The 225,935-nt window shown below is 60.2% G+C and carries 215 protein-coding genes, 5 tRNA genes and 2 pseudogenes (2 of these 222 only partly in view); 121 read left to right on the plus strand and 101 right to left on the minus strand.

Annotated features, from left to right (window positions below):
• The 5 genes from Q3Y64_RS02070 to Q3Y64_RS02090 all read left to right on the plus strand — a co-directional run.
• Positions 1-106: the 3' end of a hemerythrin domain-containing protein gene (locus Q3Y64_RS02070; RefSeq protein WP_303559819.1), read on the plus strand. Its footprint begins 446 nt before the window's first position; only the last 106 of its 552 coding nucleotides appear in the window; the start codon falls outside the window, past its left edge; the stop codon is at positions 104-106.
• A gap of 24 nt (positions 107-130) precedes the next feature.
• A complete protein-coding gene (locus tag Q3Y64_RS02075; protein ID WP_303559821.1) occupies positions 131-1,156 on the plus strand; it encodes an amidohydrolase family protein in 1,026 nt (341 codons plus the stop codon).
• A 180-nt stretch (positions 1,157-1,336) separates the two neighbouring features.
• Positions 1,337-2,023 carry a 4-carboxy-4-hydroxy-2-oxoadipate aldolase/oxaloacetate decarboxylase gene (gene ligK / locus Q3Y64_RS02080; RefSeq protein WP_303559823.1) on the plus strand — a complete coding sequence of 229 codons (687 nt, stop codon included), beginning with the start codon at positions 1,337-1,339 and terminating at the stop codon, positions 2,021-2,023.
• Positions 2,016-3,104 carry a 4-oxalomesaconate tautomerase gene (locus tag Q3Y64_RS02085; RefSeq protein ID WP_303559825.1) on the plus strand — a complete coding sequence of 363 codons (1,089 nt, stop codon included), beginning with the start codon at positions 2,016-2,018 and terminating at the stop codon, positions 3,102-3,104. The genes ligK and Q3Y64_RS02085 overlap by 8 nt, the downstream gene beginning before the upstream one ends.
• A gap of 14 nt (positions 3,105-3,118) precedes the next feature.
• Complete coding sequence (locus Q3Y64_RS02090) at positions 3,119-4,384, plus strand: gallate dioxygenase (RefSeq protein ID WP_303559827.1); 1,266 nt, start codon at positions 3,119-3,121, stop codon at positions 4,382-4,384.
• 180 nt (positions 4,385-4,564) lie between these two features.
• On the opposite strand, the gene Q3Y64_RS02095 is transcribed toward Q3Y64_RS02090, so the two are convergent.
• Positions 4,565-6,382: a GspE/PulE family protein gene (locus Q3Y64_RS02095; RefSeq protein WP_101942622.1), complete on the minus strand. Its 1,818-nt coding sequence runs from the start codon at positions 6,380-6,382 to the stop codon at positions 4,565-4,567.
• A gap of 161 nt (positions 6,383-6,543) precedes the next feature.
• Between Q3Y64_RS02095 and Q3Y64_RS02100 the strand changes: the two genes are divergently transcribed.
• Entirely contained in the window at positions 6,544-8,505 is a 1,962-nt protein-coding gene (locus tag Q3Y64_RS02100; protein ID WP_101942795.1) for an ATP-dependent DNA helicase, read from the plus strand.
• A gap of 121 nt (positions 8,506-8,626) precedes the next feature.
• A complete protein-coding gene (locus Q3Y64_RS02105; RefSeq protein ID WP_101942623.1) occupies positions 8,627-9,178 on the plus strand; it encodes a hypothetical protein in 552 nt (183 codons plus the stop codon).
• Position 9,179: 1 nt separating this feature from the next.
• Here the strand turns inward: Q3Y64_RS02105 and Q3Y64_RS02110 are convergent, their stop codons facing one another.
• Both Q3Y64_RS02110 and msrP read right to left on the minus strand, forming a co-directional pair.
• Positions 9,180-9,863, minus strand: coding sequence for a sulfite oxidase heme-binding subunit YedZ (locus Q3Y64_RS02110; protein ID WP_303559830.1), 684 nt, complete (start codon positions 9,861-9,863; stop codon positions 9,180-9,182).
• Positions 9,863-10,807 (minus strand): protein-methionine-sulfoxide reductase catalytic subunit MsrP, encoded by a 945-nt coding sequence (gene msrP / locus Q3Y64_RS02115; RefSeq protein WP_101942625.1) that lies wholly within the window; start codon positions 10,805-10,807, stop codon positions 9,863-9,865. The genes Q3Y64_RS02110 and msrP overlap by 1 nt, the downstream gene beginning before the upstream one ends.
• Before the next feature lie 191 nt (positions 10,808-10,998).
• Between msrP and Q3Y64_RS02120 the strand changes: the two genes are divergently transcribed.
• Positions 10,999-11,089: transfer RNA gene (locus Q3Y64_RS02120), tRNA-Ser, on the plus strand.
• A gap of 361 nt (positions 11,090-11,450) precedes the next feature.
• On the opposite strand, the gene Q3Y64_RS02125 is transcribed toward Q3Y64_RS02120, so the two are convergent.
• The 4 genes from Q3Y64_RS02125 to Q3Y64_RS02140 all read right to left on the minus strand — a co-directional run bounded on the left by Q3Y64_RS02125 (position 11,451) and on the right by Q3Y64_RS02140 (position 15,847).
• Positions 11,451-12,212 carry a TerC family protein gene (locus Q3Y64_RS02125; RefSeq protein WP_303559833.1) on the minus strand — a complete coding sequence of 254 codons (762 nt, stop codon included), beginning with the start codon at positions 12,210-12,212 and terminating at the stop codon, positions 11,451-11,453.
• A gap of 75 nt (positions 12,213-12,287) precedes the next feature.
• The gene (locus Q3Y64_RS02130; RefSeq protein ID WP_101942627.1) at positions 12,288-13,667 is read right to left on the minus strand and encodes a DUF1501 domain-containing protein; all 1,380 of its coding nucleotides are present in this window, start codon (positions 13,665-13,667) and stop codon (positions 12,288-12,290) included.
• 10 nt (positions 13,668-13,677) lie between these two features.
• Positions 13,678-15,405, minus strand: a complete 1,728-nt coding sequence (locus tag Q3Y64_RS02135; protein ID WP_303559836.1) for a DUF1800 family protein — start codon at positions 15,403-15,405, stop codon at positions 13,678-13,680.
• 136 nt (positions 15,406-15,541) lie between these two features.
• Positions 15,542-15,847, minus strand: a complete 306-nt coding sequence (locus Q3Y64_RS02140) for a hypothetical protein (protein ID WP_101942629.1) — start codon at positions 15,845-15,847, stop codon at positions 15,542-15,544.
• Between the two features lie 117 nt (positions 15,848-15,964).
• Between Q3Y64_RS02140 and Q3Y64_RS02145 the strand changes: the two genes are divergently transcribed.
• Positions 15,965-16,129: a DUF5668 domain-containing protein gene (locus Q3Y64_RS02145; RefSeq protein ID WP_303559838.1), complete on the plus strand. Its 165-nt coding sequence runs from the start codon at positions 15,965-15,967 to the stop codon at positions 16,127-16,129.
• Here Q3Y64_RS02145 and Q3Y64_RS02150 read toward each other — a convergent pair whose 3' ends face one another.
• Both Q3Y64_RS02150 and Q3Y64_RS02155 read right to left on the minus strand, forming a co-directional pair.
• A complete protein-coding gene (locus Q3Y64_RS02150; protein ID WP_303559840.1) occupies positions 16,130-17,620 on the minus strand; it encodes an ATP-binding protein in 1,491 nt (496 codons plus the stop codon).
• Positions 17,620-18,636 (minus strand): ABC transporter substrate-binding protein, encoded by a 1,017-nt coding sequence (locus Q3Y64_RS02155; protein WP_303559842.1) that lies wholly within the window; start codon positions 18,634-18,636, stop codon positions 17,620-17,622. The genes Q3Y64_RS02150 and Q3Y64_RS02155 overlap by 1 nt, the downstream gene beginning before the upstream one ends.
• 157 nt (positions 18,637-18,793) lie before the next feature.
• Between Q3Y64_RS02155 and Q3Y64_RS02160 the strand changes: the two genes are divergently transcribed.
• Both Q3Y64_RS02160 and Q3Y64_RS02165 read left to right on the plus strand, forming a co-directional pair.
• Entirely contained in the window at positions 18,794-19,561 is a 768-nt protein-coding gene (locus Q3Y64_RS02160; protein ID WP_158239232.1) for a hypothetical protein, read from the plus strand.
• Between the two features lie 19 nt (positions 19,562-19,580).
• Entirely contained in the window at positions 19,581-20,078 is a 498-nt protein-coding gene (locus Q3Y64_RS02165; RefSeq protein WP_303559844.1) for a hypothetical protein, read from the plus strand.
• A gap of 3 nt (positions 20,079-20,081) precedes the next feature.
• On the opposite strand, the gene Q3Y64_RS02170 is transcribed toward Q3Y64_RS02165, so the two are convergent.
• The 22 genes and pseudogenes from Q3Y64_RS02170 to Q3Y64_RS02275 all read right to left on the minus strand — a co-directional run bounded on the left by Q3Y64_RS02170 (position 20,082) and on the right by Q3Y64_RS02275 (position 38,705).
• Positions 20,082-20,693 (minus strand): HAD family hydrolase, encoded by a 612-nt coding sequence (locus Q3Y64_RS02170; protein WP_101942634.1) that lies wholly within the window; start codon positions 20,691-20,693, stop codon positions 20,082-20,084.
• Positions 20,690-21,121: a DUF1841 family protein gene (locus Q3Y64_RS02175; RefSeq protein WP_101942635.1), complete on the minus strand. Its 432-nt coding sequence runs from the start codon at positions 21,119-21,121 to the stop codon at positions 20,690-20,692. The genes Q3Y64_RS02170 and Q3Y64_RS02175 overlap by 4 nt, the downstream gene beginning before the upstream one ends.
• Positions 21,122-21,126: 5 nt before the next feature.
• Positions 21,127-21,768 (minus strand): endonuclease III, encoded by a 642-nt coding sequence (gene nth / locus Q3Y64_RS02180; protein WP_101942796.1) that lies wholly within the window; start codon positions 21,766-21,768, stop codon positions 21,127-21,129.
• Between the two features lie 20 nt (positions 21,769-21,788).
• Positions 21,789-22,469, minus strand: coding sequence for an electron transport complex subunit RsxE (gene rsxE / locus Q3Y64_RS02185; RefSeq protein ID WP_101942636.1), 681 nt, complete (start codon positions 22,467-22,469; stop codon positions 21,789-21,791).
• Positions 22,466-23,116, minus strand: coding sequence for an RnfABCDGE type electron transport complex subunit G (locus tag Q3Y64_RS02190; protein ID WP_101942637.1), 651 nt, complete (start codon positions 23,114-23,116; stop codon positions 22,466-22,468). Before Q3Y64_RS02190 ends, rsxE begins: the two co-directional genes overlap by 4 nt.
• A 7-nt stretch (positions 23,117-23,123) precedes the next feature.
• Positions 23,124-24,137: an RnfABCDGE type electron transport complex subunit D gene (locus Q3Y64_RS02195; RefSeq protein ID WP_101942638.1), complete on the minus strand. Its 1,014-nt coding sequence runs from the start codon at positions 24,135-24,137 to the stop codon at positions 23,124-23,126.
• A gap of 14 nt (positions 24,138-24,151) precedes the next feature.
• Positions 24,152-25,117: a Gfo/Idh/MocA family protein gene (locus Q3Y64_RS02200; RefSeq protein ID WP_101942639.1), complete on the minus strand. Its 966-nt coding sequence runs from the start codon at positions 25,115-25,117 to the stop codon at positions 24,152-24,154.
• Between the two features lie 416 nt (positions 25,118-25,533).
• Positions 25,534-27,255: pseudogene (gene rsxC / locus Q3Y64_RS02205) on the minus strand (electron transport complex subunit RsxC); the annotation flags it as partial.
• A complete protein-coding gene (gene rsxB, locus Q3Y64_RS02210; RefSeq protein ID WP_303559851.1) occupies positions 27,252-27,815 on the minus strand; it encodes an electron transport complex subunit RsxB in 564 nt (187 codons plus the stop codon). The pseudogene rsxC and the gene rsxB, both read right to left, overlap by 4 nt.
• Positions 27,815-28,396 carry an electron transport complex subunit RsxA gene (rsxA, locus tag Q3Y64_RS02215; protein WP_101942642.1) on the minus strand — a complete coding sequence of 194 codons (582 nt, stop codon included), beginning with the start codon at positions 28,394-28,396 and terminating at the stop codon, positions 27,815-27,817. The genes rsxB and rsxA overlap by 1 nt, the downstream gene beginning before the upstream one ends.
• Before the next feature lie 184 nt (positions 28,397-28,580).
• A complete protein-coding gene (locus Q3Y64_RS02220) occupies positions 28,581-29,615 on the minus strand; it encodes a quinone-dependent dihydroorotate dehydrogenase (protein WP_101942643.1) in 1,035 nt (344 codons plus the stop codon).
• Between the two features lie 4 nt (positions 29,616-29,619).
• Positions 29,620-30,543, minus strand: a complete 924-nt coding sequence (locus tag Q3Y64_RS02225) for a cation diffusion facilitator family transporter (RefSeq protein ID WP_101942644.1) — start codon at positions 30,541-30,543, stop codon at positions 29,620-29,622.
• Positions 30,544-30,554: 11 nt separating this feature from the next.
• Entirely contained in the window at positions 30,555-31,325 is a 771-nt protein-coding gene (locus Q3Y64_RS02230; RefSeq protein ID WP_101942645.1) for a flagellar brake protein, read from the minus strand.
• 30 nt (positions 31,326-31,355) lie between these two features.
• Positions 31,356-31,688 carry an EscU/YscU/HrcU family type III secretion system export apparatus switch protein gene (locus Q3Y64_RS02235; RefSeq protein ID WP_101942646.1) on the minus strand — a complete coding sequence of 111 codons (333 nt, stop codon included), beginning with the start codon at positions 31,686-31,688 and terminating at the stop codon, positions 31,356-31,358.
• Positions 31,675-32,898: a flagellar hook-length control protein FliK gene (locus Q3Y64_RS02240; protein WP_303559858.1), complete on the minus strand. Its 1,224-nt coding sequence runs from the start codon at positions 32,896-32,898 to the stop codon at positions 31,675-31,677. The genes Q3Y64_RS02235 and Q3Y64_RS02240 overlap by 14 nt, the downstream gene beginning before the upstream one ends.
• 37 nt (positions 32,899-32,935) lie before the next feature.
• Complete coding sequence (locus Q3Y64_RS02245) at positions 32,936-33,274, minus strand: flagellar protein FliT (RefSeq protein ID WP_101942648.1); 339 nt, start codon at positions 33,272-33,274, stop codon at positions 32,936-32,938.
• Positions 33,274-33,687: a flagellar export chaperone FliS gene (gene fliS / locus Q3Y64_RS02250; protein ID WP_101942649.1), complete on the minus strand. Its 414-nt coding sequence runs from the start codon at positions 33,685-33,687 to the stop codon at positions 33,274-33,276. Before fliS ends, Q3Y64_RS02245 begins: the two co-directional genes overlap by 1 nt.
• A gap of 21 nt (positions 33,688-33,708) precedes the next feature.
• The gene (fliD, locus tag Q3Y64_RS02255; RefSeq protein ID WP_101942650.1) at positions 33,709-35,085 is read right to left on the minus strand and encodes a flagellar filament capping protein FliD; all 1,377 of its coding nucleotides are present in this window, start codon (positions 35,083-35,085) and stop codon (positions 33,709-33,711) included.
• Between the two features lie 41 nt (positions 35,086-35,126).
• Positions 35,127-35,507 carry a flagellar protein FlaG gene (locus Q3Y64_RS02260; protein ID WP_101942651.1) on the minus strand — a complete coding sequence of 127 codons (381 nt, stop codon included), beginning with the start codon at positions 35,505-35,507 and terminating at the stop codon, positions 35,127-35,129.
• Between the two features lie 368 nt (positions 35,508-35,875).
• Complete coding sequence (locus Q3Y64_RS02265; RefSeq protein ID WP_101942652.1) at positions 35,876-36,715, minus strand: flagellin; 840 nt, start codon at positions 36,713-36,715, stop codon at positions 35,876-35,878.
• Positions 36,716-36,755: 40 nt separating this feature from the next.
• Positions 36,756-37,598, minus strand: coding sequence for a flagellin (locus Q3Y64_RS02270; protein WP_101942653.1), 843 nt, complete (start codon positions 37,596-37,598; stop codon positions 36,756-36,758).
• Positions 37,599-37,865: 267 nt separating this feature from the next.
• A complete protein-coding gene (locus tag Q3Y64_RS02275) occupies positions 37,866-38,705 on the minus strand; it encodes a flagellin (protein ID WP_101942654.1) in 840 nt (279 codons plus the stop codon).
• A gap of 384 nt (positions 38,706-39,089) precedes the next feature.
• On the opposite strand from Q3Y64_RS02275, the gene Q3Y64_RS02280 reads away from it, so the two are divergent.
• Together Q3Y64_RS02280 and pseB are read left to right on the plus strand one after the other, a co-directional pair.
• Positions 39,090-41,201, plus strand: a complete 2,112-nt coding sequence (locus Q3Y64_RS02280; RefSeq protein WP_158239233.1) for a 6-hydroxymethylpterin diphosphokinase MptE-like protein — start codon at positions 39,090-39,092, stop codon at positions 41,199-41,201.
• Complete coding sequence (gene pseB, locus Q3Y64_RS02285) at positions 41,198-42,193, plus strand: UDP-N-acetylglucosamine 4,6-dehydratase (inverting) (protein ID WP_303559865.1); 996 nt, start codon at positions 41,198-41,200, stop codon at positions 42,191-42,193. The genes Q3Y64_RS02280 and pseB overlap by 4 nt, the downstream gene beginning before the upstream one ends.
• Before the next feature lie 249 nt (positions 42,194-42,442).
• Here pseB and pseI read toward each other — a convergent pair whose 3' ends face one another.
• From pseI to pseC, 5 genes are read right to left on the minus strand one after another with little or no spacing between them, the layout of a single operon-like run.
• Positions 42,443-43,504, minus strand: a complete 1,062-nt coding sequence (gene pseI, locus Q3Y64_RS02290; protein WP_303559868.1) for a pseudaminic acid synthase — start codon at positions 43,502-43,504, stop codon at positions 42,443-42,445.
• Positions 43,494-44,024 (minus strand): UDP-4-amino-4,6-dideoxy-N-acetyl-beta-L-altrosamine N-acetyltransferase, encoded by a 531-nt coding sequence (gene pseH, locus Q3Y64_RS02295; protein WP_101942658.1) that lies wholly within the window; start codon positions 44,022-44,024, stop codon positions 43,494-43,496. The genes pseI and pseH overlap by 11 nt, the downstream gene beginning before the upstream one ends.
• Positions 44,021-45,079, minus strand: a complete 1,059-nt coding sequence (gene pseG, locus Q3Y64_RS02300; RefSeq protein WP_303559871.1) for a UDP-2,4-diacetamido-2,4,6-trideoxy-beta-L-altropyranose hydrolase — start codon at positions 45,077-45,079, stop codon at positions 44,021-44,023. Before pseG ends, pseH begins: the two co-directional genes overlap by 4 nt.
• Positions 45,076-45,768 (minus strand): pseudaminic acid cytidylyltransferase, encoded by a 693-nt coding sequence (gene pseF, locus Q3Y64_RS02305; protein WP_303559877.1) that lies wholly within the window; start codon positions 45,766-45,768, stop codon positions 45,076-45,078. The genes pseG and pseF overlap by 4 nt, the downstream gene beginning before the upstream one ends.
• Positions 45,765-46,925, minus strand: a complete 1,161-nt coding sequence (gene pseC / locus Q3Y64_RS02310) for a UDP-4-amino-4,6-dideoxy-N-acetyl-beta-L-altrosamine transaminase (protein ID WP_303559879.1) — start codon at positions 46,923-46,925, stop codon at positions 45,765-45,767. Before pseC ends, pseF begins: the two co-directional genes overlap by 4 nt.
• 162 nt (positions 46,926-47,087) lie before the next feature.
• Between pseC and Q3Y64_RS02315 the strand changes: the two genes are divergently transcribed.
• From Q3Y64_RS02315 to Q3Y64_RS02375, 13 genes are all read left to right on the plus strand, one after another.
• On the plus strand, positions 47,088-47,426 hold the full coding sequence (locus Q3Y64_RS02315; RefSeq protein ID WP_101942798.1) for a P-II family nitrogen regulator: 339 nt from the start codon (positions 47,088-47,090) through the stop codon (positions 47,424-47,426).
• A gap of 67 nt (positions 47,427-47,493) precedes the next feature.
• Entirely contained in the window at positions 47,494-47,925 is a 432-nt protein-coding gene (locus Q3Y64_RS02320; RefSeq protein WP_303559882.1) for a heme-binding protein, read from the plus strand.
• Positions 47,926-47,980: 55 nt separating this feature from the next.
• Positions 47,981-49,114: a chorismate synthase gene (gene aroC, locus Q3Y64_RS02325; RefSeq protein WP_303559884.1), complete on the plus strand. Its 1,134-nt coding sequence runs from the start codon at positions 47,981-47,983 to the stop codon at positions 49,112-49,114.
• Between the two features lie 28 nt (positions 49,115-49,142).
• Positions 49,143-50,297 (plus strand): MFS transporter, encoded by a 1,155-nt coding sequence (locus Q3Y64_RS02330; protein WP_101942800.1) that lies wholly within the window; start codon positions 49,143-49,145, stop codon positions 50,295-50,297.
• Entirely contained in the window at positions 50,290-51,120 is an 831-nt protein-coding gene (locus Q3Y64_RS02335) for a M48 family metallopeptidase (protein WP_101942664.1), read from the plus strand. Before Q3Y64_RS02330 ends, Q3Y64_RS02335 begins: the two co-directional genes overlap by 8 nt.
• A gap of 246 nt (positions 51,121-51,366) precedes the next feature.
• On the plus strand, positions 51,367-52,176 hold the full coding sequence (locus tag Q3Y64_RS02340; protein WP_101942665.1) for a response regulator: 810 nt from the start codon (positions 51,367-51,369) through the stop codon (positions 52,174-52,176).
• 2 nt (positions 52,177-52,178) lie between these two features.
• Positions 52,179-54,014: an ATP-binding protein gene (locus tag Q3Y64_RS02345; RefSeq protein WP_303559886.1), complete on the plus strand. Its 1,836-nt coding sequence runs from the start codon at positions 52,179-52,181 to the stop codon at positions 54,012-54,014.
• A complete protein-coding gene (locus tag Q3Y64_RS02350; protein WP_303559888.1) occupies positions 54,011-54,964 on the plus strand; it encodes a TRAP transporter substrate-binding protein in 954 nt (317 codons plus the stop codon). The genes Q3Y64_RS02345 and Q3Y64_RS02350 overlap by 4 nt, the downstream gene beginning before the upstream one ends.
• Entirely contained in the window at positions 54,961-56,247 is a 1,287-nt protein-coding gene (locus tag Q3Y64_RS02355; RefSeq protein WP_303559890.1) for an ATP-binding protein, read from the plus strand. The genes Q3Y64_RS02350 and Q3Y64_RS02355 overlap by 4 nt, the downstream gene beginning before the upstream one ends.
• Entirely contained in the window at positions 56,244-57,569 is a 1,326-nt protein-coding gene (locus Q3Y64_RS02360; protein ID WP_303559892.1) for an HD domain-containing phosphohydrolase, read from the plus strand. Before Q3Y64_RS02355 ends, Q3Y64_RS02360 begins: the two co-directional genes overlap by 4 nt.
• Positions 57,570-57,577: 8 nt before the next feature.
• On the plus strand, positions 57,578-60,109 hold the full coding sequence (locus Q3Y64_RS02365) for an EAL domain-containing protein (RefSeq protein WP_303559894.1): 2,532 nt from the start codon (positions 57,578-57,580) through the stop codon (positions 60,107-60,109).
• On the plus strand, positions 60,106-64,008 hold the full coding sequence (locus tag Q3Y64_RS02370; RefSeq protein WP_303559897.1) for a PAS domain-containing protein: 3,903 nt from the start codon (positions 60,106-60,108) through the stop codon (positions 64,006-64,008). The genes Q3Y64_RS02365 and Q3Y64_RS02370 overlap by 4 nt, the downstream gene beginning before the upstream one ends.
• Positions 63,986-64,570 (plus strand): response regulator, encoded by a 585-nt coding sequence (locus Q3Y64_RS02375; protein WP_303559899.1) that lies wholly within the window; start codon positions 63,986-63,988, stop codon positions 64,568-64,570. Before Q3Y64_RS02370 ends, Q3Y64_RS02375 begins: the two co-directional genes overlap by 23 nt.
• 107 nt (positions 64,571-64,677) lie before the next feature.
• Here Q3Y64_RS02375 and Q3Y64_RS02380 read toward each other — a convergent pair whose 3' ends face one another.
• The 3 genes from Q3Y64_RS02380 to Q3Y64_RS02390 form a co-directional block, all read right to left on the minus strand.
• A complete protein-coding gene (locus tag Q3Y64_RS02380; protein ID WP_303559901.1) occupies positions 64,678-65,427 on the minus strand; it encodes a sulfite exporter TauE/SafE family protein in 750 nt (249 codons plus the stop codon).
• A gap of 156 nt (positions 65,428-65,583) precedes the next feature.
• Positions 65,584-67,494, minus strand: a complete 1,911-nt coding sequence (locus Q3Y64_RS02385; protein ID WP_303559903.1) for an ATP-dependent endonuclease — start codon at positions 67,492-67,494, stop codon at positions 65,584-65,586.
• Between the two features lie 333 nt (positions 67,495-67,827).
• Positions 67,828-68,616: a helix-turn-helix transcriptional regulator gene (locus Q3Y64_RS02390; RefSeq protein WP_303559904.1), complete on the minus strand. Its 789-nt coding sequence runs from the start codon at positions 68,614-68,616 to the stop codon at positions 67,828-67,830.
• 174 nt (positions 68,617-68,790) lie between these two features.
• Here Q3Y64_RS02390 and leuC point away from each other — a divergent pair, with 174 nt between their 5' ends.
• The 15 genes from leuC (at position 68,791) to purF (ending at position 85,506) form a co-directional block, all read left to right on the plus strand.
• Positions 68,791-70,194 (plus strand): 3-isopropylmalate dehydratase large subunit, encoded by a 1,404-nt coding sequence (gene leuC, locus Q3Y64_RS02395; RefSeq protein ID WP_101942677.1) that lies wholly within the window; start codon positions 68,791-68,793, stop codon positions 70,192-70,194.
• An 11-nt stretch (positions 70,195-70,205) separates the two neighbouring features.
• Positions 70,206-70,844, plus strand: a complete 639-nt coding sequence (gene leuD, locus Q3Y64_RS02400) for a 3-isopropylmalate dehydratase small subunit (RefSeq protein WP_303559908.1) — start codon at positions 70,206-70,208, stop codon at positions 70,842-70,844.
• A 63-nt stretch (positions 70,845-70,907) separates the two neighbouring features.
• Positions 70,908-71,969 carry a 3-isopropylmalate dehydrogenase gene (gene leuB / locus Q3Y64_RS02405; protein WP_303559910.1) on the plus strand — a complete coding sequence of 354 codons (1,062 nt, stop codon included), beginning with the start codon at positions 70,908-70,910 and terminating at the stop codon, positions 71,967-71,969.
• A gap of 212 nt (positions 71,970-72,181) precedes the next feature.
• Entirely contained in the window at positions 72,182-73,306 is a 1,125-nt protein-coding gene (asd, locus tag Q3Y64_RS02410; RefSeq protein ID WP_303559912.1) for an aspartate-semialdehyde dehydrogenase, read from the plus strand.
• An 840-nt stretch (positions 73,307-74,146) separates the two neighbouring features.
• The gene (locus Q3Y64_RS02415; protein WP_303560369.1) at positions 74,147-76,513 is read left to right on the plus strand and encodes a FimV/HubP family polar landmark protein; all 2,367 of its coding nucleotides are present in this window, start codon (positions 74,147-74,149) and stop codon (positions 76,511-76,513) included.
• 27 nt (positions 76,514-76,540) lie between these two features.
• The gene (locus Q3Y64_RS02420; RefSeq protein ID WP_303559914.1) at positions 76,541-77,149 is read left to right on the plus strand and encodes a CbiQ family ECF transporter T component; all 609 of its coding nucleotides are present in this window, start codon (positions 76,541-76,543) and stop codon (positions 77,147-77,149) included.
• A complete protein-coding gene (truA, locus tag Q3Y64_RS02425) occupies positions 77,137-77,937 on the plus strand; it encodes a tRNA pseudouridine(38-40) synthase TruA (protein ID WP_303559916.1) in 801 nt (266 codons plus the stop codon). Before Q3Y64_RS02420 ends, truA begins: the two co-directional genes overlap by 13 nt.
• Complete coding sequence (locus Q3Y64_RS02430) at positions 77,938-78,579, plus strand: phosphoribosylanthranilate isomerase (protein ID WP_101942684.1); 642 nt, start codon at positions 77,938-77,940, stop codon at positions 78,577-78,579. It begins immediately after the preceding gene.
• Entirely contained in the window at positions 78,554-79,768 is a 1,215-nt protein-coding gene (trpB, locus tag Q3Y64_RS02435) for a tryptophan synthase subunit beta (protein WP_101942685.1), read from the plus strand. The genes Q3Y64_RS02430 and trpB overlap by 26 nt, the downstream gene beginning before the upstream one ends.
• 18 nt (positions 79,769-79,786) lie before the next feature.
• On the plus strand, positions 79,787-80,584 hold the full coding sequence (gene trpA, locus Q3Y64_RS02440; protein WP_101942686.1) for a tryptophan synthase subunit alpha: 798 nt from the start codon (positions 79,787-79,789) through the stop codon (positions 80,582-80,584).
• A gap of 23 nt (positions 80,585-80,607) precedes the next feature.
• Complete coding sequence (gene accD, locus Q3Y64_RS02445; protein WP_101942687.1) at positions 80,608-81,477, plus strand: acetyl-CoA carboxylase, carboxyltransferase subunit beta; 870 nt, start codon at positions 80,608-80,610, stop codon at positions 81,475-81,477.
• Between the two features lie 3 nt (positions 81,478-81,480).
• On the plus strand, positions 81,481-82,764 hold the full coding sequence (gene folC, locus Q3Y64_RS02450; protein WP_303559925.1) for a bifunctional tetrahydrofolate synthase/dihydrofolate synthase: 1,284 nt from the start codon (positions 81,481-81,483) through the stop codon (positions 82,762-82,764).
• Positions 82,765-82,770: 6 nt separating this feature from the next.
• Positions 82,771-83,463 carry an SPOR domain-containing protein gene (locus Q3Y64_RS02455; protein ID WP_303559927.1) on the plus strand — a complete coding sequence of 231 codons (693 nt, stop codon included), beginning with the start codon at positions 82,771-82,773 and terminating at the stop codon, positions 83,461-83,463.
• Between the two features lie 10 nt (positions 83,464-83,473).
• A complete protein-coding gene (locus Q3Y64_RS02460; protein ID WP_101942690.1) occupies positions 83,474-83,962 on the plus strand; it encodes a CvpA family protein in 489 nt (162 codons plus the stop codon).
• Between the two features lie 17 nt (positions 83,963-83,979).
• Positions 83,980-85,506 carry an amidophosphoribosyltransferase gene (purF, locus tag Q3Y64_RS02465; protein WP_303559929.1) on the plus strand — a complete coding sequence of 509 codons (1,527 nt, stop codon included), beginning with the start codon at positions 83,980-83,982 and terminating at the stop codon, positions 85,504-85,506.
• A 69-nt stretch (positions 85,507-85,575) separates the two neighbouring features.
• Here the strand turns inward: purF and Q3Y64_RS02470 are convergent, their stop codons facing one another.
• The 5 genes from Q3Y64_RS02470 to Q3Y64_RS02490 form a co-directional block, all read right to left on the minus strand.
• On the minus strand, positions 85,576-86,295 hold the full coding sequence (locus Q3Y64_RS02470; protein ID WP_303559931.1) for a UDP-2,3-diacylglucosamine diphosphatase: 720 nt from the start codon (positions 86,293-86,295) through the stop codon (positions 85,576-85,578).
• Between the two features lie 69 nt (positions 86,296-86,364).
• On the minus strand, positions 86,365-86,856 hold the full coding sequence (locus tag Q3Y64_RS02475) for a peptidylprolyl isomerase (protein ID WP_101942693.1): 492 nt from the start codon (positions 86,854-86,856) through the stop codon (positions 86,365-86,367).
• 49 nt (positions 86,857-86,905) lie between these two features.
• Positions 86,906-87,475 (minus strand): peptidylprolyl isomerase, encoded by a 570-nt coding sequence (locus tag Q3Y64_RS02480; protein ID WP_101942801.1) that lies wholly within the window; start codon positions 87,473-87,475, stop codon positions 86,906-86,908.
• Between the two features lie 26 nt (positions 87,476-87,501).
• The gene (locus tag Q3Y64_RS02485) at positions 87,502-88,722 is read right to left on the minus strand and encodes a murein L,D-transpeptidase family protein (protein WP_303559934.1); all 1,221 of its coding nucleotides are present in this window, start codon (positions 88,720-88,722) and stop codon (positions 87,502-87,504) included.
• A complete protein-coding gene (locus Q3Y64_RS02490) occupies positions 88,719-89,792 on the minus strand; it encodes a tetratricopeptide repeat protein (protein WP_303559936.1) in 1,074 nt (357 codons plus the stop codon). Before Q3Y64_RS02490 ends, Q3Y64_RS02485 begins: the two co-directional genes overlap by 4 nt.
• A gap of 149 nt (positions 89,793-89,941) precedes the next feature.
• On the opposite strand from Q3Y64_RS02490, the gene cysS reads away from it, so the two are divergent.
• Complete coding sequence (cysS, locus tag Q3Y64_RS02495; protein WP_303559938.1) at positions 89,942-91,318, plus strand: cysteine--tRNA ligase; 1,377 nt, start codon at positions 89,942-89,944, stop codon at positions 91,316-91,318.
• A gap of 146 nt (positions 91,319-91,464) precedes the next feature.
• Entirely contained in the window at positions 91,465-92,121 is a 657-nt protein-coding gene (locus tag Q3Y64_RS02500) for a ParA family protein (RefSeq protein WP_303559940.1), read from the plus strand.
• Here Q3Y64_RS02500 and Q3Y64_RS02505 read toward each other — a convergent pair whose 3' ends face one another.
• Together Q3Y64_RS02505 and Q3Y64_RS02510 are read right to left on the minus strand one after the other, a co-directional pair.
• A complete protein-coding gene (locus Q3Y64_RS02505; protein ID WP_303559942.1) occupies positions 92,122-92,607 on the minus strand; it encodes a hypothetical protein in 486 nt (161 codons plus the stop codon). It lies immediately after the preceding gene.
• Positions 92,604-93,050: a hypothetical protein gene (locus Q3Y64_RS02510; protein ID WP_303559944.1), complete on the minus strand. Its 447-nt coding sequence runs from the start codon at positions 93,048-93,050 to the stop codon at positions 92,604-92,606. Before Q3Y64_RS02510 ends, Q3Y64_RS02505 begins: the two co-directional genes overlap by 4 nt.
• 107 nt (positions 93,051-93,157) lie before the next feature.
• On the opposite strand from Q3Y64_RS02510, the gene Q3Y64_RS19465 reads away from it, so the two are divergent.
• From Q3Y64_RS19465 to Q3Y64_RS02520, 3 genes are all read left to right on the plus strand, one after another.
• Positions 93,158-93,451 (plus strand): AIR synthase related protein, encoded by a 294-nt coding sequence (locus Q3Y64_RS19465; protein WP_368506633.1) that lies wholly within the window; start codon positions 93,158-93,160, stop codon positions 93,449-93,451.
• Between the two features lie 34 nt (positions 93,452-93,485).
• The gene (locus Q3Y64_RS19470) at positions 93,486-93,860 is read left to right on the plus strand and encodes an AIR synthase-related protein (protein ID WP_368506634.1); all 375 of its coding nucleotides are present in this window, start codon (positions 93,486-93,488) and stop codon (positions 93,858-93,860) included.
• A gap of 135 nt (positions 93,861-93,995) precedes the next feature.
• Positions 93,996-94,550, plus strand: coding sequence for a DUF4124 domain-containing protein (locus Q3Y64_RS02520; RefSeq protein WP_101942700.1), 555 nt, complete (start codon positions 93,996-93,998; stop codon positions 94,548-94,550).
• Positions 94,551-94,556: 6 nt separating this feature from the next.
• Here Q3Y64_RS02520 and Q3Y64_RS02525 read toward each other — a convergent pair whose 3' ends face one another.
• Positions 94,557-95,162, minus strand: coding sequence for an arylesterase (locus tag Q3Y64_RS02525; RefSeq protein WP_303559947.1), 606 nt, complete (start codon positions 95,160-95,162; stop codon positions 94,557-94,559).
• Between Q3Y64_RS02525 and Q3Y64_RS02530 the strand changes: the two genes are divergently transcribed.
• The 3 genes from Q3Y64_RS02530 to Q3Y64_RS02540 all read left to right on the plus strand — a co-directional run bounded on the left by Q3Y64_RS02530 (position 95,149) and on the right by Q3Y64_RS02540 (position 102,045).
• Positions 95,149-95,865 (plus strand): ABC transporter ATP-binding protein, encoded by a 717-nt coding sequence (locus Q3Y64_RS02530; RefSeq protein WP_101942803.1) that lies wholly within the window; start codon positions 95,149-95,151, stop codon positions 95,863-95,865. The genes Q3Y64_RS02525 and Q3Y64_RS02530 overlap by 14 nt on opposite strands.
• Positions 95,866-95,945: 80 nt before the next feature.
• A complete protein-coding gene (locus Q3Y64_RS02535) occupies positions 95,946-99,632 on the plus strand; it encodes a DUF748 domain-containing protein (RefSeq protein ID WP_303559949.1) in 3,687 nt (1,228 codons plus the stop codon).
• Positions 99,633-99,780: 148 nt separating this feature from the next.
• Positions 99,781-102,045 (plus strand): EAL domain-containing protein, encoded by a 2,265-nt coding sequence (locus Q3Y64_RS02540; protein WP_303559951.1) that lies wholly within the window; start codon positions 99,781-99,783, stop codon positions 102,043-102,045.
• A 38-nt stretch (positions 102,046-102,083) separates the two neighbouring features.
• Here Q3Y64_RS02540 and pabB read toward each other — a convergent pair whose 3' ends face one another.
• From pabB to typA, 3 genes are all read right to left on the minus strand, one after another.
• Positions 102,084-103,874 (minus strand): aminodeoxychorismate synthase component I, encoded by a 1,791-nt coding sequence (gene pabB / locus Q3Y64_RS02545; protein WP_303559954.1) that lies wholly within the window; start codon positions 103,872-103,874, stop codon positions 102,084-102,086.
• A 1-nt stretch (position 103,875) separates the two neighbouring features.
• Complete coding sequence (locus Q3Y64_RS02550; protein ID WP_303559956.1) at positions 103,876-105,210, minus strand: transglycosylase SLT domain-containing protein; 1,335 nt, start codon at positions 105,208-105,210, stop codon at positions 103,876-103,878.
• Positions 105,211-105,343: 133 nt separating this feature from the next.
• Complete coding sequence (typA, locus tag Q3Y64_RS02555; RefSeq protein ID WP_101942706.1) at positions 105,344-107,161, minus strand: translational GTPase TypA; 1,818 nt, start codon at positions 107,159-107,161, stop codon at positions 105,344-105,346.
• Positions 107,162-107,380: 219 nt separating this feature from the next.
• Here typA and Q3Y64_RS02560 point away from each other — a divergent pair, with 219 nt between their 5' ends.
• On the plus strand, positions 107,381-108,121 hold the full coding sequence (locus Q3Y64_RS02560; protein WP_303559961.1) for an S-methyl-5'-thioinosine phosphorylase: 741 nt from the start codon (positions 107,381-107,383) through the stop codon (positions 108,119-108,121).
• Positions 108,122-108,128: 7 nt separating this feature from the next.
• Positions 108,129-108,641: a peptide deformylase gene (def, locus tag Q3Y64_RS02565; RefSeq protein ID WP_303559963.1), complete on the plus strand. Its 513-nt coding sequence runs from the start codon at positions 108,129-108,131 to the stop codon at positions 108,639-108,641.
• Between the two features lie 23 nt (positions 108,642-108,664).
• On the opposite strand, the gene Q3Y64_RS02570 is transcribed toward def, so the two are convergent.
• Complete coding sequence (locus Q3Y64_RS02570; protein ID WP_303559965.1) at positions 108,665-109,459, minus strand: helix-turn-helix domain-containing protein; 795 nt, start codon at positions 109,457-109,459, stop codon at positions 108,665-108,667.
• Between the two features lie 102 nt (positions 109,460-109,561).
• Here Q3Y64_RS02570 and Q3Y64_RS02575 point away from each other — a divergent pair, with 102 nt between their 5' ends.
• From Q3Y64_RS02575 to flhA, 4 genes are all read left to right on the plus strand, one after another.
• On the plus strand, positions 109,562-110,758 hold the full coding sequence (locus Q3Y64_RS02575) for an MFS transporter (RefSeq protein ID WP_303559967.1): 1,197 nt from the start codon (positions 109,562-109,564) through the stop codon (positions 110,756-110,758).
• 62 nt (positions 110,759-110,820) lie between these two features.
• Entirely contained in the window at positions 110,821-111,849 is a 1,029-nt protein-coding gene (locus Q3Y64_RS02580) for a patatin-like phospholipase family protein (protein ID WP_303559969.1), read from the plus strand.
• Positions 111,850-112,006: 157 nt separating this feature from the next.
• Positions 112,007-113,176: a flagellar biosynthesis protein FlhB gene (gene flhB / locus Q3Y64_RS02585; protein WP_101942711.1), complete on the plus strand. Its 1,170-nt coding sequence runs from the start codon at positions 112,007-112,009 to the stop codon at positions 113,174-113,176.
• 14 nt (positions 113,177-113,190) lie between these two features.
• The gene (gene flhA / locus Q3Y64_RS02590) at positions 113,191-115,287 is read left to right on the plus strand and encodes a flagellar biosynthesis protein FlhA (protein ID WP_101942712.1); all 2,097 of its coding nucleotides are present in this window, start codon (positions 113,191-113,193) and stop codon (positions 115,285-115,287) included.
• Positions 115,288-115,323: 36 nt separating this feature from the next.
• On the opposite strand, the gene nifM is transcribed toward flhA, so the two are convergent.
• The 7 genes from nifM to Q3Y64_RS02625 form a co-directional block, all read right to left on the minus strand.
• The gene (gene nifM / locus Q3Y64_RS02595) at positions 115,324-116,226 is read right to left on the minus strand and encodes a nitrogen fixation protein NifM (RefSeq protein ID WP_101942713.1); all 903 of its coding nucleotides are present in this window, start codon (positions 116,224-116,226) and stop codon (positions 115,324-115,326) included.
• Positions 116,219-116,695: a nitrogen fixation protein NifZ gene (locus Q3Y64_RS02600; RefSeq protein ID WP_303559974.1), complete on the minus strand. Its 477-nt coding sequence runs from the start codon at positions 116,693-116,695 to the stop codon at positions 116,219-116,221. The genes nifM and Q3Y64_RS02600 overlap by 8 nt, the downstream gene beginning before the upstream one ends.
• The gene (gene nifW, locus Q3Y64_RS02605; RefSeq protein WP_303559976.1) at positions 116,692-117,009 is read right to left on the minus strand and encodes a nitrogenase-stabilizing/protective protein NifW; all 318 of its coding nucleotides are present in this window, start codon (positions 117,007-117,009) and stop codon (positions 116,692-116,694) included. Before nifW ends, Q3Y64_RS02600 begins: the two co-directional genes overlap by 4 nt.
• A gap of 15 nt (positions 117,010-117,024) precedes the next feature.
• Positions 117,025-118,155: a homocitrate synthase gene (gene nifV, locus Q3Y64_RS02610; RefSeq protein WP_101942716.1), complete on the minus strand. Its 1,131-nt coding sequence runs from the start codon at positions 118,153-118,155 to the stop codon at positions 117,025-117,027.
• A 145-nt stretch (positions 118,156-118,300) separates the two neighbouring features.
• Positions 118,301-118,738, minus strand: a complete 438-nt coding sequence (locus tag Q3Y64_RS02615; RefSeq protein ID WP_303559979.1) for an Rrf2 family transcriptional regulator — start codon at positions 118,736-118,738, stop codon at positions 118,301-118,303.
• 59 nt (positions 118,739-118,797) lie between these two features.
• Positions 118,798-119,181 (minus strand): SirB2 family protein, encoded by a 384-nt coding sequence (locus Q3Y64_RS02620; RefSeq protein ID WP_303559982.1) that lies wholly within the window; start codon positions 119,179-119,181, stop codon positions 118,798-118,800.
• A gap of 55 nt (positions 119,182-119,236) precedes the next feature.
• Complete coding sequence (locus tag Q3Y64_RS02625; protein WP_303559984.1) at positions 119,237-121,510, minus strand: nitric-oxide reductase large subunit; 2,274 nt, start codon at positions 121,508-121,510, stop codon at positions 119,237-119,239.
• 211 nt (positions 121,511-121,721) lie between these two features.
• Between Q3Y64_RS02625 and Q3Y64_RS02630 the strand changes: the two genes are divergently transcribed.
• A complete protein-coding gene (locus Q3Y64_RS02630) occupies positions 121,722-122,489 on the plus strand; it encodes a class II glutamine amidotransferase (protein WP_303559985.1) in 768 nt (255 codons plus the stop codon).
• A 44-nt stretch (positions 122,490-122,533) separates the two neighbouring features.
• On the opposite strand, the gene Q3Y64_RS02635 is transcribed toward Q3Y64_RS02630, so the two are convergent.
• The 4 genes from Q3Y64_RS02635 to Q3Y64_RS02650 form a co-directional block, all read right to left on the minus strand.
• Positions 122,534-123,532 (minus strand): amino acid ABC transporter permease, encoded by a 999-nt coding sequence (locus tag Q3Y64_RS02635; RefSeq protein WP_303559987.1) that lies wholly within the window; start codon positions 123,530-123,532, stop codon positions 122,534-122,536.
• Positions 123,529-124,497 (minus strand): amino acid ABC transporter permease, encoded by a 969-nt coding sequence (locus Q3Y64_RS02640; RefSeq protein WP_303559989.1) that lies wholly within the window; start codon positions 124,495-124,497, stop codon positions 123,529-123,531. The genes Q3Y64_RS02635 and Q3Y64_RS02640 overlap by 4 nt, the downstream gene beginning before the upstream one ends.
• 61 nt (positions 124,498-124,558) lie before the next feature.
• On the minus strand, positions 124,559-125,596 hold the full coding sequence (locus Q3Y64_RS02645; RefSeq protein ID WP_101942722.1) for an amino acid ABC transporter substrate-binding protein: 1,038 nt from the start codon (positions 125,594-125,596) through the stop codon (positions 124,559-124,561).
• 137 nt (positions 125,597-125,733) lie between these two features.
• On the minus strand, positions 125,734-126,180 hold the full coding sequence (locus Q3Y64_RS02650; protein ID WP_101942808.1) for a ProQ/FINO family protein: 447 nt from the start codon (positions 126,178-126,180) through the stop codon (positions 125,734-125,736).
• Between the two features lie 432 nt (positions 126,181-126,612).
• On the opposite strand from Q3Y64_RS02650, the gene fdnG reads away from it, so the two are divergent.
• Genes fdnG through fdhE form a run of 5 tightly spaced genes read left to right on the plus strand, consistent with a single transcriptional unit; the run spans position 126,613 to position 132,981 of the window.
• Positions 126,613-129,669, plus strand: coding sequence for a formate dehydrogenase-N subunit alpha (gene fdnG, locus Q3Y64_RS02655; protein ID WP_303560370.1), 3,057 nt, complete (start codon positions 126,613-126,615; stop codon positions 129,667-129,669).
• Between the two features lie 12 nt (positions 129,670-129,681).
• Positions 129,682-130,596, plus strand: a complete 915-nt coding sequence (fdxH, locus tag Q3Y64_RS02660) for a formate dehydrogenase subunit beta (RefSeq protein ID WP_101942723.1) — start codon at positions 129,682-129,684, stop codon at positions 130,594-130,596.
• Positions 130,593-131,213 (plus strand): formate dehydrogenase subunit gamma, encoded by a 621-nt coding sequence (locus Q3Y64_RS02665; RefSeq protein WP_303559995.1) that lies wholly within the window; start codon positions 130,593-130,595, stop codon positions 131,211-131,213. Before fdxH ends, Q3Y64_RS02665 begins: the two co-directional genes overlap by 4 nt.
• 7 nt (positions 131,214-131,220) lie before the next feature.
• Positions 131,221-132,120, plus strand: coding sequence for a formate dehydrogenase accessory sulfurtransferase FdhD (gene fdhD / locus Q3Y64_RS02670; protein WP_303559997.1), 900 nt, complete (start codon positions 131,221-131,223; stop codon positions 132,118-132,120).
• Between the two features lie 33 nt (positions 132,121-132,153).
• Positions 132,154-132,981: a formate dehydrogenase accessory protein FdhE gene (gene fdhE / locus Q3Y64_RS02675; RefSeq protein ID WP_303559999.1), complete on the plus strand. Its 828-nt coding sequence runs from the start codon at positions 132,154-132,156 to the stop codon at positions 132,979-132,981.
• 104 nt (positions 132,982-133,085) lie between these two features.
• Here the strand turns inward: fdhE and Q3Y64_RS02680 are convergent, their stop codons facing one another.
• From Q3Y64_RS02680 to cysT, 4 genes are read right to left on the minus strand one after another with little or no spacing between them, the layout of a single operon-like run.
• Entirely contained in the window at positions 133,086-134,024 is a 939-nt protein-coding gene (locus Q3Y64_RS02680) for a CysB family HTH-type transcriptional regulator (RefSeq protein WP_101942727.1), read from the minus strand.
• Positions 134,025-134,026: 2 nt separating this feature from the next.
• Complete coding sequence (locus Q3Y64_RS02685) at positions 134,027-135,136, minus strand: sulfate/molybdate ABC transporter ATP-binding protein (RefSeq protein WP_303560002.1); 1,110 nt, start codon at positions 135,134-135,136, stop codon at positions 134,027-134,029.
• Positions 135,133-136,041: a sulfate ABC transporter permease subunit CysW gene (cysW, locus tag Q3Y64_RS02690; protein ID WP_101942729.1), complete on the minus strand. Its 909-nt coding sequence runs from the start codon at positions 136,039-136,041 to the stop codon at positions 135,133-135,135. The genes Q3Y64_RS02685 and cysW overlap by 4 nt, the downstream gene beginning before the upstream one ends.
• A gap of 1 nt (position 136,042) precedes the next feature.
• A complete protein-coding gene (cysT, locus tag Q3Y64_RS02695; RefSeq protein WP_303560006.1) occupies positions 136,043-136,885 on the minus strand; it encodes a sulfate ABC transporter permease subunit CysT in 843 nt (280 codons plus the stop codon).
• A gap of 390 nt (positions 136,886-137,275) precedes the next feature.
• On the opposite strand from cysT, the gene Q3Y64_RS02700 reads away from it, so the two are divergent.
• The 7 genes from Q3Y64_RS02700 to Q3Y64_RS02730 all read left to right on the plus strand — a co-directional run bounded on the left by Q3Y64_RS02700 (position 137,276) and on the right by Q3Y64_RS02730 (position 143,281).
• Positions 137,276-137,803: a rhodanese-like domain-containing protein gene (locus Q3Y64_RS02700; RefSeq protein ID WP_101942731.1), complete on the plus strand. Its 528-nt coding sequence runs from the start codon at positions 137,276-137,278 to the stop codon at positions 137,801-137,803.
• Positions 137,804-137,974: 171 nt separating this feature from the next.
• A complete protein-coding gene (cysK, locus tag Q3Y64_RS02705; protein ID WP_303560010.1) occupies positions 137,975-138,949 on the plus strand; it encodes a cysteine synthase A in 975 nt (324 codons plus the stop codon).
• Between the two features lie 41 nt (positions 138,950-138,990).
• The gene (epsC, locus tag Q3Y64_RS02710) at positions 138,991-139,923 is read left to right on the plus strand and encodes a serine O-acetyltransferase EpsC (RefSeq protein WP_368506643.1); all 933 of its coding nucleotides are present in this window, start codon (positions 138,991-138,993) and stop codon (positions 139,921-139,923) included.
• 3 nt (positions 139,924-139,926) lie between these two features.
• On the plus strand, positions 139,927-140,145 hold the full coding sequence (locus Q3Y64_RS02715) for a helix-turn-helix domain-containing protein (RefSeq protein ID WP_303560014.1): 219 nt from the start codon (positions 139,927-139,929) through the stop codon (positions 140,143-140,145).
• A gap of 79 nt (positions 140,146-140,224) precedes the next feature.
• Positions 140,225-141,154, plus strand: coding sequence for a family 2A encapsulin nanocompartment shell protein (locus tag Q3Y64_RS02720; protein WP_303560015.1), 930 nt, complete (start codon positions 140,225-140,227; stop codon positions 141,152-141,154).
• Positions 141,129-143,036: a family 2A encapsulin nanocompartment cargo protein cysteine desulfurase gene (locus tag Q3Y64_RS02725; RefSeq protein WP_303560017.1), complete on the plus strand. Its 1,908-nt coding sequence runs from the start codon at positions 141,129-141,131 to the stop codon at positions 143,034-143,036. Before Q3Y64_RS02720 ends, Q3Y64_RS02725 begins: the two co-directional genes overlap by 26 nt.
• A 71-nt stretch (positions 143,037-143,107) precedes the next feature.
• On the plus strand, positions 143,108-143,281 hold the full coding sequence (locus Q3Y64_RS02730; protein ID WP_368506635.1) for an OsmC family protein: 174 nt from the start codon (positions 143,108-143,110) through the stop codon (positions 143,279-143,281).
• Between the two features lie 165 nt (positions 143,282-143,446).
• On the opposite strand, the gene Q3Y64_RS02735 is transcribed toward Q3Y64_RS02730, so the two are convergent.
• Positions 143,447-143,522 (minus strand) — tRNA-Val (locus tag Q3Y64_RS02735).
• A 125-nt stretch (positions 143,523-143,647) separates the two neighbouring features.
• On the opposite strand from Q3Y64_RS02735, the gene gltX reads away from it, so the two are divergent.
• Positions 143,648-145,036: a glutamate--tRNA ligase gene (gene gltX, locus Q3Y64_RS02740; protein ID WP_303560019.1), complete on the plus strand. Its 1,389-nt coding sequence runs from the start codon at positions 143,648-143,650 to the stop codon at positions 145,034-145,036.
• A gap of 95 nt (positions 145,037-145,131) precedes the next feature.
• On the opposite strand, the gene smpB is transcribed toward gltX, so the two are convergent.
• Complete coding sequence (gene smpB / locus Q3Y64_RS02745) at positions 145,132-145,581, minus strand: SsrA-binding protein SmpB (RefSeq protein ID WP_170021534.1); 450 nt, start codon at positions 145,579-145,581, stop codon at positions 145,132-145,134.
• An 82-nt stretch (positions 145,582-145,663) separates the two neighbouring features.
• On the opposite strand from smpB, the gene Q3Y64_RS02750 reads away from it, so the two are divergent.
• Together Q3Y64_RS02750 and Q3Y64_RS02755 are read left to right on the plus strand one after the other, a co-directional pair.
• The gene (locus Q3Y64_RS02750; protein ID WP_303560022.1) at positions 145,664-146,119 is read left to right on the plus strand and encodes a type II toxin-antitoxin system RatA family toxin; all 456 of its coding nucleotides are present in this window, start codon (positions 145,664-145,666) and stop codon (positions 146,117-146,119) included.
• Positions 146,116-146,415: an RnfH family protein gene (locus Q3Y64_RS02755; RefSeq protein WP_101942738.1), complete on the plus strand. Its 300-nt coding sequence runs from the start codon at positions 146,116-146,118 to the stop codon at positions 146,413-146,415. Before Q3Y64_RS02750 ends, Q3Y64_RS02755 begins: the two co-directional genes overlap by 4 nt.
• A gap of 77 nt (positions 146,416-146,492) precedes the next feature.
• Here Q3Y64_RS02755 and Q3Y64_RS19475 read toward each other — a convergent pair whose 3' ends face one another.
• Positions 146,493-146,735 carry a transposase domain-containing protein gene (locus Q3Y64_RS19475; protein WP_368506636.1) on the minus strand — a complete coding sequence of 81 codons (243 nt, stop codon included), beginning with the start codon at positions 146,733-146,735 and terminating at the stop codon, positions 146,493-146,495.
• 126 nt (positions 146,736-146,861) lie between these two features.
• The gene (locus tag Q3Y64_RS02760; RefSeq protein WP_101942739.1) at positions 146,862-147,464 is read right to left on the minus strand and encodes a DUF4124 domain-containing protein; all 603 of its coding nucleotides are present in this window, start codon (positions 147,462-147,464) and stop codon (positions 146,862-146,864) included.
• On the opposite strand from Q3Y64_RS02760, the gene guaB reads away from it, so the two are divergent.
• From guaB to Q3Y64_RS02790, 6 genes are read left to right on the plus strand one after another with little or no spacing between them, the layout of a single operon-like run.
• Positions 147,463-148,929 (plus strand): IMP dehydrogenase, encoded by a 1,467-nt coding sequence (gene guaB / locus Q3Y64_RS02765; protein WP_101942740.1) that lies wholly within the window; start codon positions 147,463-147,465, stop codon positions 148,927-148,929. The genes Q3Y64_RS02760 and guaB overlap by 2 nt on opposite strands.
• A gap of 54 nt (positions 148,930-148,983) precedes the next feature.
• Positions 148,984-150,282 (plus strand): MFS transporter, encoded by a 1,299-nt coding sequence (locus Q3Y64_RS02770; protein ID WP_101942741.1) that lies wholly within the window; start codon positions 148,984-148,986, stop codon positions 150,280-150,282.
• 6 nt (positions 150,283-150,288) lie between these two features.
• On the plus strand, positions 150,289-151,842 hold the full coding sequence (gene guaA, locus Q3Y64_RS02775; RefSeq protein ID WP_101942742.1) for a glutamine-hydrolyzing GMP synthase: 1,554 nt from the start codon (positions 150,289-150,291) through the stop codon (positions 151,840-151,842).
• 10 nt (positions 151,843-151,852) lie between these two features.
• On the plus strand, positions 151,853-152,068 hold the full coding sequence (locus tag Q3Y64_RS02780; protein ID WP_216821765.1) for a DUF6116 family protein: 216 nt from the start codon (positions 151,853-151,855) through the stop codon (positions 152,066-152,068).
• Positions 152,065-152,535, plus strand: coding sequence for a tRNA adenosine(34) deaminase TadA (tadA, locus tag Q3Y64_RS02785; RefSeq protein ID WP_101943444.1), 471 nt, complete (start codon positions 152,065-152,067; stop codon positions 152,533-152,535). Before Q3Y64_RS02780 ends, tadA begins: the two co-directional genes overlap by 4 nt.
• 11 nt (positions 152,536-152,546) lie before the next feature.
• Entirely contained in the window at positions 152,547-153,026 is a 480-nt protein-coding gene (locus Q3Y64_RS02790) for a L,D-transpeptidase (RefSeq protein ID WP_101943445.1), read from the plus strand.
• Here Q3Y64_RS02790 and Q3Y64_RS02795 read toward each other — a convergent pair.
• On the minus strand, positions 153,023-154,051 hold the full coding sequence (locus tag Q3Y64_RS02795; protein WP_101943446.1) for a folate-binding protein YgfZ: 1,029 nt from the start codon (positions 154,049-154,051) through the stop codon (positions 153,023-153,025). The genes Q3Y64_RS02790 and Q3Y64_RS02795 overlap by 4 nt on opposite strands.
• 88 nt (positions 154,052-154,139) lie before the next feature.
• Between Q3Y64_RS02795 and mltG the strand changes: the two genes are divergently transcribed.
• From mltG to lexA, 8 genes are all read left to right on the plus strand, one after another.
• The gene (gene mltG, locus Q3Y64_RS02800) at positions 154,140-155,144 is read left to right on the plus strand and encodes an endolytic transglycosylase MltG (protein ID WP_101943694.1); all 1,005 of its coding nucleotides are present in this window, start codon (positions 154,140-154,142) and stop codon (positions 155,142-155,144) included.
• The gene (tmk, locus tag Q3Y64_RS02805; RefSeq protein ID WP_101943447.1) at positions 155,141-155,761 is read left to right on the plus strand and encodes a dTMP kinase; all 621 of its coding nucleotides are present in this window, start codon (positions 155,141-155,143) and stop codon (positions 155,759-155,761) included. Before mltG ends, tmk begins: the two co-directional genes overlap by 4 nt.
• A complete protein-coding gene (holB, locus tag Q3Y64_RS02810) occupies positions 155,758-156,819 on the plus strand; it encodes a DNA polymerase III subunit delta' (protein WP_101943448.1) in 1,062 nt (353 codons plus the stop codon). The genes tmk and holB overlap by 4 nt, the downstream gene beginning before the upstream one ends.
• A gap of 183 nt (positions 156,820-157,002) precedes the next feature.
• Complete coding sequence (locus Q3Y64_RS02815) at positions 157,003-157,275, plus strand: HU family DNA-binding protein (RefSeq protein WP_101943449.1); 273 nt, start codon at positions 157,003-157,005, stop codon at positions 157,273-157,275.
• 34 nt (positions 157,276-157,309) lie between these two features.
• Positions 157,310-157,385, plus strand: a tRNA-Val gene (locus Q3Y64_RS02820).
• A 34-nt stretch (positions 157,386-157,419) separates the two neighbouring features.
• Positions 157,420-157,496: transfer RNA gene (locus Q3Y64_RS02825), tRNA-Asp, on the plus strand.
• Positions 157,497-157,537: 41 nt separating this feature from the next.
• A complete protein-coding gene (locus Q3Y64_RS02830) occupies positions 157,538-159,472 on the plus strand; it encodes a SurA N-terminal domain-containing protein (RefSeq protein WP_303560039.1) in 1,935 nt (644 codons plus the stop codon).
• A gap of 181 nt (positions 159,473-159,653) precedes the next feature.
• Positions 159,654-160,286, plus strand: a complete 633-nt coding sequence (lexA, locus tag Q3Y64_RS02835; RefSeq protein WP_303560041.1) for a transcriptional repressor LexA — start codon at positions 159,654-159,656, stop codon at positions 160,284-160,286.
• Positions 160,287-160,552: 266 nt separating this feature from the next.
• Here lexA and Q3Y64_RS02840 read toward each other — a convergent pair whose 3' ends face one another.
• From Q3Y64_RS02840 to map, 3 genes are all read right to left on the minus strand, one after another.
• The gene (locus Q3Y64_RS02840; RefSeq protein ID WP_303560042.1) at positions 160,553-161,578 is read right to left on the minus strand and encodes an Ldh family oxidoreductase; all 1,026 of its coding nucleotides are present in this window, start codon (positions 161,576-161,578) and stop codon (positions 160,553-160,555) included.
• A gap of 576 nt (positions 161,579-162,154) precedes the next feature.
• On the minus strand, positions 162,155-164,713 hold the full coding sequence (locus tag Q3Y64_RS02845; protein ID WP_303560044.1) for a [protein-PII] uridylyltransferase: 2,559 nt from the start codon (positions 164,711-164,713) through the stop codon (positions 162,155-162,157).
• Positions 164,714-164,722: 9 nt separating this feature from the next.
• Positions 164,723-165,571 carry a type I methionyl aminopeptidase gene (gene map / locus Q3Y64_RS02850; protein WP_303560371.1) on the minus strand — a complete coding sequence of 283 codons (849 nt, stop codon included), beginning with the start codon at positions 165,569-165,571 and terminating at the stop codon, positions 164,723-164,725.
• Positions 165,572-165,861: 290 nt separating this feature from the next.
• Between map and rpsB the strand changes: the two genes are divergently transcribed.
• The 19 genes from rpsB (at position 165,862) to Q3Y64_RS02945 (ending at position 183,081) form a co-directional block, all read left to right on the plus strand.
• Positions 165,862-166,611 carry a 30S ribosomal protein S2 gene (gene rpsB, locus Q3Y64_RS02855; protein WP_101943461.1) on the plus strand — a complete coding sequence of 250 codons (750 nt, stop codon included), beginning with the start codon at positions 165,862-165,864 and terminating at the stop codon, positions 166,609-166,611.
• A gap of 93 nt (positions 166,612-166,704) precedes the next feature.
• Entirely contained in the window at positions 166,705-167,604 is a 900-nt protein-coding gene (gene tsf / locus Q3Y64_RS02860) for a translation elongation factor Ts (RefSeq protein WP_101943463.1), read from the plus strand.
• Between the two features lie 14 nt (positions 167,605-167,618).
• The gene (pyrH, locus tag Q3Y64_RS02865; RefSeq protein WP_101943465.1) at positions 167,619-168,332 is read left to right on the plus strand and encodes a UMP kinase; all 714 of its coding nucleotides are present in this window, start codon (positions 167,619-167,621) and stop codon (positions 168,330-168,332) included.
• Between the two features lie 10 nt (positions 168,333-168,342).
• Complete coding sequence (gene frr, locus Q3Y64_RS02870) at positions 168,343-168,900, plus strand: ribosome recycling factor (protein ID WP_101943696.1); 558 nt, start codon at positions 168,343-168,345, stop codon at positions 168,898-168,900.
• Positions 168,901-168,933: 33 nt separating this feature from the next.
• On the plus strand, positions 168,934-169,704 hold the full coding sequence (gene uppS / locus Q3Y64_RS02875; protein WP_101943466.1) for a polyprenyl diphosphate synthase: 771 nt from the start codon (positions 168,934-168,936) through the stop codon (positions 169,702-169,704).
• A gap of 2 nt (positions 169,705-169,706) precedes the next feature.
• On the plus strand, positions 169,707-170,528 hold the full coding sequence (locus Q3Y64_RS02880; protein ID WP_303560050.1) for a phosphatidate cytidylyltransferase: 822 nt from the start codon (positions 169,707-169,709) through the stop codon (positions 170,526-170,528).
• A gap of 11 nt (positions 170,529-170,539) precedes the next feature.
• Positions 170,540-171,730, plus strand: coding sequence for a 1-deoxy-D-xylulose-5-phosphate reductoisomerase (gene ispC, locus Q3Y64_RS02885; RefSeq protein ID WP_303560051.1), 1,191 nt, complete (start codon positions 170,540-170,542; stop codon positions 171,728-171,730).
• Positions 171,727-173,085: an RIP metalloprotease RseP gene (gene rseP / locus Q3Y64_RS02890; protein WP_303560053.1), complete on the plus strand. Its 1,359-nt coding sequence runs from the start codon at positions 171,727-171,729 to the stop codon at positions 173,083-173,085. The genes ispC and rseP overlap by 4 nt, the downstream gene beginning before the upstream one ends.
• Positions 173,085-175,391: an outer membrane protein assembly factor BamA gene (bamA, locus tag Q3Y64_RS02895; RefSeq protein WP_101943472.1), complete on the plus strand. Its 2,307-nt coding sequence runs from the start codon at positions 173,085-173,087 to the stop codon at positions 175,389-175,391. Before rseP ends, bamA begins: the two co-directional genes overlap by 1 nt.
• Positions 175,392-175,408: 17 nt before the next feature.
• Positions 175,409-175,906, plus strand: coding sequence for an OmpH family outer membrane protein (locus Q3Y64_RS02900; protein WP_101943474.1), 498 nt, complete (start codon positions 175,409-175,411; stop codon positions 175,904-175,906).
• Between the two features lie 5 nt (positions 175,907-175,911).
• On the plus strand, positions 175,912-176,940 hold the full coding sequence (gene lpxD, locus Q3Y64_RS02905; protein WP_303560057.1) for a UDP-3-O-(3-hydroxymyristoyl)glucosamine N-acyltransferase: 1,029 nt from the start codon (positions 175,912-175,914) through the stop codon (positions 176,938-176,940).
• Positions 176,941-176,945: 5 nt separating this feature from the next.
• Positions 176,946-177,383: a 3-hydroxyacyl-ACP dehydratase FabZ gene (gene fabZ, locus Q3Y64_RS02910; protein ID WP_101943476.1), complete on the plus strand. Its 438-nt coding sequence runs from the start codon at positions 176,946-176,948 to the stop codon at positions 177,381-177,383.
• Entirely contained in the window at positions 177,380-178,150 is a 771-nt protein-coding gene (lpxA, locus tag Q3Y64_RS02915; protein WP_101943478.1) for an acyl-ACP--UDP-N-acetylglucosamine O-acyltransferase, read from the plus strand. Before fabZ ends, lpxA begins: the two co-directional genes overlap by 4 nt.
• A 14-nt stretch (positions 178,151-178,164) precedes the next feature.
• Complete coding sequence (gene lpxB / locus Q3Y64_RS02920) at positions 178,165-179,304, plus strand: lipid-A-disaccharide synthase (protein WP_303560058.1); 1,140 nt, start codon at positions 178,165-178,167, stop codon at positions 179,302-179,304.
• Positions 179,301-179,900: a ribonuclease HII gene (gene rnhB, locus Q3Y64_RS02925; protein WP_101943480.1), complete on the plus strand. Its 600-nt coding sequence runs from the start codon at positions 179,301-179,303 to the stop codon at positions 179,898-179,900. Before lpxB ends, rnhB begins: the two co-directional genes overlap by 4 nt.
• Entirely contained in the window at positions 179,897-180,688 is a 792-nt protein-coding gene (locus Q3Y64_RS02930) for an RNA methyltransferase (RefSeq protein WP_101943482.1), read from the plus strand. Before rnhB ends, Q3Y64_RS02930 begins: the two co-directional genes overlap by 4 nt.
• A 111-nt stretch (positions 180,689-180,799) precedes the next feature.
• Complete coding sequence (locus tag Q3Y64_RS02935) at positions 180,800-181,576, plus strand: formate/nitrite transporter family protein (protein WP_170021504.1); 777 nt, start codon at positions 180,800-180,802, stop codon at positions 181,574-181,576.
• Positions 181,577-181,697: 121 nt separating this feature from the next.
• Positions 181,698-182,225, plus strand: coding sequence for an AP2/ERF family transcription factor (locus tag Q3Y64_RS02940; protein ID WP_173894007.1), 528 nt, complete (start codon positions 181,698-181,700; stop codon positions 182,223-182,225).
• 103 nt (positions 182,226-182,328) lie between these two features.
• A complete protein-coding gene (locus Q3Y64_RS02945) occupies positions 182,329-183,081 on the plus strand; it encodes a molybdopterin-synthase adenylyltransferase MoeB (RefSeq protein ID WP_303560372.1) in 753 nt (250 codons plus the stop codon).
• Between the two features lie 9 nt (positions 183,082-183,090).
• On the opposite strand, the gene Q3Y64_RS02950 is transcribed toward Q3Y64_RS02945, so the two are convergent.
• From Q3Y64_RS02950 to Q3Y64_RS02970, 5 genes are all read right to left on the minus strand, one after another.
• Positions 183,091-183,402, minus strand: coding sequence for a hypothetical protein (locus Q3Y64_RS02950; protein ID WP_101943490.1), 312 nt, complete (start codon positions 183,400-183,402; stop codon positions 183,091-183,093).
• A 122-nt stretch (positions 183,403-183,524) separates the two neighbouring features.
• Positions 183,525-184,616, minus strand: coding sequence for a bifunctional diaminohydroxyphosphoribosylaminopyrimidine deaminase/5-amino-6-(5-phosphoribosylamino)uracil reductase RibD (gene ribD / locus Q3Y64_RS02955; protein WP_303560059.1), 1,092 nt, complete (start codon positions 184,614-184,616; stop codon positions 183,525-183,527).
• A gap of 2 nt (positions 184,617-184,618) precedes the next feature.
• A complete protein-coding gene (gene nrdR, locus Q3Y64_RS02960; RefSeq protein ID WP_101943492.1) occupies positions 184,619-185,098 on the minus strand; it encodes a transcriptional regulator NrdR in 480 nt (159 codons plus the stop codon).
• 116 nt (positions 185,099-185,214) lie between these two features.
• The gene (gene glyA, locus Q3Y64_RS02965; RefSeq protein ID WP_101943493.1) at positions 185,215-186,465 is read right to left on the minus strand and encodes a serine hydroxymethyltransferase; all 1,251 of its coding nucleotides are present in this window, start codon (positions 186,463-186,465) and stop codon (positions 185,215-185,217) included.
• Positions 186,466-186,545: 80 nt separating this feature from the next.
• Positions 186,546-187,184, minus strand: coding sequence for a histidine phosphatase family protein (locus tag Q3Y64_RS02970; RefSeq protein WP_303560060.1), 639 nt, complete (start codon positions 187,182-187,184; stop codon positions 186,546-186,548).
• Between the two features lie 216 nt (positions 187,185-187,400).
• Here Q3Y64_RS02970 and Q3Y64_RS02975 point away from each other — a divergent pair, with 216 nt between their 5' ends.
• The 5 genes from Q3Y64_RS02975 to ilvN all read left to right on the plus strand — a co-directional run bounded on the left by Q3Y64_RS02975 (position 187,401) and on the right by ilvN (position 192,308).
• Positions 187,401-187,712, plus strand: coding sequence for a hypothetical protein (locus tag Q3Y64_RS02975; protein WP_143707441.1), 312 nt, complete (start codon positions 187,401-187,403; stop codon positions 187,710-187,712).
• 18 nt (positions 187,713-187,730) lie between these two features.
• Entirely contained in the window at positions 187,731-188,210 is a 480-nt protein-coding gene (locus Q3Y64_RS02980) for a CBS domain-containing protein (protein ID WP_303560061.1), read from the plus strand.
• A gap of 91 nt (positions 188,211-188,301) precedes the next feature.
• The gene (locus Q3Y64_RS02985; protein WP_303560062.1) at positions 188,302-190,002 is read left to right on the plus strand and encodes an AMP-binding protein; all 1,701 of its coding nucleotides are present in this window, start codon (positions 188,302-188,304) and stop codon (positions 190,000-190,002) included.
• Between the two features lie 340 nt (positions 190,003-190,342).
• Complete coding sequence (ilvB, locus tag Q3Y64_RS02990) at positions 190,343-192,007, plus strand: acetolactate synthase large subunit (protein WP_303560373.1); 1,665 nt, start codon at positions 190,343-190,345, stop codon at positions 192,005-192,007.
• 1 nt (position 192,008) lies between these two features.
• The gene (ilvN, locus tag Q3Y64_RS02995) at positions 192,009-192,308 is read left to right on the plus strand and encodes an acetolactate synthase small subunit (protein WP_101943505.1); all 300 of its coding nucleotides are present in this window, start codon (positions 192,009-192,011) and stop codon (positions 192,306-192,308) included.
• A gap of 13 nt (positions 192,309-192,321) precedes the next feature.
• Here the strand turns inward: ilvN and Q3Y64_RS03000 are convergent, their stop codons facing one another.
• The 7 genes from Q3Y64_RS03000 to Q3Y64_RS03030 all read right to left on the minus strand — a co-directional run bounded on the left by Q3Y64_RS03000 (position 192,322) and on the right by Q3Y64_RS03030 (position 200,111).
• A complete protein-coding gene (locus Q3Y64_RS03000) occupies positions 192,322-193,419 on the minus strand; it encodes a carcinine hydrolase/isopenicillin-N N-acyltransferase family protein (protein WP_303560063.1) in 1,098 nt (365 codons plus the stop codon).
• Positions 193,420-193,483: 64 nt separating this feature from the next.
• Positions 193,484-194,227, minus strand: a complete 744-nt coding sequence (locus tag Q3Y64_RS03005) for a rhamnogalacturonan acetylesterase (protein ID WP_101943508.1) — start codon at positions 194,225-194,227, stop codon at positions 193,484-193,486.
• A gap of 89 nt (positions 194,228-194,316) precedes the next feature.
• The gene (gene dinB, locus Q3Y64_RS03010; RefSeq protein WP_303560065.1) at positions 194,317-195,468 is read right to left on the minus strand and encodes a DNA polymerase IV; all 1,152 of its coding nucleotides are present in this window, start codon (positions 195,466-195,468) and stop codon (positions 194,317-194,319) included.
• Positions 195,469-195,485: 17 nt separating this feature from the next.
• Positions 195,486-196,388, minus strand: a complete 903-nt coding sequence (locus Q3Y64_RS03015) for a TIGR01777 family oxidoreductase (protein ID WP_303560066.1) — start codon at positions 196,386-196,388, stop codon at positions 195,486-195,488.
• A gap of 73 nt (positions 196,389-196,461) precedes the next feature.
• Positions 196,462-197,145, minus strand: coding sequence for a methyltransferase (locus tag Q3Y64_RS03020; protein ID WP_254048263.1), 684 nt, complete (start codon positions 197,143-197,145; stop codon positions 196,462-196,464).
• 186 nt (positions 197,146-197,331) lie between these two features.
• Positions 197,332-198,258 (minus strand): DUF808 domain-containing protein, encoded by a 927-nt coding sequence (locus Q3Y64_RS03025; RefSeq protein WP_303560067.1) that lies wholly within the window; start codon positions 198,256-198,258, stop codon positions 197,332-197,334.
• Between the two features lie 59 nt (positions 198,259-198,317).
• Positions 198,318-200,111 (minus strand): glutamine--tRNA ligase/YqeY domain fusion protein, encoded by a 1,794-nt coding sequence (locus Q3Y64_RS03030; protein ID WP_254048264.1) that lies wholly within the window; start codon positions 200,109-200,111, stop codon positions 198,318-198,320.
• A gap of 228 nt (positions 200,112-200,339) precedes the next feature.
• Between Q3Y64_RS03030 and Q3Y64_RS03035 the strand changes: the two genes are divergently transcribed.
• Entirely contained in the window at positions 200,340-200,666 is a 327-nt protein-coding gene (locus tag Q3Y64_RS03035; RefSeq protein WP_158239255.1) for a PilZ domain-containing protein, read from the plus strand.
• 50 nt (positions 200,667-200,716) lie between these two features.
• Here Q3Y64_RS03035 and Q3Y64_RS03040 read toward each other — a convergent pair whose 3' ends face one another.
• From Q3Y64_RS03040 to Q3Y64_RS03050, 3 genes are all read right to left on the minus strand, one after another.
• Positions 200,717-201,043, minus strand: coding sequence for a cupin domain-containing protein (locus Q3Y64_RS03040; protein WP_101943519.1), 327 nt, complete (start codon positions 201,041-201,043; stop codon positions 200,717-200,719).
• A gap of 133 nt (positions 201,044-201,176) precedes the next feature.
• On the minus strand, positions 201,177-203,681 hold the full coding sequence (locus Q3Y64_RS03045) for a sodium-translocating pyrophosphatase (protein WP_254048270.1): 2,505 nt from the start codon (positions 203,679-203,681) through the stop codon (positions 201,177-201,179).
• A 314-nt stretch (positions 203,682-203,995) separates the two neighbouring features.
• Complete coding sequence (locus tag Q3Y64_RS03050; protein WP_303560068.1) at positions 203,996-204,826, minus strand: pyruvate, water dikinase regulatory protein; 831 nt, start codon at positions 204,824-204,826, stop codon at positions 203,996-203,998.
• Positions 204,827-204,971: 145 nt separating this feature from the next.
• On the opposite strand from Q3Y64_RS03050, the gene ppsA reads away from it, so the two are divergent.
• From ppsA to Q3Y64_RS03075, 5 genes are all read left to right on the plus strand, one after another.
• Entirely contained in the window at positions 204,972-207,344 is a 2,373-nt protein-coding gene (gene ppsA, locus Q3Y64_RS03055) for a phosphoenolpyruvate synthase (RefSeq protein ID WP_303560069.1), read from the plus strand.
• Between the two features lie 232 nt (positions 207,345-207,576).
• On the plus strand, positions 207,577-208,536 hold the full coding sequence (locus Q3Y64_RS03060) for a M23 family metallopeptidase (protein ID WP_303560070.1): 960 nt from the start codon (positions 207,577-207,579) through the stop codon (positions 208,534-208,536).
• Between the two features lie 88 nt (positions 208,537-208,624).
• On the plus strand, positions 208,625-208,915 hold the full coding sequence (locus Q3Y64_RS03065) for a hypothetical protein (protein WP_101943527.1): 291 nt from the start codon (positions 208,625-208,627) through the stop codon (positions 208,913-208,915).
• Positions 208,916-208,933: 18 nt separating this feature from the next.
• A complete protein-coding gene (locus Q3Y64_RS03070) occupies positions 208,934-209,359 on the plus strand; it encodes a polymer-forming cytoskeletal protein (RefSeq protein ID WP_101943529.1) in 426 nt (141 codons plus the stop codon).
• Positions 209,360-209,362: 3 nt separating this feature from the next.
• Positions 209,363-209,800 (plus strand): NfeD family protein, encoded by a 438-nt coding sequence (locus Q3Y64_RS03075; RefSeq protein ID WP_303560071.1) that lies wholly within the window; start codon positions 209,363-209,365, stop codon positions 209,798-209,800.
• Positions 209,801-210,140: 340 nt separating this feature from the next.
• Here the strand turns inward: Q3Y64_RS03075 and Q3Y64_RS03080 are convergent.
• Positions 210,141-210,310, minus strand: a pseudogene (locus tag Q3Y64_RS03080) (transposase); the annotation flags it as partial.
• A gap of 151 nt (positions 210,311-210,461) precedes the next feature.
• Positions 210,462-213,044: an ATP-dependent chaperone ClpB gene (clpB, locus tag Q3Y64_RS03085; RefSeq protein WP_303560072.1), complete on the minus strand. Its 2,583-nt coding sequence runs from the start codon at positions 213,042-213,044 to the stop codon at positions 210,462-210,464.
• 165 nt (positions 213,045-213,209) lie between these two features.
• Here clpB and Q3Y64_RS03090 point away from each other — a divergent pair, with 165 nt between their 5' ends.
• Entirely contained in the window at positions 213,210-213,716 is a 507-nt protein-coding gene (locus tag Q3Y64_RS03090; RefSeq protein WP_303560073.1) for a phasin family protein, read from the plus strand.
• A 77-nt stretch (positions 213,717-213,793) separates the two neighbouring features.
• Here Q3Y64_RS03090 and hpnE read toward each other — a convergent pair whose 3' ends face one another.
• From hpnE to hpnC, 3 genes are read right to left on the minus strand one after another with little or no spacing between them, the layout of a single operon-like run.
• Positions 213,794-215,095: a hydroxysqualene dehydroxylase HpnE gene (gene hpnE / locus Q3Y64_RS03095; protein ID WP_303560074.1), complete on the minus strand. Its 1,302-nt coding sequence runs from the start codon at positions 215,093-215,095 to the stop codon at positions 213,794-213,796.
• Between the two features lies 1 nt (position 215,096).
• Positions 215,097-215,930 (minus strand): presqualene diphosphate synthase HpnD, encoded by an 834-nt coding sequence (gene hpnD, locus Q3Y64_RS03100; protein WP_101943538.1) that lies wholly within the window; start codon positions 215,928-215,930, stop codon positions 215,097-215,099.
• Between the two features lies 1 nt (position 215,931).
• Positions 215,932-216,744, minus strand: a complete 813-nt coding sequence (gene hpnC, locus Q3Y64_RS03105; protein ID WP_303560075.1) for a squalene synthase HpnC — start codon at positions 216,742-216,744, stop codon at positions 215,932-215,934.
• A 91-nt stretch (positions 216,745-216,835) separates the two neighbouring features.
• Between hpnC and Q3Y64_RS03110 the strand changes: the two genes are divergently transcribed.
• Both Q3Y64_RS03110 and Q3Y64_RS03115 read left to right on the plus strand, forming a co-directional pair.
• Positions 216,836-216,920: transfer RNA gene (locus Q3Y64_RS03110), tRNA-Leu, on the plus strand.
• 97 nt (positions 216,921-217,017) lie between these two features.
• Positions 217,018-218,436, plus strand: coding sequence for a DUF6538 domain-containing protein (locus Q3Y64_RS03115; RefSeq protein ID WP_303560076.1), 1,419 nt, complete (start codon positions 217,018-217,020; stop codon positions 218,434-218,436).
• A 557-nt stretch (positions 218,437-218,993) separates the two neighbouring features.
• Here the strand turns inward: Q3Y64_RS03115 and Q3Y64_RS03120 are convergent.
• The 5 genes from Q3Y64_RS03120 to Q3Y64_RS03140 form a co-directional block, all read right to left on the minus strand.
• Entirely contained in the window at positions 218,994-219,794 is an 801-nt protein-coding gene (locus Q3Y64_RS03120) for a hypothetical protein (RefSeq protein ID WP_303560077.1), read from the minus strand.
• Positions 219,794-220,321 carry a hypothetical protein gene (locus tag Q3Y64_RS03125; RefSeq protein WP_303560078.1) on the minus strand — a complete coding sequence of 176 codons (528 nt, stop codon included), beginning with the start codon at positions 220,319-220,321 and terminating at the stop codon, positions 219,794-219,796. The genes Q3Y64_RS03120 and Q3Y64_RS03125 overlap by 1 nt, the downstream gene beginning before the upstream one ends.
• A 1-nt stretch (position 220,322) precedes the next feature.
• Positions 220,323-220,568: a hypothetical protein gene (locus Q3Y64_RS03130; RefSeq protein ID WP_303560079.1), complete on the minus strand. Its 246-nt coding sequence runs from the start codon at positions 220,566-220,568 to the stop codon at positions 220,323-220,325.
• 2 nt (positions 220,569-220,570) lie between these two features.
• Complete coding sequence (locus Q3Y64_RS03135; protein ID WP_303560080.1) at positions 220,571-220,804, minus strand: hypothetical protein; 234 nt, start codon at positions 220,802-220,804, stop codon at positions 220,571-220,573.
• A gap of 245 nt (positions 220,805-221,049) precedes the next feature.
• Complete coding sequence (locus Q3Y64_RS03140) at positions 221,050-221,961, minus strand: helix-turn-helix transcriptional regulator (protein WP_303560081.1); 912 nt, start codon at positions 221,959-221,961, stop codon at positions 221,050-221,052.
• 443 nt (positions 221,962-222,404) lie between these two features.
• Between Q3Y64_RS03140 and Q3Y64_RS03145 the strand changes: the two genes are divergently transcribed.
• Positions 222,405-223,490, plus strand: coding sequence for a putative phage abortive infection protein (locus tag Q3Y64_RS03145; RefSeq protein ID WP_303560082.1), 1,086 nt, complete (start codon positions 222,405-222,407; stop codon positions 223,488-223,490).
• Here the strand turns inward: Q3Y64_RS03145 and Q3Y64_RS19480 are convergent.
• Complete coding sequence (locus Q3Y64_RS19480; RefSeq protein WP_368506637.1) at positions 223,374-223,745, minus strand: KilA-N domain-containing protein; 372 nt, start codon at positions 223,743-223,745, stop codon at positions 223,374-223,376. The genes Q3Y64_RS03145 and Q3Y64_RS19480 overlap by 117 nt on opposite strands.
• A gap of 128 nt (positions 223,746-223,873) precedes the next feature.
• On the opposite strand from Q3Y64_RS19480, the gene Q3Y64_RS03150 reads away from it, so the two are divergent.
• Positions 223,874-224,551: a hypothetical protein gene (locus tag Q3Y64_RS03150; RefSeq protein ID WP_303560083.1), complete on the plus strand. Its 678-nt coding sequence runs from the start codon at positions 223,874-223,876 to the stop codon at positions 224,549-224,551.
• Positions 224,552-224,800: 249 nt separating this feature from the next.
• Here Q3Y64_RS03150 and Q3Y64_RS03155 read toward each other — a convergent pair whose 3' ends face one another.
• Positions 224,801-225,409, minus strand: a complete 609-nt coding sequence (locus Q3Y64_RS03155; RefSeq protein WP_303560084.1) for a recombinase family protein — start codon at positions 225,407-225,409, stop codon at positions 224,801-224,803.
• A gap of 425 nt (positions 225,410-225,834) precedes the next feature.
• Between Q3Y64_RS03155 and Q3Y64_RS03160 the strand changes: the two genes are divergently transcribed.
• Positions 225,835-225,935, plus strand: partial view of a DUF2806 domain-containing protein gene (locus Q3Y64_RS03160; RefSeq protein ID WP_303560085.1) — the beginning only. The gene runs 880 nt beyond the window's last position; only the first 101 of its 981 coding nucleotides appear in the window; it begins with the start codon at positions 225,835-225,837; its stop codon lies off the right edge, out of view.

Here is a 225,935-nt window from a genome sequence, read left to right on the forward strand (position 1 = left end):
CCTGCCGCTGTGCCAGCTCATCCTCGGCCGCAACGGCAGCCATATGGCGGCTCTCGGGCTGGCCCTGCACATGCGCCATGCGCCGCAGAAACTGCCCTACATCTGAACCGAAGCAAGGAATCCAAGCATCATGATCATCGACTGCCATGGTCACTACACCACCGCACCGGCGGCCCTCGAAGCCTGGCGCCAGCGCCAGATCGCCGGCATCAAGGATCCCTCGGCGATGCCGAAGGCCAGCGAGCTGCGGATCAGCGACGACGAGCTGCGCGAGAGCATCGAGCTCAATCAGCTCGCCAAGATGAACGAGCGCGGCATCGATCTCACGCTGTTCTCGCCGCGCGCGAGCTTCATGGCCCACCACATCGGCGACTTTCAGATCTCCGCCACCTGGGCCGCGCTGTGCAACGAGCTGTGCCATCGCGTCGCCCAGCTTTTTCCCGAGCGCTTCGTGGGCGCGGCAATGCTGCCGCAATCACCCGGAGTGGATCCGGCGAGCTGCATTGCCGAGCTGGAAAAGTGCGTGAAGGAATACGGCTTCGTCGGCCTCAACCTCAACCCGGATCCCTCCGGTGGGCACTGGACCAGCCCGCCGCTGACCGACCGCCACTGGTATCCGCTCTACGAAAAAATGGTGGAGCTGGACATCCCGGCGATGATCCACGTCAGCACCAGCTGCAATGCCTGCTTCCACACCACCGGCGCGCACTACATCAATGCCGACACCACGGCCGTGATGCAGCTGATCCAGGGCGATCTGTTCCGCGACTTCCCGAGCTTGCGCTTCGTGATCCCGCACGGCGGCGGCGCCGCGCCCTATCACTGGGGGCGTTACCGTGGCCTCGCGCAGGAGCTCAAGAAACCCTTGCTCAGCGAGCACCTGCTGAAAAACATCTTCTTCGACACCTGCGTCTATCACCAGCCGGGCATCGACCTGCTGACGCGCGTGATCCCGGTCGAGAACGTGCTGTTCGCGTCCGAAATGATCGGCGCGGTGCGCGGCATCGACCCGGAGACGGGCCATCACTTCGACGACACCCGGCGTTACATCAACGCCGCCGCCTTGTCCGACGCCGAGCGCGCGCAGATCTTCGAGGGCAATGCTCGCCGCGTCTATCCGCGCCTCGATGCGCAACTGAAAGCCCGCGGGCGATGAGTCACGACCGAGGGGCGTCAAGTCGTAGGGCGGAGTGCCAACTCCGCCATTTTTCCAGACACATGCGTGGCATTTGCCCGCCATCGTATGCGGTGGAGTTTCACTCCACCCTAAGTATCGGACCCGCGTCGGCGATCCAACCGTGCGAGGTGAAGGTCCGTGGATTTTGAGGAGAAAGCAATGAGCATGAACAATCTAGGCGTGGTGCGCACGCAGATCGAGCGCGCCGACCCGGCCGCTGTCGAACATCTCTCGCGCTTCGGCGTGGCGACCATTCACGAGGCCATGGGCCGCGTGGGGCTGCTGAAACCCACGATCCGCCCGATCTACGCCGGTGCGCATCTGTGCGGCACGGCCGTGACCGTGCTGCTGCAGCCCGGCGACAACTGGATGCTGCATGTGGCGGCCGAGCAGATCCGCCCCGGCGACGTGGTCATCGCAGCCTGCACGGCCGACAGCACCGACGGCTTCTTCGGCGACCTGCTGGCCACCTCCTACCGCGCTCGCGGCGCGAAAGGCCTGGTCATCGATGGTGGCGTGCGCGATGTGAAAGACCTCACCGCGATGGGCTTCCCGGTCTTCAGCCGGGCAATTCACGCCAAGGGCTGCACCCGCGCCACGCTCGGCTCGGTGAATATCCCGGTGGTGTGTGCCGGCGCGCTGGTCAATCCGGGCGACGTGGTGGTTGCCGATGACGATGGCGTCGTGATCGTGCCGGCCGCGCTGGCCGCTGAGGTCGCCGCCGCCGCCCAGGCCCGCGAAGACAACGAAGGCGCCAAGCGCGCCCGCTTCGCAGCCGGCGAACTGGGGCTGGACATGTACAACATGCGCGACACCCTCGCGAAAGCCGGCCTGCGCTATGAATAATGCACGCTGCATGTGGATGCGCGGCGGTACGTCGAAAGGCGGCTACTTCCTCGCCGAGGATCTGCCCGCCGACCCGGCCACGCGCGACGCCTTCCTGCTCGCAGTGATGGGCTCGCCCGATGCACGCCAGATTGACGGCATGGGTGGCGCCGATCCCCTCACATCGAAGGTCGCGGTCGTGCGCAAGTCGCAGCGCCCCGGTGTGGATGTCGATTACCTGTTCCTGCAGGTCTTCGTCGATCAGCCGCGGGTGAGCAGCGCACAGAACTGCGGCAATCTGCTCGCCGGCGTCGGCCCCTTCGCCATCGAGCGCGGGCTGGTTGCTCCGCAAGGCCCGGAAACCGTGGTACGCATCTACATGGAGAACACCGGCCAGATCGCCGAGGCCCGGGTGCAGACGCCTGAGGGACGCGTCGAATACGCGGGTGACGCGGCGCTCGATGGGGTGCCTGGCACGGCGGCGCCGATCCCGCTGTTCTTCAGCGACACGGCCGGCTCTTCCTGCGGCGCGCTGCTGCCGACCGGGCGGGCCCGCGACAGGATTCAGGGCATGGACGTCACGTGCATCGACAATGGCATGCCTGTGGTGCTGATTCGCGCCGCCGATCTGGGCTGCCGGGGCGACGAGACGCGTGCCGAACTCGATGCTGATGAGGCGCTCAAGGCGCGGCTCGAAGCGATCCGTCTGGAAGCCGGGCCACTGATGAAGCTGGGCGATGTGCGCGAGCAGTCGGTGCCGAAAATGAGCTTGATCAGCGCGCCGCAAGCCGGCGGGGTGATCAACACCCGCAGTTTCATCCCGCACCGCTGCCATGCCGGCATCGGCGTGTTTGGCGCGCTCAGTGTGGCGACCGCCGCAGCACTGCCCGGCAGCGTGGCCGAAGGCCTGGCGCAAGTGCCGGCCGGGGCCAGCAAGGCCATGCGCATCGAGCATCCCTCGGGCGCTACGCGGGTGCAGGTAGAAACCGATGGCGCGGGCGCATTTCGCTCGGCAGGATTGGTCCTGAGCGCCCGCAAACTTTTCGATGGTGTTGTCTATGCTGCAGCACGCGCCTCCCAGCGCGATGCCGCAGCCGAATGAATAAGGAGACAGGAATGGCAAGAATCATTGGCGGCGTGGCGGTTTCGCATACCCCCACCATCGGCTTCGCCTACGACCACAGCAAGCAGAACGATCCGGCCTGGGCGCCGATCTTCACAGCCTTCGAACCTTTGCGCGCGTGGTTCAGCGAACACAAGCCGGATGTGCTGATCTACGTGTTCAACGATCACGTCACCTCCTTCTTCTTCGACCACTACTCGGCCTTCGCGCTGGGCGTGGGCGAGCAATACGCGGTGGCGGACGAAGGTGGCGGCGCACGCGATCTGCCGCCTGCGGCCGGCCACCCGGCACTGGCCCGGCACATTGCCACCAGCCTGGTGACCGACGAGTTCGACATGTCTTTCTTTCAGGATAAACCGCTTGATCACGGCTTCTTCTCGCCGATGTCGGTGCTGCTCGACCGGCCGGACAATCAGTGGCCCACTACCGTGGTGCCGCTGCAGGTCGGCGTGTTGCAATTCCCGATCCCGAGTGCAGCACGCTGCTACAAGCTGGGCCAGGCCCTGCGCCGCGCCGTGGAAAGCTATCCGGAAGACCTCAAGGTGGCGGTAGTCGCCACCGGCGGCCTCTCGCACCAGGTGCACGGCGAGCGTGCCGGCTTCAACAACACCGAGTGGGATCACCAGTTCCTCGACCTGATCACGCAGGATCCGGCCCAGCTCGCCGGTATGACCCACGCCGAATACGCCGAACTGGGCGGGCTGGAAGGCGCTGAAGTCATCATGTGGCTGATCATGCGCGGCGCGCTCTCGGCGAATGTGAAGCGCCTGCACAGCTCCTACTACCTGCCCTCGATGACTGGCATCGCCACTCTGATCCTCGAAGACGAAGGTCGCCCGGCGACCGGCGCCCAGCAGGCCCGCCACCGCGCCCGCATGGGCGAGCAGCTGGCGGGCGCCGAAAAACTGCAGGGCACCTATGCTTTCGATCTGGAGCGCAGCGTGCGGGCTTACCGCATCAACCGCTACCTGCACGAGATGATCCGCCCCGAGCACCGCGCGGCCTTCCTCGTCGATCCTGAAGCCTCTTTCGAAGCAGCCGGCTTGAGCGAAACCGAGCGCGACCTGATCCGCCGCCGCGACTGGCGCGGCCTGATCCATTACGGCGTGATCTTCTTCATGCTCGAAAAACTCGGCGCCACGCTGGGCGTGCCCAATCTGCATATCTACGCCGCAATGCGCGGCGAGAGCGTCGAGGCCTTCATGAAGACCCGCAACACCCAGGTGAATTACTCGGTGGCGGGTAAGGGCAGGGTCTGAAGCCAGGGAGCGTCCGCCTCAGGCGGCACTACCGCTCAGTCAGGCGATGGGCATGTGCAGCGTGTCGTCTCCGTGAAGGTGGGGATCCAGTGTCTTTCTACGTCTCTGGATTCCCGTCTTCGCGGGAATGACAAGTTTTGGCCTTAGGTGAGTTTTAGGCGGGCGCTTTTGAGCGGTGCATCAGGTGCTGGTAGCGAGGCTCTCATCCTGTGCCGGCGGCGCGCAGCGCACAACTTCTTCGAGGCTGGTCAGGCCTCTGGCGATCTTCAGGGCGCCCGAGATGCGTAGCGGCTTCATGTCTTCCCGCATGGCCTGCTGGCGAACGGCAGCGAGTTCGGTGTTGTGCTGGATCTGGCGGGCGATGCCCGGTGACATCAGGAGGGTTTCGTAAATGCCCATGCGCCCGCTGTAACCGGTATTGCGGCATTCCAGACAGCCGATCGGGCGATGAAAATGGCGTGGTACGGCGGCTTTGAACGGCGCGACGAGCTGCTCCCAGACCAGGGCTTCTTCCGGCGTGGGCGGCGAGGGCTGCTTGCAGTGCGGGCACAGGGTGCGCACCAGGCGCTGGGCCATCACGCCGAGCATGGTGGCATTCAGCAAGTAGGGGGGCACCCCCAGATCCAGCATTCGGGTGATGGCCGAGGGCGCATCGTTGGTGTGCAGGGTGGAAAGCACCAGGTGGCCGGTCAGCGCAGCCTGAATCGCCATTTCGGCGGTTTCCAGATCGCGGATTTCGCCGATCATGATGATGTCCGGGTCCTGCCGCAGCAGTGCCCGCACGCCGTCCGCGAAGCCAAGGTCAATACCTGCCTGGACCTGCATCTGGTTGAAGGCGCCTTCCACCATTTCGATCGGATCTTCGATCGTGCACACATTCACTTCCTGTGTGGCGAGCTGCTTGAGCGTGGAGTAGAGCGTGGTGGTCTTGCCCGAGCCGGTCGGGCCGGTCACCAGGATGATGCCGTTGGGCTGGCGAGTCATGTGGTGCCAGCGCACCAGATCTTCGTCAGTGAAGCCGAGCTCGGCAAAGCTGCGCACCAGCACGTCCGGATCGAAAATCCGCATTACCAGCTTTTCGCCGAAGGCGGTGGGCAGTGTGGATAGACGTAGCTCGACCTCGGTGCCTTGTGGCGTGCGGGTCTTGATACGGCCATCCTGCGGGCGCCGTTTCTCGACGACGTCCATGCGGCCGAGAATCTTGATGCGGCTGGTCATCGCGTTGATGACCGTCATCGGCAGCTGGTAGACCTGATGCAGCACGCCATCGATGCGAAAGCGCACGATGCCCATCTCGCGGCGTGGCTCGACGTGGATGTCCGACGCACGCTGGTCAAAGGCGTATTGCCACAGCCAGTCGACGATGGAGACGATGTGCTGCTCGTTGGCGTCGAACTGGCGATTGGTTTTCGAGAGTTCGACCAGTTGCTCGAAGTTCGAGATCGCGCTGCCCTTCTGTTGCTCGGCCTGGGAGGCCTTCTTGACCGAGCGCGCGAGGTTGTAGAACTCGATCTGGAAGCGCTCGATATCCACTGGATTGGCGAACACGCGGCGAATCGGCTTGCGCAGCACATGCAGGAGTTCCGCCTCCCACTCGCGCACGAAGGGCTCGGCGCTGGCGATCACCACCTCGTTACCACTGACCTGCACAGGCAGCACCTGCAGACGCGAGGCGTAGGCGGCGGTCATCACTTCGGTAACGGTCGAGAAATTGATCTTCAGCGGATCAATGTGGAAGTACTCCAGCCCCAGTTTGCCGGCCAGCCATTCGGTGAGGGCATCGATATGCAGGAGCTTGTGCGGCGGCTGAGCGGATTTCAGCTGGCGTTCGGCAATGACCACCAGCGGATGCGCACCGCCCTTGTGGCTGTAGCGTTCGGCGAAGATCGCCTCGGCATCCTCATGGCTGATCAGGCGATCTTCGCGCATCAGTTTCAGAACCTCCTTGAGCTGGAGGCGGTGTTCACTGGCGGCGTGTTTCGAGCTAGGGCTGTTCATGTCACGGGGAAGGCTGGGCGCGCGAGACTGGAATGTACTCCCGGGGGAGTACGGGCAGGGGCCTGGTTTGGGAGTTTTTCAAGCCCTTTGCAGCTTTTAACGACAGCCGGACCCGCCGCATTGAGCGTGCTAACATCGCGCGGCCTTTGGTCTGCCTGCTCATGATCGACATCACCCCCCACTTTGCTGACGACGGCACGCTTGCCCGCGTGATTCCCGGTTTTCGCCCGCGCCCCCAGCAACTGGAGATGGCGGCGGCGATTGCGCGCGCAATCCATGGCAACCGACTGCTGGTGGCCGAGGCGGGTACCGGTACCGGCAAGACCTTCGCCTATCTCGTGCCGGCGCTCCTTTCGGGCGGCAAGGTGATCGTCTCGACTGGTACCAAGACCCTGCAGGACCAGCTCTTTCACCGCGATCTGCCGGCCGTGCGCAAGGCCTTGAAGGTGCCGGTGGGTGTCGCCTTGCTGAAGGGGCGACAGAACTATGCCTGTCACTACCATATCGGGCGGGCCCAGCTCGAAGGCCGTTTCCTCAATCGTGAGGATGCGGTCCACATCCGCACGATTGCCAAATGGCTGATGCACACCCAGACCGGCGACAAGGCGGAGTGCACCGGTGTGCCCGAGGATTCCACGGTATGGATGGCGGCAACCTCGACGCGCGAGAATTGCCTCGGCCAGGAATGCCCCAATGCCAAGGAATGCTTCGTGATGGCGGCGCGCCGTGCGGCGCAGGAGGCTGACGTGGTGGTGGTGAATCACCATCTTTTTTTCGCCGACGTGATGCTGCGCGACGAAGGCATGGGCGAGCTGTTGCCGGCCTGCAATACGGTGATTTTCGACGAAGCGCATCAGTTGCCGGAAACTGCCTCGATGTTCTTTGGCGACTCGGCTTCCACCGGCCAGATGCTCGATCTGGCGCGCGATACCCGGGTCGAGGCGGTCGCGGGGGCACGCGATTTCCTGCCCTTGCAGGATGCCACCCGGTCGCTGGAGAAAGCCGCTCGCGATCTGCGTCTGGCGATTCCCGGCGAGAACGCCCGGCTTTCCTTCGAGCAGGTCGGCGACAAGGCGGACTTCCTGGCCGCGCTGGACGCGGTCGAGCATGAGCTGGAAGCCTTTGTCGGTTTGGCCGAATCGCAGGCCGAGCGCTCCGAGGGACTAGAGAAATGCTGGCAGCGCGCCACCGATCTGCACGCCCGGCTCACCAACTGGCGCCGCCTGAATCAGCCGGACACGATCCGCTGGGTCGAGGTGTTTAGCCAGTCGGCCTCGCTGAATACCACCCCGCTGCGGGTGGCCGAGATTTTCCGCAAGCAGATCGAGGGCAATGCCAAGAGCTGGATCTTTGCCTCCGCAACGCTCGCTGTCGGGCAGAGCTTCGGCCACTACTGTGGCGAACTGGGCCTCGATGTGCTGGATCCGCCGCCCGATACCGGCATGTGGGGCAGCCCCTTCGAATATCAGGATCAGGCTTTGCTGTACGCACCAGCGAATATGCCCGATCCGAACAGTCCGCTGTATCTGGATGCAGTCATCGAAGCCGCTGTGCCGGTGATCCGCGCAGCCCAGGGACGCACTTTTGTGCTGTGCACGTCGCTGCGGGCCATGAAGCACATCCACGAGGGGCTGGAGTCGCGCTTTCATCGCCAGGCGTTGGATTTCCCCCTGTTGATCCAGGGCCAGGCCTCGCGCAGCGAGTTGCTGGAGCGCTTCCGTCAGCTCGGCAATGCAGTGCTGGTAGCCAGCCAGAGCTTCTGGGAAGGCGTGGATGTGCCGGGCGATGCGCTGTCTGTCGTGATCATCGACAAGCTGCCCTTTGCGCCGCCGGATGACCCGGTGCTGAAAGCCCGCGTCGACTGGATCGAGAAGCAGGGCAAGAACCCGTTCATGGAATACCAGCTGCCGCGCGCGGTGATCAGCATGAAACAGGGGGCAGGGCGGCTGATACGCTCCGAGCGTGATCGTGGTGTGCTGATGGTTTGCGACCCGCGCATGATCAGCAAGCCCTATGGCAAGCGGGTCTGGCAAAGCCTGCCGGCGATGCGCCGCACACGCATCGAGGAGGAAGTGGTGGCTTTCCTCGAAGCCTTGCCGCCGCCTGCCAGCTTGGTAGATTGACAAAAAATTGCAGCTTCGCGTGCTGACAGCTGTCATAGATACAAAGTAATATTTCCCCGCGCGCCTGTAGGAGAAGAACCTACAGCTAATATTCGCCGCTGGAAGCGGTTTCGGGGAACAGATGGACAGGCTGGTTTTTGCCAAGACGAGTGCCGGGCTGGATGAAATCCAGCAGCGCCAGATGCGCCTGCATCCGCGCGTGCGCTCGCTCCTGATTCTTGTGGATGGCAAGCAGCCGGTGTCTGAACTGCGTGGCAAGTTTGCCGTTGATCCCGTGATCCTGCAGGAGCATCTGGAACTGCTGCAGGAAGCCGGCCTGATCCATCCGGTGTTCGAGAGTGTGGAACCCACACCGCATACCGGCCCCGCCTCCAATCTGCCGGAAGTCGTGGAGCTGCCCGCGCAAGGCGAAGCTTCATGGATGTCGGAAATGCAGAGCCCGCTGCCCTCTGACGAGAGTTCCCGCCTGATGGCGCTCTACCGCATCTATACCGAGACCATCAGTGCCAGTTTCGCTGCCAAGTCCGCTCCTTATCTGAAGGAGCTGGACAAGGCTGCGCGCATTGGCGATTACATCGCCCTTGGGAACAAGATCATCACGGCGCTGAACAAGTCCGCGCGTGTCAATCTGGCGGTCGAGTTCAAGCGCAAGGTCAAGCCGCTGCTCAGATAGCTCAGCGCGGAATGATCGGAATGATCTTGCGCGCTTTCACTTTCTGCTGTGGCCGCCCGGCGGCGAGCTGACGCCGGCGCTCTTCCTCACGCATCCAGGCACGGTAGCCTAGCAGTGTCGCCAGAATCAGGGTGTAGATCAGCGGTTCGGTAATATCCCGCTTCACCAGCCACCAGTAGTGCAGCACAGCGAGGATGCCGATGGCGTATACCGAGCGATGCAGTGTCTGCCATCGTCGCCCGCCTAGCAAGCGGATGGCGGTGTTGAAGGAGGTCGCGGCGAGCGGAATCAGCAGTACGAAAGCGGCAAAGCCCACCGTGATGAAGGGGCGCTTCACGATGTCGCGTGCGATGCCTTCCCAGTCAAAAAACTGGTCCAGCCAGATGTAGGTGATGAAGTGTTGCAGGCCATAGAAAAAGGCATACAGCCCCAGCATGCGGCGGGTGCGCAGCAGCCAGTTCATGCCGCTCAGCTTGCGCAGCGGCGTGATGGCAAGTGAAGCCAGCAGGAAACGCAGGGTCCACTCGCCGGTGCCACGTGTAATCGCCTCCACTGGGTTGGCACCCAGCTCATCATTGAAAAAGCCCCAGCTCATGTGTGCCAGAGGCAGCAGGCAGGCAAGGAAGAGTACGCATTTGAAGGCCGCGATCGCGCCGCGCCCAGGGTTCTTGATCCAGTCTCGCATCAGTAGTTCTTCTTCAGGTCCATGCCGGTGTAAAGCTGGCCCACCTCGTCGGCATAGCCGTTGAAAAGCAGGGTCTTGCGCTTGGTGATTTCACCGATGCGGCGCTCGGTATCCTGCTTCCAGCGTGGATGATGCACGGCTGGATTGACGTTCGAATAGAAACCGTATTCATTGGCGGCAGCCTTGTTCCAGGCCGTGCCCGGCATCTTCTCGACCAGCCTGATCTTTACGATGGATTTTGCGCCCTTGAAACCATACTTCCAGGGCACCACCAGGCGGATCGGGGCGCCATTCTGAGGCAGCAACTCCTCGCCGTAGAGGCCGACCGCCATCAGCGTGAGCGGGTGCATGGCCTCATCGAGACGCAGACCTTCGGTATAAGGCCAGTCCAGCACTGGTTGCCAGGTGCCGAGCATGATCCGCTTGTCGTAGTGAGTCACGAACTCCACGAATTTCGCACTGCCCTGCGGTTCGACCAGCTTGAGCAAACTCGCCAGTGGGAAGCCTACCCAGGGAATGACCATTGACCAGCCCTCGACGCAGCGCATGCGATAGATGCGTTCCTCAAGTGGTGCAAGCTTGAGCAGATCTTCGATGGCAAAGCTGCGTGGCTTGTTGCACAGGCCTTCCACTACAACGGTCCACGGCCGTGTCTTCATCACGCCGGCATTTTCCGCAGGTTCATCCTTGTCCAGTCCGAACTCGTAGAAGTTGTTGTAGCTCGTGATGTCCTTCAGGCGCGTCGGTTTGTCATCAATCTTCTGGCGATTGGGCTGCACATTGGCAAGTGCTGCAGCTTCGGCCGCCCCCCAGGGCAACGCCAGCCCTGTCGCAGCGGCCAGAACTGCACGACTGCTGCTGCGCATGAACTCGCGGCGGGCCTGGTAGAGCTCGGCTGGGGTGATTTCGGAGGGGGGGATGTTGTCGGGGCGTCGGATCAGCATGGGGTCCATCCTTTCAGGGCAGTGGGTCTGCCGGGCTCTCTGGTGTCGGGATCTATCCGTAGTAGACCGCCTTGGGCGCAAAAGCTTACGGGAAAAAGCACAAATTCCTTGGCGAGCGCTTGGCGCGTGGAAAGTTTTTACTCTGGCATTGCCCGAAGGTGCCAAGTCTGGCTATAATCTCGCCTCTTCGCGGAGAGGTGGATGAGTGGTTTAAGTCGCACGCCTGGAAAGCGTGTGTAGGGTAATACTCTACCGCGGGTTCGAATCCCGCCCTCTCCGCCACGAAGACCTGTTAAGGCCCTGAAAATTCAGGGCCTTTTGTTTTTCTGGTTTGCTTGTACTGCATGGAATGCATACCTCTCGCTTGAGGCAAGCGTACCTACGGTTCGCGCCAAGCCCCCTTTCTTCGCATGAGCATGCGTTGCTCGGAATGCCTCCCTGATCAACTTCTGGAAGTCGCTGCGTCGCCAGGCCACCGAGCAGGGGCCGCTTAAGGCCTCGGTCAAGCGTTGTTGGGAGCATCTGTGAAATACACCGAACACGAAAAACTGCTCATCCTTTGGGCTGTGCTTTTTTAAGCTTCTGTCCTGTGTTTGATCAATCAGCACTGGCTGATTGATCGGTTCGGGAGTCGCGTCAATCTTCAGGCGTCGATCTGCCCGGGCATTTCCTTGTGCAGCATGAGCTTTTGCTCGCCCCGTTTGCGTAGGCGGATGTTGATCAGCTCTACCACGATAGAGAAGGCCATCGCGAAGTAGATGTAGCCCTTCGGCACATGGGTGTCGAAGCCTTCTGCAATCAGGGTGACACCGACCAGCACCAGGAAGGACAAGGCCAGCATCTTGATGGTGGGGTTGGCATCAACGAATTCGCCGATCGGTTTGGCTGCGAACATCATCACGCCAACCGAGATCAGGATTGCGGCGACCATTACGCCGATCTGGTCGACCAGGCCGACGGCGGTGATCACCGAGTCCAGCGAAAACACGATGTCGATGATCGCAATCTGCACTAGCACGGCACCAAAGGCTGCGCGTGCCGCGCTTTCCGTGTGATGGGCTTCTTGTTCCGCCGTGAGCGAGTTGTGAATCTCATGCACGCTCTTCCACAGCAGGAACAGGCCGCCGCCGATCAGGATGATGTCGCGCCCGGAAATCTCCTGGGCCAGCACGGTGAATAGCGGGGCGGTGAGCTTCATGATCCAGGCCAGCGACAGCAGCAGGGCGATGCGACTCAGCATGGCCAGCGACAGGCCCAACCGGCGCGCCAGGTTGCGCCGCGAAGCTTCGACGCGCGAGACCAGGATGGAGATGAAGATAATGTTGTCGATACCCAGTACGATTTCCAGCGCTGTGAGGGTGGCGAGGGCAATCCAGGCATTCGGGTCGGCAAGCCATTCGAACATGATCGGGATCCGTTATAGAAAAGGTGTGATGAGACCGGCGGAACCGGGGCTGGTTCCTGTGTTGCGTTCATTCGCTCAAGTGTTGCGCATGAAGCCCAGGTTGCTGCTGGCGAAGTTGCCTATGTTGGGCAGGACGACCGGCAAATCCGCTTCTGCCACCCCCATCCAGCGTGCCAGCGTGGCGGCGTACTGGTCTACTGCCGTAGTGGGTAGCAGGCGGCCATTGCCGACGTCCGTTGTCGTGTTCAGGGCGACCTCCGGGAACTGGCCATAGAGCTGCCCGCCCTTTACGGCGCCGCCGACGATGAAGTGGTGGCTGCCCCAGCCATGATCGGAGCCGTCGCCGTTGGAGAGCAATGCGCGGCCGAAGTCCGAGGCCGTGAACAGGGTGACCTTGTCCGCTACGCCGAGTTCTTCCATTGCCTCCTGGAAGTACGCGACCGATTGCGCCACGCTGCGCAGCAACTCGCCTTGCTTGGCGAGCTGGTTGTCGTGGGTATCGAATCCGTTCAGCGAGACGAAGAAAATCTGGCGCCGCTGTCGGATGCTTTCATCATCGCGCACGCCGATCATGCGCGCTACGATGCGCAGCTGCTGGGCGAGCTTGTCCTGCGCGAGCTCAGGCGGCAGATCAATGCGCGGGTCGTTCTCGGGCAGTCTGGCCAGTGCCGCAGAGAGCAGGCCGTGGGCTTCGATCGAGCGATTGACGACAGCTGCGTACTCGCTGCCGAAGAGCTCGTCCTGACTGGCCGCGATCTGGGCACGCAAGGCCTCGGCGATCTGGGGTGGATAGCGGTTGCCACTGGTGACGCGGTTGAAGCCGATCGCACCGCCCGGCGTGATCTGATACTGGATGGTCTTGTCGCTAGCGAGGAAAACAGCGTTGCCCGCTGCCGAGATGGCAGTGAAGAGTTGCTTGCCGTTGTGGCTGGCGAGCAGATCGGCAATTCGCCCGCCCCATCCGATCTTCGCGCCTTCGGGCGAGAAGGCCTGCCAGATGGCTTGTTGGTCGTTATGAGAGAAGAGCTTGGGCGGCCGGGCAATGTTCGTGCCCTTGAAACTGGCGGCATCCCTGATCGGCACGATGAGCGGGCCGACGTTGGCGAGCACCGCAGTCTTGCCGCGTTGATAGAGGCGCTGAAGGGGTTCCAGTTCCGGGTGCAGGCCCAGCGGCTGGCTGGCGGCGAGCGGCAGCAATTGCTCGCGCGGCAGGGCCAACACTGTCCGGGCCGTCGCATAGCGTGCATAGCCGGACTCATCCAGCGGTATGACCGTGTTGTGGCCGTCGTTGGCACCGTACATGAAGAGACACACGATGGCCCGGTAATCATCGGGCCGGTTGGCGGCAGCCGCGGCACCGATGCCGGCCAGTTGCAGGCCCAGCGGCCCGGCCGTGCGCAGCAGCGTGAGGGCGCCGGCGCGGCGCAGGAATTCGCGGCGGGAAGCTTGGCTCATGCTTGCATCCTCATCTCTGCACCAGATATTCGGGCGACACCATCACCAGCAGCACGGCCAGCTTCACGCGGTTGCGCTGCGCGTTTTCGAGCGCAGTGACCGGGCTGGCCGGCAGGGGCAGAGCGGCTACGGCCGCGGTGATGCGCTGGCGGGAGGCTTCGGTGAGGCGCTGGCCGGTGAGCAGCAGATCCAGCTGCTCGACGAGGCGGGCGGGCTGCGAGGCCAGCGCCATCTGCGCGCTGTAGTCTGGCTGGATGTCACGGCGCCCGCCCTCGGCGCGACCGGCGCCTGCGTCGATCGTGGTCTGGATGAAATTGGCATAGCCGGCCACAGCACTTTCGGAGACGATCTGCATCTCCGGCGCTACCATGTTCTTGCGGGCGATTTCGCTGCCCGGCGGCATGAAGCCGGGGCGGTAGAAGTTGAACACACTGGGCGAGCGCAGCGGACTCTGGCCGAGCGAGTTGGCCGGGTTGTCGGTGTTCTGCATGCGGAATTCTCCCGAGGCCGAGGTGGCATGGAAGGCTCGCATCCACTGCGACAGGCGCAGGATCGGCTCGCGCAGCTTGCCGCTGGAGCCTGCTGCGGGGTTGCGGGCCTCTGGATCCAACAGCACGGCGCGGATCACGGCCTGCATGTCACCGCGCACGCCAGCGCCATTGTCATTGAAGGCACGTGCGACGCGTTCGACATAGGCCGGCGAGGGATTGCTGGTCACGAGGCGCTGGATCAGCTGGCGGCCGAAAAAGGGGCCGACGTTGGGGTGATTGAAAAGTCGGTCCAGCGCGATTTTCAGGTCACCCTCCGGGTCGGCGAGCGTCTGCGGCTTGATCGTGACCCCCAGGAAATGCTTTTCACTGGTCGAGTGGAATTTCGGATAGCCCTTCATCGGCAGGATGTCCCAGTGCGGTTCCTTTCCCTGCTGGAAGAAGTGCTGATCCGTCGTGCCGGGGCCGCCGTAGGAGAGGCCGGTGAAAACCCTGGCCAGCCCGGTGATGTCGTCCATGTCATAGGTTTCGATGGGCTGGTTGTTCTCCAGCTTCAAGGAGCCATCCGGGTTCAGCTCCTGCAGGCCGATGGTGAACAGCTGCATGATTTCGCGGGCGAAGTTCTCGTCCGGCACGCGGCCCTTGGCCGGGTCTTCCTTCTGGTTTTTCAGGTGCGAGAGGTAGATGCCCATCATCGGGTGGCGGGCTACTTCTTCGAGCAGGCTGCGAAAGTCGCCGAAGGCATTGCGCCCGAGCATGTCGTAATAGGAGGCGACACCGCGGATCTTCACATCCAGCATGCCTTCAAACGAGATCACGAATATTTCCGAGAGCGCGAAGGCCACGCGCTGGCGCAACTGGTCCGGCGCGGTGGCTGCACGCTTCCAGAAGATCTCGAAAAACAGTTGCTGACGCAGGTTCTGGCCCTTGGCGAGCTGCGCGTGATGAGGCTCCACCTCGGGAAGGAACAGCGTTTGGGGCAGTGCGAACTGCTGCTTGAACCAGTGTGGGTAGTCGCTGCTGCTGAGGGCGTCGATCTCCGCCAGGCTAGGGCCGAAGCTGGCTTGCTGCAGGAAGCGCGAAGCGTCCGCCGAAGAGGGCGCGGGGTAACGGGGGCCGGGCGGTGTGGCGGGGCGCTTGATGGCCGCCGGGCTATCCGGATAGGCCCACGGGTCAGAGCGTGGCGAAGTGCTGCCACAGGCGGCCAGCAGACCCAGGAAAAGAGGCAGGCAAGAACGCAGCAGTTTCATGGTCCTGTTCCGAGAGTGTGCATCTGGCCAGGAGTTTAGGGCGAGCAGGGCCTGAACGGGATCAGGGTAAACAAAAAGGGTTCCCCTTGCGAGGAACCCGAAGTGCTGCGTGAGGAGAGGGTTGCTGGCTGACGCCCTAGGAGCGGGCACCAAACATATAGCGATCGGTTTTACTGCCTTTTTCTGGTGCAGGAGATGATTTGCTTGCGGGTGCTGAAGTGGTGGTGCTTTGCAGACTATCAGCTTGGATCCAGCCCAGACGGTTGCGGATTTCGAGCGAGCCTGTGACAAGGTCAATGTCTTCGCAATCCTCAGCAGCATCCAGTACTTGGCAGGCGTAGGCTTGATCAGTGAAAAAACGCTGGGTGTTCACGGCGACACCCTTTTCCTGGCGCAGACGGATCTTGATGCGGGCGAGGAGCTGAATTACTACGGGATCCATGGCGTGTTCACTCAGGGTAGTTAAACGATACTTAGGTTTAGCAATACGCGTGCCGGACTTGCTGCGAGGTGCTGCTGCTGGCACAGTGCAGCGGAACTATTTCACGGAGTCCCGGATATGTCGCGTTTCGGTTCGATCGCCCTGATCGTGGTGGGCTGTCTCTTTCTGCTGAGCAATCTCGGCTTGTTCCGCTTTAGCCAGGTGGCTCAGGTACTACACACGTGGTGGCCGTTGATTCTGATTGCTGTGGGAGTGCTAGGCCTGCTCGGCAAAAAAGGGTGATCAGGGGGCGGAGGGGGCGTCAGGCGCCGGATGGATGGCTGGCTGCAGACGGGCAGTGAACCAGAAGGTGGCACCGTTTTTGAGCGAGCTATCCACGCCCACTTCGCCGCCCATGGCTTCGGCCAACTGCTTGACGATCGAGAGCCCAAGGCCGGTGCCCGAGCGGCGCTGACCATCGGCGTTGGCGACCTGCACGAAGGGCTCGAAGAGCAGGTGAAGCTTGCTCTTGTCGATGCCGACCCCCGTGTCGGTGACCGAAAAAGAAATCCGGTTGTGGAGCGGGGTGATGTCTAGATGCACGCTGCCCTGATCGGTGTACTTGATTGCGTTGCTGATCAAGTTGGTGAGCATCTGCATCAGGCGCGGCGCATCACCGTTGAGATGCCGGGGCAGCTCCGGCGAGATCGCGAAGCTGAGCTCAAGCTTCTTGCTGCTGGCAAAGTCCTCCTGCAAGGCAATGGTGTCTTCGATCAGTTGCTGCAGATTGAAATCAGCATGCATCAGTTCCAGCTTGCCAGAGTCGATCTTGGCGAAGGCGAGGATGTCATTGATGATGCCCAGCAGCCATTGCCCGGCCTTATGCACATTGAGTGAGTAACGCTGCTGTTTCTCGGTTAGCGTAGTGCTGCGCAGCAACTCGTTCATAGACAAGATGGCGTGCATCGGAGTGCGCAGATCATGGCTCATGGCGGCGAGGAAGTCGGACTTCATGCGATTGGCCTTGTCCGAGTTGTCGCGCGCTTCGATGAGTTCGCGCTCGCGCTCCTCGATATTGTCCAGCAACTGGTTGAAACCATTCACGAGCAGACCGATTTCGTCATCCTGCTGGGGTGGCACGCGTGGCGAATAGTCACCGGGGTTGGCCTGCAGGTGGGCTACGACTTGCATCAGCCGGGAGATCGGGCGGGTGACGAAGTGGCGTAGCATCAGGTAGAGCACCAGCAGTCCGATCACGGCCACACTGCCGCCTGCGCCAAGCCCCAGCAGCAGCATCGAGCGCAGCTTCTGGTCGATATCCGAGAGCGGGAACGCCACGATGACGCTGGCAATCTGTGGGTCATTGCTGCCACGTACAGATTCCAGAACGGCCAGGCTCTGTTCGGCTTCGACCTCGGTGCTGCGGCTGCCTTTCTGTAAGGCTTTGAGCAGCTCCGGTTCGGCCAGCGGCTTGCCGCTCAGTTCCGGGCGGCTGGAAAAAAGCACTGTGCCATCCTGCGCAGCAACCAGCGCGTATGAAACTCCGGGGTAAGCACTGACGGCTTCAGCGCATTGCGCTTCGAATCCGGTGACATCGTGGATGTCCAGACCCAGCGCAGTGACCCGTTCAAGCTGGATAGCCAGGCCGCGCGCCACGGCCTGCGAACGGGACTGCAGCACTTCGGCATGATGATGAAGATAGACTAGGGTGCCGCTCAGCGCGAAGGACGCAGTGACGAAGATGATCACCAGTGCAGCGATGGTGATGATCTTGCTGCGCAGCCCCAGTTTCATTACTTGTCCCAGATGTAGGAAGTCACCACGGTCGATGATAGCAGCTGAGTGGAGGGCGGGATGAGCCCCAGTTGCTTTGCGCGAGCCAGGCTGATAACCGGTACGCCCTTGGTGGTGGGGGCAATCGGCAGACTGGCGGGTTTGCGTTTGTCGACCAGAATGGCACGGGCCAGCTTGCCTGCAGCCATGCCCTGTTCAAAGGCGGATACGGTGACGCCGGCGAGCGTGCCATGAAGCATGCGGTCATCCCAGAAGGATAGATCCGGCAGTTTGCTGTGTTCAGCCAGCCAGCGCTGCAAATGCTGATAGGGTACATCAATGCCTTTGGCATCCTTGAAATTGAAGTTGCCGAGAATCATGTACGCGTCGGCCTTGTTCGGATTTTCCAGCACCAGGCGCTGGAAGTCGGCGTAGGCCACGGGCTGGTCCACGCCGACGAGACTGAACTCCTGGTGTTCGCGGGCGATACTGCGGACACGCCCGATGACTTGTGGCCAATAGGCTGCACTGTCCGAGAGGATCTGGATGCGCCGGATGCCTGGTTTGATGGCCTGAACCAGATGGATGGATTCGAGGATGTGCTCACGTTCGAGCACGCCGGTGATGTTGGTGGCACCTTTGATGCCGTGATCTTCGGCGTTTTTGTTGACGCCACTGAAGACGAAGGGCAGGGACTTGTTCACGTAGTGCGCGGTCACTAGCTGGACGGCGTCGTCATCCGAGGTGTAGACCAGATCAGGTTTCCAGTCGGCAATGATCTTCATCGCGCGCTGGGCGTTGCGCTCCATTTCTTCCTTGCTGCTCTGGCGTTTCGTGTCGAGCTGAAAAACCTGATACTCGGTTTTGACATCGGAACCCAGCCCTGCCTTGAATCCTTCGAGCTGGCCATCGGTCCAGCGATAAGGCGAGTTGAAACTCATGATGTGCAGGATGCGCAGATTGCCGGCCGGGGCAGCCTGGGATACCGGAACCAGGAGTAACAGACTGGCAAGGCTGAGCAACAAGTGTTTGAACACGAAACATCTCCGCAAAGGGCGATTGAAGGTGCGCGGATGATGGGCCGATTCCACGCGGGCGCAAATAGACTCTTCGGGCGGCTCGCCGCCAGGTTTCGCGGGTGGGGATGCTTTGGGGCAAAATGGCGGGCTTTCCCCCAATCCTTCCGGGTGCCTCATGTCCGTTGATTCCAGTTTCGAACTGCCTGCCGATCCTTTTGAAGAACTTGCTGCCCGCGATGTGCAGCTGCAGGCCGCACGCCTTGTCCACGAAGCCTTTGCAGCCGCACTGCGTTTGTCTGCGGGAGGTGGTGAGAGCAAGCAGCTGGAAGAGGCGCTGGCGAAGCTCGCTAGCCATCTGCGCGAGTGGTCACGCATGGCGCCGATGGAAGCTGCACATCTGCGGCTGGCTATGCTGCTGGCGGGGCTCGACCAATGGGGGCTGGCCTACAGCAAGGCGTTTGGCGCCCCTGCGCTGGCGGGTGTGTCGGCTGTGCTGGCCGATCTGCGGGACAGTCTGGCGCCGCAAGAAGAGGCCGCTTGCCAGCGTTTTCTCGATACCCTCTACGAGAAGGAAGAAACCGCGCTGGAGTTCAAGATTGCCTTCCGTCGCGAGTTGCACCTGTCGCTGTGGCATACCTTGATCGCGGCGGAAAACCGCGAGCAAGGCAAGCTTCTGGTGAGCCTGCTGGGGGGCATGCTGCTGGCCTTGACCCGCGCCATGCCGACGCTTGGATGGCGTCTGGTCGCGGATGCTCTGGCTTCGATCCAGATTCGCTGCCTGCAGCACGGCCTCGCGGCCAGCGGCATGGAGCAGGAACTGACCGAGGAACTCTTTGCCGGTTTGCAGGCCGAACTTCCGGAAGGCCCGCGTGAGCTGGTGAATCAGCACTCAGCCGAGGCTGTGCGTGCCTGGCAGGAGGCCCGGCGCGCGACTCAACACTGATCCCTGAGGTGAGCTGACGATGCAGTCTTCAAGAGTCATAACATGCTTACTGCTGCTGACACTGGCGTGCGCTGCGTATCCCGCCTCAGCCGAAGACTATTACGACTGCGCACTGTTCGATGACCGGGTGCTGTGCAAGCTGCTCAACAAGCATCCCGCGGTAAAGGATCTGCCGGTATTCGCGGCGAGCCGGGTGCTGGGCCTCTATCGGGAGCGTGAGGATTACGCCGAGGAAGTGCTGGAAGATAAGGCCGTAGTCTTGAGTGGGGCCGTGACTGCGGTGCAGGTACAGAAGGGGCGCGTAATGGTCGGCATGGGTGAAGCGGGTGAAGAGCAGCTGCAGTTGAAGCTGTTTTCCCACCACCCGCTTGCCAGCGACGGTGGGCGCATCGCCAGCCGCAGTGCCGAGGCGGTCGCAACGCTGCTCAAACCCGGCGTGAACGCGGTGTTCCAGTGTGTGGGTGAGGGGCTTGCTGGGCGCACACCTGTCTTCGTCGATTGCGTCTACTGGGAGTAAGCCTTAAACGGGAAGACTCAGCTCACGCAGATGCTGGCGCAGCAGCCCTGGCTCCGTGAAGTGGATGGCCTGCATGCCGAGCTGGCGGGCGGTGGCAACATTGGCCACGCTGTCGTCGATGAAGACGGCCTGCTCGGGTTTCACGCTATAGCGTTCAAACAGTAGTTTGTATATCGCCGCATCCGGCTTGATCAGGCCTTCATCGCCCGAGACCACGATGCCCTCGAATTCATCGAGGAAATCATAGAGCCGGCGCGCGCGCGGGAAGGTCTCGGCCGAGAAATTGGTCAGGGCCAGCACGCGCAGACCGGCGGTCTTCAGCTCGCGCAAGAGCCGCACCGATTCCTCGAAGGCGGGAGCGACCGACTCTTCCCAGCGGTCGAAATAGGCCTGCAACAGATGGCGATAGTGTGGGAACTGTGCGCCGTGGGATTCGATGCCGACGGCGAAGGGCTGGCCTGCATCGTGAATCGCGTTCCAGCGGTTGAAGTCGACGTCCTGCAGGAAGCGCTCGATCTCGGCCTCATCCTGCAGCAGCTTGCGGAACAGCCAGCGCGGCTCCCAAGGAATCAGCACGTTGCCGAGGTCGAAAACGACGGTGTCGATACGTGTCATTTGCCGGCCCGTCTTTTCACGTTTTCCACATAGGCCATCGCGTCGAGCGGCTTGCCGCTGCGCTGGGCTTCGAACAGGGTCTCGCCGAGCGCTTCGAGCACCTCGTGCAGGGCGGCGTGACGATCGTCAGCGTGGCGGCGCAAGCAGGCGTCATAGGCGCCTCGGATGCCCGGCGGCTGATCGATCGAGAGCTGTTCGTGAATGGCCAGATGCAGCGAGAGGTGCAGGAAGGGATTGACCTGCCCGTCTTCGGGGCTGAAGTCCTTGTCGACCGAGTCCGGGTTTTCGATCAGGGCGTGGTATTCCGGGTGCTGGAAGACGAGCTCGGCGGCGATGTCCTCCATCTGGCTGAGGGTTTCTTTTGCACGGTGCTTGCGCCAGCTTTCGATGAAGAACTGGCGAACCTGGTCGCGGCTGGGATTGAACATGATGTTTAGTCCGGTCGATCTGTCTTGTCGGGGCTCTGGCAGAGGTCGCGCACCGTGCATTGCCCGCATTTCGGGCTGCGCGCGGTGCACACGTAGCGCCCATGCAGGATCAGCCAGTGGTGGGCATCCACCAGATATGGCTTCGGGATGCGCCGCATCAGAGCGTCTTCTACCGCGCGCACATCCTTGCCCGGAGCCAGCCCCATGCGGTTGCAGACCCGGAAAATGTGCGTATCGACCGCCATCACCGGTTCGCGCCACAAGGCGTTGAGCACCACGTTGGCGGTCTTGCGGCCGACGCCGGGCAGGGCTTCGAGGGCTTCGCGCGAGCGCGGTACCTCGCCGGCGTGACGCTCCAGTAACTGGCGGCTGAGTTGGGCGACGTTCTTGGCCTTGTTGCGGTAGAGGCCGATGGTCTTGATGTGCTCGGCAATGCCTGCCTCGCCGAGTGTGGCCATGGCTTCGGGCGTGGGCGCGGCGGGGAACAGGCGGCGGGTGGCGAGATTCACGCCCTTGTCGGTGGCCTGAGCCGAGAGCACCACGGCCACCAGCAGCTGGAAGGGCGTTGCATATTCCAGCTCGGTGACCGGCTGAGGATTGGCGGCTTGCCAGCGGGCAAAGGCCTCGCCAATCTCTGCCTTGTTCATCAGCCGGGGCATGGCAGACCTCAGTGAGCGGCGGGCACGCAGCCTGCACCGGTGCTGGTCTGGGCCGCCTTGTTGCGTGCCTCCAACCAGCTCTTGCCCGCAATCAGGCAGGCCAGGGCGATGAAGGCGCCGGGCGGCAGGATGGCGAACAGGAAGCCAGGATAGTCTGCAGGCAATACCTGAACGGCATGGGCTCCCGGAATGATCATTTCGACGCCGGCGAAGAGCTGCCCGGTGCCGATCAATTCGCGCATGCCGCCGAGCACAGCCAGTACCAGCATCAAACCGACACCCATCGCGGCGCCATCGACAGCCGAAGGCAGGGCCGGGTTCTTGGCAGCATAGGCTTCGACGCGGGCTAGCACGATGCAGTTGGTGGTGATCAGCGGCACAAAGATCCCTAACACCACGTAGAGCTCGTGCAGCCATGCATTCATGGCTAGATCCAGCACGGTGACCAGTGCGGCGATGATCAGGATGAACACCGGGATGCGGATTTCATACGGAATCAGATTACGCAGGGCGGAGACGACGGCGTTGGAGACGGCCATCACGAGAATGGTGGCCAGGGCCAGACTGACGCCATTGACCACGCTGGTCGACACCGCGAGGATCGGGCACAGGCCGAGCAGCTGGGCCAGGCCAGCGTTCTGGCGCCACAGGCCGCTCCAGAAAATGTCACGGTAGTTGTAGCTGTTCATGGCTGGGCTCCTTGCTGGTACAGGTGCGCTTGTTCGCTGCGGGCGAAGGCGGCGACGCGGGCCACTGCGTTGGTGACGGCTCGGGCTGAAATAGTGGCGCCGGTGCGATAGGCGATGTCACCGCCGTCTTTCTTCACTTTCCATGCTTGGCCAGTGAGGGCCTTGAATTGCTCAATCCAGGGAGCCGCCTTGTTTTTGTCCTTCTTCGGGTCGATGTAGTCGCCCAGGCCCGGTGTTTCGTGATGCTCCACCACACGCACGCCGCCGAGGCTGCCATCTTGCATCACGGCCATCACCAGGCGGATCTTGCCCGCGTAACCATCCGGCGCGACGGCTTCCAGTACCAGCGCCACCGGCTGGCCGGCCTTGCGCGCGCGCCACACCGAGGCGCCCTTGGGCAGACCCAACTCGGGTGCGGCAGCGAGCTTCAGTTCATCACGCAGCAGGGCGTTGTCGTAACTCGCGGGTGGCAGCACTTCATTGATCAATTGCAGCTTGGCCTCTTCAGCGCTGGCAGCAATGGTGCTCTGGGTGGCTTCATAGGTGCCGGCCATCAGCGCGGTGAACACGATGGTGAAGGCCAGCATGGTCAGCGCAGTGCGCAGTGACAGCCCGAAAGGCGTAGGTTGGGGAATCACGGGTTCCATCGCAGGCTCAGTTCTTGTGGCCGAAGACCGGTGGCTGGGTCTTCATGTCGATCAGCGGGACGAGGATATTCATCAGTAGGGTGGCGAAGGCCACGCCGTCCGGGTAGGCTCCGAAGACGCGGATCAGATACACCAGCAGTGCGGCCGCAGCCGCGTAGATCAGCTTGCCGCGCGGCGTGGTGCAGGCCGATACCGGGTCGGTGAAGATGAAGAAGGCGCCGAGCATCGAGCCGCCGGCTGCAAGGTGGAACAGCGGCGAGGCGTAGTGTGTGCTGTCTGCCAGCCAGAAAGCACCTGCAATGGCGGACAGCCCGGCAATGAAGGCGACCGGGATATGCCAGGTAATCACGCGCTGCTGAATCAGGAACAGGCCGCCTGCCAGATAGGCCAGGGCGATCCACTCCCAGCCGCGTCCTGCGACCTGGCCGAAGCTGGCCGGATCGGCGCTGACGCTGGCAACACTGGCACCGGCTGCGCGCAGGCCTGTGCGCAAGGCGTCCAGCGGCGTAGCGCTGGTGATCGCGTCCAGCGCCATGGCGGCCCCGTCGGGAAGAACTTGCGCGTGCTCGGCCAGTGCAGCGGCCTGCATGGACAGATCCCCCGGCCATTGGCTCATCAGCGAAGGAAAGGCCACGATCATCACGCAGTAAGCCACCATGGCCGGGTTGAACGTGTTCTGGCCCAGCCCGCCATACAGGTGCTTGGCAACCACGATGGCAAAGGCCGTACCGGTGACGACCAACCACCAGGGGGCGAGCGGCGGGAAGGCCAGCGCGATCAGCCAGGCCGTGACGATGGCCGAAAGATCGGTGAGGTAGAGTGCGAGCGGCTTGCCGCGAAGCTTCAGCATGGCGGCTTCACAGACCAGTGCGGTGGCACTGGCGAGCGCGAGCTGGATCAGGATGGCCGGGCCGAACTGCCACACATAGACGGCTATTGCCGGCACGAGCGCCGCCAGTACCTTGAGCATCACGCGGCTGACGCTGGCGGGCTTGCGGACGTAGGGAGAGTTGTTGAGCATCTGGGGAGGGCGTCCTAGTGGGCCTGCAGGCTGGCGCGGATCAGATCCAGCACTTCCAGGTTGCGGATGGATTCCTTCAGCGGAATCAGCGGCGAGCGCTGCTGCAGAACGGCGGCGGCGAAGTCACGGACTTGTGCGGTGTAACGATCCGTGGCGCTGACCGGGATGCTGCGGCTGCCCTGGGCTGTGACGAGGGTGAGCTCACCAGCCTCGCCAAGGAACGGATCGGGCACCATCAGGCGACCTTTGCTGCCAATGATTTCGGCACCCATCTGGCCAAAGGCATTGAAGCCGCAGTGGAGCGTGGCGAGGAGGCCCGATTCATAGCGCAGCAGCACGGAGGCATTCACGTCCACGCCATTGTCGAACTGAGCTTCAGCGTGCACCCTGACCGGCAGGGCGCCATCGGTAATCAGCCCCAGCAAACTGACCGGATATACGCCGACGTCGTACAGCGCGCCACCGCCCAGTTCGGGCTCCATCTTGATGGTGCCGGGGCGATCGAGCAGGAAGCGGAAGCTCGCATTCACATGGCGGATCTCTCCTAGTACGCCGGAATCGAGCACCGCACGCAACTGGCGCGTGCGATCGGTGTAGCGATACATGATGGCTTCCATCAGCAGGCGTTCATTGCTGACGGCCGCAGCCTGCATTTCACGCGCTTCACGGGCTGAGAGGGCCAGCGGTTTCTCGCACAGTACATGCTTGCCGGCATCCAGTGCGGCAACAACCCATTGGCGGTGCAGGGCGTTGGGGAGCGGAATGTACACCGCATCAACCTGTGGGTCGGCCAGCAATTCGCTGTAGCTCGTGTAGCTGACCAGCTCTGGCACTTGTGCGCATGCTTCTGCCAGCTTGCTTTCATCGCGCGAGGCCAGGGCCTGGATCCGTCCATTGCCGGAGGCGAGGATGGCCGGAATGAGCTGCAGACGGGCAATGCGGGCGTAGCCGAGGATGCCCCAGCGGATCTGGCGATTCATGACTGTTCCTTGTCTGCCGCCTGAGCGGCCTTCTTTGCCTTGGCACGTTCAAGCGCGGCATCGATCAGGGCCTGTTTTTCCTCGGCCGACAATTCCTTCTTCGCCGGCTTGTCGGGCGGAGTCTCGGTGCCCGCTGCCAGCGCCGCTTTCTTTTCCTTCGCACGGGCGATGGCTGCGTCGATCACGGCCTGCGTGTCCGTCGCAGAGGCGGGGTCGGCTACGGCGGCGGCCTCTTTTTTCGCCTTGGCTTTAGCCAGTGCAGCATCAACCAGAGCCTGCTTTTCCTCGGCTGACAATTCCTTCTTGGCAGGCTTGTCGGCAGACATTTCCGTGCCTGCCGTCTGAGCTGCCTTTTTTTCCTTGGCACGGGCAATCGCGGCGTCGATCAGCGCTTGCTTGTCGTCGGCCGCTGCGGGGGGGCTGGTTTCAGCTGCCGCATCCTTCTTTGCCTTGGCGCGGGCCAGGGCTGCGTCGATGAGCGCCTGCTTCTCCTCTGCGGAGAGCTCTTTCTTCGCGGGCTTGTCTGCTGCCGGAGCTGCTTCCCCGTTGGCGGCGGCTTCCTTCTTGGCCTTGGCACGCGCGAGTGCAGCTTCGATCAGGGCTTTCTTCGCGTCGTCCGTTGCCGGGCTGGCAGGAGGAGCTTCATTCGCAGCAGTTGCTGTCTCGGTCGAGACTGTGGCGGCGGCCCGGCTGGCGGCCGTGCGGGCGGCCAGCTTCTCGGCCTTCTCGCGCTTCTCGCGCTCGATGCGTTCATTGCGTGCCTCAAAGCGCACGCGGGCTTCGTCGGCCGCCTCCTTCTTGCGTTCGCGATCCCAGATCTCGGTCTTGGCGAAACGGTAATAGTCGACCAGCGGGATGTGCGAGGGGCAGACGAAGCTACAGCAGCCGCATTCGATGCAGTCGAACAGGTTGTATTCCTGCACCTTGCCGAAATTCTTGGCGCGGGCGTGCCAATACATTTCGAAGGGCTGCAGATCGGTGGGGCAGGCGCGGGCGCATTCGCCACAGCGGATGCAGTTCATCTCGGGCGGCGGCGGCGCGAACAGACGCGGACTGGCCGCGATCACGCAGTTGGTGGCCTTGACGACGGGCACATCGAAGGCAGGCATGCGGAAGCCCATCATCGGGCCGCCCATGATGAAAGCGTCGGTATCCTCTTGCCAGCCGGCCTGGCGCACCAGATGATCCATCGGCGTGCCGAAGAGCACTTCGTAATTGCGCGGCGCGCCGACGTTGCCGGCGACTGTGACGATGCGCGAAATCAGCGGGCGGCCCAGTTCGATGGCTTCGTGAATGGCGTAGGCGGTACCAACGTTGAAACACTGCACGCCGTAATCGGTGGAGCGCTGACCGTGTGGCACTTCAATACCGGTGAGCACGCGAATGAGCTGCTTGGCGCCGCCGGCTGGATAGCGTGTTGGTACGGCGATGGCCTGGATCGAAGCGTCGCCATGCACCTGGCAGGCGGCCTGCATGGCGGCAACGGCTTCGGGTTTGTTGTCCTCGATACCGATCAGCACCTCGGGCGCGCCGAGCAGTTCGCGCATGATCAGGATGCCGGCCAGCACTTTGTCTGCGCGCTCGCGCATCAGGAGATCATCGCAGGTGATGAAGGGCTCGCATTCGGCGCCGTTGATCACCAGGGTCTTCATTGGCGTCTTGCGGCCTGGATTCAATTTCACGTGGCTGGGGAAGACCGCACCACCGAGGCCGACCACCCCTGCATCACGCAGCCAGTCGCGTACTTCATCAGCGCCGAGGCTCTTCCAGCGCAGTGGCTCACACTCCATCCATTCGTCCTTGCCGTCCGGCTCGATGACCACTGACAGCATCGACAGCCCCGAGGTGTGGGCCATCAGGCGAGGTTCAACGGCCACGACGGTGCCGGAGGTGGGGGCATGTACGGCAGCCGAGAAGTTACCGTCGGCCGCGCCGATGCGTTGGCCCTTGAGCACGTGCTCGCCCGCTGCCACCAGCGGCAGCGGTGTGCCGCCGACGCTCTGATGCAGTGGCACCACGAACTGTGCGGGCAGCGGCAACTCGGCCAGCGGCACGATCGGCGCGCGGGTGGATTCGGCCTTGTTTGTAGCGGGCTTTACGCCGCCGTTGAAGCTGAAGAGTTTGCGCAGGGCGGTCATGCGGTACGGCCTTCCTGTTGCTTGAGCGGGAAGACCGGGTAGCGCCACTTCCAGGTGTCTACGGTTTCCTTCACCGGTTCCATCGTGATGCAGTCGACCGGGCAGGGGGCAATGCACAACTCGCAGCCGGTGCACAGCGGCGCGATGATGGTATGCATCTGCTTGGCTGCACCGGAGATCGCGTCCACCGGGCAGGCCTGCAGGCACAAGGTACAGCCGATGCAGGTCTGCTCATCAATGAAGGCAACTGCCTTGGGTTTTTCGGCGCCGTTCTCGGCATTCAGCGGTTTGTATTCGCGTCCCAGAAGGTCGGCGAGCTTGTGGATGCCATCATCGCCGCCTGGAGGGCACTGGTTGATGTCTGCCTCGCCATTGGCGATGGCCGTGGCATAGGGTTTGCAGCCAGGGAAACCGCACTGACCGCATTGGGTCTGCGGCAGGATGGCGTCGATTTTCTCGACCAGCGGGTCGCCTTCGACCTTGAATTTCAGGGCTGCGAAGCCCAGTACGGCGCCGATGAGGATGGCGAGGCCCGCCATCACGAGAAGAGCTGGCAGCATCAGAACTTGTCCAGTCCGGCAAAGCCCATGAAGGCCAGGCTCATCAGCCCGGCGGTGACCAGTGCGATCGGTGTGCCCTTGAAGTGTTGGGGTACATCGGCGCCATCAAGGCGCTCACGCACACCGGCAAACAGGATCAGCGCCAGAGTGAAACCGGCGGCGCTGCCAAAGCCGAAAATCAGGGCTTCCATGAGGTTGTGCTGGTAGTTCACCGACAGTAGCGGGATGCCCAGCACGGCGCAGTTGGTCGTGATCAGCGGCAGGTAGATCCCCAGAACCTGTTGCAGATCAGGGCTGGTCTTCTGGATCACCAACTCGGTGAATTGCACGATGGCGGCAATCATTACGATGAAGGCCAGAGTGCGCAGGTAGCCAACATCGAAGGGCAGCAGCAGGTAATGCTCGATCAGATAGCTGCTGCCGCAGGCCAGCGTGAGTACGAAGGTGGTGGCAGCGCCCATGCCGATCGCGGTTTCCAGCTTCTTGGAAACACCCATGAAGGGGCACAGGCCGAGAATGCGCACGAACACGACGTTGTTGACGAGCACAGCGCCAATGATCAGGAAAAGGTAGTGAGCCATGAATTTTCGCCCGGAGAATGGCCGGGATTATCCGCCTGAGCCAGGTGAATCCAAAGCAGAGGAGTGTTATAGGGGTATGCAGGCGAGGCATATAGGCGTCGCCTGGGATGGCAGGGCTGTGTAACACGGACTGCGTGCTGCCTGCACCGGCCGGGCCGGCGCTGAAGGCAGTCCGCGCTCTTATTTACTCTGTTTCAGCTGCGTCGCGCTGGAACTTGCAGGTGTTTTCCACGCAGTCTGCGATGAGTTTGGGGCCGCCGTAGATGAAGCCGGTATAGACCTGGACCAGGGCCGCGCCAGCCTGCAGTTTTTCGAGGGCATGAGCGCCTTCGGTGATGCCGCCGACACCAATGATCGGTAGTTCGCCAGCCAGTTTGGCCGCCAGTGAGCGGACCACTTCGGTGCTGCGCTCGCGCAGCGGCGCGCCAGACAGCCCACCCGCTTCGTTGCTATGGGCGAGCCCTTGCACGGCCTCACGAGCCAGTGTGGTATTGGTGGCGATTACGCCGTCGATACGGTGACGGCGCAGCGCGTCGGCGATGTTGGTGAGCTGGGCTTCATCTACGTCAGGTGCGATTTTCAGGGCGATCGGCACGTAGCGGCCATGGCTCTGGGCAAGCTCGGTCTGGCGCTGCTTCAATCGAGCAAGCAGGCTGTCGAGCTCGGATTCGCCCTGCAGCTGGCGCAAATTCTGGGTATTGGGCGAGGAGATGTTGGCCGCGATGTAGCTGGCGTGGCCATAGACCTTGTCGAGGCAGGCGAGGTAGTCGTCCGCGGCGTGTTCGATCGGAGTGTCGAAATTCTTGCCGATGGAAATGCCCAGCACTCCCTTGAAACGGGCTGCCTTCACATGGGCGATGAGGTTGTCCACGCCTTCATTGTTGAAGCCCATGCGGTTGATGATGGCGCGCTGCTCGGGAATGCGGAACATGCGTGGCTTGGGGTTGCCGGGTTGGGCGCGCGGGGTGACGGTGCCGATTTCGATATGCCCGAAGCCAAAGGAGGACAGCGCGTCGATGGCATCGCCATTCTTGTCCAGTCCGGCCGCCAGCCCGACTCGGTTCGGGAAACGGATCCCCATCACTTCGATCGACTCGGCTTGGGCCAGGCTGGCGCTGGGCATCCAGCCGCCGAAGTTGCGCATCCCCCACAGCGAGAAATCGTGGGCGCATTCCGGATCGAGCGAGAAGAGAAAGGGGCGGGCAAGGGCGTAGAGCATCGGTTCAATCCTGACGGCGGTCGCCGGTGGCGGCGTGAAGCGCGCAATATACCGGTTCGAGATGGGTGGTGGTTTGGGTGCCGTGAACTTCGCTGGCAATCCTGGCTTCGATTTCATCGAGCAGGGTGTGAGCAGTCTCCACTGACCAGTCGCCCGGCACGAGGATGTCGACATGCGCGAAACGGCGTGTGCCGGCCCGCCGCGTAAGGAGATGGCGGTAGTGCACATTGCGCGCGGTGTAGCAGCGCAGGATCTGGCGGATCTGCTCGATTTCGGCTTCATCCATAGCGTGATCCATCAGACCGCTGACTGAAGCCTGCATCAGGCGGGCGCCCTCGGAGAGGATGTGCAGGGCGACCAGAACGGCGATCACCGCATCGAGCCACAGCCAGCCGGTAAGCATGACTCCGATGAGGCCGGCGACCACGCCGACCGAGGTCCATACGTCGGTCATCAGGTGCGCCGAATCTGCTTCCAGGGCGATCGAGTGGAGGCGTTTACCGGCGCGCTTGAGGGTGTGTGCCGTGAAGAAATTGATGGCGGTGCTGGCGGCGGAGAACCACAGGCCGATGCCCAGCGATTCGAGTGGCTGCGGTGCGAACAGGCGCGGGATGGCCGCCCACAGGATGGCGGCAGCGGCGATGAAGATCAGGCCGCCTTCGAAACCGCTCGAAAAATACTCGGCTTTGCTGTGGCCCCAGGGATGACCGGCGTCTGGCGGTTCGGCAGCCACTTTCAGCATCACCAGCGCGAACACGGCTCCGGCCAGATTCACGAAGGATTCCATCGCATCCGAGAGCAGGCTCACTGAGCCGGATAGCCACCAGGCGAGAAATTTCAGGACGATGGTGGCCAGGGCTGCGGCTACCGACAGGTAGATATAGCGGAAGGCGTCGGGCGCAGGCTTGTCGGCGGCTGGAGCAGACATGGAGGAGGGAGTCAGGCCCGGTAGTGGTTGCGCTCGCGCTCGGTCTTGAGGATGTAGCGCTGGATCAGGTTGGCCTCGGCAGCGCGCAGATGCACGAGCTGGCAGCCCGCTCGCAGCACTTCGCTGCCGCCCCGGGTGCTCATGCGGAATACGTTGCGTACCTGCAGGCTGACGGTGAGAGGTGGGCTGTCCGGCAGTTCGAGGCGGCAGTTTTCGAAGATCGTGCCAACCTGCAGATCCTCTCCGCCGGGGGGGGCGACGATGGCTAGGCCACCGCCTGAAATGTCGAGTATGCGGGCGTGGATCTTGCGGCCATCGCGCAGCGGAATCTGGCAGGCCAGTGAATCGAGCGAGGGGGCGCTGAGGCGGTAGTATTCGCGGCGTTGGAGACGCAGGAGGATGTCTGGCAGTGGTGTGCGCAGGGCTGGGAAGCCTTCGTGGGTGCAGCGCTCCAGACGCTCCAGGGGGAACTGGATCTTGACCTTGTCGAGCTGTGTGGCGCAGAGCAGACGGCCTGCGGCCAGGGCGCCGGCAATCGCAGCTTCGTCACGGCCGAGATCGAGGATCAGATTGCGATTGTCCGTTGCGACATCAATGACGCCGGTAGTCAGAAAATCCCCCGCGTGGCCATACCAGGCGGTAACGATGGCTCGGCGAGCGCCGAGCTGGCGCAGCACATAGGCGATTTCGCGCGCATCGCGCAGGATGTACTGAGCGTGCGCGTCAGGTTGCTGGATTTCGAGGCGGGTGTCTGGCGCGGATGCGGAACCGGGAGTGGGCATGCGGTGGATTCCGGGAATGAAGGGCCGGAATCAGGTCTCGTCCGGCGTGGGGGAGACTATATCATCGGGCAGTGGTGGCGGGGCTTCCGGGGCTTGTCCCTGTTCAAGGCGGTAGAGCCAGGCGAGCAGTTCGGCGACCGCTACATAGAGCTTGGGCGGGATGCGCTCGTCCAGATCTACCTGCATCAGGAGCGCTACGAGCTCGCGCGATTCATGCACATAGACACCGGCTTCGCGGGCGCGATCGATGATCTGCTGGGCGATCAGGCCATTGCCTTTGGCGATTACGCGCGGGGCAGCCTCACCTTCCTGATAGGCGAGGGCGACGGCCGTGGCGCGCGGAGCGATATCAGGCGCTGACATGTTCGCTCACCGTGATGTGGCGCGGATCCAGTCCGGCTGCTTCGAGTGCGGCCTGCAGTGCCGGTTGTGCTGCGCGCATTTTTTCGGCGGTATCGGCGCGATCGGTATCGATCAGCAGGCTCAGGCCTTGTGGGCCTAGCAGCAGGCGTGCCTGAATGCCGCCGAGGGCAGGCAGATCGACGCGCAGATTGCTGCGCCAGACCTGGCCTTGGTCGGCCTCGCCGCGCTGGGGCGATTCGCTTTCCGGATCGACTAGCGACCATTGGAGCTGCATGCCGGGCCAGGCCTGGCCTTGCCAGCTGAGCTGGTTGCTGGCAAGGGCTTCGAGTTGCTGCAGCATCACGGGTGTAAGCGGATCGGCGGTGCGTGCTGGAGCCGTATTGTCTGTCGCACTGGCGGCAGTCGTGCCGGTTGCCACACGCAGAGCCGAGGTTTCACGCTCACGTTCGGTGTCAGGCGTTGTCTGGGAGTTCAGCACCTGGGCGAGACCGGCCGGTGCCTGTGGATTGGTGGAGGTCTGAGCGGGGCTACTTACGCTGCTGGCGGGGGAGGCTGTAGGTGCGGCGGCGGTACTGCTGGCTGTGCGTGGCAACAGACCACGGGTGGTCGTTTCGCTCCCTTCGCTTTCGGGCATGCCTGCGGCCTGGGGCTCGGCGAGCAGGCTGGCGAGCGGTCGCTTGCCTTCCACCCATTGACGCAGATGGGCTTCGTAGAAAACGCCGCTTTGACTCACCGCCTGCTGCAGGACGGGGGCCAGGGTGGCCGCACGGGGCGTCTGGGTGGCCGGTAGCAGGGGCTCGCCCCGGTTGAGGGCTTGCGGGCGGGCTTCGCCATGGCGGCCGGTGATCAGCTGAGAAATGAGCTGGCCGGTTTTGCTTAATGCGGTGCGCGGCAATTCGTCGCCATCGGCGGGCGGCGTTTCGGTCGCCGGTGCCGGACGGGCATGAACCGTGCTGCCACGCTGACCGGTGACGAGCAACTCCAGCGAGTCGCCACTCTTGGCAGACTCGGGCAGCGCAAGGGTGATGGTCTTGCCCGCCACGACGGCGCGGAAGCTGCCATCGGGCAAGGGGCTTTCGAGCAGCGCAGTAATTCGCTGGCCTGGCTGCAGACGCGGCATATCGGGCGCGATTTCATGCGCTACCGAGATGGGTTGGACACTCGCTTCAAGCAGGACGCGCAGTCTGGACGCCAGGTCTCCGGGAATCATGGGCTACTGCGCTCCTGCCGCTGGGATGGCCCTGATTCTAGCCCGACCGCAGACCGTAGGCGTTATTGATCGCCCGTTGCCGGCTGTTGCCAGCCAACAGGGCACGCACATGTTCCAGCCAGGGATCGGTGTGGCTGCGGATCTCGCGATCTTCGGCGAGGATCTGCTGAATGAGGGCCACTTTGCGTGCCCTGCCGCCTTCATCGAGGGAGGCAGGGCTTGCTGCCGGCATCTCGTAGCGGACGAGGCGATCGCGCAGCTCGGCGGCTTCGCGTTCGAGCAGGCAGAACTGGTCCCAGTCATTGGCGCGGGCAGCCACCAGCATTTCGCTGGAGAGATGATGCATGGCTTCGTAGAGGGGGAGGGTCGGATCCATCATGCCTCCTGTGATTCTGCCTGGCTGGCATTAGCAATCTGCGACCAGGCGTCGCGCAGATCGCGCAGCAGGCCAGCTACTTCCACCAGCGGCGCATCCGTGCTGAAGGCGTTGGCGTGCAGGAGACGTGAGCACATGTAGTCGTAGAGAGCGCCGAGCCGTTCGGCTAGTTCGCCGCCACCTTGCGCGTCCAGACTGGCCTTGAGCCCCATGGTGATGATTTCGATGGCCTTGGTGATGTTCTTCACGCGCGCTTCAATATCGCCACGCTCCATGGCGATGGCAGCAGAGTTGATGGCCAGCAGGGCGCCATCGAAGAGCATGAGGATCAGCTGATGCGGGTCCGCGTTGGTGACATGGGATTCCACACCAACTTTGGCGTAGGCAGCGGCAGCCGAGGGACGTGCAAACATTATGGATGGGCTCCTGCTCGGTTAATTGTTGGTGTACTTGGTCAGCAGGCTTGAGAGCTGCGTGGTGAGATAGTTGCCGGTTGAGTTCCAGCTGGCGACAGAGGTATCCAGCGCCGTGAATTGTTTGCGGTAGCGCGCTTCGATCACGGTCATGCGGGCTTCCAGGGTTTCAATCTGCTTGTCGATGCCAAGCTGGGTCTTCTTGATCCCATCGGTACGGCTGGTCAGCAGGCCGTCGGTACCAAGGAACTCCTTGACCCGATCAGCGATCTGGTCGGCAAAGCCACTGACCGTGCCTTCGGCAAACAGGCTGCCAATGTCCTTGGTCGGGTCGGCCAGCACGTTTTTGAATTTGGTGCTGTCGAGCGTGAGGGTGCCGCTGGTCTCGATCTTGATGCCAATGTCGGAGAGACGGGTCAGCGAACCGCTCGACAGGGAGCCGCTGACAATGCTGCGCAGCTGGCTCTGGATACCACGTACTGCGGCATCGCCGTTGAGGGCTGCAGCCGTCTTGGTGTCGTTGTTCCAGGCTGTCTGGGTCTTGATTGTGTTGACGACGTTGTTATAGGCCGTGATGAAGTCCTCGACCTTTTTCTGGATCGCCGTTCCATCCTGCGTGATGTTGAGCGTGGTTGGCGTGCCGATATTCTTTTTGTTCAGGGTCAGCGTCACGCCGTCCAGCGCGTCACTGATCACGTTGCTGGATCGGGTGACCTGCACACCGTCGAGCGTGAATACGGCGTTGGTGGCTGCCTTCGAAGTGCTTTGATCGACCAGGCTATCCGAGCTGGCAATGTCATTCGGATCGAAACCGAGCCCCAGACCACTCACAGTGAAGCCGTTGTCGGTGCCGGACTGCGAGGCGGTGAGGATCAGCCGGGTGCCATTACCGTCACTGAGCAGGCTGGCGCTCACGCCCGCGCCAGATGCATTGATGGCGTCCCTGACTTTGGCGAGGGTGTTGTTGCCTTTGGCTGCGCTGATGTCGATGTTGGTGACCTTGCCAGCTACGTCAAAGCTGAGCGTTCCATCGGCAAAGGTATAGCTGCTGCTTTGTGCCGTCGTGACGACTTTCTGTGATGACGCAAGCGAGCTGACTTCCAGCTGATAGCTGCCGGCCGAGGCGGAAGAGCCGGCGCTGACCGTTCCGATCGTGCTGTCGGCAATACTTGCCTGGTAAGCCGAGAATTTTGCCGCCGAACTGATCGCTTCTGCCGCCGTCTGCAGGCTGGAGAGCGAACTCTTGAGCGTGCCGAAGGCGGAGAGCTTGGTGTCAAAACTCTTGTCCTTGGTCTGCAGCTTGGTGATCGGCTGCTGTTCGATGGACATCAGTTTGGTCACCAGGGATTCGATATCGATCCCAGACCCGAGTCCTGCAGAAGTAATTGTGCCTGCCATGATTGCTTACCCTGTTATTTCAAGCGTTTGCCGCAAGCGGCTCAGACTTTCTGCTTGAGGAGCAGGCCGGATAATTTGTCCAGGGCGTGTGCGATGTTTAGCAACTCTTCGCTGGGCAGCTGGCGGATAACTTCGCTCGTGTCTGCATCCACAACCTTGACGACACTCCGACCGGTTTGCTCGTCAATGGAGAATTGCAGGTTTCGTGCCACGGAGGGCAGGGCGCGCTGCATTTCCTGCATAGCCTCGTTGACCGCCTCTCGGCTCGGGGGCGGCGCACTGGTGCCTTGCTCGGTCTTGTCTTCGCCGACGACGTTAAGGGTTTCATCAAGCGGGACATCCTTGCCTGCTGAGGGACGGATGTCGCGTGCATGTGAAACTGCGTCGGGCGAGGAAACGGGCGTAATGGGTTGCATCGTCATGATTCAGCCTCCTGTGACTACCGGGGGGCGCGACAAGGGGTGAGGGCGTACAGGCAGACCGGCGGCGGGCGGGATTGCCCGGGAATATTGCTGGCTGCATGCGTCATCTGTGACTCCATCCTGTTGTCTGCGTCCCACTCAGGCTGTGGTCGGGCGGGGGCCCCGGCACAGCTTCTGGCGACGTTCGGAGGGCGGTACTGGCATGCCTTCCGGGGCGTCCGTAGGGGGGATAACGACTACTTTTTCACAGTCCACAGGGTTAGCTGGGCTGCAAGGCTGGATGAAGCTGACGGGCGGACTGGGTAGACAAAAAAGAGGAGGCTTCCGCCTCCTCGAAATCACAGCAACTGACCGGTTGTAAGAAGCGCTTAGCCCTGGAGGAGTTGGAGCACTTGTTGTGGGAGTGCGTTGGCCTGCGCCAGCATGGCTGTGCCGGCTTGCTGGAGGATCTGGGTGCGCGAGAGATTGGCGGTTTCCTGCGCAAAGTCCGCATCGACGATCCGGCCGCGGGCGGCAGACTGGTTTTCCACCGCGATCTGCAGTGAGGAAATCACGGCCTGGGCGCGGTTCAGCGCAGCGCCAAAACCCGCGCGGGTGGTGGTGATGGTGTTGATCGCCGAATCCAGGTTGGTGATGGCGGCGAGCGCGTTGGAGCCGGTGCTGCCGGCCACGTTGATCACCGAGGAGTCGATGGCCAGTGCGCTGGCACGCAGATCAGCGGTGGAGACGCTGATCTGGTCATACTGGGTGGTGCCGGCACCGACCTGGAAGGTGAAGGTGGAAACGGCCGAGTTCAGCAGCGGTACGTTGTTGAATTTGGTGGCTTGCGAGAGACGCTGTACCTCGCTGCCCAGGGCGGCGAATTCCACCTGCAGGTTGGCGCGGTCGCCCGAGTTCAGCGTGCCGTTGGCAGCCTGGATGGCCAGCTCGCGCATGCGCTGGATGTTGTCGGCTATCTGCCCGGAGCCGCCGTCGGCGACTTGCATCAGGGAGATCGCATCGTTGGCATTGCGCACCGCCACCGTGAAGCCGCGCACCTGGGCCTGGATTCGCTCGGCGACCGCCAGGCCGGCTGCGTCGTCCTTGGCCGAGTTGATGCGCAGGCCCGAGGAGAGGCGCTGCAGCGAGGTGGACAGGGAGGCCTGTGAGCCGCTGAGATTGCGCTGGGCATTCAGCGAAGGAACGTTGGTGTTGATGGTCATTGCCATGATGGTTCTCCAGTTTGCTGTGAATTACTGAACGTCTGCATCAGCCCTGCAGAAGCTGCAGGACTTGTTGGGGAAGCGCATTGGCCTGCGAAAGCATGGCCGTGCCGGCTTGCTGCAGGATCTGGTTGCGCGAAAGCTGGGCGGTTTCGGCGGCGAAGTCGGCATCGACGATGCGTCCGCGTGCCGCGGCTTGGTTCTCGACCGAGATCTGCAGCGAGGAAATCACGGCAGTAGCGCGGTTGAGTGCTGCACCGAAGCCGGCGCGGGTGGTCGTGATGGTGTTGATCGCCGAGTCCAGATTGGTAATCGCGGCGAGTGCATTGGAAGCCGTGCTGCCATTGATGGAAATCGAAGCGGAATCCACCAGAATGGCGCCCGAGGCACGCAGATCCACGGTGGAGACGCTGATCTGGTCATTGGCTGTGGTGCCTGCGCCGACCTGGAAGGTAAAGGTGGAGGAGGCAGAGTTCAGCAGCGGGATATTGTTGAACTTGGTGGCCTCGGAGAGGCGCGTGATTTCCTTGCCCAGGGCTGAGAATTCGACCTGAAGGTTGTCGCGGTCCCCTGAGTTCAGTGTGCCGTTGGCAGCCTGCACGGCGAGTTCGCGCATGCGCTGAATGTTGTCGGCAATCTGTCCGGCGCCGCCGTCGGCCACCTGCATCAGCGAGATGGCGTCATTGGAGTTGCGGATGGCGACGTTGAACCCGCGCACCTGGGCCTGGATGCGCTCGGCGACTGCCAGGCCGGCTGCGTCATCCTTGGCGCTGTTGATTCGCAGCCCCGAGGACAGACGCTGGAGTGAGGTGGTCAGTGCTGTCTGGTTGCTGGAAAGATTGCGCTGCGCGTTCAGCGAGGCCACGTTGGTGTTGATCGTCATTGCCATGCCCGGACTCCTGGATTTCGTGCCGGACCGATCTGGTTCGGCGGTGGTTCAAACGTCTTGTTCCGTGGAGAGGAACAGGAACACGCTTGCCAACGCCTATGCAAAGCCGATGCCAGTTTTATGAAATCCCCGTGGGGCAATGGTTTTGGGCTGTTTGTCAGTTCTCCTTGAGAGGTGCTTGCGGTAGTTAAAGCGGAATGACGGGCGAAAAAAATGCCGGTGGATTCTCATCCACCGGCATTTTCTGCCGTTACGGCAAGGGTGTTTTTACTGGAGCAGGCTGAGCACTTGCTGCGGCAGCGCATTGGCCTGAGCCAGCATCGCGGTACCGGCCTGTTGCAGAATCTGCGAGCGCGAGAGATTGGCGGTTTCCGAAGCGAAGTCGGCATCAACGATGCGGCCGCGGGCTGCCGACTGGTTCTCGACTGCGATCTGGAGAGAGGAGATCACTGCCGTGGCCCGGTTCAGTGCAGCACCAAAGCCTGCACGAGTGGTCGTGATGGTATTGATGCCGCAGTCGAGGTTAGTAATAGCGGCGAGCGCATTGGAGGCGGTGCTGCCGTCAATCGTGATCGAGCCGGAATCAAGGGCGATCGTAGAGGCCTGCAGATCGACTGTAGAGACGGTGATCTGGTCGTTGCTGGTGGTGCCAGCACCGACCTGGAAGGTGAAGGTCTGAGCGCCAGTCGAGTTGATCAGTTCAATGTTGTTGAACTTGGTGGCGTTCGAGAGACGGGAAATTTCCTTGCCAAGGGCTGAAAACTCCACCTGCAGGTTGGCTCGGTCACCAGAGTTCAGCGTACCGTTGGCGGCTTGCACGGCCAGCTCGCGCATACGCTGAATATTGTTGGAAATCTGCTCGGCACCGCCGTCGGCCACCTGCATCAGGGAGACCGCATCGTTGGCGTTGCGGGTGGCAACGTTGAAGCCGCGCACCTGTGCCTGAATACGCTCAGCGATGGCCATGCCTGCTGCATCGTCCTTGGCGCTGTTGATGCGCAGACCGGAGGACAGGCGTTGCAGCGAGGTAGACAATGAACTCTGCGTGCCTGTGAGGTTACGTTGGGCGTTCAGCGAAGCCACGTTGGTGTTGATCGTCAGTGCCATTTTGCTACTCCTTGTATATGCGTTTCTCACTTCAGTCTGGCGGCTGTATGGCCTGAGGGGCTGAGCCCCGATTCCTGACTGCTGGCTTTGGTCCTGTGTAGTCCCGTGCCATGAGCCAAATAACGACCGGAATACCCTTCTCTTCAGGGTTATGTAGGCCTCCAGGCAGATATATTTTTGTGGTGTGAAAAACCCTGGCCTGAAAACCCTTTACTGGCGCGGGTTTGCGGGGAGGGTGCCGTGTTGGAGAAAGCGCCCTTCGGATTAAAGTTTTCAGGTATGCGGGCCGATAACCCGGATAAGCCCGTGATTCGTCCGGCCTCCGGAGTTCAGCTTTTTTTTGTAAACAGGTGTGTCAGCACCTGTCTCGCTGGAGCAAACGGAATGGACGATAGCAGTCAAGGGGCACTGGATCAGGAGTGGACGCCTTTACAGGAGGCCTACATCCAGAAGCTGATGGCCACCTATCAGGCCAATCTGCTCTTTTTCCATGAGCGCTTTCCGGATGTTTTCGAAAACATCATGGGCGCTGAGCTGCCAGCCCCCTTCGAGGTGGATGCTGACGGTGGGCTGACCATCTATTCAGCCGGCTACAAGGGGGATCCGAAGGATTACGTGGATCTCTCCCGGATCCTGATGGATGTTTTCAACAATCCCAAGATTCGCCCGCGCATCACGGTGAACCACGGTTACATCAATAATCTTCACGATGTAGCGCCGCACCAGGATTACTCCTTCTTCCACTCCTACATTGAGGTTGAGTACCGCACGAAGCTCGTGCAGAAATTTCTCGACCTCACCTCAGAAGAGGGACGGCGGTTGCCGCTGGCTGATTTTGGTGACAAGAAACTGCCAATCGCGATCGTGTTTGGAAGCGGATTCGGCTGGCATCTGGATAGGCTTGTAGATGATTACGATCTGCGCCATCTGCTGATAGTTGATACCGACATCGCGCGTCTGAATCTATCGCTGTATTTCGTCGACTACATCTCACTGGCCCAGCGCTTCTCCCGCAAAGGGTTTTACTTTTCGGTTGCTTATGACGAATCGCCTGAAAAGCTCTCTGACCATCTGCGTGTGCACTTCTACAACCTCTGGCCGCCATACTGCATTCAGGGCGCTGGGATGTTCTTCAATGATTACGACTCGGAGAAAGTTCGCGAACTTTGGGACAAGCTGAAGACCGACCTCTGGACCTTTTATCGTGGTTGGGGTTTTCTGGATGACGAGATCCTGGGTCTTAAGCATGCTCTGGATAATTGCCTCGCACGTTATCCAGCCTATACCCGAGCGCCCGAGCGCCCGATCCCGGAAGACGCGATGGCGTTCATCATCGGCGCCGGGCCCTCGCTCGATCACCTGCTGCCGCTTTTGCGCGAGTATCGTGACCGGGCCGTGGTGTTCAGTTGTGGTACGGCGATCTCAGCATTGGCGCGGGCTGGCATCCGACCGGACTTTCACGTCGAGATCGAGCGCACCGCACTGACTAACCGATTCCTCGCGGCCACGTTGAATGAATCCTGGAAAGGCGAGGTGCCTATTCTGGGTCTTTCCATTTTGCCGCCTGAGGTGTTTGAACTCACCCAGCATCCTTTGATGTTCTTCAAGGAAATGGATGTGGGGGCCATGGTGGGTAATTTCTTTGGTGAAGCTCCGGTTTTCCGCAGCGGCCCTACCTGTACCAATGGTGGGCTGGCACTGGCTTTGCGCCTGGGCTTTCGCAATATCTACCTGATGGGGGTGGATCTGGGTTTTCGCAGCGAAGCGCACCACCACTCCAAGGCTTCGGTGTACTTCGAAGGCCAGAGCACTGTATCGCCTGATCTCAAGAAGATTGTCGACATCACTCACAAGCGCCACCGTGAAGCCAATGCCCGCGAAGTGGAAGGCAACTTTGGCGGCAAGGTGTTTTCGACTGACACCTTTACTCATTCACGCGATTCGATGGTCATATCCTTGCGCGAGAACCCCGGCGCGAAGGTGTACAACCTCAATGACGGAGCCTTGATCCGAGGTGCTGAGCCTTTGCATGCCGAGGATTTTACGAGTGCTGCGACGCCGGCCACCCGCATGGAGGCCATCGAGGCCATGCTCGGGGCTTTTACCACGAGCTATGACCAAGACCCATTGCACAGTTTGGCGATGATGCAAGAGCAACTCGTGGCAGTGCGCGAAGATGTGGCCCGCATCCTCGCGCCTGAGGTGCACGAGAAGATGGACATCGTCGAGCGTATGTTCGATCTGCACCACTACTTCTTTGCAGACAAGCACCGCAGCACTCAGATCTTCCCGCTCATGCGCGGCTCCATGCTGCATATGGGGCGTTTCCTCTACGACTGCATGGCCTTGTGCGCCACCGATGAGCTGGCGGTGGAGTACGCCACCGAAGCCTTCGGGGTGATCCAGAACTTTCTTGCTGCAGCCTCCGACGGGCTACAGGACCTCGCCGACGCCGCGCGGGCCAGACAGGCATCCGACCAGGGAGAACAACAATGATCGACGGCAAGTCCATCCTCATCACCGGCGGTACCGGCTCCTTCGGCCGCCAGTTCGTACGCAACATCCTCGCCCATCACAATCCGCGCCGGGTGGTGGTGTACTCGCGCGACGAACTCAAGCAATACGAGATGCAGCAGGAGTTCCGCGACCCGCGCATGCGCTTCTTCCTGGGCGATGTACGCGATGCTGAGCGCACCCGCCAGGCCTGCCGCGAGATCGACGTGGTGATTCACGCCGCCGCCATCAAGCAGGTGCCGGCCGCCGAATACAACCCGATGGAGTGCATCAAGACCAACATCCATGGCGCTCAGAACGTGATCGACGCCTGCCTCGACAACGAAGTCGAGCGCGTGATCGCCCTCTCCACTGACAAGGCTGCCAGCCCGATCAACCTGTATGGCGCCACCAAGCTCGCGTCCGACAAGCTTTTCGTGTCCGCCAACAACATCGTTGGTCGCCGCCGAACCCGCTTCGCCGTGGTGCGCTATGGCAACGTGGTCGGCTCGCGCGGCTCGGTCGTGCCCTTCTTTCAGAAACTGATCGGCGAAGGCGCGACGGAGATACCGATCACCGACCCCCGCATGACGCGCTTCTGGATCACCCTGGAGCAGGGGGTCGAGTTCGTGATCCGCAGTCTGGCGCGCATGCACGGTGGCGAACTCTTCGTGCCGAAGATCCCGTCCTCGCGCATCACGGATCTGGCCCGCGCCATGGCGCCGGATCTGCCCCAGAAGATCGTCGGCATCCGTCCTGGCGAAAAGCTGCACGAAGTCATGGTGCCGGCCGACAACGCCTTCCAGACCGTTGAATTCTCGCAGCACTACGTGATCCGGCCCTCGATCAGCTTCGTGACCGAGCCTAACTACTTCCTCGATGCAACAGGGGAGAGGGGCCGCCAGGTGGAAGACGGCTTCGAATACAACTCCGGCACCAATGAGCACTTCCTTACGGACGATGAAATCCGCGCCCTGATAGCCGAGAAGAAGTAGCGGGTTGTGGTTCAGGAAAAACAACAAGGCCGGCGAAATGCCGGTCTTGTTGTTTCAGGTATTGGCGGGGGATGCTTTGGGTGAAACGCCTCAGGCTTTGCATGCGACCGGGATGCAGCACAGCGTAATCCGGGGCGGGTCTCCACGAGAACCCTGGCCGACGATCCGGTTGGTGTAGGGCTGACTTCAATCAGCAAACCATGCGTGTCGCGCGACTGAAGTTCCGCCTAGATGGACCTTTACCCGTGCCTACAGCCCCTCAATCACTTCTACTCTTACCGGCGTGCAGGCGGCCACGTCGGCCAGCACACGCTTGCCGATCACCGCATCGAGATGCTTGGGCGGCAGGCCAAAGCCGGGGCGCACGCTGCGCACATCGTCCGGGCCGATCACATCGCCCGCTTTAAGAGCGCGCACGAAGTAGAGCGAGCGGCGGAATTTGACGTTGCCTTGCTCGCTGGATTTGCGGCCGTAATCCACCCGGCCCAGCGCGCGCCAGGCGGTGGCGGAATCGCGGCACAGGGCGACGAGGCCATCGGGCTCCAGCGAGAAGCTGTCGTCCGGGCCGCCGCCGGAGCGATCCAGCGTGAAGTGTTTTTCAAGGATGGCGGCGCCGAGTGCGACGCTGGCTATTGCGGTGGTGTTGTCCAGGGTGTGGTCCGAGAGACCGACCACGCAGCCGAAGCGCGCGCGCATGTCGGCAATCGTGGCGAGGTTGTAGTCCTCGGCCGGGGCCGGGTAGCCGCTCACGCAGTGGAGCAGTGCGAGCTCGCGGCAGCCGCCGCTGCGTGCGGCGTCCACTGCCTCGGCGATTTCTTCGGCATCGGCCATGCCGGTGGAGATGATCATGGGCTTGCCGGTGGCGGCGGCGTAGCGGATCAGGGGCAGGTCGATGGCCTCGAAGGAAGCGATCTTGTAGGCCGGCGCGCCGAGGTCTTCGAGCAGGTCGATTGCGGTGCGGTCGAAGGGCGAGCTGAAAATCGTGACGCAGCGCTTTTTCGCATGGGCGAAGAGCGGGGCGTGCCATTCCCAGGGCATGTGAGCCTGCTGGTAGAGCTGGTAGAGGGTCTGGCCATCCCACAGGCCGCCGTGGATCTGGAAGTCTTCACTGGCGCAGTCGAGCGTGAGGGTGTCCGGCCGGTAGGTCTGCAGCTTGACGGCACTGGCGCCGGCCGCGACGGCTGCGTCGATGATGGCGAAGGCGGTGTCGAGACTGCCGTTGTGGTTGGCAGACATTTCGGCGATCACATAGGGCGGGTCTTCGCGCGAGATGCGCCGGCCGGCGATGTGGATGCTGTGCTCAGTCGTCATTGGCAGCCTCTGGGTTGTAGTGTTGCCACTCGTGGCGCAAGAGGCCGAAGCAGTGCACATCGAAATAGTGTGTCCCGTCGTGATACTGCTCGCGCAAAACGCCTTCGAGCTGGAAGCCGAGCTTGCGGTGAAAGGCAAGCGAGCGGGGGTTGTCGGCGATCACCTGGCCACACAGCTTGTGCAGACTCAGGGTTTCAAAGGCCCAGTCAAGGGCGGCGCGGCCCATGCGCAGGCCGCTGCCATTGGGCGCTTCGGGGGCCCGGTAGAAGCCCCAGTCCGCCATTTTCGGGTTTTGCAGCTGGCTGAAATTGACGTGGCCGAGTGGGTTGCCAGCTTCCTCATAGATCAGCAGAAAGCGTTCGCTCAGGTGCTGTTGGCTAGCGAACCACTTGGCGTGTTCGGCAGGCGTGATCTCGCTGCGGCGGAACATGGCCACGCGCACCGAGGGATGGTTGCGCCAGGCCAGCAGCAAGGGGAGGTCGCGCTCTTCAAGCGGGCGCAGCAGGCCGGTGATTTTCATGACAGCTCCTTCATGGTCCGCACTACGCGTTGCGCACCAAGGCCGTCGCAGATAGCAGCGGCGCTGGCGCTGAGGGTGGAGAGACGGGGCGGGGCGAGTTGTGCGAGGCCCGCAGCCAAGTCTTCCGGCCGCTCGGCGAACAGAGCAGCGCCGGCCTCGAGGAGTGCTTGCGTACCGGCGCGCTGGTTCTCGGCCTGGATCAGCAACACGCTGGGCACGCCCAGGCAGCAGCGCTCCCAGGCGCTGCCGCCGGCCGCGCCGATGACGAGATCGGCGCTGGCGAGGTGGCGGGCCATGTCTGCCACATTGATTTTCACTTCGGTCGCCCAGGGCATTTGCACAGCCAGGCCCCGGGTCTCCTGCTGCCAGGGGTTGGCCGCGCCGAGGATCACCGTGATACGGCAATCGGTGGGTAGCCGGCTGCCTTGCAGGGCTCGCAGTACGGCGCCGCTGAGGTTGTGTGCATCGGCGCCGCCGAAGCTGATCAGGATGTGCCGGAGCGCAGGCACTTGCCGGTGGCGCAGGCTGCGCGTGCGGGCGGTGGCGAATTCGTCGCGCAGCAGGGCGTAGTGCGGGCCGGCCAGCACGCGACAGGTGGCGGGCAGCAAGCTGGCATAGTCGCTGGTCTGGCGGCCGAGATTTTGATCCAGCAGCAGATCGGCCACATGTGCGCGGTCGGCCAGATCGTCGATGACCAGCAGATGCCGGCCGCTTCCGCGCAGCGCGCTTTCCCACTCGGCGGCAAGTGCGTAGTGATCGGCGATGAGCCAGTCTGGCCGCAGTGCGTCCAGCGCGCTGCGGCAGGCGGCGGCGTCCTGTTCCTGACTGAAGGCTTCGCTGGCCGGCAACTCGTGCGCGGTGAAACCGGCGGCGCGGATTTGGTCGAGCAAATGGCCGGGTTCGCCGCGGCACAGGAAATGGCAGTCGCTGCCCTCGGCCTGCAGGGCTTGGGCGAGGGTCAGGCAGCGCATCACGTGGCCGCTGCCGAGGGTGAGGCTGGCGTCGCAGCGAAAGGCGACGCGCCCGATCCGCCGGGGCAGGGCCGTGATACTCATAGGCCGGCCTGCATGGCCTTGAAGAGCCATTCGGCACGCAGCCAGTCTTCGGGCGTGTCGATGTCCTGTACGCGGTGGCGCGGTACCGGCAGGCCCAGCGAGCGCGGCGAGAAGATTGGCGTGCCGGCCAGCCAGGCCTCGCGGCGGCCCCAGTAGAACTGGCCGGCGTCGTGCCAGGCTTCTTCAAGATCCTGCGAGCGGGTGGCGAAATGCTCGGGCTGGAACATGCTCACATGCTGCGCTTCGTCGAGGCGCACCGCGCGCTGGATCGGGAAGGGATAGCGGGTGACCGGGAAGGCATAGTCGGCATCCGAATCCTGCAGGCGTTCGAGCCCAGCGCACAGGTCGTCCGAACTGGCGAAGGGAGCGGTGGCATAGAGACAACAGACGAGCGTGGGCGGCGTGCCGGCGGCGTCGAAATGGCGGATGGCGTGGGCGATCACGGCGGTGGTGCCGGTGTGATCGTCGGAGAGCTCGGGCGGGCGCATGAAGGGCGTGCTGGCGCCGAGGTTGCGGGCGGTGGCTGCGATTTCCTCGTCGTCAGTCGATACGATGATCTGGTCGAAACAGCCGGCGCGGCGCGCGGCCACCACGGACCAGCCGATGATCGGGCGGCCGCAGAAGTCTTTCAGATTCTTGCGCGGGATGCGTTTGCTGCCGCCGCGCGCCGGAATTACGCAGAGTTTCATCGTTGGGCCTCGGTCAGCACTTCGCGCAGGGCGGCGGCTACTTCGTTCTGCTCTTCTTCGCTGAGGCCGGAGTAGAGCGGCAGGCTGATGGCCTCGCGGTAATAGGCTTCGGCTTGCGGGAACTGGCCCGCCGTGAAGCCCATGGCGCGATACCAAGGCTGCAGGTGTACCGGGATGTAATGCAGGTTCACGCCGATGCCGGCGGCGCGCAGCGCTTCAAACACGAAACGATGCTGGGCGGCCTCCTGCAGGCGGATCACATAGAGATGGCGGGCGGATTCGCTCACTGTGGCCTGCACCGGCAGGGTGAGCGGCAGGTTTGCCAGCAACTGGTCGTAGCGCAAGGCGAGCTGTTGCCGGCGCCGTACGAATTCGTCCAGCCGGGAGAGCTGGCTCAGGCCCAACGCCGCCTGCAGCTCGGTCATACGGTAGTTAAAACCGAGCGTGATCTGCTCGTAATACCAAGGTCCGTCCGGGGGCTGACCCATCTCGCCGGCTTCGCGGGTGATGCCATGGCTGCGCAAGAGCTCCATCTGGCGGGCCAGTTGTGTATCGTTGGTGAGTGCCATGCCGCCCTCGCCGGTGGTGATGATCTTTACCGGGTGGAAGCTGAAGACGGTGATGTCGCTGTAGCGGCAGTTGCCGACCGGCTCGTTCTGGTAGCGGGCGCCGATGGCATGCGAGGCATCCTCGATGATGCGGAAGCCGAAGCGCACACTGAGCGCGTGGATGGCGGCCATCTCGCAGGGCTGACCGCACAGATGCACCGGAATCACGATTTTAGGAAGGCGGCCCAGGGCCTCGGCTTCGAGCAGCTTCGCTTCCAACCGCTGGGGGCAGAGGTTGTAACTGACCGGGTCGATGTCGACAAAATCCACGCTGGCGCCGCAGTACAGCGCACAGTTGGCGCTGGCGACGAAGGTCGTCGGGCTGGTCCACAGCGCATCACCCGGGCCGAGGCCCAGCGCCAGGCAGGCGATATGCAGCGCCGAGGTGGCGCTATTGACTGCCACCGCATGGGCAGCACCGCAGTGGTCGGCAATGGCGGCCTCGAAACGGGGGACGACTGGCCCTTGGGTCAGCCAGTCCGACCGCAGCACCTCGCTGACGGCGGCGATATCGGCCTCGGAAATGTCCTGTCTGCCATACGGAATCATGTGCGATGGTCCTCCTCTACCCGCGTCATTGTGCCCCGCGGCCAGTACTCCAGAGTATGCGATATGGCACTGGTTTACCGCCTGTTTTCGGTGCCTTGCATTTCCGGTGCGCCCCTTGTTGGCTATACTCCGGGCCTCAACCTGTTGGACTGGAGACCAGCCGTGAAAAAGATCGAAGCCGTCATCAAGCCCTTCAAACTCGACGAAGTGCGCGAAGCCCTCTCCGAAGTAGGCATCACCGGCCTGACCGTGACTGAGGTCAAGGGCTTTGGTCGCCAGAAGGGTCATACCGAGCTGTATCGCGGCGCCGAGTATGTGGTCGATTTCCTGCCCAAGATCAAGGTCGAGGTGGTGGTGGTCGACGAGATCGTTGATCAGGCCATGGAAGCCATCATCAAGGCCGCTCACACCGGCAAGATCGGCGACGGCAAGATCTTCGTGTCGAGCGTCGAGCAGGTGGTGCGCATCCGCACCGGCGAAACCAACGAGCAGGCAATCTGAAGCTGGCTTGCTCCGTTCGAGGCCCCGCAGTGCGGGGCCTTTGTTTTTTGACTGAAAGGATTTCCACATGAGCACGCCACTTCCCCCGCGCTATGGCGCCCCGATCACGCTCGAAGAGGCGCAGCGCGTGATGGCCGCTGCGGTGGCCGAATGCCAGCGCCAGGGGGACTGGCCGATGGTCATCGCGATTGTCGATAGCGGCTCGCATCTGAAGCTCTTTCAGGCGCTGGATGGTGCCCAGCATGCGAGCCTCGCGGTGGCGCAGGCCAAGGCGGTGACGGCCAACAATTTTCGCCGCCCGACCAAGCTGCTTGAAGAGGTGGTGGCGGGGGGCGGGATCGGCCTGCGCATGCTCTCGATGGACGGCGTGTGCACCGTGGATGGCGGCCTGCCTTTGTTCCGCAAGGGCGAAGTGATCGGTGCTATTGGTGTCTCCGGCATGAATGCGCTGCAGGATGCGGTGATTGCCGCGGCGGCTGTGGCCGCACTGGCCGGGTGATTCGGCAGGGGCGCGTGATAAAATCCGCGCCCTCACAGGATGGATTGGAACGCCCATGTCCGGCAGCACTTTCGGCACGCTCTTCACGGTCACTTCTTTCGGCGAATCGCACGGCGCGGCCATCGGCTGCGTGGTGGACGGCTGCCCGCCGGGACTGGCGCTTACTGAAGCCGACATCCAGCTGGAGCTGGATCGCCGCAAACCGGGCACCTCGCGCCATGTCACCCAGCGCAAGGAACCGGACGCCGTCGAGATCCTCTCCGGCGTGTTCGAGGGCAAGACCACTGGCACCCCGATCGCGCTCTTGATCCGCAATCAGGATCAGAGAAGCGGCGACTACTCCAAGATCATGAACACCTTCCGCCCGGGCCATGCGGACTACGCCTACGAGCACAAGTACGGCGTACGCGACTACCGTGGCGGCGGCCGTTCCTCGGCACGCGAAACCGCCGTGCGCGTGGCAGCTGGGGCGATTGCAAAGAAGTGGCTGCGCGAAAAACACGGCATCGTGATCCGTGGCTTCATGAGCCAACTGGGTGAGATTGAGATTCCTTTCCAGAGCTGGGATGAAGTTGGCAACAACGCCTTCTTCGCGCCGAATGCCGGGATCGTGCCGCAGCTCGAAAGCTATATGGACAAGATCCGCGCCGAGCGCGATTCCATCGGCGCCAAGATTGATGTTGTGGCCACCGGTGTGCCGCCGGGCTGGGGCGAGCCGGTGTTTGATCGCCTGGACGCCGACATCGCCTACGCCATGATGAGCATCAACGCCGTCAAGGGCGTGGAAATCGGCGACGGTTTCGGCGTGGTGGCCCAGCGCGGCACCGAGCATTGCGACGAGCTCACGCCTGAGGGTTTCCTGTCGAACCATGCCGGCGGTGTGCTGGGCGGGATCTCGTCCGGGCAGGATATTCATGTTTCGATCGCCATCAAGCCGACTTCCTCGCTGCCGCAGGAGCGCCGCTCGATCGACCGAGACGGCAATCCGGTGATGATGATGACCACTGGGCGCCACGACCCCTGCGTGGGCATCCGTGCCACGCCGATCGCCGAGGCCATGCTGGCTCTGGTGCTGATCGATCACGCCTTGCGCCAGCGCGCGCAGAACGCCGATATCACGCCGCCGCTGCCGAAGATCGCTGCGCTGGCGCCGGCTGGGCAGCAGGCCATCCCTTCGCCGCGTGACTGAGGCGGGCCTGCAGGGCGGGGCCGGGCGCGTGCCCTTTGCGCGCCTCTCCGCCTACTACTTCTTCTACTACGCTTTCATCGGCGTATTCATGCCTTACTTTGCGCTCTATCTGCAAGGGCGCGGCTTTCCTTCGGCGCAGATCGGTTTCCTGCTCTCGATCATGCAGTGGATGCGCCTGGCTGCCCCCAATTTGTGGGGCTGGCTGGCCGATCGTGCCGGCCGGCGCATGCCGGTGATGCGTATCGCGGCTTTGTGCTCCTTCTGCGGTTTTCTTGGCATCTGGCTCGGTGAAGGCCTGTGGAGCATTGCCCTGGCGCTGGCCGTGATGGGTTTTTTCTGGACCGCCCAGAGCCCGCTCGCCGAGGCCACCACTTTTGCGCATCTGGCGGGCCGCCATGGCTATGGCAGAGTGCGTGCCTGGGGCTCCTTTGGTTTTGTGGTGGCTGTACTGGGCATGGGCTGGTGGCTGGAGCGAGCCAGCATCGATTGGGTGATCCATGCCGGAATCGTGATGCTGGCGGCCATCGTGCTGACCTCGCTGACGGTGCCGGAGGCTCCACCGGCAGACAAGCGCGCGAGTGGTGGCAGCCTTCTGAGCATCTTGCGCCGGCGCGAGGTGCTGGCGCTGCTGGTGTCCTGCATGTTGATGACGGCTGCGCACGGTGCGCTCAACGTGTTTTACTCGATCCATCTGGTCGAGGCGGGTTACGGTAAGAGCGTGGTGGGCCTGCTGTGGACCCTCGGAGTGCTGGCCGAGATTCTGGTCTTCATGTGGGCGCCGCGCCTGATGGGGCGGTTCCGCCTGCGCAGCATGTTGCTTCTGGCGCTGCTGGTGGCGGTGGGGCGCTTTGCGCTGATCGGCTGGGGCGTCGAATGGATCGGTTTGCTGCTGGGTTTGCAGCTTCTGCATGGCATCACCTTCGGCCTCAACCATATCTGCGCGATCTCGGCAGTCAGCAAATGGTTCGCCGGGGCACATCAGGCCCAGGGGCAGGCGCTGTATGGCAGCATTTCCTTTGGCGCCGGCGGCATCATCGGCAGTCTGGTGAGCGGGGCCTTGTGGGATGGTGTGGGCGGTGGCTGGACCTTCACCGCCAGCTCGGTGTTTGCGCTGCTGGGGTTTGTGGTTTTGTGGCTGGGCTGGCCGGCCCGCCTTGGTGAGGGAGAGAAACGGGATGCGTGACAAGATAGCTCCTTGGGCCAGCGCCGCCGTGCTGCTGGCTGCGGTGGTTGGCTGCCAGACGGTGCAGACCACCAATCCCGGCGTGGTGGGCGTGACGCGCGAGCAGCGCGTGTCCTCGCTGATCGATCGGGGCCAGTTCAATCAGCAGTCTGCCTTGCAGTACAAGCAGGTACTGGGTGGCGAGCAGAAGAAGGGCGCGCTCAACAAGGATCCGGAGCAGGTGCAGCGCATCCGTACGATTGCTGACCGGCTGATTCCACAGGCCGAGGTCTTCCGCCCTGAAGCCGCCAAGTGGAAGTGGGAAGTGAATGTGATTACGTCCAAGGAGCTCAATGCCTGGTGCATGCCCGGTGGCAAGATCGCCTTCTATACCGGCCTGATCGAAGGCCTGAAAGCCAGTGACGACGAACTGGCCCAGGTGATGGGCCACGAGATCGCCCATGCCCTGCGCGAGCATGCGCTGGAGCGGGCCTCCTCGGCCGCCACGGCGGGGCTGGGAATGTCCATCATCGGCATTGCGCTGGGCGCTTCCTCTGGGACGATGGACCTGGCCAGTGTGGTCTATAACGTCACCTTCGAGTTGCCGAACTCGCGCGAGCATGAAACCGAGGCGGATCGCGTCGGCATCGAACTGGCTGCGCGCGCGGGCTACGATCCGCGCGCGGCGGTTACGCTGTGGCAGAAAATGGGCAAGGCCAGCGAGGGCGCGCCGCCCAAGTGGTTATCCACGCACCCGGCTTCCGCGGATCGCCAGGCTGATCTCAAGGTGTATGGCGACAAGGTCATGCCGCTGTACGAACAGGCCCGCCGGGGAAACCGATAAATATCGAGGGTGCGCCCAGGCTGTTCGATCAGGTCGGCTAGCCTGTGCGCTTCAGCTCACCGCCACGGCCCCTTGTGCAGGGGCCGTTTTCACGTCTGCCGGCCGGATTTCGTGGTGCTGCCCCTTTAGGCGGCTCACCGGCTTTCAAGGCCGCTCCCAAAGTTGCCGATAAGCCTCCAGGGGGCTGGCGCCTGGACATCCGTCCTGCGCGCAAACCCGCCAACACGAGGGGAGCTTTCCGCAGCCATGGAAACGATCCAGGGGCCGGGCGATGCGCGCATCGAGATCAAGCCGGCTGTGCTGCTGCTGGTCGATGACGAGGAGAACATCCTCTCCGCCTTGCGTCGCCTCTTGCGTCGGGACAACTACGTCATCCTGACGGCCTCGAGCGGGGAGCAGGGGCTCGAGATCCTGGCCCACGAAAAGGTCGACCTGATCGTGTCGGATCAGCGCATGCCGGGCATGCTGGGCACGGTCTTCCTGCATAAGGCTCAGGCCTCCAGTCCCGATAGCGTCCGCATCATTCTCTCCGGTTACACCGATCTCGATAGCGTGACTGCCGCCATCAACGAGGGTGCGGTCTACAAATTCCTGACCAAACCCTGGGACGACGAAATCCTGCGCCTCTCGATCAGGGAGGCCCTGCATCACAAGTGGGTACAGGATGAGAATCGAATGCTCCAGGGCATGCTGGTTACAGTGAATGAGGAGCTTGCAGTGGCCAATCGGAAACTCGCCGAACAGGCTGAATTTGCCGAAGCTTCGCTTGCGGCCACCCAGGAGTTGCTGCATGCCTTGCCGATGCCACTACTTGGCGTGGGGGCGGACGGCCTGCTGATGTTTGCCAATCACGCCGGACTGGTCCTGTTCAGCGAGGCGCTGCAGTTATGTCGCCCGGCGGCGACCCAGTTGCCCGCCGAACTAGCGGTGCTGATCGCCGATCCGGCACAGAAATCTTGCCGGTTCGCACTCGCCGGGCAGGTCTATCAGGCCCAGATCCAGAGCATGCCCCATGCCGAGCGCGGGCTCATCATTGCCATTACCCCGGTGCGTTGAATATGGATACGCTGCAGACAGGGGACTCCCGGCAAAGCTTTCTGCTCCTTGATCTGATCGAGGTCGGAGTGCTGGTCATCGAAGGCGAATCCCTGCTCTTTGCCAACAGTGCTTTCCTGCGTACGGTCGGTCTGGAGCGCAGCGCCCTGCAGGGGCATGGTTTGCGTGAGTTGGCAGGAGAGTCCTGGATCGATTTCACGCTCGGGCAAAGCTGGGCCGATGCCTTGCCCTGGCCGATGGCCGATGGCAGCGATCGCTGGTTCGAGGTGAGTCTGCAGCCGAGCCTGTTTGGTGGGCGCCCGGTACAGATCGCCACCTGTATTGATGTTACGACCCGGATGCGTGCAGAGAGTGCCGAGGCATCAATGCTGCAGATGCTCACCGAGATCATCGAGAGTTATCCGGTGGGGACTTTCGTGCTCGATCGCGAGCATCGCATCAGCCACTGCAACCGTGCCTGCGAGATCATCACCGGGCTCTCGGCCAATGACATCATCGGCCGTGACGATGCCGGTCTGGCCCTTGGCGTTGCGCGTGGCGAATGGCTGGCTGACAAGGTGATGGGGCCGGTTGATGAGGCCTTCCTGCGCCAGCGCTATCAGGGGCGCTTCTGGCCTTCGCCGACGGCCGAGGGGGGCTATGAGGCCGAGATGTTCTTTCCTGCCCACGGCAAGCAGTCCGCCCGCTGGCTGCATGCGGCCGCCGCCCCGCTGCGCGATGCGACCGGACAGATCGTGGGCGCCATCGAAACCCTCATCGACATTACGGCTCGCAAGGCCGTGGAGGCGGAATTGCAGAACGCGCATCAGGCCGCCGAGAGCCTGGTGGCGGAGCGCACGCGCGAGCTGCAAAGTGCCAAGAGCGAGCTGGAGCGAGACATCGCCCGTCGCGAGGAGCTCGAGCTGACTATGCATGAGCATCTGCGCGAGGTTACGCGCCTGAACTCGGAGCTCCATCTGGCCCAGGATCAGCTCATCCAGAGCCAGCAGCAGCTCGTGCAGAACGAGAAGCTGGCTTCCATTGGTCAGCTGGCGGCGGGTGTGGCGCATGAAATCAACAATCCCATCGGCTATGTATTCTCGAATTTCGGCAGCCTGCAGCTCTATCTGGATGATTTGCTCGGCCTGCTCGATGCCTATGTGGCAGCCGAGGGAATGATCGGCGATGAAGCCCTGCGCGCCTCACTGGCGGCACTGCGCGAGAAGATCGATCTGGCTTACCTGAAAGAAGATGTACTCGATCTCATGCGTGAATCGCGTGAAGGGATCGAGCGGGTACGCAAGATCGTGCAGGATCTCAAGGACTTCTCCCACGTTGATGCCAGTGCCGACTGGCAGTGGGTGGATCTGCACCGTGGTCTCGAGTCGACGCTCAACGTGGTCAATAACGAGATCAAGTACAAGGCTGACGTGATCCGCGATTACGGTGTGCTGCCGCAGATCCAGTGCCTGCCCTCGCAGCTCAATCAGGTTTTCATGAATCTGCTGGTCAATGCCGCCCATGCCATGCCGGAGGGGCGGCGCGGCAGCATCACGGTGCGGTCGCGGGCCGAGGACGGGCAGGTTCGGGTAGAGATTGAGGATAATGGCAGCGGCATGGCGCCGGAGGTCATGCAGCGCATCTTCGATCCCTTCTTTACCACCAAGCCGGTTGGCAAGGGTACCGGACTGGGCCTCTCGCTCTCCTTCGGGATCATCCGCAAGCATCACGGCCGCATCGAGGTCAGCTCCACTCCGGGCGTCGGCACCTGTTTCACGCTGCATCTGCCGGTACAGCAAGCCGGGGATGCCGCGGACAGTGACCCCGATATACCAACGGGGGCGGAGGAGCGGCCATGAGCACCGGCTTCAAGACTCTGCTGCTGGCCCACCATACCGGTGACACTTCCGCTGCCGGCCGGGCCATTGCCGATTTTTCCGGTCGCGTGGCCCAGCGCAGCGGCGGTCTGCTGAATATTGCCGACATGCCCGGCAGCACCCTGGGCAATATCCCAGCCTTGCTGCGTCTGGTGATGGACGGGCAGGCTGACATGGCTTTCGCCCCCTTCGATCGCCTGTGCGAGCTGATTCCCAAGTTCGGCTTTGTCGGTATGCCTTTCGTGTTCGACGACCTGGCCCATGCCGATCGTGTGCTCAATGGCCCCTTTGCCGACTGGGCCCTGCCGGATCTTCTGCAACGTGGCCTGCACAGCCTTTCGAGCTGGGAGTGGGGCAGGCGCCAGATCAGCAACCGCGTGCGCCCGCTGCAAAAGCCCGCCGATCTGGCCGGGCTGCGCATCCGCGTGCCACCAATCGCCATCAATCTTGACGCCATCCAGGCCCTGGGGGCGATGCCGGTGGTGGTCGAGTTTGCCCGCCTGATCCCGGCCCTGCGGCAGGGCATGGTGGATGGCCAGGAAAACCCCGTGGCGATCATCCACGGCTATCGTCTCTACGAGCAGCAAGGCTATCTGAGCCTGCTCGATTACAGCTACGGCGCCATGCTCCACATCATCAACCGGCGCAGTTTCGAAGCCCTCAGCGCCGAGCACCAGAAGATCCTCGCTGAGGAGTCCCGGCGGGCCGGGCAGGCGATGCGCCTCGCCCTGCGTACTGAGGAACTCAGCCAGATCGAAGCCTTGCGTACTGCCGGCATGCGTATCGAGCGGCCTGATCCGCAGCCTTTCCGCATCGCCCTGCAGCCTGCGCGCGAACGCCTTATCGAGCGCTTCGGGGCTGCGCGCGGGGGCAGCTTCCTCGCCATGGTCGAGCATCTGCGCGCAGCCCCTGCCACGGAGGATGCTGCATGAGCCAGGCTTGCCCGCTGCCCGCTGCACCGGCTTTTCTCACTTGCCTGCTCGATACCCTGACCGAAGGAGCACTCGGGATCGATGGGCAGCATCTCATTACTTACGCCAACCGTGCCGCCTGCGCCCTGCTCGGCTATTCGGCGCAGGCCTTGTGTGGTGCCAGTCTGCACAGCCTGCTGCAACCCAGGCATGCCGACGGCAGCGCCTATCCGCCGGAGCAGAGCCCTTTTGCGTGGCTTGAGCGTGGTGGTGCCTTCTGCTTCATCGAAGACGTTTTCTGGCAGGCCAATGGCCAGGCACTGGATGTGGAAATCACGGCCAATCCGCTGCGACCTGGCGAGCCCGGCGCCGGTGCAGTGGTGATCTTTCGCGATATTGCCGAGCGCAAGAGCAATCAGGCGGCCTTGCTGAAGGCCTTTCAGGATCTGGACACGCTCAACGAGCGCCTCGAGCAGGCTCATGGCCAGCTCCTGCAGAACGAGAAGCTCGCTTCGGTGGGCCAGCTCGCAGCTGGCATGGCTCACGAGATCAACAATCCGATCGGCTTCGTATCCTCCAACCTCGGCAGCCTCGACAAGCATATCCAGGCCTTGCTGCGCTTGATCGAGCATTACGAAGTACTTGAACGCGATGGAGCGCTGGCCGCTCCGCAGCTGGAAAGCCTGGCCCTGCTCAAGCGTTCCATTGATTACGACTACCTGCGTGAGGATGTGCAGGATCTGCTCCAGGAATCCCGCCAGGGTGTTGAGCGGGTGCGCCGCATCGTCAAGAGCCTGAAGGACTTCTCACGCGAGGGCGTGGAATACCAGTGGGGCGAGATCGATCTTCACCACTGCCTGGAGAGCACGCTTGATGTGCTGGCGCGCGAGTTCGACGGGCGCTGCGAGCTGCATCGGGAATATGGCGACATCCCGCCTGTGTTCTGCCTGGCCTCCGAGATCAACCAGGTGTTCATGAGCGTGCTGCTCAATGCGGCGCAGTCGATTCAGACGCAGGGCCGCATCACGGTGCGCACCACGCTGGAGGGGGAGCGGGTGGTGATCAGCATCGAGGACAGTGGTTGTGGTATTGCGCCCGAGGTGCTGCCGAATATCTTCGACCCCTTCTTTACCACCCGCTCGGTGGGGCAGGGCAGCGGGCTTGGGCTTTCCGTGGCCTACGGCACGGTGCAGCGGCATGGTGGTGATATTGAAGTGCACAGCACGCCCGGTGCCGGTACCCGGGTGCGCATCCTGTTGCCGCTGCGTGGCGGCGCAGCCCATCTTCAGGGAGGCAAGCCATGAGCGAACTGTTGCCTGCCACTGGCTGGCCACCGGGCTTCACGGCCGCGCCAGTACTGCTGCTGGTCGATGACGAGCCTAATGTGCTCTCAGCCCTGCGCCGCCTGCTGCGGCCCAGTGGCTACCAGCTGCATCTGGCGGGCAGTGGCGCGGAGGCCCTCGAGCTGCTTTCCCGCGAGCCGGTGGATCTGATCGTGTCGGACATGCGCATGCCCGGCCTGAGCGGCGCCGAGTTGCTGGCCCAGGCGCGCGCACACTGGCCGGATACCCTGCGCATCCTGCTCACCGGTTATGCCGAGGTCAGCTCGGCGATTGCGGCCATCAACGAGGGCGGCATCTATCGCTACATCGCCAAGCCCTGGAATGACGAAGAGCTTCTCAAGACGCTCCAGCAGGCGCTCGAGTTGCGTGGCCTGCAGGCCGAAAAACAGCGCCTGGAAGCCCTTACCGCGCACCAGAACGCCGCGCTGCGCGAGCTCAATGCGACGCTCGAAGACAAGGTGAGAATCCGCACCGAGGAGCTGCGCATCGCCAATCAGGAAATCTCGCTGGCGATGGAGAAGTTGCGTAAAACCTTCTTCACCTCGGTACAGGTGCTTTCCAATCTGATCGAGATGCGTGCCCCGGCACTGGCCGGGCATAGCCGGCGGGTGGCCGATGTCGCGCGCAAACTGGCCGAGAAAATGGGGCTGGGTGCCGATCTGCAGCACGAAATCCTGCTTGCCGGCCTGCTTCACGATATCGGCAAGATCGGCTACCCGGACGCCCTCTTTGGCACTCCGCTGACACGCATGAACAGTGACGAACTCGGGATTGCGCGCAAGCATCCGATCAATGGGGCGGCGGCCCTGATGTCGATGCCGGATATGCGTGGCGTGGCCGACATCATCCGCAGCCACCACGAGCGCTGGGACGGGCAGGGTTTTCCGGAAGCGCTCGCGGGCGAAAAGATCCCGCTCGGTGCGCGCATCCTGGCGCTGGCCAATGATTACGACGGCGCCCAGCTTGGCACTCTCAGCGCCAAGCGAATGACGCCGGAAGAAGCCAAACAGTGGGTCATCGAAGGGCGCAAGTTCCGCTACGACCCGGATGTGGTCGATGCCTTCGGTCAGCTCATCGGCAAACTGCCACGCCAGACCATCATCGAGCGCCGCCTGAGTGGCGCCGAGCTGGAGGCCGGCATGGTGCTCTCGCGTGATCTGCATAGCCCGGACGGCATGCTGCTGCTCGCAACCGAGTATGTACTCGATGACTTGCTGATCCGCCAGATCCGCGATTTCGAAGAATCCTTCGGCCGCCGTCTGGTGGTGTGTGTGCGGGTATGAAGCCGGCCATGGACGACACGCTGAAGATTCTGCTGGTCGATAGCGAAGCCGGTCTCCATGAGGCCGTCAGTGCTGCCCTGCAGCGCGGCGGCCTGCGTTTTACGCTGCAGCGAGTGGCCACCCCGCAGGCACTGCCTGATCTGCTCCGTGCCGGGCCAGTCGATTGCCTGCTGTGCTGTATGCGCCCGGCCGGTGCATTCCCGGCGGACGCGCTTCCGGCAGGCCTGCGCCTGCTCGAAGAATGGCTGACGCTGCCCGAGTTGCCGGCAGTGATCATGCTTTGTGAGCCTGATGATGAGCAGGAAGGAGCAGGCGGCGGCAAAGGGGCCTATGCGCTGCGCAGCCTGTGGCTGGGAGCGGCGGATTACGTGCTTAGCGACAATCTCGCGTTGCTGCCCCGGCGCGTCCGCTCGGCCGTGCTGCACCAGCGCGCACTGGCCGAGGCGCGGCTGCATGATGCCGAATATGCCCTGGCGCTGCAGATCCTTCGCGGCAGCAGCGATGCGATCTGTGTGACGGATGCCGAGGCGCAGATCGTGCTGGTCAATGATGTGTTCAGCCAACTGACCGGCTATTCCTATGACGCAGTGCGCGGGCGCAATCCGCGCATGTTCCAGTCCGGCGAGCACGATGCAGGCTTCTATGCCGAGATGTGGCGCGCGATCGAGGAGGAGGGCTGCTGGCAGGGCGAAGTCACCAATCGCAAACAGGATGGCGAAACCTATCGCGAGTGGCTGCGGATCTCGTCGGTGCGTAATGATGCTGGGGAGATCACGCATTACGTTGGCCAGTTCGGCTACGTGGCGGCCCAGCGCCAACTGGTGGAGCGCATCCACCATCTGAGCCAGTTTGATCCGCTCACCGGCCTGCCCAGTCGCGGGCTATTCCTCGATCGGCTTGAGCAGGCGCTGGTGACCGCCAAGCGCAGCCAGCGTTGTGTGGCGGTGATGCTGATCAACCTTGACCGCTTCCGCAGCATCAACGACGCACTGGGTCAGGCCCTGGGCGATCAGGTGCTGATTGACATGGCCCAGCGCTTCTCCAGCCAGATTCGCCAGGGCGATACCGTGGCGCGCCTGTCCGGTAACGAGTTCTGTTTCCTGCTTGGAGAACTGGCCGATCCTGAACTGGCCCTGCATCTGGCCAGCCGCCTGCAGAGCCTGATCACCCGGCCGGTGGAATGTGCGGGGCACAGCGTGATCGTGAGCGCCAGCATCGGCATCAGCGTGTCGCCACGCGATGGTCTCAACTCCGATGAGCTCATCAAGGCCGCCGATGTCGCCCTGATGCGCGCCAAGCATGAGGGCGGCAACTGCTTCAGCTTCCACTCGCATGGCATGGATGAGGACGCGCGCCGGCGTCAGCTGATCGAGGCCTGCCTGCGCGAGGCGCTGGGCAAGGGCGAGTTCGAACTGGTGTATCAGCCGCAGAACAGTCTCGACAGCGGCAACATCATCGGTTGTGAGGCCTTGCTGCGCTGGTATAGCCCGCAACTCGGGATGGTCAGCCCGGGTGAGTTCATCCCGGTGGCCGAAGATACCGGCCTGATCATTCCGATCGGCTCCTGGGTGCTGCGCGAAGCTTGCGAGCGCAACAAGGCCTGGCTGGATCTTGGTCTGCAGCCGCAGCGCGTGGCGGTCAATCTCTCGGCGCGCCAGTTTCGGGGAGACAGCCTGGTTGAGGAAGTACGTAACGTGCTGGTGGATACCGGGCTGGCCGCAGAGTTCCTGGAGCTGGAAATCACCGAGTCCGCGTTGATTCACGATCTGGATGCGGCGATTAGTACTTGCCGCAAGCTCAAGGCATTGGGCGTGAAGCTTTCGCTCGATGATTTCGGCACCGGCTATTCCTCGCTGGCCTATATCGCGCGTTTCCCCTTCGACAAGCTCAAGATCGACCAGGGCTTTGTGCGCGACATTACCCATAACCCGGCCAATGCTGCGATCGCCACGGCGGCCATCGCGATCGCTCACGGCCTCAATCTGGCGGTGCTTGCCGAAGGCGTGGAAACCGAGGCGCAGGCCCTGTTCCTGCGCAGCCGGCGCTGTCATGCCATGCAGGGCTATCTGTTTCATCGGCCGTTGGCGGCGGACGACTACGCCCGCCTGCTCGCCAGCCGTGAGCGCCTGCATCTGGGTGAAGTGCAGGCACAGGGCAACCAGTACCTCCTGATCGTGGATGACGAGCCCTCCATCCTCAGTGCGCTTACCCGCCTGTTCCGCCACGAGAGTTTCCGCGTACTCACCGCAGCGAGCTGTAATGAAGCCTTCGAGCAGTTGGCGCGCCATCCGGCACACGTGATCCTTTCGGATCAGCGCATGGCCGGCATGACCGGCACCGAGTTCTTTGCCCGCGTGCGCCAGCTTTATCCGGATACCGTGCGCATCATCCTGTCGGGCTATACCGAACTTGAATCGGTCATGGATGCGATCAACCGTGGTGCGGTGTACAAATTCCTCACCAAACCCTGGGAGGATGACCCGCTGCGTGAGCAGATCCGTGAAGCCTTTCGCATCGCGGCCAGCAAGGAGCCATCGTGAGTGTCCGCCAGGCCCTGGCCCGCATACCCTGGCCGCGTCCGGGTAGCCAGGTCATGATGGCCGGCATGGTGCTGCTGGCATTGCTGACCTTCATGCTGGTGGGCTGGCATTTCACTTACGAAGCGCGCAGCAGTGCAGACAGCAATCTTGCGGCGATCGCCGAACTCAAAGCGCACGAGATCGAGCGTTTGCTGGAGGAGCGCCGCCATGCCGCCATTCTCGCTGCCTCGCGGGACTTGCCCCTGGCCATGAAGGTATGGGCCGGAGAGCGTCAGCAACCCCATGCCGATGAGCTCATGCGCGCCAGCCTGAACAGCAGCCTGCGTCGGCTCAAGGATGCGAGCCGGATTGATCTGTATGACCCGAGTGGCAGATTCCTGATCAGCTCGGCTGAGCGCGCCCCCGATTTTGCGAGCCTGACCGGTGCGGCCACCGGGGAGGCGCCACAGCCGCACTTTGTGGATCTTCACATGAGTGCCGCCTCGGGGGCCCCGCGCCTGGGCTTCGTCGTGGCGCTCGGCCGGGATGATTATCTGCCTGGCTTTGCCTACATCGAATTTGATCCGGAACTCACCCTGTATCCGACCCTGGCCGTCTGGCCCGGCAGTCAGCGCAGTGGTGAGCTGGTCCTGGCGCGGATCGACGGGCGCCAGCTGGATTATCTTGCCCCCCTCGGCGCGGGCCGGATCGCCGCCCTCAGCACGCACGCCGGGCTGGATGAGCTAGGGGTTGAGCTGCCCCGGCCGGGCATGACCTTGCTGTCGCCCGGGCGGGATTACCGCCAGATCGAAGTGCGCCGCGCCTTGCACGATATCGAGGATGGCCGATGGTGGCTGGCGGCCAAGGTCGATGAACAGGAGATCCTCGCACCGGCGCGACTAGCCACCCTCTATGCCGGCCTGTTCATTGCAATTACTACCTTTGCCCTGCTGCTGCTGGCTCATCAGAACAATCGTTTCGCTCTGACCCGTGCCTTGCAGCGCGAGCGGGAGCGCTATGCCGGTCTCCTTCAGGCCTTCATGAATGCGGTGCCGGAAACTCTGCTGATGCTCAAGCCGGAGGGGCGTCTGGAACTGATCAATCAGACGGGAGCCCGGCGCCTGGGCAGTACGCCCGAGCAGATGATCGGGCAGGATATTTTCCGTCAGCTCAGCCCTGAGATCGCGGCCAGCCGCCGCGCCGCGCTGGAGCGGGCACGTGATACGGAGGTGCCGCAGCGGCTGATCGATCATCGCCAGGGGCGTGAGTTTGAAAGCATGATCTATCCCTTGGGCGATGGTGAGCATGTCGTCGTGATCGGCATTGATGTGACCGAGCGCAACGCCGATGCGCGCCGTGCCCAGCGCCTGCAGGCCACCTTGCAGAGTTTCATCGATCACCTGCCGGGCACGGCTTACGTGAAGGACCATGAGTCCCGCGTGCTGATGGCCAACCGGGGGTTTCAGACACTCCTTGGCATTGATCCGGCCGGCATGATCGGCAAGCTCTCGAGCGAGATTTTTCCGGGCGAGTTCGGTGCCAAGATCGTGGCGGATGATCTGCGCGCGCTGGCCAGCGGCGAAACCGAAGTGCTCGAAGAGGAGCTTGCCGGCCGTCATTATGAGTCGATCAAGTTCTGCATTCCGCGCGATGAAGGCCCGCCAGGGCTGGGGGGGGTGACACTCGATGTGACTGCGCGGTTTGAAGCACTCAAGGCCCTGCGTGAGCGGGAGGCACTGTTCCGCACCGTGGGAGACAACCTGCCCGAAAGCTATCTTTATCAGATCCTGACCGGGCCGGGCGAGGCGCGCAGCTTTACCTACATCAGCTCAGGCGTGGAGCGCATTCACGGCATCACGCCCGAGAGCGTGCTGGCCGATGGCCAGCAGCTCTATGCCTGTGTACATCAAGAAGATGTGGCGGTGCTGGCCGACACCGAAATGCGTTGCCAGACCGACTGTAGCGAGTTCTCGATGGAGCTGCGCATGCGTCGCCGCGAAGGGGATTACGGCTGGTTCATCATGCGCTCGCGGCCGCAAGTACTGGACAACGGTCAGCTGCTGTGGAACGGCGTGATTACGGAAATTACCACCCGGCGCCGTACCGAGCTTCTCATCGAACTCCAGGCCCGGCGTGCGAACGCCTTGCTGTCCATGCCTTTGAAAGCCGAAGTGCTCGATGAGGCAGGTTTTCTGTCATTCGCCCAGGATCTTGCCGAAGCGCTCACGGCCAGCCAGATCGCGTTCATCCATTTCATCAGTGAGGATGGCCGCTCCATCGAACTCGTGGCCTGGTCGCGCAACACCCTTGCACACTATTGCCAGGCGGTGTTCGACAAGCATTACCCGCTCGAAAAGGCGGGTATCTGGGCTGATGCTGCGCGGCTGCAACGGCCCGTGATGGTCAATGATTACCCCGACGCGCCGAACAAACGCGGTCTGCCCGAGGGCCATGCCACGCTCCAGCGCCTGATCACCGTGCCGGTGATCGAGGAAGGGCGCGTGCGCATGCTTGCCGGGGTGGGCAACAAGGCAAGTGATTACACCGATACCGATGTCGAGAGTCTGCAACTGATCGCCAACGAGGCCTGGCGTATTTCCCGCAAGCGCCGCATTGAGAGTGCGCTGCGGCAGACCGCGCAGGTGGTTCAGGCCAGCCCTGCGATCTGCTTCCGCTGGCGTCTGGAGGAGGGCTGGCCGGTTGAGTTCGTGTCAGACAACGTTCGCCGCTGGGGCTATGAGCCCGCCGCGCTGGTTGCAGGGGAACCGAGCTTTGCCAGCCTGATCCATGCGGAGGATCTCGCGCGGATTGGTGAGGAAGTCGGCGTACATCTGGCTGCCGGGCATGCCGAGTATGTCCAGGAGTACCGCCTGCGTTGCGCCAGCGGTGAGTACATCTGGGTCTCGGACTACACCACGGTGGCGCGGGATGTTGATGGGCGGGTCTGCTATGTCGACGGGGTGCTGACCGATATCAGCGAGCGCAAGGCACAGGAGGCGTATCTCGCCGAAAACCTGCGCGCCCAGGAAGCCCTCAACCGCCGGCTCGAAGAGGCGCACACGCAGCTTCTGCAGGCCGAGAAACTGGCGGCCATTGGCCAGCTCGCAGCTGGCGTGGCTCATGAGCTGAACAATCCGATTGGTTTCGTACACTCCAACCTGGGCACCCTCAGCGAGTACTGCACTGCACTGATCGCCCTGTGCGACGCTTACACCACACTGATCGACGAGGCTCATCCGGATAACCCGAATCTCGCCGAAATCCGTCGCATCAAGCAGGACCAGGATTACAACTACCTGCGCAGTGACATCTTTCCCTTGCTTGAAGAGTCTCGTGAAGGCCTGCAGCGGGTGCGCAAGATCGTGCTGGACCTGCGCGATTTCTCGCGCACCGGCGAGCAGGACTGGGGCTTTGCCGACCTGCATCGGGGCCTCGACGCCACCCTGAACATCCTTGCCAACGAGCTCAAATACAAGTGCAAGGTGCACAAGGCCTACGGCAGGATTCCGGAAATCGAATGTGTCATCTCGCAGCTCAATCAGGTCTTCATGAACCTGCTTGTGAATGCTGCCCAGGCCATTGAAACCCAGGGCGATATCACCATCACCAGCTGCATGGTGGGCGAGGATCAGGTGTCGATCAGCATCGCCGATACCGGCCAGGGGATTTCGCCCGAACACTTCAAGCACATCTTCGATCCCTTCTTTACCACCAAGCCGATTGGTGTCGGAACCGGTCTTGGCTTGTCTCTGGTGTTCGGCATCGTCAATCGCCACCACGGCCGCATCGAGGTCAGCAGCGAAGTCGGGCAGGGCACTACCTTCCGCATCCTGTTGCCAATACGCCAGCCGGCACCGGCCGAGCCTTCCGAATCCAACCCCAGCCAGGAGGCCCCCTATGAGCCAGATCCTGATTCTTGATGATGAGCCTGCCATTCTGCAGTCCTTGCGCCGCATGCTGCGCGTAGCCCCCTGCGTGTATGGCAGCCAGCACTTCGATCTGCAGATCGAAACCTTCGTTTCCGCGCGCGCTGCGCTGGAACGGGCCCGCCATGAGCCTTTCGACTTGTTCCTGACGGATTACCGGATGCCGGAAATGGACGGCGTCAGTTTCCTCAAGGCCGCCAAGGAAGCTCAGCCGGATGCCTGCCGCCTGATCCTCTCGGGCTACGCGGATTTGAATGCGCTGACGCGGGCGGTGAATGAGGTGGGCATCGATCGCTTTATCGGCAAGCCCTGGAACGATTACGAACTGGTCTCGGCAATCGCCCAGGCGCTGGCGCATCGTGAGCTGCTGCTGGAGAACCGGCGCCTGGCCGATCTGATGCGCGTGGATATCGGCGATCTGAGTCCGGCCGATCTCGAGGCCCGTCGCCTCGAAGCCATCGAACCCGGCATTACCCGGGTCAGCTGGGCGGCGGATGGCTCCGTGATTCTTGAGCCAGATCCCGAGTCTGAAGCGCCCGCCGGACCCGTAATCTGAACAAGCGCCGCCTCTGGGTGATCTTGCTGGTGTTGGGGGCCAAAACTTTATGGGGCTCCTTGGCCATCACCAGCAAGGGGCCTTGGGTCAGCGCGGGCGCTTGAGTCTCACAGCGCACTCCAGATCAGCTTGATACCGGTGAGCAGCAGAAAAATGTAGCTCAGGCGGTAAAACAGCTTTTCGTCGATACGCTTGTGGAGCCAGATGCCCAGATACACGCCTATCGGCGCCAAGGGCGCGAGCACCAGCGCCGTGCCGAGGTTGCGCGCGTCCAGCAGGCCCAGCTCGGCGAAGGGCACCAGCTTCAGGTAATTCACCATCGCGAAGTAGAGCGTGAGATTCGCCACCAGCACCGTCTTGTCCAGCTGCTTGGGCAGCAGGTAAATCATCATCGGCGGCCCGCCCGCATGCGCCAGCGTGCTCGTGAAGCCGGAAAGGCTGGTCCACCAACCGGCGCGCAGCCACTCCGGCAGGCGCGAGGTGTCTTTCAGCTGCACGCCCGCCAGGCGCTGCAGCGCGAAGAGGATCGCGATGCCGCCGATGATCAGGTTCAGCGCCGTGGGCGAGATGTGGCGGAACAGCAGCCAGCCCACGCCAATCCCCAGCACCGCGCCCGGCAGCAGGCGGCGCAGCAGCTTGTAATCCCAGTGCGGGTGGTAGGACCAGCTGCCCACCAGATCCATCAGGCACAGGATCGGCAGCATCACGCTCGCCGCCTGCGGCGCCGGAATCGCCAGCGCCATCAGCGGCACCGCCAGCACGCCCAGCCCGCCGGCGAAACCGCCCTTCGAGATGCCCGCCAGCAGCACCGCCGGCACGGCTGCGAGGTAGAAATACGGGTTGGTGATGAATTCCATGGGGCGGCGGGAGGTGGCGGGCGGGGAGGGGATTATCCCGCGATTCGGAAATCAGCGATGCGGGTGTTCAAGCGTAGGGCGGAGTGCCAATTCCGCCATCGCGGCCTCCTGCGTGCGAGCTTCGTACTACCCTCTAATGGCGCCGAATAAGGTAGGTTATGGAGCGGTTGAAACAGCCTGCTCTATCAGTGATTTTAGTTCAGGCGCCAAGGTGTAATTGGCTGGTATTACGAAGGAATTCAAAAGAGTGTCATCTTTGCCCGCAGCCTTTATGATCGGCTTAAGTGCAGCGTGCAGGCTCTTCCCTTTCACAGTTGTAGGAGAGGCCCCCCCGGCATCCGCCCACATTTTTTCTGCATCGGGTGACCCACCGTTTGGCCAAACAGAACGAACCACATTCTTTCTTTTGTCCAAGAAAGTGTCGCGTGCTTTAGATACTTTGTTTGCGGCGTTGCAACGCCACTCTTCAGCTGTTTCGTGCGATACGCCATACAAGGCGCATAGGTAGTCGTTTTGGCAAAAATAGGCTTCAATGTCTGCCCCGGCTGTAACCCAAGGAAATACACCGGGGGTCTTGAAGCCGCTAGTCCATCGGTTAGCTTCTTCATTGGTCATGAAATCTCCGTCTCGGTGTAATAACGCGCGGTTTTTGAGAGCTCCGTCTACGAGTAACCCCTTCAGAAATTTGTCGCGCGGTAGATTGTCGATTCCAAAGCATCTGCATATAGAAAGCTGTCGTGCAAGATCTGGCCATTGGCGAAGTACCGCACGGAGTGCTTTGTCGTCCTCGTCCTCCACGAAGAAGAGTGCCGCTTTATCAAGGCCACCCCAGCCGAGTAAGCGGCGGATTGCGTCATCGTCTTTGGTTTCAATTATCCCGGCTCGCATCCAGACAAGCTTTGCCTCAGGGCTTGCCGCACGAACGATGTGAGGGCTATGGGTCGTGAGGATAACTTGGGTGTTGTAATCGGGAGCGGCTTGCTCGAGCGCTTCAATGAGCCGTTCCTGTTTGTTGGGGTGAAGGTGAGCGTCAGGTTCGTCTATGAGCATCACTTTGGGTTCAAACAAAATTAGGTACGCGAAAATTTGAATAACTTGAAGAACTCCGGTCGCTGCTGTCTCCAAAGGACGGCTATTGCCCGCCAAGTCATTAGTTCGAATCGAAGCTGAGATGTGATAGTCCTCTCGCTCGTCGAACGTGACGTTGACCTCAACGCCCGGATGTACCTTTTGTACTAATTGATTGAGCTTGGCTAGCCTTTGAGGACCGAGTGTTTCATCTTTGTCCTCCGAGCGACGACTACTCAGGTTGAAAAGAATGTTGCGCAAAACGCCACCTGCATCCCCGCTCGCTGCTTGTCTACGCAGCGTGGGTTGGGCGAGGATTGATTCTTTCTCGGATAAGCCAGCAAGCCCCGGAATGTAAGCGGTAATGAATTGATAGCGTTGTTTGTAAGGAGTAACCGCAGAGCCGCCGTCCATATATGCGGTAATGCCGCCTCTGTTACGTGCTGCACGAATACGTATCGTTGCCTGCGTGGATTCATCACCGGTAGGCCTGTGCAAAAAAACTACTTCTACCGGAGTAGAGACGGCGTCTGATTTAAGCTCGCCGTTGTGAAGAGTTGTTAGCGGTTCACTTGACGGAACATAGTCAAGCCGCTCAAAAGAAATCATTTCTTTTGTATTTTTAGGGAAAACGTAGCTCGCTGCACGTGCGGCCCAGTGAATAGCCTGAAGAACAGAAGATTTACCGCAGCCGTTCGGTCCGACGAGAATGGTTATTCTATCAAGCGGAATGGTTGCTTCCTTAACGGCTTTAAATCCGCGCACGGTTATTGATTCAAGTGTGCTCCAGCGGCGCGCTCGGATTGATCGCGTATCTAAAATTTCAACTTGTGGTGAGGGTAATGATGCAGCAATGGATCCCAGTATCTCGTCCGCGCTGTCAATATGGATAAATTGGGTGGATGCCCCCTTTATGCCCTCAATTTCTGTGGTCCCTGATTGATGAGTAGGGACCACATCGTCTGTGGCTTCTGCTATTTGTTCGTTTTCGATACGCATAGAAGGCAAGGGGCTGGACCCGAAAAATCTATTGATAAAAAGGGAAGACCGTTTTCGCGGCGCAAGAGGATGAAACCCGACAAGGCGTCATGATAAACCCGTCCCGTCCCGTCCCGTCCCGTCCCGTTGCCGTTGTGTCGCCTGCCTCGCGTGGGGAGACCGCGTACGGCGCAATAAAGTAGGGCGCACTGAGCGCAGCGAACTGCGCCGAATGAGTAACGCAAAATCCGGCGCAATTCCGCTTCGCTCCATTGTTCCCTGCGGCGCCCTACGTTTTTATTGGTTCATCGTTGCCGTATTGGATGCCCGAAGAACAGGGCTGGACGCGGCTCTTCAGGCAGGCTGCAGCATCACCAGCTTGATGTGTTCCTGCTCGACGGGGCGCAGGGTGACCTGGCGGTAGTTGAGCGGGCCGCGCTGCGGGTGGAGGAAGCCGCGCTCGCCGCCCTGTCGCTCGAGCACGTCGTGCTGCTTCCAGAAGGCGGCGAAATCGGCGCTGCCGGTTTCGAGTTCGTCGACGAGGCGGAGCAGGGCGGGTTCATCGAGGCGGGTGCGGCAGTCGGCGCGGAATTCGGCGCTGATGCGGCGGGCGCGCACTTCCCAGTCGACCAGAAAATTTTTGGTTTCCGGGCGCAGGAAGACGAAGCGCAGCATGTTGGGCGGCGGGGCGTTGGCGTCTTGCGGCTGATCGAGCCAGCCGGTGAAGAGCTCTGCGGCCGGGGCGTTCCAGCCAAGGATGTCCCAGTAGCGGCCCATCAGGTAGGCGGGCACGCGGATGTCTTCGAGCAGGGTGGAAAAGAGCGGCGCTGCGTCATCGTCTTCAGGCAGGCTGGCCTGCGGGTCGCGCCGGTCGGCCATCTCGAAGAGGTAGGCGCGTTCGCTGCGGGTGAGTTTGAGGCTGCGGGCCATGCGGTCCAGCACCTCGGCGGAGACATTGACCTCGCGCCCTTGCTCGATCCAGGTGTACCAGGTGGGGCTGATGCCGACGAGCTGGGCCATTTCCTCGCGGCGCAGGCCGGCGGTGCGGCGCCGGCTGCCGGCCGCGAAGCCAAAGTCGGCGGGCTGACTGCGGGCGCGCAGCACCTGCATGAATTCACCGAGTTCCTTGCGGCGGGTGTCCATCCGTCTATCCTGAGTGATCAATCCTGTTAGTGTTGATACTAGTATAAGTGCTTGCCTTGTGCGGGTATAGAACCCGGCCTAGTATCCGCGTCACAAACCGGGTCAGGGCCGCAAGCCTTCCCCGGAACCCAGATCCGCGCTCAGTTTGCAGCGCCCAGGCAAGGAGTGATTTGAATGGCCAAGACTCTCTACGACAAGCTGTGGGACTCCCACGTTGTCCGTCAGGAAGAAGACGGTACCTGTCTTCTCTATATCGACCGTCACCTGATGCACGAAGTGACCAGCCCGCAAGCCTTTGAAGGCCTGCGTCTGGCTGGCCGCAAGGCCTGGCGCAACACCTCCATCGTCGCCGTGCCGGATCACAACACGCCGACCAATCACTGGGATCGCGACATTGAAGATCCGATCTCCAAGACTCAGGTCGACACGCTGGACGCGAACATTAAGGAATTCGGTTCGCTGATCTACTTCCCGTTCAAGCACAAGAACCAGGGCATCATCCACGTGATCGCGCCGGAAAACGGCGCGACCCTGCCGGGCATGACGGTGGTGTGCGGCGACAGCCACACCGCGACGCACGGCGCGTTCGGCGCGCTGGCGCACGGCATTGGCACCTCGGAAGTCGAGCATGTGCTGGCCACTCAGACGCTGGTGCAGAAGAAGAGCAAGTCCATGCTGGTCAAGGTGGAAGGCGCGCTCGGAGCTGGCGTGACCGCCAAGGATGTGGCGCTGGCCATCATCGGCAAGATCGGCACCGCCGGCGGTACGGGCTACTGCATCGAGTTCGCCGGTTCGGCGATCCGTGGCCTGTCCATGGAAGGCCGCATGACGGTGTGCAACCTCGCCATTGAAGCCGGTGCGCGCGCCGGCATCATCGGTGTGGATGACACCACCATCAATTACCTCGAAGGCCGCGAGCATGCGCCCAAGGGCGAGCAGTGGACCAAGGCCGTCGAAGTCTGGAAGACCCTACATACCGAAGACGGCGCGAAGTTCGATGCCGTGGTCGAGATGAATGCCGCTGACATCGAGCCGCAAGTGACTTGGGGCACATCGCCCGAGCAGGTGCTGGCGGTGGGCGGCAATGTGCCGAACCCGGCCAACGAAGCCGACCCGGTGAAGCGTGCCGGCATCGAGCGCGCGCTGCAGTACATGGGCCTGCAAGCCGACATGCCGATCACCGACATTCAGATCGACAAGGTGTTCATCGGCTCCTGCACCAACAGCCGCATCGAAGACATGCGCGCTGCGGCAGTTGTGGTGAAGGGCAAGAAGGTGGCTGGCAACGTGAAGCTGGCCTTGGTGGTGCCGGGTTCCGGCATCGTCAAGCGTCAGGCTGAAGAAGAAGGGCTGGACAAGATCTTCACCGAAGCGGGCTTCGAATGGCGCGAGCCGGGTTGCTCGATGTGTCTGGCGATGAACGCTGACCGTTTGAGCCCGGGCGAGCGTTGCGCTTCCACCTCCAACCGCAATTTTGAAGGTCGCCAAGGCCCCGGTGGCCGTACCCACCTGGTGAGCCCGGCCATGGCCGCCGCCGCCGCGATTGCCGGTCACTTCGTCGACATCCGCCAGGCTTGAGGAGATAAACCATGAAAGCATTTACCCGTCTCAATGGCCTCGTGTGCCCGCTCGATCGCGCCAACGTCGATACCGACGCGATCATCCCGAAGCAGTTCCTGAAGTCCATCAAACGCAGCGGCTTCGGCCCCTACCTGTTCGACGAATGGCGCTACACCAACTACGGTGAGCCCGGCATGGATTGCACGAACCGTCCGAAGAATCCGGATTTCGTGCTGAATCAGCCGCGTTATCAGGGCGCGCAAGTGCTGCTGGCCCGCGACAACTTCGGCTGCGGCTCCTCGCGCGAACACGCGCCGTGGGCCATCGAGGATTACGGCTTCCGCGTGATGATTGCGCCGTCCTTCGCCGACATCTTCTTCAGCAACAGCTACAAGAACGCGATCCTGCCGATCGTGGCCTCCGCTGAAATCGTCGACCGCCTGTTCAAGGAATGCGAAGCGACTGAAGGCTACAAGCTCGATGTGAATCTGGAAGCCCAGACCGTGACCACGCCGAGTGGCTTCTCTTTCAGCTTCGACATCACGCCGCACCGCAAGCATTGTTTGCTCAATGGTCTGGACGACATCGGCCTGACGCTGGTGCATGCCGAAGAGATCAAGGCTTTTGAAGAGAAGCACAAAGCCGCGCAACCTTGGCTGTTTGCCTGATCAAACCATACGAAATACAAAGTGCCGGCTGATGCCGGCCTTTGTTCATGCAAAGGAAAAGAAATGAAGATCTGTGTTCTGCCGGGTGACGGCATTGGTGTCGAGATCATTGCCGAAGCGGTGCGCGTGCTGGATGCGCTGAAGACCGACGGCCTCAAGCTGGAAATGGAATACGCCGAGCTGGGCGGCTGTGCCGTGGATTCCACTGGCTCGCCTTACCCGGAAGCCACCCAGAAGCTGGCGCGCGCGGCCGATGCCGTGCTGCTCGGCGCCGTGGGCGGCCCGAAGTGGGACGTGCTGCCGCGTCCGCAGCGCCCCGAGCGTGGCCTGCTGGGCATCCGCAAGGATCTGAACCTGTTCGCCAACCTGCGCCCGGCCGTGCTGTATCCCGAGCTGGCCAATGCTTCTTCGTTGAAGCCGGAAATCGTGTCCGGTCTGGATATCCTGATCGTGCGCGAGCTGACCGGTGACATCTATTTTGGCGAGCCACGTGGTATCGCCGTGGAAGACGGCAAGCGCGTCGGCCGCAACACCATGATCTACAACGAAGACGAAATCCGCCGCATCGGCCATGTGGCGTTCAAGTCCGCCCAGAAGCGCAACAAGAAGCTGTGCTCGGTCGACAAGATGAACGTGCTGGAAACCACCCAGCTGTGGCGCGATGTGATGATCGAGATCTCGTCCGAGTACCCGGATGTGGAACTCTCCCACATGCTGGTCGACAACTGCGCGATGCAGCTGGTGCGTGCACCGAAGCAGTTCGACGTGGTGGTTACCGGCAACATCTTCGGCGATATTCTGTCTGACGAAGCCTCGATGCTGACTGGCTCGATCGGCATGCTGCCGTCCGCTTCGCTGGATCAGAACAACAAGGGTATGTACGAGCCGTGCCATGGTTCTGCACCGGACATCGCCGGCAAGGGCGTGGCCAATCCGCTGGCAACGATCTTGTCCGCCGCCATGATGCTGCGTTACAGTGGCAATAACGAAGCGGCTGCTGTCCGCATCGAAGCCGCCGTGAAGAAGGTGCTGGCTGCTGGCCTGCGCACCGGCGACATCTGGGAAGAAGGCACCAAGCGCGTCGGTACGCGCGAAATGGGCGATGCGGTCATCGCAGCCCTGTAAGAACGGAAACGTGATGCAACGGACACAAAATACATTCGGGCTGGAAGCTTTCTGCGCCGCAGAGGCTTTCACTCGCGTGTCCGTTGCCACGACCGTCACCACCACGACCAAAAAAACCACCACGGTTTAGCCCTGTCACGCCGCTTGATGTCTCCGCGGTGGCGGAGACAGGCTAAAGCGAGCGGAGGCAGTTCAGGCAAAAGGTAATCACGATGAAGAAAGTTGGTATTGTCGGCTGGCGCGGTATGGTCGGCTCGGTGCTCATGCAACGCATGCGCGAGGAAAACGATTTCGCCCTGATCGAGCCGGTGTTCTTCACCACCTCGAACGCGGGCGGCGCTGGCCCGGCCGAGAGCGGCGGCGCGCCTCTGAAGGATGCTAAGTCCATCGCCGATCTGGCGAAGATGGATGTGATCATCACCTGCCAGGGCGGCGACTACACCAACGAAGTCTTCCCGCAACTGCGTGCTGCTGGCTGGAATGGTTACTGGATCGACGCGGCTTCAAGCCTGCGCATGAAGGACGACGCAATCATCATCCTCGATCCGGTCAACAAGAACGTGATTCAGGATGGTCTCTCCAAGGGCGTCAAGAACTACGTCGGCGGCAACTGCACCGTGAGCCTGATGCTGATGGCGCTGGGCGGTTTGTTCCAGAACGACATGGTCGAGTGGGCAACCTCGATGACCTATCAGGCTGCATCCGGCGCCGGTGCGCAGAACATGCGCGAGCTGATCGCGCAGATGGGCAAGATCCACGCCTCGGTGGCCGATCTGCTGGCTGACCCGGCTTCCGCCATTCTTGAGATCGACCGCAAGGTCGCCGAAACCATGCGTTCCGCCGACATGCCGGTGCAGAACTTCCGCGGTGTGCCGCTCGCCGGCAGCCTGATTCCGTGGATCGATGTGCCGTATGAGCACGGCCAGAGCAAGGAAGAGTGGAAGGGCGGCGCCGAATGCAACAAGATTCTCGGCAAGCCGGCTTTCCGCACGCAAGGCTCGGTGCCCATCGATGGTCTGTGTGTACGCATCGGTGCGATGCGTTGCCATAGCCAGGCGCTGACCATCAAGCTGCGTCAGGATGTGCCGCTGGATGAAATCACCGAGATACTGGCCCGTGCCAATGACTGGGTGCGCGTGATCCCGAACGAGCGTGAGCGTAGCGAGCGTGAGCTGGCCCCGAACGCCGTGACCGGCCATCTGCATGTGCCCGTTGGTCGCCTCCACAAGATGGCGATGGGCGGCGAATACCTTGCTGCCTTCACTGTTGGCGACCAGTTGCTGTGGGGCGCGGCCGAGCCGTTGCGCCGCATGTTGCGCATCCTGCTGGAGGCTTGAGCGGGTTTTTACTGTTCTTGTGAAATAAGTCCTTGTAGTCCAGTGTTTTGATCTATAAGGAATTTGGGATGCGGCGGTTGCGCTTCAGAGCGGGCCGCCGTATTTTCATCTGGCTTTCAGATTGATGCCTGTGGCGTATTTTTTGGCCAGGCAGAATTGCCGCAATGCCCCTGAAATACGGTGTTGTATTGCTGATACTCAGGTAATAGGTTAGCTTGCGGCGATAACTCGTTGATGTTATTTTGAAGTTTATCTCTAACCCTCAGAGACGGTGGCTTCCTGAATGCACCGCGCGTACTCGATATGAAAACTCCGATGCTTCGTAACACCCTCGTCGCAGCGATGATGTTGGCCTTTTGCGGAAGTGCCGGCGCTGCCGGGCTTGGCCGTATCAATGTCATGAGTGCGCTAGGGCAGCCTTTGCGCGCTGAAGTCGAGCTCTCGGCCAGCCCCGAAGAGCTCGATGGAATGATTGCGAAGCTGGCATCAGCCGAAGCCTTCAAACGTGCCAACGTTGAATATCTCGCTGAATTCACCAGCGTAAAAATGGCTATTGAACGTCGGGGCAGCAGATCGGTTGTCAAGATCTCTACAGACCGTGCTTTCAATGAGCCCTTTGTAGAACTACTGCTCGACCTGAACTGGGTGGGCGGTCGTCTGCAGCGTAATTACACTTTCTTGCTGGATCCTTCTGATGTCGGGGCCGCTCGGGTTGCTGCACCGGCGGTTGCGCCAGTCGTGTCCGCACCGGTTGCCAAGGGGGTAGCGCCGACTTCCGGCCCCGCTACGCCTCGCGAAACGAAATCTGCAGCGGCCGCGTCTCCAGCACCGGCAGCAGACATGACTTCCGGTGAGTACAACATCAAGCGCGGTGACACGCTCTCCAAGATTGCAGCAGAAACCAAGCCGGCTGAAGTCAGTCAGGAACAGATGCTGGCCGCCCTGTATCGAGCCAATACCGATGCATTTGTGGGGGGAAATATCAACCGTCTGCGTGCTGGGCGCATTCTTAAGGTGCCGGAAGCAGGTAGCGTCGCGGATATTTCCAAGCGTGAGGCCCGTCAGATCGTCCTTAAGGCCTCGAGTTTCGAGCAGTATCGTCAGTCCGTGGCTTCTGCCGCAACAGCCGCTCCTGCCAAGGAGGGCGGTGCAGCTCAGGGTTCCTCGGGCAAGATTGCTCCCAAGGTTGAGGAAAAAGCTGTCGCCGCGCAGCAAGGTAAGGACAAGGTCAAAGTGACTGCTGCCGAAGGCAAAGCCTCCGCAGCGGCAACGGGCGATGCGGCCACCAAGGCACGTATCCAGTCGTTGCAGGATGATGTGGTCGCGCGTGAAAAGGCGCTCAAGGAGGCTAACTCGCGCGTTGCTGACCTTGAGAAGAATGTGCGTGAGTTGCAGAAGCTTGTCGATCTGAAGAACAAGAGCTTGGCGGATGCCCAGGCTGCAGCAAAGGCTGCCGAAAAATCGGACAAGGCCAAAGCTGAGATGAGTAAGGCAGACAAGGCCAAGGCTGAAAAGGCCGAGGCTGCAGCCAAGGCCGAGGAGGCCAAGCGGGCTGACGAGGCCAGGAAGGCTGAGGAGGCGCGCAAGGCAGAAGAGGCTCGTCTGGCTGATGAGGCCAGGAAAACTCAGGAAGCTCTCGCCGCTGAGGAGGCGCGCAAGGCCGCCGAAGCCTCGGCAGTTGCTGCATCGGCGCCTGTTGCAGAAGCGTCTGCACCGGTGCTTGAGTCACCGGCGCCGGTCGCCGAAATATCTGCGCCTGCGGTGGAGCAGTCTGTAGTGGCGGCCCCGAAGCTTGAGCCAGCCCCGTTACCGGTTGAGGAGGAGGGGTTGCTCAGCAATCCCTTGTTGGCATTGCTTGGACTGGCGGGGGTTGCCGGTGCTGTTGGTTATGTGGTTGTTAAACAGCGTCGAAAAATGGCAGCTGCGGGTAGCGGGAATACTCAGCTGACTGAGTCCTCGATTACCAGCCCTAACTCTGTGTTTGGCAGCGCCGGTGGTCAGACGGTGGATACGGGCGGCACTAGTTTGCTGCATACCGACTTCAGCCAGTCTGGCATGTCCGCGATTGATGCTGATGAAGGCGTTGATCCGGTAGCTGAGGCCGATGTATACATGGCTTATGGCCGTGATGCTCAGGCTGAGGAAATTCTTCTCGATGCACTGAAGAATGATCCTTCGCGTACTGCGGTGTATTTGAAGTTGCTCGAAATCTATTCGCAACGCCGCTCCCTGAAGCAGTTTGAGAACATTGCTACTGATCTCTACACTCAGACGGCAGGTGTAGGTGACGATTGGAGCAAAGCTGCGGCGCTGGGTCTGAAGCTCGATCCAGCTAATCCGCTCTACAAGATGGCTGCTGGTGATGCGGCTCCTGCTGTTGTCGCTGCTTCGGCTGCAGTGAATCTGCCGCCTGAAACGCCGGTGGCGGAAGCGCCGGCAGTGAGTTTTGGCACCAACAACATTTCGCAGGTCCGTTCGACGTGGACTGTACCGGGTGAGATTAATCAGTTCACGACGGGAGAGAGTGACATGCCCGTGCTGGCTGAAGCGACTCCCGCAGCGCCGGTTCAGCCGGTCCCTGAGTCCCTTAATCTGGATTTCAATCTGGATCTTGAAACTCCCGCAGGTGTCGATCAGCCGACCGAGATGGAGCCTCGTGAGGACGAGTTCCGGACGATGGATGAAGCGACTTCGACCCAGCCTTCATTGCCGAGTGAAGAAATGCCGCTTGAGTTTGATATCGGGCTGGATGATGAGCCAGTGACGCAGGCTGTTGTGAAGCCTGCTCAGGCTGCGGTAGCGGCGGATGAGGATTTCGATCTCGGTATTGAGACATCTGCTCGCGGGGAGTCGCTTTCTGAGGTGGATCTGGAGAAAACCAACTTTGAAGGCAGTTTGCTTGATTTTGATTTCGAGTTGGGTGAAGAAACCAATACCAAACCGACCATGCTGGATCTGTCTGCTGTGAATCTTCGTGCCGAGAATGCCGCGACTCCTGCTGCCTCGCTGACTGCTTCCGTCGTGCATGAGCCTATTCAGGACAATATCGACGTCAATGAAGAGGTCAGCACCAAGCTCGAGCTTGCTAAGGCTTACGAGGAAATGGGCGACATGGAAGGTGCGCGTGAGCTGCTCGAAGAGGTGATCTCGGATGGTGCCGACTTCCAGAAGGAACAGGCTCGCACGATGCTCGGGCGCCTAGGCTGATTCATGAGGTTTGCCAGCTGAATACAAATGTTTAGATCTATCCATCCGGCCGTCTGCATGACGGCCGGTTTTTTTTTGATTCTCCTGTTGCAATGCCTTAGCGGGCCAGGTTTCTGGTTGCTTGCGCTGCTGGTTGGCGCAATCAGTCTGTTGCTGGCTAAGACGTCTACCTGGCGTACCTGGCGGCGTATGCGCTTCATTCTTCTTGCTCTGTTCATCCTGTTTGCCTGGCAGACGCCTGGAAGTCTCATGTGGCCGCAAGCAGGGGGATTCAGTCCGAGTCGCGAAGGGGTGTTGCTAGCCCTTGAGCAGTCCTTGCGCCTGCTGGCGGCAGCTAGCGTACTGGCTGTTCTGCTTGTGATACTTGATAAGTCCGCCTGGATGAATGGTCTGCATAGTTTGATGAAACCCTTGGTAGTGCTTGGGGTTAGTGTGGATCGCTTCATCCTGCGCCTGCGTCTGGTGCTCGATCATCTTGCTGTGGATTCGGGAAATTGGCGCGAAATCCTCATGGCTGCCCCAAGGGAGCAGGATTTGTCCCCTCTGGGTTGGGAGCTGAAATCCTTGTCCGGGACTGACCTGACGCTGATGATGCTCATGCTGTTGATTGCGGGAGGTTGGCTATGGCTCGCATAGTGCTCGGCCTGGAGTATTGTGGCGCCGCTTTTGAGGGCTGGCAGACTCAGCGTCACGGGCGCACGGTGCAGGATTGCCTGACCCGTGCGGTGAGTGAAATAGCAGGCCAATCTGTACAGCTACAGTGCGCTGGGCGGACAGATACGGGTGTGCACGCTGCCGTGCAGATTGCACATTTCGACACCATGGTTTGCCGCCCTGCAAGTGCGTGGGTGCGTGGCGTGAACGCTCACTTGCCGGAAGGGGTGGCGGTTAATTGGGCGCAGGAGGTTGCGGAGGACTTTCATGCTCGTTTTTCCGCCCTGGGCAGGCGCTATCGATACGTGTTGCTTAATCGACCCGTGCGCAGTGCGCTCCTGCATGGCCGGGTTGGCTGGTTTCATTCACCGCTGGATATTGCTGCAATGCGGGCTGCTGTGCAGTACCTGCACGGGGAGCATGATTTTTCTTCCTTCCGGGCGGCTCAGTGTCAGGCCAACTCGCCAGTGAGGAATTTGCGCGAGGCCTGTGTAATACAGAGCGGGCCGTGGTTTGTATTCGACTTCGAAGCCAATGCCTTCCTTCATCACATGATCCGTAACATGGTGGGGGCGCTGGTGTATGTCGGCAAGGGCGCCTGTTCGCCAGAATGGCTTGGCGAGCTTTTGGCGATGCGCAACCGCCGCCTAGCGCCACCGACTTTTGCACCGGATGGTTTGTATCTTGCCGGGGTGGAATACCCGGATCGCTGGAATCTGCCGGACGGAGGCCGTATCATCGCGCCCCTGTTCCTGTCTACAGGACTCTGAATCATGCGAACCCGCATCAAGATTTGTGGACTGACTCGCATCGAGGACGTGAAGGCGGCTGTTGTTGCCGGAGCGGACGCGATCGGTTTCGTGTTTTATCCGCCCAGTCCGCGCGCCGTAAATATTGAGCAGGCACGCGAGCTTTGCGCGGTTTTGCCCCCGTTCGTGAGCAGCGTGGGCTTGTTCGTTAATGAGGCGCCGGAACGGGTGCGCGAGGTACTGGCGGAAGTGCCGCTATCTTTGCTGCAGTTTCATGGCGAAGAGGATGCTGCCTATTGCGCATCCTTTGGCCGTGCCTGGATGAAAGCGGCTCGGGTGAGGGCGGGCTTCGATCTGTTAAACTACGCGGCTCGTTTTCCGGGGGCGGCTGGCTTGCTGGTTGATGCTTGGGTCGAGGGTTATGGTGGCGGTGGCGAAGTGTTTGACTGGAGCCTTCTTCCTGAGACCTTTCCGGTGCCACTGGTGCTGGCTGGTGGCTTGAGCCCGGGGAATGTAGCGCAAGCTGTCCGCACGGTGCAGCCGTGGGCAGTGGATGTGAGTAGTGGTGTCGAAGCGGCCAAAGGAATCAAGGACCGCGCCCTGATGGAAGCTTTTGTTGCTGGAGTGCGTGAAGCAGATGGCCGAAAACAATTCCTCGTATAACTTCCCCGATCTGTCTGGCCACTTTGGCCAGTTTGGCGGCATTTATGTCGCTGAGACCCTGATTCCAGCGCTGGATGAGCTGCGCGTCGAGTACGAGAAGGCCATCCGGGATCCGGAGTTCATGGCCGAGTTTCATTACGAACTGAAGCATTACGTGGGGCGCCCAAGTCCTCTTTACCACGCCAAGCGTTGGTCTGAATTGCTCGGAGGGGCGCAGATCTATCTCAAACGTGAGGATCTGAATCACACCGGCGCTCACAAGGTGAACAACACCATCGGTCAGGCCTTGTTGGCTCGCCGCATGGGTAAAAAGCGCGTGATTGCTGAAACTGGCGCTGGTCAACATGGTGTGGCTTCGGCGACTGTGGCGGCCCGTTATGGCCTCGAGTGTATCGTCTACATGGGCGCCGAGGACGTGGCCCGCCAGGCGCCGAACGTGTTCCGCATGAAGCTTCTGGGGGCGACCGTGGTGCCGGTGGAAAGCGGCTCCAAGACTCTCAAGGACGCCATGAACGAAGCCATGCGTGACTGGGTCACCAACGTCGATTCCACCTATTACATCATCGGCACCTGTGCCGGCCCGCATCCGTATCCGCAACTGGTGCGTGACTTCCAGTCGGTGATTGGCGAAGAGTGCAAAGTGCAGTGCGCCGAGCAGCTGGGGCGTCAGCCCGATGCTGTGGTGGCCTGTGTGGGGGGCGGGTCCAATGCGATTGGTATTTTCTACCCCTACATCGAAGTGCCGGGGGTGCGCCTGATCGGAGTCGAAGCTGGTGGCCATGGTATCGAAACCGGCAAGCATGCCGCCCCGCTGACGACCAATGCCCGTCCTGGCGTGCTGCATGGCCAGCGCGTCAATCTGATGCAGGACGAGAACGGCCAGATCGTGGATACCCATTCGATCTCGGCAGGTCTGGATTATCCTGGCGTTGGCCCCGAACACTGCCACCTCAAAGACATCAATCGTGCCGAGTATGTGGCCGCGAATGACGATGAGGCGTTGGCAGCCTTCCACGATCTGTGTCGTTTCGAGGGCATCATTCCTGCGCTGGAATCAAGCCACGCACTGGCCCATGCCGCCAAGATGGCCAAGGATATGAGCTCTGATCAGGTGATCGTGGTGAATCTGTCCGGTCGTGGCGACAAGGATATTCCGACCATTGCCCGTCTCGACGGCATCGTCCTGTAACCCGGCTTCAGATACATCATGTCCCGTATTCAGAACACTTTTTCCCGCCTGCAGGCCGAAGGCCGCAAGGCATTGATTCCCTACGTCACTGCAGGCGATCCGAATCCGGCGGCAACGCTGGGGCTGATGCACGCATTGGTTGAGGGGGGCGCCGATATCATCGAGTTGGGCGTACCGTTTTCCGATCCAATGGCGGATGGCCCGGTGATCCAGCGCGCTGCCGAGCGTGCGCTGAAGTTCGGTACCAGCCTGCGTCAGGTCATCGCGATGGTGGCGGAGTTCCGCAAGACCAATACCGATACGCCGGTGGTGCTGATGGGCTATGCCAATCCGCTCGAGGCCATGGGCTATGAGGTTTTCGGTGAGCTGGCATCCGTGGCAGGCGTGGATGGTGTGCTGACCGTTGATCTGCCGCCTGAGGAGGCTGTTGAGCGTGTGGCCGTGCTCAAGCGTTTCGGCGTTGCCCCGATTTTCCTGCTGGCCCCGACCACCCCTGTCAGTCGCATGCAGGCTGTGGCGAAGCTTGCTGAAGGCTATGTTTATTACGTTTCCCTGAAGGGGGTGACGGGCGCAGCAAACCTGGATGTGGCCAATGTGGCAGCCAAGCTAACCGAGTTGCGCGCGCATATCTCCCTACCGATCGGTGTGGGCTTCGGTATCCGTGATGCCGCGTCGGCTCGTGCCGTAGCTGCCGTCGCGGACGCTGTGGTGATCGGCTCGCGCATCGTGCAGGAAGTGGAGCAGGGCGAAGAAGGGCTGAACGCCCGTGTCCAGGCCTTTTTGGCTGGCATCCGTTCTGCCATGCGGCCTGAGTAATTTAAGATTGAAGAGGTATTGATATGAGCTGGCTGACCAAACTCCTGCCCCCGAAGATCAAGCGCGACCAACCGGTGCGCAAGTCGATCCCGGAAGGTCTATGGATCAAGTGTGATAGTTGCGAGGCGGTGCTGTATCGCTCCGATCTCGAAGCCAGCGAACATGTGTGCCCGAAATGTGGCCATCACAAGCGCATCCGTGCGCGCGCGCGCCTGGATCTGTTGCTCGATCCGGAGGGGCGTTTTGAGATTGGCGCGGAAGTCGTGCCGGTCGATCCGCTGAAGTTTCGCGACAGCAAGAAATACGTTGATCGTCTGGTGGCCGCTGCCGAAGATACCGGTGAAGCCGACGCGATGGTGGTCATGCAAGGCGCGATCAAGACCGTACCGGCCGTGGTTGCCGTATTCGAATTCGACTTCCAGGGCGGCTCGATGGGCTCGGTGGTCGGCGAGCGTTTTGTGCGCGGCGTGAACGCTGCCGTTGAGCAGGGACTGCCCTTCATTTGCTTCACCGCCACCGGCGGTGCGCGCATGCAGGAAGGCCTCTTTTCCCTGATGCAGATGGCCAAGACGACGGCTGCTATCACCAAGCTGTCGGCCAAGAAGCTGCCCTTCATTACTGTGCTGACCGACCCGACCATGGGCGGTGTGTCGGCCAGTTTCGCTTTCATGGGTGATGTGGTGATGGCTGAGCCGAATGCGCTGATCGGTTTTGCCGGCCCGCGCGTGATTGAGCAGACCGTGCGTGAGAAGCTTCCTGAAGGTTTCCAGCGTTCCGAATTCCTGCTCGAAAAGGGCGCCATCGACATGGTGGTGGATCGCCGCGAACTGCGCGATCGGTTGTCCCAGGTTATTACCTTGTTGTCCCGCCAGCCGGCGGTTGCCAACGGCTGATTCATGCCTGCAGCATTTGCCACGCTGGAGGCCTGGCTGGCGCACATTGAGGCGCAGCATAGCCGGCCGATCGACTTGGGCTTGGACCGTGTTGCTCAGGTGCGCGATGCGCTTGGCGCTAGCTCGTCGGCTCGAGTCATTACGGTGGGTGGCACCAATGGCAAAGGATCGACCTGCGCCATGCTGGAAGCCATTCTGCATGCGGCAGGCTACCGAGTGGGGCTTTACACATCTCCTCACCTGCTGCGTTATAACGAGCGCGTACGCATTGATCTGCAGGAGGCGAGTGATTCTGATCTGTGCGCAGCTTTCGCTGCGGTAGATGCGGCCCGTTGCGCCAGTGCAGAGCCGGTTCCACTGACCTATTTCGAGTACGGTACGCTGGCGGTCTGGTGGCTGTTCTGCCAGAAAAATCTTGATGTGATCATTCTGGAGGTAGGTCTGGGCGGTCGGTTGGATGCCGTCAACACCCTTGAGCCGGACTGCTGCATCGTGACCGGCGTAGCTATGGATCACATGGATTATCTGGGCGACACGCGTGAAAAGATCGGCTTCGAGAAGGCGGGTATCTTCCGTGCCGGCAAGCCCGCAGTGTGTGGTGATCCGCAGCCGCCGGAGAGTCTGCTTGCGTACGCCCGGACCATCGGAGCCGATCTGCGCCAGCAGGGCAAGGATTATGGCTTCACGGGTGACAAGACGCAGTGGAATTTTCAGGGGCGTGCCCAGCGACGCAACAGCCTTGCCTATCCGGCCCTGCGTGGCGCCAATCAGCTGTTGAATGCATCGACTGTGCTGGCCGCGCTGGAGTGTCTGCAGGAAAACTTGCCGGTCCCCATGCAGGCGGTACGTCAGGGACTCATGACGGTTGAGCTTCCTGCGCGGTTTCAGGTGCTGCCAGGCCGGCCCGCTGTAGTGCTGGACGTGGCGCACAATCCACAGGCTGCTGCCGTGCTGGCCGACAATCTATCCAATATGGGCTTCTTCCCGGATACCTGGGCGGTATGCGGGATGCTGGCTGACAAGGATATTGCGGGGAGCCTGCAGCATATGCTTCCGAGGGTCGATCACTGGTTGCTGTGCGATCTGCCGGGGCCGCGTGCGGCCAGTGCCGCGCAACTGGCTGAGGTTCTGGATGCGTCTGGCTGCAAGGCCAGTCTTGCCTGTTTTGCGAGCCCGGCCGAAGCTTTTGCCGCAGCGCGGAAGCAGGCTGCCGAGGGTGATAGAATCGTGGCCTTTGGTTCCTTCCTGACCGTGGCCGACGTGATGTGTGCGGCTGCTTCCCGGTGAGTTTTCATGGCTGAAAACGACGTCCAGCTCGATCTCAAGAAACGCGCCCGACGCCGTCTGGTAGGGGCCATTGCATTGGCTCTGGTGGCGGCCATCGTGCTGCCGATGGTGATGGACAGCGAGCCCGCCCCCGGTTCTCAGGAGCTGTCGATCCGTATACCCAGCCAGGAGGGAGGTAACTATGCCTCCCGCTTGATCGCCGGAGCGGCTCCGCCACCCGTTTCACCGGTTTTGCCTGCCCAGTCAGTGCCTGCCGCCAAGCCTGCGGAGCTCGCCCCGGCCGTTGCGCAAAGTGCTGTAGTCCCTCCTCCTGTTCCTGAAGCGCCCGCCCAAAGTGCGCCCAAGCCTGCTGTCAAACCTCCCGTGGAGGCGCAGCGTGCGCGTGACATTCTTGAAGGGCGCAGTGATAGCAGTGCTGCTGCCCGGTCTGCCGAGGCCAAGCCAGCTGAGCCTAAACCCGCTGAGCCCAAGCCTGTCGTGACGGGGAAGTTCTTCGTTCAGCTGGGGGTTTATCGCGAGGAAGCCAATGCGCGCGAGGTGGCGACTCGAGCCTCATCCAGCGGAGTGAAGGCGAGTCTGGAGAAGCAGGCGGATCGGACCCGCGTGCGCGCCGGTCCTTATGCTGATCGCGCAAGTGCCGATAAAGTCGTGGAGAAGCTCAAGAAAGCGGGTCTTAACGGAATCGTGACAAGCAAGTGAGCGTCGGAGCGTGACGCTGTTTGATCACATCTTTCTGGTCTTGCTCGCGCTGAGCGCGTTGCTGGGCTTATGGCGTGGGCTGGTTGGCGAAGTATTTGCGCTGCTGGGCTGGATCTTCGCGCTGGCCACCGCCTGGTACTGTGCGCCCCTAGGCGTTCCGATGCTGGCGGGCGCGGTGGAAACGGAGTGGGCTCGCTGGCCGCTGGTCTTTTTGGCGGTGTTCGTTACGGTCTTGTTGCTGCTGGCCTTGCTGAGATTCCTGTTGCGGGAGCTATTGAGTGTGGCAGGCCTCGGTGTGCTGGATCGTATGGCAGGGGCCGGTTTCGGTGTGCTGCGCGCGCTGGTTCTGGCCTTGCTGCTGGTGGCGGCAGCGGGCATGAGCAGCCTGCCGAAAGAACAATGGTGGCGCGGATCAACTTTCGCACCGCCGCTGGAAGTTGCTGTACTGGCTGTCAAACCCTGGCTCCCCCGGGATCTGGCAGATCGAATCAAGTATTGAATACAGGTGAAGAAGGTATGTGCGGAATCATCGGCGTAATGGCCAAAGGCCCGGTCAACCAGTTGCTTTACGATGGCCTGCTGGTCTTGCAGCATCGCGGTCAGGATGCCGCCGGTATCGCCACCACGGAGTCCGGTCGTTTCCACATGCACAAGGGTTCCGGCCTGGTGAGCGAAGTCTTCCGCACTCGCAATATGCGTAATCTGGAAGGTAACTGGGGGATCGGCCACTGTCGCTATCCGACTGCTGGTTCGGCCTTCAATGCGGCAGAAGCCCAGCCTTTCTACGTAAATTCGCCCTTCGGTCTGATGCTGGCACACAACGGCAACCTGACGAACTCGGATGAGCTCAAGCGCGAGATGTATCTGGGCGATCTGCGTCACATGAACACCAACTCTGATTCGGAGGTGCTGCTCAATGTGCTCGCGCATGAGTTGCAGGTGGCCTCGAACGGTGCATTCCGCCTCGACGAAGACACCATCTTTACCGCTGTGGCGGGTACTCACAAGCGTGCTAAGGGTGCTTATGCTGCGGTAGTGATGATTGCAGGTTATGGCCTGCTGGCTTTCCGTGATCCGCACGGGATTCGGCCGCTGATTCTCGGCGCGCATGAAACGCCTGAGGGCACCGAGTACATGGTGGCCTCCGAATCGGTCGCGATGGATGTGCTGGGCTTCAAGACTGTGCGCGATATCGCGCCGGGAGAAGCGGTGCTGATTGATACCCATGGCAAGCTGTCCACACGCCAGTGCGCCGATATGCGCAGTTTCGCACCCTGCATGTTCGAGTATGTGTATCTGGCTCGCCCTGATTCGATCATCGACGGTATTTCGGTCTACGAGAGCCGCGTGAAAATGGGCGTGTATCTGGCGGAGAAGATCAAGCGCGAATACAGCCATCTCAAGATTGACGTGGTGATTCCGATTCCAGACTCCAGTCGTTCGGCGGCGATGGAGTTGGCAAGCCATCTTGGCGTGTCGTATCGCGAAGGCTTTGTGAAGAATCGCTACATCGGCCGAACCTTCATCATGCCGGGCCAGGCAGTGCGTAAGAAGTCGGTGCGCCAGAAGCTCAATGCCATGCATCAGGAGTTTGTCGGCAAGAACGTGCTGTTGGTGGATGACTCCATCGTGCGCGGCACCACCAGCCGCGAGATCATCAACATGGCGCGCGAAGCCGGAGCAACCAAAGTCTTCATGGCCTCCGCTGCACCACCGGTACGCCATGCCAACGTGTACGGGATCGATATGCCCAGCAAGAACGAGCTGATCGCTGCTTTCCGCGATGCCGATCAGGTGGGCAAGGAAATCGGGGCCGATGCGATGATCTATCAGGATCTGGAAGACCTGAAGAAGGCTGTCGGTGATTTGAATCCGGCCATTGAGCAGTTCGAGTGTTCCTGTTTTGATGGTGTGTATGTCACCGGGGATGTGACTTCCGCTTACCTCGATAGCGTTGAGGGTGGGCGTGGTGCGGCCAGCAAGGCGACTGACGATGATGCCGAGCAGCTCGATCTGAATCTGATGGCAGGCGCCAGCAACTGAGTCTGGCCTTGCTGCTGAAACGACAAGCCCCGGTCATCAGCCGGGGCTTGTCGTTTCTGCTGGTCGAATTCAGCCGCCGCGTGCAATGAGTCCCTCTGGTCCGGCTTCCAGCCAGGTGGCCTTGCCGTGCCAGTCAGCGAGCACCCAGCGCTGGCATTCGCGCCCGTCCACTGCCAGCGTGTGGCAGGCCGGCTGGTGTGTATGGCCGTGAATCATGATATCTGCGCTGGTTGTGCGGAAGACCTCGGCGATCGCGTCGGCATTCACGTCGGAGATTTTTCTTTCTCCGTACTTTTGCCGGTTCATGACGCTGCGTTGGCGAATGCGGCGCACGATGGCACGCCTTACAAAGTAGGGCAGATTGCGTTGCAAGGCCTGAATGAAGGGTGAGCGGATGCGGCGGCGATAACGCTGGTAGGCCACATCGTCCGTGCATTGCGCATCGCCGTGCAGCAGCACCAGACGTTTGCCTTCAAATTCGAGTAGCGCGGGTTCAGGCACGATACGGGCGCCGCTGCGCGCTTCGAAAACCTTGCCGAGCATGAAGTCGCGATTGCCTACCACGATGCGGACGGCAACGCCGCTGCGGCAAAGCTCGTTCAGCGCATCGGCGATGCTGGCCGGAAAGGCTTCGCGCAAATCGTCGTCGGCTGTCCACAGTTCAAACAGATCGCCCAGAATCCATAGTTCGCGAGCCTGCCGGGCTGGGCCAGCGAGAAACTCCAGGAAAGCCTGTGCTGTTTCCGGTTCTGCGGCTTGTAGATGCAGGTCGGAGATGAAGAGGATCAAGGTGTGAAGTCCGGTAGATGAAAGAACGCCGGCTCGAAGCCGGCGTTGCTCAAATCGGGTGGTGAGGAATCAGACCACTTCCGCTTTGGTGATGACAACTGCTTCCACCGGCACATCCGAGTGATAGCCGCTGCGACCGGTCTTGACTGCGCGGATCAGGTCGACGACATCCATCCCTTCCACAACCTTGCCGAATACGGTGTAACCCCAGCCCTGCACGGATTCGTTGCGGAAGTTGAGGAAGTCGTTATCGACGGTATTGATGAAGAACTGGGCGGTAGCTGAGTGCGGGTCCGAGGTGCGGGCCATGGCGATCGTGCCGCGCTCGTTCTTGAGGCCGTTGTTGGCTTCGTTCTTGATCGGTGCTTGAGTCGGTTTCTGGCTCATGTCCGGCAGCATGCCGCCACCCTGGATCATGAAGTCCTTGATAACGCGGTGGAAGATGGTGCCGTCATAGTGGCCGGCTTCCACGTAAGCAATGAAATTTTTGGTGGATTCGGGGGCTTTTTCGGCGTCGAGTTCGAGGGCGATGATGCCGTGGCTGGTGTGCAGCTTGATCATGTAGGGCTCCGGGGGAAAAACGGCCCCGGAAGGGGCCGGATGGTGAAAGTTATTTGGCGGCAGGTGCCGGCAGTAGCTTCATGCTCTGGATGGTGACGGGCTTGACCGGGACGTTCTGATGCATGCCGGCATTGGTGGTCGGCACGCTGCGGATCCTGTCGATCACGTCCATCCCTGTCACAACCTTGCCGAATACGGCGTAGCCCCAGCCGTCCTGGCCCGGGTAGTCGAGGAAGTTGTTATCCACTGTATTGATGAAGAACTGGGCGGTGGCGGAATGCGGGTCGCCGGTGCGGGCCATGGCAATGCTGCCGCGTACATTCTTGAGGCCGTTGGCGGCTTCGTTCTGGATCGGGGCCTGTACGGACTTCTGGCTCATGTCGGCGCTAAAGCCCCCCCCCTGGATCATGAAATCCTTGATCACGCGGTGGAAGATGGTGCCGGCGTAATGGCCGCTTTCAACGTACTTCAGGAAATTGGCAACGCTCTTCGGCGCGCGCTCGGCGTTCAACTCGAGGGTGAATTCGCCTGCGCTGGTGACGACCTGAACGCGGGGTGCTGCAGTCTGGGCGGCAACGGGCAGAGCTAGGCAACTCAGCAACAGCATGGTGCAGCGCATCAGTCGGATGATCGTTGTGCTCATGTTCAGGCAACTCCTTCGTAGATGATTTTCCAGCGCCCGTTTTCCTTGCGCCAGTATTGGCGCTTCTTGGCGACATTGTTGAGATTGCTGCTGCGGTACTCCTGCTCGAAACTGACCATGACCATCTCATCCTGGCTGCCCGGGTTGCGTAGCACGCTCAGATTGCGCAGCTCGACTTTGACCCAGGTTTTTCCAGCAGTGACTTCACGTTTCTGACGTGCCCAAGCTTCAAAATCCTGATCATTGGTCTTGAAGCGGGTGGAGTAGTGGGACAGGTAGCGCGAGACGTCGCGGCTCTCCCAGTCGCGCCGCCAGTCGTCGATAGCCTGATTCAGTGCGCTGCGCTCGTTTTGCCAGTCATCCAGCGACAGCCATTCGATGCCGTTGCTGATGATCACTGGAGTGACACCGATCTGCAGGTAGGTGGAGAGAGCGTCCAGGTCTTGGTTGGCCAGTACGACGCAGCCTTCCGAGGCCTTGGGCGGGCGGGCGAAGGTATCGCGTGGTACCCCGTGCAGCCAGATGCCGTGACCGTTGCGCCCCTGCATCTTGTCCCATTCATTGGGATAGTTGAGCGGGAAGGCACGCTTGCCATAGAAGTCGGTGAGTTTTTCTGGTGGCATTACGCTGGTGACCTGGTAGAGGCCGACCGGGGTTTTGTTGTCACCCTCGCGTTGTTTTTCCGCGCCAGCTTTACCCTGACTGATATACCAATCCGCGACGAAGACCGGGCGGCCTTTTTCGTTGCGATAAAGATAGAGGCGGGACTGCTTGGTATCGACCACGACCGCATGGTTCTGATCTTCGCGCATCTGCAGCAGATAGCGGGGCACTTGATTCTGTGCCGGGCGATTGCGATAGCCCTGCAAGCGCGCAATGGCTTCTTCGCGCAGATCACGCAGCTTGTCAGCGGGCGCGCCTGAGGCATTGCCAAAGGTTGCCAGTGGCTGGGTGCGCGCAAGCAGCAGATCGCCACGAATCAGGTGAGCGAGCCGGAAATTCGGATAAAGCCCGAGCAGGTTTTCGGTGCGAGCCAGCGCGACATCGAGCTTGTTCTGCTCAATGTCACGAATGATCAGAGTGATCGTGGCATCCGGACCGGCATCCGATACGCCGGCGTAGAGTCCGGTAGGTGCCCAGGCGGCCGAGGAGACGATGAGCGCCGCACAGGCGGCGATGCGGTGCAGCTTGCTGCTGAACAGGTGCTTGAGTGTGCGGGTCAACGTCCGATCCGTTCCTGTTGAATCTGCCAGCGACCATTGCGCAGGATCATTTCAAGGGTCTTGCCACTGGCAGACTTGAAGCTGGCAGACTGGTAGTTCTGCTTGAAGCGGACGATGGCACGGTCGCCATTGAGCTTGATGTCTAGTTCGCTGAGCGTAACCTTGATGGCACCTGGCTTGCCGACCCGATCGATACGTTCTGCTTCCCAGGCGCTACGGGTCTTGCCATCCGGCACGTCAAAATCCCTGGCGTAGTAGCCCAGATACTCCTTGGTGTTTTTCTTCGACCAGGCCTCCGCCCAGGACAGAACTGTGCTGCGTACGGCACGCTGATCGTTGTCTGCCGTAGCAGGTTTGGCCGGCGCTTCGGCCACGGCGCTGGAACTAGCTGCGGAAGCTGAAGGCTTGCTGCTGGCTGCAACGGCTGCCGTACTGCTCGCGGCCTGCACCGGTTTGACGGCAGGAACTTCAGGTGCGGCGGTGGGGGCTGGCGTGGTGACGGCAACGGTGACGGGCTTGGTCGGTGTGGCAGGGCGGGCGCCGGCTGTGCTGATATCGCGCAGCAGGTTCAGCTTGGCCTGTGCATTGCTGTTGCTTGAATCGATCTGCAGGGCGCGGTCATAGGCCTGACGGGCCATCTTTGCGTAGAGATCGCCCAGATTCTCGTGCGCTACGGCATACGAGGGATGGGTGCGGATAGCCATTTCGAGCGCGGCCTTGGCCTTGTCAAACTGCTTCTGCTGGGCGTAGATGACGGCCAGGTTGTTATAGGGTTCGGGGAGTTCCGGGGCTTCTTCAGTGAGCTTCACGAACACCACGGCAGCGTCATCGAGACGATTCATCTCGGCGAGAATCACGCCTTTCAGGAAGCGCGCCTGACGATCTTTGGGGGTGCTGGCCAGCACACGGTCGATCTTGTCGAGGGCCTGGCTGCGCTGGCCTTGAGCGAGAAGGGCCTGGGCTTCGCTGAGGGTGGCCTGGGCAGCAGCAGGAGCGGAGAGCGCAGCAGTCGAAAGAGCCAGCAGTGCAGTGATGCAGATGCGGGAGCAACGGGAGATCGAGTGGCGCATTATGGTAGAGTCGGTCCGGTTGTGCGTGGGTCGGCAGAGTGCGAGCGCGATTTTACTATGCTCTGTCCCCAATCCCAACGCATTCAAGGAGGATGTCCTTCCGGACGCGCCCGGAGACCCTCATTCCCACAGACTGTCTTCGTCGAATCATGCTCAGGATCCACAATTCGCTCGCCCGCGAGAAGCAGGCCTTTACGCCCATTGAACCCGGCAAGGTGCGCATGTATGTGTGCGGCCTCACGGTTTACGACTATTTTCACATCGGTAACGCTCGCACCCTGACCGTGTTTGACATGGTCTATCGCTGGCTGACGGCCGCCGGCTACGAGGTGAAATATGTGCGCAACATCACCGATGTGGACGACAAGATCATTGATCGCGCGAACAAGAATGGCGAGCCGATCGAGGCCTTGACCTCCCGCATGGTGACGGCCATGCATGAAGACTGCGACCGCCTGTTGATGCTGCGTCCCTCGGCCGAACCGCGTGCCACTCAGCACATTGACAACATGCTGGGGCTGATCGGCGATTTGGTGACCAATGGAAAGGCCTACCCAGCCAGTAATGGCGATGTTTACTACGCCGTGCGCGAGTTCCCGGGGTACGGCAAGCTTTCCGGCAAGTCGATTGACGATTTGCGTGCTGGCGAGCGTGTGGCGGTGGATGGTCACAAGCGCGATCCGCTCGACTTCGTGTTGTGGAAGGCGGCCAAGCCACAGGAGCCGCATTGGTGTTCGCATTACGGCGAAGGCAGGCCGGGCTGGCATATCGAATGCTCGGCGATGAGCCGGGCCGAGCTCGGTGAAACCCTGGATATCCATGGCGGTGGTTGGGACTTGCAGTTCCCGCACCACGAGAACGAGATCGCTCAGAGCGAGGGTGCTTCCGGCAAGCCTTTTGTGAATTACTGGATGCATGCGGCTTTCCTCAACATGGACAACGAGAAGATGTCCAAGTCGCTGGGGAACGTGTTTACGACGCGTGCCGTACTCGACAAGCTCGATCCAGTACAGGGCGGCGAGGCTGTACGGTTTTTCTTGCTGCGCGGCCATTACCGCTCTGAGATCAACTACACCTGGGACATCCTGCAGGATGCGCGTGGGGCACTGGTCTCGTTGTACACCGCCTTGCGCGACGTTCCGCCAGCTGAGTTTGAGCTTGACTGGACTGAGCCCTACGCCAAACGTTTCTTCGACGCGATGTGCGATGACTTCAATACGCCGATGGCTTTTGCGGTGCTCTTCGAGTTGCGCAACGAGATCAACCGCACGCGCGACGCGAAACTCTCCGCGCTGTTGTGCGCGCTGGGCGGCACGCTGGGGTTCTTGCAGGCGGATCCGGCGGCTTTCGTGCAGGGTGAGGCGGCGGGAGACGAGGCCGCCGAGATCGATGCCCTGATTGCGGCGCGCAATGAAGCGAAGAAAGCGAAGAATTTTGCTGAAGCCGATCGCATCCGTGATGAAATCAAGGCACGTGGCATCGTGCTTGAGGACGGTGCCGGCGGTACCACCTGGCGCCGCGCCTGATGTAAATTTGCTGCGCGGGGCAAGCCCGAAACTGTAGTGCTCGGCCTACCCCCGTAGGCTGGCGCTCCTTCTTTCGGCCTTGTCCCCGCGCGTTACGATTTCCATTCAGGCGCGGATCGACTGCGATTGAAATCTGGAGATTAGTCATGCAGGTCTATCTCGTCGCCAATCCCAAGGGTGGAGCCGGTAAAAGCACGCTGGCCACGAATCTGGCTGGCTTGTTGGCCTGGCGTGGTGGTGCGACGGGGCCTGCGACAGTGATGCTGGGGGATGTTGATCGCCAGCAGTCCTCGCGTCTATGGCTCGCACGGCGTCCTGCCGTGTTGCCGGTGATCCAGCCATGGGACTTGAAGCCGGATCGCGCCGCGCGCCCGCCCGCAGGGACGACACATGTGGTGCTCGATACTCCAGCGGCGTTTCATGGCGACAAACTCAAGGAGTGCCTGAAGCTGGCTACGCGCGTGCTGGTGCCGGTGCAGCCTTCGATGTTCGATATTCTCGCTACGCGCTCATTCTTCGATGAGCTCGCCGAGCTCAAGGCCGCACGCGGTGTGCAGGTAGCATTGATTGGCATGCGCGTGAATGAGCGCTCCCGCGCTGCCGCCGAATTCCTGCGTTTCGTGGAAGGCAGTGGCCTGCCATTGGTGGCCTGCCTGCGCGATACGCAGAACTATGTGCAGCTGGCTGCCCACGGCATGAGTTTGTTTGACATCGCGCCCGCGCGGGTCGCGCGCGATCTCGAGCAGTGGCAGGCGATCGCGGCGTGGCTGGGCGTGAACTGCTTGCCGCCAACACTGGATTGATCAGCTAAGCCGCTGCTCGATCGCTTCCCACAGCCCGATCGGGTCATTACTGCCTAGCATGAACTGCTTGCCGTCCTTCAGCGTGATGGTCACTGCATCCCGTCCGGATACGTTGTAGAGCCAGCCACGCTTCGTGTAGTGGATACCGACGCCGTCCCATAACCGGGTACGGACGATTTCCGCACGGGCTACGTCGGCTATGGGAACCGCTTTGCGGATCAGACCGGGGCCAAAGTGCCAGTGCAGCTCATCGTTCGACACACGGATCGTCAACGACGAAAACAGCATGAAGGCGATAAGAAAAATCGAACTGATGATCCATAGGCTGAAACCATATTCCTTGCGGCTGATGGCTGCGAGCAGGCAGATCAGCAATGGGATGCCAACCATTACCGCCAGGGTGCGGGCTGGTTGGCGATTGGAATAAGTCTGCAGATTGTGTTTCGGGCGGTTCTGGCGTTGCGGGCGACGGCTGGGTTTGCTCATGAGTGTTCCGAGTGCTTGAGGATGCTGGCTGCGAGCTGTTCGATGCCGGCCGTGGAAAGATCGTTTGTCTTGCAGCGCTGTGCTTGCGGGAAACGGGTGAAATTACGATTCTGTGAGCGTGTGTAGAGCGGATAGTAGTGTAGGTCGATGAGTTCGGTGTAGAGCACAGACAGTGCTCGTGCCAGTGCCCAGTCTTGCCAGTGGCTGAGTGTTTCCTTGGCTTGCAGACCCTTGAGAAAACCCTGTTTCTGAGCCAGTTCGGCAGACTGCTTGCCGAGCCAGGCATAGTCACGCAGCAGATATTCGACACGCGCCTCGCGGCTAGTTTCGATGCAAAGGGCTGCACGTATCCGCTCGATGAGAGTTGCAGGTACGAACAGGGTGAAGATCTTGCGGCTCTCCGCTTCGACAAAAACTGGGCGGACCAGATCGAAGTGCATCAAGGTCCGCTCAATCAGGTTTTAGAACCATTTCTGAGCGGGTTGGGGCTGGCCTGGCCGGCCACCGAGCACAGAGCCCTTGTGTGCCGCCAGGCCTTCCAGATCAGCACTTGAGCATCTTGAGCGGTACACCGATCATGGCCCTGGCTATTGTCGACATGCCGCCGGATAAGTTGCCGCCCAAAGTGATTGGCAAGGTGCTCGAGGGCGATGCCGGCATCTGCCGCGAAGTGGGCATTCCGATCGCAGGCGGGCGTTCGATTGATGTGCTGGGGCCGTTCTATGGCCTGGTTGCGCTGGGGCGGGTGGAACCCGACAAAGTGCGCTGCAATGCCGACGCTCAAGCGGGGGAGTACTCATCCCGGGCTAACCGCTCGGAGTGGGGGGCTCTCTGCCGCACTTAAGAAGGAGCGGCTGGACGCACCGGGCTATGCCGAGATGGTCCGCCACACAACCCAGCTCAATCGGGTTGGCCCCTTGCTGGTAGCCCTCGATGGCGTACATGCGATTACCAATGTGACCGACTTTGGCCTAGCCGGCCACCTGCTCGAAATCTGTCGCGGTTCGCCGTTGGCTGCAACGATCGAGTTTGCCCGTATCCCACGGATTGCTTCGGCTGAAGTCTTTGCCTGTGAGGGGCTGCGTACCGGAGCCAGTCCGCGCAACTGGAAGGTCTATGGTCAGGATGTGCGCTTGCCGGTAGGCTGTCCGGATTGGCAGCAGATCTTTGCTGACGGATCCGCAGACCCGTGGCGGTTTGTTGGTGAGTTGCGCTCCGTCCGTCGCCGAGGCGGCCTTGCGGGTATTCCATGACAACGGATTTGAAGTGGCGAGCGTTATTGGACACTTGATCAACGGCGCGCCGGAGTTGTTGGTGAGCTGATTGCCTGTTTCGAATTCTTTTAATCGTGAGCGTCCCTAGAAGGCGCCAGGGCCGGGAGTTAATGCATGAAGAAAACGACGATTGTGCTGTGCCTGCTCGGTCTGTTCGCCTTCGGGGCACAGGCCGAGGTTTATAAGTGGTTGGATGCAGACGGCAAAATCCAGTACGGCGATACGCCGCCCAAGGATGTCAAGGCTAGCAAGGTGTCTGGCGGCGTTACGGTGATGCCGGCTTTCACGCCGCCGCCTGCAGCGCCGTCACCGGAAGCTGCCAAGGCCGCGTCGAAAGCGGTGGGGCCGGCGGCGGGGGGGATTACCACCAAGCCAGAGCAGGAGAGCGCCAGTAGCGCCGCACCGGTGTCGGATGTCGAGGCGGCTCGTCTGCGGATGATCGAAGCCTGCAAGCGCAATCGCGGGGTGGATTGTGAAGACAATGTTGATGCCCAGCTCTACGGCCAGGGCGGCAGTTCAACGGTGTATGTACCGGTACCCGGCTGGAGTCAGCCGCCGATTCGTCCGACACCCAAACCTCCGGCACAGTCCAGTTCGTCTTCAAAAACGGCAAAAATGGCTAAGGAGCCCGCAAAAAAATCCAATAGCACCAAGGCTGACGGCTTGTGAGTACGGCTACTTGCGCAGCAGCGGTTTGAGCGCTGACCACACGTTGGCGAGGATCAGAGGCTGGGCCTCTGCGGTGGGGTGAAGGTTGTCGCTCTGGAATAGCTCGCTGCGCTCGGCGAAGCCTTCCATCATGAAGGGCAGAAGGGCCGTCTTGTACTGCTGCGCGAGCTCACTGTAGGTCTGCTGGAACTTTTGGGTGTAGACCGGGCCGAAGTTGGGCGGCATGCGCATGCCGATCAGCATCACCCGGGCGCCGCTGGCCTGGGCGCTGCGGATCATGGCATCAAGGTTCTTGCGCATGGCCGGTACCGGCAGGCCACGCAGGCCATCGTTGGCTCCCAGTTCGATGATGACGATGGACGGCTTGTCGCGGGTCAGGGCTGCAGGCAGGCGGCTCAGTCCGCCAGCACTGGTCTCGCCGCTGATACTGGCGTTGATTACCGTGTGGCGGTAGCCTTCGGCGGCCAGCTTGCGGCTCAGCAGTTGCGGCCAGGCCTGTTCCTGGGCGATGCCGTAGCCGGCTGAGAGGCTGTCGCCCCATACCAGGATGTTTGCCGCCAGGGCATTTTGAATCGAGCAGATTGCAAACAGGATGATGATGAAACGAGACATGCCTAAGGGCTCCGGGCCAGTGCTGGAAGTGAAAGGGCTTGCCAAGACGGTTGCCTTGGCCGATGGCGGCAAGCTGGACATCTTGCAGCAGATCGAATTTTCGGTCGAGGCCGGAGAGACGCTGGCCATCGTTGGCGCTTCGGGTTCGGGGAAATCCACCTTGCTCGGACTGCTGGCCGGCCTCGATGTTCCCAGTTCGGGGGATGTAAAGCTTGGCGGGCAGAGCCTCTATGCCCTCGATGAGGACGGGCGAGCAGCCTTGCGCGGGCGCATGATCGGTTTCGTGTTCCAGTCCTTTCAGCTCTTGCCGGCGCTGACGGCACTGGAGAACGTCATGATGCCGTTGGAGCTGGCTGGGCGCAGCGGTGCGAGGGAGCTTGCGCGGCAATGGCTGGACCGGGTCGGGCTCGCTGCACGGGCCGGGCATTATCCGAAGCATCTTTCCGGTGGTGAGCAACAACGTGTCGCGCTGGCGCGTGCTTTTGCCATGCAGCCGGCCTTACTGCTGGCTGACGAACCGACAGGAAATCTGGACGGCACCACCGGCCGGCACATCATTGATCTGCTTTTCGAGCTCAATAGGGAGTCCGGTACTACGCTCTTGCTGGTGACGCATGATGATGGACTGGCCCATGCCTGTGGCCGCAGCATCCGCCTGCGCAGCGGCTGCATGATCGAGGCGGAGGCCTTGCTGGCGGATTGACCGCTAGGGTGGCTGTCATGCCGCCGTCAGCCGGGCGTGGGAGAATGCGGGCCTGTTTGTGCTTGTGCCTGGTTCGATCCATGATTACCCGCGAAAAACTTCTTGCCTTGCTTCCCCGCCTGCGTCAGCTGGCAGCACGCCGTAGCGTGAAAATTGCTGCCGCCAGCGTGTTGGGCTTGCTGGTGCTGGCTTGGCTGGGTACGCCGCCCTTGCTGCGCTGGGCCGTGGAGACTCAAGGCAGCGCAGCGCTCGGGCGCAAGCTCAGCGTGGAGCGGGTGAGCTTCAATCCGCTGCGTTTGTCGGCGCGCCTGGAAGGGTTGCGAATCGCTGAGGCGGATGGGCAGAGTGATTTTGTGGCCCTCGCTGCCGTCCAGGCGAACGTTTCCACCGCGTCGCTCTGGCATCGTGCCCTGGTGCTTGATGCCTTGCGCGTGGAGCAGCCGCGGCTGAGACTGGTGCGGATCGAGGCGCAACGCTTCAACTTCAGTGACATCCTTGAGCGCTTTGCTAAGCCCTCTGCCGAGCCTGCCCCAGACGCTGCGCGCTTTTCGCTCAACAACATCGAGCTTGAAGGAGGGGAGATCGAGTTCGACGATCGCCCGCTCGGCAAGCAACACCATGTCCGCGCGCTGGCCCTGGGCTTGCCTTTTCTTTCCAACTTGCCGGCCCGCGTCGAAAACTTCGTCAAGCCGAGACTGGCCTTCGACCTCGAAGAAAGCTCCTTTGAGTTGCTTGGTGAGCTCAAGCCTTTTGCCGATCGTCGCGTGGCTACGCTGGATGTGGACATCGAAGATCTGGATCTCACCGCCTACCTCGCTTATGTGCCGGTGAAGCTGCCGGTGCGCATAGAGCAGGCTCATTTCGGCTCCGCCCTGCGGTTGCACTGGGAGGAGGCCTTGGGCGACAAACCTGCTGCGTTGGCGGTGAGCGGTCGTTTCGGTCTCAAGGACTTGAAGATCAAGGAACACTCCGGCGCCGATCTGCTCGCAGTGCAGAGCCTGCAGGTGGAGCTTGAGCGCGTGGAGCCGATTGCCAGCCAGCCTTTGCTGCATGTGCGTGCGTTGAATGTCGAAGCGCCGCAGATCGAATTGTTGCGCGAGAAGGACCGTCGCTTCCGTCTAGAGCGCCTGGCCACGGAATTTGTCGCGCCTGCGCGCAAGGTACAACCAAGCCCCGCCGCGAAAACAGAAGTGAAAGTGGCCGCGCCGCGCGTGCTGATCGACAAATTGAGCGTGAGCCATGGGCGCCTCAATTGGCGCGACGAAGCCGTGCCCGGCGGTTTTGCACTCAAGCTCGATCCTTTTGAGGTGCAACTGAGCCAATTCGATCTTGGCACTAGCAAACCCGCCAGTTTTACCTTGCAGGCGGCCAGCGAAAAGAGCTTGCGCATCGATCTGCAGGCCCAACTGAACGTACTAGCCGAAACCTACAGCGGCCATTTTGCGTTTGCCGGCATGCAGCTTGAACCCTTGCGCCCCTACTATCAGGCCGCCTTGCCGCGCGCCTTATTCAAGGGCGAAACGGCGCTGGCGGGCGAGTTCAGCGTGGCACCCGGCAAGGCTGGTCCTGCAGTCAGGCTCGACAAGATGGCGCTGGATCTGCGGGACTTCAGCCTTGCAGATGCGGCTGCAAAGCCGGACAAGGCCGGTCAGCGCATCATTCTGCTGAAGGTACCGCAGACTCGTGCGGAGGAAATGCGCATGGATCTTGAACTTCGCGAACTCCATATCGGCCGTTTCAGCAATCGTGGCCTGCAAGCCATGCTGCTGCGTGATGCTGACGGCGTGCTGAACCTGGCAGACATGTTCCAGAGCCATTCGAATGCTGATTCAAAGGCCCGCAAGGTGCTCAAGGATCGCCTGGAGCGTGCGGCTGAAGCAGTGCTGGAGGCCGCTCCGGCGGCCGAACCCGAGCTGCCCTGGCAATTCAGTGTGGGTAGGGCCGAGATCAATGAGGGCGGCGTGCGCATCGAAGATCGCAGCAGCAGTGTGCCGGTTGTCGTGGATGTGCGCGAACTGGGGCTGAGTCTGCAGGACTGGAGTTCTCGGCGCAATGCCCAAGCCAAGGCAAGCCTGAGCGCGCGCATCAATCGCAACGGGCGCATGAATGCGGACGCTGCGTTCTCTACCGAGCCGCTGCGCGGGCGCGTAAATCTCGACCTGAGTGCGGTGGAGCTACTGCCTGCCCAGGCTTATCTTGAAGATCAATTCCGCGTGCTGCTCACCCGAGGTACGTTGACTGCGAAAGGAAAACTTGATTTCGATCTCGCCAAAAGCCAGCCGGACATCCGTTTTGCCGGCGCGCTGGCGGTAGATGATTTCAACATGCTGGACCGGGTGAATGAAGAGGACTTTCTGCGCTGGAGGCGCCTCGCGCTGCAGGAGATGAGCGTGCAGACCGAGCCGCTGGGCTTCAGCAGTCGCGAAATTCGTCTGAGTGACTTCTATACCCGCCTGATTCTGGATGCGCAGGGGCGTTTGAACCTGCGCGAGATCACAGCCCACGAAGCTGCTCAGATGGCCGCTGCGCCGCAAGTTGCACAGTCGGCTGCGGCAAGTTCTGTGAAGAAACCACTGCCTAAGGTCAGGGTAGAGCGCATTGTGCTGGAGAAGGGTCAGGTGCGTTTCAGCGATCGTTTCGTGAAGCCCAATTACGATGCCAATCTGCTGGCTCTGAACGGCAGCCTGGGAGGGCTATCCTCGGATGAAAGCTCGGTGGCGCTGCTCGATCTCGGCGCCAGCCTGGATGGCGCGGCGCCAGTGAAGGTGAATGGCAGCCTCAACCCTTTCCGCCAGGATGGCTTCCTCGATATTCAGGCTCAGGTACGCGACGTGGATCTCACCTCTGCGTCGACCTATGCCGGCCGCTACGTGGGCTATGGAATCGATAAGGGCAAGCTGTCGATGGATGTGCAGTATCAGATCCGTGATCGCCGGCTCACTGCGAAAAACAGTGTCAAGCTGGATCAGCTGACCTTTGGCGACAAGGTTGAGAGCCCGGACGCGACGAAGTTGCCTGTGCTGTTTGCGGTCTCCCTGCTGAAGGACCGCAACGGCATGATCGATATCAATTTACCCATCAGTGGCTCGCTTGACGACCCGGAATTTTCGGTCGGAGGCGTGATCATCAGGGTCATTACCAATCTGATCGGGAAGGCAGTGACAGCGCCCTTCGCCTTATTGGGCTCGATCTTCGGCGAAGAAGCGGAGGCTCTGGCATGGGTGGATTTCGAGCCAGGTTCGGCGACGCTAAACAAGGCGGCACTCGACAAGTTGGAGGGGCTGGCCAAGGGCCTGACGAGCCGGCCGGTGCTGAAACTGGAGATCGCCGGTAGTGCCGATCCGGCATCCGACACGACGGGCCTCAAGCGTGCCCGCCTTGAGGCCCGGGTGCGCGCCCTTAAAGCTGAGCAACTGGTTCGGCGCGGCGACAGTGTTGATCAGGTGGATGCCTTGCAGATCGAGGCTGCGGAATATCCGGCACTGCTCAAGCGTGTGTATGAAAGCGAGAAAGTCGATGCTCGGCCGCGTAACGCGCTGGGCATTCTGAAGGATCAGCCGCCTGCCGAGATGGAACGCATCCTGCTGGCCAGCTTCGCGATTACCCAGGCCGACCTGCAGACTTTGGCCAGAACGCGGGCACAGACTGTGCGGGCGTATCTGCTCGAGAAAAATGGCGTGGATCCGGCGCGGGTTTTTCTCGTAGCCAACCGGGAAGCGGAAGAGGGTAAGCCTCTGCAAGCCCGCGTCGAATTCATGTTGCGCTGAAGCAGAAAAAAAGCCGCCTCCAGACCGCAAGTTTTCGCTTTCCCTGCCGATACCTGAAAGAGATGGTTACGGATAGGCAGGAGCGGGGCATGGGGGCAGTGGACAGGGAAGCCACGGTATCAGACGCAGCATTCCGGGAGGACGTACGGTGAGTTCGACCCTCGAGCAGGGGGATGCGATAGCGCAGGCGGGCGACATGCTGGAGTTCGTCGACGAAGCGCTGGCTCATCCGGTGAAAGAGGGGCCTGCGCCCTGGAAAATCCTGATTACTGACGACGATGACGAGGTGCACCGCGCCACCGCTTTCGCACTGCGCGGGTTTCACATTGACGAGCGCCCGCTCGAATTGCTGCATGCTTACAGCGCGCGTGAGGCCGAAGCGATGCTGCGTGAACATCCAGGCGTGGCAGTGGCGATGCTGGATGTGGTGATGGAAACGCCGGATGCTGGTTTGCGCTTGGTCGATACCATCCGCAACGAGCTCGGCATGCATTCTGTGCGCATCGTGCTGCGTACTGGCCAGCCTGGCTATGCACCGGAACTGGAAGTGATACGGCGCTACGACATCAATGACTACCGTACCAAGTCCGAGCTGTCGCAAACCCGACTGATCACGACGCTGACTGCTGCCGTGCGCGCTTACGAGCAGATCGAAACGGTGCGTGCGGCCAATCGCGGCATGGATGCCGTCTCGCGTGCGGCCAATACGGTTTTCCGCCTGCGCAGCTCAGTCGAATTCTCGCGGGTACTGCTTGAGCGCGTCGAAGAGATCCTGGGGGAGGCTGCCGATGCGCTGGTCGCCATGGAGCACAGCTCGGCTACCCCGGGTGAGGCTGGGTTGCACGTGGTGTGTGGCCGTGGGCGCTACGCCAACCTGGCCGGCTGCGCGATCGAGCGCAGCGTGGATGTGGAGATGCAGCGCGGTATCCGGCGTTGCCTGGCAGCGCATACCTGTGTTTTCGAAGCCGGGCGTTTTTTGCTCTGGCTCGGCAATGGCGGGCGTGACGCGGTGGTGGTGGTGGACCATCCACATCCCCTGCGTAGTTTGCAGCAGCGACTGGTGGAAATGTTCGCGGCCAGTCTCGGTGTGGGGTTCGAGAACGTAGATCTGATCGAGCGCCTCGATTTCTTCGCTTTCTATGATCCGCTGACTCATCTTCCCAACCGCACGTGCTTCATCAATGAAGTCGATCAGGATCTGCTGGTGCGTCAGGGTGGTTCGCGTTGCCTGGCTCTGGCGGACGTGGTGCGGTTTTCCGAAATCAATGATGCGTTGGGCTATCGCTGTGGTGACACCTTGCTGGTAGCTGTAGCCAAGCGCCTGCGCAGCGCACTGGGCCCGGGCGTCACGCTGGCGCGGGTGTCCGGTGACACTTTCGGTATTTTCGGTCCGGAAAATGCGCTCGATCCGGCGCTTATCAACAAGGCTTTCGAGCAGGCTTTCTTTGTTCATGGCCACGCGCTCACGGTGCAGTTGCGTATCGGACTAGTGCGCCTTGCGGAGTGCAAGGGCAATGCGGTGGAGCTCATGCGCAACGCCAGTCTGGCGCTGAATCAGGCCCGGCAAGCCGGGGGGAGCGCTTTCAGCGTTTTCTCGGCGATGATGTCGGACGACGTACAGACCCGGGTGGCGATGTTGCACAGTCTGCGCGCCGCCATTGATTTCAAGCGTGGTCTGAGCCTGTGCTGGCAGCCCATTGTGCAGGCTGGCAGCGGCGAGTTGCAGGGGCTTGAGGTGTTGCTGCGCTGGCGCAACGATTTTGGAGAGCTGGTGCCGCCCGCTCGTTTTATCCCGCTCGCTGAGCGTACCGGCATGGTTCATGAGCTGGGCCAGTGGGTGCTGGGTCAGGCGCTGGAGCGTTTCGGTATCTGGCGGCGCCAGGGCTGGCGTGGTCTCGAGCTCACCCTGAATATCTCCTCGGTGCAACTGCGCGACGAGCGCTTCGTGCAGCGCTTGCGGGCCCAGCTTGAATACAGTGATGTGGAAGCAGATCGGCTAGTGCTGGATCTTGATGAAAGCCTCGCTTTCGAGGAGCCTCGGCTGTTGCAGCATCAGTTGCGCGGCTTGCGCGAGCTGGGCGTACGCTTGGCACTCGATAACTTTGGTTGTGGCCGGGCGTCCCTGAGCCAGCTCGGTACTTTTCCGGTCGATCGGATCAAGCTTGATCGGAACTTGTTGGCCAACTTCGACGAAACACCTGAGGCGACAGCGCTCCCTGCTGCAATCGCTGAGCTGGCGTGCAAACGTAAGCTGGTGCTGATGGGGGAAGGGGTGGAGAGCGCAGCCCAGGCCTCCATGCTGGAGACTCTGGGGTGTAGCCTGCTGCAGGGTTTTCATTTCGCTCGGCCGATGGCCGCCGAGCAGATGGATGCCTGGTTGCGCGAGCGACGCAGCAATTTCGACGCGCTCTGAGGCTTCTCCTGCGCCCCAAGCTGCGGCGCAGATGTCACTCAAGTTGCCTGCGTGACCTCGATCAGGCCACGCAAGGCGTTGCCCAGCCAGATACGGTTGGCGCGTGCCAGGTCCTCGCGTTGTAGTACGGCTTCAAGGGCCTTGCCGCTGGCCAGCAGGCTGGTACGCAGTACGCCTGGCAGCAGGCCGCAGTGGCTGGCGGGGGTGAGCATTTTCCCATCAATCTCGAGAAACAGGTTGCTACGCGTGCCTTCGCACAATTCGCCGCGCGTGTTGCAGAACACGAGGTCGAAGAGGCCGCGCTGCAATGCGCTCTGCAAGGCGCTGTCGTAGAACCGGCGTGCGGTGGTCTTGTGCGACAGGCGTGGGTCTTGCGGATCGAGTGCCCAGTCTGCCAGCGCGAAGCGGGCTGTGGCTGGAGTCTCGTCCAGCCCGGCGTTTTGCAGGTTGAACTGTCCGTTGCGTGACAACAGCAGACGCACGCGTTGTGCGCAGCCAGGCAGGATGTCGGCTAGTGCTTGCAGTGCTGCGCGGATCTCTGTCAGGGGGCAACTGAAGGCCAGTGTGCGGGCCGAGGCCTGCAGGCGTTCGAGGTGGCCGTTCAAGAATGGATAGCCCTCTGAGGGCGTCCAGCGCAGGGTTTCAATGAGTTGCAGGGGTGGTTCAAGCTGGGTGAGGAAGCGGCTTTTAGTGAGGCATTCGCGATACTCGGCGGCCGGCTCTGAATCGGCCACGACCCCACTGCCCACATCCAGACGGCAAGCGCCCTCGGAATCCACCAACAGGGTACGGATCGGCACATTTAGGCTGAACTCGCCCTCCGGAGCGAGCCAGCCCAGCGCACCGCAGTAAATGCCGCGCGGTCCGTCTTCAAGCTCGTTGATGATCTGCATGGCACGTATCTTTGGCGCACCGGTGATCGAACCGCAGGGAAACAAGGCGTGGAAGATGGTTTCCAGGGGAGCGCTGACGGGCTCTGCGCTGACCGTGGAGGTGAGCTGATGCACGCTGGGATAGGTTTCCAGCGAGAACATCTGTTCGACGCGCACCCCTCCGGCGGGGGCAAGACGGCCAAGGTCGTTGCGGATCAGATCCACGATCATCAGGTTCTCTGCGCGATCCTTGTCCGAGTGCACGAGGCGGCTGGCGGCTGCGGCATCCGCCAGCGGATCGTCGCTGCGTGTGGCCGTACCCTTCATCGGGCGGCAGGTGAGGGTACTTGCGTGACGCTCGACGAAGAGTTCCGGTGAGCGCGAAATGATCCAGTCTTCGCCGTCGTGGATCAGCACGCCATGAGCTACGGGTTGGGCCTCGCGCAGCCGAGCGGCGAGCGCCAGCGGATGGCCATAAATCTGGCCCCGGAGGGGAAAAGTCAGGTTGACCTGATAGCAATCGCCGGCGTGGATGTAATCAAGGATGCGCTGGCAGGCAGTGGCATGGCGCGCTTCGTCCCAATCGGCTTCAAGGTGCAGCAAGCCGGCCTCACTCGCTTGCGGGCTGAGTGCGGCAGCCTGCATCTGCCACCAGTGGGCGAGCGCATCGCCGCTGAGCTCACTTCGGTGGGCGAACACCCAGGCCTGTAGCAGAGGCTGGGTGCTGTGGCAGTGGAGCAGGTGGGGTTCGAAGGCGCTACCAAGCTCATAGCGGGCCGCGAGGGCAATCCAGCGGCCGCTTGCCTGGGCAGCCTCCAGACGCTCGAAAAATTCCGCCAGTTCGCTGGAGTGGTGGGCAAGCAGGCGCTGTTCAAGTCCTTCAAGCAGACAGGCGCGCGGCGCTTGGGCGAGATTGTCCTCAAACAGCGCGAAGGCGCTGGCCCCCAGCTGTTGCATGTCAGCCGCGCCGGGTCGGTGTTTTCTTGGCCGGTGCGCGTGCCGCAGCCTTGTTCAGGGCTGGCGATGGAGCACGGCTGGAGCTCTTGTTCTGCACGCCAGGCTTGCTGGTTTCTGCCGTTTCGATCGGCGCTGTGATGTCGGTGGCGTGCGGCACGAGCAAGGTATAGCCGGCTGCCAGTTTGGCGCGTGGGGGCAGGCCATTGGCACTGCGCAGAGCGTCCGGGCTCAGCTTGAGGCTTTGGGCGACCTGCTCGACGCGCGCCCCGCGTGGCAGTGAATAGGTCTTCCAGCTCAGCAGCGGGCCACCGTGGGCGGCGAAGTTCTCGCTGAACTTCCGTGCGTTGTCGACTGGCAGGATCAGGTCTGCGTCATGGTTGCCGGGAATGATCGGGCGGTTATACGCAGGGTTCAGGGCCAGAAATTCGTTCAGCGGCATTTCGGCGAATTTCGCCGCGAGCGCCACATCCATGCCTTGATCACGCTCCACCGTCACGAAATAGGGTTCGTCCGGGATGGGGGGGAGGCGCAGGCCATAGCGCTCCGGGTTGGCTACGATCATTTTCACGGCTTGCAGCTTGGGCACGTATTGGGCCGTTTCCTTGGGCATGCGCAGGCTGTTGTAGTCGGTCGGCCGGCCGGCATTGCGGTTGGAATTCACGGCGCGCAGCACCGCGTTTTCACCCCAGTTGTAGGAAGCCAGCGCGAGGTGCCAGTCGCCCTGAAGTTCGTATACAGCCTGCAGGTAGGTCAGTGCGGCGGCGGTGGAGGCCAGCACGTCGCGACGCTCATCCACCCACCAGTTCTGCTGCAGACGGAAGTCACGCCCCGTCGAGGGAATGAACTGCCACAAGCCGGCGGCCTTGGCTGGCGAGAAGGCCATCGGGTTGTAGGCCGACTCCACCAGTGGCAGCAAGGCCAGCTCGGTCGGCATGCCACGCGCTTCGAGTTCGCTGACGATGTGATAGAGATACTTGCTGCCACGCTCCATCAGATTGGTGATGGCTTGCGGGCGGGCCTGGAAAGCGGCGATGTGGCGATCCACATTCGGGTTGTCGACCAGATTTGGAATGCCGAAGCCCTTGCGGATGCGGTCCCAAAGGTCGGAACTGGCTTTGGCATGGGCACCGGTATTGATTGGGGTGCGCTGCGGCAGTTCGGTCGTGACTGGCGTGCTGGCGCCTTCACTGTTTGCAGTTGTGCCCACCGCGGGCGCCGGGGCAGTCAGGGCGTTGGCAAACTGAAGGCTGACCGTTTCAGGCTCGGCGGCGTGCAGGAAGGGGCTGCCGCAAAGGCAGAGCAGGCTGAGGCTGGCAGTCAGCAGGCGCGAAATCAAGGCGGGCGCTCCTTGGGCTAGGGTGGCGGGATTGTAATGGCTGCAGCACGAAAGCGGCTTTGATGTTTTTTATGCGCCGCCGAAACGAAAAAGGCCATCCCGCAGGATGGCCTCTGGTGACGCTGTGCGGTGCTCAGGCTTCGTCGCTGCGGAAGGCACGCTTGCGTTCGTGTTCCTTCAGGTAGCGCTTGCGCAGGCGGATCGACTTTGGGGTGATTTCGACCAACTCGTCATCGGCGATGAACTCGATGGCGGATTCGAGCGTCAGTGCAATCGGTGGTACCAGACGCACGGCTTCATCGGTACCCGAGGCGCGCACGTTGGTGAGTTGCTTGCCCTTGATCGGGTTGACCACGAGGTCGTTATCACGCGAGTGGATGCCGATGATCATGCCTTCGTACACCGGGTCGTTGTGGCTTACGAACATGCGACCGCGATCTTGCAGCTTCCACAGGGAGTAAGCCACAGCAGCGCCGTCGTCCTGCGAGATCAGCACGCCGTTGCGGCGCTCGCTCATGTTGCCAGCCACCGGGGCGTAGTCGTCGAACACATGGCTGGCCAGACCCGTGCCGCGGGTCAGGGTCATGAATTCACCCTGGAAGCCGATCAGGCCACGCGCCGGAATGCGGTATTCGAGGCGCACGCGGCCCTTGCCGTCCGGCGCCATGTCTTGCAGTTCGCCACGGCGGCGGCCGAGCTCTTCCATCACGCCGCCCTGGTTGTCCTCTTCCACATCCACGGTGAGCATTTCGTAGGGCTCGCACTTCACGCCGTCGATTTCCTTGAACACCACGCGCGGGCGGCCCACGGCCAGCTCGAAACCTTCGCGGCGCATGGATTCGAGCAGGATGGTCAGGTGCAGTTCGCCACGACCGGAAACTTCGAACACATCAGCGTCGTCGGTATAGACCACACGCAGGGCAACGTTCTTAAGGAGTTCTTTTTCCAGGCGCTCGCGGATCTGGCGGCTGGTCACGAACTTGCCTTCACGGCCGGCCAGCGGGGAGCTGTTCACGATGAAGTTCATGGTCAGGGTCGGCTCATCCACAGCGATGGGCTTCATGCCGTCGAGTTGGTCCGGGTCACAGATGGTCACGCCGATGCCTACTTGATTGATGCCGGACACCAGCACGATGTCGCCGGCTTCGGCCAGCTCTGAGGATTTGCGCTCAAGGCCTTCAAAGGTCAGGATTTGGCCGATCTTGGCCTTGCCCTTGTTCTCGTCACCGTACATCACGACCACTTCCTGGTTCGGGCGGATGCGACCGCGCTTGATGCGGCCGATGCCGAGCTGACCGATATAGGTGGAGTAGTCGAGCGAGCAGATCTGCAGTTGCAGCGGGCCGTCCGAATCCACTTCCGGCTGCGGCACGTGCTTGAGAATGGCTTCGAACAGCGGCTTCATGTCGGTGCCAGGCTGATCGGCGTCGAGCATGGCAAAGCCATTCAGTGCCGAGGCGTAGACGATCGGGAAATCCAGCTGTTCTTCGGTGGCGCCGAGCTTGTCGAAAAGATCGAAGGTCTGGTCGATGACCCAGTTCGGGCGTGCGCCCGGACGGTCGATCTTGTTGACCACAACAATCGGCTTCAGCCCCATGGCCAGTGCCTTGCGGGTCACGAAACGGGTTTGCGGCATCGGGCCTTCAACGGCATCCACCAGCAGCAGCACGGAATCAACCATCGACAGCACGCGCTCGACTTCGCCGCCGAAGTCAGCGTGCCCCGGGGTGTCGACGATGTTGATATGGGTCTCGCCGTACTTGATTGCGCAGTTCTTGGCCAGAATCGTGATGCCGCGCTCTTTTTCAAGATCGTTGCTGTCCATCACGCGTTCGGTCACGGCCTGGTGGGCGGCAAAGGTGCCGGACTGGCGGAGAAGTTGGTCGACCAAAGTGGTTTTGCCGTGGTCGACGTGGGCAATGATGGCGATGTTGCGGATGGCACGGCTCATGATATTTTCGGTCTGCGGGGGAAGTGGTTAGACGCGTCAACCCTGAGGGCTTGATCGCAAAGCCCTCTATTCTATCATGCTGAAGTGGACAAACCGTGACAGTTTGTCAGCCGTGCCTTCAGTCCCGAGAGCCGCCGCGGCCGCCATGGCCGCTAGCTGCGGCGAGCCTGCAGCCCTGCGTGCTAAGATCCATCGACTATTTTTCAGCCCGGTACGGACATGATCGCAATCATCGGTGGCAGTGGCCTGAGCCAGCTTTCCAATCTCGACATCACGCGCCGTGAAGTGGTGCGTACGCCTTATGGCGAGCCTTCCGGTGCTTTGCTCTTCGGTCATTTGTGTGACCAGCAGACGGTGTTCATTGCCCGGCATGGTTACGGCCACACGATCCCGCCGCATGGCGTGAATTACCGTGCCAACCTCTGGGCCCTCAAGGAAGCGGGTGCCAAGGAGATTATCTCGGTGGCGTCGGTGGGCGGTATTCAGGACCATCTTGGACCGGGCGTGCTGATGGTGCCGGATCAAATCATCGATTACACCTGGGGCCGCAAGGCGACATATTTCGACGGCGTGGATGGCCCGGTCGTGCATGTGGATTTCACCGATCCCTACGATGCCTCCTTGCGCACGCGCATCCTCGCCGCTGCCCGGAATGCAGGTGAGGCGATCGTGGATGGTGGTACCTATGCTGCGACTCAAGGGCCACGTCTTGAAACAGCGGCCGAAGTCACCCGTCTGGAGCGCGATGGTGCACACGTGATCGGCATGACCGGCATGCCCGAAGCGGTGCTGGCGCGAGAGCTGGGCATCCCGTATGCGGCAATTGTGGTCGTGGTGAATCAGGCTGCCGGGCGTGGCAGTAGCGCCCACGGCATCCAGATGGCCGATATCGAGGCCACCGCCAAGACGGCGATGGTGCGCGTGCATAACGTGTTGCAGCATTTCTGCACCAATTGCTGAGGCGCCAATGATTCGCGAGATCCTGCGGATGGGGGATGAACGCCTGTTGCGCCATGCGCAAGAGGTGGAGGCTTTCGACACGCCGGAGCTGCACACGTTGATCGCTGACATGTTCGACACCATGCGCGAAGCGGGTGGTGTGGGCCTCGCCGCACCGCAGATCGGAGTAGATCTGCGGGTGGTGATTTTCGGTTTCGAGGCCAGTGAGCGCTATCCGGAAGCCCCGGCCGTGCCGCTCACGGTGCTCGTCAATCCGGTGCTGGAATTCATCGGCGATGAGCTGGAAGAAGGCTGGGAGGGTTGCCTCTCGGTGCCGGGATTGCGTGGCATGGTGCCGCGCCATGTGCGCTTGCGCTATAGCGGCTTCGATCAGTTCGGCACGCCGATTCTTCGCGAGGTGGAGGGTTTTCATGCCCGCGTGGTGCAGCATGAGTGCGACCATCTGGATGGCACCCTGTATCCGATGCGGGTACAGGACTTCACCCGCTTCGGTTTTACCGAGGTTTTGTTTCCGGCCTGAATTCGGCAGCCGTGCGAGGGGTTTCAAGCCCCTTGTGGCTTGAACATCTCGGTTGGCGTTAGTCCGAAGTTTCGCCGGAAGGCTGCGATGAAGGCCGAAGGTGAGGCGTAGCCGGCATCCAGCGCCACGCGTGTGACGCGTTCGCCGCGCTCCAGTCCGTTCAGTGCTAAGAGCAGACGCAGGCGCTGGCGCCAGTCGCCGAAACTCATGCCGCTCTGATGCACGAAAAGCCGGGCCAGACTGCGCTCGGAGAGGCCGACCCGTTCGCCCCAGGCTGCCATGGTCCGGGTGTCGTCGGGCCGGTTCTGTAGTTCGCTGCAGATCCGGCGCAGGCGCGGATCGGTCGGCATCGGCAGATTGAAGGCCACTTCGGGCAGGTGCTTGAGCTGATCGACGAGGACCTGGATCAGTCGTTCGGCTTCGCCGGACGGCTCGTAATCTTCCGGCAGCGTCGTCACGGCCAGCATCAGCTCCCGCACCAGGGGCGTGATGCGCACTACCCGGCAGTGTGGCCCGGCCCATTCCATCAGGCTGTGATCCACATACAGATTGCGCATTTCGGTGAGCGGAGCGTTGGTGGCTTGATGCTCGATGCCTGGCGGAATCCAGATCATCCGTTCTGGTGGGGCCATGAAACTGCCATCTTGCGTTTCGATGGCCAGTACGCCACTCATGGCCCAGGTCAGCTGCCACCAGCGATGGCTGTGCCACGGGGTCAGCGAGCCGGGAAGGCGATCACCTATGCGGGCAACGACAGGCCGTGGGAGTGTCTGGTAGCTGGGCAGGCGCAAAATGATGTTGTGGCTGTTTTGCGACATATTCTGGCTTTTTGTGGTTAGACGGAATTTTCACCCTCACCTATATTCTTTCGCAAGCCCTGCGTAGAGGCAGGTGGCATCCATTCCACAGGGAGACGTGATTTGAGCGCGCAGTCAGCAGGGCAGACAACCTCGTTCCGTGTGCTGGGCGCGATCAGCGCCTCGCATTTCCTCAATGACATGATGCAGTCGCTGATCCTGGCGCTGTATCCCCTGCTCAAGGGCGGTTTCAATCTGAGTTTCGGGCAGATCGGCCTGATCACCTTCACTTTCCAGGCCACCGCTTCCTTGTTGCAGCCACTGGTCGGGCTGTACACCGATCGCCATCCCAAGCCTTACTCGCTGATGTTCGGCATGTGCAGTACGCTGGTGGGGCTGCTCTTGCTGGCCACGGCCACGACTTATCCGGCCTTGCTGATCGCAGCCGCGATGGTCGGCACCGGTTCCTCGATCTTCCATCCTGAGTCTTCGCGGGTGGCGCGCATGGCCTCGGGCGGCCGTCTGGGGATGGCACAGTCCGTGTTCCAGGTCGGCGGTAATGCCGGCACGGCGCTGGGTCCTTTGCTGGCGGCGCTGATCGTGATTCCGAACGGGCAGGGTAGTGTGGCCTGGTTTGCGCTGGCTGCCTTGCTGGCGATCACGTTGCTGTGGAAGGTGGGGCAGTGGTATGCGCATCAACAGGCGCAAGGGGCGCTGAAAGCCAGGATTCGCCAGGGGGCGGCCGAAACGGGCCTGTCGCGTGGCAGGGTGGTGGGCTCTGTTGCAGTCCTGCTGAGCCTGATCTTTTCAAAGTATTTTTATCTCGCCAGCCTGTCGAGCTACTTCACTTTCTATCTGATGGAGAAGTTCGGGCTCGGCGCGCAATCGGCCCAGTTGCACCTCTTTGTTTTCCTGTTTGCGGTGGCTGCAGGGACCGTGATTGGTGGGCCGCTGGGTGATCGCATCGGTCGCAAGCGGGTGATCTGGTTCTCGATCCTCGGCGTGGCGCCGTTCACCCTGATCCTGCCGCATGTGGGGCTCACTGCGACCACCGTTCTGAGCTTCATCATCGGCTTGATCCTGGCTTCGGCTTTCTCGGCGATCATCGTTTATGCGCAGGAATTGTTGCCGGGCCGGGTGGGGCTGGTGGCGGGCCTGTTCTTTGGCTTTTCCTTTGGCATGGGAGCCATCGGTGCTGCGTTGTTGGGCATGCTGGCGGATCTGCGCGGCATCGAGTTCGTCTATCAGGTCTGCGCCTTCCTGCCCTTGTTGGGACTGCTGACAGTCTTCCTGCCTGACCTGCGGAAAAAAGCGGCCTGAACAGTGTGCATTGCAACATGCCTGCGGCACACTGCAGGCTGTTGCACACCCGGATTGCGCACATGTTTGCCAAGGTCAGCCCGAGCCCGTTCTCCCTCAATCTTGCCTTGCAAGGCGGTGGTGCCCACGGGGCCTTTACCTGGGGTGTGCTGGATGCCTTGCTGGAAGACGGCCGCTTCGGCTTCGAGGGCATCAGCGGCACCAGCGCCGGAGCCATGAATGCGGTGGCTTTGGCGCACGGCTGGCTGCTCGGTGGTGCGGAGGGCGCACGTGAGGCGCTGAGTAATTTCTGGGAGGGAGTGGCATTGAGCGGGCCCCGTGAGGTGGTGCCGCCGATCATCGACCCGACCACCCCTATGCCCGGCATGAACTGGATGCTGCAGCTTACGCGCTGGTTCTCGCCCTACCAGCTCAATCCGCTGGATCTGAATCCCTTGCGGGATCTGGTTGAAGCTCAATTCGATTTCGAGCGTCTGCGCCGCGAGTCGCCCTTCAAGTTGTTCATTGCCGCAACGCATGCCAACAGCGGGCATCTGAAGCTTTTCCGGAATGCCGATCTGAGCGCCGATGCGCTGCTGGCCTCGGCCTGCCTGCCAACCATCCACCATGCCATCATGATTGATGGCGAGCCCTACTGGGATGGTGCCTATGCGGCTAATCCGGCGGTGTTTCCGCTGTTCCGTTTTTGTGATTCGCGCGACATCCTGATCGTGATGCTGGCGCCGCTCCATCACGAGCGCACCCCGCGCGGTGCCGATGAGATCCAGGAGCGCGCTGCGCAACTGGCTTTCACCAATGCCTTCATGCGTGAAATGCGTTTGCTGGCGGCCATGCGCGAGATGGCGAGCGAGAGTGGTTGGCTTTCCGGCTCGTTGGAAGCACGTCTGCGCAGCACACGTTTCCATCTGATCGAAGCCGAAGCGGTGCTCGGCGGGCTCACCGCAGCGAGCAAGAGCGTTGCCAATCAAGCCTTTCTGCACCGCCTGCGTGATGCCGGCCGCAGTCATGCCCGGCGCTGGCTGGCAGAGCACGCCGAGGTCGTGGGGCATCGAGCCAGCCTGGATCTGCAGGCGACTTTTCTTCCAGCGTAAGAGGCTCCGGAAAGCGCATTGAGCCTCCTTGCTGCCCGTGGGTGTGGCGGCGCTTGGGTCAGCAATGCCTGAATAAGCCCGCTTTCTCATCCCTGTTCGGCCCGGCAAGGATTGCCGTTGCGGCAAATAATGCCTCTATTGCGCAGAGGCAGTGGACATGGCTGAAGGCAGCGACCTCGAAAAGACCGAACCAGCGTCAGGCCGGCGCATCGAGCAGGCACGTGCCGATGGGCAGGTGCCGCAGTCGCGTGAGCTAGCCAGTTTCCTGACCATGATTTCGGCTGTGCTGACCTTGCTGGTGGTTTCCCGCTGGATGGTGGCGCATGCCTCGGCATTGATGCGAGGCGGGCTCAGCTTTGGTCGTGAGCAGAGTTTCAATAGCGAGTACATGTATGAGCAGCTCTTGCGCCTGAGCATCGATGCGCTTACGGCACTGCTGCCTTTTTTTGTGGTGATGCTGGTGGCCGCTGTGGCGGCGCCGGTGATGATGGGGGGGCTGATTTTCTCCTTCAAGGCTTTTCAGCTGGATCTGAATCGGCTGGATCCTCTTAACGGCCTCAAGCGCATGGCGTCGATGCATGGCGTGGCCGAGCTGGTGAAAGGGCTGCTCAAGTCCGGTCTGATCGGCAGCATCGGCTGCTGGGTGCTGTGGTCGCAACGGGGCGAGATAGTTGCTTTGATGAGCATGCCGCTGGAGTCTGGCATGAGCATGTTCGGCGACATGCTGCTGATGTCCCTGTTGTGGGTCGTGGCGAGCCTGGCGTTGGTGGCGGCGCTTGATGTGCCCTTCCAGCTCTGGCGTTACTACGAGGGGCTCAAGATGACCAAGGAAGAGCTCAAGCAGGAATACAAGGAAATGGAAGGCGATCCGCAGCTCAAGGCACGGATCCGCGCCCGCCAGCGCGACATGGCGCGTCGCCGCATGATGGCGGCGGTGCCCAAGGCCGATGTGGTGGTGACCAACCCGACCCACTATGCCGTGGCGCTGAAATACGAAGCCGGGGCGATGGGGGCCCCCACCGTGGTGGCCAAGGGGGCGGATCTGGTGGCACAGGCGATCCGCGAACTGGCCCAGGAGCACAAGGTGCCACTGCTCGAAGCTCCGCCTCTTGCGCGTGCCCTGTTTCGCCATTCCGAGGTCGGCGATCAGGTGCCGGCCGCGCTGTACACCGCCGTGGCCGAGGTGATGGCCTATGTGTATCAGCTCAATCATTTTCTCGCTCAGGGCGGCTTGCCACCTGAGCGACCGCACGATCTTGATGTTCCACCAGAGCTGGATCCGGGGGCAGCCACCGCGCCCGAGGCTGCTGGTGCGAATCGATATTGAAGAGGGTTTGAGTCATGGCGAGTAACGCAAACACGGTCAATTTGAAGACGCTCTTTGCGCCGAGCAACATCCGCCAGTTGGCTGCGCCGATCCTGCTGCTGGCGATGCTGGCGATGATGGTGTTGCCGCTGCCGGCGTTTGCGCTGGACGTGTTTTTCACCTTCAACATCGCGATCTCGATGATGGTGCTGCTGGTGGCGATGTACACCAAGAAGCCGCTGGATTTCTCGGTCTTCCCCACCGTGCTGCTGATCACCACCTTGCTGCGCTTGTCGCTGAACGTGGCCTCCACCCGGGTGGTGTTGCTGCACGGCCATACCGGCCCGGACGCGGCAGGCAAGGTGATCGAGGCCTTTGGTCACTTCCTGGTGGGCGGCAACACGGCGGTGGGCGTAGTGGTGTTTGTGATCCTCACCGTGATCAACTTCGTGGTAATCACCAAGGGCGCCGGGCGGATCGCCGAAGTGGGGGCACGCTTCACCTTGGACGCGATGCCCGGCAAGCAGATGGCCATCGATGCCGACCTGAATGCTGGCCTGATTGACGACAAGGAAGCCAAGCGGCGGCGTATCGAGGTGGCCCAGGAAGCGGATTTCTATGGTGCCATGGACGGTGCCTCGAAGTTCGTGCGCGGCGATGCGGTGGCCGGCATCCTGATTCTGTTCATCAACGTGATTGGCGGGCTGATCGTCGGCGTGCTGCAGCACCATATGGAGCTTGATCGCGCGACCAACCAGTATGTGATGTTGGCCATCGGTGACGGCCTGGTGGCCCAGCTACCGTCCCTGATCATCTCGGTGGCCGCTGGCATGGTGGTCTCCCGCGTGGGTGATGAAGGCGATGTGGGCGGGCTGCTCATCAACCAGCTCTTCGGCAATGTAAATGTGAGCATCCTGGCCGCAGCGATCCTCGGCGTGCTGGGCATGATCCCGGGCATGCCGAACTTCATCTTCCTGACCCTGGCGGCGGGCCTCGCGGCGGTGGCCTGGAATACCGGCAAGAAGCAGGCGGCCGAGGCAGAGGCCGAAGCGCAGCCCCTGCCGGCGCAGACACCGGGGCAAGCGCCCGAATCGCTGGATGCGACCTGGAACGATGTGACGCCGGTGGACGTGCTGGGCCTCGAGGTGGGCTATCGCCTGATCCCGATGGTGGACAAGAGTCAGGATGGCGAGCTGCTCAAGCGCATTCGCGGCCTGCGCAAGAAGTTTGCGCAGGACATCGGTTTTCTCTCTTCGCCGGTGCATATCCGCGACAACCTGGAACTCAAGCCGAACGCTTACCGGATCACCCTCAAGGGGGTGGAGATCGGCAAGGGAGAGGCCTATCCCGGGCAGTTTCTCGCCATCAATCCGGGGCGTGTGGGCGGCACCTTGCCCGGCACCGCCACGACCGATCCGGCCTTTGGCCTGCCTGCTGTGTGGGTGGATAACGCCCGCCGCGAGCAGGCGCATGCCCTGGGCTATACCGTGGTGGACGCCAGCACCGTGGTGGCTACCCATCTCAACCACCTGCTCATGAGTCATGCGGCAGACCTGCTTGGGCGCCAGGAAACCCAGGCCTTGCTGGATCACATTCAGCGCGAGTCGCCCAAGCTGGTCGAGGATCTGGTGCCCAAGGTATTGCCGCTGCATGTGCTGCAGCGCGTGCTGCAATACCTGCTGGAAGAAGGCATCAATATCCGCGACATGCGTACCATCGTCGAATCGCTGGCCGAGCATGCTCCGCGCAGTCAGGATCCGGTGGAGCTCGCCTCCCGGGTGCGTACTTCGCTGGGCCGGGCCATCGTGCAGCAGCTTTTCCCGGGCAGCAACGAAGTGTCGGTCATCGCGCTGGAACCGGGGCTGGAACGTCTGCTGCATCAGGCCCTGGCCTCCGGCGGCGAAGGTGGCGCAATCGAACCCGGCCTGGCCGATACCCTCATGCGCGAAACCGCTGCGGCGGCGCAACGTCAGGAAGAAGTCGGCCTGCCGGCGGTGTTGCTGGTGCCCAACAGCCTGCGCTGGCTGCTGGCGCGTTTCCTGCGGCGTGCCGTGCCTTCGCTCAAGGTCATTGCTCACTCCGAGGTGCCCGAGAGCCGCAGCATCCGCGTGGCGAGCATGGTGGGCGGCTAAGCACACCTCCGCCCCGCGCCGGGGCGGCCTGCTTGATCAGGCGCGGGCTTCGTGGCTCATGATCTGGCACACCCAGGCCCGCTGCTTGTTCTGCTTGCGGGTGATCAGCATCTGCTCGCGGATGCGATCGCGTACCTGGGTCAGGGGCACCTTGCCGGCCGGCTGGATGTTTTCGCAGCGCAGCAGGTGAAAGCCCATGGGGGATTCCAGCGCTTCCGACAGGCTGCCGGCACGCATCGTGAAGGCGGCCGCATCCAGCGCTGGGAACAGCTGGCCTCGCGGCACCTGGCCGAGCAGGCCACCCTGCATTGCCGTGGGGCATTCGGAGTGACGCAGGGCCTGTTCACCAAAACGATCCGGATGGCGCAGCAGTAGTTCGCGGATGACTTCGATGCGCTGACGGCTCGTGGCGCGGCCCGCCTCGCTGTCGTCATGGGTCAGCAGGATGTGGCGCAGGGTACGGCGCTCTGGGGTTTCAAAGCGGGCGTGGTGCAGGTGGTAGAAGAGCTCCACTTCCATGTTGCTGACCGGAGCGACTTTTGCCGAGACCATTTCCAGCACGGCTTCGACGCGCAATTCGCGCTCCACTTCGGCGCGCAGCGATTGTTCGCTGAGTCCGAAACGGGCCAGATCGCACACGAATTCGGCCTCATTGCTGAAGCCCGCGGCAATCTCGGCAATGCTGTGGGTGACTGCCTCCGGACTGATCACGACGTGCGTGGCCTGGCGGCTGCCGAGGATGCGCGTTTCGATCGCGCGCTGGCGATTGACGACGGCCTCGAGCTTGCGGCGTTGCTCGGCGTCGAGGCGCTCGGGCGTGGTCTTGAAGAGGGCCTGAGACTGCTTGAGCGCCAGGTAACCCGAGGCGGCAGGGCTGGCGGGCGTGGCGGACGCTGGAGTGGCGGCGACTACGGGGGAGGGGGAGGCGATTTCAGACATTGCAGCAGGCTTCCGGCAACGAGGTTGAAACGGGGGCAAGCGCAGCTTCGCGCACGATCAGCGGGTGGCCCGCCCAGCACTCGAAATGCACGTGGTAAGCCGGGCCTTCCGGCAGATCGCGGAGTACCTTGAGGATTTCGCCGCGCGCACCGGCGGGCACGCGCACTTCACCGCCAATGGCCAGATCGCGTGCGCTGAGCACGCGTTCGCGCGATTCGAAACGGGTGTCGATCCAGGCTTCGTCCAAGCCGAGCAGCTCTTCTTCGCGGCAACCGACTATGCGGTTCTGCTCAAGAAAGTGCAGTGAGTAGATCACCTGATCCATCAGAAAGCTGCCGATGTCGACCACCGTGCCGATGCTGCCGCGGCGCACCAGCAGCTCGCCGCGGGTGGCGCCGGGAAAGGTGCCGTCGTCGCGCACATTGCGCGTCACGCGCAGGCTTTCGCCAAGCTCCCAGCGCGGTCTCATGGCTGCCTCCTGCCAATGGCGGTGATCGCCACGGTCTGGATGCCGCGAGCACGTTTGAAAACGCTGAAGACTCCTTCGGTGAGCGCATCGGAATGAACGAAGTCCTGATAGGCGCGAGCCAGCAGATGTTTCCAGGTTTCGTATTCCGGCGCCTTGCCGGCCCCGTTCAGATAGTTGTGAAAGCGCTGCAGGATGTGCAGGTGATTGATCCTTACAACCTTGGGATCAAATGCAATGCCGAAGTAGGTGAGGAAGTCCTCGGCCGATTCGAGCTCGGCCAGATCGTCTGTAAAGTCAGGGTGCTCGGTGCTCATGATGACCTCTCTCTGTCAGCAGCATTCCTGATGCAGGCCCTTGAAGAGCAGCATCAGTTCGGATTCGTCCGGGGTACGTTTTTCGAGGGCGACGAAACGCCGCACCATCTCCAGCAGCAGGTGTGCCTCCAGATCGCCGAGTTGGCGCCCGAGGGCGGCGAAGACCGACTTCACGGCACGGGTGCCGGAGTGTTTGCCCAGCACCACGCGATGCTCCCGCCCGACGATGGCCGGATCGAAACCTTGGTAGTTGTGCGGGTCCTTGAGCAGGCCATCAACATGGATGCCTGCTTCATGCGTGAACACGTTCGACCCGGTCAGGCTTTTCTGTGCCGGAATCGGTCGCCCCGAAGCCTTGGCTACGCACTGGGCGAGTACCGGAAAATTGCACAGTTCAACGCCGGTTTCGAGCTTGTAACACTGACGCAAACCGAGCACGACTTCTTCCAGCGCCGCATTGCCGGCCCGCTCTCCAAGCCCGCCGACCGTGGTGTTCAGATGGCTGGCACCGGCGCGTGCTGCCGCCAGGGTGTTGGCCGTGGCCATGCCCAGATCGTTATGAGCATGCATCTCGATTTCGAGCCGGGTCGTCTTGCGCAAGGCCTTGATGGCGCGCTCCACGCCGAAGGGCTCCATGATGCCCAGGGTGTCGGCAAAGCGCAGGCGACGCGCGCCCGCCCGGGCCGCTACCTCGGCAATCTGGGCGAGAAAGGCGGGGTCGGCCCGTGAAGCGTCCTCCATGCCGATACTCACTTCCAGGCCAAGGTCGCGGGCGAAATGCACCAGGCGATGGATCTCGGAGAGCAACCAGCTGCGCGGGCGCCCCAGCTTGCTGGCCAGGTGCTGGTCGGAAGAGGGTGCCGAGATGTCGATCAGCTGCGCGCCGAGACCGGCGCAGGCGGAGATGTCACGTTCATTCAGGCGGGCCCACACCATCAGCCGGGCTTGCAGACCCAGCTCGGCGATGGCGCGAATGCAGTCACGCTCGGCTTCGCCCATGGCCGGGATGCCAACCTCCATCTCCGGCACGCCCAGCGCGTCGAGCTGGCGGGCGATATCCAGCTTCTCGGCGGCGCTGAAGGCTACGCCGGCGGTTTGCTCACCGTCGCGCAGTGTGGTGTCGTTGATGATGATCCTGCGGCCCATGCCCAGCCCCTTTGGTTGCCTTGACTGTATTCAGCAAGCACGGTGCCAGAACTTATCCGCATGATTTAAAAGGGATAAATTAAGAGGTGGGAGCGTTTGTGTGGGGGCTTGGTGACAAAACCCTGCAGGATTTGCGACAGCAGCGTCAGCTGCGCACGATCTTCAGGATTTGTACCAGCGCGGCTGGCTGCTGGGTGAGATCGGCCAGGGTGTATTCATCCAGCGTGGTGTAGAGCGCGTCAAACGCGCGGCGCAGGGCACCGGCCAGCTTGCAGTTCGGAGTGATCCGACAAGTGTCGTTGGCGCTGAAGCATTCCACGATCGGGCCGTCGCCCTCGGCTTCGCGTACAACCCGGCCGATGCGGATCTCGCTCGCCGGCAAGGCCAGGCGGATGCCGCCGCCCTTGCCACGCAGGGCTTCGATCACGCCGGTCTTGGCTAGATGCTGCACCACTTTCATCAGGTGGCTTTCCGAGATGCCATAGGCTTCGGCGATGCCCTGAATGGTGGCGAGGCGGTCCTGATTCAGCGCGAGGTACATCAGCACGCGCAGGGTGTAATCGGTGAAGGTGGTGAGTTTCATGGCGGGCGACGATCTTTTCCTGCTGCGAACGATACAGGCTTACGCCCTTGGCGGCTGCATCAAAACAGGCCGAGGCTGGCCGAGTGGGTGATGGCCACGGCCACGATGTAGGCCACGCAGAGCAGCGCGCCGCCGAAAGCCAGCGCTGCGCGCCGGGGCGGCTGGCCGGCCTTGAGGGCCAGGCGGCCGAGCAGGATGTAGGCGATGAGCGCCAGCACCTTGGCGGTGATCCAGCCATGCACGAAGGGAATCTGCTGCAGCAGGGTGGCGAGCCAGATCGCCGCACTCAGCAGCACCGTGTCGACCACATGCGGGGCGATGCGCAGCAGGCGCCAGCGCCGCCAGTCGATGCCCGCCAGCTGCAGGCCGCCGCGCAGGCTGAAGAGGCTGATGCTGAGGCCGGCACACCACATGTGCAGGGCCTTGATCGTGAGGTAGTCCATGCCGGGATTGTGCAAGAAAAAGCCCGCGCTGGAGGGCGCGGGCGGGGGCTGAAGCTTAGCGTTCGGCGGTACGGACCTGCCCAACTGCTTCGGGCTGGCGCCGCTTGCCGAGCAGGCGCAAGGCGAACACGCCGAGGCATAGCACGCCGATGGCAAACACGATGTCGCCCGGCACACGCAGCCACACCAGGGTGTGCATCACGGCGGACTGCACGATCTCAGGCGAGCGGGCATACCACAGGCCTTCGCTGACGCTGGCCCAGGCTTGGTAGATGCCGGCCGGTACCAGCGAGATGAAGACCATCATCGCCAGGCCGATATTGAGCATCCAGAACATGCGCTTGAGCCACACATCCTGCCAGTTCTCGCGCGGCATCAGGCCCCGCAGGCAGAACAGCATCAGGCCGATGCCGAGCATGCCGTACACCCCGAACAGCGCGGCATGGCCGTGTGCCGGTGTCATGTTGAGGCCTTGCATGTAGTACAGCGAGATCGGCGGGTTGATCGAGAAGCCCAGCAGGCCCGCGCCCACCGAGTTCCAGAAGCCGACGGCGACGAAGCACAGGATGATCCAGCGGTAGCTCGCCACCCACGGCGCGGCCTGGCTGCGCTGATAGTTGCGATAGCCTTCGAAGCCGATCAGGGCCAGCGGTACCACTTCCAGTGCCGAGAAGATGGCGCCGATGGCGATCACCGAGGTCGGCGTGCCGGTGAAGTAGAGGTGGTGCAGGGTGCCGAGGATGCCGCCGAACAGGAACACGATGGTTTCCATCACGATCGCGGCGTTGGCCGAGGCCGAGCGGATCAGGCCGAGGCGCGTGAAGATCAGGGCGATCACGGCGGTGGCGAACACCTCGAAGAAGCCTTCCACCCACAGGTGCACCAGCCACCAGCGCCAGTACTCGATCATCGAGTAGTGGCTGTGCTGGCCCCACATCAGCGAGCTGGCGTAGAAGCCGCCGATGCAGGTGGCGGACAGGAACACCATGGCGATCAGGCCACGCGATTCGGAGGGCTTCTTGAGGGCCGGCCACAGGCCGCGCGCCATCAGGCCCAGCCAGATCATCAGGCCGGAGAACAGGCCGTACTGCCAGATGCGGCCCATGCTGGTGTATTCCAGCCCCTGGTTACCGAGCCAGAAGCTGAAGTTGGTGCCCAGGCGTTGCAGGGTGCCGATCCAGCCGCAGGCAATCGAGCCGACCACGATCAGCAACAGGGCGTAGAACAGCACGTTCACCCCGAGCGCCTGGAACTTCGGTTCATGGCCGGAGAGCGCCGGCGAGATGTAAAGACCGGTGGCCAGCCAGGCGGTAGCGATCCACAGCACGCCAAGCTGGGTGTGGATGGTGCGGCTCACCGTGAAGGGCAGCACTTCGGCCAGCGGGATGCCGAAGAAACTCTGGCCTTCCACCGCGTAGTGGGCTGAGACCACGCCCATCACCACCTGCAGCAGGATCAAGCCGATCACCACATAGAAGTATTTGGTGGTGGCGCGCATCGAGGCCGTCGGCTTGAGTTCGAACAGCGGGTCATGGGCCGGCGGGGTCGGGTCGTCTTCTTCTTTGGATGCCGAATGCCAGGCAATCATGAAGGCCACGCCGGCGATCAGCAGCACCACGCTAACGATGGACCAGATGCCGTTGCCGGTAGTTGGCACGTTGTCGATCAGCGGTTCGTGCGGCCAGTTGCTGGTGTAGGAGAGGTCCTTCTCGCCCGGGCGGTCGGTGGCCGAAGACCAGGCCGACCAGAAGAAGAAGGCCGGCAGGGCCTTCAGGTCTGCGGGATCCTTGAGGGTGTCCTTGACCATCGCGTACTGCTCACGCAGCACGTCGAGCGACGTGTCACTGCCGAACAGGCCAGTGTAGTGCTGCACCAGTTCGCGCACCACTTTGGCGCGCTCCACGCTCAGGGTGACTGTGCCGCTGGCGGCATCCCAGGTATTGCTGCGCAGCTCGCTCTTCACGCGGGCGCCGATCAGCGCTTGCTGATCGCTCGCCAGCGTCGCGTAGCTTTGCTGGAAGGCTTTCTGTGCGAGCGCTTCACGCAGGCCAATAGCCTCGCGGTGCAGCCAGTCGGCCGACCAGTCCGGCGCCACATAGCTGCCGTGGCCCCAGACCGAGCCGAGTTGCTGGCCGCCGGCCGACAGCCAGGCCTCCTGGCCGTGCATGACTTGGCCCTCCTCGAAGACCACGCTGCCGTCGCTGGCGACGACGCGGGTCGGAATGGGCGGGGCCGAGAGGTAGATCTCATGGCCGATCCAGCCCAGCACGGCAAACGACAGCAAGAAGATTGCTGCCAGCCATTGCCACAGCTTGCGTGACGATTTCATGTCCGGATTCTCCAGAAGGTGAGGACGGGTGTTTATAAGAGGCACTTTATGTGAATCTTTTAAAAGATGCAATAAAAGTGAATCTTATGTGTCCGGATCGATCGTGCTGCCTGCGCACGGCATTTGCTTATGCGGAAGATGTCTGAGCATGCTCAAAAACTGCATGCAGAATCCGGTCAACGCATCAGGCCTTAGTGCCGTTACTCCTCACATGTGCCAGTTACTCGGTATGAATTCGCTGAAGCCTGCCCGCCTGAGTTTTTCGCTCGAGGGCTTCCTGCGTCGTGGGGGCGAAACGGACGAGCACGCAGATGGCTGGGGCATCGCCCTGTATGAGGATCGCCGCTGCCAGTTGCTGATTGATGAACTGCCGTCTGCCCGCTCACCGCTGGCCGAGTGGATCCAGCTCTATTCCGGCCGCTCGCGTAACGTCATCGCGCATATCCGCAAGGCGACTCAGGGCAGCATCAGTGCCACCAACTGCCACCCCTTCCTGCGCCACTTGTGGGGGCAGGAATGGTCCTTCGCCCACAACGGCAATCTGGATGTCAGCAAGCTGCCGGCGCCGGTCTGCTTCACGCCCTGCGGCCAGACCGACAGCGAACACGCCTTCTGCCTGTTGCTGGATGGCCTGTTCAGCCGTTTCGGCCGCCAGGCGCCGGGGCTGGCGCAACTGAGCCAGACCCTGGCCGAACTGGCGCGCCTGATCGCTGCGGCTGGCAGCTTCAATTTCGTGCTGTCCAACGGCGAATGGCTGTTCACCCACCGCAGTACCGAGTTGCACTATCTGCAGCGGGCCTATCCCTTTGGCCGGGCACATCTGCTCGATTGCCCGCTGGGTATCGATTTTTCCCGCCACAACGAGCAGGACGATCGCATGATCATCGTCGCCACCCGACCGCTCACGGACGAGCTCTGGCAGCCCCTGCCGGTGGGTGAACTGGCCGTATTTGCTGAGGGGCGACGCGTGGCGTGCTGAGCTGCGCTCACGCAATTCTGCCGATTTCCGTCTCCTGACTGCCGCTAGCGGGCAGTTTCCAGCCGTTTGCCGACGCGCGACAGCGCAAAGCAGAAGGCCCAGTAGATGAAGGCGATGAAGAGATAGCCTTCGAGATAGAAACTGCGCCAGTCGGCATCACCGCCGAGTGCCAGCGAGAGCGCGCCGGTGAGTTCGTGCAGGCTCACGATGGAGATCAGCGAGCTGTCCTTGAATATTCCCACGAAGCTGTTGATCAGGGCCGGCAGGGCTTTGCGCAGGGCCTGTGGCAGTACGATCCATAACAGGGCCTGCCAGGTGCGCATGCCCAGTGCGCGGGCGGCCAGTAATTGCCCTGCAGGAATGGCCTGCAGGCCACCGCGGATCACCTCGGCCAGATAGGCTGCTGCGAAGGCCGCGATACTCACGATCACCCGCGGCAGGATGTCCAGCCGCCACGCAGCTGGCAGTAACAGGGGAAACAGGAAGGCGGCCATGAACAGCAGGCTGATCAGCGGTACGCCGCGGATCAGCTCGATATAAGCCACACACAGGCTGCGCAGCAGCGGCAGGGATGAGCGCCGCCCCAATGCGAGTAGCACAGCCAGCGGGAAGGCCAGCAGGGTGCCGCCCAGCGAGACCAGCAGGGTCAGTGGCAAGCCCCCCCACAGCTTGGTCGGCACCGGGCTCAGTCCGCCGATATCGCCCCGCATCAGGGCGACTGCCAAAAGCAGGATCAGGCCTGCCAGCGTGGCGAAGCGCAATTGCCACAGCTGGCGCCAGCAGGCAGCGCCGAGCACTGCGATGATCAGCAGGGTGGCCAGCAAGGGTCGCCATTGTTCTTCGAAGGGGTAGCGGCCAAACAGCAGTAGGCGATGCTTTTCAACAATGACTCCCCAGCAGGCACCGATACCACGCGCCGCGCGGCAGGCTTCCAGGTCGGCACTCCAGATTGCATGCACAAGCCCCCAGCTGAGGAGTGGCCAGAGCAGGGCGGCCCCCAGCAGAATCCAGAGAATCGTCCGTTTGCGTGGCTGGCGGATCATCGCGTTCCTCGCAGGGCAACGCGGGCGTTATACAGATTGACCAGTGCTGCGGTGATAAGCGAGAGCGTCAGATACACCGCCATCACGATCACGATGCACTCGAAGGCGCGGCCAGTCTGGTTCAGTGAAGTGTTGGCGACCGACACCAGTTCCGGATAGCCCACCGCCACCGCTAGCGAAGAGTTCTTGATCAGATTCAGATACTGGTTGCCCATTGGCGGCACGATCGCGCGCAAGGCCAGCGGGAACACCACTTCGCGCAGCACCTGCAGCGGCCGCATGCCCAGCGCGCGTGCTGCATCGATCTGGCCCTGGGCGACGGACTGGATCCCGCCGCGCACGATTTCGGCAATGAACACCGCGCTGTAAAGGCTCAGTGCGATCAAGACGGCGAGGAACTCGGGGCTCAGTGACCAGCCACCGCTGATGCCGAAGCCTTCAGCTAGAGGCACATCCAGTGAGCAGGCTGCGCTGCAATCTAATGCCGGCAGGAACAGGCCGCCCTTGCTGATCAGCACGCCGGGGAAAGGCGCCAAGGCGTTGCTGGCTTCCGGCAGCAAACCGGTCAGGGCGAAGTAGCAGATCAGCAATTGCAGCAGCAGTGGGATATTGCGCAGGGTTTCAACCAGTGCGCCGCACAGCCGACGTGGCAGCGGATGCTCTGCGAGCCGCCCCAGCCCGATCAGGATACCAAGCAAGGTTGCCAGGAGGATTGCGGGCAGGGCTACGCGCAGAGTATTCAGGCTGCCGGTGAGAAAGGCGCGCCACATCGGCTGGCTGGCGTCATACGCCAGTAGCCCTTCGCCGATTTCGAAGCCGGCCGGATCGAGCAGGAAGTCGAAGCCAGCACGGATGCCGCGCTCCCGCATGTGCTCCAGCACGTTGTGCCCCAGCCAGCCCAGCAGCAGGGCAAGCAGACACAGCAGCAGAATCTGGGGCAGCCAGCGCAGAAGGGGGCGAAGCATGATCTCTCTTCAAATGAGACGGGCCGCTGAGCGGCCCGTCGATGTGGCAAATCCGGAAGACTCAGCGAACCGGCGGTGCGTAGAGGATACCGCCCTTGTTCCACAGATTGTTGAGGCCACGTGGCAGCTTCAGCACCGATTCGGGCCCCACGTTGCGGGCGAAGATCTCACCGTAATTGCCGACGGCCTTGATCGAGCGGTAAGCCCAGTCACGATCGAGTCCGAGGAGCTTGCCGGTGTCTTCCGTGGAGCCCAGCAGGCGGCCAATGGCCGGATCCTTGTTCTCGGCACGAATCCGGTCGACGTTGGCGCGGGTGATGCCGTACTCCTCGGCTTCGATCAGAGCGAAGGCCACCCAGCGCACGATGGAAAACCATTCGTCATCCCCGCGGCGCACCGCCGGACCGAGCGGCTCCTTGGAGATCACCTCAGGCAGGATCACATAGTCATCCGGGTTCTTGGCTTCCTTGTTGCGCACGCCGGCCAGCCCTGAAATGTCGGTGGTGTAAGCCTGGCAGCGTCCCGAGAAGAAGGCTTTGAAGGATGCTTCGAAACCTTCGAAAACCACCGGCTTGATCTTGATGCCCTGGCTGCGGAAGTAGTCCGCCAGGTTCTTTTCGTTGGTGGTGCCGGACTGCACGCAGACCTCGGCATTCTTCAACTGTTTGGCACTCGTTACCTTCAGCTTCTTCGGCACCAGGAAGCCCTGGCCGTCGTAGTAGGTCACGCCAGTGAAGTTGAGCCCTAGCGAAGCATCACGATTGAGGGTCCAGGTCGTGTTGCGCGCCAGCACGTCTACCTCGCCGGACTGGATGGCGGAGAAGCGTTGCTGCGAGTTCAGCGGCACGAAGCTCACCTTGTTCGCGTCGCCCAGAACCGCCGCCGCGATGCCGCGGCACAGGTCCACATCGAAACCGCTCCAGTTGCCCTGGCTGTCCGGCAGTGAGAAACCGGCGACACCCGTGCTGACCCCGCACTGGATATTGCCGCGGGCTTTGATGGCGTCCAGCGTCTTGCCGGCGTGGGCGGGTGTCGCCAGCAGCGAAGCTATCAGCAGAGGAAGTGTGAGGCTCAGGCGACGCAGGGAGATGCCGTGCATGGTGGGGCTCCTGGAAGGCAAAACAGGAGACTACCAACTGCAGGGGCAATCCAGAAGTGGAATTTTCTTCTATCAAAATTCCATCAGGGTGCTTCAGGGCAAGCGCTTGCGCGAACCCTGTTTTGCCTGCTTCAGGCTTACTTGCGGCCGAACTTGCTGGCCAACAGAGCGAGTTTTTCCTGGCGCTCGGTTTCGGCGCGTGCTTCCTTTTCAGCCTTTTCCTTGGCGGCCTTTTCAGCCTTGTGTTCTTCGGCGCGCTTCTTGAAGCGCTCGATCAGTTCCTTGCTGGCCAGTCCGCGCTGTTCTTCGCTCACTTCGCCAGCCGGGCTGCCGTCCAGATTGAAGCGTTGGGTCGCACTCTGCAGATTCTTCAGGTAGCGCACCGAGCGGGTGTGCATGCCCAGTGCGCCGCGCAGCAGCTTGGCGGGGATGTCCGCCCGGGCAGCCAGCAATTGCTTGTCGATGCCGATCGCCATGGGCTGATGCTCTCCGATCAGCTTGTATTGCTGCTGCAGTTGCTTCAGCAAGGCCGAAGCAGATGCTGCGGGGGCTGCGGGAGTGCTGGGGGAAGAGGCGTCAGTCATTTCAGTCATCGTGTGAAAGTGTGCAGGTGCGCAGTTTAACCAGTCAGAAGCAGGCTTGCCTGCATGCTTTGCACGGTTCCGGCTGTTTGGCGTGCTGGATTACCGCATTTACTGGGGGCAGGAGGTGGCTTGAGGAGCCCGGCTTTTCTATCTCAGAGGGCTGATTGAAGGCCTGTGGCACATAGGTTTTTCCCTTATACCCCTGCTTTTCACAGGGGCAAGACGCTATTGACGTGACATACTAAATGCTTAAGTCAGGTGGGTTGCCCGGACAGAGAGAGGCTCCTGCATGGCAGCGGCCGCCGCACTGAATGCGGGTGAGCGACTGTTGCCGGAGGAGTGCGGCGCGCACTGCGCCCGGGGTGCCGGGGAATCCAGGTGTGAATTTACCTGGAGGCTTTCATGGATCAAGACAATCGCCGCGCAGCAGGCATGCAGATGAATCGGCGCCAGTTTTTCAGGATTTCGGCGGCCGGGCTGAGCAGTTCCGGTCTGGTGTTGATGGGGGCTTATTCCGGCGAAGCACATGCCGAGGTGCGCCAATACAAGCTGGCCCGCACCCGTGAAACGCGCAACACCTGTACTTACTGCTCGGTGGGCTGCGGCCTGCTGATGTACAGCTTGGGCGATGGCGCCAAGAACGCCAAGGCCGAGATCATCCACATCGAGGGCGACCCGGATCATCCGGTCAGCCGTGGTGCGCTGTGCCCCAAGGGCGCCGGCCTGCTTGATTTCATCCATGCCCCGGGGCGCCTCAAATTCCCTGAAGTGCGCGAGGCGGGCAGCAAAGAATGGAAACGCATCTCCTGGCATGAGGCCATCGAACGTGTGGCCAAGCACATGAAGGCCGACCGCGATGCCAATCTGATCGAGAAAAACGCCGAGGGCGTGCCGGTCAATCGCTGGCTCTCCACCGCCATGCTGACGGCTTCGGCCTCATCGAACGAGACCGGCATCATCACCCAGAAATTCATGCGCTCGCTGGGCATCGTCGCCACCGATGCGCAGGCCCGCGTCTGCCACGGCCCGACCGTGTCGGCGCTGGCCTCGACCTTCGGCCGTGGCGCGATGACCAACAGCTGGGTCGATATCAAGAATGCCGACTTCGTGCTGGTAATGGGCGGCAACGCGGCAGAAGCGCACCCGGTGGGCTTCCGTTGGGCCATTGAAGCCAAGAAGCAGCGCGGCGCCAAGCTGATCGTGGTGGATCCGCGCTTCAACCGCACGGCTGCGGTGGCCGATCATTACGTGCCGATCCGCGCGGGTTCCGACATTGCCTTCCTCGGCGGCATCATCAACTGGCTGATCAAGCACGACAAGATCCAGTGGGACTACGTCAAGGCCTACACCAATGCCAGCGCCATCGTGCAGGAAGGCTATGCCTTCGATGAGGGCTTGTTCTCCGGCTACAACGAGGAGAAGGGCAGCTACGACAAGAAAACCTGGAATTACGAGCTGGACGACAAGGGCATCGCCAAGGTCGACCCCACGCTGCAGCACCCGCGCTGCGTGTGGAACCTGATGAAGCAGCATTACGAGCGCTACACGCCGGAGGTGGTGAACAATCTCACCGGCAGCCCGGTCGAGGGCTTCGAGCTGGTGTGCAAGCATCTGGGCGACACCTGCACGCCGGACAAGGTCGGCACCATTCTCTACGCGCTGGGCTGGACGCAGCACACCACCGGCGCGCAGAACATCCGCACCATGGCGATGATCCAGCTTCTGCTCGGCAACATCGGCATGCCCGGCGGCGGCGTGAATGCCCTGCGCGGTCACTCAAACATCCAGGGGCTGTCGGACCTCGGCCTGCTGTCGACCTCGCTGCCCGGCTACCTCACGCTGCCCAACGAGAAGGCGCATCCCACGCTGGATGCCTATCTCACCCAGACCACGCCCAAGCTGCTGCGCGACGGGCAGCTCAACTACTGGAGCAATACGCCCAAGTTCTTTGTCAGCCTGATGAAATGGTTCTGGGGCGACAAGGCCACCAAGGACAACAACTGGGGCTACGACTGGCTGCCGAAGTGGGACAAGATGTACGACGTGCTGCACATCACCGAGCTGATGTATCAGGGCAAGATCAACGGCTTCATCGTGCAGGGCTTCAATCCGCTGGCGTCCTTCCCGGATGCGCACAAGGTGCGCGACGCCTTCTCGAAGCTCAAGTACATGGTCATCATCGACCCGATCGCCACCGAGACTTCTTCCTTCTGGCAGAACCATGGCGAATCGAACGATGTGGATTCCGCCGCAATCCAGACCGAGGTGTTCCGCCTGCCCTCCACCTGCTTTGCCGAAGAAGACGGCGCCATCGTCAATTCCGGCCGCTGGCTGCAATGGCACTTCAAGGGTGCCGAGCCGCCCGGTGAAGCACGTGGCGATCAGGAAATCATCGGCGAGCTCTTCGTTGCACTGCGCGAGCTGTATCGTAAGGAAGGCGGCAAGGGCGCCGAGCAGATTCTGAATCTCTCCTGGCCCTACCGCGATCCGAAGAACCCGACGCCGGAAGAGCTGGCCAAGGAGCTCAACGGCCGCGCGCTGGCCGACATCCCCGACCCGGCCGACAAGACCAAGGTGCTGGTGAAAAAGGGCGAGCAGCTGCCCGGCTTCGCCACGCTGCAGGACGACGGCAGCACGCTGTGCGCCTGCTGGATCTTCTCCGGCTGCTGGACGCAGGCCGGCAACCAGATGGCACGCCGCGACAACACCGATGTGGGCCTCGGCAACACGCCGGGCTGGGCGTGGTCCTGGCCGGCAAACCGGCGCATCCTCTACAACCGTGCATCCTGCGACCCGGCCGGCAAGCCTTGGGATGCCACCCGCCGCCTCATCGCCTGGAACGGCGAGCGCTGGGCCGGCGCCGATGTGCCGGACTTCAAGGTGGACTCACCACCGGAAGCCGGCATGAACCCATTCATCATGAATCCGGAAGGCTTCGGTCGCCTGTTCTGCACCGACAAACTCGTGGATGGTCCTTTCCCCGAGCACTACGAGCCGATGGAAACGCCGCTGGGCACCAATCCGCTGCACCCGAAGGTGGTCAACAGCCCGGCGGTGCGCATCTTCAAGGGCGACCGCGAGCGCCTCGGCAAGCACACCGAGTTCCCCTTCGTGGGCACCACCTACCGCCTCACCGAACACTTCCAGTTCTGGACCAAGTCGGTGCGCCTCAGCGCCATCGCCCAGCCCGAACAGTTCGTGGAAATCAGCGAGGCGCTAGCCAAGGAGAAGGGCGTGAAGGCGGGTGACTGGGTCAAGGTCAGCTCCAAGCGTGGCTTCATCAAGGCACGTGCGGTGGTGACCAAGCGCATCAAGCCGCTGACGGTGAACAAACAGACGGTGCACCAGATCGGCATCCCGCTGCACTGGGGCTGGGAGACGCTGGCCAAGAAGGGCTACCTGACCAACATCCTGTCGCCGGCCGTGGGGGACTGCAACACGCAGACCCCTGAATACAAGGCTTTCCTTGTCAATCTGGAAAAGGCTTGAGGAGGCTGAATCATGGCACTGCAATCCCTCGACATCCTGCGCCGTTCCGCCACCACTACGCCCTCGACCCAGGTGCGCGCACCGATCGAAGTCGCCAAGCTGATCGATGTATCAACCTGCATCGGCTGCAAGGCCTGCCAGGTGGCCTGCTCGGAATGGAATGACATTCGTGAGGAGGTGGGCGAATGCGTCGGCGTGTATGACAACCCGACCGATCTTTCGGCCAAGGCCTGGACCGTCATGCGCTTCGCTGAAGTAGAAGAGCATGGCCGCCTCGAATGGCTGATCCGCAAGGATGGCTGCATGCATTGTGCAGACCCCGGCTGCCTGAAGGCTTGTCCATCCCCCGGCGCGATCATCCAGTACAAGAACGGCATCGTCGATTTTCACGAAGAGAACTGCATCGGCTGCGGTTACTGCGTGACCGGCTGCCCCTTCAACGTGCCGCGTATCTCCAAGGACGACGGCAAGGCCTACAAGTGTTCGCTGTGTTCCGATCGCGTCGCGGTGGGGCAGGAGCCGGCCTGTGTGAAGACCTGCCCGACCGGCGCCATCCAGTTCGGCAGCAAGGAGGACATGAAGGACTACGCGGCGACCCGGGTGGCGGATCTCAAGCGCCGCGGCTTCGACAACGCAGGGCTCTACGACCCGCAAGGCGTAGGCGGCACCCATGTGATGTACGTGCTGCATCACGCCGACAAGCCCGAGCTCTACAGCGGCTTGCCGAGCAATCCGTCGATCAGCCCGCTGGTGTCGCTGTGGAAGGGTATGGCCAAGCCGCTCGCCACGCTGGCCCTGGCTGGGGTGGCGTTGGGCAGCCTGTTCCACTACGTGATGAAGGGACCGAACGAGGTCTCGAAGGAAGTCGAAGACGAGATCGACGCTGAAGACCGCCGCGAACGTGCAGAAAAGGAAGGTGCGAAATGATCCGCGATCCGAAGGACCTCAAGCGCTACAACGCCTCCGAGCGGGCCAACCACTGGGTAGTGGGCATGAGCTTCATCCTGCTCGCGCTCTCCGGCCTGGCCTTCTTTCATCCGGCCTTTTTCCCGCTCACCCAGCTCTTCGGCGGCCCGGTGTGGACGCGCATCCTGCATCCCTGGGTAGGCGTGCTGATGGCAGTGGCCTTCTTCATCATCTTCGTGCGCTTCTACCGCCTCAACATCATGACGCCGGCGGATATCGAGTGGCTCAAGAAGGCGAAGAACATGGTTGACGGCAATGACCACGACATGCCCGAGCAAGGCAAGTACAACGGCGGGCAGAAAGCGCTGTTCTGGACGCTCGGCGTCGGCATGCTGCTGATGACGGTGTCCGGCCTGCTAATGTGGCGCAGCATGTTCCATGTCGATACGCAGCTCGTGCGCGTGGCCGTGGTGGTGCATGCCGCCACCGCCGCCGTGATGATCGGCCTGATCTTCGTGCATGTGTATGCCGCGATCTGGGTGAAGGGCACCATCCGCGCCATGTGGTACGGCACTGTGACCCGCGCCTGGGCCAAGCAGCATCACCGTGGCTGGTACCGGCAGATGACCGGCAAGTGAGCCAGGTATGAGCTGCACAGTTCCTGTTCTTCCCTTGCCGGGCGGCGCGCCTGCTGACGAAGCTGATCACGCGCCGAGTGCGCTGGTTGAGGTGCTGCGCATACAGGCGGAAAGCCGCGCCGAGCAAGAGGACGAAGTCATCGAGGAGGTGCCCGTTGCTCTGAGCTACAACGGCATTTCGCATGCCGTGATGCTTGCGACGCCGACGGACCTCGAGGATTTCGCGCTGGGCTTCAGCATCAGCGAAGGTGTCGTGGAAAATATGGAGGAGATTCATGATCTCGAGGTCCAGCCGGGCTGCGCGGGCATTGTCATCGAGATGCAGATTGCCCAGCCGCGCTTTCTGGCCTTGAAAGAGCGGCGCCGTTCGCTGGCTGGCCGTACCGGCTGTGGTCTGTGCGGCGTGGAAAGCCTGACCCATGCCATTCGCCCACTGCCCGAGGGGCGCCTCGCTAGCGCTGCGTCCGTATCGGTCAGTGCGATCGATGAGGCCGTGCGGCAGCTTGCGCACTGGCAGCCCTTGCGTCAGCAGACGGGTGCCTCCCACGCGGCGGCCTGGGTGGATGGCGAGGGTCGGATCGGGATGGTCCGCGAAGATGCCGGGCGCCACAATGCGCTCGACAAGCTCGCTGGAGCCATGTTCCGCAGCCGGCATGAGGCCGGCGCTGGCTTCGTACTGGTCAGTAGCCGTGCCTCTTATGAAATGGTGCAGAAAGTGGTCGCGCTGGGCGCGGGGGCACTGGTTGCGGTGTCCGCGCCTACTGCCCTGGCGATCCGCACGGCAGAGGCCGCGGGTATCCTGCTCGTCGGTTTTGCGCGCCCTGGCCAGATGGTGGCTTATTGCTATGCAGAACGGCTCACCGGTGAAATGCCTCTTGCCGGTCAGGCCCGGCGCGGCATGATGTGAGTGTGAGCATCTCGCCCAACGATCAAGAAAACCATGAATCTTCCTGAACAGATCTCCTCGGCTATTGCGCCGATCCTTGTGCTTGCGCCGGATGCCCGGCTTTTTTCCCACCGCGCGCAACGCCTTCGGAGTCTGGCCCCCGGCCATGCGCTGGAAGCCTGGTTGCTGTGGCTGGCTGAACTGGTTGATGCGCAGCAGCGCGCCCTGGATGCGTTGGGCCCGAAGTTTGCGGCTGTATCTGATGCGGCGCTCGGAGCCGCCTGGCCCGAGGCCTTCGAGTATCTGCGCGGCAGTTTGGCTGCGGGTACTGATGAGCCTGATCCGGCGGTACTGGCGGCACGTATTCGGGACAATCTCGAGTTTGCGCGCGGCGAGCGCCCTGCAGAGGGCCGTAGCCAACTTGATCTGGTCCTCAGCGCAGCCCTCCAGGTGGTGTGGACGCTGCTTGCTTGGCGCCGGGTGGCGGCGGCTTCTGCTCCGATCGTGCAACGTGCACAGTGCCCCTGTTGTGGCAGTGCCGCCCTGGGCGGGGTGATCCTTGCCGGTGAAGGGCGCGGTGGCCTGCGCTATCTTGAATGCGCTTTGTGTGCCACGCGCTGGCATATGGTGAGGGCGCACTGCAGTCTGTGCGAAGCCGATGGTGTGGTCGATTACCTCGGCCTTGCGCCTGACGCGCCCATCCAGGCTGAAACCTGTGATGCCTGTCACGGCTACATCAAGCTGTTCTTCCAGTCGCGGGATACGGCTTTCGATCCGCTGGCTGATGATCTTGCCTCGCTGCTGCTTGATGTGCTGGTGGGCGAGCAGGGCTATGCAAGAGGGGCGCCCAATCTTTTCCTGCTCAGCGGCGAAGCAGCCTGAGCTTCTCCTTCGCCTGTGCGCTGCATGTCAGGCGGGCTGTACGTGTATGGGGTGAGGGCGATGGCCACTCAAGTCGCCATCGCCCTCCCAAGCTGTCACGTTAGTTAGAACGCATTCTCCCGATGCGGTGCAACGGCAGCCCTTACATTGGTTTCCGTCAGCTCAGGCGAGCACAGCTCGATGAAGCGATAGGCATAGCCGCGCAGGTAGTGGCCGCGGCGCACGGCGATCAGCGTGGTGTTGCGGGCGAACAGATGGGAGGCGTCGATCAGGCGCAGATCGTGATCCTTGAGCGGGTTGAAGGCGCTCGGCGCGATGATGCCAACTCCCAGCCCAAGTTCGACGTAAGACTTGATCACATCCGCGTCCAGTGCGGACATTACGATGTCCGGCGTCAGATTGGCTGCGGCGAAGGCCTTGTCGATCTTGCTGCGACCGGTAAAGCCTGAGTGGTAGGTGATCAGCGGATACTCAGCCAGGGCTTCGAGGCTCAGCGTGGTTTCGGCAAGCAGCGGGTGCCCGGCCGGCACCAGCACCGCATGGTGCCAGTCGTAGAACGGGAAAGTCACCAGCTCCGGTTCATTGTCGAGCGATTCGGTGGCGATGCCGATATCCGCTTCGCCCGAGAGCAGTTGCTGGACGATCTCCTGTGGGCTGCCCTGATGCAGCGCCAGATGCACCTTGGGATATTCCTGCTTGAAGGTGGTGACAACCTTGGGGATCGCGTAGCGTGCCTGGGTGTGGGTGGTGACCACGGTCAGCTGGCCCTGGTCACGCTGGGTGAACTGGTCGGCGAGCTTCTTGATGTTGCGTGCGTCGAGCAGCATGCGTTCGACAATGACCACCAGTTCCTTGCCCGGTTCTGTCAGCCCCAGCAGGCGCTTGCCGCGGCGGATGAAAAGCTCGACGCCGAGCTCGTCCTCCAGATCCTTGATGTGCTTGGACACACCGGGCTGAGAGGTGAATAGCGCGTTGGCAACCTCTGTGAGGTTGTAGTTCTGGCGGACTGTTTCGCGCACGATGCGCAGTTGCTGGAAGTTCATGTTCAGATCCCCGCTGCGATGTAATGGTCGGACGCTGCTGCGGCAGATTGCTGGAAGACCTTCAGGCGCGAGGGCACCAGACGGACTTCGCTACCGGTCTGCAATTGCAGCGAGATGAGGCGTTCGAGCGGCAACTCCACCTCGTGATGATGTACGGTCTGGCCGGCATCGATACGTTCGAGCTCAACCCGGGCGGTAATGCCAAAAGCCTGGATGCGGGCAATGCGCGCACGGATGCCTTGCGACGAGGCCAGATCCGTCTCGATGTCGAGCTCATGCGGGCGGGCGAAAGCGATGACTTCAGCGCCCGGCGGGATGCTTGCTTCCGAGTGCGCAAGGCTGTGCTCGTCCACTTTCACTTCGCCCTGTTCGGCTCGGCCATGGAACAGGTTTACCGCCCCCAGAAAACCATACACGAAGGGCGTTTTCGGCGTGTTCCAGACTTCTTCCGGGCTGCCGATCTGCTCCACGCTGCCATGATTCATCAGCACCACGCGGTCGGCCACTTCAAGGGCTTCCTCCTGGTCGTGGGTCACGAAGATGCTGGTGATGTGCAGTTCGTCATGCAGCTTGCGCAGCCAGCGGCGCAGCTCCTTGCGGACCTTGGCATCGAGCGCGCCGAAAGGCTCATCGAGCAGCAACACCCGCGGTTCTACCGCCAGTGCGCGGGCGAGCGCGATGCGCTGGCGCTGGCCACCGGAGAGCTGGGAGGGAAAGCGATCGGCCAGCCAGTCCAGCTGTACCAGTTTGAGCAGATCCGTCACCTTGCGTTTGATGATCTCTTCCGAGGGCCGTTCATGGCGCGGCTTCACGCGCAGGCCGAAGGCGATGTTGTCAAACACCGTCATGTGGCGGAACAGCGCATAGTGCTGGAACACGAAGCCGACCTGACGTTCGCGCACATGGGTGCCGGACGCGTCGTTGCCCTCGAGGATCACGTTGCCGCTATCGGCCGATTCGAGGCCGGCGATGATGCGCAGCAGCGTGGTCTTGCCGCAGCCGGAGGGGCCTAGCAGGGCGACCAGTTCGCCGGTCGGGAAGTCGAGCGAAACGTCGTTCAGCGCAATGAATGAACCGAACTGCTTGCGGATGTTCTGGACCTGGATGCTCATGCTTGTTCTTCCTGTTGGCTATCGCGAGCGGCTTGCCACTCGATGAAGGTTTTAAGTACCAGTGTCACCAAGGCCAACAGGGCCAGAAGCGAGGCCACGGCGAAGGCGGCGGCAAACTGGTATTCGTTGTAGAGAATCTCGATCTGCAGCGGCATGGTGTTGGTGAGGCCGCGGATATGCCCGGAGACAACGCTGACCGCGCCGAATTCGCCCATCGCCCGGGCATTGCACAGGATCACGCCGTAGAGCAGGCCCCACTTGATGTTGGGCAGGGTCACATGCCAGAAGGTCTGCCAGCCGTTGGCGCCCAGAACGATGGCGGCCTCTTCTTCTTCCTTGCCTTGGGCCTGCATCAGCGGGATCAGCTCGCGGGCGATGAAGGGGAAGGTCACGAAGATGGTGGCCAGTACGATTCCGGGTACGGCAAACACGATCTTCAGGTTGTTCTCGATCAGCCAGGGGCCGAACCAGCCTTGGGCACCAAAGATCAGCACATAAATCAGGCCAGCTACCACCGGCGACACTGAGAAGGGCAGATCGATCAGGGTGATCAGGAATTGCTTGCCGCGGAATTCGAACTTGGCAATGGCCCAGGCCGCCGACACACCGAATACCAGATTCAAGGGCAGGGCGATTACGGTGGCGATCACCGTCAGCTTCACGGCAGCCAATGCGTCGGCCTCGGTGATCGCAGCCAGATACACATCCCAGCCCCGCTTGAAGGCTTCGACAAAGACGGTGGCCAGTGGCAGCAGCAGAAAAGCTGCGAAGAACAGCAAGGAAACCGTGACGATGCTCCACTTCACCCAGGCCTGGTCACGGGTTGCGGCCTTGTCTTCGAAGTGGCGCGGCGCGTTCAGTGAGGCCAGATGCGCAGCATTCAGGGTGGCAGTAGCAGCGGCCATGTCAGATTTTCCTTCCGATCCGGCGGGCCGACCAGGCCTGCAGGCTGTTGATGACGAAGAGGAGGGCAAAGGAGGCCAGCAACATCACCACGGCAAGGCTGGTCGCTCCGGCGTAATCGAATTGCTCGAGTTTGGTGATGATCATCAGCGGCGCGATCTCCGACACCATCGGGATGTTGCCGGCAATGAAGATCACTGAACCGTATTCGCCGACGGCCCGGGCGAAGGAGAGCGCAAAGCCTGTCAGTAGCGCCGGCAGCAAGGTCGGGAAAATCACATAGCGGAAGATCTGCCAGCGGTGCGCGCCGAGGCTTGCGGCGGCTTCCTCCAGCTCGGTTTCCAGATCCTCCAGCACCGGTTGAACGGTGCGCACCACGAAGGGCAGGCCGATGAAGACCAGCGCCAGCAATACGCCCCAGGGGGTGAAGGCAATCTTGATGTCATGCGCCGCAGCAAGGCTGCCCACCCAGCCCTTGGGCGCATAGATAGCCGTCAGCGCGATGCCAGCGACAGCGGTGGGCAGGGCGAAGGGCAGATCGACCAGCGAATCCACGATCTTGCGACCCGGAAAGCGATAGCGCACCAGCGACCAGGCCAGCAGCAGGCCGAACACCGCATTGATTGCCGCAGCAATCAGCGAAGCGCCAAAAGACAGGCGCAATGAAGCGAGCACTCGAGGGCTGCTGACCGACCACCAGAAATGCTCCCAGCCGCCCTGGGCTGTCTTGATGAATACCGCTGCCAGCGGGATCAACACGATCAGGGATAGGTAAAGCAGCGTGTAACCCAGGGTCAGCCTGAAGCCGGGCAGTACATGGGCCGAAGAGCGTCTTAAAGCGGTCATGGCGCAGAGCCTTATATGAAGTGACCGCAGTGTATGGCTCTGCTTATTCATTGCTAACTAATAAAAGCTGAAGTCCTTATTCCAATTTTGAGTAAAGAGGCTTGCCTTGGCCGGCCCTCTGCGAGCCAGGCTTTGCCTGGCATTGCAGGCCCATCCGTCGCGTTGATGCGCTTGTGAGGGCAGGGCGCCACTGATATGAAAGCGCTGCTTCTGGCGATCCTCCTCTGATGCTACAGGCATCCACCCCCTTGTTTGGCCTTATCAGGAAAGCGGATAAGCGAACAATTTTTAAATCGTTTTGCTGGCTAAAGACGGCGCATAAGCTGCTGCTCATCACGGAACTCCAATGCTTATGGCATCACAACGGAGCTTCCCGCCAAGGAGAGTGAAATGACAACAGCCGGTTCTCTTGTTCAGTCGCACAGCGAGGCGAAAGCGCCCGCAACTAAGGCCCTTCAGCCAGTACCGGCCGGGGAGCGCCTCAATATTCTGCAGCGTGCCCGCGAAAACGCGCTCGGGGAGCAGCTGCCCTTCGCGGGAGGGGTTACGCCGGCGCAAGCCTGGGATCTGTTCAGTGCGGGCGAAGCCTTGCTGGTAGATGTGCGCAGCGCAGAAGAGCGCAAGTTTGTGGGCCATGTGCCTGGTTCGCTTCATGTGGCCTGGGCGAACGGGACGGCTCTGACGCGTAACCCGCGCTTCGTGCGTGAGCTCGAAACCAAGGCCGGCAAGGAGCAGGTGATCCTGCTGCTGTGCCGCAGTGGCAAGCGCTCGGCCCTGGCGGCCGAAGCCGCCGCTAAGGCGGGCTTTAATCATGTTTTCAATGTGCTTGAAGGTTTCGAAGGTGATCTGAACGATCAGCAGCAACGCGGCGAGCACAACGGTTGGCGGTATTGGGGCCTGCCCTGGAACCAAGACTAAGGACGGGCGCCAATCTGCCGCACGGGTGCTATCTCGCAAATCGGGTGCTTAACGTATTCAGATACGTTTCCGTGTCTCCTTGCGACCTAGCTTCCGTTCGCGGTGATTGTTGTTCCTTTTTTTTGGGGCGGTCGGGTGTTAACGAATTTCAATCAAGTCGGGGAGCAATAAATGAGCAAGGTCTTTTCGGATAATTCGCAATCCATCGGCGCCACGCCGCTGATCCGCCTCAACCGCATTACGGACGGTGCGGGTGCCACCGTGCTGGGCAAAATCGAGGGGCGTAACCCCGCCTACTCGGTGAAGTGCCGCATCGGTGCAGCATTGATTGCCGATGCTGAGAAGCGTGGCCTGCTCGGGCCGGGTAAGGAGTTGGTCGAGCCCACCAGTGGCAATACCGGCATTGCGCTGGCCTTCGTGGCCGCAGCGCGCGGTATTCCGCTCACGCTGACGATGCCGGAAACCATGAGCCTTGAGCGCCGCAAGCTGCTGGTGGCCTATGGCGCCAAGCTGGTGCTGACCGAGGGCGCCAAGGGCATGAGCGGCGCGATTACGAAGGCAGAAGAAATTGCCGCGTCCGATCCCAAATATGTGTTGCTGCAGCAGTTCAAGAATCCAGCCAACCCGGCGATTCACGAAGCCACCACTGGCCCCGAAATCTGGGACGCGACCGATGGCGCAGTGGATATCTTTGTCGCTGGCGTGGGTACCGGCGGCACGATTACCGGCGTGTCCCGCTATATCAAGCAAGCCAAAGGCAAGGCGATCACCTCCGTAGCCGTTGAACCGGCCGCCAGTCCGGTGCTGACGCAGACGCGTAACGGCGAACCCGTGAAGCCCGGTCCGCACAAGATTCAGGGCATCGGCGCGGGCTTCGTGCCGGGCGTGCTGGATCTCTCGCTGGTGGATGCCATCGAGCAGGTCAGCAACGAAGACGCCGTTGAATACGCTCGTCGTCTGGCACGTGAAGAAGGCATCCTTTCCGGTATCTCAAGTGGTGCTGCTGCGGCTGCCGCAGTCAGGCTCGCTCAGAAGCCGGAGAACGTCGGCAAGACTATCGTGGTCATTCTGCCTGACTCAGGTGAGCGTTATCTGAGCTCGGTTCTGTTTGAAGGCTTGTTCGATGCAGCCGGGATTGCGGCATGAACATCGGGCTTTCGACACTGGACGGAGCCGGCGCCTCGGTGCTGGCTTCGGCCACACCGAACTGGGATCTGGACCGCGTCGTTGCCGGCCTGCGTGAAGTGCGCGAAGGCTGGCGTGAAGCCCAGCAACGCCGCCACGAGTACGGCGGGCGCGAGTTGCCGTCGCCGGAAACCTTGCGCCAGCTTCTGCTTGCCCTGCGCGGCGCGCTGTTTCCGATGCGCCTCGGTCCGGCCGACTTGCGGCAGGAAAGCGAGGATTTCTACGTCGGCCATACCCTGGATGCCGCGCTCAACAACTTGCTGGCGCAGGTGCGTCTGGAGTTGCGCTATGCGGCTCGCCAGATCAGCGTGGGAGCGACCACGATTGAATTGCATGCAGTAGGCATCGTGCGCGATTTCGCGACTGCCTTGCCAGATATCCGCCGCTTGCTCGATACCGATGTGGAAGCCGCTTTTCGGGGCGATCCGGCTGCGTGCAGCGTTGATGAAGTGCTGCTGTGCTACCCCGGCATCGTAGCGATGATTCATCACCGCATCGCTCACAAGCTGCATCAGCTTGGCGTGCCGCTTCTGGCACGCATCGTGGCGGAATTGGCGCATTCCGAAACCGGGATCGATATCCACCCTGGTGCGCAGATCGGCCCCGGCTTCTTCATCGATCACGGCACCGGCGTGGTGATTGGTGAGACCGCTGTGATCGGCCGCAATGTGCGCGTGTATCAGGCCGTCACCCTGGGCGCCAAGCGCTTTACCAGCGATGAGGAAGGCAAGCTGCACAAGGGCTTGCCGCGTCATCCGATTGTTGAAGATGACGTGGTGATCTACGCCGGCGCCTCGGTGCTGGGGCGCGTCACCATCGGCAAGGGCTCGGTGATTGGCGGCAATGTGTGGCTCACCCGCAGCGTGTCCGCAGGCAGCAACGTGACCCAGGCCAATTCCCAGCATGAAGTCCTGTCTCTCGGCGGAGGCATCTGAATCATGAATGCAGTCATCCGCTTCCCTTCCGTTGTGCGCCAGTTGCGCGAAGCGCGGGGCTGGTCGCAGGAAGAGCTTGCCGAACGGGCAGATCTGAATCGCTCTTATGTTGGAGAAATCGAGCGTGGCATTGCGATTCCGTCGCTGGTCACGGTGGGCAAGATTGCCAGCGGCTTCGAGTTGAGCCCCTCAACATTGCTCGCGCGCTGTGAGGGCTCTTGATGGCTATGCCATGTTGAGCATGTCTTAGCAGAAAGACATATTTCGTTCTGCTTATTTCTTATAAACCCCGGGAGTTTTCATGGCCGCAAATGAAGTCCAGCAAGCGCTTGGCGATAACGCCGCGCGCCAGTTAGCCAACGCAACCAAGACCGTACCGCAGCTTTCGATCATCACGCCGCGCTGGCTGACTCATCTGCTGCAGTGGCAACCCGTCGAGGCCGGTATCTACCGCCTCAACAAGGTGAAGAACCCTCTGGATGTGCAGGTGACCTGCACCCAGCGCGAGGGCTCCGGTGAGCTGCCGAATACCTTCGTCGACTACGAAGAAGCGCCGCGCGAATATTTCCTCAATGCAGTCAGCACCGTGCTCGACGTGCAGACCCGCGTGTCGGATCTCTATAGCAGCCCGCACGACCAGATCAAGGAACAACTGCGCCTGACGATCGAGACGATCAAGGAACGTCAGGAGTCCGAACTCATCAATAATCCGGACTACGGCCTGCTCGCCAGCGTGCATCCCGATCAGATCATCTACCCGCTCACCGGCGCGCCCACACCCGACGATCTCGACGAGTTGCTGACGAAAGTATGGAAAGAACCCGCCTTCTTCCTCACCCACCCGCTCGCCATCGCCGCCTTCGGCCGTGAGTGCACGCGCCGTGGCGTGCCGCCTCCCACCGTGTCGCTGTTCGGCTCGCAGTTCCTGACCTGGCGGGGCATTCCGCTGGTGCCGTCGGACAAGGTGCCTGTCGCGGATGGCAAGACCAAGATCCTGCTGATCCGCGTGGGCGAGAAGCGCCAGGGCGTGGTCGGCCTGTTCCAGCCGGGGCTGGCGGGCGAGCAGAGCCCGGGCCTGTCGGTGCGCTTCATGGGCATCAACCGCAACGCCATCGCGTCCTACCTGATTTCGCTGTACTGCTCGCTGGCCGTGCTGACCGACGACGCGCTCGCCGTGCTTGATGATGTGGAGATTGGCAAGTTCCATGACTACCCAGACACCTACAAGTAATCCTGCAGGCGCAGGCAGCTTGGGTGGAGTGTCGGGCCTGCCGGATGTGGCAAGCCTGGCGAAGCTGGCGGGCGAGTTCTTCTCAGCCTTACCTGGCAACACCGCGACGACCGCGCTGCCCGGTGGCGCCACCAATGGTTTGCCCCTTGGGCTGAGTCATCTGGGTGGTCCGTCGCAGCTCGCTACGCCGCCCCAGCCGTCCGAGCCGGTGCTGGCCCTCGGTGCGCGTGCCCCTGCGCTCGCTCCGGTTGCCCAGACGCAGACCGGGTTGCCAGAGAAGGCTGCCGATCACGGCGGAGCCTCGGCGCACAGCCCGGCTCAGGGCGTGCCGGAGGCTTATGCCGCTTCGCTGCCCAGCATCGATCTGCCGCAAGCCCCCGTGCAAGCGCCTGCAACGTCGCCCAGCTCACCGTATTACTTCCTCGGTGAAAAGAGCGCGTATCCGGTCGCTGGTGAAGTGGATGTACCGCGTGAAGATCGCGTGACAGCCCGTTCTTTCGGCTTGCCCGGTGAAGACGAGTTGCGTGAGTTGCTCGGTGGTGTGCCGCCAACCGCTGCTGCTCTGACTGCCGAACCTGCGAAGAAGGATCAGTGGTTTTACTTCACGGATCTGACTCGTAACGAGAATGGTCGCGCACCGGCATCGCAAGCTGGCGCACGTCCGCCTTTCGACGTGAACGCTGTGCGTCGCGACTTCCCGATCCTGCAGGAACGTGTGAACGGCAAGCAGCTGGTCTGGTTCGACAATGCCGCCACCACCCACAAGCCGCAGGCCGTGATCGACCGTCTCGCCTGGTTCTACGCCCACGAGAATTCCAATATTCACCGTGCGGCACATGAACTGGCAGCGCGGGCGACGGATGCCTACGAGGGCGCGCGCGACAAGGTGAAACGCTTCATCGGCGCCAGTTCGACCGAAGAGATCATCTTCGTGCGTGGTGCCACCGAAGCGATCAACCTGGTCGCCAAGACCTGGGGTGCGCAGAACGTCGGCGAGGGTGACGAGATCATCGTCTCCAACCTGGAACACCACGCCAACATCGTTCCCTGGCAGCAGCTGGCTGCCGCCAAGGGTGCGAAGTTGCGCGTGATTCCGGTGGATGACACGGGCCAGATCCTGCTCGACGAGTATCGCAAGCTGCTCAACGACAAGACCAAGATCGTCGCGGTGACGCAAGTCTCCAACGCGCTCGGCACCGTCACGCCGATCAAGGATATTGTCGCCCTCGCACACAGCGTGGGTGCCAAGGCTCTGGTCGATGGCGCACAGTCCGTGTCGCACATGCGGGTAAATGTGCAGCAGCTCGATGCCGACTTCTTCGTCTTCTCGGGCCACAAGATTTTCGGCCCGACCGGCATCGGCGTGGTTTACGGCAAGCGCGACATCCTCGAAAACATGCCGCCCTGGCAAGGTGGGGGCAACATGATTGCGGACGTCACGTTTGAGCGCACGATCTATCAGCCGCCCCCCAACCGCTTCGAAGCCGGCACAGGCAACATCGCGGATGCGGTCGGCCTTGGCGCAGCGCTGGATTATGTGGATCGCATCGGCATCGAGAATATCGGCAGCTACGAGCACGACCTGCTGGGATATTTCACCCAAGAGCTCAAGACGATTCCGGGCATCCGCCTGATCGGTACTGCGGCCGAGAAAGCCAGTGTCGCTTCCTTCGTGCTCAAGGGTTTCACCACGCAGGAAGTGGGCGAAGCACTGAATCGCGAAGGCATTGCGGTGCGCACCGGCCACCATTGCGCCCAGCCGATCCTGCGGCGCTTCGGTGTCGAGCAGACCGTGCGGCCCTCGCTGGCCTTCTACAACACCTGCGAAGAAGTGGATCGCATGGTGCGCGTGGTGTACCAGCTGGCGACTTCGCGTCGTTGAGCCTGTTGTAAACCATCACAAGCCGGCAGCCGGGAAACCGCTGCCGGCTTTTCATTTGAGCGATTACGCACATGGAATGCACCGTCAGCTGGGCCGGGGAGGCCCGTTTTGTCGCCTCAACCGGCAGTGGTCACGAAGTTCATATGGAAGGCGGGGCAGGGGAGCTGGGAGGCCGTAACCAGTTCCCGCGCCCGATGGAGTTGATCCTCGCGGGAGTAGTGGGCTGCACGGCGTATGACTTGTGAACTGCCCTTAAGCTTTCTACGCTCAATGCCTGGCGGCCAACGAAACGATGAATAGTGTTTGGCGCCTACGAAACTGGAAGTGAGGCGCAACGAAAAAGGCCTACAGCGTTGCTGTAGGCCTTTTCTGAGAATTTTCAGTCATTAACTCCAGACTGAAAAAATATTTGGTAGGCGGTATTGGACTCGAACCAACGACCCCGTCCGTGTGAAGGACGTGCTCTACCAACTGAGCTAACCGCCTGCATGACTGGGAAAAATTTCGTTCCCGTCAGAAGAGAGGCCGAATTATAGGGAAGCTTTTTCGGTTCGTCAAAGCTTTCATCGCTTAAAATGCACATCTTTCGTTTTGATGCTATTCCGTCAGCCATGAGCACTCCTGTTCGAACCCGTTTTGCCCCCAGCCCAACTGGCTTTCTGCACATCGGCGGCGCTCGCACTGCGCTGTTTTCCTGGGCCTTTGCACGTCGCCATGGAGGTCAGTTTGTCTTGCGTATTGAGGATACTGACGTTGCACGCTCTACGCCCGAAGCAGTCCAGGCCATCATTGATGGCATGAGCTGGCTGGAGCTGACCCACGACGAAGGTCCGTTCTATCAGATGCAGCGGATGGAGCGTTACAAGCAGGTGATTGGTGAAATGCTGGCGGCTGGAACGGCTTATCACTGTTACACCCAGCCGGAAGAACTCGAGGTAATCCGCGAGGCGCAACGTGCGCGTGGCGAGAAGCCTCGTTACGACGGTCGGTGGCGTCCGGAGCCTGGAAAGGTTTTGCCTGCTGTGCCGGAGGGACTGCATCCGGTGGTGCGTTTTAAGAATCCGCTCGAGGGAGTGGTGGCCTGGGACGATCTGGTTAAGGGGCATATCGAGATCTCCAATGCCGAACTGGATGATCTGGTTATCGCTCGTGCCGATGGCACGCCGACCTACAATTTCTGCGTGGTGGTGGATGACTGGGATATGCGTATCAGTCATGTGATTCGTGGCGATGATCATGTGAATAACACCCCGCGTCAGATCAATATCCTCAAGGCTCTGGGGGCGAGTGTGCCGCTGTATGCGCATCTCTCGATGATCCTGGGTGATGACGGTACCAAGCTTTCCAAGCGTCACGGGGCTGTCAGCGTGATGCAGTATGACGAAGAGGGTTTTCTGAAAGAGGCAGTGATCAACTATCTCGCGCGTCTGGGCTGGAGTCATGGCGACGAAGAGGTCTTCTCGCGCGAGCAGTTTGTCGAGTGGTTCGATCTGGATCACATCACGCCCTCAGCCGCGCAGTTCAATACAGAGAAGCTCAAGTGGCTGAATGCGCATTACATCAAGCAGACTGAGCCGTCAGTGTTGGCGGCGGATGTGGCGAAGCGCCTGGCCGCTCGCGCGGTGAGTGTTGAGGGTGGGCCGGAGCTGGCTGCCGTTGTGGCACTGTACAGGGAGCGTGTATCAACCCTGGTTGAGCTGGCTGATTCGGTGGAGTCATACTTCGTCGAGGTGGCGCCGTCTGCTGAGTTGGCGGCCCAGCACCTGACCGAAAGCGCCTGTTCGGCACTGGCGTTGCTGGCTAGCAAGCTTGCTCTCGTGAGCTGGGATAAGGCAGCCTTGAGCGCGTTGATCAAGGAAACCTGCAGCGAATTGGGTCTGAAAATGCCCCAGCTTGCAATTCCGCTGCGCGTGAAGCTGCTTGGTGTGGCGCAAACGCCGTCGATCGATGCCGTCCTGGAGGTGCTGGGGCGTGAGCGGGTGCTGGCGCGTTTGAGGTAAGGCGAGCAGCCTAGCTGCACTCTCTTGGAGGGTGCAGCCCGCCCGCTGCGTGGCGAGGCGCCGAGAACAGCGTTGCTTGCTTCTGTTGCGCTAGATCAGCGCGTTTTGTCGCGCATGAGGCGTTGCTTCTCGCGTTCCCAGTCGCGTTCTTTTTCGGATTCGCGCTTGTCGTATTGCTTCTTGCCCTTTGCCAGGCCGATTTCCATCTTGACTCTGCCCTTGCTGTAGTGCAGGTCGAGTGGTACCAGTGTGAAGCCGGCGCGTTCAACCTTGCCGATCAATTTGTCGATCTCGTTCGCGTGCAGCAGGACTTTGCGGGTGCGGACCGGGTCAGGCTTGACGTGGGTGGAGGCGGCGAGTAGCGGGCTGATATGCATGCCGATGATGAAAATCTCGCCGCTGCGAATCAGTACGTAGGCTTCCTTGATCTGCGCGCGGCCGGCACGGATGGCCTTTACCTCCCAGCCTTCCAGAACAAGGCCGGCTTCGAAGCGTTCCTCGATGAAGTAGTCGTGAAAGGCTTTGCGATTGTCAATGATGCTCATGATGCTGCGTGGCTGCAGTGTTGGCGCGTGATCCGCTAGAATCGCGCATTCTAGCAGCGACGCAGCAGGCAGCCTCAATCGCATGGCCGAAATCAGAAAGTCCGTTCTTGTTGAGCATGGTGCCGACGCTATGTTCAGGCTCGTTGATGGCGTGGAGGATTACGCAGCCTTTCTGCCCTGGTGTGGCGGGGGCGAGGTACTTGAGCGCAGTGTGGAGCATGTGGTGGCGGTGGTGCATATTCGCTATCACGGGATCAAGGCGCATTTTTCTACTGTGAATGAAATCGAACCTGGCCGGCGCATCCGCATGCGTTTGCGCGAAGGACCGTTTCGCAAGCTTGATGGGGAGTGGAACTTCACTCCGCTTACTGAGGCGGCTTGCAAAGTGGAGTTTGTTTTGCATTACGAGTTTTCCAGCAGCCTGCTTGAAAAGGTGTTGGGGCCGGTGTTCAGCCAGATTACCGGCAGTTTCGTAGAGGCCTTTATCCGGCGCGCCGATCAGTTGGCCGCTCAGGGTTCCGGAGCTGTATTCAAATGAAAATTGAAGTCTGTTATGCCTTGCCCGAAAAGCAGGAGTTGGTCAGTCTGCAGCTGGCTGAGGGTGCGAATATTGAGCAGGCGCTAAAAGCGTGTGGCCTGCTTCAGAAACACCCGGAGATCACGCTCGAGCAAGGAAAATTCGGCGTGTATGGAAAAATTTGCCGACTTGATACGGTTTTGCGTGATGGTGACCGGATCGAAATCTACCGCCCTTTGATTGCTGATCCGAAAGAGGTGCGTCGCAAACGTGCTGAAGAGGGTAAGGTCATGAAAAAGGGTGGCGGAGAACTGTAAAAACGCAAAAGGCCCGCAACGCGGCAATGCTGTTCAGTTAAGCCTGAGCGGCATTTTTCTTGATGGAGCTGATGCGCTCATCGTTCCGTCCAGGCAAGGCGAGCTCCAGCACCTCCGCCACACTCACAATTGAGTGCTCCCTGAGCAGCGACCCCCAACATCCGCCAGATGGCTTGCTTCGTGGGCAAGCGACGATTGCGCATAGTAGCCATGTTGCTCATCTGTAATGCCTGCTCAACCCAGTGCTGCGGGCCACTCCGTTGCTCAGGGGGCTCAACGTCGTGGGGGTCGCTCAGGTACTCTTGCAGCGGCTGGGCCATCCACTGGCTGCAAGGGGCTCAGCTTTGTTGTCATGTCCTGCACTTTACAAAAAACAAAGGCCCCGAGGGGGCCTTTGGCTTAACTTGGCGGCAATGGTCTGAAGGCGGCCTTGCTGACAGTCAGGCTTACTTGCAGTCCTTGGCCAGTTGTGCCTTGCTGCGAGAGATTTCAGCCTGCATCTGTGAATCATCCATTGGGATGTTTTCGCCTTTTTCGTTGGCCTTGCCGACTCGGCCACCGCGTTCGAGCATTGCTATGTTGCGCCGCAGGTCGGAGCAGTAGCGCTCCTTGTCGGCCTTGGCTTCTTGTTCCTTCTTCAGTTTTGCGTCAGCTTCTGCTTTCTCGGCCTGTCGCTGCTTGAAGTCGCGGTCGCGCTCCTCCCATCCTTTGGGGCCGGAGGCTTTTGCTTCAGGCACGCCGGAGGCGTTGGCTGCTGGAGGGCTGCCAGCGCTCTTGGGGGCGGCTGCAGGCTCTGGAACCATGTTGTTGCGCACGGTTTTGGCATCAGTGTTGGGGGGCGGCTGGTCAGAGAAATGGGTGCGGCCACTGCTGTCTTTCCATGTATAGACTTGGGCGCCAGCTACCACAGGGAGTGTGCAGGCCAAGGTGATGGCGAGAAGCTTCAGTTTCATGGTGAGTCCTTGAAGGGAGTGCAGGGCCGCCGCTCGGTTTTGCCGGATGGCCCTCCGCCTGTATAATGCCGATTTGCCGGTAAGGATTATAAACATGCGTTTGATCCAGAAGGCGCTGACCTTCGACGATGTTCTCCTGGTCCCCGCCCATTCCAATGTTCTGCCGCGTGACGTCAGCCTTGCTACGCGCCTGACACGTAATATCAGCCTCAACATTCCGCTGGTTTCCGCAGCGATGGATACCGTAACCGAATCCCGCCTGGCGATTGCTTTGGCGCAGGAGGGTGGTATCGGCATCATTCACAAGAACCTTACACCCAAGCAGCAGGCTCAGGAAGTGGCGCGGGTCAAACGGTTTGAATCCGGTGTCCTGCGTGATCCGATCACTATTCCGCCGACGCTGACCGTTCGTGAAGTGACTGCGCTTACTCGCCAGCACAAGATTTCAGGCTTGCCTGTTGTCGAAGGCAAGAAGGTGGTTGGCATCGTCACCAACCGTGATTTGCGCTTCGAAACCAATCTCGATCAGCCTGTATCGTCCATCATGACCCCGCGCGAGCGTCTGGTGACTATCCAGGAAGGGGCGTCGCTCGACGAAGCTAAGGCGCTGATGCACAAGAGTCGCCTTGAACGTGTGCTGGTGCTTAAGGCTAACGGTGATCTGTATGGCTTGATCACGGTGAAGGATATCCAGAAGGCGACCGAGCATCCGCTTGCTGCCAAGGATGCTCAGGGCCGCTTGCGAGTAGGGGCCGCGGTGGGTGTGGGCGAAGGCACTGAAGAGCGCTGTGAGTTGCTGGCTGAGGCGGGCGTGGATCTGATCGTGGTGGATACTGCGCATGGTCATTCGCAAGGTGTGCTGAGCCGCGTGAATTGGGTCAAGAAGAATTTCCCGCAAGTGGAAGTGATCGGCGGCAATATTGCGACAGCCGCCGCTGCGCTGGCTTTGGTGGATGCCGGAGCCGATGCAGTCAAGGTTGGTATCGGTCCGGGCTCGATCTGTACGACACGTATCGTCGCCGGGGTTGGCGTGCCGCAAATCACTGCAATCGATAACGTGGCCAACGCCTTGGCGGCTCACGGCGTGCCTTTCATTGCCGATGGTGGCATTCGCTACTCGGGTGACATCTCCAAAGCCATTGCGGCTGGCGCCAACTGCGTGATGCTTGGCGGTCTGTTCGCCGGAACCGAAGAGGCGCCGGGTGAGACTGTGCTGTTCCAAGGCCGCAGTTACAAGTCTTACCGCGGTATGGGGTCTCTCGGCGCCATGCAGCAGGGGTCGGCGGATCGCTACTTTCAGGACAACGAAGGCGGTAACGCTGAGAAGCTGGTTCCAGAGGGTATTGAGGGGCGCGTGGCCTACAAGGGACCGGTGGGTGCGGTAATCCATCAATTGATGGGTGGCCTGCGCTCTTCGATGGGCTATGTGGGCTGCAGCAGCATCGAAGAGATGCGCGCCAAGGCCGAATTCGTGGAAATTACTTCGGCAGGTATCCGGGAGTCTCATGTCCATGACGTGCAGATCACCAAGGAAGCGCCGAATTACCAGCACATGGACTGAGTTGCACGGGCCGTCTTCTGACGGCCTGCTCTCAAGACTTCCGGAAATTACTTGATGAATCACCCCGCATCTGCACCTGAACAGCAATCCAAGGGGCGTAGTGCGGGGATCGGTTTCATCATGATCACCGTGCTGATCGACATGATTTCGATCGGTTTGATCATCCCGGTGTTGCCGGCGCTGGTCGGCAGTTTTACCCGTAATCCGGTTGAGCAAGCCTGGTGGTATGGAGCAGTGGCGTTTGCTTTTGGTTTTGCCAACTTCATCGGCTCACCGCTTCTTGGCGCGCTGTCGGATCGCTATGGCCGACGTCCTGTACTGCTGCTTGGCTTCTGCGGTTTGGCTCTGAATTTCTTTGCGACAGCCTTGGCGACTTCACTTTGGATGCTGGTGGCGGTTCGCTTGGTTGGCGGCGCCATGCAGGCCAATGCGGCGGTGGCGAATGCCTATGTGGCCGATATCACACCACCTGAGCAGCGAGCGCGCCGCTTCGGCATGCTTGGGGCCATGTTTGGCATGGGCTTTATTCTCGGCCCCGTGATGGGCGGCATTCTTGGTGCCATCAATTTGCATCTGCCGTTCTTCGCCGCAGGTTCGCTGGCTATCCTGAACTGGTTGTATGGTTATTTCGTACTGCCCGAATCTTTGCCGCTTGAGCGTCGCAAGCCGATCCAATGGCGTACTGCGGTTAATCCTGTTGCATCCTTGCGCAAGTTGAATCAACTCAAGGGGGTGGGGCCGTTGGTGGCAGTGATTGCGCTGGCTTCGCTGGCCCAATTCACCTTGCATACAAGCTGGGTTCTGTCCAATAGCTTCCGCTTTGGCTGGGGGCCGGGTGAAAACGGTTGGTCGCTGTTTGCGGTAGGGGTCATGTCTGTGATCGTGCAGGGTTTCCTGCTCAAACATTTCTTGCGCTGGTTCGGTGCTCGCAAGCTGGCTGCGATCGGGCTTGCGTCGGGGGCTGTTGCTTACTTCCTGTGGGGTATGGCGACCCAGGGCTGGATGATGTACGCAGTGATCGGCTGCAATGTGCTGGCATTTGGCGCCATGGCTGCCGTACAAAGCCTGATTTCAAACTCGGCTGAAGCCCATAATCAGGGGCAGACCATGGGGGCTGTATCTTCGCTCAATAGCCTGATGGCTGTGCTAGCGCCAATGCTTGGTGCTCCATTGTTGGCCACCGTCTCGCATCTGCCGCCGCATGACTGGCGTGTTGGCGCGCCTTTCTTTTTCTGTGCTGCACTGCAGGCCGCCGCTGCCGTGTTGGCCATGCGTTATCTGATGACGCACAAAGCCACGCTGGCGGCCGCTGCGGCCGCTGCTTCCTCTGTTCCCGATTCCGCCACGCCCTGATCCATCATGCACAAGATCCTTATTCTCGATTTCGGTTCCCAAGTTAGCCAGTTGATCGCACGTCGCGTGCGTGAAGCACATGTCTATTGCGAACTGCACTCCTTTGATGTCTCCATCGACTTCATTCGCGACTTTAATCCCACCGGCATCATCCTGTCCGGCGGTCCGAATTCGGTTTACGAGAGTGATTACCAGGCCGATCCGAAACTTTTCGAACTGGGCGTGCCGGTCCTGGGGATCTGCTACGGCATGCAATGGATGGCGCAAGCGCTGGGTGGCAAGGTTGAAGCGGGCAAAGTGCGTGAGTTTGGTTTTGCGGAGATCCAGTCGCACGGCGGCGCGTTGTTTGAGCACCTTGAAGACCGGGCTGGCGATGCAGGGGAAAAATTCCTCGAAGTCTGGATGAGCCACGGTGACAAGGTCACCGCGTTGCCTGCCGGCTTCAAAATCATCGCCAGCAACGCGGCGTGTCCGATCGCAGCCATTGCTGATGAAGACCGCGGCTTCTATGCCGTGCAGTTTCACCCTGAGGTGACGCACACCCTCAAGGGGCGTGACATGCTTAATCGCTTCGTGCTGCAGATCTGCAAGGTGGAGCCGTCCTGGACCATGCCGAACTACATCGATCAGGCCGTTGCGAAGATCCGCGAGCAGGTCGGTTCCGATGAAGTAATTCTGGGCTTGTCCGGTGGTGTTGATTCTTCTGTGGCGGCTGCGCTGATTCATCGTGCGATTGGCGACCAACTCACCTGTGTGTTTGTTGATAACGGTCTGCTGCGCCTGAACGAAGGCGAGCAGGTCATGAACATCTTCAACAAGCATCTTGGCGTGAAGGTCATCCACGTGAACGCCACCGAGCAGTTCATGGGCCATCTTGCGGGCGTGACTGATCCGGAAGCCAAGCGCAAGATCATCGGCCGCGAGTTCGTTGAAGTTTTCCAGGCCGAATCCGCCAAGCTGCCCAGCGCCAAGTGGCTGGCGCAAGGCACGATCTACCCGGATGTGATCGAGTCGGCTGGTGCCAAGACCAAGAAGGCCCACACCATCAAGAGTCACCACAACGTCGGTGGCTTGCCGGATACGTTGAAGCTGAGCCTGCTGGAGCCGCTGCGCGAGCTGTTCAAGGATGAAGTGCGCGAGCTGGGCGTGGCGCTGGGCCTGCCGCACGAGATGGTCTATCGTCACCCGTTCCCGGGGCCGGGCCTTGGCGTGCGCGTGCTGGGCGAAGTGAAGAAAGAATACTGCGACCTGCTGCGCCGCGCGGATGCCATCTTCATCGATGAGCTGCGCGCTTTCGACTGGTACGATAAGACCAGCCAGGCCTTCGCGGTATTTCTGCCGGTCAAGAGCGTCGGCGTGATGGGCGATGGCCGCACCTACGAATACGTCGTAGCCCTGCGGGCTGTGTGCACCTCTGACTTCATGACCGCCAAGTGGGCCGAACTACCCTATGAGCTGCTGGGCAAGGTCAGCAACCGCATCATCAACGAGGTGCGTGGTATTAATCGCGTGGTCTACGACGTGTCGGGAAAGCCGCCGGCTACGATCGAGTGGGAATAAGGCGCGGCCCATGCCTGCTTTCTCGCGCCTGATGGCTAGGTTTCTGCCCGGCGCGCTGCTCGGGTTTGCGCAACGCCTGCGTTTTCCTCAATTGTTCTTGCTGACATTTGGGTTGTTCCTGTTGGACTTGTTGTTGCCGGATTTCATTCCCTTTCTGGATGAGGTCCTGCTGGGCATGTTGACCCTGATGCTCGCCGTATGGAAGCAGCGCAAGGAGCCTAAATGAGTGAGCGAGACGAAAACTTCATGCGCGAAGCGCTGGCCTTGGCGCGTGAAGCTGGCGCGCTGGACGAGGTGCCTGTTGGTGCGCTCGTGGTGCTGGATGGCCAGATCGTTGGACGGGGCTTCAATCACCCGATTGGTCGGCATGATCCGACCGCGCACGCTGAGGTCATGGCGCTGCGCGATGCGGCGACGAATCTTGGCAATTATCGATTACCCGGATGCGAGTTGTACGTTACGCTGGAACCTTGTGCAATGTGCAGCGGCGCTATTTTTCATGCCCGGATTGCCCGGGTGGTGTATGGCGCGAAGGATCCGAAAACCGGCGTGGCCGGCAGCGTATTTGATCTCTATGCAGAGAATCGCCTTAATCATCACGCGAGCATAGAGGGTGGCGTGCTGGCAGAGGAGTGCGGGCAGATGCTCTCGGCCTTTTTCGCGGCTAAACGCCAGCGCGTGATGACGGCCTGAGGGCAGAGGGCGTGGATCTTCGCGTCAGTATCAAAACCCAAAGTATGACTTTGCATGATGCGGCAGGGGCCACCATCCGCCGCTATGCCATATCGACTGCCGCGCTTGGCGTTGGCGAGAAGGCCGGGAGTTATCAGACTCCACGCGGGCAGCACCTTGTTCGTGCCAAGATTGGTGGAGGGCAGCCGCAAGATGCGGTTTTCAAGGGGCGTCGCCCGACCGGAGAAATCTGGACGCCACAGCTTCATGCTCAATTTCCTGAGCGGGATTGGATCCTGAGCCGAATTCTGTGGCTGTCCGGTACCGAAATTGGCAGCAATCGGTTGGGGGGCGTCGATAGCATGCGCCGCTACATTTACATTCACGGCACACCAGACAGTGAGCCGATGGGCGTGCCCGCCTCGCATGGTTGTATACGCATGCGCAACCGGGATGTTATCGAGCTCTTCGATTTAGTCCCGGTCGGTACGCTAGTGCTGATCGAGGCCTAGTCGATCGAGTAGGGCAGGGGGGCCAGGCTCAGGAGCGGGCCGTCTGGTGCGCCAAGATGTACTTCGCCAGCTTCGAAGGCCGAGATCTGCATCACGGCCAGCAGATCCACGCCTGCAACAGGCGAGGGTTCCAGCGCGACCAGCTTGCCGCATGATTGTGCGCCGAACTCCGGCGCATACAGATCGTTGCCGATGTCCGCATTGTCGGCTGAGGCGAGATGCGCGCGATACATGCGTTTCTTCAGCTTGCCGAGATATTGCGTGCGCGCAACGATTTCCTGCCCGGGGTAGCAGCCCTTCTGGAAGTTCACCCCGCCGAGCAATTCGAAGTTGAGCATCTGGGCCACGAATTCGTCTTGTGTCTTTGATGTTATCAGTGGCAGGCCAGCCTGAATGTCCAGCCAGCGCCAAGCCGCAGTACCGGCTGGTTTGGCGCCGGCGCCGGTCAATGCTTGCCAGAGCTTTTCAACGTTTTGTGCAGGGCAATCAATGATGTAGCGTGATCCGTCGAGGTGGATCACGCGCGCCTCTCCTTGTGATACATCCAGCGCGTTACTGGGTTCAGCAAGCCCCGCCGCCGCAAGTGCGGCGCCGGCTCCCGTGCCTGCCAGCCCCAGCAGGACGCGCTCGCTGCTGGCGTCTGCAAGTTTCACCTTGGCGCGGAGTACGTACATCGACAGCTTCTTCAGGATGCTGGCGTGCAGGTCTGCGGACAGTGCCAGCAGATAGCCATCCGTGCTGTGCCAGGCAATGAAGCTTGCCAGCATGCGGCCTTTGGGGCTGTTCAGGCTGTTGTGCTGAGCACGTCCAGGCGGAAGTTTCTTGACATCATTTGAGCCGAGGTTGTGCAGGAAGCTGGCGGATTCTTCGCCGGTAGCCGAAATCAGGCCAAGGTGGCTCAGTGGCGTGAGAACCGTATCGTTGGCAGCGAGCGCTGTTTCGTCACGAGCGGGGAGAAAGCTTACGTACGCCGCGTCGAAGCTGGCGCCTTGGGTTTGCAGAAATGCTTGCCATTCTGAGGTCATGGTATTTGTCCGGAGGGGGCTGTCTGGGGGTTTCCGTTATTATACGAGGCCGCCGGGCCCGCCCGGCTTCAAGCCCTTCGTATTGTCGATGCTGCGCATTCTTGTCCGTTTCCTGAAGCTGTGTGTATTGCTGAGCGTTCTGCTGCTTGCGACTGGTGCGTGGTTAGGTAGTCAGCCGCTGACCATGCGGAGCAACGCCGTGGATTTCGAGATTGTGCGTGGTGATTCCATGAAGCAAGTTTCGCGCACGGTGGCTGATGCAGGCATTAATGTCTGGCCGCCAGTGCTGACCTGGCTGGCTCGCCTTTCAGGGCACTCCATTCGTATCAAGGCTGGCAGCTATCGTATCGACAAGCCGATTACGGCCTGGGAGCTAGTCCAATTGATGTCGACGGGCGCCAATGCGTACGCAGATGTCACGATTGTCGAGGGTTGGAGTTTTGCCCGCCTGCGCGCCGTGCTCAATACTCACCCTGAGCTGAAGCATGACTCAGCCCAATTAAGCGATGCAGAGCTCATGCACCGGCTCGATCTCGCTGGTAAGACTCCAGAAGGTCTCTTTGCCCCCGACACCTACAGTTTTTCGCGCGGCGCCAGTGACTTCGACTTGCTGCTGCGCGCTCGCCAGAGGATGGATGGGGTGCTGCGGGACGCTTGGGAAAAGCGAGCGGCGGGGTTGCCTTTTAAGATGCCGTACGAGGCCTTGATCCTGGCCTCTGTGGTCGAAAAAGAAACGGGTCGAGCCGCGGACCGGGCTTTGATAGCGTCGGTATTCATCAATCGCTTGCGCATTGGCATGCCCTTGCAGAGTGACCCTACTGTCATCTATGGCATGGGAGCTAGCTTCGATGGCAATCTTCGCCGGCGCGATTTGCAGGCCGATACTCCGTACAACTCCTATACACGCGCCGGCTTGCCACCTACTCCCATAGCATTGCCGGGACAGGCTGCCTTGCAGGCTACCTTGAATCCCGTTCCCAGCAATTATCTTTACTTCGTGGCACGGGGTGATGGCAGCAGCGAGTTCTCACGTACGCTGGATGAACATAACCGCGCTGTGGCGCGCTACCAGAGAGCAGGCAGGAAATCATGACGATGCGTGGCCGTTTCATCACCTTTGAGGGTATTGATGGTGCTGGTAAGAGTACCCAGATTGCAGCCACCATAGACTGGGTGCGTTCGCACGCTTACGAGGTCGTGCAATCGCGAGAGCCTGGTGGTACGCCGCTTGGGGAACAATTGCGCGAACTTCTGCTACACGAATCCATGCATCTCGAAACCGAGGCTTTACTGATGTTTGCGGCGCGTCGCGAGCATTTGGTGCAACTCATCGAGCCAGCTTTGAAGCGAGGGGCTTGGGTTGTATGCGACCGTTTCAGCGACGCGACTTTTGCCTATCAAAGTGGCGGGCGGGGGCTGCCCGCGGAAAAATTTTTGGAGCTGGAGGCGTGGGTGCATCCTGGGCTTCAGCCGGATCTGACTTTCCTGTTTGATCTGCCGCCTGAAATCGCGGCACAGCGTTTGGTCAGTGGTCGGGCGCATGCAGACCGCTTTGAACTCGAGCAAAGAGATTTTTTCGAGCGGGTGCGCAATGCTTATCTCTTGCGCGCAGAGCAAAGTGGCGGGCGGATTGTCGTGATCAATTCAGCGCGTGAGCCAGAGCTTGTTTGTGCGGATGTGCTGGTCCATTTGGAGGAGCGTTTCGCATGAGTCTTGAAGCTTTGCCGGAATGGTTGCAACCCTTGTGGCGTGATCTGCGGGCGCGTGATGGGCGCTTGCCGCATGCCTTGTTGTTTTGTGGTCCATCAGGAAGTGGCAAGCGTTTGTTTGCCGAGCATCTGGCGCGAGCATTGCTGTGTCAGCAGCCGGGTGCTCACGGGAGCGCCTGCGGTCAGTGCCCGGATTGCACCTGGATTGCTTCGGGGAATCATCCAGATTTTTTTACCCTGATTCCAGCGGCTGACGAAGCTCTGGCTGATGATGAAGGGGAGGGTGGTGACGGGGGGAAAAAGGAAAAGGCGAAATCCACCCAGATCGTCATTGACCAGGTGCGCGGTCTTCAGGCTTCGCTTGAAGTGGGGGCGGGCGGGCATGCAGGGGGGCGCCGGATTGTTATTGTCGATCCGGCTGAGGCCATGAATACGGCTGCTGCAAATGCCCTATTGAAGTCGCTCGAAGAGCCGAACGGCTTGGCTATGTATTTGATGCTTAGTCATGCGCCTCGTCGTTTGTTGCCGACTATCCGCAGTCGTTGCCAAGTGATCGACTTTCCGCGTCCGGATACCGCTGAGGCCGTGGGATGGATGAAGCGTGCAGGCATTGTCAATCCAGCGCTGCTCGGGTTTGCCAGTGGTCTGCCATTGGCGGCTAGAGAACTCGCCTCAGGACCGCTGCAGCTCTCTCGCCAGCAACTTGCAGCCGACTTGTCCAATATGCGTGGGCGCGATCCTTTGCGCCTCGCTGCTGACTGGGAAGCGCGCCTGAAGGCCAAAGGGGCTGCCGAGGCTGGCTTCACGATGAGTGTTTTGTTGTCCTGGCTGCAGCGCTGGCTCAGTGATGGGGTGCGGGTGGCTCAGGGTTTGTCGCCTCGTTTTTTTGCCGATCATGCTGCTGAATTGCAGCAATTGGCGCGCGGTAATGGGGATGCATGGCTGCACTGCTATCGGGAGATGAACGCCCATCGTCCGTTGGCGCAACACCCGCTTAATCAACGCTTGTTTCTTGAGGAAATCGCTCTAAATCTGTACCGGCGCTTATTGACCCGCTGAGTCGGGCCCTGGATAGAGCCAGCTCATTTCGGCGGCTTACGCGGCGCTGCGGCTTGACCATCAATGAGGGGGCTTGTTATAAAACCGGTTCTGACAAAGGTTTGCCGCCGGAGTGAGATATCGTACCGGCGATTGATGGAATGACTATCGCAGTTTCAACGCTCAAACATCGAGGGGGTTGTTGTGAACAAATCCGAATTGGTAGAAGTCATCGCGAAGCAGGCAGATATTTCGAAGGCAGCCGCTGGGCGGGCTCTGGATGCCGCCATCGCAGCCATCAAGCAATCCCTGAAGAAGAACAATGATGTCACGCTCGTCGGCTTCGGGACATTTTCTGTCGGAAAACGCGCTGCTCGAACAGGCCGTAACCCCCGTACTGGCGCTGCGATCAAGATCAAGGCAGCAAAAGTTCCTAAATTTCGCCCTGGCAAAGCATTGAAAGATGCTTTAAACTGATCGGCTTAGTGAGCGCTGGTAGCGCTTCGGTTGGGGGCGCTTAGCTCAGTTGGTAGAGCGCCTCCCTTACAAGGAGGATGTCGGCGGTTCGAGCCCGTCAGCGCCCACCAAGTATCCGGTGCTTGCTGTGTTTCAGGTTTTCGCGGAGTGGTAGTTCAGTCGGTTAGAATACCGGCCTGTCACGCCGGGGGTCGCGGGTTCGAGTCCCGTCCACTCCGCCAGATTCAAGACAAAGGCGAACCACGGTTCGCCTTTGTCATATGTGCCGGTCTTCATCCTGCAACTTCTTACTGGTCGCTCATCAATCATGTTTGACGCCGTTCGTAATAATCCCAAAATTGTCCAGCTCTTTCTGGCGCTGATTACGCTGCCCTTTGCCTTCTTCGGCGTTGATGCCTATTTCCGCAATGGCGGCCCGGGTGCCGATGCGGTCGCAAAGGTGGGCAAGGTGGAAATTTCGAGCTACCAGTTGGATCAAGCTGTGCGTGATCAGGAGAACTCCTTGCGCGAGCAGCTGGGTGGAGCGTTTGACAAGGCCTACGTAGAAAGCCCTGCATTCAAGACAGCAGTTCTTGACCGCCTGATCAACGAGACGGCGCTCAAGGGCAGCATCGCTGATAGCCGTTTGGTGGTCAGCGCGGAAGCCGTGCAGAGCTACATCAAGAGCGAGCGCGAGTTTCAGGAAAACGGCCAGTTCTCCTTCCCCATGTATGAAGCTAGGGTGCGTGCCATGGGTCTAACGCCAGCCGCCTTTGAGCAGCGAGTACGGGAAGGGATGGCGCAGCAACAGCTCATGCTTCCGATTGCATACAGTGCATTTGCGCCTGCGCCCAGTGTGCAGTACTTCCTGGCGCTTGAAGCAGAAGAGCGTAGCGTGGCTGAGCTGGTATTCGATGCTGCGGGTTACGCTAGCAAGGTCAAGTTGACTGATGATGCAGCGCGCAAATACTACGATGCTAACCAGGCGCGCTTCCAGACGCCGGAGCAGGTAAGACTTGAGTACATTCAGCTGAGTCTCGAAAGCATTACGCGTAATCTGAATGTTACTGAGGCGGACGCCCGCAAGTGGTACGACGAAAACCAGAAGGCATTTGAGGGTTCGGAAGAGCGCCGTGCCAGCCATATTCTGGTCCAGGTGCCTGCTGATGCAAAGCCTGAGGTTCGGGCTGCCGCGCGCAAGAAAGCGGAAGACATTCTGGCTCAAGTGAAATCGATGCCGGCCAAGTTTGCTGAGCTTGCCAAGAGTGCTTCAGATGATCCTGGATCTGCCGAAAAGGGTGGCGATCTGGGCTTTTTCGGTCGCGGCGCAATGGTCAAGCCTTTCGAGGATGCTGCCTTTGCTTTGAAGCAGCGTGAGATTTCGGGCCTGGTGGAAACTGAGTTTGGCTATCACATCATCCAGCTGACTGATAGTCGTGGCGGCAAAGCCAAGAGTTATGACGAAGTCAAGGCTGATGCTATGGCCGGGGCGCGTAAGCAGATGGGTAATCAGCGCTTTGCAGAGTTGGCAGACCAGTTCGGGAACATGGTTTACGAGCAGCCGGATGCGTTGAAGCCGGTGGCTGACAAGTTCTCTTTGCCACTGGTTCAGACCGATTGGCTGGCGCGTGAGGCGTTGCCTCCGCTGCTTCGTAACGCCAAACTTCAGGCGGCTTTGTTTTCGGCTGACTCCCTGCAGAATCGGCGCAATACCGAAGCGGTTGATCTGGGAAATGGGGTGGTCATTTCTGCCCGCATTCTGGATCATAAGCCGGTTGCGACACGTAGTTTTGATGAAGTGAAGTCGCAGGCCGAAGAGTTGGCGCGTGCCGAAGAGGCTTCCAGGCTTGCTTTGGCTGACGGCGAGGTTGCCCTCAAGAAACTGCAGGCTGGCGAAGTCGTGTCAGGAGGATGGAAATCAGCAAAGAGCGTAAAGCGTGGAAGCCCCGAGTTGAGCGCCGATTCACGCAAAGCTATTTTTGCGGTTTCGACTGACAAATTTCCGGTTTACGCAGGCAGTGCTCATGGCGATGCCTACTCGGTGTACCGTATCGAGAAGGTGAATAAAGGGGCGGAAGTTGCTCCGGCTGAGTTGGTGGAGGCGCGGCGTCAGTTTGCATTGACTTTGGGTCAGGAAGACTTGCGTGCTTACATTGCCGGTATCCGCAATCGCCAAGGAGTGCAAGTCAAGACGCGTGAAGCAACGAAGGCAGACTGACCAAGTTTTGTTGATGAAAAAGCCCGCGCATAAGCGCGGGCTTTTTCATTTCTGGTGCCTGATGATCAGAGTTCTAAGCGCCTGATGGTGAGTGTGAGGTGCTAAACACTGGCTGCACAAAAATGTACTTGATTTTTTATACAGTACTGTATAAAAATACATTTGTGCACAGGAGCCAAACATGAATAACGAACTTACCCGACGCCAGCAGGACATTCTGGATTTTATCCGCGGGAAAATTGTCGAGAGCGGCATTCCTCCTACCCGCGTTGAAATTTCTGCGGCTTTTGGCTTTGCGTCGCCGAATGCTGCTGAGAGCCATTTGCGTGCATTGGCGCAAAAAGGAGCTATCAGGCTGGAGTCGGGCTCTGCACGTGGTATCCGCCTGCTGCAGGATGCGATTGAGCAGGAGCAGGAGAAAGGCTTGCCTCTGATTGGACGTGTCGCGGCAGGCTCGCCCATTCTGGCTCAGGAGCATATCCAGCGTCACTTGCCGGTGGATCCCGGTATGTTCTCTCCAAGAGCTGACTACTTATTGCAGGTGCGCGGACTCTCCATGATCAATGCGGGCATTCTGGAAGGAGATTTACTTGCTGTTCATCGCTGCAGTGAAGCGCGGGATGGTCAGATTGTTGTGGCTCGGGTAGAGGATGAGGTGACAGTGAAGCGATTGCAGCGTCGCCCGCACGGCATTGTCGAGTTGATTGCAGAAAACCCGGATTTTCAACCAATCGTGATCAATACCAAGGACCAAGCACTGGTCATTGAAGGACTTGCCGTTGGTTTGATTCGCGATGTATTTACGCGTCTTTAAGAGTTTTTGTCCTTTCTGGGTGTTCCATAATTTCAGGAAATCAAGGAGTTGTAGCAAATGAAGTCGTCACACAACTATTCAGTCGTTGCTCACAGTCCTTTGCTGGCACAGGCTCAAGCGTGCAAGCCCATCACTGGGGAGGCTGCATTGGCCGTACGGATGTCAATCAAGCCGATGGCGATTCTTGACGTTGTACGCCGACGTGGCCGCAGCTGGGGCCTCCTCGCGCAATACGAAGAGGGGCGTCTGGGTTTGTCTCGCTGAAATCAAGCTTCTATGCGCAGCCCAAGCGACTGGAGCTGTGCAAAAATTTCCGGGTGTAAGGGGACGCCAGCAAGCAGATTGTGCTTGCGCTCCTGCCAGCCGCGCTCGCCCGGCCATGTAAATGGGCGGGCGGCTTCACCAAGGTAGCTTAGATAGCTGTCCACTCGCACATGCAGGGTTTCAAGCCCTCCAAACGCATCCGGATTCATTGCGATGAAGAGCTTGCAGGAGTTCGGATCGAGGCCGCTGCGATCCTTTTCTACAATTTCATGGCCGAAAGCTCCGCCAGCCAGTGCAGCGGTCATGAGTTCCATTATCAGCGCCAGACCTGCACCTTTATGACCGCCAAACGGTAACACTGCGCCGCACAGGATCGCTTTCGCGTCCGTGCTGGGCTGTCCATTGGCATCAAGGCCCCACCCCGCTGGCAGCTCCCGCCCCTCTCGTAGCCAAGTTCCGACCTTGCCGACAGCGGCTTGGCTCATCGCTATATCCAGTACAAGAGGCTCCGCTCCGTTGCTGCGTGGCAGTGCTATGGCAAGTGGATTGTTGCCAATAATCTTGCTTGTGGCTCCCCAGGCGGCCATGGTCGGCATGGCATTGGTTGTGCATAAACCGATCATGCCGGCTTGTGCGGCGTGGCAGGCGTAAGCATGAGCACGCCCCCAATGAGTTGTATGCATGGCGAGGCATGCGCCAATGCCGAATTCGCGTGCGCGCTCAACTGCCTGATCCATTGCGCGGATTGAAACGCTGCGGCCGGGGCCATTATCACCATCCATCATGCAAGTAGCAGCGAAGCCAGTTTTCAGGCTGATCTGCGGTTTGGCAGTGGCGCGCCCGTCTTTAAGCGCGGCGAGCAGTCCTGGAAGCATCCGCACGCCATGAGAAGGAACTCCATGCAGGTCCGCTTCGATCATTATTGATGCTTCTTCGGCTGCCATTACGGCTTCCATTCCCGCTCGTTCCAAGACATTTGAGATAAGTCTAGCGAGTTGTTGATGATCGATTCGGATTGGCGTGTCCATGGGGGCCTTTCTGGAAAGTCTGAAGTGTAAATCCCCTCCAAAGCTCTTGTTCCTGGGGCTAGTGCCTACGGATTGCCACGCAGGCTCAAGATTTCTCCTTGGCGGACGTTACTCCCTTACAGGCGCCAGTATCAAGACTCCTGTGTTTCTCGGTTTCGGGCCGCTGTAAAGCGGCCCGCTTATGTTCTAGTCGTGAAGTCCGGAGGCAGCTCTGTCATCTTTCTAGCTTCTGAAAGAGGCTCCCGGAGCAAGGTGATGAGAGTCTTTTGCGAGTTGTTGATCCAGAGTGCTGATTCCAAGAGAGGAGGGTGTGTGGATCTAAGGAAAGTTGAGTTGGGTGCCTGTAGGCTTCAGCTACTAGCTATGAATGCCTTGCTCGAGCGTGCATGCGCGGGCTTGAGGAGTGAGGAGGATGACTTGCGTTCGTTGCGACGAATCGCGGAGATGAGTGTTAGTTTGCAGGAAGATTCCGGCAGCGTGCGCAAGGAGGATCTGAGTGAAGTCGAGGCTCTTATTCTTTGTCGTCACGAGGCTGGCTGAGCGATTAGTGGCGTAGTCAGCCTCGTGTAGTCCAGCCTAGATCTTCAGCGCTTCGAGAAGATCTGCTTCGAGCTGAACTGTTTTGGCGCTATTCCCCAGCAAGGGGCCGCTCACCAGAAATGTGTCCTCGGCACGTTCGCCAAGTGTGGCAATTTTTGCTGTGTGGAGATTCACTTCATGTGCGGCCAGGATTCTTGCAATCAGAAATAGCAGACCGGGGCGATCGGCTGCAATGATCGACAGGATGTAGTGCTGCCCGCGTTCATCTGGCTGCAAGGAGACGGAGGGAGCGATCGGGAAGTGCTTGAGTTGGCGTGACAGACGGCCGCTGGATGGCGCGTCAACCACATCGGTACGCGCTAACTTAGCGGAGAGTTCATGCTCTATTAATGCGATTACATCTCGATAACTGTCTCGCTCATTGGGGTCCATGACGACAAAGCTGTCCAGCGCGTAGCCGTTGCTGGTGGTGTGAATCTTTGCATCCACGATGCTGTAACCCATGCGCGCAAAAAAAGCGCACAACCTGACGAACAGATCCTGTTGGTCGCGGGTGTATACCATGACTTGGATGCCGGCTTCGACTTGGCTTGGTCGAGCTTTTACGACAGGCTCTTCACTCCGTGGTCGGTAATACAGCATCCGCGTATGCCAGGCGATCTCGTCAGCGTCGTGGCGCAAGAAGTACAGTGTGTCGAGCTCTCGCCAGAAGGCGCTTTCCGAGTCTGGGCGCAAGCCGAAGAAGCGAAGCTTCTGTCGTACGGCTTCCTGCCGCTCTGAAATACCCATTACTTGATCCGGCTGTTTCCCGCGGAGCAACTGGCGCGATGCCAGAAATAGCGCTTCGAGCAGATTGGCCTTCCAGCCATTCCATACCTTGGGGCTGGTGCCGCGAATGTCGGCGTGGGTCAGGATGTATAGCGCAGCCAGACGGCGTTCCGTTCTGACCAGTGCAACAAATTTTCGGATAACGTCCGGGTCTGACAAGTCCTGTTTCTGAGCAATCTGTGACATTGTCAGGTGGTGCTGGACGAGCCAGACCACCAGTTGGTTGTCCTCTTTCGAAAGGCCGTGTTCGCGACAGAAACGGCGCGCGTCGGCCATTCCCAGTGTTGAGTGATCACCGCCACGCCCTTTGGCGATGTCGTGGAAGAGGGCTGCGACGAACAATAGCCAAGGGCGCTCGAATTCACTCGCCAACCGGGTCATCAGAGGATATTCATGAGCATGCTCCTCCATCAGGAAGCGGCGCACGTTACGCAGCACCTGCAGGATGTGCTGATCTACGGTGTAGGCATGGAACAGATCGTGCTGCATCTGGCCAACAATGCGGCCGAAATTAGGCAAGTAGGTGCCCAGGATGCTGTACTGATTCAGACGACGGAACTCATGAGTTTGGCCGCGGGGCTCTTGCAGTAGTTGTAGGAACAAGCCGCGGTTTGTCGAATCACGACGAAAGGCCGGCGTGATTAGTTTGCGGGCGTGCCAGAGGGCGCGTAGAGTCCGAACCGTCATGCCCTTAAGCTCGGCGTGCTGCTCCATCAGCAGAAAGGCTTCGAGGATTGCACTGGGATGACGCTCGAAGAGAGCGTCGTCAACAATGTCTAACTGATCGCCCAGGCTTTGAAAGCGTTCATTGAGGCTATGAGCCTGCCAGGAGGATAGCGGTTGATAGCGAGCGCCTAGGTTTTGCAGCAGGATAGTGTTGAGCTGGGTGATTTTCTTGGCTGCTAGGTAGTAACGCTGCATCATCACTTCTGAAGCGCGGCGCGCCTTGGTCGCCTTGAGGCCGAAGGCTTTGGCCAATGCCTCCTGATGATCGAAGATCAGCCGATCTTCACGGCGATTGGCAATGTAGTGAAGGCGGATACGCACCTGCTGCAGGAGGCGCTCATTCTTGCGTAGTGCATTCACTTCCTCACGCGTGATGAGGCCATGCCGAGCCAGCTCGCTCCAGCGTGTGCCGAGGCCTGACGCAAGCGCTATCCAGATGATGGTCTGAAGATCACGCAAGCCGCCCGGACTCTCCTTGCAGTTGGGTTCGACAGCGTAAGGCGTGTGGTTGAAGCGGTTGTAGCGCTGCTCTTGCTCGGCCCGCTTGGCGTGAAAGAAGCTCTCAGGGTCAAAGCAGCCAGTGGTTCCGGTAACAAAATGCCGATAGAGCGCTTGGCTGCCCGTGAGGCGACGAGATTCGAGTAGATTTGTCTGCACGGTGACGTCGCGGGTGGCTTCTTCAATGCACTCCTCCACGGTGCGCACGCTGTGGCCGATATCCAGACCAAGATCCCAGAGTTGGCCAATGAACTGCTGGATGCGTTCGCTCAGCGCAGGATCTGCGTCTCCTCCGAGTAAGACAAGGATGTCGACGTCAGAGCAAGGATAAAGCTCTCCACGGCCATAGCCGCCCACTGCGACCAGCGTGGCATCGGTTGGCATTCCGGTCACCTGCCAGAGTTCGATCAATATGCCGTCGACCAGCTTTGATCGGCTGTGCAGCATCCTGGTTGGGGTGCCGTGCTGTTCATATTCATTGCGGATCGAGCGCTGGCCTTGCAGTAGGCGGGCGCGCAGCCTTTCGACAATTTCTCGACTCATACGGACGACTCAGTTGCGAGGAATGGACGGGTAGGCCGGGATAATGATCGGCCTGCCTGTAATCCAATCCGGAGCCTTCGGCGCTCCGGCAGAGCTGGTCATAACCTCTACGCCGTCAGCTGTGACCAGTAGAGTGTGCTCCCACTGGGCTGACAGCGAACGATCCTTGGTGATGATTGTCCAGCCATCCGGCAGCTCAGAGATGGCAGCTTTGCCAGCGTTGATCATCGGTTCGATAGTGAAGATCATGCCTTCCAGAAGTTCGGTGCCCGTGCCGGGGCGCCCGTAATGGACGACCTGCGGCTCTTCGTGGAATTTTCGTCCGATTCCGTGGCCGCAAAATTCGCGAACCACCGAAAAACCTGCGCCTTCAGCGTGTTGCTGGATGGCGTGGCCAATGTCGCCCAAGCGTGCTCCAGGGCGTACCTGTGCAATGCCCAGCCACAGACATTCCAGGGTGATTTGGCACAGCCGCTTCGCAAGAATGCTGCTCTCTCCGCCTACGATGAACATACGGCTGGTATCGCCATGAAAGCCGTCCTTGATGACGGTAATGTCTAAATTGACTATATCCCCTTTTTTCAAGGCTTTCGGGCCGGGCACACCATGGCATACCTGATGATTGATCGAGGTGCAGATCGATTTAGGGTATGGGAAGTAACCGGGAGGCGCGTAATTCAGCGGCGCCGGCACACAACCTTGTACCTTGACCATATAGTCATGACACAGACGATCGAGCTCTTCGGTGCTGACCCCGGGGTGAACGAAGGGCTCGATGTAATCCAGTACTTCGGCGGCGAGACGGCCAGCGACGCGCATGCGTTCTATTTCGTCAGCGCTCTTGATGACAATGCTCATTGTGAACAGCTGTTTCATGATCGGGGGAGTGTCAAGGCTAACCCAGAAGGCACTACCGGGCAAACCTGTGCGCCAGCTTGAATGCGCTGAGTTGCTTGAGGCTACGGGCTTTGCGCTGCTATAATCTTTGGCTAAGTCCAGTTCGGACTTGGCTGGTCGTCCGCAGAGCTTCTCTCGGTGGCCAGAAAATCCACACGTTCGCCGGATCGGGTCTGTCTCTTCGGGGCAGCAAGACTGCGCATTGCGCGGCACGGCGAACGGAGGCTAACCCTGATATTTGGAGTATCAAAATGGCAGTGACCATGCGTCAAATGCTGGAAGCTGGTGTCCACTTCGGCCACCAAACACGCTTCTGGAACCCCAAGATGGCCCCCTTTATTTTTGGCCATCGCAACAAGATTCACATCGTCAACCTCGAAAAGACCCTGGTTAAGTACAACGAAGCCATGGCTTTCGTGAAGAAGCTGGCCGCCAACAAGGGTAATGTGATGTTTGTGGGTACCAAGCGTCAGGCTCGCGAGATTCTCGCTGAAGAAGCTCAGCGTGCCGGTATGCCCTATGTTGACGAGCGTTGGCTCGGCGGCATGCTGACCAACTTCAAGACGGTTAAGGGTTCGATCAAGCGCCTGAAGGATATGGAGCAGATGTTTGAAGATGGCTCCGTCGAACGTCTGTCGAAGAAAGAAGCCCTGCTGGCCAAGCGAGAGCTGGAAAAGCTGACCAAGAGCCTTGGCGGGATCAAGGATATGGCTGGTCTGCCGGATGCGATTTTCGTGATCGACGTCGGCTACCACAAGATTGCCATTACCGAAGCCAGGAAGCTCGGTATTCCGGTGATCGGGGTGGTTGATACCAATCACTCTCCCGAAGGCGTGGATTATGTAATCCCGGGTAACGATGACTCCTCCCGTGCTATCCGTCTGTATGCCCAAGGCGTGGCTGATGCTGTGCTGGAAGGCAAGAACAACATGGTGCAGGATATCGTCGCCGCTGCTTCCGACGAATTTGTCGAAGTGCAAGAAGGCGCCGAACAGGCGTAATAAGTCTGCTGCAAGCTCGCTGGTGGTCCGGCTTGTCGGACCGCAAGCGAGCCTGTTGTTTTTGAAGTTAACTTACAGAATTCAGGAGTAAGCATGGCGGCTATTACCGCAAGCATGGTTGCTGAACTGCGCGGCAAGACTGACGCGCCCATGATGGAATGCAAGAAGGCTCTGACCGAAGCTGACGGCGATATGGTCAAGGCCGAAGAAATTCTGCGCGTGAAGCTGGGCAACAAGGCCTCCAAGGCGGCCGCCCGTGTGACAGCCGAAGGCATTGTTGGCACCTATATCTCGGCTGACGGCAAGCTGGCAGCAATCGTTGAAGTGAACTGCGAAACGGACTTCGTTGCCAAGAACGATGATTTCCTGGGCTTTACCAAGTCTGTGGCTGAACTGATTGCAACTCAGAACCCGGCTGATGTGGCTGCTATCTCGGCGCTGCCGCTGGATGGCTCGACCGTTGAAGTCGTGCGTACCGCGCTGGTTGGCAAGATTGGCGAGAACATCAGTATCCGTCGTTTCGAACGCGTCGAAGCCAAGGGCAAGGTGGCTGCGTATATTCACGGTGGCGCCAAGATTGGCGTCCTGGTGGATCTGGTCGGCGGTGAAGATGCTTTGGCGCGTGATATCGCCATGCACATCGCTGCCTCCAAGCCGAAGTCTCTGGATGCTTCTGGTGTCGATGCTGCTGCCATTGACTCCGAACGCCGTGTTGCAATCGAAAAGGCCAAGGAAGCCGGCAAGCCGGAAGCCATGATCGAGAAGATTGCTGAGGGCTCGGTGCAGAAATTCCTCAAGGACGTGACTCTGCTGGGCCAGGTCTTCGTGAAGGCTGAAGATGGCAAGCAGACAATTGAGCAATTGCTGAAGAGCAAGTCTGCTTCGGTTGCTGGCTTCTCCCTGTTCCTGGTGGGTGAAGGCATCGAGAAGAAGGTCAATGACTTTGCTGCTGAAGTGGCTGCTCAAGCAGCTGCCGCCGCTGCTGCACGCTGATCGGAGTACTAAAAATGCCCACTGCCTATAAGCGAATTCTTCTTAAACTTTCCGGCGAAGCCCTGATGGGCGATGATGCTTACGGTATCAACCAGGGTGTGGTGTCCCGCATCGTGGCGGAAGTGGCGGAAGTTGCTCGCCTCGGTGTCGAAGTAGGCATCGTGATTGGCGGTGGCAACATTTTTCGTGGCATGGCTGGCGCGGCTTCCGGTATGGACCGCGCCACTGCCGACTACATGGGTATGATGGCGACCATCATGAATGCCATGGCTCTGGGTGATGCAATGCGTGTGGCCGGCGTGGCTGCCCGTGTTCAATCAGCCCTGAATGTGGAGCAGGTGGTTGAGCCCTATATCCGTAACAAGGCGATCCGTTACCTTGAAGAAGGCAAGATCGTGATTTTTGCGGCGGGTACTGGCAACCCTTTCTTCACCACTGATACGGCTGCTGCTTTGCGTGGCACCGAGATGGAAGCCGAGATTGTGCTCAAGGCAACCAAGGTTGATGGCATCTATACGGCGGACCCGAACAAGGATCCGTTGGCGACTCGTTTCACGAAAATTTCCTTCGATGAAGCTATTTCGCGCAATCTGCAAGTTATGGATGCCACTGCTTTCGCGCTGTGTCGCGATCAAAAGTTACCGATCAAGGTTTTCAGTATTTTCAAGCCTGGTGCGCTGATGCGCGTGGTTATGGGCGAAGACGAAGGTACGCTGGTGCATATTTGAGGGCCTGATGATGATTGCCGAGTTGAAGAAAACCACCGAACAGAAGATGCAAAAGTCCGTTGAGGCCCTGAAGGCCAACCTCGGCAAGGTTCGTACAGGTCGAGCTCATGCCGGCCTGTTGGACCACCTGACGGTTGACTACTACGGTAATCCCACGCCAATCAACCAGGTTGCTAATGTGACCTTGCTGGATGCGCGTACCATCGGGGTGCAGCCGTGGGAAAAGCCCATGATTGCCAAGGTCGAGAAAGCTATTCGCGATTCCGACCTGGGGTTGAATCCTTCGACCATGGGGGATGTGGTACGTGTTCCGATGCCCATGTTGACCGAAGAGCGCCGCAAGGATCTCATCAAGGTTGTCCGTCATGAAGCTGAAGAATCTCGTATCGCCATCCGTAATCTGCGGCGGGATGCCAACAACGGCCTGAAAGAAGCTGTTAAGGCGAAGGAAATCTCGGAAGACGATGAACGACGCACGCAGGATGACGTGCAAAAACTTACTGACAAGTACATCGCTGAAGCCGACAAGCTGCTCGCTCAGAAAGAGCAAGAGCTAATGCAGATTTGATGCGCGCGCCGTAATTGTCCGGTTCGCCATTTCATGCTCTCTCGTCTCATCAGTTCGACTCGCGGCATTCCTGAGCGTAATGATGTTCCTGCGCACATTGCCATTGTCATGGATGGGAATGGGCGCTGGGCGCGCAAGCGCCTGTTGCCCCGGGTTGCAGGACACAAGCGAGGGCTGGATACCGTGCGCAAGGTCGTCAAGCTTTGCGTCGATCAGGGGGTTTCGCACCTGACATTATTTGCTTTCAGTTCGGAGAACTGGCGCCGTCCGGCTGATGAGGTCTCATTCCTGATGCAGCTCTTCATGCAGGCTCTGCGTGAAGAAGTCAAAAAACTCCACAAGAACAACATTCGCCTGCGCGTGATCGGCGATCTTTCTCGTTTTGATCCTGAACTGATCGAAACCATCCGCTTAGCTGAAGTTCAGACTGGCGGCAATACTGCACTCACCCTCTCCATCGCCGCCAACTACGGTGGACGCTGGGATATTGTGAATGCTGTCAATGCCATGTTGGCCTCCAGCCCCGAGAAGCAGGGGGCATACACTGAAGAAGATCTGGCCCCGCATCTATGTCTGGCCGACGCTCCGGAGCCTGATCTCTATATCCGGACAGGTGGTGAGCAGCGCATCAGCAATTTCCTGCTCTGGCAGCTGGCTTACACCGAGTTTTACTTCACCGATTGTCTGTGGCCAGATTTTGATGAGGCTGCTTTTGCACAGGCGATCGATTCCTATCGCAAGCGTGAGCGTCGATTTGGTCGCACCAGTGAGCAACTGGCCAGCGGCCCCGACAAACAGGACTGAATATGCTGAAGCAGCGCGTCATTACCGCACTGATGCTGGGTGTGGGCATCATTCTGGCCATTTTTTTTCTGCCTGATTGGGCCTGGGGGGCTTTAATCTCTCTGGTTGTGCTGCTTGCTGTGCGTGAGTGGTGCGGGCTTGTCAAGATTGGCGTGCTTGGTCAGCTTGTGATCGCATTGCTAAGCGTGCTGCCGATACTCTATTGCGCCAGCACGCCACGTGAATTGATTGAAGATCTTCCGTTTTTGCTTGCTGCGCTGTATCTCATCAGTGTTTCGTTCTGGCTGTTTTCTGTGCCAACCTTTCTGTATTTTCGTATGGAGCCGGCTGGTTGGTACTGGAAGTACTTCGCTGCAATTCTGATGTTGAGTTCCTGTGGGATGGCAATGCTGGAGCTACGGCGTGCCGATCCTCTGCTGATGGTGGCGGCTATTCTGGTGGTATGCATAGCTGATATTAGTGCCTTCTTTGCTGGCAGGCGTTTTGGCAAACGCAAGCTGGCGCCCGAAATCAGCCCAGGTAAAACTTGGGAAGGTGTGTGTGGAGCGATTGCTGGAGTGCTGGTTTTTTGCTTACTGCTGTGGTTTTTTGTGCCAGCAATCCGGAATGCACTGAACCTACCGCTCATGTTGATTTTCTCGCTATTGGCTGTCGCGGTATGTGTAATGGGCGATCTGTATGAATCCTTGCTCAAGCGTGAAGCGGGTGTTAAGGACTCAGGAAGTCTGTTGCCGGGGCATGGTGGAGTGCTGGATAGGATTGATGCAATGCTGGCTTTCATGCCTTGCGCAGGCGCACTGCTTTTGTTTATTCAGCTGGCCTGAGGAGTTCTGGCGTGAAGCAGGTTCTGACTGTTTTGGGCGCGACGGGCTCGATAGGCCTCAGTACGCTGGATGTAGTGAGCCGGCATCCGGAGCGCTATGAAGTCTTTGCGCTGAGTGCCCACCGTCAAGTCGCCAAGCTCGCAGAGCTGTGTCTGCAATTTAGCCCTCGCGTTGCTGTTGTGGCCGGTCCTGGTGAGGCGCTTGAGCTGAGGCGTTTGCTGGTTGGCAGAGTGTTGCCGGAAATTCTGTACGGACCAGAGGCTCTTGAGTTGGTCGCAAGCGCTCCAGACGTCACCACCGTCATGGCGGCGATTGTCGGAGCGGCTGGGTTGGGCTCTTGTCTAGCTGCTGCGCGAAGTGGCAAACGGGTCTTGCTGGCCAATAAGGAAGCTTTGGTCATGGCTGGCGATGTATTCATGAAGGCGTTGCGTCAATCTGGCGCGGTGCTATTGCCTATCGATAGCGAGCACAATGCCGTTTTCCAGTCGCTTCCTGCAGGGTTTGCCTACGGCCTGAAAGGAAGTGGTGTACGCAAACTGGTGCTGACGGCCTCGGGAGGCCCTTTCCGTCAGTTGGAGCCGGCTTTGCAGCGTACAGTGACCCCGGAACAGGCTTGTGCACATCCGAACTGGTCTATGGGACGCAAGATTTCAGTTGATTCCGCCACGATGATGAACAAGGGGCTGGAGGTTATTGAGGCGAGCTGGATTTTCGGTGTCGATGCAGAGCGGATTGATGTGTTGATCCATCCGGAGAGCGTGATCCATTCCATGGTGCAGTACGAAGATGGTTCTGTGATTGCCGAATTGGGTAATCCGGATATGCGCACCCCGATTGCTCACGCACTGGCTTATCCGGAGAGGATCTGCTCGGGCGTCGAGAGTCTGGATCTCACCCGTATTGCTCGCCTTAATTTTGAAGTGCCAGATTTTGGGCGTTTTCCTTGTCTGCGGCTGGCTTATGCAGCACTGAAGGCTGGACGGAGCGCCCCTGCGCTTCTCAATGCGGCGAACGAGGAGGCTGTTTCTGCGTTCCTTGAGCGTCGCCTGCGTTTTGATCAGATTGCCCGCGTGGTTGAGGCTGTGCTGGATTCGGCGGAGGTGGTTGAGCTGAATGATCTTGATGCTGTCCTTGCGGCAGACGCACGGGCTCGCGAGTGCGCGCGTGTGCAGATTCGTTGTCTCGAAACGGTTACCGCATGAGCATCCTGCACTACGCCTTGTCTTTTTTGTTGGCTATCGCCGTCCTCGTGGCTATCCACGAATGCGGCCATTTTCTGGCTGCCCGCTGGTGCGGGGTTAAGGTTTTGCGTTTTTCTCTGGGCTTTGGTCCAGTGATGTTTTCGCGGCGTTTCGGCAAGGATGAGACTGAGTTTGTACTGGCGGCTGTGCCACTTGGAGGCTATGTTCGTATGCTGGATGAGCGCGAGGCTCCGGTTGCGAACGGCGAGTTAGCGCGTGCATTCAACACTCAGTCCGTTGGCAAACGCAGCCTCATCGTGCTGGCGGGGCCGTTAGCGAATTTTCTGCTGGCGGTGCTGGTGTATTCGTGTCTGGCTTGGGCCGGTACCCGCGATTTGCCGGCCCGGCTTGGTGCTGTGCCGGCTGCGACAGTTGCTGCCCAGGCCGGATTGCGTGAAGGCGACGTCGTCCTGCGCGTGGATGGCCGGGATGTGCGTGGCTGGAGTGAGTTGCGTGCACGATTGCTGCAGAACGCGCTGAGTGAAGAAGTGCTTGTGCTCGATGTGCAGCGTGGTGAAGCTGAGCTTACCTCTTTGAACTTGCCGCTTGCTGGCATCGAGATTGACGAGCGCGCAGCCGACCCGATGTTGCAACTGGGGCTCGTGCTGCCGCCTCCACGAATTCCACCAGTGCTTAGCAAGCCGTTGCCGGCCAGTCCTGCCGCACGTGCTGGATTGCTCGCTGGAGATCGCATCCTGGCCGTGAATGCTCAGCACATTGAGATATGGGCTGAGTTCGTTGAGCGGATTGCCTCCTCTGCCGGAAAAGACGTTTTGCTGGAAGTGCAGCGTGGCGAGTCTGTAATGCAATTGACCGTACGACCTGAAGCCCAGGCTGGGAGCACGCGTGGCCGCATCGGCGTTGCGGTGCAGACAGATGGCATTGATCTGCAGCGCGATTCAATCGAGGTGCGCTACGGTCTGTTCGAGGGGGTGTTTCAGGCGATTACTCAGACTTGGAATACGAGCCGTTTTTCGCTTGAGGTAATGGGGCACATCCTGACTGGGCGTGTCTCTTTACGCAACATATCCGGACCGGTGACCATCGCTGACTACGCAGGTCAGAGTGCCAGCGCCGGGCTTGACACTTACCTGCGTTTTCTGGCGATGGTGAGTATCAGCCTTGGTGTGCTGAATCTGCTGCCTGTGCCGATTCTGGATGGGGGACACTTACTGTATTATGTGATCGAGTACATCCGGGGAAAGCCTCTGTCAGCGCGGCTTGAGGAGCTCGGGCAACGGCTGGGGATGATCATCCTTGCACTACTGATGTCACTGGCCTTTTTCAACGATCTCAATCGGGTATTTTTCGGCTGATGTCAAAGACTTTTACTGCAATCCAGATTGGAGTCCTAGCACTCCTGTCTCCGCTTTCCTTTGCCTACTCGCCTTTCGTTGTCAAGGATATCCGCGTTGAAGGGGTTCAGCGTACCGAGGCTGGTACGGTGTTCAACTACTTGCCGATCCGGATCGGCGATTCAGTTAGCGAAGATGCCGTCGCCAAAGCCATCAAGGCTTTGTACGCCACCGGTTTTTACCGTGACGTGCGTATCGAGGTTGAAAAAGATGTGCTGGTCGTCATTGTCGACGAACGAGCAGCAATTGCGCAGATCGCCTTCTCCGGCAACAAGGAGTTTGACGCTAAGGATCTGCTCAAGGGCCTCAAAGAGGTTGGGCTCGCTGAGTCACGCACTTTTGACCGTTCCCAGCTGGAAAAGGCCGAGCAGGAAATCAAGCGCCTCTATCTGACCAAGAGCTACTACGGTGCCGAGGTGCGAACCACGGTTTCACCGCTTGAGCGCAATCGTGTGGCCATTAACTTCGAAGTGAAGGAGGGCCAGGTTGCTCGCATCAAGAATATCCGCATCATCGGCGCATCTGCTTTCAAGGAAGACCGGTTGCTTGGCTTGATGAGTCTCGAGGAGTCTGGCGGCATATTCTCCTGGTTTCGCAATGCAAAGTATTCGAAGCAACAGTTGCTTGCGGATATCGAAGAGTTGCGTTCCTGGTACTTGGATCGCGGGTATCTGAATTTTTCGATTGAGTCCACCCAGGTTTCCATTACGCCAGACAAGCAGGATGTCTACGTTTCACTTGCCATCAATGAAGGTGAGTTGTACCGGATCGGTTCCGTGAAGCTGGCTGGCGAGTTGCTTGTGCCGGAAAAAGAGTTGCGCGCGCTGGTGACACTCAAGGCTGGCGATGTTTACTCCCGCGCCAAAGTCAATGACGTAACTCGCGCGATTGCTGACCGTCTGGGGAACGATGGTTATGCATTTGCCAACGTGAATGCGGTACCGGAACTTGATGAAGCCAATCGAACGGTTTCGCTGACCTTGTTCGTGGATCCTGCACGCCGTGCATATGTTAATCGAATCAACGTGGTCGGTAACAACAAGACACGGGAAGAGGTTGTGCGCCGTGAAATGCTTCAGATGGAAAGCGCCTGGTTCGATCGTGCCAGCGTTGATAAATCCAAGCAGCGCATCGATCGCACTGGGTTTTTTCAGGATGTGTCAATCGATACAGTGCCGGTGACCGATGCCGCAGATCAGGTTGATCTGAATGTGAACGTCAAGGAACGTTCAACCGGCTCGCTTTCCCTTGGTCTGGGCTATTCTGCGACGGATAAACTCGGGCTTATGGCGTCGATTTCCCAGAATAACCTGTTCGGTAGCGGGAATGCATTGTCGCTGGCCGTCAATACAGGCAAGGTCAATCGCACTGCGTCGCTGAGTTATGACAATCCGTACTGGACAGTAGACGGTGTCAGTCGCGGTTTCGATATTTATGAGCGCAAGACTGATACTGACTCGCTCTCTGTTGGCCGTTATGCCAGCGACGCTAAGGGGGGAGGGGTTCGTTTTGGCGTTCCAATAGGTCTGGATCAACGTATTCATCTGGGCGTTTCAGTTGATAACACGGTTACAACCGTTTACGACGATAGCCCTCAGCAGTACAAAGACTTTGTCAAGCAGTTCGGCGAGGATAATACGACCTTGGCATGGACTGCAGGTTGGTCCAGCGATAAGCGTGACAGCTATCTCTATCCGATGCGTGGCCTTTACCAGAAGGTCAACATGGAAATTGCTACACCACCTGCAGAGATGCAGTATGTGAAATTCACATATCAGCTAAAGGATTACGTGCCGGTCAGTACTGACTCTTCACTGATGCTGAGTACAGATTTTGGTTATTCAACCGGTTATGGTGGAAAACCGGTCCCGTTTTACAAATACTATTATGCTGGTGGTATTGGAACTATTCGGGGCTACAAGGATAATTCTCTCGGTGCGAAAGTGACCGATGAAAGTGGCAATGAGACGGGCGACACGCTGGGCGGAACCAAGCGTTGGGTGAATACTGCTGAACTCTTTTTCCCAATGCCAGGTGTCAAAGAAAAGGATCGCAGTATGCGTCTGAGCGTTTTCTTTGATGCCGGCGTCCTTTGGGGGGTGAGTGATGCGCATTTTGGGGCTCAAGAGATGCGCTACAGTACCGGCCTTGGTTTTCAATGGATGTCGCCGATTGGGCCGCTCAAATTCAGTCTGGGCTTCCCGATTAAACCGAAGTCTGGTGATGAAACCCAGCGCTTTCAGTTCATGATCGGTGCGGTCAATTAAGCAAGGAGGAGCGAGCAATGCGTGTGCTGGTTGTAGCTTTCTTGTGCGCGGTGCTGGCCCTGCCTGGTATGGCTACGGCACAGATGCGGATCGGATTCGTGAATGCTGAACGGGTTACGCGAGAGTCTGCCCCGGCACAGCGTGCCTTGAAGCGCTTGGAGCGCGAATTCGATAAACGACAGACCGAGCTGCGTAAGATTGAATCGCAGATGCAGTCCATGCAGGCTGCGCTGGAAAAAAACGCTCCTTCTCTGCCGGATACAGAACGGCGCAGCAAGGAGCGTGAGTTTTCTGATCTCAGCCGTGACTTCCAGCGCAAGGAGCGGGCGTTGAGAGAAGACTACGCACAACGCCAGAACGAAGAGCTTGCCGGGATTCAGGATATGGCCAACCGCGTGATCCAGCAGATCGCGGAGCGCGAGAAGTTTGATCTGATCCTGCAGGAGGCGGTCTATTTCAGCCCGAATATTGATATCACGGAGAAGGTGCTTAAGGCCCTCTCTGACATCAGGTGAGCTGCGTGAATTTTAGTCTGCAAGAAATCGTTGAGTTGCTGGGTGGCGAGCTGCGGGGTGATGCAAGCGTGTCCATTTCTCAGGTCGCGCCACTTGAGCGTGCATCAATTGGCGAGATCGGATTTGTTGTACATCCTAAATATCGCCAAGCCTTGGTGGGTACCCAAGCTGCTGCAGTGATTTTGCCAGTTTCAATGGCTGAAGAAACTGCCTTGCCGCGTATCATTGCGGCGGATCCCCATCTTTATTTTGCGCGCGTGGCTCAATTACTGAATCCTGCGAAGGGTCCTTCTGCGGGGATTCACCCGCGCGCGGTCGTTCTCTCCGAGTTGCCCGACTCAGTCAGTGTTGGGGCAATGGCGTATGTCGGAGAGGGCTGCATTGTGGGCGAAAATGTCGTGATCGGCCCCGGCTGTGTTGTCGAGCAAGGCGTTTCGATCGGAGAGGGCAGCACGTTGCGCGCAAATGTAACGGTGTATGCAGATTGTATCGTCGGAAAGAATTGCATTCTGCACGCGGGCTCTGTGGTCGGAAGCGATGGTTTTGGCTACGCTCGGCACAAGGACGGTCGCTGGGAAAAAATTCCTCAGATTGGCCGCGCTGTGCTCGGCGATGGTGTCGAACTCGGCGCAAATGTCACGGTGGATCGCGGCGCGCTGGATGATACGGTTATCGGGAATGGCGTCAAGATCGATAACCTTTGCCACATTGCACACAATTGCGTGATCGGTGATAACACTGCGATGGCGGCACAGGTCGGCATTGCGGGTAGCTCGCGTGTCGGAAGTCGCGTCATGCTGGCGGGGCAGGTCGGTGTTAACGGTCATATCGAGATCGGCAATGACATTCTGATTTCTGGCGCCACAGCTGTGACCAAGGACATCAAGCAGCCCGGGGTTTATACCGCCATGTTCCCCGCAGAGCCGCACAAGGATTGGATGCGCAACGCAGCGCGTTTCAAGCGAATCGAAGCGATGTATGAGCGCATACGAGACATGGAAAAGAAACTTGAAGAATTGGAGAACAAGAAGTGAGTGGGATGGATATTCACCAAATCATGAAGTATCTGCCGCATCGTTATCCGTTCCTGCTTGTGGATCGGGTGATCGAAATGACGCTTGGGGAGCGCATTACGGCGATCAAGAACGTGACGATCAATGAGCCGTTCTTCGTTGGACATTTTCCTCATTCACCCGTCATGCCCGGTGTGCTGATCATCGAAGCAATGGCCCAGACAGCAGCGATTCTTTCCTTCAAGTCGCGCGGAGCCATTCCGGATGAGAACACCATCCTGTATTTTGCCGGGATCGACAATGCCCGCTTCAAGCGCCCGGTTCTGCCGGGTGATACGCTGACCTTCGAAGCCAAGCTTGAGCGTGAAATGCGCGGTATCTGGAAGTATTCGGCCATCGCCCGGGTCGGCGATGAAATCGCGGCTCAAGCCGATCTCATGTGCGCCATCAAGCAAATCGCATGATTCACGAAACAGCCATCGTCCATCCCTCTGCGAAGATTGCGGAAGGTGTTGAAATCGGCCCCTATAGCGTTATCGGTGAGCACGTCGAGATCGGTGAGGGAAGTGTTGTCGCCTCGCATGTCGTGATCAAGGGGCACACCCGGATCGGGCGCGAAAACAGGATTTTCCAGTTCGCTTCGCTGGGCGAGATTCCGCAAGACAAAAAGTATGCGGGCGAGCCGACTCGGTTGGAGATCGGCGATCGCAACATGATCCGCGAGTACTGCAACTTCAACATCGGTACCGCCCAGGATGCGGGGGTTACGCGCATCGGGAACGACAACTGGTTCATGGCCAGCGTGCATATCGGACATGATTGCCAGGTCGGTAACAACACGATCATGGCCAATAATGTGACCTTGGGCGGTCATGTGCATGTGGGTGATTTCGCCATTCTTGGTGGTATGGCTGCAGTGCATCAGTTCTGCATTATTGGTGCGCACTGCATGGCTGGCGGTGGTTCTATTATTACGCAGGACATTCCGCCGTTCGTGATCAGTAACGGCAGCCCTTGCACCCCGCATGGCATCAATAGCGAGGGCCTGAAGCGGCGCGGCTATTCGTCCGAGGCGATCATGGCGATCAAACGTGCTTACAAGGCGATTTATCGTCAGAATCTGTCGCTCGAAGAAGCCAAGGCCAGCATCTCTGCTGCGGTGGGTGGGGTACCGGAGCTGCAGTTGCTGCTTGATTTCTTCGCGGTCTCCACGCGCGGCATCATCCGCTGAATCCAGGAGGCAGTATGCGAATCGCCATGGTGGCCGGTGAGGCCTCGGGGGATCTGCTGGCCTCACACCTGATCGCTGCCGTGCGTGAACGTGTGCCTGATGCCGAGTTCGTCGGTATCGGTGGTCCGCGCATGCAGGCGGCCGGTCTGCAGTCTTGGTGGTCGGCTGAAACTCTCGCGGTCATGGGTTTTGTCGACGTGCTCAAGCGTTTGCCTGAGCTTCTGCGCGTTCGGAGCGGTCTGTTGCGGCGCCTTAAGCAGGAGCCACCGGATCTCTTTATCGGAGTCGACGCGCCGGATTTCAACCTTCCGGTTGAACGCAAGCTGCGTCGAGCAGGTGTTCGTACCATGCATTATGTCAGTCCCTCGATTTGGGCTTGGCGTGGTGGCCGGGTGTACAAGATTGGACGGGCTGCGCAGCACGTGTTGTGCCTGTTTCCATTCGAGCCTGAAATCTATGCCAAGCAAGGCATCGCCGCGAGCTTTGTCGGGCATCCTCTGGCCGATGTATTTCCGCTTGAAGATCAGCGACTCAAGGCGCGCGAACTTCTGCAGATTGATGCTGAAGAGCAAGTCCTTGCGATCCTTCCCGGGAGCCGCAATGGTGAGGTTAGCCGCCTAGCTCCGATCTATGTGGAAACCATCAAGCGTTTGGCTGCTGAGCGTCCCGCACTTCGGTTTCTCGTGCCTCTGATTACGCGCAGTACCCGGGATATTTTCGAAAAGGCTCTACATGAGGCCGGTGCGGGTGAGTTGCCTATACGCCTGATGTTTGGGCATGCTCATGATGCGATGGCTGCCTCGGATGTAGTACTCGTGGCAAGTGGGACGGCAACACTGGAAGCTGCTTTGCTGAAACGCCCAATGGTCATCAGTTACAAAGTTGGTAAATGGACTTTCAAGATCGTGCGGGCCATGGGTTATCTTCCCTGGGTGGGTTTGCCCAATATCCTGGCGCGTGAGTTCCTAGTGCCAGAGTTGCTTCAGAACGATGCCACGCCCGAGAAACTTTCCGCTGCGCTTGGTAAGTGGCTGGATGACGCGGCTGCTCGTGCAACCTTGGCCGGAAAGTTCGAACAGATGCATCTGAGCCTGCGTCAGAACAACGCGGATAAAGCCGCTGCAGTAGTGCTCGCTGCCTTGGGGCGTTCATGAGCAATCTACTGATATGTGGCGTGGACGAGGCAGGGCGTGGCCCGCTGTGCGGGAGTGTGGTGGCTGCAGCAGTGATCCTCGATCCGCAGGCTCCGATCGAGGGGCTAGCGGACTCCAAGAAGCTCAGCCCAGGCCAGCGTGACAGGCTGGCGCTGGCAATCAAGGCGCGCGCCCTGAGTTGGGCGGTGGCTGAGGCCAGTGTTGAGGAGATTGACCGTCTTAATATTCTGCACGCCACCATGCTTGCCATGCGGCGTGCTATCGAGGGTTTGTCCCGAGCTCCTGGTTTGGCTTTGATCGATGGTAACCGGGTGCCTCCTGGCCTTGTGATGACAGTACGTGCGATCGTCAAGGGCGATGCACTGGAGCCTGCTATTTCTGCCGCGTCCATCTTGGCCAAGACCCATCGTGATGCACAGCTCGAAGAGTTGGATCGCGTCTATCCGCAGTATGGTTTCGCCGCACACAAGGGCTATCCAACTCCTGCACATCTCGCGGCGCTGAGCCGCCATGGGGTAACCCCGGTGCATCGGCGCAGCTTCGGTCCCGTCGCAAGCTTGCTGGCGCAAGGTAATCTCTTCGGCGACGGAGCATGAAGCACATCTCTTCACGTGACAACGCTCAATTCAAGCGCCTGAAGGGACTTGCCGAAGACGCTCGCAGCCGTCGCGCCGAGGCAGCGACCCTGATAGATGGTGAGCATCTGCTGGAGGCAGCTCTTGAGAGCGACTGGCCCTTGAGTCGTTTGTTGTTGCAGGAGGGTATGGAAAATTCGCCAGTTGTGCGCAGTGCGCTGGCAGCTTTGGGAGAGCGGGGATTGTCTCCGGAAGTGCTGGTGTTGGCTCCAGCGCTCTTCAAAGCATTGAGTCCGGTCGTGACTCCCACCGGTATTCTGGCTGAGATCCCGTTGCATGGGCCGCGACGGGAAACGGATAGCACTGATGATGTGCTGGTACTGGCCGGCGTGCAGGATGCCGGCAATCTCGGCACGCTGCTTCGCACAGCTGCCGCGGCCGGTTGTCGTCAGGCCTGGCTGGACCGGCAATGCGCCCAGGCTTGGTCACCTAAGGCCATGCGCGCGGGGATGGGGGCACAGTTCCGGCTTGTCATTGAAGAGGGCTGCGATCTTGTGCAGCGCTTAGCCAATTGCGGTCGGCAGGTGCTGGCTACGAGTCTGGCGGACGATAGCGTCTCGCTCTACGCACTTGATCTGAGCGTGCCTAGTGTTTGGGTGTTTGGCTCCGAAGGTCAAGGGGTGCCAACAGATTTGCTGGCGCTTGCAAGCAGGAGGGTGACGATCCCTATGCCTGGCATGATCGAATCTCTGAATGTGGGTGCAGCAGCAGCCGTCTGTTTGTTCGAGCAGGTTCGACAGCGTATTTGAGTTGGAGTGCGTTGGCGTTTTGTCTGGATCAAGGCAAACGCATTTGTGATGTGATGCAATGCAGCACCCTCGCAACAACAGGTCGATACGACCGCTCCGGAGCCCGAATCCATGATTGATCGTCCCCTTGTAGAAAAATCCGCCGCCAGCGGGCAACGAAAGATGAGCTTGCTCGAACGCGACCCCGCACGCTATCTGATGCGCGCGGTGCTCGCTGGCATGTATTTGTCCATCGTGGTCTTCGTGTACTGGGCGTTGTCACATAACTTGCATGGATCTCCATTCGGTAAAGTGATCGCTTCCGCTTTCTTCGGCGTGGGTCTTTCGATCATCGTATTTACGAATGCCGAATTGTTCACGAGCAACAACATGTACCTCGCGGTATCGTCCGCAGAGGGGCGTACCACCTGGTTCCAGAGTTCGGTGTTGTGGACGGTCTGTTACGCCGGTAACCTTGTGGGGGCACTGATCGTCGCTGGCTTGCTGTATGGCGCCGGAACCCTGGCAGAACTGCCTGCTGATCACGCTCTTTATGTCGGCGCTGCACACAAGGTGCATCAGGGCGCGCTAGCCATCTTCATCAAAGGCATTCTTGCCAACTGGGTGGTGTGCCTTGCCGTGCGTTTGGCACTGTCGATGAAGGAAGATATAGCCAAGATTTCGATCATGATTCTGGTGGTTTTCATCTTCCTTTATCTGAGCTTTGAGCACTCGATAGCCAACATGGGTACGTTCTCGATGTCGCTCCTCGGCAACGGCAGCATCGACCTTCGTGATGCGCTCTACAACCTAGTCTTCAGCACCGCAGGCAATATCGTTGGTGGCGCAGTCTTTGTTGGTCTTCCTTTCCGTTATCTGAATCCGGAAGAAGCACGTCCGGGTGCCTGATGACAGTGGCGGCGGCTCCTTTTACGGAGCCGTTTGCCCTTTCGTCCCTAAAGTTTCTCCATTCAAGGCCGAAATCTCCTCTATCGCCGCCGTTCCAATGAACAGCAGATGGAGGATTGAAGTGAGCCGAGGCAGTGTGTACGGAATCAGCCGCGTTGATAACGAAGTCAGCCGTACCCACGGCTGGCTCGTCACCGTTCAGCGGCGCGGCCAGATCTTCCGCAAGCATTTCAGCGATGGCGTGCACGGCGGCAAGCAGAAATCCTTTCTGGCAGCCAAGCAGTACCGTGATGAAGTCATCGCAAAACATCCACCCTTCTCGATGCGCGAGTACTCCAACATCGTCAAGAAGAACAATCGTTCTGGTGTTGTTGGTGTATGCCGCTACTGTGCCTCCGAAACCCGCGATCTGCCGGAAGAAAAGCAGCGCTGGTTCTGGGTGGCCTCCTGGCCGCTGCCGGATGGGCGCCGCAAACGGGTGAAGTTCTCCGTCAAGAAGTATGGTGAGGAAGGTGCTTTCAAGATGGCCCTCAAGGCCCGCAAGGACGCGCTCAAATCACTTGATGGCGAGTTTGATCCGGGTGCAGTACGGCGCAAGCCAGCACGGCGCCGCAAGGCAGAGGCCGAGCCGGCAAAGCCAGCGCTTTGAAGCGCACCGTGATCCACAGCCCGCAGCCGCAATGTCTGCGGGCTTTTACGTTCACCGGCTACACTTGCATCTTTGCTTGGGTACAGCGGCTTTGCGATGAATGATGAATGATGAACAGCTTCTGCGTTACTCCCGCCACATCTTGCTGCCCGAATTGGGTGTTGAGGGGCAAGAGGCCATCTCGGCAAGCAGGGTGCTGATCGTTGGCGCTGGTGGGTTGGGTTCGCCGGCGTCAATGTATCTTGCCGCTGCTGGAGTGGGAGAGATCGTTCTGTGCGATGGTGATACCGTTGATCTCTCGAATCTGCAACGTCAAATTCTGCATGTAGCCGATTCGATCGGCCAGAACAAGGCTGCCTCGGGCAAAGAGTGCCTGGCTCGTGTGAACCCCCTCACGCAGGTGCGCGCAGTGGAGTCCAGACTCGATGAACTGGCGCTGGCTTCGCTTGTGCAGGATGTTGATCTGGTGCTGGACTGTACCGACAACTTTGCGACCCGCCATGCGATCAACCGCGTTTGTGTCGCCGCCTGCAAGCCGCTGGTGTCCGGTGCCGCGGTGCGTTTTGATGGACAGGTTTCAGTGTTTGATCTGCGTGAGCCAGGCAAGCCTTGCTACCACTGCCTGTTTCCTGAAGGGGAGGATGTGGCCGAAATGCGCTGTGCAGTCACTGGCATCTTTGCTCCGCTGACGGGCATTGTCGGATCCATGCAGGCGGCCGAGGCACTCAAACTGCTGGCTGGCTGTGGTGAGCCTCTAGTGGGGCGGCTGCTGGTGCTAGACGGCCTGGCAATGCGTTGGCGCGAAATGCGTTATGCGCAGGACCCACATTGCACGGTGTGCGGGTCGCCGGCTTGAGGCTTTCGTTCAGGCTGACTGGATGGCGGATACGCCACTCAACTGGCTAATGCCGGCGAATAGCGAATCGAGTTGCTGGCTGATTTTGCTGGCAGCCGTAAGCGCCTCGCCGAACATAATCAATTCGCCAAGCACCATGCGATCGCTGTTGTCTTCCTTATCCTGATTTAGCAGGCTGGTCAGGATTAGAGCATCGGCCAGCTGTCCAAACCCCGAGCTGAGGTTCGTGGTTGCGCTAGCCGCTGCGGGGGCGATGTTTGGGACTTGAGCGTTTCCGCCAACAAACAGGGCGGAATCGAAGGCGGATACTGCGGGAATCATTTTTAGCGCTTTAGTAGTAGTTCTGTTGAGCGAACTCTACGTTTTTCGCTTGCTGTTTTGTAAGAAGTTTTCTTACGGCGTGATCTGTGCCACAGCGTCAGCACATGCGGAAACACAAGTTGTCAGTTGTGCTTGAATTGCCCCTGGATACGCAGATCTGGGCCGATAGGCTCAAGGCTGTTGATGGTGAGTCGAGGAGCCTCAGTCAGCGTAGCGAGCGCCGGCAAGTCGAACATGCCTCGCGAGCCGCTGCCGAGCAGGCTGGGTGCGAGGTAGAGCAGCAAGGCATCAGCTAGGCCGGCAGTGATCAGGGCTCCGTTAAGCTGTGCGCCGGCTTCGGTGATGACCTCATTGATCCCGCGCCGTCCCAGTTCGCGGAGCAGGGCGCTGAGGTCTACTTGATTGTCAGCGCCAGGGAGCTGCAGTACTTCGACCCCCTGGCTTGTGAAATCATCATGGCGTGTTACATCGGCGCAGCAGGTCACAATCAGGGCGCGGCCATCAGCCAGTACGGCTGCATCGGGCGGGCAGCGCAACTGGCTGTCGACGATGATTCGAAGTGGCTGGCGCACAAGTTCGATATCACGCACGGTGAGGCGAGGGGCGTCGGCCAATACCGTACCGATGCCGGTCAGGATGGCGCAAGAGCGTGCTCGCCAGTGTTGGCCATCAAGTCGTGCTTCGGGGCTGGTGATCCATTGACTCACGCCATTGGCGAGTGCGGTACGGCCATCCAGTGAGGCGGCTGACTTTATTCGGAGCCAGGGGCGGCCGCGCTCCATGCGGGCGACGAAACCTTCGTTGAGCTGACGGGCCTGGTTTTCGAATAGCCCGCAGCGGGTTTCGATCCCCGCCTCACGCAGGCCTTGCAGCCCGCGTCCGGCGACCAGCGGATTGGGGTCCTGCGTGGCGCACACAACATGGCGCACACCACTGTTGATCAGGGCTTGGGCGCAGGGGGGCGTGCGACCGAAGTGCGAGCACGGCTCTAGCGTGACATAGGCCGTTGCGCCATTGGCCAGCGCGCCGGCCTGACGCAGGGCATGAACTTCGGCGTGCGCTTCCCCAGCACGCTCATGCCAGCCTTCGCCGACGATCTTGCCTTCGCGCACGATGACGCAACCCACGCGCGGGTTGGGCATGGTGGTGTAGAGGCCGCGCGCGGCAAGTTCGAGGGCGCGGGCCATGAAACGCTCATCTTCAGGCTGGAACACGGTTAGCTGCGGCTACGTGGGCGGGGTTTCGCGGGGGTAGTGACTTCGCGGATGGCTTCGGAGAACTCCTCCGCATCCTCGAAGTTGCGGTAGACCGATGCAAAGCGGATGTAGGCGACCTTGTCTAGACGCTTCAATTCGCGCATCACCAGTTCTCCCAGTTTTTCGCTTGGAATTTCGCGCTCACCCAAGGAAAGCAGGCGGCCTTCGATGCGATCCAGCGCGGCTTCAACGCTTTCCGCTGTCACCGGGCGCTTGCGCAGCGAGAGCTTCATGCTGCCCAGCAGTTTTTCGCGCTCGTACTCCGCACGGCTGCCATTTTTTTTTACCACCTGAGGCATCTTGAGTTCGATGCGCTCATACGTGGTGAAGCGCTTGTCGCATTCGTTGCAGCGACGGCGGCGGCGGATCAGGTCGCCTTCCTCGTTTTCACGGGTGTCGGTGACCTGGGTCGATGGGGTGCCGCAAAACGGACATTTCATTGTGCGTGCTCGTGCTGTGAAGGGCCTGCCAAATGAAAACGCGACCGGTCTGTACGGGAGAAATCCGTTCCAGAATCCGGTCGCATCAGGTTTTGCACCGTATGTATTGAAGCGGCTTACGCGCCGTACACCGGGAACTTCTTGCACAGCACCGAGACTTCATTGCGTACGCGCTCGGCGACCGCTTCGTCGTTCGGCGCATCAAGCACGTCAGCCACCAGATGGGCAACGCGCTCAGCTTCGATCTCCGTGAAGCCGCGGGTCGTCATGGCTGGGCTACCGATACGGATGCCGCTGGTGACGAAGGGTTTTTCCGGATCATTCGGGATGCCGTTCTTGTTGACCGTGATGTGGGCACGGCCCAGCGCAGCCTCGGCTTCCTTACCGGTGATCTTCTTGCTGCGCAGATCAACCAGGAAAAGATGGCTTTCGGTGCGGCCGGAAACGATGCGCAGGCCACGTTCTTCACCCAGCACGCGGGCCATGACGCGAGCGTTCATGACTACTTGTTCCTGATACTTTTTGAACTCCGGCGTAGCAGCTTCCTTGAATGCGACGGCCTTGGCGGCGATCACATGCATCAGCGGGCCGCCTTGTAGGCCTGGGAAGATCGCGGAGTTGATGGCCTTTTCGTGCTCGGCCTTCATCAGGATCACGCCACCGCGCGGGCCGCGCAGAGTTTTGTGGGTGGTAGAAGTGACGACGTCGGCGTGCGGCACCGGGTTCGGGTAGTAACCCGCGGCGATCAGGCCAGCGTAGTGCGCCATGTCCACCCAGAAAATCGCACCGATTTCCTTGGCAATCTTGGCGAAACGCTCGAAATCGATACGCAAGGCGTAAGCGGAAGCACCGGCAACGATGATTTTTGGCTTGTGCTCGCGGGCCAGGGCTTCCATCTTGTCGTAGTCGATTTCTTCCTTGGCATCCAGACCATAGGCGACGACGTTGAACCACTTGCCGGACATGTTTAGCGGCATGCCGTGGGTCAGGTGGCCGCCTTCAGCGAGGCTCATTCCCATGATGGTGTCGCCAGGTTTGGCGAAGGCCATCAGCACGGCCTGGTTGGCCTGCGAGCCGGAGTTCGGCTGCACGTTCGCGCAGTCGGCGCCGAACAGCGCCTTGAGGCGGTCAATGGCGATCTGCTCGGCCACGTCCACGTACTCGCAGCCGCCGTAGTAACGCTTGCCGGGATAGCCCTCGGCGTACTTGTTGGTCAGTTGCGAGCCCTGCGCTTCCATGACCGCACAGCTCACGTAGTTTTCGGAGGCGATCAGCTCGATGTGATCTTCCTGACGCTGGTTTTCATCGGAAATGGATGCAAACAGCTCGGGATCGATTTTGGCAAGGGAGTCTTTTCTGGAGAACATGGTGTCAGGCCATAAAGCGGAGGGGGATAAAGGCGAATGATAACCCGGCATGGCTGCCCGGGCGAGAGGCAAGGGCTTGTTCAGGCAGAGATTTCGTCGCAGCTCGTCTGCAGGTGGCTGCGCTCGTCCCAGCTCAGCAGAGCCCAGTTGCCAGCTTCATAGCTGATCCAGTTCAGCGTGGCGTTGCTTAGTGGGAAATCCCGCGGCTCCTCCAGCGGCTTGCCGGTGACCAGCCGGTACATGATGTCCATACAGCCACCGTGGCTCACGACGAGCAGATCTTCTCCCGGGTGACGCAGGGCAAGTTCTAGCAAGACAGAGCTGATTCGCTCGGCAAAGGCTGCCAGGGATTCGCCGTTGTCAGGCGGAACGGTTGCGGGCTCTCGCATTCGGATTCGGGGGTAGAGGCCCGGATAGCGTACTTCTGCTTCCGTACGCGTGAGGCCTTGCAAGGCTCCGAAGTGACGCTCGCGAAAGCGCGGCTCGAGTCTGGCCTCAGTACCATGCAGCGCTGCTATGGTGGCTGCAGTGACGGCAGCGCGCTGCAGGTCGGAGCAATAAATGGCGGCGAAGCGTTGTGACGATAGGGCTTGTGCGGCAGCAATTGCTTGCGTCAGTCCTCGTGCGTTCAGTGAAATATCCTCATGGCCTTGCAGGCGCTGCTCGGCATTCCAGGCGGTTTCGCCGTGGCGGACCAGACAGATTCGGGTGGGTGGCATTTGTTACATTATTTGAAAAAGTCTGCGGATTCTACCTTCCGCCCCGCCTACGTCGTCTCCCTATTGCCTTCGATGGGTCACCAGCAAAGACTCCACGGCCATGACTGCCCTTGATCCGCAACTGAGCGTGGCGGTGGAAGCCTGTCTAGGCAAGGCCCTGCATCTGGCTCGAAGCGTACTTCGCCGGCTGGCCCTTGCCGGGCGTGTTCCTAGAGCTTGAGCGCTGCGGAGCGTCTGGCACTGCGACGCTTCTTTGATTCTGTCTGCTATCGGCATACCTGGGATGAGACGCCTTCCGTTCCGGCGGATGGAAAAGTCGGACGCATTGATCGCTGGGCGGACGCCGAGGACGCTGCCCTGGTGCTGCTCTGCACGATTGGGTATGCCCTGACAGGCGTGTTGCTCGCGGATTACACACAGCAGATCGAGGGCTATCGTGAAGTGATGCGAGCGATCTTTCCAGGGTGCAGAGTTAATGCACTACTGGTGCTCTCAGAGTCCGGAGCGATCAAGTTCGAGCAAGCTTGAGCTGTTGTGGAGGTCCCTATGTTGCTGAGTGATGTACTGGCCATCAAGGGCAAGACGCTCTACACGATCTCGCCGCAGAAAACTCTGGCCGATGCGCTGGCCTTGATGAGCGAGCAGGATGTCGGTTCGCTGGTGGTGATTGAGTGTGGCGCCTTGGTTGGCATCCTTACTTTCCGCGAGGCGCTGGCGGCGATCAACGCTGCTGGGGCACTCTGGCAGGGCGTTTTAGTCGCCGACGCGATGCTGCGTGATCCGGCTGTGGGGGATCCGCGCATGGATCTGTACGAATTGCGCACCCATTTGGTGGATTACCATCAGCGCTATCTGCCTGTAGTGGAGTCTGGCGTGCTGCAGGGGCTGGTGTCTTTTCACGATGTGGCGCGAGCAGTATTGGAGGAGCAAGGCTTCGAGAGCCTGATCCTGCGCAATTTCGTCCGCAACTGGCCTGATGAGGTTTTGCCGATCGGTAAGCCCAGCATGCACTGCTCTGATTGTTGACAGCCTCGTTCAACGTACTCTGGGGTATGCTTCGGGCCCGCGCAAAGGCCCCCAAAGCCTTGCTGCGCCGCAATATCAGCAAGGAAAGCCGATGGAGAAAATCTGGCTGAAGAGCTATCCGGCCGGGGTTCCCGCCGAGATCGATCTGACTGAATACAGCTCACTGGCGGATTTCTTCGCCCGTGGTGTGTCAAGGTGGGGCGATAAAGTCGCCTTCATCAACATGGGTGCCGAGCTGACTTATCGTCAGGTCGATGCGCTGTCTGCACGCTTCGCAGCCTACCTGCAGGGCGTATTGGGGTTGCCCAAGGGCGCACGCATCGCTTTGATGATGCCCAATCTGTTGCAATACCCTGTATGCATGTTCGGTGCGTTGCGTGCAGGCTATACGGTGGTCAATTGCAATCCGCTCTACACCCCGCGTGAACTGGAACATCAGCTCAAGGATTCCGGCGCTGAGGCCATCGTGGTTCTGGAGAATTTCGCCCATACGCTGCAGAGCGTGATTGCGAACACCGATGTCCGGCATGTGGTGGTCACCAGTCTTGGCGAGATGCTGGGCATGCTCAAGGGCTCGCTGGTTGACTTCGTTGTGCGCCGGGTGAAAAAAATGGTGCCGCACTGGCAGTTGCCTGGGGCTCGCCGCTTCAGCGAGAGCCTGCGTCTGGGCGCACGGCAGACTCTGCGCCCGGTAGAGGTGACACGTGAGGACATCGCCTTCCTACAGTACACCGGCGGTACGACTGGCGTTTCCAAAGGCGCGATGCTGACCCATGGCAATATTCTTGCCAATCTCCTGCAGGCCCATGTGTGGGTCGGATCCCGGCTTCGCTGGGGGGGCGAGCTGATCGTGACTGCTTTGCCGCTATACCACATCTTTTCGCTGACCGTGAATTGCTTCGTGTTCTTCATGATCGGTTCGCGCAATCTCCTGATTACCAATCCGCGTGACATGGGCGGCTTCATCAAGGAACTCGGGAAATATCCCTGGTCGGTGATTTCGGGGGTCAACACCCTGTTCAATGCGTTGATGAGCCATCCAAAGTTTCCGACCCTGGATTTCTCCAATCTGCGGATGTCGCTCTCCGGAGGCATGTCGCTGCAGAAGACTGTTGCCGAGCGCTGGCGCGCACTGACTGGAAGTACTCTGATTGAAGCCTACGGTCTGACTGAGGCCTCACCCGGCGTGTGCTGTTGCCCGATCGACCAGACTGAATACAACGGCTCGATCGGCCAGCCAGTACCCTCTACCGATATCTCTCTGCGTGACGAGAATGATTGCGAAGTCGCACTTGGCCAGCCCGGTGAGTTGTGCGTGAAGGGTCCGCAGGTTATGCGCGGTTACTGGAATGCGCCGGCCGATACGGCACAGGTCATGACCCGTGACGGTTATCTGCGTACTGGCGATGTAGCGCTGATTGACGAACAGGGCTTCTTGCGCATCGTTGATCGCAAGAAGGACACGATCCTCGTTTCCGGTTTCAACGTCTATCCGAACGAAGTGGAAGATATTGTCTCAACGCATCCAGGCGTGGCGGAGGTTGCTGCGATTGGCGTGCCCAGCGAATTTTCAGGCGAAGCGGTTAAGGTCTTCGTAGTGCGCAAGCAGCCCGGGCTTACGGAAAAGGAGCTGATTGCCCATTGCAAGCAATACCTGACTGGCTACAAGGTGCCGCATCTGGTCGAGTTTCGTGACGGATTACCCAAGACCAACGTCGGCAAGATCATGCGCAGATGCTTGCGGGATGAAGAAATTCTGAAGGCCAGAACTCTTGCTGCCAGGACGATATGAAGTATTGCCTGCCATGAAGCCTACTGTTTCCTGAGGGTTATTCCGGGCGCTTCGGACACTTGTGTGTTGTCGTCCCCTGTGCTTCAATTGGATGGCGTTTCTCACTTCGGTTTGGCAATTCTCGTGAACTCCGTTTTCTGCTCCGTCCTGCGCTCTGCCCCTGCCGCTTTTGTGGCAGTCGTAGTCGTACGCGTAGTAGTAGGCGTAGGCGGCAACGCGCCGTAACGGGGACGAGTCAGACTCAAGAGATTCAACCCCGCCGGCGCGAGCCGGGCGGGGTTTTTTTATGCCCATCCACGGCGTGTCGGCACTACAGACCAACCAGAACCAGGAGTACACCATGCAGTTGAACGGGGCACAGCTGATCGTCAGGCTGCTCGAGCAGCAAGGCATTACCCGGATTGCCGGCATTCCCGGCGGTGCCGCCTTGCCGCTCTACGATGCACTTTCACAGAGTACGAAAATCCATCACGTTTTGGCGCGTCATGAGCAAGGGGCCGGTTTTATGGCTCAGGGCATGGCGCGTGTGTCTGGCAAGGCGGCCGTTTGCATCGCCTCCAGCGGTCCGGGCGCCACCAATCTGGTCACCGCCATTGCTGATGCCAAGCTCGATTCGATCCCGCTTGTGTGCATCACCGGCCAGGTGCCGAGCAGCATGATCGGCACAGATGCCTTTCAGGAGGTAGATACCTATGGCATCTCGATCCCGATCACCAAACACAATTGGCTGGTACGCGATGTTTGGGATTTGCTTGAGGTGATTCCAGACGCTTTCCGCCTTGCGGAGTCGGGGCGCCCGGGACCGGTGTGGGTGGATGTGCCGAAGGATGTGCTCACTGCCGTGATCGAACTCGAAGCCTTGCCGGAGCCGGCTCGCCGTGATCCCCTGCCGCTCGTGGAGGCTGCCTTGGTGGAGCACGCGGCTGGCTTGATCAATGCGGCCCGCACGCCGGTGCTTTATCTGGGGGGCGGGGTGATTGCGGCCGAGGCCTGCACGGCTGCCGTGGCACTCGCCGAGCGTGCTGGCCTGCCGACCACCATGACCCTGATGGGGCTTGGCGCTATGCCAGTCGATCACGACCTCTCTTTGGGCATGCTGGGCATGCACGGTGCGCGCTATACCAACTATGCGCTCGAAGAGGCCGATCTGCTGATCGTGCTGGGGGCTCGTTTCGATGATCGGGCCATCGGAAACGCCGAAAAATTCTGCCCTAATGCCGGAATCATCCATATTGATATCGATCCGGCCGAGCTTGGCAAGATCAAGCGTCCGAACGTGGCGATTCATGGCGATGTGGCCAGGGTACTGGAGCAGTTGTCTACCAAGGTTCTGAGCAACCCGCGCCGCGAATGGGTGGCGCGCGTGAATGAACTCAAGCGCGCACATCCACTGGCCTTGCCGGGTGTAGAAGATCCTCGCAGCCATTACGGGCTGGTGCGAGCGGTGGCGGATCTGCTTGATGACGAAGCGGTGATTGCGACTGATGTGGGACAACATCAGATGTGGGTGGCGCAGGCCTATCCCTTCCGCCGTGCGCGTCAGTGGCTTACTTCGGGGGGGCTTGGCACCATGGGTTTCGGGATGCCGGCAGCTATCGGTGCGGCGCTGGAGCAGCCAGAGCGAACGGTGGTGTGTTTTTCAGGCGATGGCAGCCTGAAGATGAACATCCAGGAGATGGATACCGCAGTTGAAGAGTGGGCGAACATCAAAGTTGTGCTGATGAACAACCAGTCGCTCGGCCTCGTGCACCAGCAGCAAGATCTGTTCTACGGGAAACGCATCTTCTCTGCAGACTATCGTCGCCATACCAATTTTCAGAAAATTGCCGAGGGCTTTGGCATGCAGGTCTTCGATCTGGATCAGACCGAAGATCCGCGTGCTTTGCTCGCCCAAGCGTTGAAAACGCCGGGGCCTTGTCTGATTCATTGCTCGATCGACGTGAATCAGAAGGTATTCCCGATGGTGCCTCCGGGCGCAGCCAATACCGAAATGATTGGAGGCTGAGATGAATGCAGAAGTGATTGGGCAAGTGCACAAGGTGGTTCTGGAGCTGACGGTGAAGAACCATGCGGGCGTGATGTCTCACGTCTGTGGTCTGTTTGCCAGACGTGCCTTTAACGTGGAAGGCATTCTGTGCATGCCCGTGGGAGATGGGGCGGAGAGCCGCATTTGGCTGCTGGTGTATGACGATGCGCGTCTGCCGCAGATGATTGCTCAACTCGAGAAGCTTGAGGATGTGATCCGCGTCGAGCGCCATGCAGCGAATCGTCGCGTATTCGAGCGTCTGGAAGAGTTTTTCCTCTGATTGGCACTCGTGCTCAGATTGCGTGGGGGTAGTCCCCTGCGCAATCGCGTACCCACAGCTTCATGCTGCCTTCGCCTGGGGCCGCAAAAGTCCAGTAAATACTCTCGTGGTTCCAGGTGGGCGGCACGCTGTACGCTTCGCGACAAGCTACTTCCACATCGGTCGCTGGAGCTCCGACCATGTGACGCAAGCGTTGCTCCAGATCTGCTGAGCGGCGTTGCGAGTTTTCCAGCAGGTCGCTGTAGTACCACTCCCAAGGGCTGCCATCCTGCATTACCCGGGTCGGATTCTGCTCTCCAAACGGGCCATTCGGATCGAAATGGTTGGTCTGTACCAGCAGTCCATCTTTGGCAAGGCGCACGTTATAGCGGCCGTCGCGGGCTATTTCGATGACGGCGGCTGCGTCCGACTTGTCACTGCACAGGGTGATGAATACCGGGGCCGAGAGTTTGGTGCGGGTGATCAGTTCGACCGCAGCCTCAAGCGTATCGATACTCGGGTCTTCAACCAGTAGGCGCAGCAGGAAGAGCGGATCGATGCCGCGTCCGATCGGCGTGAGGCTCTTTGGGTTCGGAGCGAAGTTGATGCTGCCCGCGAGTCCCTTGCGACAAAAGGTCAGAACCCCGACCATGCCCTGTACGCCAGCGGTATGCGTGACACCTCCGGCCGTATTCACATACTCGTAAGCACGCACTGCCGGAGCCATGACATTCAGGTTTCCCCAGTCCAGGCTGCGCATCAGGCGCCAGCCTTCTGCTGTGCGGACGCAGGTGCTGGAGCAACCGGGCTTGACGAAATTCGAAGCGAGGTGGGCAAAGGTGTATTGACGCTGCATGATCGCCATTTCGGCACGGCTCATCACGCCGACTTCGTCTGCCAGAAAGTCACTGTCGGCGAGAAAGCTGCCTACCTTGCGATACACCGTGTGATACAGCCCCCAAGCAAGCCAGCGTTGTACCGGAAAGCCGAAGTAAGTGCCGCGTAGTGCTTCGCACATGGCGCGAAAGGCCTGCCAGTCGGCCTCGGATGCCCGTAGTGCCCGCCAGCGTTCAGCCGGGGTGGCAGCGTCGTGCGCAATACGCAGGGCAGGGCGAGTGTCTTCGAGCATCATGGGGCGAATCTCCAACGATCATGCAAATGGCGTGTCGCCCGGATTGTGCCCTGAAAAGCCTGGCTCAGGGCTTGGCGGCAAGAGGTCTTATGTAGGGAGACAACTCGGGCGCTGTGCGCCCCATGGCTTCAACCACCATACGGCCGAGCACATACGAGCCCTGCTGGTTGAAGTGGGTTTTGTCCGGCACCGTCGTGCCATTGGGGCCGGCCTTGGTCGGGCCTAGTTTGTGGGCTTCGATCTCTCCCAGTTGCTCGAAGTAGCGCTGGCTGATCTCGTGTAGATCGATCAGGGGCACATTCATCTCGGCGGCTACTTTTTTCATGGCAGCGACATGGCCCGGCAGGTCATCTACGATCTTGCCGTCGGCCTGGAAGTAGCGGCGCGCGATCGGAGTGACCAGAACGGGCTTGATGCCGGTGGCCCTGGCCTCTTCGATGTAGCGACGCAGATTGGCGGGGTACTCGGTAGCAAGATCGGTTTCACGATCGCCGTGAGAGGCGCTCTGCACATCGTTGTGGCCAAACTGAATCAGCATCCAGTCCGGCTTCGGAAATTGTGCCGTTGCCCACAGGCCATCCCGGCGATAGGTCTTGGTGCTGGCACCCCCTTTGGCGCGGTTTACACAATCAACATTGACGAGGTTGGCGCAGAAGCCTGTGCCATAGCCCTGCTTTTCGGTCTGGGTGGAATCGCCTACGAGAGTGATGCGAATCTTTGGGCTGGCAGCTGGGTCTGCCGGGAGCTTGGCGCAGGCCACAAGGCCTAGCAGCGCCAGAATGCCGGTGAAGCGGAGCAGGGAAGGCATGGTGTGACTCGACGGTTGGATGGATTGGCAAGCCTAGCTCAGTGTGGGGCAGCAGGGCTGATCGCTATTGCTGAGTTGTGCGCCGATTTTCAGAATGGCAGGCCGGCTTGCTCGCCCGGCTGCGGGCCCGTTGAGTTCTGCTGTGATCGGCTTTCCAGTTGGCTGACCCGCACACCTAGCAGGCGCAGGCGCTTTCCAAGCTCGACGCGCTTGAGGCATTCACCGGCAGCACGGCGGATCATGCCGGCGTCTGCGGTGGCCTCGGGCAAACTCAGATCCCGCGTAACTGTTGAGAAGTCTTCGTAGCGCAGTTTGATTCCAATGGTGCGTCCGAGCACGCCTTTGCGTTCCAGATCACCCGCCACGCGCTGGCACAGGCTGGTGAAAATTTCGGAGAGCTGGTTGCGATCGGCTCGAGCGTGCAGATCACGTTCGAAGGTGGTTTCGCGGCTGACTGACTTGGGTTCGGAATAGGTCACCACCGGGCGTTGATCGCGGCCGTGGGCTGCATCATGGAGCCAGCCCCCGTAGTTGCTGCCGAAGTGCTCTTGCAGCCACCGCGGAGAGCAGGCTGCCAGTTCGCCGATGTTGTGAATGCCCAGGGTGGCCAATTTCTCCTCGGCTTTGGGGCCGATTCCGTTGACCTTGCGCACTGGCAGAGGCCAGATCCGAGCGGGAATCTCGTCCATCTCCAGCACGGTAAGACCGTCCGGTTTCTCGAGGTCGGAACAGATCTTGGCAAGCAGCTTGTTGGGGCTGATGCCGATGGAACAGGAGAGGCCTGTTGCTGCGCGCACCGCATCCTTGAGGCTTTGGCCGAGCGCGCGTGTTTCTCCTGGTAGCTCGGTGAGGTCAAGGTAGATCTCGTCGATACCGCGGTCTTCCATGAGTGGTGCGATTGCGCGTACTGCGGCTTTGAACAGGCGCGAGTAGTGACGATAAGCTTCGAAATCTACCGGCAACAGTACGGCATTGGGAGCGAGTCGAGCCGCCTTCATGATGCCCATTGCAGAGCCAACTCCCAGCGCACGGGCTTCGTAGGTCGCAGTGGTAATCACGCCGCGACCAACGTAATCGCGCAGCCGGGCGTAATGCCAATTGCCATCCGCCGTTTGCCGTGGTGCATCCACGCTGCGCCCCCCGATAACGACGGGTTGGCCACGCAACTGCTGATAACGCAACAGTTCGACAGAGGCATAAAAGGCATCCATGTCGAGGTGGGCGATGCGACGGCGGGGCATATGCACAGGCAGGAAGTTTAGAGGCCGCTGCGCAACGCACCACGGATTTCAGGATGGCGAAAGTGGTAGCCCGTTTCTATCAGGCGGTCCGGTAATACGCGCTGACCACCCAGCAAGAGATAGGCTCGCTGACCAAGCAGAAGTTTCAGAACGAAAGCCGGTGCTGGTAAGAGCGTCGGACGCTGCAGCATCGCACCCAGTTCCGCTGTGAAGTCAGCATTGCGCAGCGCCTGTGGGGCGGTGAGGTTGTAGGGCCCACGCGCTGATGTTGTGTCGAGCAGGTGAAGTACTGCGCCAACCCAGTCTTCGATCTGGATCCAGCTCATCCACTGCTGACCGCCTCCCAAGCGCCCACCGAGTCCCAGGCTGAACGGCAAGCGCAGGCGAGCCAGTAGTCCCCCGTGAGGTGTCAGTACAAGCCCGGTGCGCAAGAGGCATACACGGGTGCCGGCCGATTCGGCGGCGAGGGCGGCTGTTTCCCAGGCGGCGCACAGGCGGGCGCCAAAGTCCTGGGCGCCAGGATTGCTGTAGATGGCATCGGAGCAGGTGGCGTCGCCACAATCACCGTAATAACCGATTGCTGAACCCGACAGCAGTACGCCGGGTTTGTGTCGCGCGCGCTCAATGGCCGCTACGAGTTGCTGCGTGAGGCCGACCCGGCTGCGCCACAGGGTCTGTTTACGGGCTTCACTCCAGGGGAGGTCGATGATGGGTGCGCCAGCGAGATTGATGATGGCGTCGAAGTGCATTTCGGGCCACCATTCATCCAGGCTGCGCAGCGCTCGCACGCCTTCGCCGCAGAGGCTGGGAACCTTTTCTGGGCGGCGACTGAGGACTGTGAGGCGATGCCCATTGGCAAGCAGTGCACTGCACAAGGCGCGGCCAAGCAGGCCAGTGCCGCCGGTGATCAGGATGTCCATGATTCAGTCTCTCGCGCTGCTGGAGTTCCCGGATTGAACCAGAAAGCGCAGCCGCCTGCACGCCGGCGGCGCTTTATCGCCGATAGCGCAGGATTCGCCCCTTGTACCTGCTGCCATCGGGATGGATGCAGTCGGCGCGGGTGTCGCTGAAAGCAAAGCCCAGTGTGCTCATATGCCGATTGAAGTGCGGACGGTTGCCCCGGTCCGGATCAACGATCAGCACCTCGGCTTGAGCGTAGGCATGACGTTCAATGAAGGCTGGCAGCACGCCGGCTTCGTCGCGCTCATAGAGCACGTCACTGCCGATGATCAGGCCGAAGCGTCCCAGTTCGGTGCAGTCGTCCTGCCAGCCCGTGCGCACGAAGGGCAGAGCGCTCATTGCGTTGAGACGCAGGTTTTCCAGCAGGAAGCTGGCTGCGAGCGGGTGAAAGTCGCTGGCGGTGATATCCGCGCCGCGGCGGTGTGCGACGAGGCTGGCAAGGCCCAAGCCACAACCCAGCTCCAGAATGCGTTCGGTAGTGACTATCCGCTCGGCCATCAGACGCGCAAGAATCTGGCCGGAAGGCCAGAGCAAGCCGAACAGGGGCCAGCTTGCGGGCGGCACGCCCAGCGCTTCGGCTTCGCCATTCGGATCTGAATACTGCTGACGATCGAGCAGCGAGCGGATGTGGAGATCTGCGACACCGACCACCGAAATGTTTTCGTGCTTGACCTGATAACCCGGCACTGGCTCTACCTGCTTCTTGCCGCCTGCCATGTCGGAAGGCGCGTGAATCGGAGTTGTGCGGCGGGGAAATGGGCGGGACGGAACGCACAGCCCTGGCGGGCTGGCAGTGCGTGAACGCATTTACGCGGAGCAGAACGATGCTCGGTTGGTAGTGGGCACAACCGAGAAGGCAGGATACGCGGGCACTCCGCCCCCGTCCAGCCGCGCCTGGGGTTTTTACTGCGCCTTGCGCAGGCCGCTGATCAGGGGGGCTAGAAGGCTGAGCAGCAGCACGCAAAGCGCACCTGTGAGGATGCCGGCGAGGGCATTGACCAGCGTTGGTAGCAGGCTGGGAAGCAGGGGAATGTCATGCACCCAGACCTCGATCTGCTGCTGCAGGGCGTGACTGCCGGGAATGCCGTGCAGCACGATTGCGCCACCGACGAGAAACATCGCTATTGTGCCGGCCACTGAGAGGGCTTTCATCAGCCACGGGGCAAACCACAACAGACTTTGACCAAGCTTGCGTGCCGCGATGTTCTGTTTTGCGTTGAGGTAGAGGCCCGCGTCATCCAGCTTCACGATCAGGGCCACAAAGCCGTACACCCCGATAGTCATTACGAATCCGATCGTCGCAAGTACCAGAAGGCGACTCATGAAAGGCTCATTGGCCACCGTGCCCAGCGCGATCACAATGATCTCGGCTGAAAGAATGAAGTCGGTGCGCACGGCCCCCTTGATCTTTTCGCGCTCGAAGGCCCGCATGTCGATGCTGGGGTCTTGCAGGGCTTGCAGACGCTCGGCATGCTCGGAAGCTTCTTCTTGAGCATGCAGAAACTTGTGAGCAATTTTTTCGAAGCCCTCGAAGCATAGATATGCACCCCCGATCATTAGCAGTGGCATGACGAGCCAGGGAGCAATCGCGCTGATCAGCAAGGCGGATGGCACCAGGATCAGCTTGTTGCGCAGCGAGCCGAGGGCTACCGCCCAGACCACCGGCAACTCACGATCAGCACTAATGCCAGTTACTTGCTGGGCATTGAGTGCAAGATCATCTCCCAGCACACCGGCCGTTTTTTTGGCCGCAACCTTGCTCATCAGGGCTACGTCATCAAGGAGGGTGGCGATATCGTCGATCAAGACGAGCAGACTGCTTCCGGCCATGGTTTTCTCTTTCGTGAGGCGTGAAAAAGGGGCTTCTGCGAGCCCCTTCCTGAGCGGGGTTACTTGCCCCAGCTGTCTTTCAGCGTGGTCGTTCGGTTAAATACAAGTTTTCCGCTCTGGCCGTGATCCTTGCGGTCGGCGACGAAATAACCGTGACGCTCGAACTGGAAGCTGGTTCCCGCTGTAGCGTTTGTCAGGCCCGGCTCGACCCAGGTCTGGATTACGCGTTTCGCGTTAGGGTTGATCGCATCGAGGAAGTTGCGACCACCAGCGTCTGGCTGAGCTTCGGTGAACAGGCGGTCGTACAGGCGGATCTCCGCAGGTGCGCCTTCGGAGGCGGAAACCCAGGTGATCACGCCTTTGACCTTGACGCTGTCAGCGCCTGGCGTGCCGCTCTTGGTGTTCGGCACGATCTCGGCGAGTACCGCCGTTACGTTACCGTCGGCATCCTTTTCGCAGCCCGTGCACTTGATGACATAGCCGTACTTCAGGCGTGCCATGTTTTCGGGGAACAAGCGACGGAAGCCCTTTTCAGGCACTTCCTGGAAGTCTTCACGCTCAATCCATACTTCAGGGGTCAGATTGAACTTACGCACGCCCATGGCTTCGTGGTGAGGGTGGACCGGGGCGGAGCAGGGCTCTGTGTGCCCGGTACCAAAGAGTGCGTTCCAGTTGGTAAGTTTGAGCTTGAGCGGATCGAGCACAGCCATGCCGCGCGGAGCTTTTTCGTCCAGGTCATCGCGCAAGGCGCCTTCAAGAATGCTGTAGTCGATCCAGCTGTCACCCTTGGAGACACCGATGCGCTCGCAGAACAGCTGGATGGCTTCGGGCGTGTAGCCGCGGCGACGCAGGCCAACGATGGTGGGCATGCGCGGATCGTCCCAGCCTTCCACGTGCTTTTCGTTAACCAACTGCATCAGCTTGCGTTTGCTGGTGATTACGTAGGTCAGGTTCAGACGGGCGAATTCGATCTGGCGCGGCAGCGGCTCGGAAAACATGCCGGCGTCGCGCAGTTGGCCGAGCAGCCAGTCGTAGAAGGGGCGCTGATCCTCAAACTCAAGCGTGCAGATTGAGTGAGTAATGCGCTCCAGCGCATCCTCGATCGGGTGCGCGAAGGTATACATCGGGTAGATGCACCACTTGTTGCCGGTGTTGTGGTGTTCGGCAAAACGGATGCGGTAGATCGCCGGGTCGCGCAGATTGATGTTGGGCGAGCCCATGTCGATCTTCGCGCGCAGAATCATGCTGCCTTCGGCGTGTTTGCCGTCCTTCATCTCGCGGAACAGGCGCAGGTTTTCTTCGATTGGGCGATCGCGCCAAGGCGAGTTCTTGCCGGCTTCGGTCAGCGTGCCGCGATTGGAGCGCATCTCATCGGCCGTTTGCTGGTCGACGTAAGCCATGCCACGCTCGATGAGCAGCTCGGCGGCGTGGTACATGAAATCGAAGTAGTCACTGGCCTGATACTGATGATGGGTGCCGTTCGCGTCCCACGAAAAGCCCAGCCACTGGATTGCATCGAGAATCGAGTCGACGTACTCCTGATCTTCCTTCTCCGGATTGGTATCGTCAAAACGCATGTGGCACACACCACCGTAATCGCGCGCGAGACCGAAGTTCAGGCAGATCGACTTGGCGTGGCCTACATGCAGATAGCCATTCGGCTCCGGCGGAAAGCGGGTACGGATCCGGGCGGGGTCTGGGGCCGCTGCGTCATGCAGGCTGCCCTCGCCAGGCTGGCCGGCCCAGCCACGCTGCGCGAATTTGCCGTTGGCAAGCTCAGCATCGATGATGTTTCGGAGGAAATTGGTGGTTTGCGCTGCGGCAGGGGCAGCGTTCTTGTCGGGTGCGCTCACGGGATAGGGTCCGGAATGGAAAACGGGAGGAAACCAGTGGGTTTCGCAAAGCAGCATTCTACCTTTCGACGGAGCCTGTCGGTACTGGGCCGCTTGTGCTGAACACCCCTTGAGAGACTTAAAGGGCAGGCCTTCAGTGCGAGCCCGGTGACGGGGCAATACTGGGGCATCCCTTGAGTGAGCCTTTACCCAATGCTTGATGCTTCAGACAAAGAGCCGGATTGCTCCATGCTTACGCAACGCGAGCGTGAGCGGCGTGCTGCTTTGCGCCGGCGCATTGACTGGCCCTTACTGGTAACGCGCACGACGGGGGAGTTGCTGGCATGCCACGCAGTCGATGTCAGCGAAGAGGGCTTGCGCCTGCGCTCGGCGCATGCCTTCGCGCCAGGCTCCTTGTTACGATTGCGTCTGCAGATTCCGGGGCAAGGGGAGTGCATCCTACGCAGCAGGGTGTGCTATCAGGTACTTGAGTCCGATAGCATTCTGACCGGTGTACGTTTCGAGCAGGTGCCGCCCCAGTGGGGCGACTGGTTGCGTATGGCACAAAGATGCTGAAAAATAAAAACCGGCACAAGGCCGGTTTCTTTACTTGATCACAAAAGAGCTTACTTTTTCAGGAAGTCTTCACGGATCGGCGTAAAGGTATCAAGCAGCACGCCAGCCTTCAGGCACTTGCAGCCGTGCATGATGTTCGGTTCCTTATAGAGAGTGTCGCCAGCCGAAACGATCTTGACTTCGTCGCCGATGGTGAATTCGAATTCACCAGACAGGACGTGAGTCAGCTGTTCATGCGGATGGTTGTGCATGTAGCCGATGGCGTTATCTGCGAAGTGAACCTCCACCTGCATCATCTTGCCGTTGTGAGCCAGAATCTTGCGGCTGACACCACCGCCCATATCTTCGAGTACGCAATCCTTGCCAAATACGAACATGTTTTTCTCCGGGTAAGATCGGCCAATTATAAAACAACGCTAGGGTTTTCCTGCAAGCGGATTGCCCGATCAAAAAGAAAAACCGGCGCAGGGGCCGGTTTTTCGAGACAGGTCCGAGGCCCTGGTCGCAGATTTACTTCGATTCGAAAGCTACTTCGTTACTGCCCTGAAGAGAAGCTTCTGGAGCCTCAGTGTTCAGCACTTCAATCCGCATCCCATAGAAGCTGCGATACACGAAGAACAGGTTACCCATCAAGCAGACTGCGGCCAGCGCATAGGCCAAGGTCTGTTGGCCATGAGCAACCATGCCAACACCCATCTCCACGGCCAGCAGACCGAACAGGGTGGTGAACTTGATGATCGGGTTCATGGCCACCGAGGAGGTGTCCTTGAACGGGTCGCCCACTGTATCGCCAATCACGGCTGCCGCGTGCAGGTCGGTACCCTTGGCGCGCAGTTCGGTTTCAACGATCTTCTTAGCGTTATCCCAGGCGCCGCCGGCGTTGGCCATGAACACAGCTTGGTACAGACCAATGATGGCCAAAGAGATCAGGTAGCCGATGAAGAAGAAGGGTTCAACGAAGGCGCAGGCCAGGGTGCCGAAGAAAACTGCCATGAAGATGTTGAACATGCCTTTCTGCGCGTACTGGGTGCAGATCGCCACGACCTTTTTGGAGTCTTCCGTGGATGCTTTGGTTTCGCCATCGAGCTTCATGTTGCGCTTGATGAATTCAACCGCACGGTAGGCCCCGGTCGATACGGCTTGGGTGGATGCGCCAGAGAACCAGAAGATCGTTGCTCCACCCGAGATCAGACCAAGTAGGAAGGGGGGGTAGAGCATCGAGAGCTTCTGTACATCGGCGTTCAGACCGTCGGTCAGCAGCATGATGATCGAGAACACCATGGTGGCAGCACCCACTACGGCCGTGCCGATCAGTACCGGCTTGGCAGTGGCTTTGAAGGTGTTGCCGGCGCCATCGTTTTCTTCGAGCAGGTCCTTCGCCTTGTCGAAGTTCGCATCGAAGCCGAAATCCTTCTTCACTTCCGCTTCGATGCCGGGAATGGCTTCGATAGTGGAGAGTTCATAGACGGACTGGGCGTTGTCGGTCACCGGGCCATAGGAGTCGACCGCAATGGTCACCGGACCCATGCCCAGGAAGCCGAAAGCGACCAGGCCGAAAGAGAATACGGCGGCCATGATGCTGCCCTTGGCCAGGTCAGGGTTGATCACGTGAGCCAGCTCGCCCTGCGATACAAGGTAAGCGCCAGTCATCAGGCCGACGATGATCACCCCCATCCAGAACGCCGAGAAGTTGCCTGCTGTCAGACCGGCCAGGATGTTTAGGCTGGCGCCACCTTCACGGGAGGCCGTTACCACTTCACGGACGTGACCGGATTTGGTCGAGGTGAATACCTTGACGATTTCCGGAATGATCGCGCCGGCCAAGGTGCCGAAGGTAATGATCAGGGACAGCTGCCACCACAGGCTGGTGTAGGCCACGCCGTTGATGCTGAGGTCACCGATCAGGGCCTTGGAAACCACAAAGGTCAGGATCAGGGAAACAATGGAGGTCACCCAGACCAGCGAGGTCAGCGGATGCTCGAAATCGAATTTTTCGACCTTGCCGTACTTGGCCTTGGCGAAAGCTTCGTTGAGCAGGTAAGACGCGCCAGAGGCGATGATCATCATCACGCGCATCACGAAGATCCACACCAACAATTGAACCTGGGTGGCTGCTTCCGGAACAGCCAGCATGATGAAGGAGATCAGTGCGACACCCGTCACACCGTAGGTTTCGAAGCCATCGGCGGTCGGGCCAACGGAGTCACCTGCATTGTCACCCACGCAGTCGGCGATCACGCCGGGATTGCGGGCGTCGTCTTCCTTGATTTTAAAGACGATCTTCATCAGGTCGGAGCCGATGTCGGCGATCTTGGTGAAAATGCCGCCTGCGATGCGCAGGGCTGCTGCGCCCAAGGATTCACCGATAGCGAAGCCGATGAAACACTTGCCGGCCAGCGAGGGATCGATGAACAGCAGGATGGCCAGCATGATCAGCAGTTCGGTCGAAATCAGCAGCATGCCGATTGAGATGCCGGACTTCAGCGGAATCGCGTACACCGGGAAAGCTTTGCCTTGCAGCGAAGCAAAAGCAGTTCGGCTGTTGGCAAAGGTATTGATGCGGATGCCGAACCAGGCCACGCCAAAGGAACCGGCGATGCCGACCAGTGAGAAGGCCAGAATCAGTAGCACTTCGCTGGCTGGCAGACCTGCGCCGCCCTGGGCATTCTGAGCGACAAAACCGAAGTAGCCGATGATGATGACGGCAATGAAGGCTTCCAGGATCAGCAGGAACTTGCCTTGCGTGATCATGTAGGTCTTGCAGGTTTCGTAGATCAGTTCAGAAACTTCGGCCATTGAGCGATGAACAGGCAGGTTCTTGACCTGGTTGTAGATCACAGCGCCGAAAATCAGGCCCAGCACACAGATCAGAAGGCCCCAGCCCAGCAGCGAACTACCAGTCATACCATTGAGGAACGTAGCAAGTGCCGGGTCATTGAGCTTCGGCAGGACAAGGTTGGCCTCGCCGCCGTTTGCTATGGCCGGAAGTGAAACTGCGCCGAATGCCAGCGCCAGGAGGCACTGAAAACGACTTACTAGGGCCTTGCCGCTGCGCGCTAATGCTCGTGCGCCAGCCTGTTCGGCCAAACTTGCAAATGACATAACCGTCTCCTCTTAGGTGCATCTATCAACAAGACACTTTGTATGCTTGCCCGAAGGAACGTTGTGTAAAAAATGAGTCAACGTTTCGGGTGATCGCATTGTTCGTATGTGCCTGCCTATTAGGGTTGACGGTGCTCAAACACCTTTGATGAGTGCGCTGCACAAATCAAAAATTAAAAAGCCCGCGCAGTTTTTATTGCACGGGCATAGGGGTAAATACCTATATTTCAGTATGTGGAATGATTGATTCGAACCTCCTGCAGAATTTTTGCAGAGATCTCCTCTATGGAGCGGGTTGTCGATTCGATGAATGGAATTCCCTCTCGGCGCATCAGGCGTTGGGCCGCTTCGATCTCCTGTCGGCAGTTGTCCAGGGCCGCGTATTTGCTGTTGGGGCGCCGTTCCTGTCGGATCTGAGACAGTCGTTCTGGTGTAATGGTTAATCCATAGAGCTTGTTGCGATGCTGGGTGAGATCTGCTGGTAGTTTATTGCGTTCGAAATCTTCCGGGATAAGCGGGTAATTTGCAGCTTTTACACCGAACTGCATTGCCAGATAAAGACTGGTCGGTGTCTTTCCTGAGCGTGAAACTCCGACAAGGATCACATCGCTCTCGGCCAACTTTGCGTTGCTCTGTCCATCGTCATGAGCCAGTGCAAAGTTGATGGCTTCGATGCGAAATTTGTAGTCCTCGCTCTCGGCAATTCCGTGAAAGCGGCCAACTGTATGTGTTGAACGCATGCCCAGCTCACTCTCCAGCGGCCCGATGTACTGCTCGAAGAGATCGAGATACAGCGCATTGGCCTCCCGCAAGGCGGCTACCACTTCGGCGTTGACTAATGTGCTGACTACGATCGGCCGCAAGCCGTCACGTAGTGCTGCTGCGCGAATCTGCCTGACACAATCGTGAGCCTTGTCGAGGCTGTCCACGAAAGGTGCCCGGACATGCCTGAAACGGCAGTCAGGAAACTGTGCGAGCAGGCTGTGGCCGAGTGTCTCAGCGGTGATGCCCGTGCCGTCGGAGATGAAAAAAACGGTTCGCAGAGAATGTTCTTTCATGAACAAAATCCTTTCCTAACAATCACTTGATGCGTGATTGACCGTAGGGGTTCTTTCTGATGCATTGCAGCAATTCGCTCTATAGAATGATCCGCAATACGTCAGTAATCAATAAGCCAACCCCAAACAACAGAGAGGTTTTCCCATGAGCCAGCATGTCATCCCTTTCGAAAACCTGCGGATGAGTGACGTTCCTTTGGTCGGCGGTAAAAACGCTTCACTCGGGGAAATGATCAGCCAACTTAATGGCGCGGGTGTCAGAGTGCCAGGTGGTTTTGCTACGACGGCCCAGGCCTATCGAGACTTTCTCGCTCACCAAGGTCTCGCTGACAGGATCAATGCCGAGCTTGGCTGCCTGAATGTTGAAGATGTCATTGCCTTGGCCGCAACGGGTGCGCGCATTCGTCAATGGATTGTTGAAACCCCTCTTCCAGCGCCGCTGGAAGAAGAAATAAGGGCTCATTACGAGCGTCTGACCAAGGTCGGTGATGGGAGTTTTGCGGTGCGCTCATCAGCCACCGCCGAAGACTTGCCTGATGCATCCTTTGCGGGGCAGCAGGAAAGTTTCCTGAATATCCGTGGTTTCGAGAATTTGCTTCACGCCATTCGTGAAGTTTTCGCCTCGCTCTATAACGACCGCGCCATAGCCTATCGGGTACATAAAGGCTTTACTCACGCCGATGTTGCACTTTCTGTGGGTGTGCAACGTATGGTGCGCTCCGATAAAGGAGTTGCCGGGGTGATGTTCACGCTTGATACCGAATCAGGTTTCCAGGACGTGGTGTTTATCACCTCATCTTATGGGCTGGGCGAAACCGTTGTACAGGGTGCAGTGAATCCTGATGAGTTCTTTGTGCACAAGGCCATGCTTGTTGCTGGCAAGAATGCAGTGATTCGCCGCAGTCTGGGCTCCAAGCTTATCAAGATGGTATTTGCCGACGCGACGGCAGCCGGGCGTTCCACCCGGATGCTGGATGTGGCCGAAGCGGAGCGTCAGCAGTTTTCTCTTGCTGATTCCGAAGTGCTTGAGCTGGCCCGATACGCCTGCATCATTGAGAAGCACTATGGCCGCCCGATGGATATCGAATGGGGGAGGGATGGTGAGGATGGCAAGCTGTATATCCTTCAGGCCCGCCCTGAGACGGTCAAATCACAGGAGGCCCATTCTCTGGTGCGCCAGAAATATCGACTTAAGCAACATGGCCGCGTGCTTGCGAGTGGACGTGCCATCGGCCAGAAAGTGGGGGCGGGCCCGGTACGCATCGTGGCTAGTGCTGCAGAAATGAATCGGGTCCAGGAGGGGGATGTTCTCGTGACGGACATGACTGATCCGAACTGGGAACCGGTCATGAAGCGGGCGGCAGCAATTGTGACCAATCGCGGGGGGCGCACCTGTCATGCGGCCATTATTGCGCGTGAATTAGGGATTCCGGCCATTGTGGGGTGTGGAGACGCCACCGAGGTCCTGCTTGAGGGAGATTCAGTCACGGTTTCCTGTGCAGAAGGTGATACCGGATATGTCTATCGTGGGCGGCTCGACTACGAGGTTGTTAGTACCGATATGGGGAATCTTCCCGAGATCCCCGTAAAAATTATGATGAACGTAGGTAATCCGGAACTGGCATTTGAGTTCGCACAAATTCCGAATGGTGGTGTTGGGCTGGCACGGCTTGAGTTTGTGATCAATAACATGATCGGTATCCATCCCAAGGCACTGCTCGAGGTTGAGCAAATGCCGGCTAGTGTTCAGGAGGAAATTTTAAGAAAATCAAGAGGTTATGATTCTCCTCTGGATTTTTTTATCCAGCGTCTGGCTGAAGGAGTCGCTACTATCGCGGCATCATTCTGGCCCAAGCCCGTGATTGTCCGGCTCTCCGATTTCAAATCGAATGAATATCGAAAATTGCTCGGAGGAGAAATCTATGAGCCGGAAGAGGAAAATCCAATGCTCGGTTTTCGCGGTGCATCACGTTACATCGCTCACAGTTTCAGGGAGTGTTTTGAGCTGGAATGCTTGGCGATGAAAAAAGTACGCGGAGAAATGGGGCTGAACAATGTTCAATTGATGGTGCCTTTTGTGCGTACGCTGGAGGAGGCGCGCGAAGTAGTGCGTCTGCTCGAAGAAAACGGACTGAAGCGCGGAGTGGACGAGCTTAAACTCATCATGATGTGTGAGATTCCTTCTAATGCTTTGCTGGCTGAGCGTTTCCTCGAATACTTTGATGGTTTTTCCGTCGGCTCGAATGATTTGACGCAACTCACCTTGGGGCTGGATCGTGACTCGGGTTTGGTGGCTCATGCATTTGATGAGCGTGATCCAGCGGTCAAGGTTCTGTTGTCGGCCGCAATTAAAGCCTGTAATCGCCTAGGGAAATACGTTGGCATTTGTGGTCAAGGCCCTTCGGATCATGCTGATTTCGCTGAGTGGCTTATGGATGAAGGGATTCAGACGATCTCGTTGAATCCGGATACCGTCGTGGATACTTGGCTAAAGCTGGCTGAACATAGCCGGCACTGACCCCGTTTCAGCAACGCTCAAGGCAAGCAAGGCTCCTCTGGTCGGGGGGTGGCTTGCCTTTTTTGTGTGGCGAAGTGTTAATATCCCACGGATTCTGCCGATGACAGGCTCTGCAAGAGCCTTATCTTGTAAGTCTGAATTACAACCTGAGTTCGGTGAGCTTTTTCATCTAATTCTCACCGGCTGCGATTTGCAGCAAGCAAGATCGCACGGCGCATCAGGGAGGGATACGATGGCATTTATTCTGCATACATCGCAGGGGGTGGCGCAGTCTGGCGTGCGCATGCTCAGTCTGAGACGAGTCGTGGCCGGCGCATGCCTGCTGTGTAGTTGCCTTGCAGGCGGCGCATTTGCTTTGGGTTGGGTGCTGGGCCAGCATTTTGGTCCGGCGCAGCAGACGCCAGGCATTCAAGCGAGGCAGACTGACCCAGTCAAAGAACGCTTTACTTTTGATCGCCTGGGTGATGTCAGCGGGCGTTTGTTGACGCTGGAGTCAGAGGCGCGGTCTCTAGTGAAAAAACTTACAGCACTTGAAATGCTTGAGTCCCGCGTTGCCGAACTCAAGACCGGTAAGCCCGCTGTGCAGGCCGGAGTTGGCTCTCCGGCCAAGGGTGGAGCGGGAGGGCGGGTACTCGCGGCGCAATTGTGTGAGTCTGCTGCTGGCCAAGGGGGCGCGAGCGAAATTCAGATTGCAGGCGCAGAAAAGACACTGACTTGCCTGCAGGATCTGCTGCGCAAGGTCGAAGCCGCTGCGGCAACACGCAGTGTCAATTACATGGCCTTGCCCACACAGCAGCCGCTGCAGGATCAGCGTATCGGCTCGCGCTTCGGTAATCGGGTTGATCCGTTTACTGGTCGGATAGCTTTTCATTCGGGCCTTGATTTCGAGGCTGAGTCTGGTACCCCCATCCATGCTGCGGGTGGTGGCCGGGTCAAGAACGCTGGCTGGGTGTCAGAGCTTGGTTTTGTGATCGAGATCGATCATGGCAACGGCTTGCTCACGCGCTATGCCCACACCTCGAAGATGCACGTAAAAACAGGCGACCTGGTCACGCCGGGACAATTGATTGCGGCCGTCGGGACAACTGGCCGTTCGACCGGACCGCATCTGCATTTCGAAATTCTGCACAACGGACGTTTTGTGGACCCCATGTATTACCTGAATATCGGCGATAAGGTTCCGAATGTCTGAGCGTAAATCTGACCGCATTACCCGTACGCTTAGTGGTGCATCTTTTGCCTTGACCATCGACACTTCGCGGCAGCGAAAACGGTTTTTGATGCTTTTCGCACTGTGCGTCCTGCTGATGGGGGCCGGAGGCTTTTTCCTGATGCCTTCCAGTGCCGCGCCCGCCTTGCAACTTCACGAAGCGCTTGCTGCCCAGAAGACAGAGAATGCCAAGCTGCAGGCTGAACTCTCAGAGCTCAAGATGAGTTTGGGGCATGAGCGAGCAACCCGCGAATCATTGGAGCGCGAAGCAGCCAGTCAGGCTGAAGCGCTCAAGCAGGCTAACAAGAACCTGAGTTTTTATCGCAGTCATGCGGCTACTGGCGCGCAGGGCGGCCAGTAACGAATCCGGAGTCTCGCTATGTTTGGAAAAAAGAAAGATAGTCCGATCGAACTGACCAAGCTTTCCAGCCTGATCGCCGGCAATATGGAGGTGATGGGGGATGTGCATTTCCTTGATGGTTTGCGTGTGGACGGACATATCCGTGGCAACGTTTTGCCACGAAGTGGTGCAAAGAGCCTGCTCGTGCTCAGTGATCAGGGCAGCATTCACGGTAATGTCAGTGCCTACGACGCGGTGATCAACGGCACCATCGTCGGCGATCTGGAGGTTGCACATTTCCTCGAGCTGCAAGCCAGTGCCCGCGTTACGGGCAATATCAGTTATCGGCAACTGCGCATGGATTGCGGGGCGTCGGTTGAAGGCAAACTGACCCGTCTTGGGGATGCTGAGGACGCTTCCAATGTCGTTGAGCTGGCGGCGACTGCCGCTGGTGGAAGCAAGTAATTCATGTCGATTCTGTGGTGGCACTGGATCGTGATCGGCTTTGCGCTTTGCGTGGCCGAGCTTGCTTTGCCGGCACTAGTCTTGATCTGGTTGGGTGTTGCGGCACTGGCGTTGGGTTTGCTGGTGTTGCTCATCCCCATGCAGATGACACTTCAACTCTTGCTGTGGGCGGTGCTTTCGACCGCGCTTACCTTCGGCTGGCTGCGGTTTTTCCGGCGCAGGCCGGATGATCTGCGTGTCGGTAGCTCGTCCGAAGCGCTTGGCGAGATAGGGCTGCTGGTAAAGGCTGTCGAGCCTTATGTGCCGGGCGAAGTGTTGTTTCAGCGTCCGGTGCTCGGTTCGGATCGCTGGGCATGTATTGCCGAAGCGAAACTGAGTGCAGGCTCAAGGGTTCGGGTTTTGGCTGTTGAGGGCAGTTGCGTCCGCGTTGAGGCCGCCTGAACGCAGCGCGAGCGCGATCAGGATTTGCATCGACAGAGAGGTTAGATGCTGCAGTCGCGTCAAACCCTATCGGCACCAAAACATGAAGCCCAAGCGTTTTGGGCTTGGGCTTCGCAGGTCTTTGACCAAGGCACTCACGGCCCAGGTATTCGGCGGTCAGCCGTCGGACTTTTACTGAACTCTCGCCACTGACTGCGGCGGACTAAGAACCATAAAGCCTCCTGTCTCTTGTGAATCGTTCCAAGCAAAGTAGCAAGCGCTTGAAACGCATCCCAAGCTTAGCTCGTGTTGGCGGAAAGGCAATGCCCAACTGACGCAGTGTGCTGTACTAAGAAGCTGTTCACGATCTTTTCAGCAGCAAGGTTAAGAGTGCTAGGTGTATGAACTGGGGACTTGTATTGAGCTGACGCTCCGCGTTTTTCACAGTCGGCGAGACTGCTCAAGTCACGCAAACGAGCGCTCCACGGTCCAGCGCTTAGGCATAACTGCAAAGCTGTGCAATTGATTGCGCCAGCAATTGCAATTGGCCATCGTTGAAAAACGACGGGGGCGAGAATGCCCTCGTGTAGTCAAAGCCAAACCTCATCGCTATCTAACTAGGCACATTACAGAGCCTTAACTGGACTGCATTACCGGTTTGCCGGGCCTTTTTATTTTCCTCTCAGTTTGGCTTGTGAAAACGGATACCGTCATTGCCGTCATCCACCACAACCGTATCCTTTGCGCCAAATCGCCCTTCGAGGATTTCTTTGGCCAGCGGATTCTCAATGTGCTCCTGGATCGCGCGCTTGAGTGGGCGGGCGCCAAAAACAGGATCGAAGCCAGCTTTGGCGACTTCAGATAGCGCAGCCTCTGTCACGGTCAAGCCGATTTCCAGTTTGGCCAGACGATTCTTGAGGTTCTCCAGCTGAATGCGTGCAATCGACTTGATGTGCGCATCGCCCAGCGCATGGAAAACCACCACCTCGTCGATGCGGTTGATGAACTCGGGACGGAAGAAGGTCTTCACCTCGCTCATCACGGCTGATTTGATGGCCGGGTAAGGCTCGCCGGCCATCTGCTGGATCATCTGACTGCCCAGGTTCGAAGTCATTACGATCACGGTGTTCTTGAAGTCGACGGTGCGGCCCTGACCATCGGTCATGCGGCCGTCGTCCAGCACTTGCAGCAGCACGTTGAAGACGTCCGGGTGGGCCTTTTCGACTTCGTCGAAGAGCAGCACGGAGTAGGGTTTGCGGCGCACCTGCTCGGTCAGGTAACCGCCTTCTTCGTAGCCCACGTAGCCGGGCGGCGCGCCGATAAGGCGGGCCACCGAATGCTTCTCCATGAATTCGCTCATGTCGATGCGGATCAGGTGCTCCTCGGAATCAAACAGGAAGCCGGCCAGTGTCTTGCATAGCTCGGTCTTGCCCACCCCGGTGGGGCCGAGAAAGAGGAAGGATCCGTAGGGCCTGCCTTCTTCAGACAACCCAGCGCGGGAGCGGCGGATCGCGTCGCTCACGAGGCGCACGGCTTCATCCTGCCCGATCACGCGTTCGTGCAGCTTCTCTTCCATCTTCAAGAGCTTTTCGCGTTCGCCCTGCATCATCTTGGCGACCGGGATGCCGGTGGCGCGTGACACGACTTCGGCGATTTCTTCGGCGCCGACCTGAGTGCGCAAGAGCTTGTTGGCAGGCTTGCTGGTCTCCGCGCCTTCGGCCGCGTGCAGCTGGGCTTCCAGCTTGGGCAGCTCGCCATATTGCAGCTCGCTCATCTTCTGCCAGTCGCCCTTGCGGCGTGCTTCTTCCATCTGCTGCTTGAGCTGTTCGATGGCTTCCTTGATGTGCTGCGAGCCCACCACCACAGCCTTCTCGGCTTTCCAGACCTCTTCCAGATCGGTGTATTCGCGCTCCAGCCTGGCGATCTCGGTTTCGATCAGGTCCATGCGCTTTTTCGAGGCTTCGTCCTTCTCGCGGCGCACGGCTTCGCGCTCGATCTTGAGCTGGATGATGCGGCGCTCCAGCTTGTCCATCACCTCGGGTTTGGAATCGATTTCCATGCGGATGCGCGCGGCGGCCTCGTCGATCAGGTCGATGGCTTTGTCCGGCAGGAAGCGGTCGGTGATGTAGCGGTGGCTCAGCTCGGCCGCCGCCACGATGGCCGGGTCGGTGATGTCCACGCCGTGATGCAGTTCGTACTTCTCCTGCAGGCCACGCAGGATCGCGATGGTGGATTCCACCGAGGGCTCGTCGACCAGCACCTTCTGGAAGCGGCGCTCCAGCGCGGCGTCCTTCTCGATGTATTTACGGTATTCGTCCAGCGTCGTGGCGCCGATACAGTGGAGTTCGCCGCGCGCCAGTGCGGGCTTGAGCATGTTGCCGGCATCCATTGCGCCTTCGGCCTTGCCCGCGCCGACCATGGTGTGCAGCTCGTCGATGAAGATGATGAGCCGGCCTTCTTCCTTGGCGATGTCGTTGAGCACGGCTTTCAGACGCTCCTCGAATTCGCCGCGATACTTGGCACCAGCGAGGAGCGCCGCCATGTCCAGTGACAGCACGCGCTTGCCCTTGAGGGTTTCCGGCACCTCTCCATTGATGATGCGCTGGGCCAGACCTTCAACGATGGCGGTCTTGCCCACGCCGGGTTCGCCGATCAGCACCGGGTTATTCTTGGTGCGGCGCTGCAGGATCTGGATCGCGCGGCGGATTTCATCGTCGCGCCCGATCACTGGGTCGAGCTTGCCCTGACGGGCACGATCGGTGAGGTCCAGACAATATTTCTTCAATGCTTCACGTTGAGATTCGGCTTCGGCGTCATTCACGCTGGCGCCGCCGCGCACGGCCTCAATCGCGGCTTCCAGCGCTTTCTGGCTGGCGCCGTGTTCCTTGAAAAGCTTGCCAGTGTCGCCCTTGTCCTTGGCGAGCGCGAGCAGAAACATCTCGCTGGCGATGAACTGGTCGCCGCGTTGCTGGGCTTCGCGGTCGGTCACGTTGAGCAGGTTGGCGAGATCGCGGCCAACCTGTACTTCCCCATTGCCGCCCTGCACCTGTGGCAGGCGGTCGATGGCGCGGTCCAATGCGGTCTTCAGCGCCGGTACATTCATTCCGGCTCGGGTCAGCAAGGAGGTGGTGCCACCGTCTTCCTGAGCCAGCAGAGCAGCAAGCAGATGTTGTGGTTCGATGTACTGGCCTTCGTGACCCACGGCAATGCTCTGAGCATCTGCGAGGGCCTGCTGGAATTTGGTGGTGAGCTTGTCGAAACGCATGGCTGGGGCTCCTGTATCTGTCTGATGGAAACATGGGGCCCGCATGACGGGCTTTCAAGTCCGGCCGCCTGCGGCCGTAAAGCAGGAGAGGGTCTTTGCTGGGGCAATCCCTGTTGCAGCAAGGCCAGAACTTTGTGAGTGTTTTCCTGACAAGAGGAGTTTTGTATGCCAACGAAACCGGAAGACGCAGTGGCCCAGATGCAGAAAAAGAACCTTGAATCTGCCATGCGCCTCGCACAGCTTTCCATTGAGAGCTCACAGCGCATTCTGCAATTGCAGGTGGATGTGGCCCGCGAGATCTTTGATGACGGCGTGAACAGCGCCAAGGCGCTGGCTCAGGCCAAATCACCGCAGGACGCAATGGAGTTGCGGGCTCGCTATGCGCAGCACGCGGCGGACAAGATGTTCTCCTGTAGCCGCAGCATTGCCGAGATTACCTCCGATATGCAGGCCGAACTGGGCCATCTGGTGAGTGATCAGCTCAACAAGGGCGGCCAGGAAATGTTCGATGCCATGCAGCAGATGCTCAAGGGCATGCCGCTCAATAGTCACGCCGCTGCTGAAGCCCTGCAGCACACTTTTGATACCGCCCGCAAGACGCTGGAGCAGGTCGCCAAGGCCTCCAGCGACGCGTTCTCTTCCTTTGCCCAGATGCCCGGCGGAAAGAAGTAGCCTGCTCGGCTGTGCTGCAAAATAGACGGTAGAAGGCTATCCCTGCACGTGCAGCGGTGGCCCTTGCTGTCTTGCTTTCAGGCCGGGTTGCGCAGTACCTGGCGAGCCGCATTGAGGCCGGAACGCACTGCGGCCTCGATGGTGGCAGGGTAGGGGGAATTGACGTAGTCGCCCGCCAGCATGAGGTTCCTGACTGGTGTGATGGTGAGTGGGCGTACAACGCCCGGGCGGCAAGCAAAGGTGGCGCGTTTCTCGGTGATGACCTGGCTCCAGCGAGGTGCTGGCAGCTTGCGCAGGGGGAACAGGGCTTCCACTGCTTGATGTGCCTGCAGTGCGAGTTCTTCGCGCGAGAGTGCCGTGTGAGGCCCGCTGGCCGAGATCACGCCTGCCAACAGCCCTTTCTCGCCGGTGCTGCGCTGCTTGTCAAAGAGCCACTGCACGACCGAACCGGAAAGCTGGATCATCGCCTCGGGCAGGCTGACGTCCTCATCGTAGGCCAGATATACGGTGGTGATCGGTTCATGTGGCAGGGCATCGATCTGACCACGCAGGTAAGTCAGCTCGGCAAAATTACCGAGCAGACTGCTGGCGTGATAGGGCGCGGTGGCGACGATGACATGACTGTAGTGCGAGCTCTCCCCCGGATCTCCCTCCAGAAAGAAGCGCCCATCAATCAGGCTTATCTGTTTGATCGGGCTTGCGGTGTGGATCGCAGTGCCGTTCGTGCCCAAGTACACTCCGGCCTGCACCGGCAGTAGTTCCGAGAGGTCGACCCTCGGGATCAGCATTTCGGAAGCTGAGGCAGAGGCGCCGACCGAGTCGCGCAGCACATTCGCAAATACCTGAGCGGAAGCCTGTTCGGGCGGCGTATTGAGTGCCGCCACACACAGCTGGTTCCACATCAGCTCGCACAGCAGGGGCGTTTGCCGGGTGCGCTTGAGCAATGTGCTGACCGGGTAGTCCTCACCAAGCTTCCAGTCGTTTTTTTTCAGGAAGCGGATCAGGCGCAGGGCTGCAAAACGGTCTGCCCAGGAGAGCTCACGGCTGCGCAACAGGCCAACAGCCAGATGTAGCGGAGCGGGCAGGGCGGCCGCACGCAGGTTGAGGCGCCCTGGCACATGCAGCACGAAAGGCAGGCTCAGCAGGCGCTTTGGATTTACTTTCAGAAAGCGCAAGAGGCGCAGCGTTTCGGTATAGGCGCCGAGCAGAATGTGCTGACCGTTGTCCAGCCGGAAGCCATCCTTCTCCACTACGCGGGCACGGCCACCCATCACGCGAGAAGCTTCGAAGACGGTTACGTCAACGCCGGCCCGGGTCAGTTCGACAGCGGCTGCTAGGCCGGCATAGCCGGCACCGATGATGGCGACGCGGGTGCTCATTTCAGCTCTTGATCCAGGCTTTCACCGCCAGCCACAGCTTGCGCAGCGGGGTCAGCGAAACCCGGTGGGTCAGCACGCGGCAGCCGTCAGCCTCCACTTCGTGCAGGGTCTCGCGATAGATTGCCGCCATGATCAGGCCGGCGCGCTGGCTCTTGCGGTCTTCCGCCGGCAGTTGAGCCAGGGCCTGATCGTAGTATTTCTGCGCACGTTCGATCTGAAAGGCCATCAGGCGCTGGAAGTTTTCGCTGCTGCGCGCATCGAGAATGTCTTTCGCCGGGACATTGAATTGCTCCAGCTCGGATACCGGCAGGTAAATGCGTCCGCGGCGGGCATCTTCGCCCACATCGCGGATGATATTGGTGAGCTGGAAGGCAATGCCCAGGTCGTGAGCGTATTTGAGCGTCTGGCGATTCGTGTAGCCGAAGATCTCGGCCGCAAGCAGGCCTACCACGCTGGCTACCCGATAGCAGTAGAGTTGCAAGTCCTTGAAGTCAGCGTAGCGCGCCTGCTCCAGATCCATCTGCATGCCATCGATGATTTCGAGCAGTTGCTCCTGCGGAAGGCGAAAGTCGCGGACGACCTGCACCAGCGCCTTGCCGACCGGATGATCGGGCTCGCCCGCATAAATCTTGCTGACTTCCAGGCGCCACCAGTCAAGTTGGCGGGCTGCCACTTCCGGATCGTGGGTCTCATCGACCACATCGTCCACCTCACGGCAAAAGGCATACAGCGCGGTGATTGCCCGGCGCCGATCCGGGGTGAGGAAACGGAAGCTGTAGTAGAAGGATGAGCCGCTGGCGGCGGCTTTCTGTTCGCAATATTCGTCGGGAGTCATGTCATTTCATCCAAAGAGCCCGCCAGGCGAGCAGCAGCCAGTCCAGTTTGCCCAGCTCTGGGCGCTGGCGGAACACATCGTAATCCACGGCTTCGATCTGCTCGAGGATACGCAGTCCGCCTTGAACCACCAGTCGCAATTCCCAGCCGACGCGGCCCGGCAGCGCCGCAGCGAGGGGGGAGCCCTCAAGCATCATGGCACGGGCGCGCTGCACTTCATGCTGCATCAGCGCCCGAAAGGCTGCATCGCAATCTGCGGCAGCAATTTGCGTTTCGCTGACCGCAAACTGCACAAGACTTGTTTGTGGCAGATAGACGCGCTCCTTGCGCCAATCGATACCGACGTCCTGCCAGAAGTTGATCAGTTGCAACGCGGAGCAGATGAGGTCGGAGCGGTGCAGGTTTTCATCTGTAGCTTCGGCGTAGAGATGCAGCAGGAGCCGCCCGACGGGGTTGGCAGAGCGGCGGCAATAGTCGAGCAAATCCGGAAAGTCGGCATAGCGCTTCTTGACCACATCCTGCGCAAAGGCGTCAAGCAGATCTCGCAGAAGCTGGATCGGCAGGGCCCATTGGCGCACATTCAGCGCCAGACGGGCAAACAGCGGCTCGTCCGGTGTGCTGCCGGCTTCTATCTGATCAAGCTGTTGCTGGTATCTGGCGAGGCTCGCCAGGCGCTCTGCAGGTGACGCATCGCCTTCGTCAGCAATATCGTCCGCTGTGCGGGCGAAAACATAGATGGCCTCCACTGGCTCACGCAGATGGCGTGGCAGGAGGATGGAAGCAACCGGAAAGTTCTCGTAATGATCAACGCTCATGAGGGCTGCGAGTATAGCTGCCCTCAGCAGGCTTCGGCCGCGCTATAATGCGCGCCTCCTTTCGGTGTGCTGCGCTCGCAGCCCCCTCAAGGCCCAGGTGGCGAAATTGGTAGACGCACCAGATTTAGGTTCTGGCGTAGCAATACGTGGGGGTTCGAGTCCCTTCCTGGGCACCAGGATTTCAAGATTATTTCTTTTAAATCAATTGCTTGAAGTGTTTTTCAGGTGTTGTGTGTGGTAGTTCTGGGGTAGTTGTCCCGTGAAGAGGCCACCTTGAAACAACACAACCACAGCTCTCTCCTGTCCCTTCTCGTGTTCCGAATAAAGAATACTTACGTCCGTGATGGTTGGATTTACTTCCAGCGTAGCGTGCCTAAGGATCTGCGCGAGCATTACGGGACGGTTCTTATCAAGCACCCGTTAAACACCAAAGACCACCAAGCCGCATTGCGACAGGTGGAGCGCCTGAACGCCCGTTATGAATTGGAGTGGGCGCAGCTCCGCAGTGGTGCAATGGCGGTGCCCACTTCTGCTATGGCTCAGGGGCGCGAGCTTCTTCTAGCACATGGCATTGATCCGCATGACCCCTCGCCCGATGAGATTCTGCTGGGGCGACTGCTGGACCCTTTCGAGGATGCCCGCCAGAGGCACGCTGCTGGCTGTGAGGTCACGTATCGGGAGTCTGCCCCTGCGGAGTATCTGACTCCGGCGCAGCTTGCCGCCTTGGAGCTACTCAAGCCAAAGCGGGACACGATGGCGGATGCTCTGGAGGTGTATCTTGCGGAGCATGTGAAGGGTGACAGCAAAGAGTTGCGGAAGTCCTCCACTATTGCTGTGACAGGGTTTGTGGCTGCTGTTCCGAACAAGGCCATGCTGGCCCTGACGCGGGATGATGCTAAGGCATACCGGGATGCAGAGTTGGCGCGTGGGGTGAAGACCACCACAGTTCGCCGCCGCTTCCGTGCCCTCCATGCGATCTACGCCGCATACGTGCTAGAAAAAGTCATGCCGCATAGGCCCGGTCAGGCTGCTCCGGTCAATCCTTTTGGAGACATCAGGATCAAGGGGGAGGGGACTGACGCGGAGACAGGGAAGCCTCTTTCCGCTACTGACTGGCTGAAGGCTGCACAGCTCTGTCGGGAGAAGGATGACCCTATCCGCTGGCTGTTGGCGCTCCAGCTCGGGACAGGAACCCGCGTGGGGGAACCTGCGGGCCTATTGCTGGACGACCTCCGGCTAGATGGTGATATCCCCTCCGTCATTTACACCCGGAATGAAGCGCGGGGTATCAAGACCGACAAGCCCGCACAGAACGGACAAGCTGCTCGCCTGCATCGCCGGGAGGTTCCCCTTGTTGGTGCGGCGCTGTGGGCTGCACGTCGCATTAAGGAAACTGCCAAAGCCGGACAGCTCTACGCCTTCCCGCAATACATTGGGGACGACGGCAGGCTGCAGGGTGGCTCCGCTTCGGCCACGTTGAACAAATGGCTCAAGGCGCAGGGGATTGACCACACCACGCACGACTTCCGCCACACATTGCGGGACCGACTGCGGGCCGTGGAGTGCCCCAAAGAGATTCAAGACGAGATTACAGGGCACGCCGCAAAGGACACGGGAACCCGCGTCTATGGCGAAGGCCACCCTCTGAGCATCCGCCAGAAGTATCTCCAGCTCGCCGCTGGCGATTCCTAAGTCTGCTCGGGCAAACCTGACTCAAGCCATCCGCCTACAACAAAGGATTACGAAGACACGGGGAGCTCAAACTGCCTCCCTTGGCGCGGGAGCAATGGGTCAGCAGAAACGTACACATTTCCATCAATAAAGGGCAGCAGCACCCCGTACGCAGTCAAATCAGGAAACCCACCCGGCGTTGCAAGCAAAACTTTGATATCCCCCTCGTCGTGCATTTTTATATAAAGATCAGGGGAGACACGTACCCCCCGGGGTCTGATACGCGCCTCGCTTATCGCCCTTTTCAGCTCCGTAGCGGCTTGCGTAAGGAGTTGCTCATCGTCGCGGTTGCCGTGGCCGGCGTTGGAATTATCGCTTGTCATATACATCCTTTCATGTAGAACGGTCAAAAGTGCCGTCCTCACTACATGGGGACGACACCCTTGCAAATCAATCACCCGTTTTACGCGACTGGTCCCTGTGCAAAATGCACCCTGTAACGATGCACGGGAGGAGGCCTTCCAGTTTCCCCAGCCGATCCCCTCCCGTGTGCTCTCAAGTTGCCCCGGCTGGATGCCTCAGAAGTCCAACTCTCCCAAGTTCTCCGTTACGCCTCCCCAATACTCGGTGAGGACAGCAGGAATCTGGGCGTTGTACATCTCAAGAGCATCCGCAAGGGTTTCCATGGCTTGATAGGGCAGCTTTCCCAGTGCCCTGACCAGCTTGTTAGCCATCGCCTTGGCGCGTGCTTCCTTGGCTGCATCAATGTCAGGCCGCTCCAGAGGTGCCAATCCCTTGGCCTCCCTCTGTGCTGCCTCCCATCGTGTCCCGCTCAAGTCTCGCGCTGGGTGCTGGGTGAGGAGCTGCTTACTGACCCTGCGCATATTGGCGACAGTGCCATCTGCCACACCCGTGGCCCTGACGATCCCTTGCTTGCTTACGCCTGTGCCGATGACCAGTCGCCACGCTGCCGCCATGCGCTCACCCTTGGACAGCACCAGAGATGCCTTTGAGTTCCTGCGGACAGCTTCGGTGATTGCCTCATCAATGCTGACCTCAGCCCCAAGAGCCTCCACGGGCACCTCCCGGCCACCCCATTTAGCTGCCCGGTAGGCGTCCAGCCGGTGATGACCATCCACACAGACCCAGCCCTGACCAGTCCAGAAGATCAGGACAGGATCAAGGGCAGCTCCGGTGGCGGTGATGACCTTCGCCAGCTCGGCAGAGTGCATCTTGCTGACGTACTGCGGGGGCTTCCGGCAGTGGAACAGCTCAGGGGCTGTGCCGATGTCCTCCAGCAAAAGCTGCTGGGGCAACTCTGCGGGGATCGGGAGGCCGGTTTCCCGGCTCTGCTCAAGTTCTCGCTTGGCTTCCAGCATCAGGCGGCTTCCTGCTGCTGATGAGCTTCGTTAGCAGCGCTGATGTCGATCAGCCTGCGGACTTCTTCAGCGAGCCTGTCCCGTTCTTCCTCAGCTTGGCGAAGAGCCCGCTTCAGTACTGTGTCGGGCATTTCCGTGAAGAGGTTGCCCTGTTCCGTGCATGAAACGTCTTCTCCGTTCATCCATGCTTGGAATGCTGGTGCATTCGACTGCCGGGATGTTTTCAGGTACGTGCTGATTCCTTTGCGCGTAACCAGGGTAGTTCCGTTCATGCCGCTTCCGCTGAGGAGTCCTGCTGGAGCGCTCCGCATTTCTTCGGAGGGGACTACGCGGGCCAGATTGGTTGTGCTGCTGCCCCGGCTCTTCAACTCCAGAGCGCGGAGCACATCCGCCCAGACAAAGTACAAATGACCTTCTGCAACAACTCGGCGTACTCGGTAGGCTTCTCCGTCAGGGGTGATGAAGGTGGCTCCAGGAATCGCGCGGGCTTGCCGGGCCTCGGGGTGCTTGTTCTGAACCTGCGTCATATCAGCAACCCTCCTTCTTGGCCGTATGAAGGCGCTCTAGGTCTGCGTTCATGGCCTCGGCTACAGCGCGGTATTGCTGGGTCATGTCCTTCCACCCTTGGGCATGCTGTTTGTAATGCTCCGCAAGGGTTTGGTAGTGCCGCAACTCGGCCACGAGGTGCTGCTCGGTGTTGAGGGATTCAGCGAGTGCGTATTCGAGATGTTGGAGGTGCTGGGCCATTTCGGCCTTGGTCATCGTCTGTGCCATGGTTAGTTGCCTCCCTTCAGGATGCCGGCCTGTTCGCCAAGAGTTCGGCGCGCTTGGGTGTCGATTGCCACGCGGACAATCTCCCCGGTGCTCAGGCGGCGTCCGATGGATGCAACGTAGAAGCGTTGAAGGTCTTTGATCTGGTTGAATGTGCTGACCGGATAGGCGGTCTGACGGACGATGGCGCCTTCCGTGCGGACACGGTTCAGCAGCGCCGGGATGTGGCTGTGAGTCATTGCTTGGTTCCTTGTGGGAAAGATGAAAAGCCCCCGAAGCCAGCACTGGAGCGGCTGGTGGGGTGTGGGTATTGCTATGGTCAGGGTTTATCCCTGATTTATTCCATAGGCATTTCGGATGTTGGCTTTCCGGATAATGCTATGGTCGGGGTTTATCACCTTGAATCCAAACAATAACCATGTAAAACAAAGGCTTGCTGGCCTTTTTTTCATCTTGGATCGAGAGTCCAAGCAATGTCCAGCGGCTACTTGCGTCTGGATTTTTCGCGCGCTAAGGAATCCTCTCGCGCTGTCACAGCGGCCTGCTGTTTGCCACCGTCGACAACCTGAATAAGGGGCATGTCGATCATGTGCGCTGCCGCAGCCGGGATGTAGATTTCAAGCCCTTTTTCTCCCGCAGTTAGGTCGAATATGCGGGGCTGCTCGTAAGTTAGCTGTTGCACCACGTCCCACAGCCGCTCATCGTCCCCTGCGATACTTTGTGCTGAGCCGTCGCGATAGTGAATATACGTACTAAACACCAGTTCGAAGATGCGGTCGCTGGTCAGTTCTTCTGCGTTGATAACAGTATGGATCCATTCTTTGAGGACGTCAGAGTAGTTCTGGCACTCGTTGAGATACCAATCAGCCAAACCGCGATACAGCTCTAACGGGAACTCTCCGCCCCCTCCAAAGGTTTGTACGTCATCGTCGGTAACCTCGTCTGCGTTGTCGTCTCGTATGTATATGCGTTGAACAGAAAGGCAGTTCAGAACCAGCATCCTGTTGTTTAGCGTTGGTATCGCAAGCCATGCATCATCTGGGGTTGCATTTATTAGAAGCCTGCCCACTCGCTTAGCTTCCTCCAGCGTAATCGGGTACCAGCGGGTATGTTTTTCGCCGGGCAGAAGAATGCCGAGATGCCCCCAAAAGTGGCACTCATTGTCGGATGCGTAGAAGGGGAGGTTTGTGGTGAGCTTGCGGCTGATCGGATTCGTGCCAAGCAGGTCATCTACACTCGTTCCGAAAATCACAGCCAAATCGCGCAACGCTGAGAGGTTGGGCTCCGACTTTCCTGCTTCCCAGCGTGCAATCGTTTGCTGCGTGGTTTTCAGCATGTCTGCGAGCTGGCCCTGCGTAAAGCCTTGGATTTGCCGAAGTTCTTTGAGCTGCAACATAAACACCTTTTTTGTGTGTTGTACACGTATTATGGATACTGTACCGACACGCCAAAGGTGTGTCAATACTCATTTTTGGTGTTTTATTTGTCTGGTCGCTGGAGCTGTGGGTTGCTTTTAGCATCCTTCGTGGCCTCTTTCGCGGGTTTTAGGCCAGTCATCGTCTTTTTGTCCTCTGACAACCGGCAACAACAGCCGGAAGTCCTGGGTCGGGGTCAAGCTGCTGTGCTTCGTCTGCACGGGGACCATGTCATTGCGGCAGGTTTAGGAGGCGCTGGCAGGGGACGTGTCACCGCTATGTTCGGGTCAAGTGCCGGCGGTAGAGGTGCAGGGGCTGTTTGCGCCCGAAGAGGTAAAAAAGATCAACACAGAAGGATCTTCCTTTCGACAGAGGGGGTATGCAGCTTGCGTTAGACTATGTCATTCGACTTGTTGGGTACGGTATGAAGAATAATAGTTCTGCTCTTGAAGCGTGGTTGGCTAGCAATGCGCTATCCGTATTGGTTTGGACAACTTTCGGCGCTGTTCTGTCGGCCATTGGGTTTGTAGCCCCCTACGTGATTCGTTTTTGGGGTGGCTCGCTCTCAGGTAACGGAGATGATTGGGGTGGTTTCGGCAGCTACCTAGGGGGCACCGTTGGCCCCTTGCTCACGTTCATTACGGTCATTGCATTGCTGGCTACTCTGGCTGTCCAGCGTAAAGAGTCGCGAGAGAACGCTACCGAACGACAAGAGCGCGATGATGCAAGCGCGATTGAGCAAAAAAAGCGCGACCGTGCGGCAGCCGTGCAGGCATTTGAGAACACCTTTTTCGCATGGCTCCGTGCCTACCGGGATTTGCTCGTCGAAATTGAAATACTCAAAAGTTACAGCAATGGGCGAGAGGCCTTCCGGGGGCGACGTGCATTGATGCTGGAATGGGAGCAAAACCTTCAATCGGAAATAATTGTTGGACAGTTGCTGAGTGTTGAGCAGTGGTGGAAAAATGGTGGGGCGGAATGGGCGCCTTATGTTCTCCCTGCCGAGTTATTGAACACATCTAGATCGATGCGTTCAAATGATTGGTTGCGATCCCTTCCCCCCACTGCAAAGCCGGTTGCAAATAGCCTCGTCATGAAGCGCTGGGACGATTTGTATAACGATCAGGAGTACAACCTCGACAATCTTTTCAGGGTTCTTTTCCGGCTTCTGAAATGGGTTGATTCACAAGATCCTGAGATTCTGACTTCAGCTCAGAAATGGCACTACATCAGCATTGCCCGTAGCCAGCTATCATGGATTGAGCTGGTGTATTTGTTTTTCAATGGCCTGAGTGAGCGGGGCATAAGGTTCAAGGTGCTTTGTGAGCGCTATGCGCTTTTTGACAATCTCACGTTCAAGGACGCTGCTCTTGAGAATCTTCGCTGGCACTCGTCAGGGAAGGGAGCTACGTACGCTGAGTCGGCCTTTTATTCTTCCATTGCACGTGCTGCGCTTGGCCTTCCTGTAGATAGTGATGAGATCCAAGTAAAGGCGATGGAGCATTTGTGATGTTGCCGTAGCGTTCTCATGTACAGCCACGCCCTGAGTCGCCAGCGTGTCGTACGCTCGGATTACCTTCAGATGAAACGCCGGGCTGATCCACATAGCGTAGGCATAGACGATTTCACGGGCAACGTAGGTGCCACCTGAGCGGCCCATCATGGTTTTAACTCCCGGAATCCCGAGACTTTTCCGCTTCAACTCGGTCGATGAAATGGGCAGGCTGGTGGCGCTTCTCCCCTCCAGATGCCTTATGCAGGTCATTCAGGCAGTAACGCCCCTCGGTGTCCTGACGGATAGCGAAAGAGGCGATTGGGAGGGAGGAGGTGGTCAGGGAGGAGGGCTTCCCGCAAAGGAGGTAAGCTCCCCGATATTCCATCTGGAGTCACGCCATGCCCGAGAACCTGATCCGCGAGATAGCTCAGCAGATCGTCCAGCAGCAGATCCTAGAAAACTGGATCTTCTATGCCCTCATCCTCGCTGTATCGGTGGTCAGTGTTGCGCTATCTGCGCTGCTGACCTCATACATTCGCAAGCGTGCCGAGACCTACGCCAGCAAGGCCGATCTGAAGGAGCTTGTCCGGCAGTTGGAAGAGACCACCAAGGCAGCGGAGAAAGTGAAGGCCGCCATATCCCACGAAGACTGGGCCGCGAGGGAGTGGAAGACGCTACGAAGGGTGAAACTGGAGGAGTTGCTGGAAGTATCCAGCAGCCTTGAACCTCGCTTGGAGATGCTCCGCCGAGTTGCGCTCATGGGCGGCGACATGCCTGTTGTGCCGGAACCAATAGCAAAGATGGAGCAACTGGCGAGTTTGTATTTTCCTGAACTGCGCAATGAAGTGGAAGCTGTTAGATCGGCTTACTATGTCCTCGTCTCGCATGTTTTCGACGCTAGCCTAAAGTTGGCTCCGGCAGGTATCAGTGATGCCGGTAAGGATATTGTGATTAACGCCTTTTTCGATGCTTACAGCCCCGCACAACCTGCCTTAATACATGCTTTAGCCTCTCTTCAAGCCAAAGCTCCGGAAGTGCTGCTTGCAGTCATGCAGGCGGAAACAGGGGAAAAATAAAACAGGGAAGCACGGTCATACGTCATAAACTTTTCCGCCCGCTAATCCCCGACTTTCCGGGTATTAATCCCCCAGCCTCCCAAGCTCTCAAGTCCGCCCTGTACTGACCCCACACCATCAACCCCGCGATAGGCGCAAGGGCCAGCATCAGGGGCGCGAAGATGACCAGCGCAGACCAGCAGATCGGCTGCTGTGGGTCTGCTCGGGCGAATAGGGGGCGCTTGAACGGGTGTATGGGCTTGGGCCTGCTCACTGCGCTGCCCCCTCTGCGGTCTTCTTGCTGCGGGTGATCCTGCCGGCCTGCTCAAGGTACTTGTAGAGGCTTTCTCGGCTCAGGCCGTACTTCTTCGCCAGTGCTGACCGTCCTTTGCTGTTGGCTGCTTCATCCTCTGCAGCCAGCTCGCGGACCTTCTCAGGAGTGAGCTTCGCCACGCCTCCCCTGTACTTGCCTGCCTCCTTGGCGATGGCGATGCCCTCTAGCTGGCGCTCTTTGATGAGTGCCCGTTCAAACTGCGCCACGGCCCCTAGCATGTGCATCATCAGAGTAGCCATGGGGTCCGCCCGGTCATTGGTGAAGGTGAGCCCCTGTGTGATGAACTTGACCACTACGCCCTTGGCGGTCAGCGTCTCCACGATCTTCTCCAGATCCCCAAGGCTGCGGGCGAGGCGGTCAATGGAATGGACGATGAAGGTGTCACCCTCGCGGCAGTGATCGATAGCGGCCTGTAGTTGTGGCCTGTTGGTGTCCTTACCGCTGGCTTTGTCGGTGAAGGTCTTGTCTGTGGTGATCCCGTCTAGCTGGCGCTCAGTGTTCTGCCCAATGCTACTGACGCGGATGTATCCGACTACGTGCCCCATCTTCCTGACTCCTCGCTGATGAATGTGTCTAGTTGAACTCTAAGACTATTCATGCCTTGTTGTCAATCGGATGAAAACAAACTCAGATTGGACACTTTTTCTGTCAAGGGTGGGTGTCTGGCTGGGGTGTAGCCTGACTGGACACTGACGGGAGGGGCGAGGCAGGACCGGGCAGAATGTCCGCTAGTTGTCCCGGCGGTGCCCGTGCTGGGTCGAGTGAGGGGCAGGCCAAGGGCGAGACGGTGAGGGCCGCTAGTGCGCTCGCTCCGGCTGGGTGAGGGTGGCTCCGGGGGCCGGGTACGGGGGGAAGATGCTAGGGCTACGGGCGAGGGGTGACCTCTCGGATTTTTTCCAGCAAGTTTTTGCCCCTTTGTCATGTCTGTGATCCAATCATCACTTACTCACGTGACGCCACCTGGAATGCCATGGACATCAAGATATTGGACCTAAATCTGAAAAGTGTCGCAGCTCCCACTAGGAAGTTGATCGAGGTAATCAGCAAAGGAATGGGCGCTGTTTATGAGCC

It is taken from the genome of Uliginosibacterium sp. 31-12 (genome assembly GCF_030548425.1).
Taxonomy (GTDB): Bacteria; Pseudomonadota; Gammaproteobacteria; order Burkholderiales; family Rhodocyclaceae; genus Uliginosibacterium; species Uliginosibacterium aquaticum.

Coding starts and splice junctions, on each gene's coding strand:
- Q3Y64_RS02530 (WP_101942803.1), top strand. CDS start 95,149: ATGAAACGAGACATGCCTAAGGGCTCCGGGCCAGTGCTGGAAGTGAAA.
- map (WP_303560371.1), bottom strand. CDS start 165,571: ATGAGCATTGTCATCAAGAGCGCTGACGAAATAGAACGCATGCGCGTC.
- nrdR (WP_101943492.1), bottom strand. CDS start 185,098: ATGAAATGTCCGTTTTGCGGCACCCCATCGACCCAGGTCACCGACACC.
- Q3Y64_RS02650 (WP_101942808.1), bottom strand. CDS start 126,180: ATGACTGACGCCTCTTCCCCCAGCACTCCCGCAGCCCCCGCAGCATCT.
- rnhB (WP_101943480.1), top strand. CDS start 179,301: ATGAGCAATCTACTGATATGTGGCGTGGACGAGGCAGGGCGTGGCCCG.
- Q3Y64_RS03150 (WP_303560083.1), top strand. CDS start 223,874: ATGCCCGAGAACCTGATCCGCGAGATAGCTCAGCAGATCGTCCAGCAG.
- lpxB (WP_303560058.1), top strand. CDS start 178,165: ATGCGAATCGCCATGGTGGCCGGTGAGGCCTCGGGGGATCTGCTGGCC.
- Q3Y64_RS03075 (WP_303560071.1), top strand. CDS start 209,363: ATGTCGATTCTGTGGTGGCACTGGATCGTGATCGGCTTTGCGCTTTGC.
- Q3Y64_RS02645 (WP_101942722.1), bottom strand. CDS start 125,596: ATGCACGGCATCTCCCTGCGTCGCCTGAGCCTCACACTTCCTCTGCTG.
- Q3Y64_RS02160 (WP_158239232.1), top strand. CDS start 18,794: ATGTCCGTTGATTCCAGTTTCGAACTGCCTGCCGATCCTTTTGAAGAA.
- Q3Y64_RS02780 (WP_216821765.1), top strand. CDS start 151,853: ATGCCTGCTTTCTCGCGCCTGATGGCTAGGTTTCTGCCCGGCGCGCTG.
- Q3Y64_RS03125 (WP_303560078.1), bottom strand. CDS start 220,321: ATGACGCAGGTTCAGAACAAGCACCCCGAGGCCCGGCAAGCCCGCGCG.
- Q3Y64_RS02175 (WP_101942635.1), bottom strand. CDS start 21,121: ATGTTCAATCCCAGCCGCGACCAGGTTCGCCAGTTCTTCATCGAAAGC.
- Q3Y64_RS03070 (WP_101943529.1), top strand. CDS start 208,934: ATGTTTGGAAAAAAGAAAGATAGTCCGATCGAACTGACCAAGCTTTCC.
- Q3Y64_RS02520 (WP_101942700.1), top strand. CDS start 93,996: ATGAAGAAAACGACGATTGTGCTGTGCCTGCTCGGTCTGTTCGCCTTC.
- Q3Y64_RS02390 (WP_303559904.1), bottom strand. CDS start 68,616: ATGGACACCCGCCGCAAGGAACTCGGTGAATTCATGCAGGTGCTGCGC.
- Q3Y64_RS02085 (WP_303559825.1), top strand. CDS start 2,016: ATGAATAATGCACGCTGCATGTGGATGCGCGGCGGTACGTCGAAAGGC.
- Q3Y64_RS02950 (WP_101943490.1), bottom strand. CDS start 183,402: ATGATTCCCGCAGTATCCGCCTTCGATTCCGCCCTGTTTGTTGGCGGA.
- nth (WP_101942796.1), bottom strand. CDS start 21,768: ATGAACAAGGCAGAGATTGGCGAGGCCTTTGCCCGCTGGCAAGCCGCC.
- Q3Y64_RS02320 (WP_303559882.1), top strand. CDS start 47,494: ATGAGCACGCCACTTCCCCCGCGCTATGGCGCCCCGATCACGCTCGAA.
- guaA (WP_101942742.1), top strand. CDS start 150,289: ATGCACAAGATCCTTATTCTCGATTTCGGTTCCCAAGTTAGCCAGTTG.
- Q3Y64_RS02615 (WP_303559979.1), bottom strand. CDS start 118,738: ATGAAACTCACCACCTTCACCGATTACACCCTGCGCGTGCTGATGTAC.
- Q3Y64_RS02380 (WP_303559901.1), bottom strand. CDS start 65,427: ATGGAATTCATCACCAACCCGTATTTCTACCTCGCAGCCGTGCCGGCG.
- asd (WP_303559912.1), top strand. CDS start 72,182: ATGAAGAAAGTTGGTATTGTCGGCTGGCGCGGTATGGTCGGCTCGGTG.
- Q3Y64_RS02220 (WP_101942643.1), bottom strand. CDS start 29,615: ATGCTCTACGCCCTTGCCCGCCCCTTTCTCTTCTCGCTCGATCCGGAA.
- Q3Y64_RS02100 (WP_101942795.1), top strand. CDS start 6,544: ATGATCGACATCACCCCCCACTTTGCTGACGACGGCACGCTTGCCCGC.
- Q3Y64_RS03020 (WP_254048263.1), bottom strand. CDS start 197,145: ATGGCAGGCGGCAAGAAGCAGGTAGAGCCAGTGCCGGGTTATCAGGTC.
- Q3Y64_RS03145 (WP_303560082.1), top strand. CDS start 222,405: ATGAAGAATAATAGTTCTGCTCTTGAAGCGTGGTTGGCTAGCAATGCG.
- Q3Y64_RS02935 (WP_170021504.1), top strand. CDS start 180,800: ATGATTGATCGTCCCCTTGTAGAAAAATCCGCCGCCAGCGGGCAACGA.
- Q3Y64_RS03120 (WP_303560077.1), bottom strand. CDS start 219,794: ATGCTGGAAGCCAAGCGAGAACTTGAGCAGAGCCGGGAAACCGGCCTC.
- Q3Y64_RS02095 (WP_101942622.1), bottom strand. CDS start 6,382: ATGAACAGCCCTAGCTCGAAACACGCCGCCAGTGAACACCGCCTCCAG.
- Q3Y64_RS02195 (WP_101942638.1), bottom strand. CDS start 24,137: ATGCTCAACAACTCTCCCTACGTCCGCAAGCCCGCCAGCGTCAGCCGC.
- pseG (WP_303559871.1), bottom strand. CDS start 45,079: ATGAGTATCACGGCCCTGCCCCGGCGGATCGGGCGCGTCGCCTTTCGC.
- Q3Y64_RS02600 (WP_303559974.1), bottom strand. CDS start 116,695: ATGAGACCGCGCTGGGAGCTTGGCGAAAGCCTGCGCGTGACGCGCAAT.
- fliD (WP_101942650.1), bottom strand. CDS start 35,085: ATGGCAGGCACAATTACTTCTGCAGGACTCGGGTCTGGGATCGATATC.
- Q3Y64_RS02980 (WP_303560061.1), top strand. CDS start 187,731: ATGTTGCTGAGTGATGTACTGGCCATCAAGGGCAAGACGCTCTACACG.
- Q3Y64_RS02715 (WP_303560014.1), top strand. CDS start 139,927: ATGAATGCAGTCATCCGCTTCCCTTCCGTTGTGCGCCAGTTGCGCGAA.
- Q3Y64_RS02420 (WP_303559914.1), top strand. CDS start 76,541: ATGTTTAGATCTATCCATCCGGCCGTCTGCATGACGGCCGGTTTTTTT.
- Q3Y64_RS02760 (WP_101942739.1), bottom strand. CDS start 147,464: ATGTTTATAATCCTTACCGGCAAATCGGCATTATACAGGCGGAGGGCC.
- Q3Y64_RS03035 (WP_158239255.1), top strand. CDS start 200,340: ATGCTTACGCAACGCGAGCGTGAGCGGCGTGCTGCTTTGCGCCGGCGC.
- Q3Y64_RS02475 (WP_101942693.1), bottom strand. CDS start 86,856: ATGATCAAGCTGCACACCAGCCACGGCATCATCGCCCTCGAACTCGAC.
- Q3Y64_RS03065 (WP_101943527.1), top strand. CDS start 208,625: ATGCTTTTCGCACTGTGCGTCCTGCTGATGGGGGCCGGAGGCTTTTTC.
- ilvB (WP_303560373.1), top strand. CDS start 190,343: ATGCAGTTGAACGGGGCACAGCTGATCGTCAGGCTGCTCGAGCAGCAA.
- gltX (WP_303560019.1), top strand. CDS start 143,648: ATGAGCACTCCTGTTCGAACCCGTTTTGCCCCCAGCCCAACTGGCTTT.
- folC (WP_303559925.1), top strand. CDS start 81,481: ATGCCTGCAGCATTTGCCACGCTGGAGGCCTGGCTGGCGCACATTGAG.
- Q3Y64_RS02640 (WP_303559989.1), bottom strand. CDS start 124,497: ATGCTTCGCCCCCTTCTGCGCTGGCTGCCCCAGATTCTGCTGCTGTGT.
- flhB (WP_101942711.1), top strand. CDS start 112,007: ATGGCTGAAGGCAGCGACCTCGAAAAGACCGAACCAGCGTCAGGCCGG.
- fabZ (WP_101943476.1), top strand. CDS start 176,946: ATGGATATTCACCAAATCATGAAGTATCTGCCGCATCGTTATCCGTTC.
- tadA (WP_101943444.1), top strand. CDS start 152,065: ATGAGTGAGCGAGACGAAAACTTCATGCGCGAAGCGCTGGCCTTGGCG.
- Q3Y64_RS02725 (WP_303560017.1), top strand. CDS start 141,129: ATGACTACCCAGACACCTACAAGTAATCCTGCAGGCGCAGGCAGCTTG.
- uppS (WP_101943466.1), top strand. CDS start 168,934: ATGCTCTCTCGTCTCATCAGTTCGACTCGCGGCATTCCTGAGCGTAAT.
- cysS (WP_303559938.1), top strand. CDS start 89,942: ATGCTCAGGATCCACAATTCGCTCGCCCGCGAGAAGCAGGCCTTTACG.
- tmk (WP_101943447.1), top strand. CDS start 155,141: ATGACGATGCGTGGCCGTTTCATCACCTTTGAGGGTATTGATGGTGCT.
- Q3Y64_RS02455 (WP_303559927.1), top strand. CDS start 82,771: ATGGCTGAAAACGACGTCCAGCTCGATCTCAAGAAACGCGCCCGACGC.
- Q3Y64_RS03130 (WP_303560079.1), bottom strand. CDS start 220,568: ATGGCACAGACGATGACCAAGGCCGAAATGGCCCAGCACCTCCAACAT.
- fdnG (WP_303560370.1), top strand. CDS start 126,613: ATGCAGATGAATCGGCGCCAGTTTTTCAGGATTTCGGCGGCCGGGCTG.
- leuC (WP_101942677.1), top strand. CDS start 68,791: ATGGCCAAGACTCTCTACGACAAGCTGTGGGACTCCCACGTTGTCCGT.
- Q3Y64_RS02190 (WP_101942637.1), bottom strand. CDS start 23,116: ATGGAACCCGTGATTCCCCAACCTACGCCTTTCGGGCTGTCACTGCGC.
- hpnC (WP_303560075.1), bottom strand. CDS start 216,744: ATGAGCGTTGATCATTACGAGAACTTTCCGGTTGCTTCCATCCTCCTG.
- Q3Y64_RS02480 (WP_101942801.1), bottom strand. CDS start 87,475: ATGCGCTGCACCATGCTGTTGCTGAGTTGCCTAGCTCTGCCCGTTGCC.
- ilvN (WP_101943505.1), top strand. CDS start 192,009: ATGAATGCAGAAGTGATTGGGCAAGTGCACAAGGTGGTTCTGGAGCTG.
- Q3Y64_RS02795 (WP_101943446.1), bottom strand. CDS start 154,051: ATGACCTCAGAATGGCAAGCATTTCTGCAAACCCAAGGCGCCAGCTTC.
- Q3Y64_RS02880 (WP_303560050.1), top strand. CDS start 169,707: ATGCTGAAGCAGCGCGTCATTACCGCACTGATGCTGGGTGTGGGCATC.
- Q3Y64_RS02150 (WP_303559840.1), bottom strand. CDS start 17,620: ATGAAACTGGGGCTGCGCAGCAAGATCATCACCATCGCTGCACTGGTG.
- Q3Y64_RS02385 (WP_303559903.1), bottom strand. CDS start 67,494: ATGCGTATCGAAAACGAACAAATAGCAGAAGCCACAGACGATGTGGTC.
- Q3Y64_RS02620 (WP_303559982.1), bottom strand. CDS start 119,181: ATGGACTACCTCACGATCAAGGCCCTGCACATGTGGTGTGCCGGCCTC.
- cysW (WP_101942729.1), bottom strand. CDS start 136,041: ATGGCCGCTGCTACTGCCACCCTGAATGCTGCGCATCTGGCCTCACTG.
- Q3Y64_RS02365 (WP_303559894.1), top strand. CDS start 57,578: ATGGACGACACGCTGAAGATTCTGCTGGTCGATAGCGAAGCCGGTCTC.
- mltG (WP_101943694.1), top strand. CDS start 154,140: ATGCTGCGCATTCTTGTCCGTTTCCTGAAGCTGTGTGTATTGCTGAGC.
- frr (WP_101943696.1), top strand. CDS start 168,343: ATGATTGCCGAGTTGAAGAAAACCACCGAACAGAAGATGCAAAAGTCC.
- Q3Y64_RS02280 (WP_158239233.1), top strand. CDS start 39,090: ATGGACGATAGCAGTCAAGGGGCACTGGATCAGGAGTGGACGCCTTTA.
- Q3Y64_RS02700 (WP_101942731.1), top strand. CDS start 137,276: ATGACAACAGCCGGTTCTCTTGTTCAGTCGCACAGCGAGGCGAAAGCG.
- Q3Y64_RS02145 (WP_303559838.1), top strand. CDS start 15,965: ATGTCGCGTTTCGGTTCGATCGCCCTGATCGTGGTGGGCTGTCTCTTT.
- truA (WP_303559916.1), top strand. CDS start 77,137: ATGGCTCGCATAGTGCTCGGCCTGGAGTATTGTGGCGCCGCTTTTGAG.
- holB (WP_101943448.1), top strand. CDS start 155,758: ATGAGTCTTGAAGCTTTGCCGGAATGGTTGCAACCCTTGTGGCGTGAT.
- fliS (WP_101942649.1), bottom strand. CDS start 33,687: ATGTTTGCACGTCCCTCGGCTGCCGCTGCCTACGCCAAAGTTGGTGTG.
- Q3Y64_RS02140 (WP_101942629.1), bottom strand. CDS start 15,847: ATGGATCCCGTAGTAATTCAGCTCCTCGCCCGCATCAAGATCCGTCTG.
- Q3Y64_RS02165 (WP_303559844.1), top strand. CDS start 19,581: ATGCAGTCTTCAAGAGTCATAACATGCTTACTGCTGCTGACACTGGCG.
- guaB (WP_101942740.1), top strand. CDS start 147,463: ATGCGTTTGATCCAGAAGGCGCTGACCTTCGACGATGTTCTCCTGGTC.
- Q3Y64_RS02275 (WP_101942654.1), bottom strand. CDS start 38,705: ATGGCACTGACGATCAACACCAACGTGGCTTCGCTGAACGCCCAACGT.
- hpnE (WP_303560074.1), bottom strand. CDS start 215,095: ATGAGCACCCGCGTCGCCATCATCGGTGCCGGCTATGCCGGCCTAGCA.
- Q3Y64_RS03000 (WP_303560063.1), bottom strand. CDS start 193,419: ATGATGCTCGAAGACACTCGCCCTGCCCTGCGTATTGCGCACGACGCT.
- Q3Y64_RS02505 (WP_303559942.1), bottom strand. CDS start 92,607: ATGAGCAAACCCAGCCGTCGCCCGCAACGCCAGAACCGCCCGAAACAC.
- Q3Y64_RS02720 (WP_303560015.1), top strand. CDS start 140,225: ATGGCCGCAAATGAAGTCCAGCAAGCGCTTGGCGATAACGCCGCGCGC.
- pseI (WP_303559868.1), bottom strand. CDS start 43,504: ATGACGACTGAGCACAGCATCCACATCGCCGGCCGGCGCATCTCGCGC.
- rseP (WP_303560053.1), top strand. CDS start 171,727: ATGAGCATCCTGCACTACGCCTTGTCTTTTTTGTTGGCTATCGCCGTC.
- Q3Y64_RS02985 (WP_303560062.1), top strand. CDS start 188,302: ATGGAGAAAATCTGGCTGAAGAGCTATCCGGCCGGGGTTCCCGCCGAG.
- Q3Y64_RS02235 (WP_101942646.1), bottom strand. CDS start 31,688: ATGTCAGCGCCTGATATCGCTCCGCGCGCCACGGCCGTCGCCCTCGCC.
- typA (WP_101942706.1), bottom strand. CDS start 107,161: ATGAGCCGTGCCATCCGCAACATCGCCATCATTGCCCACGTCGACCAC.
- pabB (WP_303559954.1), bottom strand. CDS start 103,874: ATGCAACAGCTGGGGGCCAGCGCCTTCGCGCTGTTTGAGGACAATCTC.
- smpB (WP_170021534.1), bottom strand. CDS start 145,581: ATGAGCATCATTGACAATCGCAAAGCCTTTCACGACTACTTCATCGAG.
- Q3Y64_RS02930 (WP_101943482.1), top strand. CDS start 179,897: ATGAAGCACATCTCTTCACGTGACAACGCTCAATTCAAGCGCCTGAAG.
- Q3Y64_RS02500 (WP_303559940.1), top strand. CDS start 91,465: ATGCAGGTCTATCTCGTCGCCAATCCCAAGGGTGGAGCCGGTAAAAGC.
- leuD (WP_303559908.1), top strand. CDS start 70,206: ATGAAAGCATTTACCCGTCTCAATGGCCTCGTGTGCCCGCTCGATCGC.
- Q3Y64_RS02490 (WP_303559936.1), bottom strand. CDS start 89,792: ATGCGCCACTCGATCTCCCGTTGCTCCCGCATCTGCATCACTGCACTG.
- accD (WP_101942687.1), top strand. CDS start 80,608: ATGAGCTGGCTGACCAAACTCCTGCCCCCGAAGATCAAGCGCGACCAA.
- Q3Y64_RS02635 (WP_303559987.1), bottom strand. CDS start 123,532: ATGATCCGCCAGCCACGCAAACGGACGATTCTCTGGATTCTGCTGGGG.
- msrP (WP_101942625.1), bottom strand. CDS start 10,807: ATGCTGATCCGACGCCCCGACAACATCCCCCCCTCCGAAATCACCCCA.
- Q3Y64_RS02580 (WP_303559969.1), top strand. CDS start 110,821: ATGTTTGCCAAGGTCAGCCCGAGCCCGTTCTCCCTCAATCTTGCCTTG.
- Q3Y64_RS02970 (WP_303560060.1), bottom strand. CDS start 187,184: ATGCCACCCACCCGAATCTGTCTGGTCCGCCACGGCGAAACCGCCTGG.
- Q3Y64_RS02525 (WP_303559947.1), bottom strand. CDS start 95,162: ATGTCTCGTTTCATCATCATCCTGTTTGCAATCTGCTCGATTCAAAAT.
- trpB (WP_101942685.1), top strand. CDS start 78,554: ATGGCCGAAAACAATTCCTCGTATAACTTCCCCGATCTGTCTGGCCAC.
- Q3Y64_RS02630 (WP_303559985.1), top strand. CDS start 121,722: ATGTGCCAGTTACTCGGTATGAATTCGCTGAAGCCTGCCCGCCTGAGT.
- Q3Y64_RS02335 (WP_101942664.1), top strand. CDS start 50,290: ATGCGTGACAAGATAGCTCCTTGGGCCAGCGCCGCCGTGCTGCTGGCT.
- Q3Y64_RS02535 (WP_303559949.1), top strand. CDS start 95,946: ATGATTACCCGCGAAAAACTTCTTGCCTTGCTTCCCCGCCTGCGTCAG.
- Q3Y64_RS02845 (WP_303560044.1), bottom strand. CDS start 164,713: ATGAGTCGAGAAATTGTCGAAAGGCTGCGCGCCCGCCTACTGCAAGGC.
- Q3Y64_RS03005 (WP_101943508.1), bottom strand. CDS start 194,227: ATGCCTTCCCTGCTCCGCTTCACCGGCATTCTGGCGCTGCTAGGCCTT.
- rsxB (WP_303559851.1), bottom strand. CDS start 27,815: ATGCTGCCAGCTCTTCTCGTGATGGCGGGCCTCGCCATCCTCATCGGC.
- cysT (WP_303560006.1), bottom strand. CDS start 136,885: ATGACCGCTTTAAGACGCTCTTCGGCCCATGTACTGCCCGGCTTCAGG.
- Q3Y64_RS02355 (WP_303559890.1), top strand. CDS start 54,961: ATGAGCCAGGCTTGCCCGCTGCCCGCTGCACCGGCTTTTCTCACTTGC.
- Q3Y64_RS02170 (WP_101942634.1), bottom strand. CDS start 20,693: ATGACACGTATCGACACCGTCGTTTTCGACCTCGGCAACGTGCTGATT.
- hpnD (WP_101943538.1), bottom strand. CDS start 215,930: ATGACTCCCGACGAATATTGCGAACAGAAAGCCGCCGCCAGCGGCTCA.
- leuB (WP_303559910.1), top strand. CDS start 70,908: ATGAAGATCTGTGTTCTGCCGGGTGACGGCATTGGTGTCGAGATCATT.
- rpsB (WP_101943461.1), top strand. CDS start 165,862: ATGGCAGTGACCATGCGTCAAATGCTGGAAGCTGGTGTCCACTTCGGC.
- glyA (WP_101943493.1), bottom strand. CDS start 186,465: ATGTTCTCCAGAAAAGACTCCCTTGCCAAAATCGATCCCGAGCTGTTT.
- Q3Y64_RS02750 (WP_303560022.1), top strand. CDS start 145,664: ATGGCCGAAATCAGAAAGTCCGTTCTTGTTGAGCATGGTGCCGACGCT.
- fdhE (WP_303559999.1), top strand. CDS start 132,154: ATGAATCTTCCTGAACAGATCTCCTCGGCTATTGCGCCGATCCTTGTG.
- Q3Y64_RS19475 (WP_368506636.1), bottom strand. CDS start 146,735: ATGGCCCAGCCGCTGCAAGAGTACCTGAGCGACCCCCACGACGTTGAG.
- Q3Y64_RS02130 (WP_101942627.1), bottom strand. CDS start 13,667: ATGAGCCAAGCTTCCCGCCGCGAATTCCTGCGCCGCGCCGGCGCCCTC.
- pseC (WP_303559879.1), bottom strand. CDS start 46,925: ATGATTCCGTATGGCAGACAGGACATTTCCGAGGCCGATATCGCCGCC.
- Q3Y64_RS02840 (WP_303560042.1), bottom strand. CDS start 161,578: ATGGACACGCCAATCCGAATCGATCATCAACAACTCGCTAGACTTATC.
- Q3Y64_RS03025 (WP_303560067.1), bottom strand. CDS start 198,258: ATGGCCGGAAGCAGTCTGCTCGTCTTGATCGACGATATCGCCACCCTC.
- Q3Y64_RS02245 (WP_101942648.1), bottom strand. CDS start 33,274: ATGGATCCGACCCTCCCCCTCTACGAAGCCATGCATCATCTCTCCAGC.
- Q3Y64_RS03015 (WP_303560066.1), bottom strand. CDS start 196,388: ATGGACATCCTGATCACCGGCGGCACTGGCCTGCTTGGCCGCGCCTTG.
- Q3Y64_RS02360 (WP_303559892.1), top strand. CDS start 56,244: ATGAGCGAACTGTTGCCTGCCACTGGCTGGCCACCGGGCTTCACGGCC.
- fdxH (WP_101942723.1), top strand. CDS start 129,682: ATGGCACTGCAATCCCTCGACATCCTGCGCCGTTCCGCCACCACTACG.
- Q3Y64_RS02135 (WP_303559836.1), bottom strand. CDS start 15,405: ATGAAACTGCTGCGTTCTTGCCTGCCTCTTTTCCTGGGTCTGCTGGCC.
- Q3Y64_RS02680 (WP_101942727.1), bottom strand. CDS start 134,024: ATGAACTTCCAGCAACTGCGCATCGTGCGCGAAACAGTCCGCCAGAAC.
- Q3Y64_RS02560 (WP_303559961.1), top strand. CDS start 107,381: ATGATCGCAATCATCGGTGGCAGTGGCCTGAGCCAGCTTTCCAATCTC.
- nifM (WP_101942713.1), bottom strand. CDS start 116,226: ATGTCTGAAATCGCCTCCCCCTCCCCCGTAGTCGCCGCCACTCCAGCG.
- Q3Y64_RS02200 (WP_101942639.1), bottom strand. CDS start 25,117: ATGAATCGCCAGATCCGCTGGGGCATCCTCGGCTACGCCCGCATTGCC.
- Q3Y64_RS02340 (WP_101942665.1), top strand. CDS start 51,367: ATGGAAACGATCCAGGGGCCGGGCGATGCGCGCATCGAGATCAAGCCG.
- Q3Y64_RS19480 (WP_368506637.1), bottom strand. CDS start 223,745: ATGACCTGCATAAGGCATCTGGAGGGGAGAAGCGCCACCAGCCTGCCC.
- Q3Y64_RS02105 (WP_101942623.1), top strand. CDS start 8,627: ATGGACAGGCTGGTTTTTGCCAAGACGAGTGCCGGGCTGGATGAAATC.
- Q3Y64_RS02270 (WP_101942653.1), bottom strand. CDS start 37,598: ATGGCAATGACGATCAACACCAACGTGGCCTCGCTGAACGCGCAGCGC.
- Q3Y64_RS19470 (WP_368506634.1), top strand. CDS start 93,486: ATGGTCCGCCACACAACCCAGCTCAATCGGGTTGGCCCCTTGCTGGTA.
- pyrH (WP_101943465.1), top strand. CDS start 167,619: ATGCCCACTGCCTATAAGCGAATTCTTCTTAAACTTTCCGGCGAAGCC.
- Q3Y64_RS02230 (WP_101942645.1), bottom strand. CDS start 31,325: ATGCCCACTCCCGGTTCCGCATCCGCGCCAGACACCCGCCTCGAAATC.
- clpB (WP_303560072.1), bottom strand. CDS start 213,044: ATGCGTTTCGACAAGCTCACCACCAAATTCCAGCAGGCCCTCGCAGAT.
- Q3Y64_RS03060 (WP_303560070.1), top strand. CDS start 207,577: ATGGCATTTATTCTGCATACATCGCAGGGGGTGGCGCAGTCTGGCGTG.
- Q3Y64_RS02125 (WP_303559833.1), bottom strand. CDS start 12,212: ATGTTCGAATGGCTTGCCGACCCGAATGCCTGGATTGCCCTCGCCACC.
- nifW (WP_303559976.1), bottom strand. CDS start 117,009: ATGAGCACCGAGCACCCTGACTTTACAGACGATCTGGCCGAGCTCGAA.
- Q3Y64_RS02075 (WP_303559821.1), top strand. CDS start 131: ATGATCATCGACTGCCATGGTCACTACACCACCGCACCGGCGGCCCTC.
- Q3Y64_RS02345 (WP_303559886.1), top strand. CDS start 52,179: ATGGATACGCTGCAGACAGGGGACTCCCGGCAAAGCTTTCTGCTCCTT.
- Q3Y64_RS02665 (WP_303559995.1), top strand. CDS start 130,593: ATGATCCGCGATCCGAAGGACCTCAAGCGCTACAACGCCTCCGAGCGG.
- Q3Y64_RS03090 (WP_303560073.1), top strand. CDS start 213,210: ATGCCAACGAAACCGGAAGACGCAGTGGCCCAGATGCAGAAAAAGAAC.
- Q3Y64_RS02625 (WP_303559984.1), bottom strand. CDS start 121,510: ATGAAATCGTCACGCAAGCTGTGGCAATGGCTGGCAGCAATCTTCTTG.
- Q3Y64_RS02900 (WP_101943474.1), top strand. CDS start 175,409: ATGCGTGTGCTGGTTGTAGCTTTCTTGTGCGCGGTGCTGGCCCTGCCT.
- def (WP_303559963.1), top strand. CDS start 108,129: ATGATTCGCGAGATCCTGCGGATGGGGGATGAACGCCTGTTGCGCCAT.
- Q3Y64_RS02945 (WP_303560372.1), top strand. CDS start 182,329: ATGAATGATGAACAGCTTCTGCGTTACTCCCGCCACATCTTGCTGCCC.
- Q3Y64_RS03140 (WP_303560081.1), bottom strand. CDS start 221,961: ATGTTGCAGCTCAAAGAACTTCGGCAAATCCAAGGCTTTACGCAGGGC.
- Q3Y64_RS02240 (WP_303559858.1), bottom strand. CDS start 32,898: ATGATTCCCGGAGACCTGGCGTCCAGACTGCGCGTCCTGCTTGAAGCG.
- Q3Y64_RS02225 (WP_101942644.1), bottom strand. CDS start 30,543: ATGTCTGCTCCAGCCGCCGACAAGCCTGCGCCCGACGCCTTCCGCTAT.
- Q3Y64_RS02350 (WP_303559888.1), top strand. CDS start 54,011: ATGAGCACCGGCTTCAAGACTCTGCTGCTGGCCCACCATACCGGTGAC.
- Q3Y64_RS02110 (WP_303559830.1), bottom strand. CDS start 9,863: ATGCGAGACTGGATCAAGAACCCTGGGCGCGGCGCGATCGCGGCCTTC.
- pseB (WP_303559865.1), top strand. CDS start 41,198: ATGATCGACGGCAAGTCCATCCTCATCACCGGCGGTACCGGCTCCTTC.
- fdhD (WP_303559997.1), top strand. CDS start 131,221: ATGAGCTGCACAGTTCCTGTTCTTCCCTTGCCGGGCGGCGCGCCTGCT.
- tsf (WP_101943463.1), top strand. CDS start 166,705: ATGGCGGCTATTACCGCAAGCATGGTTGCTGAACTGCGCGGCAAGACT.
- Q3Y64_RS02570 (WP_303559965.1), bottom strand. CDS start 109,459: ATGTCGCAAAACAGCCACAACATCATTTTGCGCCTGCCCAGCTACCAG.
- ligK (WP_303559823.1), top strand. CDS start 1,337: ATGAGCATGAACAATCTAGGCGTGGTGCGCACGCAGATCGAGCGCGCC.
- Q3Y64_RS03155 (WP_303560084.1), bottom strand. CDS start 225,409: ATGGGGCACGTAGTCGGATACATCCGCGTCAGTAGCATTGGGCAGAAC.
- Q3Y64_RS02090 (WP_303559827.1), top strand. CDS start 3,119: ATGGCAAGAATCATTGGCGGCGTGGCGGTTTCGCATACCCCCACCATC.
- pseF (WP_303559877.1), bottom strand. CDS start 45,768: ATGAAACTCTGCGTAATTCCGGCGCGCGGCGGCAGCAAACGCATCCCG.
- nifV (WP_101942716.1), bottom strand. CDS start 118,155: ATGGGCCGCAGGATCATCATCAACGACACCACACTGCGCGACGGTGAG.
- trpA (WP_101942686.1), top strand. CDS start 79,787: ATGTCCCGTATTCAGAACACTTTTTCCCGCCTGCAGGCCGAAGGCCGC.
- Q3Y64_RS02770 (WP_101942741.1), top strand. CDS start 148,984: ATGAATCACCCCGCATCTGCACCTGAACAGCAATCCAAGGGGCGTAGT.
- flhA (WP_101942712.1), top strand. CDS start 113,191: ATGGCGAGTAACGCAAACACGGTCAATTTGAAGACGCTCTTTGCGCCG.
- rsxE (WP_101942636.1), bottom strand. CDS start 22,469: ATGAACAGCTACAACTACCGTGACATTTTCTGGAGCGGCCTGTGGCGC.
- ppsA (WP_303560069.1), top strand. CDS start 204,972: ATGAGCCAGCATGTCATCCCTTTCGAAAACCTGCGGATGAGTGACGTT.
- lexA (WP_303560041.1), top strand. CDS start 159,654: ATGAATAACGAACTTACCCGACGCCAGCAGGACATTCTGGATTTTATC.
- Q3Y64_RS03050 (WP_303560068.1), bottom strand. CDS start 204,826: ATGAAAGAACATTCTCTGCGAACCGTTTTTTTCATCTCCGACGGCACG.
- Q3Y64_RS02755 (WP_101942738.1), top strand. CDS start 146,116: ATGAAAATTGAAGTCTGTTATGCCTTGCCCGAAAAGCAGGAGTTGGTC.
- Q3Y64_RS02265 (WP_101942652.1), bottom strand. CDS start 36,715: ATGGCAATGACCATCAACACCAACGTTCCTTCGCTGAATGCCCAGCGC.
- lpxA (WP_101943478.1), top strand. CDS start 177,380: ATGATTCACGAAACAGCCATCGTCCATCCCTCTGCGAAGATTGCGGAA.
- Q3Y64_RS03135 (WP_303560080.1), bottom strand. CDS start 220,804: ATGACTCACAGCCACATCCCGGCGCTGCTGAACCGTGTCCGCACGGAA.
- purF (WP_303559929.1), top strand. CDS start 83,980: ATGTGCGGAATCATCGGCGTAATGGCCAAAGGCCCGGTCAACCAGTTG.
- pseH (WP_101942658.1), bottom strand. CDS start 44,024: ATGAAAATCACCGGCCTGCTGCGCCCGCTTGAAGAGCGCGACCTCCCC.
- Q3Y64_RS02375 (WP_303559899.1), top strand. CDS start 63,986: ATGAGCCAGATCCTGATTCTTGATGATGAGCCTGCCATTCTGCAGTCC.
- cysK (WP_303560010.1), top strand. CDS start 137,975: ATGAGCAAGGTCTTTTCGGATAATTCGCAATCCATCGGCGCCACGCCG.
- Q3Y64_RS03040 (WP_101943519.1), bottom strand. CDS start 201,043: ATGTTCGTATTTGGCAAGGATTGCGTACTCGAAGATATGGGCGGTGGT.
- dinB (WP_303560065.1), bottom strand. CDS start 195,468: ATGCCCCGCCGTCGCATCGCCCACCTCGACATGGATGCCTTTTATGCC.
- Q3Y64_RS02685 (WP_303560002.1), bottom strand. CDS start 135,136: ATGAGCATCCAGGTCCAGAACATCCGCAAGCAGTTCGGTTCATTCATT.
- Q3Y64_RS02415 (WP_303560369.1), top strand. CDS start 74,147: ATGACTTCCGGTGAGTACAACATCAAGCGCGGTGACACGCTCTCCAAG.
- rsxA (WP_101942642.1), bottom strand. CDS start 28,396: ATGGCTCACTACCTTTTCCTGATCATTGGCGCTGTGCTCGTCAACAAC.
- bamA (WP_101943472.1), top strand. CDS start 173,085: ATGTCAAAGACTTTTACTGCAATCCAGATTGGAGTCCTAGCACTCCTG.
- Q3Y64_RS02730 (WP_368506635.1), top strand. CDS start 143,108: ATGGAATGCACCGTCAGCTGGGCCGGGGAGGCCCGTTTTGTCGCCTCA.
- Q3Y64_RS02260 (WP_101942651.1), bottom strand. CDS start 35,507: ATGACGATGCAACCCATTACGCCCGTTTCCTCGCCCGACGCAGTTTCA.
- aroC (WP_303559884.1), top strand. CDS start 47,981: ATGTCCGGCAGCACTTTCGGCACGCTCTTCACGGTCACTTCTTTCGGC.